This is a genomic window from Halomonas huangheensis (assembly GCF_001431725.1).
Classification (GTDB): domain Bacteria; phylum Pseudomonadota; class Gammaproteobacteria; order Pseudomonadales; family Halomonadaceae; genus Halomonas; species Halomonas huangheensis.
Window position 1 is genome coordinate 398827 of the sequence record NZ_CP013106.1, and the last position, 230686, is coordinate 629512.

The following is a 230686-nucleotide window of genomic DNA, read 5'->3' on the forward strand; positions in this document are numbered from 1 at the left end:
TGGATCAATGGCCTGCCCAACTGCTGGGGTGTGCGGGGCACTCGGCCATCGAAACTCCGACGCTGGATCGCCTGGCCGAGGTCGGTACGCGCTTCACCAATTGCTATGCCGAGACACCAATCTGCATTCCTTCTCGACGCTCGATGATGACGGGGGCTAGCTCTCGGTTGCATGGTGATCGCGAGTTTCAGCCTGATCTGCCCATGCCTCGGCATCTACCGACGCTGGCTCAGTGTTTCCGCGACCAAGGCTACCAGGCTTATGCAGTAGGAAAACTGCATGTTTACCCTCCCCGAGACCGAATTGGCTTCGATGATGTCTGGCTATCCGAGGAAGGGCGAGGACAGCTCGGTGGTCCAGATGACTACGAGATGTTTCTGGCTGACGAAGGTTTTGTGGGGCAGCAGTTTCTACATGGAATGAGCAATAACGAGTACGAATGGCGCAGTTGGCATCTTCCCGAGCACACTCATGTGACGTCCTGGACAACACGAACTGCGGCTCGCATGATCAAACGCCGTGATCCCACGCGTCCCGGTTTCTGGCATGTTTCCTACACACCACCTCATCCGCCGATTGTGCCGCTGGCCTCCTATATGGAGCGCTATACCCGCCGGGAGATGCCGTCGCCATTGGTATCGGACTGGTCCAGAGATATCGAGCAACTGCCTTATGTCCTGAGAGCCGTGCGTGAGTATTGGCGCTCGCTGCCGCCAATTCAACACGCCGATATGCTGCGAGCCTTTCTAGCGCTGTGTACCCATATCGATCACCAGATTCGTATCTTGATAGGCACGCTCAGAGAGGAAGGTCTTCTGGACAACACCGTGCTGTGTTTTACCGGTGACCACGGAGACATGCTGGGAGATCACGGCCTTTACGCCAAGCGCTTGATGTATGAGGGATCTGCCAAGGTGCCGATGATCATGGTCGATGTTCGCCACGGTACGCGGCTGGAAGCGGGTGGTGTGGACCAGCGTTTGATGGGGCTCCAGGACATCATGCCGAGCCTGCTGGAACTGGCGGGTCTGCCGGTGCCTGAGGGACTTGACGGAATCAGTGTACTGAGCGAACAACGCAGGAATATCTTCTACGGCGAGTCGCTGACAGGAGTTCGTGCCAGTCGGATGGTGCGGGATGCGCGCTACAAATTGATCTGGTACCCCGCCGGCAATCACTTCCAGTTGTTCGACCTTGAAGAAGATCCGCAGGAGACCATCGATCTGGTGTCTGACACACGCCTCGAGCCGGTGGTAGCGAGATTGAAGGATGCGTTACGAGAACGACTCTATGGCAGTGATCTTGAATGGGTCGAGGGGGATTGTCTGGTTGGGGTGGAAGCACTAGCCCCTGAGCGCCACGATAATCGACAGCTGTCGGGGCAACGTGGCCTGCATTATCCCGAATTGCCGAAGGCCGACCCTTCGGTAGCGGTGGGCTCATGGTGAGGATGTGCTGATGCGTTCGCTTGCCTTTCTTCGCCTGAATCCCAAAGACCTTGCATCAGGGCTACTGATGATGGTGATCGGTCTGCTGGTGATGTGGGAAGCCGCTGGCTATCGGTTGGGTAGCGCCAGTCAGATGGGTGCTGGCTACTACCCGATGTTGCTGGGTGTGGCGCTGGTGCTGCTTGGCATCGGTATCCTCGCGGTTTCTCGGTGCTCTACCACGGCAAAGGACGATAGCGCCCAGCGCAATCCCAGCCAGCGTATCGAGCGTGGTGCGCTGCGTTCCACGTTGCTGGTGCCGTTGTCGATTGCCCTGTTTGCCGCCTTGCTGGAACCAGCGGGACTGATTCCTGCCTGTGTCGTGCTGGTTATTGTCAGCTCGCTGGCAGCACCCTCGTTCAGCGTTGTTCGTCTGATCGGGTTGTGTGTGGGTGTGCCTGTACTGGTGGTGCTCATCTTTGTGGTAGGGCTTGGGCTGCCGTTTACGCTGGTGGGAGGCTAGATCATGGAGCTACTCTCGAATCTTGCCGAAGGCGCATCCGTTGCCTTTACATGGAGTGCCCTGATGTACTGCTTCATTGGGGTATCGCTAGGCATGGTCGTAGGGGTGTTGCCTGGCGTCGGGCCTTTGCCCGCAATTGCCATGTTGTTGCCGATAACCTTCTACATCCCACAGACGGAAGCCATCATCATGTTGGCCGGTATCTACTACGGTGGGCAGTATGGCGGTTCGACAGCTTCGATTCTGCTTAACTTGCCTGGTACACCTGCCGCCGCTGTGACCGCGTTGGAAGGCTACCCCCTTGCGCAGCAGGGGCGAGCAGGAGTGGCGCTATTCATGACCGCTATCGCCTCGTTCGTTGGTAGTTTTTTCGGCATTCTGCTGGTCGGCGGCTTTGCGCCAGTCCTGGCATCTTTTGCGCTTGAGTTCGGCGCCGCCGAGTATTTTTCGCTGATGATCCTCGCATTACTTGGTGCAGCGGCTATCGGGGGAGGAACCTTCCTGCGTTCGCTTTCGATGGTGGTGCTGGGCTTGCTGTTGGGGATTGTTGGGCAGGACGTAACCTCCGGTCAGTTCCGTTTCACCTTCGGTCTTCCCTATATTGCTGATGGACTCAATATCGTTGCCGTTGCCATGGGGCTGTTTGGTGTTTCGGAGGTGATGGCCACCGCCCATCGCGCTCGTAGCGGTAAGCCACAGGCCTTTGGCTTGAAGAGCATGCTGCCGGAACGAGAGGATCTTGCTCGGAGCTGGCGCTCGATGGCACGGGGTACCGGCATTGGTGCAGGGTGTGGAATTCTGCCGGGGGCAGGGGCGGCCATGGCATCGTTTATGGCCTATGCGGTTGAGCGCCGTCTAAGCAAGACGCCTGAGCGATTTGGCCATGGAGCCATGGAGGGTCTTACTGCACCAGAGTCGGCCAATAATGCCACTGCCCAGGCGGCCTTTATTCCCACTCTGACCCTTGGTGTGCCAGGGGATGCGGTAATGGCTGTAATGCTCGGCGCCCTGATGATTCATGGCATCAACCCCGGCCCTGGACTGATCAGCGATCATCCCGACCTGTTCTGGGGGCTAGTGGTCAGTTTCCTGATCGGTAACGCTATGTTGCTGGTGTTGAATATTCCCTTGATCGGCCTGTGGACACGCCTCTTGCAGATTCCCTATGCGGTGCTCTACCCAGCGATTCTGACGCTGATCTGTATCGGTGTTTACAGCATCAACAGTTCCACTTTCGATATTTTCCTTGTCATGTTCTTTGGTGTGGTGGGCTATGGCCTGATTCGTCTGGGTTTTCCTCCAGCGCCTCTTGTACTTGGTTTTATTCTGAGCCCGATGCTCGAGGAGAACTTTCGCCGGGCAATGCTCCTGGCACGAGGTGACTGGAGCACTTTCCTTGCAAGCCCCATCAGCGCGACCTTTCTGGGACTTTCCATGACCATTGTCATGGTCGCTCTTGTTGTCGCCTTACGCCCGCGCGCGACTTCGAGATGCCGTCACCAGGGAGAGTCACGGTCCTGACTGGAAGGAGGTGGGAGACTGGGAGTCTGTGTCCAGGGACTTACGATGACTTTGAACGAGGGCGATCAATCCCCCGTTCCTGAGTTTTCCAGTTCTGCCTGCTCCTCATGGACGGGCGCTGATCGACCATCCTGGTGTAGAATGTGGCCCTTTGGCGTCGCCTCCTGCAAGAGGCGCTCGACGTAACGTCGGGGGCTCTCCACCAGGAATTGTGTGGTCGGCCTCTGCAAGGACGAGGAGTCATCGTGAAGCTGCTGATTCTGGATGCCGGACATTGTCTGTCGCTGGCGCTGGCTCGCGCCTGCAGCCAACGCAGCGATACTGAACTGGTTATTGATGCCTCGACCAGGGTAGAGCGCGCGAAACTTGAGTCACTCAAGCCCGATGCCTTGATCATCCCCCCCTTGTCGCGCCCCTTCAGCGTGACACCAGCGGCGGTCACTGAGCATGCCGAGGCCGTAGAGTCCTGCATGGAGGCCTGCAAGGCCGCGGGGATTCCTCTGCTGTGGTGTGTTTCCGACCAACTTTATGAGGACGGTCATCCAACCCCTATTGATGAGCATGTGATTCCGGCCCCCCGTGATGATGGATTGCGCCGCCTGGTCAAGACCGGCGACCGCATTCGTGCGGAGTGTCCACAGCATCTGATTGTGCGTGTTGGCCCGATGTTCGCCCTCGAAGGCTCTCACTCCTGGCTGGGAGAGTTGCTCGATACCATGATTTCTGGCGATGCAGTGCGTGTCGAGTCGGATGTCACCCTATGTCCCACTTCCGCCGATGCCGTGGCCATGGCGCTGATCGGTATGCTGCAGCAGCAGGTCTGCGGTGCGAATTCCTGGGGGAGTTACCATGTGGCGGGCGTCGAGCCGATCAGTGCCTATACCTTTGTATCCACGGTTCGCACTCAGCTGGAAACACGCCTGGAAGGACGCGGCGAGAAGCTTGCTCTGGGCGAGGTCAAGGCACTGAGCCATCACCATGACCAGCCACTGCGCCGGGTTCTCAATTGTCGTCGGGTGCTGGAAGTATTCGGGGTACATCAGAAACCGTGGCGCCTCGAGCTGGGGCGGATGCTGGATAGTTGGTGCGAGGCCAGGGACGCTGAAGGAGATCATGAGCGGGAGAGCTCAACATGAACCTGGTACGCAGTATCATCTTCTATATCGGCTACTTTGCCGCAATGTTGGTGTGCGGAGTACTGTTTCTGCCGCCGTCTCCCTTTGTACCGTTGAAGTCGCGCTATCTGCTGCTCAATCTCTATAACCACTTCATCATGGCCTGGTTCCGTATTGCCTGTGGGGTACGCTATGAGGTCAGCGGGCGCGAGAACCTCAGCGGTGAGCCGGTGGTAATGCTGGCCAACCACCAGAGTGAGTGGGAAACGGTGTACCTGCAGCTACTCAAGCCGCCGGTTTGTACGGTGCTGAAGAAGGAGCTGTTGAATATTCCGATCTTTGGCTGGGCGCTGCGTCTGCTGCATCCAATTGCCCTGGACCGTTCGAAACCTGCACGAGCCATGCGCCAGGTGCTGTCGCAAGGGGGAATGCGACTCAAGGAAGGCCTGACAGTCTTGATCTTCCCGGAAGGGACCCGGGTAGAGCCGGGCAAGCGGCGTCGTTATAACAAGAGCGGCACCGTGATTGCCTGCCGAGCCGGTGTGCCAGTCGTACCGGTGGCACATAATGCGGGAGAATGCTGGCCGGGGAATAGTTGGATCAAGCGGCCCGGTCGTATCAGCCTGGTGGTGGGCGAGCCGATTGCCACCGAAGGGCGTACAGCTGAAGAAGTGCTTGTCGAAGTCGAGAGCTGGATCGAGGCACGCCTTGCGGAAATTTCTACAGTGCCGCGGCCCGCGCCGTCACAGAGTGCAGCGCCCGAGAGGCTTCCCGACTGATTCGGCGAGATGAACCATGAATAATGAGAAACGGCGCCCGAAGGCGCCGTTTCTCATTCAGGCTGATACCGATTGCACCGGCATCAGTTTCTCGTCCTGACTACTTGTCCTCGTACCGCTGCAATACGAGGCAGGCGTTGGTACCACCAAAGCCGAAGCTGTTGGATAGTACGCGATCAAGCTTCACGCCATCACGACGGTCGGTGACAATATCGAAGCCATCGGCCTGCTCATCGAGCTGATGGACATTGGCCGAGGCTGCGATGAAGTCATTTTCCATCATCAGCAGGGAGTAGATGGCTTCCTGCACGCCGGTAGCACCCAGAGAGTGGCCGGTCAGTGACTTGGTGGAGCTCATCGCTGGCGTCGAGTTACCGAACACCTCACGAATCGCCTTGAGTTCAGCAACATCGCCTACCGGTGTCGAAGTGCCATGGGTGTTGACGTAGTCGACCGTGCCATCGACGGTCGACAGTGCCTGGCGCATGCAGCGTACGGCACCTTCACCAGAGGGAGCCACCATGTCTTTACCGTCAGACGTAGCACCATAGCCGACAACTTCGGCATAGATCTTCGCGCCGCGTGCCTTGGCATGCTCCAGCTCTTCGAGTACCAGCATGCCACCACCACCGGCAATGACGAAGCCATCACGGCTGGTGTCGTAGGGGCGGGAGGCGCTCGCCGGCGCGTCATTGTAGCTGGTCGACAGAGCGCCCATGGCGTCGAACAGGCAGGACAGTGTCCAGTGTTCTTCCTCGCCACCACCGGCAAACACGACGTCCTGCTTGCCAAGCTGAATCTGCTCCATGGCACTGCCAATGCAGTGTGCTGAGGTCGCACAAGCGGAAGAGATGGAGTAGTTGACGCCCTTGATCTGGAACGGCGTGGCCAGACAGGCGGATACCGTGCTGCCCATGGTGCGGGTAACACGGTAGGGCCCGACACGGCGCAGGCCTTTCGCACGCATGACATCCGCAGCTTCGACCTGGTTGGCGCTGGAAGCCCCACCAGACCCAGCGATCAAGCCGGTACGCTCGTTGGAAACCTGTTCTGGCGCGAGGCCGGAATCTTCGATGGCCTGAGCCATGGAGACATAGGCATAAGCTGCTGCATCGCCCATGAAGCGGCGCAGTTTGCGGTCAATCAGCGCATCCAGGTCAATGTCCACGACTCCAGCAACATGGCTGCGAAAGCCCAGGTCGGCATACTCTTCCTTGAAACGAATGCCGGAACGGCCATTCTGGAGTGCCTCGAGGACCTGCTGCCGGTCGTTTCCAAGACAGGATACGATGCCCAGGCCAGTGACTACCACTCGTCGCATGGAAGCCTCCTGTTCAGAAGTTCGCAGTGGAGGTGAACAGGCCGACGCGCAGATCGTTGGCCTGATAGATGTCGCGGCCATCGACGGAAACAGTCCCGTCCGCCATGCCTAGAATCAGGCGGCGAGTGATGACGCGCTTGATATTGATACGGTACGTGACCTTCTGGGCTTCGGGCATGATCTGGCCACTGAACTTGACCTCTCCACAGCCGAGAGCGCGGCCACGTCCTGGATGGCCGAGCCAACCGAGATAGAAGCCAACCAACTGCCACATGGCATCAAGGCCGAGGCAGCCAGGCATCACGGGGTCGCCCGGGAAGTGGCAGTCGAAGAACCACAGATCAGGGCGGATATCGAGCTCGGCGATCAGCTCGCCCTTCCCATATTCGCCGCCCTCTTCGTAGATGCCTGCAATACGATCCAGCATCAGCATGTTGGGGGCCGGCAGTTGGGCATTGCCCGGGCCGAACAGCTCACCGCGGCTGCATGCCAGCAATTGATCACGATCGAAAGAGTGTTGCTTGGTCACTGAGTCGTTCCGAGTTTCGAAGAGATGATAAGCCGCTTGCGGCAATTGGTGCCGCATTGGCGGCTAGGCACTAGTCTACTGTCCGTGCAGGCTGAATGCACGCCATGCCCCATGGAAGATGGTCGCATAATATGTAGTGGCAATACGGTATACCGTTCAAGGAGCTATGTAGACCCGCCGATAGATACCTTCATTGATGGCAAGTTCCCCACAATCGAGTCTTTCGTTCGTTGGCAAATGATATCGCCATGGGGTCATCGTTTTCTCTCGGTAGGCTGTTGGTTTGGATGAGACCAGCTTCAGTTGTCCGCGCGAGTCAGGGATTTGAAGGCGTCCAGCGCACGCTGGCGCGCTGTCTTGTGCTCGATGATAGGTTGTGGATATTCAGCATCGGTCACCAGGTCGGTGGATGGTGAGTGCCGCATGCGGGGTGGTAGTTCCGCGAGTTCCGGTAGCCATTCAGCAATGAAGTGGCCTTCGGCATCAAAACGCTGTGACTGTGTGGTCGGGTTGAAGATGCGAAACCATGGAGCCGCATCGGTGCCGGTGGACGCCGCCCACTGCCAACCACCGTTGTTGGCAGCGAAGTCGCCGTCTATCAGGTGCTCCATGAAGAAGGCTTCGCCATGGCGCCAGTCGATCAAGAGGTGCTTGGAAAGGAACATGGCCACTACCATACGTAGGCGGTTGTGCATCCAGCCGGTAGTGGTCAGCTGGCGCATGGCAGCATCGACGATAGGGTAGCCTGTACGGCCCTCACACCATGCTGCCAGATCGTTCGGCGCGTCTCGCCATTCAAGTCCTTCGGTATGCTGCTGAAAGGCTCGGCCTCGGCAGACCTTCGGAAAGCCCCAGCACACGTGTTGATAGAACTCTCGCCAGATCAGCTCGTTGACCCAGGCCGTCAGGCCCGCATCACCATCACGAAGGTGCCCCTGGTTGATGGTCAGTACGGCTTGCATGCACTGTCGCCAGGAAATCATGCCCAGGCTCAGGTATGGCGATAGTTCACTGGTACCCTGGATGGCTGGGTAATCGCGGTCCTCGGCATAGCGTCGAGCGCGTTGCTCGAGAAAACGCGCCAATCGGTTGGCGGCTTCCTCTTCACCCGCGGGCCAGCGCCGTTCGATCGAGGCCTGGGTCTCGGGGGCATCTGCCCCAAGGACAGCGGGAGGCGGGTCACTGGATATTTCCAACGTCTGCTGGCGGGCTGGCGCGTCAAGCACTTCCAGCCGTGACGCATCGACCATGCGTGACCATGCGCGGGAAAAAGGGGTGAAGACGCTGTAGAAATCGCCCTTGCCGGTGAGCAACTCTCCGGGAGAAAAGGCGACAGAATCGCGGTGCGCATGTGCCTTGAGGCCGGATCGATGAAAGTACTCAATCACTGCTTCGTCGCGATGCCATTCGTTCAGTGGGTACTCACGGTTGAAGTGCAAGGCTTCGGCACCCAATTCGCGAGCCAGCGTGAGTAGTGTCTCGGGCGCATCGTCAAAATGCTCGGTATTGCGATACAGCAATGGAATATTGAGCTTTGCCAGCGACTCGCCGAGCGCAGCGGCACCGCGCAGCCAAAAGCTGATCTTGTTGGGGCCGTGGCCATGTTGCCGCCACTGTGTACGACTGCCCAGGAATACGCCGACGACTGGGCCGCGACTGGCTGCAACGCTCAATGCAGTGTTGTCGTTGACTCGCAGGTCGCTGCGAAACCACACCAGACTCAGGTGCATGGGAAACGTCTCCTGGCTGGAGATAAAGTCATGCCCGAGGCAGACTCGGGCATGTACGAAAAGCATCTGTGCTCAGCAATGATCCGATAGTAAATCCTCATGGTGCAATGCTGATGCCACTCGCCAGCAGAGGGCGCAGACGATCCACTGCCTGAGGAATATGGCTGCCGAGCGTAATGACTTCGGTGCCATCAAGGTCTGGTGCACGGATTCTGGCGACTGGACCACACAAGGCCAGGGGGGTGTCGAGTTGTCCGGCCAGACGTGGTAGCTGATGTCGAATCATGTCGGTGCGTTCTGCCTTGCCGCTACATAACACGATGGCATCGGTCTGCAGGCGCTGCTGAGCAATGGGGAGCTCACTCAAGGGTAATACAGTATCGAACAGGTAAACGCGATACCCCCGATCGCTGGCCGCCAGAGCAAGCATCATGCTCCATAGAGGGCCATCATCATCGGGCAGGGTATCGACCAGAAGTGTCGGCCCCTCGCAGGTATCGTTGCCATGATAGAGGCGGATACCGATGCGTGTTCTGAAGAAAGACTCCAGACAGCGTCGCTGCAGAGCAGCCCCCGGCTTCCCTTCCCAATGTTCCTCGAGCTGGATGACCAGCGGCTGCCACAGCTCGCTGATGCAGGCCGTCACCGGATACAGTGCCATGGCTTGTAGATACAGCCGTTCCAGTTGTTTGACATCGAGTGCATCGACTGCTGCCAGCGCCTGACGGCAAAGGCCCGCCCAGTTACTGCTGCAGAGCTCGGAGGATTCGCTGAGTTCGGGTTGATTGAGTAGGTCAGTGACCTGACTGACGGGTACGCCACGGTGGAGCCATTGCAGGATACGTTCGATGCGTTCGATATCGCTGCGGGAGTAGAGACGATGTCCTTTGGGAGTACGCTGGGGCGTAATCAGACCATAGCGTCGTTCCCAGGCTCGCAGTGTCACCGAATTGACCCCGGTGAGGCGTGAGACCTCGCGTATCGGATAGAGGGGAGAAGTGGTGGCTGGGGGCACCGTGTCGCTCATGAGAGCCTCGCTGGATGACGGTATTGTCACGGAAAACGCAGGTGGAACGGATGCCTCCCTGAGTATTTGTATAGTTATTGTCAAGTGTACAACATGCACCGAGTCTGTAGCGTCGGGCGCGAGAAGGCCTTCCTGCTGTAGCTCAGGGCGGCAGTCCGGTACTCGACTTATTGATCACATTCTTCACACATCATGAGTGTCCCGGTAGACAGGTATGATCAACGATGTGAGCGGAGTGATTCTCCCACCTGGTCGGCGACAGCATTGGCCAGCGCCGCAATGAAATCCGGGTGTTCACCGACCGGCGCCAGCAGAGTGATATCAAGGTCATCGTAAAGGCTGGCCAACTCCTTGATCTGTGCTGGCACGTCCTTGCGTAGGTGGCGTCCTGCGGCAAAGAACAGTGGTAGAACTTCAATCCTTGTTGTTCCAGCCTGGACCAGCTGTGCCACGCTGTCTTCCAGCGATGGGTCACAGAGCTCCATATAGGCCAGCCGGATAGGAGTATCCAGCCGAGGCAGCAGGGCGTCGCGAAACTGTTCAAAAGGCGCACGCCAATTTGGGTCGCTGGAGCCGTGGGCGAGAAGTACTAGAGCGTAGGACATGTGAGTCTCCCTGATGGCGGGGCGTGGTAATGGAGGCTGGAGCCAGGCGTTTTTTTAACCAGTGCTTTTTAACCAGGTGCTTACCAACCAGATCCATTCCAACCAGGTTCATTCTAACCAGCTGCAAGGCTAACAGCCGATAGCATGGCATGCGATGAAGTCGAAATATGTATAGCTCTTGTACAGCATGGATGTGTGAATGTGGTCAGGCATCATGATGGAGGCCCGGCTACGCTGTCATCGTGGGTATGCTGAATTCATGGGAATAGCGCACGTTTCAGTTGATACTGATATTCAGCGGCTCCATCCGGGCGCAGCATGGGTACACACAGGAGAATGGGGATGCGAGTACTGATAACGGGAGGGAGTGGCTTTGTTGGTCAGCGACTTTGCCGCCGTCTGATCGATGCCGGGCACCGTGTTCTGGTGGTATCCCGTAACCCGGAGCAGGCTCAGCAGCGGTTACCGAAGCAGGTTGATATCCGCACTAGCGCACTGGACTTCGTGGACACGCCGCCCTCGGCGTTGGTCAATCTGGCCGGTGAGCCGATTGCAGAGAAGCGCTGGTCCGATGCTCACAAGGAAAAGTTACTCGACTCACGCATCAATGCCACTCGAGAGCTGGTGATGTTGTGCGAGCAACTCGCCCAGACCGCGACGCCTCCCCGAGTGATGATATCCGGCTCAGCCATGGGCTTTTACGGTGATCAGGGGGGCGGGGCCGAAGCTGCACCGGTCACCGAGGACACCGTGCCTCACGACGAGTTCGTGCACCGACTGTGCCTACGCTGGGAGCAGGAGGCGGAGGGAGTCACCCGCTATGGTGTGCGCCTTGCTGTGCTGCGTACTGGACTGGTACTGGATAGCGATGGCGGCATGCTCAAGCGCCTGCTGCCACCGTTCAGGATGGGGTTGGGCGGCCGGCTGGGCAGCGGTGAGCAATATATGCCCTGGATTCACCGCGAGGATCTGGTCGAGATCATTCTCTGGCTGCTCAATCACGAGGAACAGTCCGGAGTCTTCAATGCCAGTGCACCAAACCCGGTGACCAATGCCGAATTCACACATGCCCTCGGCAAGCATCTGCATCGGCCAACGCTGTTGGCCATGCCGGAACTGGCGTTGCAGACCATGCTGGGCGAATTGGCACGCCTGTTGTTGACCGGTGCACGGATGGTACCCAAACGCCTCGAGGATGAAGGCTTCACGTTTCACTATCGAACGCTGGATGAGGCGTTGGGGGAGATTCTATAGGGCCGCACGGCCCGAGCCCCGAGCTTTAAGCTGTCAGCTATAAGCTGTAACTAAATCCCGAGCCCCGGGCTTTTGTCTGTGGACCGCGGAGCGGCACTGGACAGCTCGACGCCCGGGGCTTCCGGCTTCCGGCCGTTACTGCTCTATTGTCACGATCACTCGCACAGCATCCAACCGTAGACGGGTACTCTCGATCGCATCATCCAGCGCCTTGCGCTCATTGCGCAGAGCGTCTATTTCGTCCTCGCGCACCGAGGGGTTGCGCTTCGCCAGTGCTTCCAGACGAGTCAGTTCATTATCGAGGGCGGCACGCATGCGTGTCTGCGCCGCTTCGACGATACTCGGCAGTTCGCGTTGGGCCTCGTTCTCGGCACGGTCGAGCAGGCTGCGCAGTTGCTCGTGACGCGACTTGATCAGGTCGCGAGCGACCGCCTTCTTGACCTTCTGCAGGTTCTTCGACAGGCCGGTGAACGACACCTTGTCGGTCAGGTTGGCACCGCTCTCGTCGAGAAGCACTCGCACTGCGGTCGGCGGTAGGAAGCGGTTGAGGTGTAGCCGCTTCGGCGCCGGGCAATGGGTACGGAAGACCAGCTCCGCCATTAGCCTTCCTGCGGGGATCGCTGGGTGCTTGAGCAGTGCCAGTGCAGTGTTGCCCATCGGACCATCGAGAATGCGGCCCATCATCTCGCGCAATAGTGGATGTTCCCAGGACAGGCGTTGTACGTCGTCACGCCCCAGTGCACGTGCTCGCGAGGTGGTGGCGGTGAAGCCTTCTTCACCCTTGACCAGACCAGGGAGGCCATCAAGCATCTGCGGACTGGGTACCAGGTGCTGCAGGCCATTGCCCAGCTCACGGCTGTCGACGCCGAAGATATCCAGTGCCTGGTCGAGGTAGCGAGGCAAGGCGCGGTCTTCATCCAGCTCGTGAATCGACTCGATGACCGCTGCGGCGCGCTCGGGACGACAGGCGTTGAGCTCCAGCAGACGATTGCGTCCGGCGTCACGCTCGGTCAGGCGAGCCTCGAACAGCGCACGAGTCTCGTTGATGACCTCCTCCATCGCCTCGTCGTCGAGCAGGCTTTCGGCCAACTCATCGCCGAAGGCATCATGCAGCTCATTGCCCAGACCATGGGGCGCATCGAAGGCATCCATACCCTGCTGATACCAACGCAGCAGCTTCTCTCCGGGGCTCGCTTCGAATACCGGCACATGAATCTCGATGGCATGACGCTGGCCGATACGATCAAGACGACCGATGCGCTGCTCCAGCTGGTCGGGGTGCAGCGGCAGGTCGAACATCACCAGGTGGCGGCAGAACTGGAAATTTCGGCCTTCAGAGCCGATTTCCGAGCACACCAATACCTGGCAACCATCTTCCTCGTCGGCGAAGGCCGCAGCGGCACGGTCGCGATCGACCAGTGACATGCCTTCATGGAAGACCGGTGCCTGCACACCACCGAGCACACGCAGCGCCTCGGATAAACCCTGAGCGGTCTCACGATCATGAGCAATGACAAGTATCTTGTCGTCGCCCAACTCGGTCAGTTGCTCGAGCAGCCAGGTGACGCGTGGATCGACCTGCCACCAGGGCTCGGCATTGAGCGGATCATCTTCCAGCGCGCGGTACATTCCGTCGAGATAGACCATGACCTCGGGGTGGTCGAGTCCGGTCTCGATCAGCAGTTCATCGAGATAGTCCTCGTCGCGTGCCAGGCGGCGCAGTACTCGCCGGTAGGACGAAGGTAGTTCGAGTGTCGAGACATGTAGGCGACGCTCGGGGAAGCCCCCGACATGGCGTCGGCTATTGCGGAACATCACTCGGCCGGTACCGTGACGGTCGAGCAGTTGATCGCGCAGTTGGGCGCGAGCTGCGGAGCGTTGCTCGCCGTTGCATTCCGGATTGGAGAGCGTGCTCAGCAATGCCTGGCTATCGCTGTCATCGGCGACGGCTCCCACGCTGTCACGTGCGGCGGCATCCAGCAGTTGGTCCTGAGAGTCGGCGTTTTCCAACACCTCGATGGCCTGGGCGACGGCGACATAGCCATGTTCCTCGTCACGGAACTCCTCGAGGTTGGCATAACGGTCAGGGTCGAGTAGGCGCAGGCGTGCAAAGTGACTCGCCAGTCCCATCTGTTCCGGGGTCGCCGTCAGCAACAGAACGCCGGAAGTGGCGCGTGCGAGGCGCTCGACACAGCTATACCCGGGACCGACCTCATCCTCACTCCATTCGAGATGGTGCGCCTCATCGACGATCAGCAGGTCCCACTGGCAAGCCTCGGCCTGTTGCTGGCGGCGTGAGTTGGCAAACAGCCAGTCCTGACTGGCCAGCACCAGTTGCCCGGCATCGAAGGGATTGCTGTCACCATAGGCCTGACACTGCTGCTCGTCGAGCAATGTGACCGACAGAGAAAAGCGTCTCAGCAGCTCGACAAGCCACTGATGGGTGAGGCTGGCCGGTACCAGAATCAGTGCGCGTTCGACACGGCCGGTCAACAACAGGCGATGAAGAATCAGGCCTGCTTCGATGGTCTTGCCGAGACCGACCTCGTCGGCGAGCAGCACACGAGGTGCCTGACGTGAGGACACCTCATCCGCGATGTACAGCTGGTGAGGGATCAGATCGATACGTGGCCCGCCAAGGCCAAGAGCACTGTTCTGTTCGACACGGTGATGGTGGTGCAGGGTACGGAAGCGCAGGTCGAACCAGTCATTGCGATCCACCTGGCCGGTCAGCAGACGATCACGTGCCTGATCGAACTGCATGCTGTCAGCCAGTTGCGCCTCGGGAAGTTCGCAGAGTTCGCCGCTGTCGTTCTCGCCGATGTAGACGATCAGACCACCGACTTCCTTCGAGTCGTCGACAGTCATTTGCCAGCCTTGAGATGACTGGATACGGTCGCCGTTACCGAAGGCGACGCGCGTCAGTGGTGCGAGACGAGTGCTGTAGGTCCGGGTTTCCTGGCTGGCGCCGAAGAGCACGGTGACGCTGCGCGCATCGCAGCTGAGAATAGTGCCCAGGCCGAGTTCGGCCTCACCGTCGCTGATCCAGCGCTGGCCGGGAGAGAAGTCGCTCATGGTGCCTCGGAAGATGCGTCAATTCGGGTCGTTGCTGTCGTCGGGAGGAGAATCTTCCGACAGCAGGGCGCGGTATCTTACAGTAATCCATCGGCTGGCTTAAGAGCTGTTATGCATGGCATGAGTCAGCGAGCGAGTTGTGCCGACCGAAACTGCAGACCACAGGCTGGCCTGCAGGGGTGCTGGTGGACGTTGTGGTTGGACCGAGGCCAGGGTGACGGCCTCGGTCCTGAAGCTGCTGGTGCGGTTCACCTGCAGCAATATTCAGCGTGACACTGATTCAACGATCCAACCAGTTCTGCATAAGGGGCAGCGTCAACTCCCCTATATGGCGCTCAAGCAACTTTCCGTCGGTGCCGAACAGCAGAGTGGTCGGCAGGCCAGGTGATTCGCTGGCGGCGAGTAGCTGCTGACGAGGATCAAGCAGTGCGTAGCGGAAACTCAGCGCTTCGGCGTCGAGGAAGCGAGTGATGGTCATCAAATCTTCCCCCTGATTGGCGACTACCACATTCACATCATCACGCTGGTCGAACTCGGCCAGCAATGGCATTTCCCGCCGGCAGGGCGGGCACCAGGTGGCCCACAGATTGACGATCAACGGCTTGCCGGTCAGGGTGCTCAAGTCGATGGGGTTGCCATCGATATCCTCGAGCACCAAAGGTGGAACTTCGCGTGGTGAAGGGCTGGGGCCGATAGGAGCAAGGGTGACCAGCGCCAACCAACCCAGCGATGCCACGATGGTCAGAGCGCCGGCTCCCAGCATTGCTCCGATATGCTTGCGCAATGCCCACAGTGTCCATAGTAGTGCTGCTGCCAGCCCCCATATTCCGCTGTACCCCGGGACCCAGGGTTTGATGATATCCATCGGTACCGCCTGCCATGCCTCCCAGTGCAGGACCACGTGGCCGAGCCGCGCGCCGAGCAGCCAGCACAGCAGTAGACCATTGAACCAGCGGGCATGAGTCCTGCGAGGAAGTCCAAGCAGGAAGGCGCTGGCAGCCAGCAACACCAGAGCGAGAGTGAAGGCATACAGGCGCGGTAGGCTGAGTAGCACTGGGCCAATAGCGATGGCATCCATGTTCGGGGGGGCTCCATTGGCAGGCCGAGGGCATATTTATCGGCAAGCGTACTGGGCGGGACGAATGCTGTCACCTACTGGCACAGCGGACCTCGAACACGGCTGGTATCATCGTGCCTATGTCTCAGCACTGAACTCGCAACATCGATGCTGCTTCTCTTTCATGAACCAACCGGATACAGGCATGGTGCACAAATCAGCCCTCGACCCCTTGCGCGTACTGGCGATCGCCAGCCAGGCCCTCGGTTTTATCCTGATCTTCGTGCTCGGGACCATACTCGAGTCGCCACGTCCCTGGCAGGGGCTGACGTTGGCAATAATGCTGGTGGTCGCACTATCTGTGGCAGTCGCACGACGCTATCGCAACAATCGCCTGCAAAAGCAGCGCGATGAGCGACGCGAACGCCTGCTGAGCGACGACGAGCACTGAATACATCTCACGGAAGACTCTCTGCGGGACCTGAATTCTGGGGGAGCGGTGCACATCGGCTGGGGTCGATGGCTGCGAGACGCAGGTAGTGGCCTTCCGGTAGTCGACAGGTTGCCACTCGCCAGGCGCACTGGTGCGACATACTGTTGGTGGACTCCTGAATACGAATGTCCTCCAGTAAGTGGCAGTAGTGCTCGAGGCGTTGACAAAGAACACCAAACTCGTCGTTGGCCACCTCAATATTGAAGATGCGTGGCGTGACTGGGGCACTGGCCGCCAGCAGCATCAGCACGTGAGTATGCCCGTCGTTATCGGTTCCCAGTTCAAATGTCATGCCACTGGTGGTGTGAACCAATCGCCTCAGGCCAAGTACCTCCGCAAAGATTTCATTCATTGCTTGCAGGTTCTGGACTTCGACAGCACTGGGCTCTAGTGACAGATGTTGCATGGTATTCGCCTCAAGGCGAGCTAACGCAAATAAGATAAGTAAGGAAGGTTCGTCGGGAAGTATGGTCTGTTGGTGCACATCGTGCCGGTGAATCCTGACTATCAAGGCCATTGAACACTGTAATTCGAGGACCTTGACGTCGATGGCGTGAGGCATTGTGTTCCAGAAGCCCAGTGCAGACGTCACCATCACTCGCGCCAGATAGCTGTCACCGTTTCAGGAAGATCGCCTCACGCTTCTCTGCGAAGGCGGCACGGCCTTCGTCAGCATCTGCGGTTGCGAAGCAGATGGTCTGGAGATCACGTTCGTAGGCGACCGCTTGTTCCAGAGGCATATTGAAGGCGGCATGCAGATTGGCTTTGGCGGTTTCCGCTGCAATAGGTGCCCGTGCGGCGATCTGCTCGGCGACTTCCTCTGCGCGGGGAAGCAGCGTATCGGGTGGCATTATTTCGCTGACGAGCCCCCAGGCCAGTGATTGCTGTGCGGTGATGGACTCACCGGTCATGACCATGAGGGCTGCGTTTGACGGACCAATGGAACGTGCCAGGTGTGCTGTCATGCCGCCGCCACCGATCCATCCGAGTTTGACTTCAGGGGCCGCCAGGCGAGCGCTATCGGCGGCGAGGCGAATATCGCAGGACATGGCCATCTCCAGTCCGCCGCCGAATGCATAGCCGTTGATGGCGGCGATGCTCGGCTTTTTCAGCCCCCGCAGCAGATCGCAGTATTCTGTACGATTCCGGAAGTCCCAGGGTGTGGTGTATGAGTTCAGAAGCGCAATATCCGAGCCTGCGCAAAAGGCTTTTCCAGTTCCGGTCACAATGACCGTTCTAATGCCATTCTCAGAATTACAGTAGTCGATCGCGTCCTTGAGTAGGGATGCCATCTCTGGCGTCATGGCATTGAGCTTTTCGGGGCGGTTATAGGTGATCGTGGCGACGTGGCCATTGGTTGTCAGCGTTAATGGCTGGCTCATCAGTTCTTCCTCCCTTGATCCCGGTGTGACCGTTCAAACAGTGTGGTGAGATCCTGCGCCAGGCGATGTTCCGAAACACCGCCCTCCAGCCCTTCGCGCAGGCGTGCCGATGCTTGAGTTTGAAAAGCGATGTATCCGTTGTGGCGTGGGCGAATGCTGGCATGCCTTAGCGTGTGTAGCGTGTTGGCATAAAAGCCATTCCATCGTTGATTCAATTGCGGGTCACGCCAGCTTTTCAGAGCACTTGGCTGCCCCGCCTGTTGAGGGATGAAGTCCGTCTGGGCACTGTCACTGAGCAACCACAGCAGATGCTCACGCAAGGTATCGTCAAACTTGCAGTGACGTGAGATGGCGATTCCAGTGCCGCCTAGAATTGAGCCTGGCGAGGCACCTGACGACAGCCTCGGCGCATCAAGGAAACTCAACGCTCTCGATAAGGTGGGGTTGGCATAGTTTACGTAGCCGTAAACCAGGGGACACATGCGCACGTCGTCGCTTGTGGTCATGTGTTCCAGCATACCTATGGGATTCAGTGCTTGTATTGAAGGTGGTGAGTGAGATGCCAGTGTTGCGAGGATCTTGATGGCCTCACAGGAAACCGCGGCATCGATCCATCGATCGCCCTCACGCAGGTCAGCCTTCGGGTCGAGAGCGGCAGCGATGGAAAGCAATGAGAGCAGAGCGTGGGGCCCGGCCAGAGCCAGCGCCACCCCGCCCTGGGTCTGTGATAGCGCGATGACCTGCTCCCATGTCTCGGGAACCGCTGTGGTCATCAGGTCCGTGCGGGCAGCCATGACTTGGGTGGCGGCATCCAATGGAAGTGCCCATTGGTGGCCTTGATACTGATAGCTGGCATAGCTGAGTCCAACCGATGAGGTGGCGATCCGCTGAAGATCATTGTCTTCCAGTATCTGATCCAACGGTATCAGGCATCCCGAGCTGACGGCTTCACCAAGATGAGGATGGTCCAGTACTATCAGGTCGTAGCGTTCGCACAGTTCCGCGACAGGAGCAGACTCGAAGCCCTCCAGAGGATGTGTTTCCCAGTGGACGGGACCGTTTGCTCGGGCCGCCGCCTCAAGGGCTTGAAACCCTCGGGGGTGGTCCCAGGTCAGTCCGGTGAAAGGTGCGCTCATGGGCGTTCCCCGAGCAATACGGCGCTGCCGAAGGCCGCTATTTCCTCGTCACTGAAACCGGCTTCGCGAAGGATTTCTTCGCTGTGTTCACCGGCCAGCGGTGCGCCGCGAGCGATGTGGCTCGGCGTCTTGCTGAAGCGGATCGGAAAGCCCGGTGTTTTCACTCGCCCCTCGGTTGGGTGGTCGTATTCCACGAAGGTAGCGTTATGCGCGATCTGAGGATCGGCTACGAGATCCGCGTACCCATACACCGGAGCGGCCCAGATACCATATTCCTCGAACTGGGCCATCCAGGCCTCGGTGTCCCGGGCCGGCAGTGACTCACGTACCAGTCGAAACAACTGATCGCGGTTGTTCCAGCCATCCTGTTCGTTGTCCATCTCCGCCAGCTTTGGCTGTTCAAGTGCTGCTCCCAGTTGTTGCAGGTCGGGCATGGCCAGCGCGATGAAACCGTCACGGGTCGCGAAGATGCCGTAGGGTGAGCGAATGTAGACATGCCCATGAGGTTCGGCGCTGCGCTGCTGGGGTTTGCCTGCCACGGTAAATACCGACAGTTCCTGCATCTGCAGGGTGGTGATGGCGTCGAGCATGTTGACTTCCACCTTCTGGCCTTCACCGGTGCGCTCACGGTGCAACAGGGCTGCCAGTACGCCCTCGAAGGCGGTGTACGCGGTGACTGCATCGACAAGGTACTGCCCGGCGGGCTGTGGGACTTCGCCTTCACGACCGCTGGAGAGCATGGCTCCGGACATGGCCTGCAACAGAAGGTCCTGCCCTGGGCGACGTGCGTAGGGGCCATCTTCACCGAAGCCTGACATGGAGACGTAGATCAGGTTCGGGTTGATCTCCGCGAGGCTTTCATAGTCGACACCTAGTCGTTGGGCCACGCCGGGTCGGTAGTTCTGTATAAAGACATCCGCTTCGGTGACCAGACGTCGAATGATGTCGCGGCCGGGGTCGCTTTTCAGGTTGACCGCGAGGGAGCGCTTGTTGCGATTCAATGAAAGGAAAGACACGTTGATGCGGTTGCCATTGGCACCACCGGCCGGCATATGTCGTTGCCACTCACCGCTCACCGGTTCGATCTTGACCACATCGGCCCCCAGGTCACCGAGTCGCTGAGCAGCAAATGGGCCAGCCATGGCGATGGAACAGTCGAGGACTTTGTAGCCGTTCAATATTGTCATCGTTGTGGGTCCTGTTAGTTCATCATCCAGCCACCGTCTACCGGCAGGGTCTGGCCAGTAACGAAAGCTGAGGCGTCGGAGGCGAGGAATACGATGGCGGCGGCGATATCCGTGGCATTGCCTCGACGCTTGATCGCCTGGTGATCGAGCACGAACTGAGCGTATTGCTGTGGGTCGGGGTGAATCCTTTCTGCATCGGTGGGAAAGGCGCCAGGGGAAACTGCGTTGCAGGTGATGCCCCATTTACCGAATTCGCGAGCCCATGCCCGGGTCAGGCCCATCAGCGCGCCCTTTGACTGTACATAGGGCGAGAGATGCTCCCATCCGCCCGACAGCGTGATCGACGATATATTGATGATGCGCCCCCATCGCTGTGCACGCATGCCGGGCAGGGCGACCTTGGTGCAGGCCAGGGCTGCCTCTACATTGACGGCATGCACCTGGCGCATCTCTTCCAGGCTGTAGTCCTCGAACGGCTTGCTGGGATAGATGGCGGCGTTGTTGATGACGACATCCAGTGCTTGATCCTGTGTCAGTTCCTGCAATCGATGGCTCAGGAGAACATGGTCCGCCAGGTCGATTTCCAGCAGGTGCAATTGCGCACGATGGGCTTCGGGAACTGCCGCATGCAGCCTGGCGACTTTGTCGCAGTCGTTATCGATGGCAATTACCATGGCGCCCATGGCCAGCATTTCCAGTGTCGTTTCAAGGCCCAGGCCACCCGCGGCACCGGTATAGAGAATGCGCTTCCCGGATAGGGAAAAGCGCTCGATAAGTGGTGATGCTGGTGTCATGAGCGGCCTCCAATACGACGGAAGTCACCGGATGGCGCTGGGTAATCCTCGGCAGGTTGTTGAGCGATGGCGGCAATGTGTTGTTCGCAACGGGCGATGGCAATATCCCCGTCGAGCACACTGAAGCGCGTCTGGTAGCAGCGCTCATCGCCATGTTCCAGCCAGATCATTTCTCCCCGATCGCGGGCACCGCTCTGACCAAGAACATGGTGTGTCGAGGGTTCGATACCCATGGCGTATTGTCCGGCCTGAAAGTTCTGCCACTGGAACTGGCAGGGAAATTGCGTCTTGCGAGTGGTGACGCACAGCCCCAGGCCAAGGCGGTCATTGACAAGAGCGCACGGCACCTGGTCGTCATCATCGCACCCCATTTCGTGTTCCCAGACCTGTTCGTGGAAGCGACGTTGTGGTGTAGGAGGCGTACGGTAGCCTACGTTCTGATCACGGTAGCCATCGGCGTGGGAAGCCCACACCACGTCACGTATAGGAGCCAGATAGCGGCTACCTTCGTCGAGCAGGGGATAGCCGAGATTGATGTGATAGCAGAGCATGTGCGGCGTGCGATAGAAGCCACGATTGACCACCCTATCGTTGAGCGTTATGGCATTGCTGCCGACCTCGATCTCGATGCGCCGATGCAGTTCCAGATGTTCGCCGAAGACCGCTCCCTGACGAATGATACCCTCGGCCCACAATAGACAGGTGTCACCGTCCCAGCGCTCTCCATAACCGGTGAGATGGGCAGGTATGGTTCCGACACGCCCGTGCAGTGATTGTTTTGCGACCTGCCGAGGGGCATAAACGTAGTTGTCCGTTGGTGCGTCATACATGAACAAGGTGTGGTCCAGGCCACAGGTGATCATGAAGCCGGAGAATGAGCGCATCCAGCCGAGCCCACCTTCGCCCTCATATTCATGCAGGCCTGGGTGTCGAAAGCCGGATGGTGAGTGCCAGCCGATGGCCTGACCTCGATATTCACAGTCGGCGATGTCCATGGCGCGATCCACCAGAACGGTGAAGCGCAGCCCAGTGCCGGAGCGGAATTCGAGCAGGCGAATGCCGCGTTCCACACCGTTTTCCAAGTGCATCAGCCGCACACCGGCAAACTGACCGAGATCGCCGGTGCGAGCTTCCAGGTCGTGGCGGCTGAGTGATTGGCCGTAAATGTCAGGCATGCAGTAACCCCCTGGGCGCCGCCTGAAGCGGCACCACACGATTGAGGAATGATGGCGGAAAGGGTGAGAGCTAGACGCCGTTGGTGCGCAATTTTCCTTCCAGAAAACGCTTGGCCCGAGGGACGTCGCTCTCGTCCAGATGTTCAATGATGATCGGAATGTTGGGGTGCTTGCGGGCCAGACGCTGCAGGTAAAGGTCGTAGTTCAGCTCACCAAGTCCGGGGGCAGGTAACTCGATGTCTCCCACACCTCGAAAGGTGTGGCTCTCAGCCGCGCTGTCGTCACCGATATTGTGGTGCTTCTCGCTCTTGTCATCGCCCGAGCGTTTTACATCCTTGGCGTGAGCGATACATATCCTGTCCGAAAGGGCATCGAACACATGGTTCAAGGTCGCGTCCATTCTGTCGATGTTGTGGGCTTCGAAATAGTTGGTTGGGTCCATCAGAAGCCCCAGGCCGGGATGATCCACCTCGGCGAACATACGTAAGGTCTCCTCGACCGAACCAACCACGTTATTGACGTAGGTTTCCAACAGGAATACGGCTCCGTGGTCATAGGCATGTTGGGCCAGTTCAGCGATTACAGCGCGGCAATCGGCCCACCCTTCTTCGGTCTTGTTCCTGGGGTGGTGTGTCCAGTCACTGTCCGGATTGAAAGTGCCGGTTTCCGAGATGACATAGGGCGTACCCAGGTGGCGTGCATTGGCAATGATTTCCTTGAGCAGGGCGTTGCGTGATTGCCTCTCTCCGCTATCCGGGTGGACGATGTTGGTGTACGCAGATATCGCACAGATGGCTAGATGGTGGTCACGAAACGTATCTCGAATACGATCGCATTTTTCTCGGGTGATCTGGCCTGCCGAAAGGTCCATGTCCTTGAAGTGCATGTCCAACTGCACAGTATTGAAATCATGGCTGCGGATTACGCTGGCGGTTTTTTCCAATTCGTAGGGGAAATAGCCCGAAAAGATTCCAGTCTGCATCATGATGGCGTCTCCTATCTGTTGTTGTTGGGTCCTACGTAACTGACGTCGAAAAGCATGTGTTGTTTGTCAGTGTTGATCGATGAAGTCGGTGAAGTGCACCGTCCGGCCCGTATTGATGGATTGATAGGCAGCCTCCACCAGGGCCATGGTATGCACCGTATCGGCGACACTGAGTACTGGCTCGGTGCCGCTGTGTACGGCGAACTGTAGTTGTTCCATGACGCCAATAAAGGCATGCGGGAACCACATGGTCTGCCAACTCGGCGATATCCACTTTCCGTCGGTGTGCGTGCGGCTGGCGTAGCGAATAGTGGATGCTGCCCCCGTTGGCCAGCCGATGGTGCCCTGGGCGACCCCTTGAGTGCCTTCGACTCGCCAACGTATGTGTTGGTCATCTTGATAATTCTCGTCGCGTGGTCCCGACCAGACGTCTTCCAGGGACAGTGCCAGCAGGCCTGATGGAAACCGTAGTGTCGTGACCACTATGCCGTCTTCATGCTCGAATTCGGTGCGTGGGTCGCAGCGAGTCACGCTGGTCACCTCCTGTGGCTCGCCGAACAGGAAACGCAGAGCATCCAGGTGGTGAACGCTCATATTGGCCAACGTCAGGCGCTCATAGGTACTCAGGAACCCCTGCCAATGCGGTATGGCGTGCATATCAATCTGCGCGAATACTGGCTCGCCCAGAACGCCGGCACGCAGTAACTGCGATAGCGAGCGAATGGACTGGTCATAGCGCATGTTCTGATTGACTGATAGAGGCTTACCGATCGCCGCCGCTTCATCACGAAGTTGCCGAGCTTCCTCCAGCGTCAGTGCCAGAGGTTTCTGCACTAGTATTGCCTTGATGTGTGGTGCGTGCAGGGCTGCGCGTATCAGCGCGGGTTGCTGGTCGGGAGGGTAGGCGATGTCCAGAATCTGGACCCGGGAGTCGTCGATCAATGCCTGCGGTGTATCGTAAACGGTATCGATCGACCAGCGTCTTGCTACTTTCTCAGCGTTGTCACGGGTGCGCGAGGCGATTGCACAGACGGAAAAGCCGGCTTCCTTATAGGCTGCCAAATGGCACTCGGCCATGATCATGCCTGCACCGATACAGCCGATTCGATAGTCGCGGACACGGACTTCCGGATCTGGTTGGAGAGTGAGTTCAGTCATCTTTGCCTCTCGGTAGTGGGAACAGGTGCGCCAGGCCCCCAGCGAGCAGCGTGAATCGAACGACAGATGTCGAGCGAAATGAAGAATGCCTGAATAGATTTGGTTATTTATGATGTTATATCAAACATTTTTTACCATCATTAAACATCATTTTATGTCATTTTTGTTATACTTAAGTCATATTCAGGTAAGTTGTTAAACAATAATTGCCGTTATTAATGAATAATGATGTGTTTTGATGCTCTCGCTGAGAGGAGGCGTTGTGCGTACGACCATCAGTCAGATTGCTGAAGTATCCGGTTATTCACCGGCAACCGTTGACCGAGTTCTCAATGATCGCGCGGGCGTTCGATCGCGAACCCGAGACGCTATTCTGCAAACCGCGCATGAGCTGGGTTATTTCGGTCTTGCTTCGGCCTATGGCCCACCGGAAGTGGAAATGGATTTCCTGCTGCCTGCAGGTGACAACACCTTCATGCTGTTGCTGCGCAAGTTCATTATTGAGGAGGCCACAAAGTACGCTGGTATCAAGCCACGTCTGCACCTCTACGAAGATTTCAATCCAGAGCATCTGGCGGAGCGATTGTTGGAGTTGCAAGGACATACCGATGCCGTGGCTATCGTGATGCCGGATCACCCTTCAATACGTGAAGCGGTCAATCGTCTGGTGATAGGCGGTATCCACGTGGCGACGTTGGTCTCGGACTTGCCGTCACTCAACAAGATCGGTTACGTGGGAGTCGATAATCGAGCCGCAGGGCGTCTGGCTGGACTGCTTACCGGTCGATTTCTGAGGGATGACCGTGAGCACGACGTCGCCGTCTTCATCGGCTTCGCCTCATACCGGGGCCATGAAGAGCGGGAGATGGGATTTCGTTCGATTCTGGCCCAGGATTATCCTCACCTGCGCATTCGTGACATCGTTCAAGTCAACGATGATCGCGAGCGAGCTTACGAGGAGACTCAGCGCCTGCTGATGAATGAGCCGCCGGCTGCTATCTACAATATTGGTGCCGGCAATCAGGGAATAGCACGAGCCCTGCGTGACGCCGGTGCCAGCCCGGTATTCATTGCTCACGACTTGACCGAGGCGACCAAGGGCATGCTGATGGACAGGACGCTCGATGCGGTGATCGACCAGAACCCCAGAGTCGAGGCTCGTGAGGTCATCAAGTTGTTGGCGTCTGCGGTCAGAGGGGCATGTGAGCCCTCGTATCCACCGCGCCTGCAGGTTGTGTTTCGCGAGAACATACCGGTGGTTTGAGAGCCGGGAGGAAGGAGTGATATTTGAGCGTGGTCCATTCCGAAGTATTGCGATGGAACGCGATATATGGCCCCTCATTCGTCTGTCCTCAGAGAATGACGTTTTAGTGTCATTATCAGGTCACTACTGTGTCACTACATGATTAACTAATTGATTATATTGGCGAGTGGCAGAAAGGATTTGTCACCATACCGAACCTCCGCAGAGTAAGATGTCACAAGACTGCCATTGTCTAGACAACTGAGAGTCATCTATTCCTTGCAGACTGATGCCATTCCTTGAGGAGAGGCATCATGTCCATTCCCACGATCATCGTTGAGCAACTCAACAAGACATTTGGCCATCGACGCGTGCTCGATGGTATCAGTTTCAACGTCACTCCCGGCGAAATGGTCGCCCTGATTGGTCCTTCCGGCTCGGGAAAATCGACCCTGTTACGTCATCTGGTGGGCCTGACCTGTGGCAACCGCGGCGAGGGAGGGCGTGTCTCGGTCATGGGCCGTGATGTGCAGATGTCGGGCCGTATGCGCCGCGCCAGTCGTGGTGAACGCTGTCGCACCGGGTACATCTTCCAGCAGTTCAATCTGGTGGGCCGACTCAGTGTGATGACCAATGTGCTGATCGGCGGCCTCGGCAGTATGCCCCGTGGGCGTGCCGTACTGGGACGTTTCTCGGCGGAAGAGCGGCAGCGCGCCCGCGAATGCCTGGCGCGGGTAGGGCTGGAGGAGCTGGCCGAGCAACGCGCCAATACCCTTTCCGGTGGTCAGCAGCAGCGTGTCGCCATTGCTCGGGTGCTGATGCAGGACGCCGAGATCATCCTCGCCGACGAGCCCATCGCTTCTCTTGATCCGCGTAGTGCCCGTGAAGTCATGGAAATCCTCGAACGCATCCACCAGGAAGATGGCCGCACGGTAGTCGTGACCCTTCATCAGGTTGAGGTGGCCCGCCGCTACTGCAAACGTGCGATTGCTCTCAAGGAAGGGCGTCTGTATTTCGATGGTCCGACTCATGAGCTCACCGATGGTCGTCTACAGACACTGTACGAGAACGCTGGTCTCGACGAACTCCGCGCATCGGCGAATACCGGTGACGCCACTGAACCTGCCCGGGCACCCGCCATGGCCAGGGTGCAGGTAGCGCATAGCTGAGTGCTGATGCTGCCTGTAAACGATAACAAACTGTCCTTACGCATCCCTCTTATCCATCAGGAGTAACTTTCATGGCACTCGCCTCCCTGCGTCGCCTGACTCTGCCATTGATTGCTGGTTTCAGCCTCGCTGCTGTTTCTCAGTTGGCAGCCGCCGATACCCTCAAGTTCGGCATCATTTCCACCGAAGCCAGCCAGAATCAAGCCCCCCTGTGGGAGCCTTTCCTCGAGGCAATGTCCGAGGAAATCGGCATGGAAATCGAGCCGTACTTTGCCACTGACTATGCCGCGGTTATCCAGGCGATGCGCTTCGATCAGATCGATCTCGCCTGGTATGGCAACAAGTCGGCGATGGAAGCGGTAGACCGTGCCGATGGTGAAGTTTTCGCGCAGACGGTACCTGACAATGGCCAGCCGGGTTACTGGAGCTTGATGATTGTCAATCAGGACAGTGATCTGCACAGCATCGAGGACGTGCTGGCCAATGCCGCCGATCTGGTATTCGGCAATGGCGACCCGAACTCGACTTCCGGTTATCTGGTGCCTGGCTACTACGTGTTCGCCGAGAACAACGTCGATGCTTCCACAGCCTTCAAGCGCACCTTGAACTCCAGCCATGAGACCAATGCGTTGGCGGTGGCCAATCACCAGGTTGATGTCGCCACTTTCAATACCGAGGGCATGGAGCGTCTCGAAATCACCGCGCCGGAAAAGGCCGAGCAACTGCGTGTGATCTGGAAGTCGCCGTTGATTCCTTCCGACCCGCTGGTGTGGCGCAAGGATCTGGATGAGGACACCAAGCAGAAGTTACGTGACTTCCTGTTCAGCTATGGCGATAGCGACGCTGAGCGTGAGGTTCTGGCACCGCTGCAGTGGGCGCGTTTCGATGAGTCGAGCAACGATCAACTGTTGCCGATCCGCCAACTGGAGCTGTTCAAGCAGCGTTCCAGCATCGCGGGTGACCAGAGTCTCGATGACAGCGAGCGACAGCAGAAGTTGGCCGAGATTGATGCCCAGCTTGATCAACTCGGCGAGCGTATGAAGGAGATCCAGGCAGCCGATGCTGACTCCACGTCGGATAGCGTCAACGCGGGCTGATCGGCCCGAGCCGGAGAGCGCCTGCGGGCGCTCTCGCATGCTGCTTCGCAGGAGAAATCATGACTACCCAGACTTCCATATCCAGTATCCAGCAGCCGCCAAAGCGCAGTTGGGCCACGCTGTTGAGCTGGTTCGTGGCCATCAGTGTACTGGCCTGGGCATGGCAGGGCGTCGAGATGCAGCCCAGCCTGTTGGTCACCAACGCCGACAACATGGCCACTCTTGCGGGAGATTTCTTTCCGCCGGCGTTCGGCAACCTTGGACACTATATTGACCAGATGATGGTCACGATCCAGATCGCCATCTGGGGCACATTGCTGGCGATCATCGTCGCAGTCCCGTGCAGCCTGTTGTCCTCCGAGAACCTGGCTCCATGGTGGGTCTACCAGCCCATGCGGAGGTTGATGGATGCCACGCGCGCCATCAATGAGTTGGTGTTCGCCATGTTGTTCGTGGTGGCGGTAGGGCTGGGGCCCTTTGCCGGGACTCTGGCGCTGTTCGTGCACACCACCGGTGTGCTGGCCAAACTGTTCTCCGAGGCCGTGGAAGCCAGTGAGGCAGGGCCGATGGAGGGCATTCGTGTGACAGGCGCTGGGCGTATCGAGGAAATCGTCTTCGGCTTGATCCCTCAAGTATTACCGCTGTGGATCTCGGTAAGTCTGTATCGCTTCGAATCGAATATCCGCTCGGCCACGGTACTGGGAATGGTCGGCGGCGGGGGTATCGGCGTCGCGCTGTGGGAGACCATGCGCGGTTTCCAGTATGCCGAGACGGCGACCATCATGCTGGTGATCATCATTGCCGTGACAGTGCTCGATATGGCCTCCCAGAGGGTCCGCAAGCGCTTCATCTAGACTGTTGGACACAGCTCGGTGGAATACAGCGATGTATGGCTTCGGTAGGCAATGGAGGACAGCAGATGGTCTTTATTCAAGGAGCGAACATGTCTAGACAACTGGCCCGACAGGACGCCGGACCACGCTATCGCCAACTGGCGGACATTCTCGCCAGAGAAGTGCGTACCGAATACGTTCCGGGCGATCTGTTGCCCAGTGAGTCGGTGCTGGCAAGACGCTTTGCGGTCAACCGCCATACCGTGCGTCGGGCACTCGATGAACTGGTGGCGGCGGGCATGGTCACGCGTCATCAGGGATTGGGTACCCAGGTGGTCGATCGCCGTCTCGACTACAGCGTCAGTGCCGGCAGCAAGGTGACCCACAATCTCGCCGAGCAGGGCATCAATACCGACAGCCGCTGCCTGAGCCAGGCCCTGGTCAAACCACCGGAAGCGATTGCCCAGCGCTTTGGGCTTGCTGAGGACCAACAGTTGCTGTGCGTCGACACTCTGAGATTGGTCGATGAGGTTGCCATGATGCGACTGCGCCACTGGTTTGATCCCGCCAGGGTGCCGGGCTGGACCCAACGCTATCGCGGCGGCTCCACCCGCGCCCTGCTCGATCAACACTACGGCCTGCGTCTGATGCGTTCCCGCGTACGTATCGAAGCCTGCCAGGCCGACGCTGAAGACTGCCGATTGCTGCAGTGCCCCCATTATGCGCCGTTGCTGACCTTGACCAGCGACAACGTCGACGCCGAGGGGCGTCTGGTCGAGGTCTCGGTGAGTCGTGCGCGTGCCGACCGGCTGGCCTACCACGTGGACTTTTCCGGCGCTGATTTCGACAAGAATCCCATCGTGGATCCTGATCAGAGTTAATACCGCTACCAGGACGAGGTTTCCTCATGACTCCAACACAACGTCACCGCGTGCTTGCGCTGACGCCTCATACACGGCTGCTGAGTGTCTGGCAGACACTGGGCATTCAGACCAGTCACCGTTGTGTGCGTGGCCCCGAAACCGGCATGGCCATGGTACGTGGCCGCATGGGGGGCTCCGGCAGTGCCTTCAATCTCGGTGAAATGACCCTGACTCGCGCCAGTGTGATGCTGGAAGACGGCAGTCTCGGCCATGGCTGGGTGGCGGGCCGCGACCAGGATCAGGCCGAATTGATCGCGCTGATCGATGCCTGTGCCCGCCATGAAAGCTGGGCACGTCGTATCGACACGGAGCTGGTCGAGCCGCTGGCCCAGGCGCTGGAAGAGGAGCGCGCCCAGGCGTCGCGCCAGGCCGCAGCAACCCGCGTCGATTTCTTCACCATGGTGCGAGGGGAATGAGCATGAATACGCGCGCAACGACCAGCAGCACCGCGAACCAGAATCCTGGTCAGCGTTGGCCGATGCTTGACGATGGCGTTCACCATCCGCAGCGCCTGTTTCGTCAATTGCTCGGCGCGATGTCCGAGCCCGGCACGCTGCAGACATTGAGTATCGATGACCTCCCCGCCGATGCGCAGCTGTCGCCTGCAGCCTGGGCCACCGTGCTCACGCTCTGCGACCTCGATACTCGCCTGTGGATCGACCCACGCCTCGAGACATCGGGGCTGCGTGAGGCGGTGGCGTTCCAGACCGGTGCTGCAATTACCGAGGTGCCCGCAGACGCCGACTTCGCATTGGTGGTACCGCAGACCCTTGTGGAAATCACTGACTTTGCCATCGGCAGTGATGCCTGGCCCGACCGCAGCACCACCTTGATCGTGGTGGCCGAACAACTCGCCGAAGGTAACGACTGGCGGCTCACTGGCCCCGGCATCGCCGATCACCGCAGCCTGGCCCTCGGTGGCCAGGTCGCGCCACTGATGTGGCGCCTGGCGGCCAATCACAACTGCTTCCCGCGTGGCCTCGATGCGTTCATCACCAGTGGCTATCAACTGCTGTCGATTGCCCGCAGCACCCGCATTGCTGCCGGAAATGGCCAGACCGAGGAGAACGCCTGATGTACGTAGCCGTGAAAGGGGGCGAGAAGGCGATTGCCAACGCCCATCAGTGGATGGCGGATCGCCGCAGAGGCGATCGTGAGCAGGCAGAAATAGGCGTCGACCAGGTGCAGCAACAGCTGGGGCTGGCGGTGGACAGGGTCATGGCCGAGGCCTCGCTGCATGATCCCGAACTGGCGGCACTGGCGCTGAAACAGGCCAGTGGCGATATGGTCGAGGCGGTGTTCCTGCTGCGTGCCTACCGCACTACCTTGCCGAGACTGGCCGAGACCTGTCCGCTGGATACCGGTGCCATGCATATCGAGCGGCGCATCAGCGCCACCTTCAAGGATGTGCCGGGCGGCCAGGTGCTGGGGCCAACCTACGATTACACCCATCGCCTGTTGGACTTCATGTTGCTTGCCGAAGGAGAAGCTCCCGAGGCCGAGCGCGCCGAGGCAGCGCTGGAACGTTGTCCGCAGATTCTCGACTGCCTCAATGCCGAAGGGCTGATCGAGCAGGAAGTCGATGATGGCAGTGTGCCCTATGACATCACCCGTGACCCACCCGACTTTCCCGTCGATCGTGCCACCCGTCTGCAGATGCTGGCGCGGGGCGACGAGGGCTACCTGTTGGCGCTGGGTTACTCGACGCAGCGCGGCTATGGCCGCAACCACCCCTTCGCCGGGGAGATTCGTCAGGGCAGCGTGGAAGTCGAGATCGAGGTGGAGGGCTTCGAAGGCCCGCTCTGCATCGGTGAGATAACGCTGACCGAGTGCCAGATGATCAACCAGTTCGGGGGCTCGCGGGAGAAGGCACCGCAGTTCACTCGCGGATACGGGCTGGCCTTCGGACGCAACGAGCGCAAGACCATGGCCATGGCGCTGGTCGATCGTGCCCTGCGTGCCGAGGAACTGGGCGAGTCGATCCAGAGCCCGGCCCAGCAGGCCGAGTTTGTGCTGGCCCATACCGACAGTGTCGAGGCCTCGGGGTTTGTCTCGCACCTCAAGTTGCCGCACTACGTCGACTTCCAGTCCGAGCTGGAACTGCTGCGTCGCCTGCGCCGTGAGCACGCCGAGCGTCAGTCGAGCGAGCCGGTGAGCAGGGAATCGATGGCCCGTGATGAAACCGCCGGGACCGAGGAGACCGCACAATGACCACCGCCAACCACAGCGCTGCCAGCACAACAGCGGGCTACAACTTTGCCTACCTCGATGAGCAGACCAAGCGCATGATTCGTCGTGCCCTGCTCAAGGCGGTGGCGATTCCCGGCTATCAGGTGCCCTTCGGTGGGCGTGAAATGCCGATGCCCTATGGCTGGGGGACCGGCGGCATGCAGTTGACCGCCAGCATCCTCGGCGCCGATGACGTACTCAAGGTCATCGACCAGGGCGCCGACGACACCACCAATGCGGTGAGCATTCGCGCCTTCTTCGAGCGTGTCGCAGACGTCGAGACCACCACCGAGACGGCGAAGGCCAGTGTGATCCAGACCCGTCACCGCATCCCCGAGAAGACGTTGAGCAAGGACCAGATCCTGGTTTTTCAGGTGCCGATTCCCGAGCCGCTGCGCTTTATCGAGCCCAGCGAGGAGGAAACGCGGGTGATGCATGCGCTGGAGGAGTACGGCGTCATGCACGTCAAACTCTACGAGGACATCGCTCGCCACGGACATATCGCCACCACCTATGCCTACCCGGTCAAGGTCGATGGCCGCTATGTGATGGACCCGTCGCCGATTCCCAAGTTCGACAACCCCAAGCTGCACATGAGCGAGGCGCTTATGCTGTTCGGCGCGGGACGCGAGAAGCGGCTCTATGCCATTCCTCCGCATACCCGGGTCGAGAGCCTCGACTTCGAGGATCACCCGTTCGAGATCCAGGCCTGGGATGAGCCCTGTGCGCTGTGCGGTGCCACCGACAGCTATCTCGATGAGGTCATCACCGATGATGCCGGCGGTCGCATGTTTGTCTGCTCGGATACTGATTACTGCCAGTCTCGTCGCGAGGAGGTGGCATGAAGCGCCCTATGCATACTCATTCCAGACCAGCGCGTCCCGAGCTGACACGCTCCGCATTGCTCGAGGCACGCGATATCACCCGGCTCTACGGCCCCGGCAAGGGCTGTGAGCAGATCGATTTCCGCCTGCACCAGGGTGAGGTGCTGGGCATTGTCGGCGAATCCGGTTCCGGCAAGTCGACCCTGCTGCGAGTACTGTCGGGGTTGGAAAGGCCCGATGCCGGCCAGGTCATCTATCACAGCGATATCGACGGTTCCGCCGGACAGTCCGGTGCCCTTGATCTTTATGCCATCAGCGAGGCGCGCCGCCGTGCCCTGCTGCGGATGGAGTGGGGGCTGGTTCACCAGAACCCGCGCGATGGTCTGCGACTTGGCGTATCCGCCGGTGCCAATGTCGGCGAGCGCTTGATGGCACTGGGCCAGCGCCACTACGGCAATCTGCGCGCCGCCGGACAGGACTGGATGGCGCGTGTCGAACTCGACCCTCAACGTATCGATGATGCACCGCAGACCTTCTCCGGCGGCATGCAGCAACGCCTGCAGATTGCGCGCACCCTGGTGACTCAGCCACGGCTGGTGTTTATGGATGAGCCGACCGGTGGGCTGGATGTCTCGGTACAGGCGCGCCTGCTCGATATGCTGCGTACCCTGACGCGTGAGTTGGGGCTGTCGGTGGTGCTTGTCACCCATGACCTCGCGGTAGCCCGTCTGCTGGCCCACCGCCTGATGGTGATGCGGCGTGGTCGAGTGGTCGAGGCTGGGCTCACCGATCAGATTCTTGATGATCCGCAGCATCCTTACACCCAACTGCTGGTGTCTTCGGTGCTGACTCCCTGAGTCACCGTCATATCTTGTGGAGCCTGACATGACTGCAATGAATCAACCCTTTCTCAGCGCGAGCGGGCTGGAGAAGACCTTTACCCTGCATGCTCAGGGGGGGCAGCAACTGGCGGTGATGCGAGGCCTGGATCTGCGCCTGGCACCCGGCGAGTGTCTGGTGCTGTCCGGGCGCAGTGGCATCGGCAAGAGCACGCTGCTGAAGATGGTCAACGGCAATTATCGTATTTCGGGAGGCAGCCTGACCCTGCACTTCAACGCCCGGGGCGAGGATGACGGCCGACTAGAACTGGCCGGGCTTCCCGCCCAGGCCTGGCATGTGCTGCGGCGTGATGTGATCGGCTATGTCAGCCAGTTTCTGAGGGTGGTGCCTCGGGTGTCGACGCGGGAAGTGGTCATGGAGCCGTTGCTGGCGCGTGGCTGTGAGGCGCACGAGGCTCGCCAGCGCGCCGAACAGTTGCTGGCGCGGCTCAACCTGCCGCAACGCCTGTGGGAGCTGGCGCCCGGGACCTTTTCCGGTGGCGAGCAGCAGCGCGTCAACATTGCCCGCGGCTTTATCGCCGAGCATCCGCTGCTGCTGCTCGATGAGCCGACGGCATCGCTGGATGCCGCCAATCGTGATGTGGTGGTGAGCTTGATCGAGGAGGCCAAGGCCCGTGGCACGGCGATGCTGGGCATCTTCCACGATCAGGACGTACGTGATCGTGTCGCCGATCGCCTGCTGCCGTTGGAGCAGTACATGGGCACTGCCAGTGAGGAGACTCCGTAATGAGCATGAGCGAACAGATTCTGACCAATGCCCGACTGGTGCTGGAAGACGAGGTCATCAGCGGTTCACTGGTGATTCGCGATGACCGCATTGCTGCGGTAGATGCTGGCGCGGTGACGGTTGCCGGTGCCATCGACTGTGAGGGTGACATCCTGATGCCCGGGATGATTGAACTGCATACCGACAACATGGAGAAGTACTTCCAGCCACGGCCCAAGGTGTCATGGCCTGGTCGTCAGGCGGCGCTGGCCCATGACGCACAGATGGCTGCCAGCGGCATCACCACGGTGTTCGATGCAGTATCGATCGGAGATGTCGATGACCAGAGCATGCGCCACACGGCGTTGCACGACATGGTCGAGGCGCTGAGCAGCATCACGCGCAGCGGCATTTCTCGCGTTGATCACCGCCTGCATCTGCGCTGTGAAGTCTGTCACCCGGAGACCTTGAATCGCTTCCTCTCGTTGGCAGAGCTGCCGCAATTGGGGCTGGTATCTTTGATGGACCACTCTCCGGGACAACGTCAGTTCGCCAGCCTGGAAGCCTATCGCACCTACTACCAGGGCAAGCATGGCTTCGATGATGCCACCATGAACGACTTCATCGAGCGTCAGTTGGCCAACAGTGCCGAGTATTCCAGTGCGCACCGCCAGTCGATTGCCGAGGCTTGCACTCAGCGTGGTCTGGCGCTGGCCAGCCATGATGACGCCACCATCGAGCACGTCGCCGAGAGCCTTGAATATGGCACGCGCATTGCCGAGTTCCCGACCACGCGTGAGGCCGCCGAGGCATCTCATCGGCATGGTATGGCGGTGATGATGGGCGCACCCAATGTGGTTCGTGGCGGCTCACACTCAGGCAATATCGCCGCCGCCGAGCTGGTGAAGTCCGGCGTACTCGATGTGTTGTCGTCCGACTATTATCCGGCGGCGTTGCTCGATGCAGTGTTTCGCATTGCCGATATGCCGGATGGTTACTCGCTGGCGAAAGCCGTAGCCTGCGCCAGCCTTGCACCGGCCAGGGCCGTAGGACTCGATGATCGGGGGCATATCGCGCAGGGGCTGCGGGCCGACCTGATTCGCGTACGGCAGTTGGATGACCATCCGCTGGTCCAGCGTGTCTGGAGCGGCGGGAAGCAGGTGCACTGATGGCCAGGCTCGTTTATCTGATCGGTGCCAGTGGCGTCGGCAAGGACACGCTACTGGATGCCGCACGTGAGGCTCGCAGTGATTGGCTGGTAGCCCATCGCTACATCACTCGCCCCAGTGGTAGAGGGGAGAACAGCGTGGCCTTGTGTGAATCCGAGTTCGCGGTGCGCCGCGAGCTAGGGTTGTTCTGCCTCGACTGGTGCGCGCATGGACTCTGCTATGGCGTGGGCAGAGAGGTCGAGGAATGGTGCCGACGTGGGGCCACGGTGTTGCTCAATGGTAGTCGTCGGGCCTTGCCTCAAGCTCGTGAACGTTTCGGTGAAGCGCTGGTTCCGGTGGTAATCACGGCGCCATCGGAGGTGCTCAGGCAACGTCTAGTGCAGCGCGGTCGTGAGGGGAACGAGGAAATCCAGCGGCGCCTGGCTCGTCATGCGAAGGTCGAGGCGGAGCTGGTGCGCGACTTTCCCGGACTGCCACGTATCGATAACGGCGGCAGCATCGAGGCCAGCCTGTCGGCATTGGCAGCCGTAATTGATGGTCGTTCAGGGTATTCGTATCAGGGCTGAGAATCGGCAGTTTTAAAGGACGGAGAGTCGCGCCATGGAATTTCGCTTCAACGGTACCGGGGACAGCGCTCAGGTCCCACGCTTTGGCTGCCAGTGTCCGGCCTGTACCAGGGCTCGTGTATTCAGCAACCATCAGCGAGGCCCCTGCTGTGCCGAGGTCTCGGTGGATGGCCGACGCTACCTGCTCGATGCCGGGCGCATGGACCTTGCACACAGCTGTGAACTGGAACGCCCCGCCGCGATTCTATTGACGCATTATCACGCCGACCATGTGCAGGGACTCTTCCATCTGCGTTGGGGTACCGGTGAGTCGATTCCAGTGTACGGCCCCAAGGATGCCAACGGTTGTGCCGATCTCTATCGCAACCCGGGAGTACTGGATTTCCAACCCGGCCTCAAGCCATTCCGTCCACTGCGTTTTGACTCTCTCAGCGTGATACCAGTGCCGCTCAATCACAGTAAGCCGACATTGGGCTATTGCCTTGATGATGGAGGCACTCGCCTGGCCTACCTGACCGACACTCTGGGCCTGCCGCTGGAGACCGAGCGCTTTCTGCGTGAGTGGGAGCCGGACGTGCTGGTGCTGGATGCGACTCACCCCGCATCACATCAGAATCCACGTAATCACAACACCATCAGCCAGGCTCTCGACATCATCATGCGTCTCGATCCGCCGCGCGCCTGGCTGACCCACATCAGCCACGAGTTGGACGCGGAATATCTGGCCTATCGTACCGAGTTGCCGCCCAAAGTGCGTATCGCTCGAGATGGCGAGACGCTGGGGGACTGGGGGCGACTGGAGGCTGCGTCATGATCCAGCGATTTCTTTCGATGGTGATTTCTTCTTCATCTTTTTGCGTGCACAGGCGATTCCCATGACGACTTCTCAAGCGGACAGCGGTCAGCAGCCGATGTCACAGCGGCTCTCAAGCGAACCCTGTGTGGCGCCGAGTGCTCGCCTTCATGCCACCGTGTCTGGTCGCTGGACCGAGATCGGCGAACGTTGTGTGCTCAATCATGTTGAGCTCGGTGACTACAGCTATATCGAGCGCGACAGTGATGCGATGTTCACTACCATCGGCAAATTCACCTCGATAGCTGCCAGCGTTCGTATCAACCCCAGCAATCATCCCTGGTGGCGTCCCACGCTGCATCACTTCACCTATCGCCCCGGCAAGTTCGGGTTTGGCGAGCATGATCAGGCCATCGATGAGGAAGTGTTCCGTTGGCGAGAGCAGGACCGAGTGATGATCGGCCATGATGTATGGATCGGTCATGGTGCGATCATCCTGCCCGGCAATACCATCGGCAATGGCGCGATTGTTGGCGCAGGCAGTGTTGTGACTCGGGACGTACCGGCCTACCACATTGTGGTTGGCAATCCCGCACGTGTACTGCGCCCCCGATTCGAGGACCCCGCGCTTGTCGAGCGTCTCGAGCGCATCGCCTGGTGGGACTGGCCGGAGCAGCGAGTACGCGAGGCGCTGACCTGGTTTCAAGGCAGTAGTGAGGCGTTTGTCGCCTATGCCGAACAGTTCTCAGTAGAAGACGGCCAGCGCTAGCTCGGTTCTCAAGGGTCGCCCAATGCCGAGTATGATTGGCCCGACAGGAGATGCGCCTTCAGGTTGACAGCAGGGAAAAGCAACGTATTTTAGGCGCTCATGAAAAATGCATAATTAAATCTTGTCGGGAGTTTTGCTCAATGGAGCACATGGGGATTGTTTCTCTGGTACCGCCACTGATTGCCATTATCCTGGCAGTCGCCTTCAGAAATGTGGTGCTGTCGCTGTTTCTGGGGGTGTTCACAGGCATATTGATCCTCTCGGGCGGTAATCCGCTCGAGGCTACAATTTCCACCATCCGCGACCATCTCGTGCCGCAGTTGACTGACAGCTACAACGCCGCCGTCATCGTGTTGTTGATGTTTGTCGGTGGCTTCGTAGCATTGGTAGAACACTCCGGTGGCGGTGCGGCGCTGGCTTCACGCACGATCCACTACATCAACACCCGTGCCCGGACACAGATTGCGACCTGGTTGGGCGGCATTCTGATCTTCTTCTCGGATCTAGGCACGCCGTTGATCGTCGGGCCGGTGTTCGAAAAGCTCTATGACAAGGTCAAGGTCTCGCGGGAAAAGCTGGCCTGGATTCTCGATTCCACTTCTTCGCCGGTGGCGGTACTGATTCCCTTTATCGGCTGGGGTATCTACATCATGGGCGTGATTCGCGAGGAGTTGGACCGGCTCGGTAATAGCGCCTCGGAATTCGATATCTTCGTGCAGGCGATTCCCTTCCAGTTCTACGCCATTCTTGCCGTGGTCGCGATCCCGGTGGTTGCACTATTCGGTGTCGACTTCGGCGCCATGGCCCGCGCTGAGCGTCGTGTTCGCGAGGACGGGGAAATCTACTGGCCCAAATCCCGGCCATTACGTAGAACGGCTAGTCAGGCCGAGGGAGCGAGTAACGAAAGTCACCCGATATTGATCTGGCTGCCACTGACAGTACTGTTTGTGACCTTGTTTGGTCTGTTGATCAGCTACGGCTTCCCGATGGAGCCGGTCCCCGGTAGTACCTTCCGTGTTGCGCTGAGTACGGCTTATCTGTTTGCGGCAGTAGTGCTGATTGCCCTGATGCTGATCTATCGCGTCAAGCGTTTCGCCGACATCTTCGATACCTATCTCGGTGGCATGCAGCGCATGGTCAGTGTGGTGATGATCCTCGTGCTGGCATGGGCTCTGGGTGGACTGTTGAACGAAATGGGCACTGCCAATTACATCGTCGAACAGCTCAAGGGCAATGTACCTGGTGCGTTGGTTCCGGCGATCATCTTCCTCGCCGCGGCGGGCATGTCCTTTGCCACCGGCAGTTCCTGGGGCACTTTCGCCATCATGCTGCCACTGGCGATTCCCATGTCCTTTGGCCTTGAGGCACCACTGCTGGTGTGTATTGGTGCTGTGCTATCCGGCGGTATCTTTGGTGATCACTGCTCACCGATTTCGGACTCGACCATCCTCGCATCCACTGGGGCAGGTTGTGACCATATCGACCATGTTCGTACCCAACTGCCCTATGCGCTGACCAATGGCAGCATTGCGCTGCTGTCCTTCATCGTCGCCGGCTACAGCCAGAGCGCGATAACCGTCGTCCTGAGTCTGGTGGTGATGATCGCGGTATTTGCGTTGGTGGCGCGTCTGCAACGTCAGCGGGCCACAACGACAGTAGCCCACAACGACACAGCCCCCAATCACTGATCGAGTTTATCGTCGCTCCGGTTGGTTGGTTGGATGGTTGGATGAATGGTTGGCTGAAAGGCTAAGTGAATGCAGGGCCGGAAGTCGCTTACCGCGATTGTCCGGCCCTTGCCTTGTTTGGTGACTAACGTTTGGTGGCTATCGTTTGCTGACTATCCTGTTTGACGACTACCGCTGACGCAGACTGATCCAGTCGGGACTGTCGCCGACCTTGAGACGTGCCACCTGCTCGAGTCGACCGTCCGCCAGGCGATAGGCGGAGATATGTCCGGACAACTGCCCGGCGGCAATCAGATAGTGCCCGGATTCATCGACGGCGAAACCGCGTGGCTGTTGCTCGATTTCATGTTCTGCATGCAGGCTCAGTTCGCCGCTCTGCGGATCGACACGGAAGGACGTCAGTAGGGAGCTGTTGCGCTCACAGGCATACAGGAAGTGACCGCAGGGGCTGAGGTGGATATCCGATGCCCAATAGTCGTCGTGTTGGCCCTTGCTGATGGCGATCCGCTGGCGGATTTCCGCGGAGCCGCTGGTCTCATCGTAGTCGAGCAACGTGACCGAACCATCCAGCTCACCCAGCACATAGAGCCGGGTTCCACTGCTGTCGAAGATGAAATGCCGGGGGCCAGTACCTGCGGGAAACTCGATGGTAGTCGGCTCTGCGAGTGGTGACGTTCCTTCCGCGAGCGGGAAGACATAGAGCCTGTCACCTCCGAGGCTGGATGCCAGCACGTGGCGGCCGGATGGCGCTTCGAGAATCGCGTGAGCATGAGGCTCGGTGGCAAAGGTCTGCAGATGATCAGTCACCAGACCGTCGGCATCGATGGCGTAGGCACTCACCAGGTTGTCGCCATAGGAGGCGCCGAACAGGTAGCGGCCACGGCTATCGGTCGACAGATAGGCCATGCTGGCATCCAGCGGCGCATTGCCACGATGGTTCAGCTGCCCATCGGCCGCGATATCCAGCGTTGCCACAAACAGCGGTTCACCTCGCGAGGCTGCATACAGCTGCTGTCCTGAGGGCGAAAAAGCCAGTGGCAGGGAGCCTCCTTCACTGATCAGGTCAGGGAGTCGCAGGTTCTGACGGTGACTCAGGTTGCCATGTTCGGTATTCAGCTCGACAACCCATATTTCGCCACTACCTGCGCAGCCGACGTAAACGGAGATATTGTCACTCATGGCAGTAGGGAATCCTCTAGCGCGAAGTGGAGTAGGGCATCAGCATCTGGATGCCTGTGTCGTCGCAATGATATCAACTAGGTTGTAATACATATTATTTTTATAGAATGATTCTTTGGTCGCAAGGCATGTCATGGAACCTGAAATGATGGGTCATGGGATGACACCGGCAAGGAGTTTTCTGCGCCGGTGTCATCGCGTTGGCGTTACATCATTGATCCCAGTGGGGAGCAAAGTCCGGCGAAGCGATACGCTCGCCACGGTCCAGATCAGCGATGGCGGCCATATCCTCATCACTCAAGGTGATCGACATCGCCTCGATGTTGCTCTGGATATTGCGTTCCTTCGTCGATGACGGAATCACTGCAATATCCAACTGGTTGAGCCAGGCGAGGGTGATCTGGGCGGGTGTCACGCCGTGACGGTCGGCGATCCGCTTCAAGGTCTCGTCTTCCATCACCTTGCCGACCGCTAGCGGCATGAAGGCCGTCACGGCAATACCCATTCCGCGGCAATGTTCGATCAGCTCACGGTTCTGCAGGAAGGGGTGCACTTCGATCTGGTTGGTCAGGATTCTACCGCTGCCGAGGATCTCCAGCGCTTCATCGAGTTGAGCGATGGTGAAGTTCGATACGCCGATATGGCGTGCCTTGCCGGCTGACTGCACTTCCTTGAGCGCAGTGAGATAGGCGGACATGGGCAGCGCATTATCCGGTGACGGCCAGTGGATCAGCAGCAGGTCGACATGATCCATTTCCAGCCGGGCCAGGCTTTCATCGACGCTGTCCTTGAGATCCTGTGGCTCGAGCCTGTCCCACCAGACCTTGGTGGTCAGGAAGATTTCCTCACGTGGCACCGCGCTGGCATTGATCGCGGCACCGACGTCCTTCTCGTTGCCATAGAACTGAGCGGTGTCGATGTGCCGATAACCATGTTTCAGCGCACAATCGATGGCGAACTTCAGTGTGTCGCCCTCAAGGCGATAGGTACCGAATCCGGGGTTGGGAAAGGAATAGGACATCGTGTCTCCAGTTGTGGTCGGCATGTTGTTGACTTCAATCGACAAAGGGTAGGCGGTAAATAGCTGACTAGCGAATCATTAGACCCCGGCCAGACGCAACTCGCGGCGTTGATCGAGGCGTGCCGAGAAGCGTGTGGCTGCCAATGCAGAGAGTACGATGATGGCGCCGATCCAGGCGGTATCCGTCAGTCGCAGATGCGTTACCACCTGGCCGCCGATGATCGAGCCCAGCGCGATACCGATATTGAAGGCGGCGATGTTCAGGCCCGAGGCGATATCAACGCCTTCGGGGACATAACGCTCGGCGAGCTGCACCACATACACCTGCAGTCCGGGGACGTTGCCGAAGGCGAAGGCGCCCCAGACCAGGATGGTGATTACCGCGGCGATGGCATGCCCGGCGGTGAAGGTCAGCAGGGCAAGGACGATCGATAGCCCGGCGAATACCCAGCTCAGCGCGCTGGTGGCACCTAGACGGTCCGCCAGGCGTCCGCCGTACAGGTTGCCGACGGCCACCGAGGCACCGTAGACCAGCATGATAAGCGCCACGACACTGCTGTCGAATCCGGTCACCTGTTCAAGTATCGGCGCGAGGAAGGTGAAGGCGGTAAAGGTGCCGCCATAGCCGAGAATGGTCATGGCGTAGACCAGCAGCAGGCGCGGATGCGTCAGCACTCGCACCTGTTGGGCGATGCTGGCAGGAGCCGCACGCTTGAGATTACGCGGAATCAGCAGCGCACTACCGATCAGGGCAATGGTTCCGAGCAGGGAGACGACTAGGAAAGTGGCGCGCCAACCAAGATGCTGACCGATCCAGGTGCCCAGCGGCACTCCGGTGACCAGCGCCACGGTCAGGCCGGTGAACATGATGGCGATGGCACTGGCTTCACGATCCTTGCTTACCAGACTGGTGGCGATGGTCGAACCGATCGAGAAGAACACCCCATGGGCCAGACCGGTAAGGAGGCGTGCCACAATCAGTGAGTTATAGCCCGGCGCCTGCCAGGCGAGCAGATTGCCGATGATGAACAGGGTCATCAACGCCATCAGCACCCATTTGCGATTGAAGCGTGACGTGGCGGCGGTCAACAGCGGTGCTCCCACCGCGACGCCAAGTGCATAGAGACTGACCAGTAGACCAGCAGAAGGCAGGCTGACGCCCAGGTCGGAAGCGATAGTGGGCACTAGACCGACGATGACAAACTCGGTGGTACCGATGGCAAAGGCGCTGAGGGTCAGTGCCAGCAGAGCAATAGGCATGAAGAGAATCCCGGATGATGTGGCCGGAGCGCGATGCACTCCTTGAATGCTGCGCAGTGTGCCGGGAGTCATCTTTTCGATAAATGTGATATTTATGGAAAGACTTTTGCTGAAACCGATATAAAGGCTACGCCATGAAGACACGCTCCGACGATCTCGAACTACTGCTGGCCGTGGTCGACAGCGGCGGCTTCAGTGCTGCAGCCGATCGCCTCGGTCTACCGGTGGCCAGAGTGTCACGAGCGATTCAGAGGCTGGAAGAGCGGCTGGACGTGCCGTTGCTCAACCGCACCACACGTAGTGTGGCGTTGACCGCGGAGGGGCGTTGTTTCGTCGAGGAAATCCGCGCTGGGCTGGAACAGCTCAATGCCGCCGAGGAAACTCTTGCGCTAACCCGTGGCGAGCCTCGCGGTCGTTTACGGGTGGATGCCGCCAGCCCCTTTGTACTGCACCAGTTGGTGCCGTTGGTGGCGGAGTTTCGTCATCACTATCCCGCTATCGAGCTGGAGCTGACCGCCAGTGATGACATCATCAATCTGCTGGAACAGCGAGCGGATGTCGCCATCCGTATCGGCACGCTCAGTGACTCTTCGCTGCATGCTCGGTTGCTGGGCCGTTCACGCCTTCACCTGGTGGCCAGCCCGGAGTATCTGGCATCGGCCGGCGAGCCTGTGTCGGCGGAGCAACTGGCTCAGCATCAACGTATCGGCTTTCTTGGCTCGGGCACCCTCAACCATTGGCCGGTGCAGAGCCTGGACAGCGATATCACCCCGACGCTGGCGTCATCCAGCGGTGAAGTGGTACGTCAGCTATGCATCGCAGGGCACGGAATTGCCTGCCTGTCTAACTTCATGGTGTGTGAAGACCTCAAGGCCGGACGCCTCAAGCGAGTACTCGAAGGGCAGATGCTTCACGGCGGTGGCCGAGAGTTGGTACAGGCGGTGTACTACCGTAACACTGCCATGTCGGGGCGTATTCAGGCCTTTCTCGACGTGATCGCTCCGCGCCTGACGTTGTAGTGCGATAAAAACGCGGCGTCTCAACGCCAGTTGGGCATGGTCCAGCCGCGCTGGCGGGCGATGACTTCGAGCTTGGGATCGGGGTGAATCGCCCAGGCCTCATCGACGGCTTCCAGTAGTGGCAGGTCGTTGTGGGAGTCGGAATACCCCCAGCTCTGACGCGGTTTACGCCCCTCCAGCCAGGCATCGAGAGCGGTCAGTTTGCCGTCGCGGAAGGTACGAATGCCGGTGGCACGCCCGGTGTAGTAACGGTCCTCCCCAGACCCTGCCGTTTCCAGCGCGGTGGAAAGCACATCATCGGCGCCCAGGCGGCGTGCAAGGGGTGCGACCAGTTGTGCGGTCGAGGCCGAGATGATCAGGGTTCTGTGACCCTGTTGGCGATGCCACTCGAGACGCTGCAGACCGCCGGGATACAGGCGTGACATGACTCGCTCATCGAGGCAGGCATCCACTTCGGCGTTGACCTCCTGGACGCGGCGTCCTTCCAGCGGCGACAGCAGCAGATCAAGGTGCTCTTCCATATCCAGCACGCCCGCTGCATAGGCCCGCGCATGCTCGGCGAAGGCGGCCCTGAAGGCGTCACCGTTACCAATCCAACCACGCTCGATCAGCCACTCGCTCCATAGGCGGGTGATATCGCCCTGCAACAGGGTGTCATCGAGGTCGAACAACGCGAGATCGAAGGCAGTGTCGGGCATTGAAGGGCCATCCGTGTAAAGGAAATACGTTCTCGATACTAACGGGGCGTGATGACCATTGCACGACACTGGAAGGCGAGCTACCGCCTGATTAGAGAGGGCTACCGATTATATCGCAAGCCCATTGCGTCGCCGAACTTCCAGCAACAGTGCGCTGTGATCAAGCTCGCCACCGCCTGATTCGACGAAGTCCGAGAAAAGCTGGTCCGTCAGTTTGAGAAGAGGGAGATCCAGACCAAGCTCTCGGGCGGTATCACAGGCAGCCCGAGTATCCTTCAACTGGTGCTTCGAAGGGCCACCCGGTGTGAAGTTACGTTCCAGCATACGTTGGCCATGCTGATCGAGGATGCAGGAAGAGGCAAAGCCACCGAGCATGGCTTCACGCACACGAGCCGGGTCGGCACCACCAACTTCGGCAAGGGTCATGGCTTCTGACACAGCAGCAATGGTCGTCGCCACTGTCAGTTGATTGACCAGCTTGGCCAGAGCTCCTGTACCGGCAGGGCCGATATGCACAGAACGCCCCATTGCCGCGAGAATCGGTTTGGCGCGCTCGAAGGCTTGTTCAGTGCCGCCGGCCATAATCGAGAGCGAGCCTTCTATCGCGCCCTTCTCACCGCCGGAAACGGGAGCATCCAGCCATTCCAGCCCCATCGAATGGCTGCGCTCGGCCAGATCGATGGCTTCGTTACGACCGATGGAGGACATGATGATCAGCAAGGTACCGGGAGCCATGGCATAGGCGGCCCCTTGTTCGCCAAACAGAATCTCCTCGCAGACCGGCCCGCTACTCAACATCACGATCACCGCGTCGCGTCCACGTACGGCATCAGTTGGAGTCGGCATCACGTTGATACCGGCCTCCATCAGTGTTGTGTGGCGAGTGCTGCTGCGATTCCAGGCGGTGACGTTGAACCCGCCAGTGACAAGATTACAGGCCATGGGCAGGCCCATGATGCCGGTGCCCAGTACAGCAATAGATGATGTGCTGGTCATGATGTCCTCGTGATGTGACTGGCCGTACGGCAGACCCAAGCCGTGCGGCCAGTGGATTGGCTATCCTGCCATCAGTCCGCCGGGCCGATGATGTGCTTCACCTCAAGATAGCCGGATAATCCCCAGGGGCCGAGTTCGCGGCCGATGCCACTGATACCGAAGCCGCCCCAACTGGCTTCCGGCATCACCAGCTGTTCACTGTTGTACCAGATGCTGCCGGCGCGAAGTCGGCGTGCCACGCGACGGGCACGCTGTGGGTCGCCGGAGATCACCGTGGCAGCGAGGCCGAAGTCGCTGTCGTTGCCGTGCTGAATGGCTTCCTGCTCCGACGTGACCGAGCGTGCGCAGAGTACCGGGCCGAAGATTTCCTCACGCCACAGGCGACTGTCGGTGGGCACATCACGGAACAGTGTGGGAGCGACGAATTCGCCCTGTGCGGGAAGCTGGCGATGGCTGGCATCGCGCACCGCCGTCAGTCCCTCCTCGCGGGCGATCTCCAGGTAGCGTTCGACACTCTGGCGCTGGCGCGCGCTGGTCATCGGTCCCATGTCGGTATCATCGGCCAGCGGGTCGCCAAGGCGCAGGGCGTCAATGCGTTGGCTCAGCGCTTCATAGAGCGCATCGGCAATCGACGCATCAATGATCAGGCGCGAGGTGGCGGAGCAGATCTGCCCGGAATTGAAGTAGATACCGGCCATTACCCAGTCGGCGGCCTGTTCGGGATCGGCATCGTCCAGCACCAGGATCGGTGACTTGCCGCCCAACTCCAGGGAAACACCACGCACGCCTTCGGCGGCGGCATGCATCACCCGTTCACCCACAGCGTTGCTGCCGGTGAAAGATAACTTATCCACACCCGGGTGTGCCGAGAGCGGTGCACCAATGCCTTCGCCATCACCGTGAACAAGGTTCAGCACGCCCGCAGGCAACTCGATGGCTTCGGCAATTTCAGCCACGGCATTTTCCGGCAGCGGAGTGACTTCGGAGGGTTTGAAGACGATGGTGCAGCCTGCTGCCAGCGCTGGCGCGATCTTCCAGGCGCTGGTGACCAGCGGGAAGTTCCAGGGCGTGATCAGAGCGACGACGCCTGCCGGGTCTTCGTAGGTTCTGGCCTCGATCCCGTCCATGGCGTGTTCGACGAGGCGCCCCTGGCGTTGCTCCAGCGCGCGGGCCTGTTTGGCGTAGTAACGGTAGCAGGCGATGGCATCATCAAGGTCGATGGCCGCTTCGGCCAGCGGCTTGCCGTTGTTGGTTGCCGAAGTGGTGATCAGCTCATCGCGACGCTCGCTGAACGCATCGGCAAAGGCGTCCAGCCACTCAGCGCGGCGCGCGCCGCCCAGTGCCTGCCATTCGGGAAGGGCCTTGCGTGCCGCAGCGACAGCAGCATCAACATCAGCCGCATCACCGGCGGTCAGTTCGGCAAGCTGGTGTTGGCGATAGGGATCCATCACCGCCAGGCGACGCTGGCCCTGGCTTTCGATCCACTGGTTGTTGATGAACTGCTTCGTCAGTTGGCGCAAGACAGACTCCTGATAATCAAGCATTGAATGGGTGAAAATGGGTCAGCGCTGGTGAGTTTCCAGCCAGGTATCAATCAATTGATGGCAGTGCTGACCCGAAAAGCTGGGAAAGTGGCCGCCATGTACGGTGCGTATCGGCAGACGGCGCAGCCGTCGCAGGCTATTGGCGTAGTCGTCGAGGTTGCTGTGCCAGAGATCCTCGATCAACTCGCCATCGTAGATGATGTCGCCGGAGATCAGAGTCGCGGTTGCCGCTTCCCAGAGGGCGATACCGCCTGGTGAATGTCCGGGGGTATGAATCACTTCGAGTTGACGATTGCCAAGGTCGATGACATCACCGTCCTCGAGCAGGGCGATTTTCGGCGGGGTGGTGATGCGATAGCCGCTGTGTGAATACGGGGGCGGTGGTAGAGCATCGAACATCTGGTCATTGACGAAAGCATCGGCCAGTGTGCGCCTGTTGTCGGGACTGGCAAGGATATCGGCTTCTGCAGAATGCACGTGGCAGCAATCGAACTCGTGGGCGGCCCCGATATGATCGAAATGGGTATGGCTGGCGACGGCAACAATGTCGTGGCCGGATAGTTCGGCAACGCTCTCGCGGAGTGGCACCGCGCCGAGCCCGAAGTCGACCACCAGGTCACGGTCCTGACCGCGCAGGTGCCAGATGTTACAGCGGTAGAAGGGTTTTATCGCGGGTTCGTCGATCAGCGTGATGTCGTCTGCCAACCGCTGAGTGCGATACCACTGCGTTGCAGCACCCCGTGAAAGTGTGAAGTAGCTCATTTGACTGGCTCTTCGATGGCGCGCAGGTCCTTGAGATAATTCTGATGTACCCGGCTCTCGTCGAGGCGGTCGAGATCCAGGTCGACAATCAAGACTCCGGGGTCGACGCCCAGAAGGCCGAGTACTTCACCGTCCGGGCCCGCCACCAGACTGTTACCGCAATAGTGCAGTTGGTCCTCTATGCCTGCGCGATTGATGCAGGCCACAAAGCATTGGTTGTCCATGGCACGAGCACGGATCTGCAATTGCTGGCGCTCGGCATTGGGTACCATGTTGGCCGTCGGTGACAGGATCACCTCGGCGCCACGCTGGGCCAGTGCTCTGGCGATCTCGGGAAACTCGTTGTCGTAACAGATCATCAGACCGAGTCGGCCCAGGCGTGTTTCGACCACACACAGCTCATCGCCGGCGCTGAAGTGCTGATGTTCACGATCCCACAATTGGCGCTTGTGGTAGGTGGCGATACGCTGCCCGTGGTCGTCGAACAACACAGCACTATTGGTCAGGCGTCCATCGCCTTGACGCTCGGCCAACCCAACCAGCAGATGCAGGCCGAATTCTGCAGCCAGTCGACCAAGCTGTTCGGAGAGAGGACCACCAACGGGATCACTGAGTGTCTCGAGCTGTTCGAAGACGTTGTAACCCGTCAATGCCAGTTCGGGCAGAGCGACAAGATCGGCGCCTGCGAGGACGGCCTGGTGGCAGAGTGCTTCCAACGCTGCGAGGTTGTCGCGAGCCTCACCACGAACAGGATCAGTTTGAGCAATAACCAGGCGCATGTTGGACTCCTCAGGTCTGAGAAACAGGGGTGCGAGCTTGCGGCACAAGACGGGTGCCCAGCCAATAGATGCCACCTGTGACCACGAATACCGGCAGTGAAGCACCGAAGGATAGTGGTGCCACCAGCGTCCAGTAGGCGGCCAGGCCGGCACCCAGCACATAAGCTGTGAGTGCGATGCTGGCCGTAGGACGACCCAACTGGTGGCGGGCATTCAGCAACTGAGCACTGTAACCCTCACGGCCCACCAGGTAATAGTCGACAATCATCACTGAGAACGCCGGGATGAACAGCGCGCCGATCAGCAGCAGGAAATTCTGGAACTGGTCGAGGATTCCCGGAATCAAGGCACCGAATACCGTAACCACACCAATCACCAGGGCTGGCTTCCAGAAGGCCATGCCCGGCGATACGTTCATGCATGACAGCGTGGCACTGTAGACCGCCATGACATTGGTCGTCATCACCGAGAAGAAGATCACCAGAGCTGCAGGCAGACCGAAGCCAAACCCGGACAGCAGTCGTGTTGGGTCATAGGTCTGTTGCATGCCGTTGAGCACGGATATCCCGGATACGGCAGCACCCAGACCCATGGCGATCATGGCCGCCAGCACATAGCCGCTGTAGGTGCCCCAGATGGCAATGGCGCCACTGCGACAGTTGCGGTTGTAGTCGGCAGAGGAGGAAATCCACGAGAAGGCGGTGGCGATGACGATATCAAAGGCGATGCCGAGGGTAATGCCATTGTGCGACTCCACCGGCATCTCCAGCAGTGCCGATACATCGTAGTGTTTGTTGAGTTGGTACAGCACCAGCGCGGCGAGTCCCACCATGGCAAGTGCTGCCCAGCGTTCGACTCGCTCGATGCCGAGGTGACCACGCAGCACGATCAGCACCACTACGGTTTCGCAGAGAATGGTCATCAGTGGAAGGTTGGAATACCCGGTCGTCGCCTCGATGGCATAGTTGAGGCTCATGCCTGCCAACAGGGCTTGAATCCAACTCCAGGCAATCAGTACCGCCATGTTGACCAGCGAGATCAACTTGCTGCCGAGAGGACCATAGGCGCGACGAGTCAGTGCCATGGATGGCAGCCCGGTACGTTGCCCCATCAAGCCGACCAGCAACAGCGGAATGGCACCGATCAATGAGCCGATCAACACCGCGGACATGGCAGTGGTAAAGGCCAGGTCCGGTACCAGTAGCATGCCGGTGAGAATAGTGGTGACGACCACATTGGCACCGAGCCATAGCGTGACAGTACCGAAAGCCCCGAGGCTGCGGTGCTGGTGTTCGTCGAGTGTGTCCTGTCCGAGTAGTCGCTTGAATGCGCTCATCGAGAGTGTCCGTCTATTTGTTATTGGAAGTTGAGGGTTGAAGAAACCTGAGACCGCCGATGTTGAAAGTGGGTCGTTATGTGCGTCAGGCAAGCAGAGGCAAGACTCCGGCACCCGACAGGTGCCGGAGTGGATGAGATCAGGCTACGGCCGCCTGCCAGGCGGCGGCGTCGACCTCAATCAGCATCGGGCCGTCGCTGGGACGATTATCCAGCGCACGCTGGAGCCCAGCGGGGTCGCCGACTCGGGTTGCTGCACACCCGAAACCCGCGGCCAGCATCTGGAAGTCGGGTGGCTGGATATCGACGCCGAGGCGAGTGACGCCAGCGTTGTCCATGAAGCGGCGAATTTCCTCGTAGCCTTGGTTGTGCCACAGCAGAATCACCAGCGGCAGACGTTCTTCCACCGCACAGGCCAGCTCGGTGAGGGTGAACATCACGCCACCATCACCGACCAGTGCGACCACTGGTAGGTCAGGGCGGCCAAGACAGGCGCCCATGGCGGCGGGCAGGCCGTAGCCGAGGGTGCCGTAGCCCGATGCTGAGTTGAAGTAACGGCGTGGCTCAGGGCGAGTCACCAGGTGATTACCGGCATAGACGGTGGCGCAGGAATCGCCGACCAGAACTGCGTCGGGAAGTGCCTTGTTCAGCGTTGCAAACAACGGCACGTAAGTGGCGAAGGCAGGGTCATTGGCCAGGTTCAGTGCGTCCAGAGCCGCGCGGGTACGCTCGGCACCCTGGCGTGCATGGCGCTGCTTGCCCAGACGTTCGGCCAGAGCCAACAGCGCCAATCCTGCATCGGCGACCATCGCCAGGTCGGCGCAATGGTTGCGAACCAGCTGTTCGGCATCAAGGTCGACACGAATCAGACGACCGCCAATCTCGAAACCATCATCGAATACCACGTCATAATCGGTTTCGCCGATCTCGGTACCGATCGCCAATACCACATCGGCGTCGCGTGCCATGTCGCGTACCGGCGGGAAGGAGGCGTTGGGGCCAAGGTCGAGCGGGTGCTCACTTCCCAACACCCCTTTGGCGTTAACCGTGACGACGGTCGGCGCATCCAGGGCCTCGACCAACTGGCGTGCCGCTTCGGGGGCCGCAGCACAACCACCGCCCAGCAATACCAGCGGACGCTCGGCTCCATTCAGCCACTGACAGGCCTGGTTCAGGCTGGCGCTGTCCGGGGCCGGTCGCGCCAGTTGCGGACGCTGCCAGCTACGCGGTGCCTTGACCGGCGCATTGAACAGGTCGATGGGGATTTCGATATGCACCGGACCCGGGCGCGCACCATCGAAGATGGCGAAGGCGCGAGCCATTACTTCGGGCAGGCGGTCGGCATCCAGCAGCGTATGACTGAAACGGCTGACGCCGGCCATCATCTGCTGCTGGCTGGGAAGCTCGTGTAGACGGCCCTGGCCAAGTCCAAGGGTATCCCGGCGATTGACGCTGGAGATCACCAGCATCGGTATGGAGTCAGCCAGTGCCTGGCCCATGGCGGTAGCGATATTGGTCATGCCGGGGCCGGTGATGATGAAGCACACACCGGGCTTGCCTGTGGTACGTGCATAACCATCGGCCATGAAGCCGGCACCCTGTTCGTGGCGCGGGGTGACATGGCGCATGTTGGCTTCGCCACCTTCGAGCACACGATACAGTTCGACGGTGTGAACACCGGGAATTCCGAACACGGTATCCACTCCATAGGTGTCGCGAAGCAGACGAATAAGCAGTTCAGCACAGGTCATGAGTGGTTTCCTTGGTATTCGGAGGGGCTGGTGTGTTACGAAGGCGCGGCCTTCAGCCCACCAGCCAGTGAGCCATGACAACAATGATTGGCAACGTGATGGCGGTGCGTAGAATGAAAATGACCACCAACTCCCAGAACTTGAGTGGGATTTTTGATTTGAGCAGCAGTGCGCCGATTTCCGACATGTAGATCAGTTGTGTCAGCGACAGGCAGGAAATCACGAAGCGAGTCAGCTCACTGTCGATGTCCTTGGCCAGTACCGCTGGCAGGAACATATCGGCGAAACCTACAAGAGTGGCAGGCGCAGCCTTGGCGGCTTCCGGAATGCCCATCCATTCCAGTACCGGCACCATCGGCATCGACAGCCAATCGAAGACCGGAGTGTACTCGACCAGCATCAGCGCCACGGTGCCAATCGCAATCACGATCGGCAGCAGGCCGAAGAAGATGTCGGCGACGTTGAACAGTGCGCTGCGAATCAGCCTGGCCGGTCCCGGAGCCGTCTGAGCACGTGCCACGGCCATGCCAAGGCTGTAACGCAGGAGGTTCTGCTGACTGGTGTTTTCCTCTCGAATCTGGCAACCCACCGGTTCGTAGTAAGTATTGGACTTGCGTGACAACGGCGGTATGCGTGGCACGATAACGGCAGCGACCAGGCCCGCCACAACTACGGTCAGATAGAAAGGCACAAACAGGTGGTTGATCTGGGTGAAGCTGGTCACCAGCAACGCGAAGGCAATCGATACGATGGAGAAGTTGGTAGCAATGGCTGAGGCTTCACGCTTGTTGTAGAAGCCCTGTTCATATTGCTGGGTGGTGATCAGCACCCCCACGGTACCGGAACCCATCCAGGAGGCAGTGGCGTCGATGGCGCTGCGCCCCGGCAGGCCGAAGATCATGCGGAACGGGGTACGGACCAGGCTGCCGATGAATTCCATGAAGCCGAAGTCGACAAGAAACGGCAGCAGAATGGCGGCAAAGAAGAAGAAGGTCAGCAGCACCGGTGCGAGGTCATTGAGCATGACACCGCCGGTGTAGGCTGAACTGATCATTTCCGGCCCCATCTGGAAGTAGGTCAGAGTGGCGAAGATGGCGCCCAGCACACGAGTCACCAGCCACAGCGGAGAGACCTTGAACAGTTCCTGAACGGCCTTTTGCTGTGCCCAGCCCGGGCTGGTCAGTGATACCAGCAGGCTGATGACGGCGGACAGGCATAGGACGATAACGGCAATCGCCGGAAGGGCAGTGCCAAGGGTAGTCTGGAGCCAGTCAGCGGCCATGCCCATGCCGATATTGACCGACTCACCAGTGGAAAAGGGAACCAGGAACAGCAGGATCCCGATCACGGACGGGACAGCGAACTTGAGTATCCCGGCCAGGCTGATAGGTACTGTGTCACTGGCAAGCGTGTCTGCGGAGTGCAATTGGGAAGACATAAGCATCACTCGTTGGTCTTGTAATGTTGATGCGCCGCACGCGGCGGCGCTCGTCAGTTGCGTTATCGAGCGATCAGCTGCGGCGTTTGACGCCAGGCAGAACACACAGCATTTCGTACAGCAGCGTGGCCCCCATCAGGGCAGTGTTGCCGCTGGGGTCGTAGGGAGGGGCGACTTCGACAAGGTCGCCGCCGACAATGTTCAGTCCCATGGCCCCACGCACGATTTCCAGACCTTGCTGAGCGGTGAGACCGCCCATTTCGACGGTGCCGGTACCCGGCGCTACGGACGGGTCCAAACCGTCGATGTCGAAGGAGATGTACACCGGACCATCGCCCATCTGTTCACGAACCTCGGCCATCAGCGGTTCGAGCGACTTGTACCAGCATTCCTCTGCCTGAACGACACGGAAGCCCTGGTCGCGGCACCAGTCGAAGTCTTCGGCGGCATAGCCGGTGCCTCGCAGTCCGATCTGCACCACACGCTTGCTGTCGAGCAGGCCTTCTTCCTGGGCGCGTCGGAACGGGCAGCCGTGGGCGACTTCCTCGCCGAACATGTGCTCATTGATGTCGGCATGGGCATCGATATGAATCAGCCCGACCGGACCGTGCTTTTTTGCGATGGCACGCAGGATCGGCCAGGTCAGAGTGTGGTCACCACCAAGAGTCAACGGCACGCAGTCATGGGCGAGAACCTCGTCGTAGAAGTTGCTGATGATGTCGAGGTTCTTTGGCAGGTTGAAGGTATTGATTGGCACATCGCCGATATCCGCGACCTGCAGACTGTCAAAAGGAGCGGAGCGTGTGGCCATGTTGTAGGGGCGCAGCATGCGGGACTCATCGCGAATCTGACGCGGGCCAAGGCGAGTGCCGGGACGATTCGAGGTGCCGATATCCATCGGAATGCCGATGAAGGCAGCGTCGAGCCCCTTGGCAGTTTCCTGTGTCGGTAGACGCATCATGGTGGCGGGGCCACCAGAGCGAGGCATGGTGTTCCCGCCGAGAGGCTGATTGAAATCGCTCATGAAGGCTTCCTTGGTTTGATGGCTGTGAGATTCTGTTGTGATCAGTCTCATGAGTTACGCTGGGGCATAACAACTCATGGTCAGAGCGCAGGCTGTGCGCCAGGTGAACAGCTACTAGCACCTGGCGTGCCAATAACTGATATTTTACGACTAAGGTCTATTCTGGAGTGGCGGATACCAGCAGAAACGTCGCTGGTGATGGCTTGGATGCCTCATAAGGCAGTGCTTGACCAGCAGCCGATCCATTTATTGATCACATTGGCGTGACGGGTGATACAATTTCGAATCAGTGATGCAAAAGTGAATCAGCCATGAGCGATTTCGACAGCCAGATCCTGCGTACCATCATCGATACTGCCCGTGATCACTTCTTCATCGTCGAAGCCAATGGCCGCATTCACGATGTCAGCCCCGGTTCGGCGGCGGTGTACGGTGTCTCCTGTGAAGAACTCTGCTCGTCTACGGTGCAGCAGTTGGAAGCATCCGGTGTGTTGCAGCCTTCGGTGAGTCTCGAGGTGATCCGTACCGGACAGCCGGCACAAGTTGAACAGCAGACCAGTACCGGGCGACGTGTGGTCGCTCAAGCCTATCCGGTATTCGATAACGGCAAGCTGTTGGCGGTGGTCAGCCGCTCCATGGATATGACCGATCTGAAAATGCTGCAGCAGGAATATGCATTGCTGCAGCAGCGCTTCAGTGACCATCTCAAGCGTAGCCGTGATCTGGATGATGAGGTCGCTGCGTTGGAGTCCGAGATCGGTAATCTGCAGATCAAGAGCCGAGTCATGCATGAAGTGGCATTGCTGTTGCGTCGCGTCGCGCCAACGGATGCTACGGTGTTGATGCTGGGCGAGTCCGGGGTGGGCAAGACGGCCTTTGCACGACAGCTGCATCGTTGGAGCTCGCGACATAGCGGCCCATTTATCGACGTCAACTGTGCCTCGATTCCCGAGAGCCTGTTTGAATCCGAGATGTTCGGCTATTGCCAGGGAGCCTTTTCCGGTGCCGCGCCGGGAGGACGGATCGGGCTTATCGAACAGGCGGCCGGCGGCACCTTGTTCCTCGATGAAATCGGCGAGCTACCGCTGGCGGTGCAGACCAAACTGCTCAAGGCGATTCAGGATGGCAGTATCACGCGGCTGGGCGATTCTCGCTCGCGACGAGTCGATTTCCGGCTGGTGGTAGCCACCAATCTGGATCTGGCCGAACGGGTCGAGAAAGGACTGTTTCGTCTGGACCTGTATTACCGCCTCAATGTGATTCCTGTCACGCTGCCTCCACTGCGTGAGCGGCGCGAGGATATTCCGGGGTTCGTCGAGTATCAGTTGACGAAACTCAATGAGCGCTACGGACGTGACAAGATTCTGTCCCGTGATGTCTGGCAGGTATTGATGGGCAATGATTGGCCGGGCAATGTTCGCGAGCTGGAAAATGTTCTGGAGCGTGGCTGGTTGGCCAGCAACGATGTTATCCATGCCCGCGCCCTGGACCCCTGCGGCCCTGAAGCACCACGCAGAGAAACCGCGCAGGATGTGACCGAGACAGCGACCGCCAGCTCCGCGAACCTGATGGAAGACGAAGGACTCAAGGCCGTGCTGGCCAGAGTCGAGCGCGATATCCTCGCGGAACTCTGCAGTACATTGCCATCGACCTATGCCATCGCCGAACGGCTGGCGATCAGCCAACCCAGCGTGGTGCGCAAACTCAAGCAGTATGGGTTGAGGGTGGGGGAAGGTTAGAAGTAAGAGGGAAGGGGAAAGAAGGGAGAACTAACCCCCGCATCCCGAATTCTTGTCTGTAAACCAGCGGTAAGCACTGGATGGCTCCTGTCTCGCAGCTCGAGACTCGGCGCTTACCGCTCCTATCTTCCCTCTTCGACCTTCCTTCTTCCCTCTTCCCCCCCCCCCGATACAAACAAATTGCATCTGCCTATCTTGCGCGCTGGCGGGTGGCAGTGATAGCGTTAAAAAACAATTTATCATGATAAATTGTCTGTCATGAATGGCTCGTCAGGACACTTCTGCTGTCCGGGAGACGATCTTGCCCCCGGTGTCCGGTACCGCAGGCCATTGGCTGGACGCGATACGGGACCCTTGCGTTCTCAACAAGGACAACCATATGAATACGCGAGACCAGGCGCTATCACAGCGCAAGAAGTGGTACCGCACAGTGCCTGACCCGATGGTGCTGATCTTTCTGATTCTGTTGGCAACCTATGCGTTGACCTTCCTGATTCCTGCCGGTGAATACGAGCGGGTGATGATGGATGGTCGAACTCGGGTGGTGCCGGATTCCTTTCATTACCTTACCGATGTTGCTGCGCTATCGCCCTTCGATATCTTTGTGGCGATTCCTCGGGGGCTGAATGAGGCCTCTCTGTATCTATTCATCGTGTTCATTGCCGGTGGACTCTTTCACATATTGCAGAAGACAGGTGCGCTGGAGAATGCCATTGGTGTCGCCGTGCATCGGGCCGGAGTCGAGCGCCGCAATGTCATCATCACCGTCGGTACCTTCATCTACGGGTTCTTTGGCGTCGCCGTGGGTTTCGAGAACAACATCGCGCTGGTGCCGATTGCCGTATTGATTGCCAGTGCCGTTGGCTGTTCAAGTCTGGTGGGCACAACCATGGCGGTGGGCGGCATCGGTGTCGGTTTTGCGTTGTCACCGATCAATCCCTATACCGTGGGCGTTGCCCAGGGGATAGCCGAGTTGCCGACCTTTTCGGGAGCCTGGTTGCGGACGCTGTTGGTGTTGGCGTCGCTGGGCCTGTTGTCGTTCTACATCTGCCGCTTCGTAACCCGTATGGATTTCGAAGAGCCGGGTGATGCCAAGGCGATGAGCAAGTCACTGGCGGAATACTCCATGTCGAAACGCGACAAGTGGACGCTGGTGGTATTTGTCGGTGGCCTGGTGGCGATGCTGGTCGGGGTTTTCACCCAAGGGTGGTACATCAATGAAATCGCCGGCATGTTCCTGCTGATCGCGATTGTCATCGGCATCGTCAACGGCTTGTCCGCCAATGAGATCGTCAAGCAGATGATGGAAGGCGCCTCCGGCGTGACTGCCGGGGCGCTGGTGATCGGTCTGGCGGCGTCGATTCAGGTGATTCTCAATGAAGCCCAGATCATCGACACCATCGTCCATGGGCTGAGCAGTTTGATACAGGGTATTCCTGCGTCGCTGTCAGCAATAATGGCCAGCGTGGTACAAGGCATCATCAACCTGTTCGTTCCCTCTGGATCGGGACAGGCGCTGGTCACCATGCCGATTCTGATTCCGGTGGCTGACCTGGTCGGCATGAGCCGTCAGTTGATGATCACTGCCTTCCAGGTCGGTGATGGCCTGACCAATCTGATCGTCCCGACCTCCGGCGGCACTCTGGCGATGCTGGCATTGGGCCGCGTCTCTTACGAAAAATGGCTCAAGGCGATCCTGCCATTCATGGTGCTGGTCTATGTGCTGTGCTGGGTCGGCCTGGTTGTTGGCCACCTGGTAGGGTACTGAGCCAATGACTCTTTCGTTGCTTCACGTTCACCCTCAGACCGGAACAGTGGCCGCATTAACGGCCACTGGTGGGGTGGCGGTGGGTGGCTATGTGCACCATGCATGGCGCGGTGTCGGTGCCTGCGCCACTCAGGGTCTGACGACCAATCCATGGTACCCGCGTGCTCTAAGGCCGCTGCTTGAACAGGGGGCTGAGGCATCTTCTGCGTTGCAGAGGGTGATATCCGCAGACTCCGGCGCCGCACGTCGACAGTGCCTGGTCATGGACGCCAATGGCCGGGCTGCGGTGCACAGTGGTGCGGATAATCTGCCCTGTGTGGCTTCTCGCCTTGCTACCGGTGTCGCTGTGGCCGGCAATATGTTGGCCGGCGACAGGGTTGTCCACGCCTTGTTCGAAAGCTTTCTACGCGCCAACTGCGATAACAGTGAGGCGGTGCTGAACGGCAGAGAGGCTCCGAACTATCGGGACAATTACGAGACCGGATTGCCGGAAAGTCTGGTGACGAGCCTGGCGTCAGCGCTGGACGCCGGCGGCGATGTGCGCGGCGCTCGCTCGGCGGCACTGCGCATCGAGTCCTTCGCCTCTGCGCCGATTGATCTACGCGTGGACTGGTCAGAGGGCGATCTGATCAGCCAATTGCAGGGCCTGGTGCAGCGTGTTCGAGCACCGGAGTTTGCGGAATTTCTTGCCTCCCTGCCAGCGCGCTGAAAGCGCCAGACGGCAGGTAGCGGCTCGGCAGTCATGCTGCTGAGCACATGACTTCTGGAGATATACCATGACATCAACGTCGCTCGACCTGGGGCAGGTGCTGCTGCAGCGCCTTGATGAGGCAGGCCAGTGCTCCGAGCCGGGGCCTGGGGTAACGCGCCTGTTCTGCTCTCCGCAGCACCGTGAGGTGTTGGATATCATTGCTGACTGGATGCGTGCCGCGGGGCTGACGCCGGAGCTGGATGCCGCTGGCAACCTGGTGGGGCGCTGTGCTCGTGCCCTGGCCGGAGAGCCGACACTGATCATGGGCTCCCATCAGGACACCGTGATGGAAGGCGGTAAGTATGACGGCATGCTGGGGGTGGCTCTGCCGATTCTGGCGCTGGAGCAACTACGTCGTGAAGGCTGTGAGCTACCTTATGGCGTGGAAGTGGTGGCCTTCGGCGATGAGGAGGGGACTCGCTTCCAATCGACACTGATCGGCAGTCGCGCACTGGCAGGCAATTTCGAAGCGTCCTGCCTGGATGCCACGGATGCTGAAGGTATTTCGGTTCGGCAGGCGCTTGAGGCGTTCGGTGGTGCTCCGGATGCCATTGCCGAGGTGGCTCGCGATCCCGATCACGTGCTGGGTTATGTCGAGGTGCATATCGAACAGGGCCCTGTGCTTGAACAGCGCGACCATGCAGTGGGCGTAGTGACCGCATTGACGGGCATCGAACGCCACCGTATTCAGGTATCCGGCAAGGCCGGGCATGCCGGGACGACTCCCATGGAAGGGCGTCGGGATGCACTGGTAGGGGCTGCCGAGATGATCCTCGAAGCTAACCGTGTGTTACATGCCAGCGAGGATTTCGTGGGTGTCGTCGGAAAGCTCGAGGTGCGACCCAACGCGGTCAACGTCATTCCCTCGCAGGTGACCTTCACCCTTGAGCTGCGCTCACCGCAGGCGGAAGTTCGAGCACGAGGGCGCAAGCAGATTCTCGATGCCTATACCGCAATTGCCGAGCGCTACCAGCTCGAGTTGAACACTGAGCAGACCTATTCTGCGGAGGCGGTGGACTGCGCCCCTCGCTTGATCAATGCTCTGACACAAGCTTGTGCTGACGGTAATGAATCTGCGGAGTTGCTGTTCAGTGGCGCTGGTCACGATGGTCTGGCGATGTGCGAGTTGACCGATATCGGCATGCTGTTCGTTCGTTGCCGCGATGGTCTCAGCCATCATCCGGATGAATCGATCAGCGCAGCCGATGCTGCCTCAGCCACTCGGGTGTTGATGCAGTTTCTCAGGGCCTTCGAAGCTTGAGGGTGGTTTGAGCGACTTGCCTCGCATCAACGATCGAGGTTCTCGTTCAAGAAGCCTCGTTTCATCTGGGCCTCATTGTCATTCATGATCGCCTGCGCTTCGATCAGGTGCTCCTTCATCAGTTCGCGGGCACGCTCGGCGTCACCATCTTCGATGGCGTCGAGTAGCCAGCCATGGTATTGGCAGCCACAGGGGCCGATGTGGTGGTCGCCAGGTTCGTACAGACGCCGATAGACGGTGAGATCGGATAATACCTGAGCCGTGAAACGAATAATGAATGCCAGCAGGGCGTTTCCGCCGGAGAGTGCCGCTAGCTCTTGATGGAAATTCAGCGAATCGATGTGCTGTTGACGCTCGGCATTGAGGTCCGCTGCCGCTTCGGAATAGCTAGCGAGGCTGGCGCGGAGCCGAGCGATATCCTCAGCGGCGACTTTGCCCGCCAGGGAGGCCACCAGCTCCGGTTCGAGGGCGAGACGAATCTGATAGACATCGCGTATCGATATATCCTTGAAGTACAGGTAGTGACTCAGCAGCGATATTGCTCGTGACTCACTCATCTCCCGCACGAAAACCCCACCTCCCGGACCGGTACGTGTTTCCACCAGTCCCTGGGCCTCCAGCACGCGAGTGCTCTCACGCACGGTGCCCTTGGAGACACCGAGTGTTGCCATCAGCTCTGCTTCACCGGGAAGGCGGTCTCCGGGGGTCAGCTGGCGGTCAACGATCCAGCCCTTGATGACCTCTGCTATCTGATAGGGGCGCCTTCGCGACGATGCTCCTGCCATATCCTGAGTGCTCAATGAAGTTTGGAATACAGGGTACCAGATCGCTGCGGCGCAATTGATGGATGATTGATCGATACAGTGCTGTCTATCTTTGTAATCTAATGTGATATTGTGTAATCAAGATATCGCGACGCATATACAATGCGAATCACAAGGGGTGGAGATAAACAAGAATCCAACTCAAACAAGAAACCCACCCAAACAAGAAGTGGATTCCAACAGGTAGATTGTCCGCCAGGGAAGCTGGTATTGGCTGCCAGCGATGTCTGGCAAGAGGGTGGCGCCTTCGGCGTCAGCAACGGATTGTAGATCTGCTGGCGTATTCTGGAGCGACACTGAATGTCTTTTCGTACCCGTTTATTGCTGGTCATGCTATTGCTCACAGTGAGCGTACAGTTGGCTGTTGCCTGGAGCGTGCTGAGCACACTCAGGAGCAACACGCTGTATGCTGCCGAGCAGGACCTGCATGTTGGCGTAGCGGTGGCCCGGGACCTGCTTGCCAGGCACGCAGAGCGGTTTCAGGAGGGTGTAGAGCGGATTGTCGATACAGAATTCGGCGATCGCCTGACACTGGCGGAAATGGAGCAACAGTGGCATGGACTGCTCGAACGCAGTGAGGCTGACATCGCTGTGTTGCTGGATAGCCAGGGCCAGGTGCTGGCCAGCCGGTATCCTCCTGGTGACTTACGTTATGTCGCTCCAGCCTTCCGGTCCTTGAGTAGTGTGTCGTCGGGCGATATCGAGCTTATTGCCATAAATGACCAATTCTACCAGGTGGTAGCTGTTGAGCTGTCGGGCGAAGAGCCGCCCCATTCCGTGAAACTGGGCTTTGCACTGGACATGGCATTGTTTGATGAGGTTGCCAGGCTCACGCGTACACAAGTAACGGTGCGGCTGTCACAAGGCGTGCCTGGAGAGTTGATCGGTGCGGTCGCAGATAAGCGTTATCTCGAGAGCAGCATCGATTTGGGAGGAGGTCCAGGTGGCACAGTCGAGCTGGTTGCCCGGCAATCCTACGATGAGCTCTTTGCACCATACCGTAAGCTTAGCCGCAACCTGCTGATGACCTTTGTCGTTACCTTCCTGATTACTCTGGTTGTTGCTGCGCTGATTGTACGTAGCGTTAGCCGGCCATTATTGCGGTTGGTGGGGGCGGCGAGGAGTGTCGGTCAAGGGCAGCGTCTGGACCAGATGCGTTTGCCGAAGAGCGGCGAAGCCGGATTGCTGTCGCGTACGTTGATCCAACTACAGGAAGATATCGCGGGACGAGAGGTCGAACTGCATCGCCAGTCGCGTCAGGATCAACTGACGGGGCTGGGTAATCGCACTCAGGCCAACGAGGACATTGAAGCAGCGATTGCCACTGGCACTCCCTTCACTCTGCTGCGGCTGACCGTCAACCACATGCGGCGTATCAACGATACCTTTGGCCATGAGTTGGGCGATCAGGTTCTGCGGACCCTTGCCGAGCGGCTGCAGGAATTACCCCCCGCGAAACATGGCGCCTATCGCCTGAGTGGTGATGAGTTCCTGTTGTTGCTGGATGTCCCACGTATTGTGCCGCTGTGGGTTTCCGACTCCTATCGTCGCTTGACTCGCCCCATTCTGCTGGATGGTTCACTAATGAACATCAACTGTGCACTGGGCGAAGTTCGCTTTCCGGAGCACGGAGATGGAGCCAATCTACTGCTGCGTCGAGCCGAAATAGCACTCGAGCATGCTCGAGCCGGTCGCACCATTCACCGCTGTTACATGGACGGCCAGGATGAAAGCCATTTACGGCGGCTGGCACTGGTGCATGACCTCCAGGAGGCGACTGAGCGTGCCGAACTGCGGCTGTGCTATCAGCCACAAGTGGATGCAATCTCGGGGCGGATAACCGGGGTGGAAGCACTGATGCGTTGGGATCATCCTCTGCTCGGCAGCATCTCTCCGGATGAATTCATCAGCCTGGCGGAGGGGTCGGGCAATGTGCAGCGCCTGACCAGTTGGCTGATCAACAGTGCCTGTCATCAGCTGGCGGAGTGGCTGGCTCAGGGACTGGATCTGCGCATGGGAATCAATGTGTCGGCCATGGATCTCGAGGATCCGGGGTTGGTGGCGCGGACGCGTACCGCAATGGCGCGTTATGGCATCGAAGGCAAGCGGCTGTGTGTCGAGGTCACCGAGAGTGCCATCATGCACTCTCCTGAACGAGCTGCACGCATGCTCAAGGCGTTGCAGTGTATGGGGGTAGAGCTGGCCATCGATGACTTCGGAACCGGCTACTCGTCTCTGGCGCAATTGCAGCGACTGCCTGTTCAGGAACTGAAGATCGACAAGTCCTTCATGTCTGAGCTTACACCGAACTCCGAGGGCGCAGTGATTGTGTCCTCAACCATTGAACTGGCGCGCAGCCTCGAATTAAGGGTTGTCGCGGAAGGTGTCGAAACGACCGAGGTTGCCAGCTTCCTGGCACAATCTGGATGTACCACGCTACAGGGCTATGTCTATAGCAGGCCATTATCTGCCGAGGCCATGACTGTCTGGCTGCATGAACATCTGCAGGTCGAAATTCGCAATGATGATGTTGTCAGCATCCTCAGCACTCGTCCGAGCAACCTCGAATAGACGCCTGATGTTATATCGGCCGTTTACAGCACGGCTATTTCAGGCGATGCCGCCGTTGGCACGAATGACTTGGCCATTGATCCATTCCGCTTCAGGGCGCACGAGAAAGGCAACCAACTCGGCGATATCCCGAGGCTCGCCGAGGCGTTCCAACGGAGACATATTGGCGAAACTCTCAATCTGTTCAGCACTCTTGCCGTTCCGGAACAGTTCGGTATCCACCGGACCGGGTGCTACCGCATTGACGGTTATTCGACGGCCCCTCAGCTCTCGGGCGTAGATCCGGGTAAAGGACTCCACCGCGGCCTTGGTAGCGTTGTAGATGGCATAACCGGGTAGGTTGAGTGCCAGCGCTGAGCTGGAAATATTGATGATGCGGCCGCCTTCATCGAGACGGCTTGAGGCCTCGCGCAGGGTGTTGAAGGTGCCTTTGGTGTTGGTGTCGAAGTGCTGGTTATAGAGTTCGTCACTGACTTCGGCCAGAGGAATGGTGGTCAGGACTCCTGCGTTGTTGATCAATACATCGACGCGGCCGAACTGTTCCATGGTGGCATCGAACAGGCGGGCGACGTCATCGCTACTGGTGACATCCGCCTGTTGTGCAAAGGCCTGACCGCCCTGGGCTTCGATTTCTTCGACCAGCGACTCGGCACGTTCCACGCTGCTGGAATAGTTGATCACGACAGCAAAGCCGTCATTGGCAAGGCGCCGGCATATATCGGCGCCAATGCCGCGTGAGCCACCGGTAACAATGGCGACACGCGGCTGTTCGGGTGTCAGCGATGACATGGATGATTCCTCGAGGGTGTTGCATATTACCCTCGTCGCTTGCCCTGGATTATGCAAGAGCGAACAGGGTCCAATGGCGCCCGATCGCTCTGAAACATGATATTCCTGTCAGACACCGCCCTAGCGAAGGTGTAGCGGTTCATCGGCCTGGCCGCGAACACCAGGCAGAATATCGGCCAGCTCGATGACAAAGGTCGCACCGTGCTGCAGGCCGTCATCAAGGTTATCCAGCCCTTCGGTGGCGGTGGTAATCAGCAGAGTGTCGAGATTTGCACCGCCGAATGCCGGGCATGTGGTGTGGTTGGCGGCCACCTTGATATGCGCAACCTCCTCACCCTCCGGCGAAAGCCGGGCGACTCGACCTGCTCCCCACAGGGCAAGCCACATGTAGCCATCAGCATCGATTACCGCTCCGTCCGGCGAGCCGATATCGTCGCTGAAATCGGCCCACACCTCGGGCGCGACCAGCTCATCGGGTTGGGTGTCCTGGCTGAAGGGCGTGCCATCCTCGCGCAACGGAAAGCCCTGATCATCCAGGCGCCAGCGCATCACTTTCTGGGTAGGAGTATCGGCAAACCATGCGTAGTGGCCGTCGGCAGAGAAACAGATCGCATTGGGAATGCTGATCTGGCGGCGTAAAACCGTCACTTCACCACGATAGAGGCGATACAGGCTCCCGGCTTCCGGCTGCGCAGACTTGCCCATCGACGAAAACCACAGTCCACCATGACGATCGAGGCGCGCATCATTACTGCGGGTCACGCCGTTGTCGGCCTCGACATCGCGCCATGGCGAGACAGTGCCATGGGCATGCTCCATGACCATCAGCCCGTGTTCGGTGACCAGTAGATCATCACCATCGGACAATGGAGCAGCAAAGGACGTCAGCTGCGCCAGCTCGATAATCCGATGTTGATCATCCTCAAGGCGATGGCGGTGAAGCTGGCGGCCGATGATATCCAGCCAGCGAAACTCGCCACGTGCGGCGTCCCAGCCCGGCCCCTCACCCAGCTCACAACGCTGGTCATGCAGCACTCTGGCCTCACCCAGGCAGGGAGAGGAGGGCGTCTTGTTGTTCATATTTGAGTCTCCTTGTGGGAAAGAGATCAGATGGAAGAGGTCCTCGTAAGCTTTACAGTCAATTGTCATCGCCCGCAGCTTTCTGGTGTGCCCCTGAAAAAGTAGACACCTCGGTTTAGGCCGCCAACTCGTAGTCCCTGGGGGTTAATCCGCCCAGGGTCTCGTGAGCGCGGACTCCATCGTAGTACTCTTCAATGTAGTATTTCACCGCCTTCTTCATTTCCTCACGCGTCACCAGCCCCAGATGATGCAGCCACTCCCGCTTCATCAGAGAAAAGAAACTCTCTGCACAGGCGTTGTCCCAACAGTTCCCTCGCCGAGACATGCTGATCGTAAAGCCGGCCCCATTCAGTGTTTTCAGCACGTCCTCACTGCGATACTGAGCTCCCTGATCTGAGTGGAACAGGCTGTCTCCCTCAGTGATCGACCGCCAGCTCAGCGCCTCCACTACAGCTTCTTTCACCAGGGTGGCATCCACCTGAGGGCTGCAGGCATGACCGACCACGCGACGCGAGTACAGGTCCATGACCGTAGCAATGTAGAGCCAGCCTTCCTGACACCGAACCTGAGTGATGTCCGATACCCAGACACGGTCAGGCTCGTCGACACAGAAGCCTCTGTTGAGCAGATTGGGGCGTACCGGGATACCGGGCTTTGGTTTGCGCCAACCAGGGCGAGGAGCTGTCACAGAGCGATATCCCATGCGCTGAAGCAGTCGTTGGACTCGGTTCTGGCTGCAGATGAAGCCTGACTGCACTGCGGAATACCAGAGCTTGCGGTAGCCGGGAATCCCATGCTGCTGCTCAGCTTCCTGATGCAGAAACATCGACAGTGCTTGATTGGCCTGGCAGCGCTTCGATGGCGTCCTGGACGCCCAGCGATAGAAGCCGGATCGAGACACTCCGAGTACTTTGCACATCATGGCGACCGGATATTGATCACCATGAAAACGCTGGATGAAGCGGAACCTTACTTCATGCCCTTGGCAAAGTACTCTTCGGCCTTTTTTAGGATCTCTACCTCCAGCTCCTTGCGTGCCAACTGCTTGCGGAGCTGGCGGTTCTCGCGTTCGAGGTCAGCCAGGCTCTTCGAGGCTCCCCGGTTGGGCAGTGGCTTCTGATCCTTCTCATGAGTCGACACGTGCTCTCTCCTCCACCGTTCAAGGACACTGGTAGGTACGTCGAACCTGGCAGCAATGACCGCTTGGGAATCCGCCGATTCCAGAGAGCACTGAACCACATGCTGCTTGAATTCAGGCGTATACCGACGACGTGTACGTAGAAGCATGACACCTCTCCTCATCCTGTAAAGGGAGGTGTCTACAAAATCGGGGGCATAGCATTCTTCCTTCTTCCTTCTTCCTTCTTCCTTCTTCCTTCTTCCTTCTTTCGATTACCACTCCGCTACTGAGCCGTCCTCATGCTGCCATACCGGGTTACGCCAGCGGTGGCCGACCTTGGCGCGCTCCTCGACGAATTCCTCGTTGATCTCGACGCCGAGGCCGGGGCCATCGGGGATCGCGCAGTAACCGTCTTCGATGGACAGAGCCGATTTGTCGACGAGGTAGTCGAGCACGTCGTTGTCCTTGTTGTAGTGGATACCCATGCTCTGTTCCTGGATAAAGGCGTTGTGACACACCGCATCCAGTTGCAGCGAGGCGGCTAGCGTCAACGGTCCCAGCGGGCAGTGTGGGGCCAGCGCCACGTCATAGGCCGAGGCCAGGGTAGCGATCTTGAGCCCTTCACTGATACCGCCGCAGTGTGACAGGTCCGGTTGCACGATATCGACCATGTTGTCGGCCAGCAGATCGCGGAAGGCAAAGCGCGTGTGCAGGCGTTCACCGGTGGCGATGGGGGTGGCGAGGTCCTGGGCGATGCTCTTGAGCATCGGTAGGTGCTCAGGGGCTACCGGCTCCTCGATGAACATCAGGTGGTAGGGTTCCAGTTCACGCAACAGGGTCTTGGCCATGGGGCGATGCACGCGGCCATGAAAGTCGACTGCGATACCGACATCGGGGCCCACGGCGTCACGCGCTTCGGCGATACGTGCCACGGCGTCGTCGATCTTGCTGTGGGAGTCGACAATCTGCAGTTCCGGAGTGCCGTTCATCTTGAAAGCGGTAAAACCCTGGTCCACCAACGCTTTCGCACCGACACCGACGTCGGAAGGGCGGTCACCACCGGTCCAGGCATACATACGCATCTTGTTGCGCACCTTGCCACCGAGCAGTTGGTGGACAGGAACGCCCAGCTCACGACCCTTGAGGTCCCACAGCGCCTGGTCGATACCGGCGATGGCCGACATCAGAATCGGTCCGCCACGATAGAAACCCGCGCGATACATCACGTTCCACAGGTGCTCGATATTGCGCGGGTCTTCGCCGATCAGGTAGTCGGACAGTTCGTGTACCGCTGCCTCGACGGTGGCAGCACGGCCTTCGATGACCGGCTCGCCCCAACCGTAGACGCCTTCATCGGTCTCGATCTTGAGAAACAACCAGCGCGGTGGAACCTGCCAGGTCTTGAGCTTGGTGATCTTCATTATCGGTGGTCCTTGATATCGACAGCGCGGGTATTATCCAGCGCCTGGGGGGATGGAAGAGAGTCCTCTGCGACTTGCTCCAGCGCCAGATCCCGTGCGGTACGTTGCAGCAGTTGTTGAGTTGCCTCACGAGCGTGGGAAGGTTGGCGCAGGCGTATGGCATCGAGCAACTGGCGGTGATGGTCGAGACTTTCGGCCAGATCCACGGCATGGTCATGGGAGCGCTGGATCAGTGCCATGATCGCCGGCCGCAGCAACATGCCCATCTGCCTCCAGATCAGGCTGTGACTGGCACGATAGATGGCATCATGAAAGGCTACGTCATACTCGCTGTGAGATAGACGCTGGTCCTGCTGACCTGCCGTTTCACGCATGCCGTGAAAGGCCTTCTCGATACGGGATAGATCATCGCCGGAGGCATGTGTCGCTGCCAGCTCGCTGATATAGGGCTCGGCTGCCAGACGGAAGGCAAAGACTTCATGAATCAGACGTGGATGGGGCGTATTCAGGCCGGCCATCCAGCGGCTCATCTGGGGGGCCAGCAAGTGCCAGTCACTGATGTTGCGAATGATGCTGCCACGCCCGGCGGTGCGGTCGATCAAACCCACAGCGCTGAGTTCGCCAAGCGCATTGCGTACCCGATTTCGGCTGATGTCAAAGTGGCTGCAGAGGTCCATTTCACGGGGAAAGGCTTCTCCGCTCTGCCAGTGGCCGGACAGGATCGCCTGAGCCAGACAATCGGCCAGCTCAGTGGCGCTATCGCCGATCTGCTGGTGGGGCAACCGGGATAAAGGGTCCGTCGTGGTCTCGGATGGCATGTCTCGACTGCTCGACTCTGGGTGGATGCAATGCTGAGGAAGTATTTGTCAGATAATAGTCTAGAAATGTCTGACAATTAGTGCAAGAGGGCAGAATGAAGAACAAAGAGGTCAGAGGGAAGAGGTCTTCATAAGCTTTACAGTCAATTGCCATCGCCCGCAGCCTTCTTCCTTCTTACGCCTTACGGTTTGAAAGCTCCATCACCACTTCACTGGACTGCGACCAGCGGATATCGAGGTCTGCGTAGGGGCCGCACAGGCTTAGTGTGGCTGCTTTAGTCTGAGCCGACCAGGCATGAATGTCGCCTTCGGGGGCGAGGTTTGTCAGCCGCATCGCCAGCACATGGGAGGGTTGCTGGCCTTGCAGCCAGGCGAGCTTGAACAGTGCTTCGTAGCTTGTCCAGGCGCGGTAGAAGGCTGACAGGCGATCCTCGGCGGCGTGGATACGCTGCCGGACTTCGGGTTCGGGCAGCATCTCGATCAAGGCATCGAGGCGTTGAAGATGACGCGCTACCGGCACCTCGAGATCGAGGCCCAGCGGGCGGTTGGCGAGGCCGGCGACCACCATGCCGCGACGGTGGCTCAGAACGGGGGTGTATTCGGCAGGCAGGGCGGGATGGCGTGGGGGGCCGCTGCCGCGAGGAGACCAGGCGTGGAGCGGACAGTCGAAGCCTTGTAGCGTGGCAAGTTCACTGAGTAGTTCGCGGCCACTCTGTGAGGATGCTGCTGCATCGGGACAATTGCAGCGCCCCGCCAGTATCAGACGGGGCGGCAGTGTGCCGTCGGGCGACATGTCGCTGGATGGAAGCGTCTTACGGCAGGGTGACGACATCGCCACGCAGAGACACACCAGCCATCAATGCACCGGCATGGCACTCATATTCCGTGTCGGATTCGAACTCTTTCTGATCGTAGAAGCTCCTGATATTGATGACCGCATTGCCGCCTTCTTCCTTGGCGCGATCCTGGAGGGCAATCAGTGCCGACAGCATTACCCAACGGCAGGCTTCTTCATCGGTCTTGTTCAAGGCGTTGGTCTTGCGGTTGGTGACCACGGGACCGTGTTCCTCAACGGGCTGAGCAGTGGAGGTTGGACTGAAGACCAGACGAATACTGGTATCCAGGCCAGCCTTGCCGTCCGTTGAGTCAAGAACTTCCTGAATCGGCATGAAATAGGGAGTATCGCGTGCCACGGCCTGAGAGGACATCATGGCCATGCTGCCGATTATCAGTAATGCACTAGTCAACCATCTTGCTGTATTCATCGTGGCATTCCCTTGTGTGAAAGACACTTGTGATGTAGCGGTTGCTTAACCATGACAGCGCACGAGCACTGCGGGTTCAAATCATCATCCTGTACCTTTCAGTCCCAGCGGCGAAAGATCAAGGAGGTATTGATACCGCCGAAGGCAAAGTTGTTGCTCATCACATACTCGCAGTCGATACGATGCATCGTCTTGCGAAGATAGTTCAGTTCAGCACATTTAGGATCCGGTGTATCGAGATTGATGGTCGGATGAAACAGTCCTTCGCGCATCATCTCGATGGCGGTCCATGCCTCCAGGGCCCCGCAGGCGCCGAGGGTGTGTCCGGTATAGCTCTTCAGTGAACTGATGGGCTGCCGAGAGCCGAAGACCGCCGCTGTGGCATGGGATTCGGCGAGGTCGCCGCGCTCAGTGGCGGTGCCATGAGCGCTGACATAGCCGATCTGCTCGGCCGACAGGTTGGCGTCGGCCAACGCATCGCGGATCGCGCGCTCCATGATCGCGGCATCCGGCTGCGTAACGTGGCGGCCATCGCTGTTACTGCCGTAGCCGACCAGCTCGGCATGAATGGGAGCGCCGCGCGCCAGAGCATGCTCGAGGTCTTCGAGAATCAGTGTCCCCGCTCCTTCTCCGATTACCAATCCATCGCGGTCTGCGTCGAAGGGCCGTGGAGTCGTCTCGGGAGCATCATTTCGGGTACTGGTGGCGAACAGGGTATCGAACACCGCCGCTTCGGTGGGCGATAATTCCTCACAGCCTCCAGTGATCATGGCCGTCTGGCGTCCGAAGCGAATCGCTTCATAGGCGTAGCCGATGCCCTGACTGCCTGATGTACAGGCACTGGAGGTAGTGTGGATGCGTCCGCGCACGCCAAGGAAGACACCGATATTCACCGGTGCGGTATGAGCCATCATGCGGATATAGGAATTGGCATTCAGTCCATCGGTCGACTTGTTGATCAGCATATTGCCGAAGTCGACCATGGCATCCGGCTCGCCGACCGAGGAGCCATAGGAAATCCCCATGGCGCCACTGCTGACCAGCTCATCACCCAGCAGACCAGCGTGCTCCAGGGCCAGTTCCGAGGCGCGAGCGGCCATGCGTGCGCCTCGCCCCATGCTGCGTACGGCCTTGCGATGGTAGTGCGGTGGTAGGGTGAATTCCTCGACAGGTCCGGCCAGTCGCGTATTGAGACCCTCGTAGACATCCCACTCGGCAATGTGACGAATACCGTTGGTACCTGCAGCAAGATGGGCACGAATCGTCGGCCAGTCGTTGCCGATCGGAGAGAAGCCGGCCATGCCGGTTACTACCACGCGCCGACCAAGGCCATCCGCGCGAGTTGCGCTTCTGCTCATCAGCACATTCCCCCATTGACGGCGATCACCTGACGAGTGATGTAGCTGGCATCCCGGGAGCACAGGAAGCTCACCGCGGCGGCCACTTCCTCGCTGGTGCCGGTACGCTGCATGGGAATCATCTTCAGCGCTTCTTCACTGGCCAGGCCCTCGGTCATATCAGTATCGACCAGTCCCGGCGCTACTGCATTGACAGTAATTCGGCGCTTGGCGAGTTCAATCGCCAGTGCTTTGACTGCACCGATCAGTCCAGCCTTGGCGGCGCTATAGTTGACCTGCCCACGGTTGCCCATCAGGCCGGATACCGAGGACATCACTACAATCCGGCCCGGTTTGCGCCGACGGACCATGGGCATGGTGACGGGCTTGACGACATTGTAGAAACCGTTCAGGCCGGTGTTGATGACACCGTCCCAGTCTGCATCCGACAGTGCTGGAAAGGCGCCATCGGCGGTGATGCCTGCGTTGCAGACTACGCCGTAGTAAGCGCCGTGCTGTTCGATATCCTGTTCGAGAATGTCGCGGGCGTTGTCGCGATCGGTGACATCGAAGCTCAGAATACGTGCCTGTTGGCCCAGGGCCTGGATCTGCTCGGCAACGGCTTCGGCAGCATCTCGGCGCTCACGGCAGTGCAGCACGACGTCGAATCCATCGTGTGCCAGGCGCAAGGCGATTGCGCGGCCGATGCCACGGCTGGAGCCGGTGACAAGTATGCTATCGGTCATTACTGAGAATCCTTGGGCCGATCATCATTGAACATGGCGTCGAGCATATCATCCGAGTCGGGTTGAAAGACGTTCAGAGAGGCGCTGGCGACCACCCGGTCGGCCGCATCGAAGATCTCTCCGCGAAAGGCACCGAGGCCATTATCAGCCATATAGTCCAGCTCGATCTTGACCTGATAACGGAGAGCAAAGGAAAAATGACTGACTTTGCTGTCATAACGTCGAGTGCCCAGCAGAAACCCGACATGTGGTTTGTGTCCCGCGTTGAGCATGGTGTGTCCCGACCAGGCGGCAATGGCCTGTGCCATCCATTCCAGCCCCACCCAGGCGGGGATGCCCAGGTCGTCGGCAAAGAGGTCATTCCGGTGTGGACGAATAGCCGCTACCAGCTGCTCTTCGCCGATGCTACAGACTTCATCCAACAGGCACATATCGCCCTGGTGGGGCACCAGTTGCTCGATAGGAGGCAGAGTGGGGGTATCACTCATTCGGCTTTCTCCAGCAACAGGGCGATATTGTTACCCCCGAAAGCGAAGGCATTGGACAAGGTGCGACGTACTTCACGCTGCTCCCCCTGGCTGTAACTCAAGCTGGGAAGCTCCGGATCCGGGGTGTCGAGATGCGGTGGCAGACGACCGTGGGCCATGGCCAGCCAGCAGAAGGCCGCCTCAAGGGCGCCACAGGCTCCCAGGGTATGGCCGGTCAAGCTCTTGGTTGAACTGCATGGAACGCCTTCGGGAAACAGTCTGGCGACAGCGAGCGCTTCCATACTATCGTTCTGGCGAGTGGCGGTGCCATGCAGGTTGAGATAGTCGACCCGGGACGGCTCGACACCTCCCATTTGCAAGGCTGCAGCCATGGCATCATGAGCTCCACTACCGTCGGGGCGTGGTGCCGAGATATGGTGAGCGTCGCTGGTCTCGCCGTAGCCCTTGAGCTGAATACCACCGCTTTCGCCGGTGACCAGAAACAGAGCGGCACCCTCACCGAGATTGATACCACTGCGCGCGGCGGAGAACGGTTTGCAGGGGTCAATGCTGACCGCATCCAGTGAGCTGAATCCGCTCACTGTCAGTTGGCATAGGCTATCGGCGCCTCCCGCGATCACCGCATCGCACACCCCGGCCTTGATCAGCCGTGAGGCGCTGGCCAGGGCACGGGCGCTCGAGGTGCAGGCGGTGGACAGGGTATAAGCGGGTCCGTCGACACCGCACCACCAGGCCACGAAGTCGGCTGGTGCACCCAGCTCGTGACGGTAATAGATGAAGTCGTCTGGCCACTCACCCTTTGCGAGACGGTACTTGAGGGCGTGCTCGGTTTCGCTGATGCCGGAGGTGCTGGTACCCATGACCACACCCATGCGTGCAGCGGGATTGGCGGCTCGCCAACTGTCGAGCGTTGGCGCGAGACGTTGCAGTGCGGCGGCGAGTAGACGGTTGTTGCGCGAGCGATGTTCGGCGGGCCAGTCGCTGTCATCCGGCAGGGGAGTGTCGACGCTTCCCAGTGGTAGAGGTTGTTCCGGGCGCCAGGCGTTACTGTGGCGCAGGCCGCGCTGACCCGCGAACAGGCGCTGGGCGATGTCGTCCAGGTTGTCACCGAGGGGGCATACCAGCGCAGGGGGATATAGCCGGCAGCTCTGTAGCGCTGTGGTCTGTGGAGCTGTGATCGAGTCGCGGAGCATGTGCTGTTGTCTATCGATGTCTTGTATTCACTAGGGTAATGCTTCAAGCGTCCTGTTGTCGCAGCTTCGTTATCAACAGTTGTGCCAGGTTCGGCGTCGGTTGCCGAACCTGCTGCGGTTGGTTCAGCCAGGCTGCTGGTCCATCGCACAGCGTTCCGCGAGACTCTTCAAGCGACGGCGACTGGCGGCAACATAGGGATTGGTGGTATCCCAGGCGTAGCCGGCCAGCACCGAGGCAATCATCTCACGCAGACGAACTTCCTGGCGTTGATGGAAGATGATGGTCTGTAGGCTGCCATCGTACCAGGCGTCAACGTAGTCTCGAAAGGTGGCGACGCCCTCGCGTAGCGGTATCTCGAACTGCGTTGCCCAGTCGATGTTCTCGCCCTGTAACTGGCGCTCGACCAATGGAGCAGCACGTAGTGCCGAGTCCAGAGCGATGGTCACGCCGGAGGAGAATACCGGATCGAGGAACTCACCGGCATTGCCGAGAATGGCGAAGCCCGGTCCATGCAGGCGTTCGATATCGGCCGAATACCCCGCCAGACGCTGAACATCACGCACGGGACGGGAATTCTCCAGCACGCGTGCGAAACGTGGCTCTTGACCCAGCAGTGCCTGAAGCCGGGCGCTGTCATCGGCGGCGACGGCATCTATTCGCTCCGGCTCGCCGACGACACCGACCGAAGCGCGACCATTGCTGAATGGAATCAACCAATACCAGATGCTCGGATGCTGGGGGTGGATGCCGATCAGAATCTTGTCGCGGTCATGGTCGGTGGCGGTGATATGGTCCTCGACATGAGTGAATAGCGCCGCCCGCGGAGCCAGAGAAGAAGGCCGATCGAGCTGTTCGAGGCGTGCGAGGACACGACCATAGCCGCTGGCATCGAGAACGAAGCGTGCCTGGATTCGGCTCTGCTCACCCTGTTCGTTGACGACTTCGAGGCCTGGAGCTTGAGGGTCGGCGTCGAAGTCGGTCACGGTCACTCCGAAGTCGACGCGTGCGCCGAGCGTCATGGCGCCCTCGATCAGACGCTGATCGAAGTCCGCGCGCTCGACTTGCCAGGTGGTGCCGGGGCCGTCACTGAACTTGTGGCGAAAGTCGATGGCGGTGTATTCCTCCCGGCGACAGAAGGCAGCGCCATTCTTGTGTTGATAACCGGCATTGGCGACGAATTCCAGTAGCCCACAGGCCTCCAGGTGCGGCATGCACTGAGGCAAGAGACTCTCGCCAATCGAAAAGCGTGGGAAATGGCCGCGCTCGAACACCCGAACCTGGTGGCCACGCCCTGCCAACCAGGCCGCAGCAGCAGCCCCTGACGGACCAGCGCCGATTATCGCGATGTCAGTGTGTTCAGTGGGTTTCATCAGAACGCGTCTCCGAGGAGTCAATGGCTTGAGAGCCGAGATGCTGCGGGTCGTGGGGTTGGACGCCACGCGCCAGCGGTACCAGACACCAGGTGGCGACCAGGCCGATCAGGCAGGTCGTACCGAGGAAATGCAGCGCGGGGGTCGCACTGAATGCCAGCAGACCGAACGCCAACAGGCTTGAGGCGCAGGATAGAGTGATCGCCAGCCAGGCACTACCATCCGCGGGGTGCTCGGTACTGAAGATACCGGCATCGAGCCCGATACCCAGTACCAGCAGCAGGCCCAACAGATGGAACAGGGTCAGACCGGTATGGGTGGCGGCGAACAGGCCGAGGGTTACTGCAACGGCTCCGACGGGCGGCAGTAATGCTCGCCAGGCACGCTGGCGATAGCGCCAGCTGAGTCCAGCGATGACGACAACCACAGCCAACAGCAGCCATTGACTGATTTCCTTGCTGAGAATCGTCAACTGATTGGATAGTGCGCTGACGCGGTCGCGATAGAGGATATCCGGTGCTTCCGCCAGTTCCTGTAGCTCGGCGACGCCACGGGTGTCGATGTCGCCCAGCAGCACCAGCGCCGTTGGTGTATCGGTATCCTCCAGCCACAGGGAACGGCTGCCTTCACCGGCACGTGAGCTCAACCAATCGCTGACCGTCAACTCGGGGACATCATCGAGACGCTGGCTCAGGCGCTCGCTGAGCGACGGATCGAGTCCGGCCTGGGTGAGCAATTCCGGCAGCACATCCTGGTAACGCTGGCGTACCAGCGTCAGGTTGCGCTGTTGAGTGGCCTGCGAGGGGACGGCCTGAGCGATGTGTTGCCAGGAGTCCAGATGGCCATCCCTGGCAAGGCTGGCCAGTGATGGGTCAATGTCCTCAAGCCGTTGCAGCAATGCCTCTCCGGTATCGGCGCGGACCACCAGATAACGGAAGCTTGCCGGGCGCTGCATCAGGCGTTGTACATGCTGCTGTTCGGTAATCAAGCCACTGGGAGATGGATTGAGTTGCCGCAGGTCGTGACTCAGGGTTGTCGAAATCATTGCCACCAGAGTTGCCGTCGACAGCACCAGGCTGGCGGCAAGCACAATCGGCAGGCGTGGCCGGGTCAGCCGCCAGCGGTTGAGTCTCTCGGCAATGCGGGACGTGGCTGGGTGAGGGTGTATGGACAGCAGTGGTAGCCAGAGTCGCACCGTCAACCAGGCGCCGATCAGTCCCAGTGCGGTGAAGGTCGCCATCTGACGCAGACCCGGCATGGGGGTGGCCAACTGTACGAGGTACGCACATAGACTGGTCAGCAGGCCAAGAAACAGGCTGGGCCATAGCTGTGACAGCGAGCGTTGGGGATGTAGCTGGCGATAGCACTGCAGGTGCAGGGCGTAGTCCACCGAGATGCCGATCAGGCTGGCGCCAAAGGCCAGCGTAATCAGGTTGAGCGATTCGAACAGTGCCCAACTGACGGCGGTGGCCAGCACTAGTCCGGAGAATACCGGCAGCAGCAGGGAGACCAGTACGCTGACGCGGCGAAACACCAACGCCAACAGCACGATGATGCCGAGTAACGACCCCAGTCCAATGGTGCTGATCTCGCTGCGTGCCTGCTGTGCACCAGCGGCGGCATGGAAGACCACCCCCGCTCTCAGTACCGTCAACTGTGGATGTGCTGCCTTGAAGGCATCAAGGGTTTCGGTCAGACGAGTCTGTAGAGCGAGTTGGTAGGGATCACCATCCAGCGTGGCGCTGATCACTCGCCAGCGGCCTTCTGCGGAGTCGATGCTGGGTCCTCCATCCAGCCAACTGACCGGTCCGGACAGGCGCTCGTTCAGCCATTGATCCAGCAGGCCGAAGGGGTCGCGCAGCAGATCGGTTTCCATTCCCGGTGTGAACAATCGGGCCAGGGCCTGCTTACGCCAGCTGTCTCCGTCGGCCTGTTGCAGTTCTGCGCTCAATAGCCGGTAGCGATAGTCGGAAAGTGTCTGATCGGGGCGTGGCGGTGTCTTGCTGTCGAGCGAGGCCACCACTCCGCTGCTCTTCAGCTGTGCGCGTAACTGCTCGGCGGCTTGTGCCGAGTCGTCGCCCTTGACCAGCACCAGCAGGCGCCTCTCGTAGGTTTTGCCGAGGCTGGCATCGGCGTGTTGCAGAATCTGCTGGTCGTGCGATTCCGGCAACAGCGCAGTGATACGGGTATCGAGAGGCGTGCCATGCCAGATCTGGTGGCCAACGAACAGCGCACACAGCAGCAGTATCACAGCCCATGTGAAGGCTGCCACGCGCGCCGAGAGTGATGCTGGCCTCACTCGTGGTCCTCTGTCGCCACCTGGGGCAATGTCGAGCAGGCCACGGGTTCCAGAGTCAGTGACAGGCGGTCGCCGTTGGTGAACTGAATATTCATGCCGTCAATGCGTACGCCGCCATCCAGGGCAATCTGCTCGAGGTGTTCGGCCACTCGTTTGTCACGGGGCTTCAATGCTGCGCGCCAGGCATTCATCTCGCCGTCGAGCTCAATATCGAAGTGCTCCTGCAGTTCACTCCAGTCGCCTTCGAGCAGGCCGCTGAGGACTGGCAGTAACGCGCGCATGCCGGGGGACAGCTCTGGATTGTCGGGTGACAGCAGCACACGGCTTTCCACCGGGGTCAGCGTTTGCCACACCAGGCCATCGGGGCGGCGATGAAAATACCCGGAGCTGGTAAGTTCGTTCTCCAGATCAGCGATCCAGCGCTGTTGCTCGAAGCTGACGCAGGCTGGGGCCTGCCTGGCAAGCCGGCTGGCAAGACGTTCGGCATCGATGGTATTGGACGGAGCTGAATCGGCGGCATGGGCCTGATCGCGTGTCAGTGCCATCAGGCCGGTACACAGGGTCGTGGAAAAGAGAACAGTGGAAAACAGTGCAGTGGAAAACAGAGCAGCGGAAAACAGCCTTGTCATGATCGAGTCTCCTGCCAGGCGATGAGCCGTTCAAGCAGTGACGGCGGTGATGCGAGGCACATTTCCTGGTCGTTCAGGCCGACTGCGACCTGGATGGTCCAGGCGCGTGTCAGACGTTTGCCGCTATCGGCACAGCGGATGGTGTAATCGACCTTCAGCCGGTGCTCCCATTCACTGATGCGTGCTTCGATGCGGATGCGTTGGGCAAAGCGAATGGGGGCAGCATAGCGAATACGCAGGTCGATCACCGGCCAGGCATAACCCGAGGCCTTCATCTGCGGATAGTTGTACTCGATACTCTCCAGCAGTCGGCAGCGCGCGATCTCCAGGTAACGCACGTAATGGCCATGCCAGGCGACCTCCATCATGTCGATGTCATGAAAAGGGATCTCGAGCTCCGTCTCGACGCGTGGTAGGGGATGATCAGCTGGCGTCATAAAGGCTCCAATGTCGCTGGCGAATCAGGCGGCAGAGATGGTTGAGGTCTCGATCCAGGGCACGATCCTCCTCCAGCGGCGCTATCTCCTTGCGCACCTGCTCGACGAACTCGGCAAGGCGTTGAGGAGTCGGTGTCGCGCTCTGCAATTGGCGACGCAGTTCGACGCCCTGACAGGTAGCGTGCAGGGTTGCGGCGGCGACCTGCTCGACCAGAGTCAGCACCCGCAGTGCGTCGCGCGCGGCGATGGTGCCCATGCTGACCTTGTCCTGGTTGTGGCACTCGGTGGAGCGCGAGAAGACGCTGGCCGGCATGGTCAGCTTGAGGGCTTCCGCCGTCCAGGCCGACGCGCCGATCTGCACCGCCTTGTAACCGTGATTGAGCGGCAGACGCGAAGCGCTGGCACCGCTCAGGTTGCTCGGCAGGCCATGGTTGTAGCGGCTGTCGACCAGCAGCGCCAGTTGACGGTCGAGCAGGTCGGCGAGGTTGGCTGTGGCCTGCTTGAGGCTGTCCATGACAAAGGCTACATGCCCGCCGTAGAAGTGCCCACCGTGCATGACCTTACCGGCCTCGACGTCAATCAGCGGGTTGTCGTTGGCACTGTTGAGTTCATTGGTCAGAAACTCGCGCCACCAGGGCAGAGCATCCTCGACCACGCCGATAACGTGCGGTGCACAGCGTGTCGAGTAGCGATCCTGCAGGCGTGGCGAGTTACGTGGAGTGCTGGGCGCGTGCAGGTCATCACGCAGGCGCGCGGCAACACGCTGTTGTCCGGGGTGCGGCTTGGCGGCAAACAAGTCGGCGTCGAAATGATAGGGGTTGCCGTCCAACGCCTGGACCGACAGCGCGGTAATGCGTGTGGTCAGGTGGGTGAGGTATTCGCAGCGAGAGAAGGCCAGAGCGGCGAGCGCGGTCATCACCGCAGTACCGTTCATCAGCGCGAGGCCTTCCTTGGGCTTGAGGCGATACGGCGTCAGACTTCGCTGGGCAAGGGCCTCGCTGGCCGGGCGGCATTGCCCGTTGTCGATCACTTCGCGCTCTCCGCAGAGTACGGCCGCGAGGTAGGACAGCGGGGTCAGGTCGCCACTGGCGCCGACCGAGCCCTCTTCAGGGATCACCGGTATCACGTCTTCCTCGAGCAACCACGCCAGACGCTCGAGCAGTTCGAAACTGACTCCCGAGACGCCACGGCACAGCGATACCAGACGCACCAGCACCACGGCGCGCGCCGCCTCGACAGAGAGGGACTGGCCCATGCCGCAGCCATGGAAGGTGAACAGCTGGTGCGGAAGGCTGTCGATATCCTCGGCGGCAACGGCACGAGTGCAGGCGTCGCCATAGCCGGTGGTCACACCATAGACCACGCCTTCCTCGGCAAGCAGACGTTCGAGGAACTGCTGGCCTGAATCGATATGGGTGCGAAAGGCCGGGTCGCTGGAAAGTGCAACCTTGCAACGGCCTTCGGCAACCGTGAGTACATCTTCGAGGTCGATCGGCTGCCCGTCGAGAATGATCGGCTGTCCTTCAGTACGCTGCCGATCCGTGCGGGCGAGCGTTGAGGAGGCTGGGGGCTGGGTCATGTCAACGTGCCTCGGGGTCTTGCCAGAAAGGGTAGAAATTGAACCACTGCATGGGATGGCGCCGTACCTGTTGCTCTAGAAGTGCAACATGGCGTTGCATGGCATCGGCCATCCACGCCTCTCGATCGGCGCGCGCCAGACGCGAGGTATCGTCGAATTTATCGAACGTCACCGTAAAGCTGTTGTTCTCGCGAACACAGGATAGGTAGTAGACCGGGCAGCGCAACAGCGTTGCCAGAATGAAAGGTCCCTCGGGGAAGCCTGCATCAGCGCCGAGGAACTCCAGTTGTCGATAGCGCTGCTCGCTGGGAGAAATACGGTCGGCGGCGATCACCACAAAACCGCCATCACGAATGCGTTGATCGAGCTGCTGGGCGCTGGCGGGCGATAGGTCGCTGACGTCGAGGATGTCAGGTTGTCGGCGCCCTGTGGCGCGTTCGAGTAGTTGATTGAATTTTTGTGCATTGCGGGTATGCATCAGCACAGTCAGTTGCAGGTTGGCGTGCTGTTCGCTCAGCGCATTGACCACGTCGAGGTTGCCATGGTGCGAAACCAGCACCAGTCCCCCGTGGCCCTCGGCGAAAGCCTCGCGGAAGTTATCCACGCCGGTGCCGTTCAGTGTTTCGGGAGCATGCTCACCGTTCCAGGCGGCAACCTTGTCCATCAGTGCCTGGCCGAAGGTAAAGAAATGACGCAGGCTGCGCAGGCGCCAGGCGATGGGGCGCTGCTTGAGTTCGGGCATCAGACGAGCCAGGTACTCGCGGGATGCCTGGCGGGCCAAACGATGGGCAAGGTAATACCACAGGATGACCGGACCGAGTACCAGGCGGAACGGCCACTCGCCGAGACGGCGCAGGCGGACCATCAACATCATCCCGGTCAGCGTGCCTCGTTCACCGATCGATGCCCAGTGGTGTTGGTTCATTTCGACCTCCAGCGACGCAGCAATAGCTTGGGTAGTCGGATGAGCATGCCGAGGAAAAGACGAGTGTGCATCCAACTGATCTGGGCATTGTCGCGCCATAGAGCAAAATGACTGACACCACCTTCAGGATAGTGGACACGGACCGGCAGGTTGACGATCCGGCCACCGCTCCAGTGCCAGCGCACCAGTACTTCGGTGTCGAATGTCATGCGGTCGCCGGTGTGCTGGTGAGCCAACAGTACGTTGGTTGCAGCCACGGGATAGAGGCGTACTCCACACATGGAGTCGCGAATATCCAGCGACAGCGTGTTGATCCACACCCAGACATGAGTCGCGTAGCGTCCATAGTGGCGTACCTTGGGAACTGTATCGTCGTATTCGGCATAGCCGACCACCAGGCTCGATGGAGACTCCAGCATGGCGGCGAGGAACGCAGGCAGGTCATCGGAATGGTGCTGACCGTCGGCATCGACCTGAAGGGCATGGGTGTAACCGAGGCGCTTGGCTTCGGCGATGCCGGTGCGCACCGCTGCGCCCTTGCCGCGGTTGGCGCTGTGGCGAACAAGATGGTGACCGGCAATGGAGAGCCTTTCCAGTTCCTCGCGACATTCCGATCCGCTGCCATCATCAATCAGCACCACTGGCAGGCCGAGCTCGGAGATGTGCTCGCAGACCCCGGCAATGGTGGCGGGGTGATCGTAGACCGGAATGATGGCACAGGGACACAGCTCAGCCATCGTCACGCTCCGTGACGAGCCTGACACGGCCCGTGGCGTGGCGTCCCTGAGGAGAGTCATAACTGAAGCTGATACTGTCGGCCTTGCGCGTCAGGTTGAGGGTCAGACGTTGACCGGGACGCACGATCTTCTGGAACTTGAGTCGTTCGACGCCACGAAACTCACCGGGTTCACTGAAGGTGCTGCGGGCATGTTCAACGGCCCATTGCACCAGCACGACACCGGGAACCAGTGGGAAACCCTTGAAGTGACCATCGAGATAGCAGAGGCGTTCCGGGATCTCGAGGAAGATCTGACGCTGGTCTTCGCTATCGGAGCGCTCTCCCAGCCATCTGGCAATACGCGGGTTGTCGAGGTCGGCAAACAGGCGCCGAATATTGCCATGGTCGTGCTTGCTCTGACGATTGACCGGAATCTGTTCGACAAATCGCCAGTAACGCGGAATGACCACCGCCTCCAGCAGTGTCGTCAGGTGCGTATGCATGCTGCGAATCAGTTCGCGTCGAGCCTCATGCTGGTAAGGCAATTGATCTCGGGGCATGGCAACGACAACGCCGACCCGGCCATCACGGCGCGCCAGGTCAACGCAGTGTGCCGCCTCAACCTGAGGCAGCTGTGACAGATGGCGCTCGATGGACGATAGGGAAACACGCTTGCCGGCCACCTTGGTCACTCGGTCGGCTCGCCCCAACAACTGGAAGCCTGCATTGGTGATCTCGACGCGGTCCTGCTGTGCCCACCAGACGTTGGGTGCCTGGTACTCGGCAGGCAGAAACGGCGAACGCAATTCCAGCAGGCCCTGGGTCTCTCGCGTTTCGACACCGGAGAGTGGTGTCCAGACCGTGCCTTGAGTCTGGCGTCGCCGGGCAATACCGCCGGTTTCGGTACTGCCGTAGAGTTCTATTACCGGTGCGCCAAGTAAATGCTCACAGCGTTCGGCATCGGTGAGAGCCAACGGTGCCCCGGACGACAACACCAGCGAGGGCGGCGCGGCTTGCCAATCAATGTGATCGGGCAGGCGCGATAGCTGCGCGGGGGATGATACCAGCAGCGTTTCACGATTTGCGGCCTGGGCTTCACCGAGTCTGGCGGCCATGGGTTCGGGGTAACGACTGTCGGCTCCACAGAAGGGCAGACCATGGCACAGGGGGCGCAGGATACCGGCAAAGAATCCATAGATATGCTGATGGCTGACCTGGGAAATGACCGCATGGCACTCCAGTGGCCACAGCTGTGCGTGGCAATCCAGTTCATTGGCCAACTGTGCGAAGCTCTTGGCATGCATGGCCGGCTCCCCAGTGGAGCCGGAGGTATAGAGCACCACGGCTTCCGCTTGAGCATCGATGTCGACGGGAGCAGGTAGTGGAGCGGCCGCTGGAGAAGGGACACCTTCGATCCTGCCATCGACTTTGCTGACAAGGCGCGCCAGTGTTTCGCTGCGATCGTCGCTGGCCAGCACCGCACTGCGGCCGGTCTCCCATAGCGCCAGCAGGGCGGCGGTAAAGGCAGCCGGGTCCGGTTCGAACAGCAGCCAGCGCCCCATGGAACGGCCCTGAAGCCAGGCTCGCCAGGCGTCAATGTGTGGGCGCAGGCGGGATGCACTGCACCAGACATCGGGCATGTCATGTTCATTCTTCGGTTCGGTGCGCCAGGGACTTTGGATCAGAGGCGTGTAGTTCACAGATGACTCCGCATTCGGCGACGGCAACACCACTCACCGACAAACATCAGGCCCATCAAGACATAACTGATGGCGCCGTTGTACAGCGACCAGGTCGAGAGGTCAGCGTAACAGGCCGTCCAGGCCGCAATGCTGCCGTTGATCACGAAAAACATACACCAGGCCTGGGTAACTCGCCGCGTGTAACGCACGCCGGAGGCGGGTAGGTCGGGTTCACGCAGGCGTGCCAGGCGCTCGATGATCGGCGGGCCGCGCCACAGACTGGTGGTGAAGACGGCCAGCATTATCGCATTGACTGCTACCGGGTAACCGCGCATACCCAGCTCGGCATCGACCAGTAGCCCGACCAGCAGCAATGTGATGGCAGCACTGATGGCCAATGCTCTGGCCTGGGGCAAGCGCCAGGCGATCAGTGTGCAACCGACCAGCAGCAGCGGCCAGGGCCCCAGGCTGTCCATCAACCACCAGACGGCAAGAGGCCAGGCCATAGCCACGATCGCCCACAGGAATCGGCTTGCGTGCACTTTTTTGCTTACGTCAGTCACGCATCAAGGTTTCGACGGCCGTGACCACATCGTCGATGGTGCGCACCGACTTGAAGGCTTCGGGGTCGATTCTACGGCCAGTGAACTGCTTGAGCTCGACGACCAGATCGACGGCATCGATGCTGTCGATATCGAGATCTTCATACAGCCTGGCATCAGGTGTGACTTCCTCTGCGGAGACTTCGAACAGTTCCACCAGAGTGCGTTGCACGTGAGCGAGAATCTGTTCACGGGAGGGGGTATTGGTGGTTTCAGTTGACACGTCGTTCCTCCACCATAGCCTGCAGCGCGGCAAGGCTCGCGAAATGGCGACGGGTGTCCTCGGCTTCCGCGTCGAGTTTGATTCCGTAGCGTTTCTGCAAGGCCAGACCCAGCTCAAGGGCGTCGATCGAGTCCAGCCCGAGTCCTTCACCGAACAGGGGCGCCTGGTCGTCGATATCGTCGGGAGTGATGTCTTCAAGCTCAAGAGTCTCGATGATCATGCACTTCAAGTCATGCGCTAGCTGTCGTGTTTCGCTCATCGTATAAGAGCTCCAGTTCCTTATTGAAGTAGTCACTCAACTCACGGGTCAACAGCCGAGCCTGTTGGCCGCGAGGTAGAGAAGACGACGCCCTGGGCGGAAGGTCATCCAGAATATGTAGACTCATCAATACCTTGCTTTTGGGGATGTGGTACCAGGGGTCACCCTTGGTCAAGGTAGTGGGCGTGCAGTCTATCAGTACCGGAGTGATTGGCGCCTCGGTGCGCAGGGCGATATTGGCGGCTCCACGTCGGAACTTGATTGGCCTGTTGGGTACGGTGCGTGTTCCTTCAGGAAACAGTATCAGAGAGTCACCCCGTGCGAGACTGGCGTGGGCGGCCTCGAGTACGGCTTCCGGGTCACGGTTGGCAATGTAGCCGGCCGCGCGAATTGGCCCCCGGGTAAAGGGGTTGCTGGCCAACTTGCCTTTGACGATACAGGCCGCGTTGGGAGTATGCGCCAGCAGGAAAACCACGTCGATCAATGAGGGGTGGTTGGCCAGAATCAAGCGCCCGGGACGTTGTAGATGCTCGGCGCCTGTCAACTGGTAGTCGAGCACGCCAAGGCCCTTCATGATGGCGATGAAGAAACGAAACAGGCGCTGGATCAGGTGGCGAGCTATATGTTGACGGCGGTCGCGGTCGCGCACACAGAGCTGCAGTAACGGCGAGATCAGTAGGCCGATGGTCAAGCCGCCGATGCCAAAGGTAGCAAAGGATAGCGCGGTACCGGCGCCGCGCCGCCACTGGTCCAGGCTCACGGTTGCTCCAGACGCCATTGTTGACGGGCGATCAGCGCTTCCTTCTCACCGCTCAGCCAGCGGATCACATCGAAAGGGTGTGGTATACCCGCGGCTCCCTGGTTGCCAGCGGTAGCGCGCACGACCTTCCCCTGAGTCAGACTCAGACGCATTGCCACAGCACATGGAAAACCAGGGTGGTCGGTATAACCGATATAGTCCCTGGGCTGCTCGCTTTCGCTGAAGGCAATGACAACGCTCGACTGCCCCTGGGCGAGATAACCATGGGCTTCCCAGATCAGGGCTTCCAGCTCATTGCCGCTGGCGCTCAGTGCCTGGAGTGGCCGTCGGTGATCGTGGGCAATCGAGTGCACACCGAGCGTGGCGTTGTGTACCGACATGGAAAAGCGTGTCGGCGATGGAGCCTCGTCGCTGACCAACTCCTTGAGCATGGACAGGGTGCGGCTGGCGTCGCCATGGCGAGAGGCATGGATCAGCGGACAATTGGCATCGGGATCAAGGCGGGCGAGCAGGTCACAGACGGCTCTGCCGGAGTTGTCCAGCCGTCTGCGCAGCATGGCAGGTAGCGACTGCCCCGGTTTATCCATGTTCAGCAACTGGGGATGCTGAAAATTGCCGACATTCTCGGGACACCATCCGAACCAGTCACTTAGGCGTATCTGTTCCATGCGAGAGGCCTGAGTGAAAAGGCTGGATTTTATCGTGGAACTTCAGCCTATCCAAGCGCAAACAAGCGGGATCGTGCAGAGAATGTTGGGTAAATAAGCTATTTATTGAGGGGTATCGGCAGGTTTCCCAATGGGGAGCGGGCCGGCGATTACTGCCGGCCCAGCTGGCGTTGTGCCTGATTCCTGATCTCGATTCTGAACGTTGATGTTGATGTTGAACGTTGACGTTGAACTACAGCAGGTACTTGAAGCGCAGCCTGGCGCCATAGCGGTCGGCGTCATCCGGATTGTCGACTTCATCGTGCTCGATGGTGCTGTAGTAAGCGCCAAGGTAGATGCCGAGGTCCTTGACGTCGAGCACATCGGCAAAGTGATAGGAAGTGTACAGGGTGTCGATGGAGTACTTGCCGGCAACGCTGATGGCATCATCTTCGTTGCTGCCCGGCTTGACCTCATCGATATCATTCTGGGCATGGATGTAGCCGACGCCGAAGCCCTTCCAGAGTGCGTTCAGCCCCAGGGTCACGTTTTCTTCCTCATAGGCATCCAGCAGCGACAGGTTGGCGTTCACGCTCCAGTCGCCGGAATCCCAGGATACTCGTGTCCCGTAGCCGGTTCGATCACTGACGTCTGCACCACGTTCATCAACGATGGCATCATCCACCAGGTTGGCTTCCATGCCCGCAGCAAATGTCCAGGAGCCCGGTGTCCATGCGAGAACGGGACGCACGATGAGAGAGCTCTTGGCATCATCGTCGGGGTCGATGGTGTAACCATGGTAGGTAGAAGAGTCGAACAGGTCGGTGCGATCACCAAAAAGCGTGGAAACCTCTGCATAGAAGTCGCCACTGCTGTGGTTGACCATGAGTTGTCCCGCATCACCTCCGCGTCCACGGCCTTCCTTCGCCTGATAGACGTAGCCCTGTCCATCGCGATAGAGACCATCAGAAGTGTCACCGCTGTAGCCAACGAACACGTCCTGACCGAGAGGGAAAAGGTCATAGGCTTCGAAGCGTCCTACCTTGAGTTGGGTGCCCCTTTTGTTGCCGATGGCCAGCCAGGCGTCATCAACTCCCATATCACCATCTGTCTGCACCAGTGGCTGAACCTTGAAACGCGCGTAGTTGCCGCTGTCGCTGGTGCGCTCTCCGCTGACGTCCAACAGTATGCGGCCCGTCTGACTGAATTCGTCGCCATTGTCGATTTCATCCTCAAAAAAGATCGGGCCCTTGCCTGAGTGGGTATTCTGCGCATTGATATCGAGTTCGACATCACCGCCAAAAGACAGACGGTTGTGACCATTTTCATAGGTGAAATCGGCCATTGCCGACAGGCTGAAAAATGTGGCGATGGAGCCGATGCATAGCGCGCCCAGGTTGGAGTTGTTGTTCACTCTTGATACATCCTTTTGTTGTTGAGTATGAGGATTTCTGCTTGTCGTCCCGTCGCAATAATTAACCGATAGATCTCTATTTTTTATGTAGAGAGGGAAGGTATATATGCAGTGGTTTTAGATGTCGCAGGTGTGTATTGCGGCGGAAAGAGCGTTGAGCTTATCTTCTGTTGTGCTTCCACTTGGCTTGAATTCCTGGGCAACGTAGCCAGTGAATCCGGTGCTGTGTATGGCCTGCATGATCGCTGGGTAATACAGCTCCTGATTGGTATCAAGCTCGTGGCGCCCGGGGACTCCGGCGGTATGGTAATGGCCAAAGTACTGATGGTTTTCGCGGATGGTTCGAATGACATCTCCTTCACTGATCTGCATGTGATAGATGTCATAGAGCAGTTTGAAGTTGGGTGAATCAAGGCGCTTGCATAGCTCGATCCCCCATGTGGAGTTGTCACAGAGGTAGTCGGGGTGATCAACCTTGCTGTTGAGCAGCTCCATATGCAGCGTTACGCCTTTCTGTTCCGCTCGCGCGAGGATCCGCTTCAGGCCCTGCTCGGCATTCTGCAGTCCCTGTTCGTCCGACAATTCACGCTTGTTGCCGCTGAAACAGATCAGGTTCTGGTAGCCGGCCTCGTTTACCAGGTCGATATGGCGGAGATAGCTTTCCACCAGCGCGGAGTGAAAGCGGTGGTCACTCCAACCATCTTCGAGGTTGGGTTCCGCTCCGTTGCACATGGATGAGTCGATACCGTAACGCTTGAGGGTATCCCAACCCTCCGGCCCCACCAGATCTATCGCTGAGAAGCCAACGCTTGCGACGAGTTGGCACAGCTCCTCCAGACTGAGGAAGTCATAAGTCCAGCGAGCGACTGAATGGTTGATGTTGCCTCTCAATTCCTGAGCCTCAGGACTCACTTTCTGAGCGTTTGCAGCCAAGGAGATCGTACCTGGAATGGCGAGGCCCATTGTGCCAACCAGGCTGTTGCGCAACAGCTTTCTGCGGCTGAGGTAGTAACTATCCATGTGCGAACTCCCGGTGAGCCATTGGAAGCTCTATCGCCGGGAGTAGACGATTGAAGGACGTAATTTGGTAGGAGTCTGTCATGAGTAAAGGTCTCCCTTTCGTATGAGAATACCAGGCAGATTTGTTAGCATGCTTGGTACTTCCTGGTCATAAATATTGAATGTACAACATATCTGTAACCGGTTACATGATATAGAGAAGTCGCCTGGAATCTGCAAGTTACCGTATGTTCTGGTAATCACGATCTGACGTTTTTTATACAGACAAAAGCCCACAACCACGGTTATTGGAGAGGTCATGGTATGAGGGAGGAAGTATGCGCTATCTTTGGTATAATATACTTAAGTTCTATCTTTGATGGTGTCTTAAAGTGGCGGTAGTTACCGCAACATTGCAGAAGAAACTGCGGGGCGGATTGGTGGTGCTTTCGAGTTGTTGCTGCTGAATATGGGGCGGCGTGGATATGTTACTGTGGTCCTCGGAGAGCTCTGAGTTGCTGGATGTGCGCGTTGAGCTCCTTTTCAGCCTCTCCAAGCTCTTCGCGCTGCTCTGCGATATCTTCCGGGACGCCTTCCTCTAGCGTCTCCTCGAGGCTCCGCTGTTCTCCGCGGACTTCTTCACGACTTTCCCGCACCGCGGCTTCTGCGTCGGCAATCAGACCCTCGTCGGTGCAGTATTCCCGAATATGCTCAAGAGTGTGCCGCAACTCTTGTTCTCGGTGTGTATTGTCGCTTTCCCTGGCGAGCTGCAGCTGCTGCAATACCTCTTCCTCCCGGGCGCCGCAAAGCGAATCTGCCCCGTCAGCCAGGACTCCCGGGGCGTATACTGCGCAAAAACACACGAGTAGAAGGTGTCTATTCAGTTTCATCATGCGAATTCCTTTCGCGAACCTGTCCGTTGGTAATAGATGACGTCGACATTATGCCGACATATCGGTGCTCGTTGCATCCTTGAGTCGGGTCACTGCAGATAAGGGAGGGGCAAATATGACATCAAGTGCTGCGACTGATTCGTTGCCTCCTGATATACGGGCGCTGTTGGCGTCTATTCAACTGGTGTTGCAGCGGTATCTGAGCGACTCGTTGATAGCGGTGTATCTGCATGGCTCTGCGGTTACCAGTGGACTGCGCCGGGATAGCGATGTGGATGTGCTGGTGGTTGTCGAGCAGCCACTGACTCCTGCACTTCGGCAGCAATTGGTCACCGAGCTGCTGGCATACTCGGCGTCACCGGAAGAGACGACAGGTCTGCGGCCGCTGGAAGTGATGATCTTTAGACGAACGGAGCTGGTAAATCTGCGATATCCGGCGTGTAGCGAGTTCGTATACGGCGAATGGCTACGTGAGGAGCTGGAGATGGGCAGTGTTCCTGGCGTCGAGTGCGAGCCCGAATTGACGCTGGTGCTGGCTCAGGCTCGTCAGGAAGCCTTGCCGCTGGTGGGGCCTGCGTTGGCGGAGCTGGTACCGATCATCACCAGGGCCCAGGTGCGACGTGCGACAGGCGACCTGTTACCGAGTCTGCTTGCCGGCCTGCAGGGAGATGAGCGTAATGTACTGCTGACGCTTGCCCGGATGTGGAGAACATTGGAAGTAGGTGATTTCGTATCCAAGGATGTGGCGGCACAGTGGGCGTTGACACGCAGCCCCGCCGAGCACGGCAAGTTGCTGGAATACGCCCGCCAGGCTTATCTGGGAATCATCAGCGATCATTGGCAGGTAAGAGAATCGGAGTCGCTATCGACAGCGCGCTATCTGCTGAGCCGTGTTGAGAGAGGGTTGTGATGCCTGGTCAATGGGCAGTCTGGTCGGGGATATGCAATGGTGATGGAGCATTCTTGAAACAGCCGGGAGCGGAATATGACTCGCGTTTCGACACACTTGATGTTCCAGGGTAACGCCTCCGAGGCGCTCACGGTATATCGACGGATATTTTCCGACTTTGTTGTCCAGAGCATGGAATGCTGGCCGGAAGAGGAAGCCAGCAAGCCGGGGTTGGTGAAGCAGGCAAGAATCTCCTTCTGCGGCCATGACTTGATGGTCATCGATAGCCCTGTCCCGCATGACTTTGACTTTTCTCCGTCAACATCCTTATTGGTGGATTTCGAAACCCCGGAAGCATTGCAGGAGGCCTTTACCGATCTGGCTGAAGGAGGGCAGATCATGATGCCGTTGGATGATTACGGGTTCAGTCGCAGATTCGGCTGGGTAGTCGATTGTTTTGGCGTCTCCTGGCAGCTCAACCTTCCTGCTTGATGGGGCGTAGCGGCCTCGTTGCCTGAGTGTCATTTGTCTTGTGTGAATGTTACCGAGGATGCTGGTGGTTTCCGGTGCGCATTGCTGTTTCCACTCGCAGAAGATTGTCTGCTGGAAGGAGGGCGCAAACGGGATGCGTGGAGGCCAGAATCGCCCCGCAACGAAAAACGGCCACCGCTCGTTTGAGCTAAGTGGCCGCTTTTGCGGAATTTCTGGTCGGAATAGCAGGATTCGAACCTACGACCTCTGCCTCCCGAAGGCAGCGCTCTACCAAGCTGAGCTATATTCCGACGCTGCTGAGGCCTTGCCTCAACGGTTGCGTAGTATACGGATTTAGCGTGTTTATGCAAGCCTTGGAGGTTTGGTTTTATCCGTTTTCAGGTCTTGCGCTCTACTGCCAGCTTCGCCAACTCCGCCATGCTATCGCGATAGGGAGATGCAGGGAGGTGCTCAAGTTCGGCAAGGGCGCGCGCCGACATCTCTTCGGCCTTCTGGCGAGTATAGTCAAGAGATCCAGTGGCATCGATAACCGCCAGGACTTCGTCCAGGTGCTCCAGCCCACCTTTGCGAATGGCGCGCCTGATCAGTTTGGCTTGCTCTGGTGTGCCGACAGCCATGGCCTGGATCAGGGGCAGGGTTGGCTTGCCCTCGGCGAGGTCGTCGCCGACATTCTTGCCCATGGACCTGGCATCTCCCTGGTAGTCGAGAAGATCATCGACCAATTGGAAGGCGAGGCCCAGATAGCGGCCATATGCGGCCATGGCCTGTTCCTGCTGTGGTGTTGCATCGGCGAGGATGGCGCCGGTGTGGGAAGCGGCCTCGAACAACATCGCTGTCTTGCCCTGGATGGTTTCGAAGTAGGCGGCCTCGTCGGTATCCGGATTGCCGACATTGGTCAATTGCTGGACTTCACCTTCGGCAATGGTGCAGGTCGCCGCTGACAGGATCTCCATGACACGCATCGAGCCGATCTCGACCATCATCTGGAAGGAGCGTGAATAGAGAAAGTCGCCGACCAGCACGGAAGGTGCGTTGCCCCAGGCATCGTTGGCCGTCGCCTTGCCCCGACGCATATGCGACTCGTCCACCACGTCATCGTGCAGCAGTGTTGAGGTGTGCATGAACTCGATCAGAGTGGCAAGGGTGATGTGCTTTTCGCCGTCATAGTTGAGTGCCCGGGCCGCCAGTAGAACCAGTAGTGGCCGCAGGCGTTTGCCTCCGCTTTCGATAATGTACTGGCCGATGGTTTCCACCAGCGGAATACGAGAAGCGAGTTGATCGAGAATGCTGCGGTTGACGGCGGCGAAGTCGTCGGCGACCACAGCGTGGATCGGCGAGGGAGCTGCGGCGTTGGGCGACGTGGCGTTGACTGACATGAAGGCGGCTTCGACTGGTGAATGGGGCCGGGGGGGCCTTGGTAAATGCGGCTTTCAACAGGCTTGCGGGTGTCACGACGGACTCCTGGCGGCCTGTGTCAGACGGCATTCCCTGTGAGAAGCAGGCATGGGATCGATAGGTGATGAATGCTGCCGATCACCATGGCATGTTCGTGCCAGCGCGCGAACCATCACTTCTCTGACTGTTGGTCATGCTATGGGGCCCCCATGGGAGCGTCAAGACGAAGGAGGTCCGGAATACCGCCGAGAGCGCAGGAAAGGGAAGATGTTGGCGATGAATTTGTTCATTGGCTTGTGCTGGGATTGACAGATCGTTATAATGCGCGGCCCACTCATCCATGCTCCCTGTCAGATGGTGCCAAAAGGGGTGCCACTCGAAGCAGGTCGATCAAGAGCCAACCCCGATGAGTATCCGGAGAGTAAAGTATGTACGCAGTTATCAAGAGCGGCGGTAAGCAGTACCGCGTTCAGGAAGGCCAGACTCTCAAGCTCGAGAAGCTGGAAATTCCTACTGGCGACACCGTCGAATTTGACGAAGTGCTGCTGGTTGGCAATGACGACGACGTGACTGTCGGTGCTCCGCTGGTCTCGGGTGCCAAGGTCTCTGCCGAGATCGTGGCTCACGGTCGTGGCGAGAAGGTGACCATCATCAAGTTCCGTCGCCGCAAGCATCACATGAAGCGTCAGGGCCACCGTCAGTGGTTCACTGAAGTCAAGATCACTGGAATTTCTGCCTGATAACGCCTTGCCTGCTATAGGCAAGAAGCGTTGCGGATTATTCCCTTAACGAGCGAGGACTTTGCAATGGCTCATAAGAAGGCAGCTGGCTCCACACGAAACGGTCGCGATTCCGAAAGCAAACGCCTTGGCGTCAAGCTTTTCGGCGGTCAGGTCGTGAACCCGGGCAACATCATCGTGCGTCAGCGCGGTACCAAGTTCCATGCTGGCACAGGTGTGGGTATCGGCAAGGATCATACTCTGTTCGCTGTGAGCGAAGGTGTGGTCAAGTTCGAGACCAAGGGTCCGAAAAACCGCAAGTTCGTTAGCGTCGTCTCTGCCTGAGACCGCTCGAACATCACGAATCGCGACACTAACCCGGTAGGGCAGTGATGTGGTTCTGGAAGGCCCCGCCAGGTGCGGGGCCTTCTTGTATCATGGTGGACATGGTCCGCCAGGAGAATGACTGATGCAGTTCGTCGACGAAGCTTCGATCATCGTCGAGGCCGGCAACGGAGGTAATGGTTGCCTCAGCTTTCGGCGCGAGAAGTACGTGCCCAAGGGTGGCCCCGATGGTGGTGATGGAGGCCACGGTGGCAGCGTTTACCTGATTGGTGACGACGCACTCAATACACTGATTGATTTCAAGTATCAGCGTTTCTACAAGGCGCAGAATGGTCAGCCGGGTCAGGGTCGCCAGATGAGTGGTCGGGCCGGTGAAGACCTGCACGTCAAAGTGCCGGTAGGAACCACGGTGATTGATGAAGACACTCTGGAAGTCATCGCTGATGTGACCGAAATCGGTCAGGTCGTGCAGGTGGCCCAGGGCGGGCGGCGTGGGCTGGGCAACATCCACTTCAAGTCGTCGACCAACCGCGCGCCGCGCCGTACGACGCCTGGAACCGAGGGTGAGCGCCGTAACCTGCGTTTCGAGATGAAGGTGATGGCCGATGTCGGCCTGCTGGGCATGCCCAATGCCGGCAAATCGACCTTGATCCGCTCAGTGTCTGCGGCCAAGCCCAAGGTGGCCAACTATCCGTTTACCACTCTGGTGCCGAACCTCGGGGTAGTGAAATTGGGCATGCACGAGCACTTCGTGATGGCTGATGTCCCGGGGTTGATCGAGGGTGCTTCTGACGGTGCCGGCCTTGGGTTGCGCTTTCTCAAGCACCTGACCCGCACGCGTCTGCTGTTCCATGTTCTCGATGTGGCACCTTTCGACGAGTCAGATCCGGTGGTGGCGGCGGAAGCCATTATCCGTGAATTGGGCCAGTTCTCGCCGACTCTGGCCGAGCGCCCGCGCTGGCTGGTGCTCAACAAATTGGATCTGCTGCCGGAAGGCGAGCGCGAGAGCGTGGCTCAGCAGATCATCGAGCGTCTGAACTGGACGGGACCGGTGTTCCGCATCTCGGCGATTGCCAATGATGGCACCGAGGCGCTGGTACAGGCGGCGCATCGCTGGCTGACCGAGCAGCGTACGCTCGAGAACGAAGATGAAGAAGCCATGGAGCGCGAGCAGGAAATGCGTCGCCGCATGGAAGATGAGTCTGTCGCACGTACCGAGGCGCGTTTGGGCCGCAAGCGCCGTCGCCCCGATGATGAGGATGACGACGACTTCGACGACGATGATTACGATGTCGAGGTGGAGTACGCTCCCTGACTCCCTATGGGCCAGTGAAGCGCGAGCGAATAGGTCCGGCGTGCTGATCGGCAGATGCCGGTGAACTGAATCGTTGATTCGAGGAAAGGATGCACAGCGTAGAGCGGGTTCCCGGGCGTGAAGCCCTGTCCGGCGCGCGTCGGGTGGTGGTGAAGATTGGTAGTGCTCTGCTGACCAATGATGGTCGGGGGCTCGATGATGATGCCATCGGTGGTTGGGTCGATCAGATTGCGGCGCTTCGTCAGGCCGGTGTCGAGGTGGTGTTGGTCTCTTCCGGCGCGGTGGCGGCGGGAATGGTGCGTCTGGGTTGGTCGGCTCGTCCCTCGGCAATCCACGAGTTGCAGGCAGCGGCAGCGGTTGGCCAGAATGTGCTCACCGAGACCTACGAGAACCACTTTGGCCGTCACGGTCTGCTGACCGCACAGATTCTGCTGACCCATGATGATCTTACCAACCGCAAGCGCTATCTCAATGCTCGTTCGGCGCTGACCACCCTGGTTGACCTGGGTGTGGTGCCGGTTGTCAACGAGAACGATACCGTGGTCACCGATGAAATCCGCTTTGGTGACAACGATACGCTGGGGGCTTTGGTAGCCAACCTGATCGAAGCAGAAGCGTTGGTGATCCTTACCGATCAGGAAGGCTTGTTCGACGCTGATCCGCGCCATGATCCCAATGCGCGGTTGATCTCGGAGGGTCGTGCTGACGATCCGGCTCTTGCTGCCGTTGCCGGTGGCGGTGGCAGTCTCGGGCGTGGTGGCATGGCGACCAAGGTGCGTGCAGCAAGGTTGGCCGCACGTTCCGGTGCAGTCACGGTGATTGCCAGTGGTCGCCAGGCATCGGTGTTGGAGCGGCTGGTCGGTGGCGAGTCGTTGGGCACGCTGTTGACGCCGGACCGTGCACCGATCGCCGCACGCAAACGCTGGCTTGCTGGCCAGTTGCAGGTGCGCGGCACCTTGACGCTGGATGCTGGCGCTGTTCGTGTCTTGCGAGATAGCGGTTCCAGTCTATTGCCGGTCGGTGTGCGCAAGGTGGAGGGAAGCTTTGTGCGTGGCGACATGGTGCTGTGTGTCGACGAGCAGGGCGAACGCATCGCCAAGGGGCTAGTCAACTATGGAGCCGAGGACGCAGGCAAGATCCTTGGCCAACCCAGTAGGCGTATTGCGGACATACTCGGCTATATGGAAGCCCCGGAACTGATTCATCGCGACAACCTGGTGGTCCTGACCTGAGTGCATGACCACGTTGTTGCCTGTCATTACCTGTCGCTCCGTTGCTTGTACTTGAGTGACGAGGAGTGGGGCGGTCGTCCCGGAGGAGTGTTCTGCTGACATTGCCGCCAATGCGTGGCTTCTATAGCACGGTGTGGTGGGGTGTGGTAGGATACGCCATCCTCTCAGACACGGCCCGTGAACGATTGGCTGCTCAGGCAGCAATCGGCCAGATGGCCAAACCAGTGGGGATTTTTTTATTCCCTGTTGGATCAATACGTTATCAAGTCATCGCTACGCGATGACGACAACTTTCTCCAAGGAGACAGTCAGTGGCTAACAGCAAACAAGCCCGTAAGCGCGCCCGTCAGGCAGAAAACCGTCGTGTCCTGAAGGCGAGCCAGCGCAGCATGGTTCGTACTTATATCAAGCGCGTCATCAAGGCCATCAATGGCGGCGACCACGCTGAGGCAATGGGCGCGTTCAAGGCAGCTCAGCCGGTCATCGACCGCATTGCTGACAAGGACGTTCTGTCCAAGAAAAAGGCCGCTCGTCTGAAGAGCCGTCTGAACAAGCGTATTAAAGCACTGGCTGCTTGAAGCCGGTTGGGGGATTTGTCCCGCGCACCCCTTTGATGGATGTGCAGGACTGGCCCCGGCGCTTTTGATGTTGATGCAGCTGCGTCTGCTCGACATCTGCGAAAAAAACCGGCCCAGGGCCGGTTTTTTTATGTCTCGGTGTTGGTCTTGATTCCAGCTGTTATATCCCGTTTAGCTGGGTACGGTTCGGGAACCACTGACCTGACGCAGTAAGGAAGTGATGTCGTGAGTGACGAGCGTCAACCACCGCCGCCAGAGCGGGATCAGCAGCGCGCGATGACGGAAGGAGAGGGCACGCCGGTCGGCGCTGTGCCTGCGACACCGCCGCGTCGCGGCCTGATGCGCTCGGGAATGGTGGTCAGCAGCATGACCATGCTGTCGCGGGTGTTGGGGCTGGTGCGCGATGTGGTGATTGCGACACTGCTCGGTGCCGGGCAGGGGGCGGATGCCTTCTTTGTCGCCTTCAAGATCCCCAACTTCATGCGTCGTTTGTTTGCCGAGGGTGCCTTCAATCAGGCATTTGTGCCGGTGCTGTCGGAATACTCGACCACTCGCAGCAAGCAGGAAGTACGCGAACTGCTCGATGCCGTGTCCGGTAGCTTGACCATGGTGCTGGCATTTATCACGGCGCTGGCGATGCTTGCTGCGCCTTGGCTGACCTGGTTATTTGCTCCGGGGTTCTCGCGTGACCCGGCCAAGTTGGCGATGACGGCAGATATGTTGAGGCTGACGTTCCCGTACCTGTTGCTGATTTCCTTGACCGCCTTCAGCGGCAGCGTGCTCAACACCTGGAACCGCTTTGCGATCCCTGCCTTTACCCCCGTGCTGCTCAATCTTTCATTGATCGGTGCGGCGGTATTGCTGACGCCGATGATGGATGAGCCGGCGATGGCGTTGGCATGGGGCGTACTGATTGCTGGAGCGGCGCAACTACTGTTTCAGGTGCCATTTCTTGCTCAGCTGGGCTTGATGCCGCGCCCCTGGCCGAATTTTGCCCACGAAGGCGTAAAGCGCATCCTGCGCTTGATGACACCCGCGCTCTTCGGAGTCTCGGTATCGCAGATCAACCTGCTGCTCGATACCATCCTCGCCTCGTTGCTGGCGGCGGGTAGTGTCTCGTGGCTGTATTACTCGGATCGTCTGGTCGAGTTACCGCTTGGGGTGTTTGGGGTCGCCATTGGCACGGTGATCTTGCCAGCGTTGTCGCGGCGTCATGCCGAGCAGTCCAGGGAGCATTTCAGTCAGATGCTCGATTGGGCGTTGCGTGCGGTCTTGTTGCTGGGTCTACCGGCGGCACTGGCACTGACGCTGCTGGCGGAGCCGCTGTTGATCACGCTGTTCCACTATGGCGCCATGACTGACAATGACATCGTGATGGCGGCGATGAGCCTGCGTGCCTACGCGCTGGGGCTGGTTGCCTTCATGTTGATCAAGGTATTGGCGCCGGGCTTCTTTGCCCGTCAAGACACGAAGACGCCGGTCAAGGTAGGCATTATCGCCATGGCGGCCAATATGGTCTTCAACCTGATTCTGATCTGGCCGCTGGCTCATGCTGGTCTGGCGCTGGCTACTGCGCTGTCGGCGTTTCTCAATGCCGGCATGCTGGCCTGGTTGCTGCGCCGCCAGGGCGTGCTGAACTTCCAGCCGGGTTGGGGGCGATTTGCCATGCAACTCGGTGGTGGTTGTGTGGCAATGGGAGTCGCTCTGTGGTTATTGTCTCCAGAGTGGCATCACTGGCTGGATTGGAATCTGCTGCAGCGTGGCTTGAGAATGGCAATGCTGGTGGTGGTCGGTGGTGTGGTGTACTTCGCGTGGTTGGGCGTGACCGGCATGCGGGTGCGGCACTTCCGCCTCAAGGGCTAGGGCTGCGCTCTTGAGCAGTGTGGTGATGCGCCGGAGTAAGCGGCCTCGTACGGCATAGTGATGTGGATCAGGGGCGTGGCTGTCAAGCCATCCCTGGTTCGTTATAATCGGTTCCCTTTACCTTCGATGTGGCTGGATTCATGGAAGTCATCCGCGGCTTGCACAATCTGCGCGAAACGCATCGTGGTACGGTGGCTACCATCGGTAATTTCGATGGTGTGCACCGTGGCCACCGGGCGATTCTCGAGCAATGTCAGGAGCAGGCAAACCGCCTGGGCCTGTCGGTGACCGTGGTGGTCTTCGAACCCCAACCACGTGAGTATTTTGCTGCCGACCAGGCACCGCCACGCTTGACACGGTTACGCGAGAAAGTCGCACTGCTGGCCGAGTGCGGTGTTGATCGCGTGCTATGCCTGCCATTCAATGAAGCACTACGCCAGTTGACGGCGGTGGAGTTTGTCCAGCAGGTATTGGTAGACGGCCTGGGGGTAAAGCACCTGGTGGTCGGCGATGATTTCCGCTTCGGTTGTGATCGGCGTGGTGACTTCGCGTTGTTGACCGCAGAAGGGCGGCGTTGCGGCTTTGCTGTCGAAAACACACATACTTTCTGCGTGGACGATGAACGAGTATCGAGCACGCGCGTCAGAACCCTGTTGGCTTGTGGTAATTTCTCCGGCGTCCAGCGCCTGCTGGGGCGTCCATATAGTATCTGGGGCAGGGTGGTTCGAGATCAGCAGCGCGGCCGCACCATCGGGGTGCCTACCGCGAACCTGCCGTTGGTGACCGGTTCATTGGCACTGCGAGGCGTCTATGCAGTGATCGTCGAATATGCCGGTGGCCAGTACCCGGCTGTGGCCAATATTGGCTGGCGGCCCACCGTTGGTAGCGTCAGGCCGGTGTTGGAAGCGCATCTGTTGGACTTCGATGCGGATCTCTACGGCCAGCGACTGACGGTAATACCCTGCGCTCGCTTGCGGGGTGAGATTACCTTCGACAGCTTCGAGGCACTGAAGGCGCAGATTCATAACGATATTCGCCAGACAAGAGCGTATTTTCAGGACGCTTTTCAGGGCTATTTCCAGGGGGATTCCCCCGTGGCAGACCCCGCCGCTACCTCCCCGCAGAGGGAGGCTTCGGAAACCGCAAGCCATTGCCGGACGCGGACGGGCTGTCTATATCCTCTGGCATCGGCGCCTCGCGCGCGCGAGGCCGTGACACATGACTCCTCGGCGGAACATCCCGCCGACAATGACGGCTGACACCCAGGACTATGAGCGACTACAAGCACACTCTGAATCTGCCCGAAACCGACTTCCCCATGCGCGGCATGCTGCCCAAGCGTGAGCCGGAGCGCGTTGAACAGTGGCAGAAGCTGGATGTCTATCAGCGCCTGCGCGAAACGCGCGAAGGCCGCGATGTCTTCCTGCTGCATGATGGCCCTCCCTACGCCAACGGCAGCATTCACATCGGTCACGCCGTCAACAAGATTCTCAAGGACATCATCGTCAAGTCGAAGAACCTGGCGGGCTTCGATGCTCCCTATGTCCCGGGCTGGGATTGTCACGGTCTACCCATTGAGCACAAGGTCGAGACCACCCACGGGAAACACCTTGAGCCAGAAAAGGCCCGGGCACTGTGCCGTGAGTACGCCGGCGAGCAAGTCAAGGGGCAGCTCCAGGATTTCGTACGCCTTGGTGTGGTTGGCGACTGGGACAACCCTTATCGCACCATGGCGTATGCCAACGAAGCCGGTGAGATTCGCGCGCTGGCCGATATGGTTGAGGGCGGCTTCGTATTCAAGGGCCTCAAACCGGTTAACTGGTGCTTTGACTGTGGTTCGGCACTGGCCGAGGCTGAAGTCGAATATGCCGACAAACAGTCCGATGCCATCGACGTGGCTTTCCCCTGTGCCGATGATGACAAGCTGGCTGCTGCTTTTGGGCTCGAGAGCCTGGCGAAGCCTGCTGCGGTGGTGATCTGGACCACTACGCCCTGGACCATTCCCGCCAATCAGGCGTTGAACGTCCATCCTGAATTCACCTATGCGCTGGTGGATGCCGGTGAGCGTCTGTTGCTGCTGGCCGAGGAACTGGTCGAAAGCTGCCTCGAGCGTTTCGGTCTCGAAGGTGAAGTGATTGCCACCACGCGTGGTGAGCGTCTCGAGCTGATCAATTTCCGTCATCCGCTCTATGATCGCGTTGCGCCGATCTATCTGGCCGATTACGTCGAGAGCGAAGTGGGCAGCACCGGTATCGTCCACTCCGCGCCGGTGCACGGTGTTGATGACTTTGACTCCTGTCGTCGTTATGGCATGGATTTCGATCAGTTCATCAGCATCGTCAAGAGTGATGGTGTCTACGTCGATGATCTGCCGTTGTTCGGTGGCCAGCTGATCTGGAAGGCCAACCCGCAGATCGTCAAGGCGTTGAGCGCGGCCGGAGCATTGATGGCGCACAAGACCATCACCCATAGCTATATGCATTGCTGGCGTCACAAGACGCCGGTGATCTACCGCGCCACTGCCCAGTGGTTCGTGGGTATGGACATTGCCGGCAAGGATGGCCGTACCTTGCGCGAGAGTGCGCTCGAGGGCATCGAGTCCACGCATTTCACCCCGGCCTGGGGCAAGGCGCGCCTGCACAGCATGATCGCCAATCGCCCGGACTGGTGTATCTCCCGTCAGCGCAACTGGGGCGTGCCGATCCCGTTCTTCCTGCATAAGGAAAGCGGTGAGCTGCACCCGCGCACCGTCGAGTTGATGGAAGAGGTCGCCAAACGTGTCGACGCCGAAGGTATCGATGCCTGGTTCGCTATGGAGCCCAATGAACTGCTCGGTGCCGAGGCCGCGCAGTACGACAAGGTCACTGATACGTTGGATGTGTGGTTCGATTCCGGCACCACGCACCGTCATGTATTGCGTGGCTCGCATCCCATGGGCCACCTGAGTGGCCCGCGCGCCGACCTGTATCTCGAAGGTTCCGATCAGCACCGTGGCTGGTTCCATTCCTCGCTGCTGACCGGCAGCGCCATCGATGGGCATCCGCCATATCGCGGTTTGCTGACCCACGGCTTCACCGTCGATGCCCAGGGCCGCAAGATGTCCAAGTCGATGGGCAACGTGGTCGCGCCGCAGGAAGTCATGGACAAGCTGGGTGCCGATATCCTGCGCCTGTGGGTGGCCTCTACCGATTATTCCGGTGAGATGGCGGTATCCGACGAGATCCTCAAGCGCACGGCGGATGTCTATCGCCGTATCCGCAACACCGCACGCTTCCTGCTCGCCAACCTCAATGGTTTCGAGCCGAGCCGTGACCTGGTGGCGTTCGATGACATGCTGGCGCTGGATCAGTGGGTGGTCGATCGTGCTGCTCAGTTACAGGACCGCATCGAGACGGCTTATGACGAATACCGTTTCCTCGATGTCTACCAGCAGGTGCACGGTTTCTGTGCCCGCGAGCTGGGTGGCTTCTATCTGGATGTGATCAAGGATCGCCAGTACACCACCCAGGCGGATTCGCTGGCGCGCCGTAGCTGCCAGACTGCGCTTTACCAGGTGGTTCAGGCACTGGTGCGTTGGGTGGCTCCGATCCTGTCGTTCACCGCTGAGGAAATCTTCGAGAACATTCCCGGCGAGAAGGGCCTGGCCGACGGTCATAGCGTACTGCTGGAAACCTACTACGAAGGGCTGTCGACGCTGGCCGCCGATGCTGCCATGGGGCGCGAGTTCTGGGAGCAGGTGCTGACGGTCAAGCAGGCCGTCAACAAGTGCCTCGAGGACGCGCGTAACCAGAAGACCATCAAGGGCAGTCTGGCCGCCGAAGTCACGCTGTACGTCGACGATCAGTTGCAGGAACTGCTGTCGCGCCTTGGCGATGAGCTGCGCTTCGTGATGCTGACCAGTGAGGTTCGTCTGGCACCGCTGGCCGAGGCTGGTGATGCGGTGGCAACTGATATCGAGGGCCTCAAGGTTGCGGTAATGGCCAGCGAATACACCAAGTGTGAGCGCTGTTGGCACCATCGTCCCGAGGTCGGTTCTCTGGCCGAGCATTCCGATCTCTGCTCGCGTTGCGTGAGCAATCTGCCGGAAGGCGCTGGAGAGACCCGTTACTATGCCTGAGGCTCAAGCTCATATGTCTGCTCAAGTGGAACCGATGCGCAGGCCACTGCTGTGGTGGCTACTGGTGATTGTCTGGATCGCGCTCGATCTGGCCACCAAGGCACTGGCCAGCAGTAGTCTGACCTATGCCACGCCGGTGGAGGTCCTGCCGTTCTTCAACCTGACGCTGCTGCACAACACCGGTGCCGCCTTCAGCTTCCTTGCCGACCACCCCGGCTGGCAGCGTTGGTTGTTTGCCGCCATTGCGGTGGGCGCCACCATTGCTCTGACTGTATGGATGACGCGCCTCAAGCGTGACGAGAAGGTGCTGGGCGCTTGCCTGGCACTGATCATCGGCGGTGCGCTGGGCAATCTGTATGATCGCTTGGTCCACGGTTATGTGGTCGATTTCCTGTCGTTCCATGCGGCAGGCTGGTACTACCCGGCCTTCAACGTCGCCGACATCGGCATCACGGTCGGTGCCATCGGCCTGATCTGGGAGTCGATCTTTGGTGAGCGTCGCCGCGCGCGGCGTGGTTGATCATACTGACGAGCTACGAGCCGGTTGTGTTCGCTCCCGGTGAACAGACGCACTTCCCACATTTATGTGGGTCGGATGAAGACCCCGAATATCTGGAGAGCGCCATGAGCGACTACCGCATCGATGAGGGCATGGAAGTTACCCTGCATTTTACCCTCAAGCTGGAAGACGGCACCGTGGTCGACTCGACCCATGACAAGGCACCGGCTACCTTCCAATTGGGAGATGGCAACCTGCCACCCGGTTTCGAGCATCCGCTCAAGGGACTGACGGATGGCGACAGCGGAGTCTTCGAGGTCTCGCCGGAGCATGCCTTCGGCCAGCATAATCCGCAGAACGTTCAGCGCATGAAGGCTGAGGTGTTCAAGGATGAGCAGCCGGAGATCGGTACTGTGATGTCATTCGCCGATGCCAATGGCGATGAACTTCCCGGTGTGATCATTGAAATCGAAGACGACATGGTCGAGGTAGACTTCAATCATCCGCTGGCTGGGCGTACCCTGACTTTTGAGGTTGAGGTGTTGGACGTCAAACCTGCCACCACTCATTGAGACAGGGCCAGGCAAGGTTCCAACACGAATGACTCAGGGGCATGACAGGCTGGAACGGTGCTGGTTTCTGTACCGTTCCCGCCTTCCGTTCCTCCAGTCTTCTGTACAACGAAGGCGCTGAGACTGGCGCCGAGGCAAGCAGACCATGCAAATCAAGTTGGCCAATCCGCGCGGTTTCTGCGCTGGTGTTGACCGCGCCATCGAGATCGTCAATCGTGCCCTCGATGTTTTCGGGCCGCCGATCTACGTTCGTCATGAAGTGGTGCACAACCGCTTTGTCGTCGACTCACTGCGTGAGCGTGGCGCGATCTTCGTCGAGGAACTGCATGAAGTCCCCGATGATGTGATCGTGATCTTCTCGGCCCACGGCGTGTCTCGCGCTGTCCAGTTGGAAGCCGAGCAACGCGGTCTCAAGGTCTTCGATGCTACCTGTCCATTGGTGACCAAGGTGCATATGGAAGTGCTGCGCTATGCCCGACGAGGCCACGAGTGCATTCTGATCGGGCATGAGGGGCACCCCGAGGTGGAAGGCACCATGGGGCGCTATGACACCTCTCACGGCGGTCAGATCTATCTGGTCGAGGACGAGGACGACGTGGCTCGCCTCCAGGTGAAGGATCCTTCGCGACTGGCTTTTGTGACCCAGACCACACTATCGATGGATGATACCGCCAGGGTCATAGATGCGCTGCGTTCGACCTTCCCCGAGATTCAAGGTCCGCGCAAGGACGACATCTGCTACGCCACCCAGAACCGTCAGGACGCTGTACGCGAGCTGGCGTCGGGTTGTGAGCTGGTGCTGGTGGTTGGTAGCCCGAACAGTTCCAACTCCAATCGGCTACGAGAGCTTTCCGAGCGTGTCGGGACACCGGCCTGGTTGATCGACAATGCTGATCAGATTGATCCCGCCTGGCTGAAAGGAGTAACCGCCATTGGTGTCACTGCTGGCGCCAGTGCGCCAGAAGTGCTGGTGCGTGGGGTTATCGAGCGCCTGCAGTCGTTGGGTGCGAAGGTACCCGAGGAGCTTGCCGGACGTGAGGAAACCATTACCTTCTCGATGCCGCGAGAATTGCGTGAGCGAGTCATCGCTACCGACTGAGTTCGCAAGATCCAATAGTGTTCTCCACGCATCGCCGCTTCCCGGGAAGCGGCGATGCTGTTTATGCGCTTGCGCCGACTCTGCGTCGTAAATTTGCCGCTCCGATAGACTTGCCTTCCGATCTGCCCTTTCTGCGCCAGGCTGAAGAGACTCCAACGCAATGGAGCCTATCGACTGTTGTCAGGAGAGGATCATGGGGCAATGGATAGCCCGGGCTGATCTCCAACCTCCCATGCCCGGAAGCGTTTCGCCATCGGCAAGACAGCGCGGCTTTACACTGATTGAGCTGATGGTCTGCGTGGGGATTCTTGCGGTGCTCGCCGCGCTGACGTATCCCCGTTACAGCCAGCATCTTGCGACGGCTCGAGTGACGGAAGCGCGTGCAGCGCTGGGCGATATTGCCAGTCAGCTTGAGCGCTGCTATTCGCGTTACCTGCGTTATGATGCACCCCAATGTGAACCTGGTACCACAGACGTAGAACGAGGAAGCTACCGACTGCAGCGGGATATCAAGGCAGGCCATTATCGGCTGACCGCGACGGCGATTGCTGATGGCACAGTGCCTGCTGGTTGTACCCTCCTGAGTCTCGATCAAGCTGGGTTGCGAGTTCCTGATGAGTGCTGGTAACCAGCGTATGGCAGGCTTCACTCTGGTCGAGACCCTGGTGGCATTGCTGGTGTTGGCGATCGGGCTGTTGGGGGTCGCGGCAATGCAGATCAAGGCGACACAGAGTGCTCAGTTGGCTGCCCAGACTGGCATGGCGAATATTGCGGCTCAGGACGCTCGTGAGCGTCTTTGGGCTGCACGGGTGCGTGGCGACAATCCGTCCTGCCCGACACCCGCAGCGGTCAACGGCAGTGATTGGCAACACCGCTGGCAACCCTTTCTTCCTGAACTCAATGCCAGCCCGGTCTCGGCACTGGGGGATTGCCGTTTTGTCATTGAGGTGCGTTGGCGAGATAGGCGCCTTGATCCGTATCTGACCCGGCTGGAATATCGTGTGCGTCTGCCGCAGGAGTTGCCCTGATGTTCCGCTGGCGTGGCGTTGTCAGGCGTGAGGGCGTGATGGGGCCTCGCCACCAGCGTGGCCTCAGTCTGGTGGAGCTGATGGTGGCAATGTTGATCGGCAGTATGGTGATGCTTGCTGCGACTCGGGTCATGCACAACGTTCTGCAGTCGGATCAACACATGCGTCAGTTGTCGGAGCGTCAGGCTGTGATCAGCTATGCACTGGATATCATGGCTGCTCGTTTGCGTAGTGGCAGTGCCACCGCGGAGTCATTCGTGCTGCGTGACAGTTATCTCGATAGCCGCTATTCCGATGACCGCTATCTCGGCAGCAGTCGTTCAGATGGTCGTTGCACACTCCATGACAACGAAGGCCACCAGCCGTTGATCGATGGTTTGATCAGCGCAGGGGAGTGTGGCGATGAGCGGGTCATCGACACGCAGGGCGACGGGATATATCGGCTGCACCTGAAGTTGGCTGACTTCCCTGCCCCCTTGATGATGTGGGTTGTGGACCGTCGACATTGGTCGGATGGCAGCACACCATGATGAGACATCCGAAACTCCAGTCGGGAGTTACCTTACCGGTTGTGCTTGGTATGCTGACGATTGCTTCAGTCATGGCGCTGAGCGCCATGCAGTCGGCACTGGTCGATGAGCGTCTGGCGGGTAACCTCGTGGCGATGGCTCGAGCCCAGATGGCTGCAGAAGAAGGTGCTGCCGAGCGGCTTGTCGTTGGTCCTGAAAGGTCGGACGCGCCGGATTGCGAAGTTGTTGAGCAGGCTCTGGAGGAAGGGGATGGCCCCTTGGTCGAGTCCAGTCAGGTGATCATTGGCGAGCTGCCATTGGTTGGCTATTACTCCGGGAGTTGCTGGTGGCAGGGCGGCGTTGGGCAATGGGTGTTGGGCTGGGTAGGCAATGGTGATCGACTGGTGGCTCGCCATCTGATTCTGCTGTTGCCCGAGCCCGAGCCTGCGATGGCTTCCTCGACGACGACACCCTCATCATCCTCACCATCGATGGTATGGTTGGATGGTGGTGCTGGCCATTGATCTGGTCAGGCATGATCAGGGCTTTGCGAGCACCTTGATCTACTGGCCGGTTGCTCACGTATTCGACCGAAGTTGCTTAACACCAGTACTCTTCCCCGGCCGTTGTCCGCGCAGATCACGAAGGTGCCGTTGTGGCCGCTGGCGCGTCCAGTGGGTTGAAAGCGTACGGCACGATCATCGTTACGAAAACGGATGGTGGTGGTCCGAGCGGCGGGGAAGCGATGAAGAATGTCGGCGGACTGAGTGTCGCGCAGGATCAAGGGGGCGCTCCAGTCGTTGTCGCATTGGCGGCCATCGTGGCTTGGGCAGAGGATGACGGTATGTTGTGTCATGATCGCGGTCGAGCGAGCCAGTGTCAGAGCCTGACGCAGTTGCTGAGTATCGCTGATGATATCCTGCTTGATTGTCAGGTGGCGCCCGGCAGGAAGTGCCGTGGTGATCAGCACAGCGACGATGGCCAGTACCAGCAGCACTTCCAGTAGGGTTGTGCCGCGCTGATGGCGCTGAAGGCAAGTGCTGCTGCTGGCGTGTTGCATGACCTTGTATGGTGGTAGCCGAGGCAGTGGTGGCGTCAACAGTCATAACGCCAATAGCAATAACATTAATTTTCATGATAGTGGATGACGCATCCGCTGATGCGCTATCTGCATTCGGGGGCACAATTTGAGTGAATTTGTCGTCGTTGGTGGTGGTGTCATCGGCCTGATGACCACGTTGCAACTGGCTGATGCTGGTCATCAGGTCACGGTCATCGAACGTGGTGTCTGCGGGCGAGAATCCTCCTGGGCGGGCGGTGGTATCGTCTCGCCGCTGTATCCCTGGCGCTACAGTGCGGCGGTGTCCCGCCTGGCCTCCTGGTCTGAAGGAGCCTATCCGGAGCTGGCCTACCGATTGCTGGAAGAAACGCGCATTGACCCGGAATATCGCCAGAAGGGTCTGCTCTATTTGCGCGTCGATGATGAGGAGCGCGCGTTGCAGTGGGCGCGCCAGGTTGGCAAGCCACTATCGCGCGTCGGCTCCGAGGTGATTTATGCCAAGGAGCCCGCTGCCTGCCCAGGTGTCGATCAGGCACTGTGGATGCCGACCCTCGGTAGTATTCGCAATCCGCGGTTGATGCAGGCCTTGCGTGCACGCCTGGACAACATGCCAGGCGTGTCGATTCTCGAAGGCTGTGACGTAACTGCCATGGTGAGTGAACGCCAGCGTGTCGTGGCGATTGAAACGTCGCAGGGGAGGGTCGCAGCGGATCAAGTAGTGATCTGTGGTGGGGCCTGGAGCGCGCAGCTACTGGAAATGGCTGGGGTACAACTCCCGGTACGGCCGGTGAAGGGACAGATGTTGCTGTTCAAGGCTCGCCCCGGATTGGTCGAGCGTGTGGTGTTGATGGATGGGCGTTATGTTATCCCGCGTGCCGATGGTCGCGTGTTGGCGGGGTCAACGCTCGAGGAAGCCGGGTTCGACAAGCAGACTGATGATCAGGCGCGCGAGTCGCTGAGAGCCAGCGCCTGCGCGATCATTCCTGCTCTGGCGGACTACGAGATCGAGCATCACTGGGCAGGGTTGCGCCCGGGGTCGCCGGATGGGGTGCCGTTCATCGGACGTGCGCCAGGCTGGGACAACCTGCATGTCAATGCCGGCCAGTATCGTAACGGTCTGGTGTTGGCACCGGCATCCACGCGTCTGTTGGTTGATCTGCTGCTGGATCGCCCAACGATCATCGACCCCGCCCCCTATTCTCTGGAAGGGCGAGTTTGTTGAAGGGCACGTCGTTTGCGGGGCGTGTCACTTCTGTCCGCTGAGGTGATCGGCTCGGCGGCGATCAGTCGTCGCCGGCCTCTGATTGCTCGTCGATATACTTGTCGCGATGATCGCCACAGCAGAACCATTCGCCTCGGGCACGCATGGCTTCCTGCTCGGGAACATGGACCTTGCACCAGGCGCAGCGCACCATGCTGCCGCCGTCATGGGAGCTGAGCTTTTCCTTGTCATGCTCCAGTTTCCACTGGCGATACATGCGATAGAGGCGCAGCCCGGCAAATAGCACCACGGCGAAGATAATCAGGCGAATAATCAATAGGTTCATCCTTACTCCACAGGTGCGTGACACCGTTCATTGGCCGGTTGGCACAAAGGTATCATGCTTGTTGACGCTTCCCTTTGCCAGTGAGCAGTCCATGCGGGACAATGAGGGTTCTTCCTTCCGATTCTCGAGAGATTTCTCAGCCCATGCAAGACCTGACCCTGGTGATGGCGCAACTCGACCCATTGGTTGGCGACATCCCCGGTAATGCCGACCGGGCCATCGAAACGGTACGCGAGGCCTACCTCGAACATGGCGCCGATGTGGTTGTGCTGCCGGAACTCTTTCTGACGGGCTATCCGCCTGAAGACCTGCTGCTGCGGCCATCAATGGAAACACGCCTGCGCGACGCGCGTGCGCGGATGGCCGCCAAGGTGGTCAAGGACGTGATGGTTGTCGTCGGTTATCCGGGCCGCCGTGAAGGGCAGCTCTACAATATGGCCGGTGTGCTCTACAACGGCGAGTGGATTGCCGAGTATGCCAAGCAGGCGCTGCCCAACTATCAGGTGTTCGACGAGCAGCGTTACTTTGCTGCTGGAACTCAGCCGCTGGTTGTCGAACACAAGGGTGCGCGGCTCGGCATTCTGATCTGCGAGGACATATGGAAGGAGCAGCCGGTACGTCAGGCACGTGACGCCGGGGCTGATATCCTGGTGACGCTCAATGCTTCTCCCTACCATCAGAACAAGCCGTCCGAGCGCCTGCGTCTGCTCGAGGAGCGGGCGCGTGATGTGGCCTTGCCGATTGTCTACGTCAACCAGATCGGTGGCCAGGATGAACTGGTCTTCGATGGCGGCTCGTGCTGTGTCGATGCCCACGGCAAGCTGGCGGTGCAGGCCCCGCACTGGGATATCTGGCTGCGTCCGGTGCAGTTTATCCAGGAGCAGGGCCAATGGGTGCCCCGTGAAGGGGAAGTGGATCTCGATGTCAGCCCCGAAGAGGACCTCTACAGTGCGCTGGTGACCGGCCTGCGTGACTACGTCAACAAGAGCGGCTTCCAGGGCGTTGTGCTGGGGTTGTCCGGTGGGATCGATTCGGCGCTGTCGTTGGCGATTGCCGTGGATGCATTGGGACCACAACGCGTGCATGCGGTGATGATGCCCTATCATTATACAGCGGATATCTCACGCGCAGACGCTGCTGAGCAGGCAAAGCTGTTGGGCGTCAATTATGAGGTGCTGCCGATCGCACCGATGGTCGAGTCCTTCATGAACACGCTTGCCGAGAGCTTCGAGGGCACCGAGCGCGATACCACCGAAGAGAATCTGCAGTCTCGCTGCCGTGGCGTACTGTTGATGGCGCTGTCCAACAAGAAGGGGCTGATGGTGCTGACTACCGGCAACAAGAGTGAGATGGCGGTCGGTTACGCCACTCTCTATGGCGATATGGTCGGCGGTTACAATGCCATCAAGGATGTCTACAAGACCTGGGTGTACCGGCTCGCACGCTGGCGCAACACCGAGTCGCTGGTCATCCCGCAGCGGGTGATTGATCGTCCGCCGTCGGCAGAGCTGGCGCCGGATCAGCAGGATAGTGATTCACTGCCGGACTACGACACCCTCGATGCCATTCTGGTGCGTTACATTGAAGGCGATATGAGTGCCGAAGCGATCATCGAGGCAGGCTTCGCTGCAGAGGACGTCTACCGGGTGGTCAAACTGGTGGATCGCTGTGAATACAAGCGACGCCAGGCTCCGGTCGGTGTGCGTGTGACACAGCGTGGCTTTGGACGTGATCGTCGCTATCCGATCGTCAATGGCTGGCAGCCCGGCAACTGAGATTCATGGACGCGCGGGTAAAGAAAACCCCTGCAGGCACAAGCCTGCAGGGGTTTCTTGTCATTGGCGATGCCGCGATCAGGCGCTGATGGACCCGTCGACGTATTTCGGGTCGAAACGACGACCGTCGAGACGCTCGTTGTCGGGATCATTCTCGATCAGCACGCGCAGGGTCTCGCTGGCACGATCCTTCATGCCAAGTCCCATGTAGCCCTCAACCATCACCGCCAGTGCATCGCGGGTGGCTTCCGACTGCGGATAGTTCTCGATAACCCAGCGACCACGCTCGACAGCGGCCAGATAGGCCTTCTTGCGCAGGTAGAAGTCGGCGACATGCATCTCGTGCTCTGCCAGCAGGTTACGCAGATAGATGATGCGTTGACGGGCATCCGGTGCGTATTGGCTGTTGGGGTAGCGATTGATCAGGTCGGTGAAGTCGGAATAGGCATCACGCGTGGCACCGAGGTCGCGCTGCGAGATGTCGATGAGCTTCAGTGCTTCGAGGCTGAAGCGACCCGCCTGCCAGGCGGCGAGGCCGCGCATGTAGTAGGCATAGTCGACCTGCGAATGATTGGGGTGCAGGCGGATGAAGCGACTGGCAGCGGCGCGAGCGGCTTCCCAGTCATCGATCTGGTAGTAGGTATAGATCAGCTCGAGCTGCGCCTGTTCCGCGTAGTCCCCGAATGGGAAACGCGTATCAATGGCTTCAAGGCGGTTTTGTGCAGTAGTGTAGCTGCCGGTCTCGAGTGCTTCGCGGCCTTCCTCGTACAACTGGCGCTCCGCGACACCGTCATAGCGGTCTTCTTCAACGTCGTTACTGGCACAGCCGGCAAGAACGGCGCCCATCAGCACCAGGGCGCCCAGGCGAACAGCGGGAGAAGTGATAACGCGCATCTTGTTCCTCGTTTCAAACAACCCGGGTCGGCCGTGGTAGAATCGGCCGTGATCCGCCCACTATAAAGCACCTTGCGAGGAAACGCAGTCATCAGGGCTTGATGATGATGAGTTTTGCGTTGTGGTGCACCGTTTACAGGGGAGCTTTCCTCCGCATCATGTCTCAGCACCTCGAAGTTCAACAGCAGATTCCCATCGAGATGGCGGGCTTTCGTCTCGACCAGGCCGCCGCCGAATTGTTGGCCGATTATTCTCGTGAGCGCCTCAAGGGCTGGATCAAGGACGGCTCGCTGACCATTGATGGCAAGCATGCACGGCCCAAGGACAAGGTGCACGGCGGAGAACAACTGGTGCTACGCGCAGAAATCGCGGATGACACTCGCTTTCAGGCCGAGGATATTGCGCTCGATATCGTCCATGAGGACGACCATGTGCTGGTCATCAACAAGCCTCCCGGCCTGGTGGTGCATCCGGCTGCGGGCAATCCCGATGGCACGCTGCTCAATGCACTGCTGCATCATGTTGCCGATGCTGCCACGTTGCCACGTGCAGGCATTGTTCACCGGCTCGACAAGGACACCAGCGGTTTGATGGTGGTAGCCAAGACGCTGGTGGCACATGTGGATCTGGTCGCGCAGCTGCAGGCGCGAACCGTATCGCGTGAATACGATTCGGTGGTCGTGGGGCGTATGACCGCCGGTGGTACCGTTGACGCCCCCATCGGCCGTCATCCCAAGGACCGCAAACGTCAGGCGGTAACTGCTTCCGGCAAGCCTGCGATCACACATTATCGCGTGGTCGAGCGTTTCCGCGCGCATACCCATGTACGCTGCAAGCTGGAAACCGGTCGAACCCATCAGATTCGTGTGCATATGGCCCACCAACGCTTTCCGCTGATCGGTGACCCGGTCTATGGTGGACGCCTCAAGGTGCCCGCCGGTTCCAGCGATGTGCTCAAGGAAATCCTGCGTGAATTTCCGCGCCAGGCGCTACACGCCCGGCGTCTGGCGTTCATTCACCCTGCCACCGGCGAGAAAGTCAGCTTCCAATCGCCGCTACCGGACGACTTGTTGATGCTGATGGATTATCTGCGCGAGGACGTGGAGACCATGCGATGAGTGATGCACCGGAGCTACGCCCGACTCTGATTCGACCCGACTGGCCGGCGCCGGCGTCGGTGGGGGCTTTCGTCACCACGCGAGAGACTGGTCCGAGCCAGGGGGATTTCGCCGGCTTCAACTCTGCGTCGCATGTTGGGGACAATCCGGAGCATGTTGCTCTATGTCGCCGCCTGCTGCGCAAGGAAGTGGGTGATGAGCGTCCCCTACTGTGGCTCGATCAGGTGCACGGTGCCAGCGTGCAGCAGGAATGGAGCGATGCCGCGCCACAGGCGGACGCGTCGATGGCGACCAGCACTGACTATGGCTGCGTGGTGCTTACCGCCGATTGTCTGCCGGTGTTCTTCTGCGACAAGTCCGGTGAGCGTGTGGCAGTGGCCCATGCCGGCTGGAGGAGTCTGGCGGGCGGTGTCCTTGAGGCCACTGTAGCTGCCATGGGAGTGGCGCCTGAATCACTGCTGGCGTGGTTGGGTCCGGCCATTTCCAATGCCCAGTTCGAAGTGGGGCCGGAAGTGCGCGAGGCGTTTTGTGGGGTACACCCGGAAGCGGCCAGCGCCTTCGATCCCAGCCCCTACCGCCTTGGCCATCATATGGGCGATCTCTACAAGCTGGCACGGCTGCGTCTTGAACGGCTGGGCTTATCGCACATCAGTGGCGGGCACTTCTGTACCGTGTGCGAATCGCGTTTCTACTCCTTCCGTCGCGATGATGGTGTGACCGGACGCATGGCCAGTGTGATCTGGCTGCGCTAGTGCCACCTGTTGCGTAAGCCTGTTGCAGCATTGTCCGGCGGGTCTGGTCAGTAAAGAATGTTCAAATCGATAACGCCGCTGCCCGGTATTCCCGGCGGCGGCGTTGTTCGTTCAGTGTCACATTATCCCGCTATGCTGATGCTCAAGCTGCAACAGGACCTGGTCGACCAAGCCCTCCGGTTGGCGGTAGAAACGGGCAAGCTGGCCCTTGAAAGTCTGCTTGCTCACCGCCATATCATCTGTCAAGAAACATTGACAGGGTCAAGCGCCGCGTCCGATCGCGGTGCCATCCCGAAGGAGATAGCGATGCGATTCGACAAGTTTACTGCTCGCCTGCAACACGCTGTAGCGGACGCTCAGTCCCTCGCCGTAGGCCATGGACACAATCAACTTGAGCCTGCACATCTGCTGCTGGCGTTGCTGGATACTCGTGACACGGGCGTCAAGGCACTGGTCCAGAAGGCCGGTGGCGATGCCAATCGTCTGCGTGATGCCCTCGTCGGCCAGATTGATGATCTGCCGAAGGTCGGTCAGTTCGACGGCGAGGTCCAGCCGTCACGAGAGTTGATTAAACTGTTCAACCTTACCGACGCCGAAGCCCAGAAGCGTGGTGACCAGTTCATTGCCAGTGAACTGATCCTGCTGGCGGCGATCGGCATGAAACACCCGGTATCCAAGGCCTTGAGCGATGCCGGGCTGAGCCGAAAAACGCTGGAAACCACCATCGACAGCGTACGTGGTGGTCAGAATATTGACGATGCCAATGCCGAGGACAAGCGTGAGGCGCTGGACAAGTACACCCTCGATCTGACCCAGCGTGCTGCCGACGGCAAGCTCGATCCGGTGATTGGCCGCGATGACGAGATTCGCCGTACCATCCAGGTTCTGCAGCGTCGCACCAAGAATAACCCGGTGTTGATCGGTGAGCCCGGTGTCGGCAAGACCGCCATCGTCGAGGGTCTGGCCAGCCGCATCATCAATGGCGAGGTGCCGGAAGGGCTCAAGGATAAGCGCGTATTGTCGTTGGACATGGGGTCACTGCTGGCTGGCGCCAAGTTTCGCGGTGAGTTCGAGGAACGGCTCAAGTCGGTACTCAATGAGCTGGCTCAGGAAGAGGGCAGGGTAATCCTGTTCATCGATGAGCTGCATACCATGGTGGGTGCGGGAAAGGCCGAAGGGGCCATGGATGCGGGCAACATGCTCAAGCCTGCGCTGGCGCGTGGGGAGCTGCATTGTGTTGGTGCCACGACGCTCAATGAATATCGTCAATACATCGAGAAGGACGCGGCTCTGGAGCGTCGTTTCCAGAAGGTGTTGGTCGACGAGCCAAGTGAAGAGGACACCGTGGCTATTCTGCGTGGGCTCAAGGAGCGTTATGAAGTTCACCATGGGGTGGATATCACTGACGGAGCCATTATTGCCGCGGCAAAGCTTTCGACACGTTACATCACCGACCGCCAGTTGCCGGACAAGGCCATCGACCTGATTGATGAGGCTTCATCACGGATCCGTATGGAGCTGGACTCCAAGCCTGAGGAGATGGATCGTCTTGATCGTCGTCTGATTCAGCTCAAGATGGAGCGTGAACATCTCAAGAAGGAAACCGATGACGCTTCGCGCAAGCGTCTGGAAATGTTGGAAGAGCAGATCAGTGACCTGGAGCGTGAGTACGCCGACCTCGACGAGATATGGAAGGCGGAGAAGGCCAGTATTCAAGGGGCTGCGCAGTTCAAGGATGAGTTGGATCGCGCGCGCATCGATCTGGAGCAGGCGCGTCGCCAGGGCGACCTCGGGCGCATGTCCGAGCTGCAGTATGGGGTGATTCCGGAGCTGGAACGCAAGATTGCCGAAAGCGCCGATGTCGAAGAGGAGGCCTCAGCGGCTCCCCATCGCCTGCTGCGTTCGAATGTCACCGAGGAAGAAATCGCCGAAGTAGTGTCGCGCTGGACAGGCATTCCGGTGGCGAAGATGCTCGAAGGCGAGCGTGACAAGCTGCTGCGCATGGAAGAGGCACTGCATGAGCGGGTGATCGGCCAGGATGAGGCAGTCAATGCAGTGGCTAACGCAGTACGACGTTCACGGGCAGGGCTCGCCGATCCCAATCGGCCCAACGGTTCCTTCCTGTTCCTCGGCCCGACCGGTGTCGGCAAGACGGAGTTGTGCAAGTCACTGGCCAATTTCCTGTTCGACACCGAAGAGGCCATGGTGCGCATCGATATGTCGGAGTTCATGGAGAAGCACTCGGTGGCTCGATTGATCGGCGCGCCGCCAGGCTATGTCGGTTACGAGGAAGGTGGCTATCTGACCGAGGCCGTGCGCCGCAAGCCTTATTCCGTGCTGTTGCTTGATGAAGTCGAGAAGGCGCACCCGGATGTCTTCAACATTCTGTTGCAGGTGCTGGAGGATGGCCGGCTGACCGATGGTCAGGGACGCACGGTGGACTTCCGCAATACCGTGATCGTCATGACCTCTAACCTCGGTTCCGATGTCATTCAGCTCTACGGCGGCGATCAGGATGACTACGAGAACATGAAGAACTCGGTGATGGAGGTGGTCGGTACGCACTTCCGCCCCGAGCTGATCAACCGCATCGACGAAGTGGTGGTGTTCCATGCCTTGGGGCAGGAGCAGATCCAGGCGATTGCCGGTATTCAGATCGAGCGATTGCGGGCACGTCTGGCCGAGCACGATCTGGGGCTCGAGCTCAGTGATGAGGCCATGGCACAACTCGCGGTGGTGGGCTTCGACCCGGTCTATGGCGCTCGTCCGCTGAAACGAGCCATTCAGAGTCGTATGGAGAACCCGCTGGCCCAGGATCTATTGAGCGGAAGGTTCACGGCAGGGGATATCATCAAGGTGGATGTTGACGATGGCCATCTGGTGTTCAGCCACTAAGCTCATCAGCCACTAAGCCCAGGGTGCCCTCTGTCTGATGGGAGCGAGCGCTCAACACCCGGCTCGTCTCGGGTAACGAACGCTCGCTCTTTGTGCCTTCAGTGGTGAGGTATTCCAGTTTCATCACGGAGGCACGGCGTCATTCGCTGCGCCCGCTATACTGAAAGTCACAGGTTGCGTCCTGTGACCCCCCCTTGCCCGCCAGGCCCCCCAACCCGGCGGGTTTTTTATGGGTATTGCCTGACGGAGTGTTCAGGCTCGTGCGCGAGCTCCCGACAGATGGATTCGGCGCAGTTTAACGTTGTCACCTACCAGGTGCTTCTGCAGCTCCTCCAGCGAGACATTGCGGGTCTCTGGCATCAGGAAAAGCACGAAGATCAGTTGCAGCAGCATCATGATGGCGAAGAAGGCGAACACTGGACCACCGCTGAACGTCCCCAGTACCCAAGGCATCACCAGGGTAATCAGTGCCGCGAATACCCAGTGGATTGAGCTGCCGAAGGATTGGCCGCGAGCGCGGATATGGTTGGGGAATACCTCGGCAATGAACACCCAGATTACAGCCCCCTGACTGATCGCATGCGCGGCGATGAATAGTGCCAGCAGCAACGGCACTTCAAGACCACCCAGCGCATTGCTGAAGAAGGCACGCGAGATCAGTATCAGAGACAGCAGGTAGCCAGCAGAGCCGATGAACAGCAGCGTGCGCCGACCGAAACGGTCGATCAACGACATGCCGATCATGGTAAAGATCAGGTTGACCAGACCTATGCCCGCGGTGGACAACAGCGCGGCCTGGCTGCCCAGTTCCGCAGCCTCGAGCACGCGCGGGGCATAGTAGATGATGAAGTTGATGCCGGAGAGCTGGTTGAAGAAGGCGATCATGAAGGCGAGCAGAATCGGCAGCCGGTAGCGGCGAGAGAAGAAGCGTGCATTGGCAGCGCGCTCTTCGGTTTCGGAAGCACGAATGGTGGCAATTTCCGTATCGACATCGGTATCGGGGTTGATCATTCGTAGCACTCGACCGGCTTCCTCGACATTGTTGCGCTTGAGGATCAACCAGCGTGGGCTGCGGGGGACGCGGGTAATCATCAGCGTGTAGATCAACGCAGGAACGGCCTCGATGCCCAGCATCCAGCGCCAGGCGATACCGGTCTCCATCAGGCTACCGATGAAGTAGTTGGAGATGAAGGCCATAAGAATGCCGAAGACGATGTTGAACTGGTACATGGCGACCAGAAAACCGCGATGGCGCGGAGGGGCAATCTCGGAAATGTAGATCGGGGCTGCGACCGAGGAGATGCCTACACCGATACCACCGATCAGGCGGAAGAAGGCAAAGGTCCATGGATCGACGGCTACCGCGGAGCCGACCGCCGAGACCAGGTAAAGGATACCGATCAACAGCAAGGTTGTGCGTCGACCGAGGCGGTCAGTAGGCCAGTTGCCGAAGATAGCGCCGAGCACGGTTCCCCACAGGGCCATCGACATGACCAACAGGCCGTGTTGCAGGTCGCTGAGACCCCAGAGCATTTGAATGGGCTTGTCGGCCCCTGAAATTACTGCAGTATCGAAGCCGAACAGGAAGCCGGCCAGTGCCACGGTGATGGACCATTGCACGATGCGGGACATGGGTCTTTCCTCGCTGCTGCTTGTTGCTGTTGTGGTGTCGCAACCTGGGTTTCTGTTGATTAGGTGAATCGATTCACTTGCCGATGTCACTGATCTCGCAACAGTGCCGTCAGGAATTGGCCAGAAGGATGGTGCGGGTCGGGAAGTTGGCTGAATCGTGTCACTTGATCTATTACAGCAGGCCAGCAACGGAGATGCGACTTTCATGACTTAGACATTGGTCGAGTCGGTTATGTGTCGCGGGTCTCAAGGCAGTCGCAGATAGCAACCCCGGCGCCGGATATCCGGAATCCAGGCGCAAAAAAATTGCTCCTGAACTCCCCTTGTGCGTAACGGCGGTTGACAGTGCCTGGATGCTATTGGAATCTTGAGGGTTCCTGACTGCGGGCGCGGCATCGAAGGGCAACCCCCAATCGCCGCGTGAAGGGTAGGCTGAGTAGCCTCTACCCGCCGAAGGACTTCCAGGGTTCGGGCTAACCGCCCGACCTGGCCAACGCCCCGACGCGGTGACCCGCCGTGATGAGAGTGCAGGCCCGAACCGGGCCGACGGACGCCAGGGTTTGGCATTCAGGTGCCGGTGAGCCGGCAGCAGCATACTGCTGCACTCGACTTTGTACTTCGACGAGTACGAATCGCACTCGAGACCTCCAGGGGAGATACATCTGTGGAATTGCTTTCAGGCGCGGACATGATCGCCCGCTTCCTCCAGGATGAGGGCGTGGAATATATCTACGGCTATCCGGGCGGCGCTGCGCTACACATCTATGACGCCTTGTTTCGCCAGGACAAGGTCAAGCACATTCTGGTGCGGCATGAGCAGGCGGCGACGCATGCGGCCGATGGCTACGCACGGGCTTCCGGCAAGCCAGGCGTGGTGTTGGTAACTTCGGGGCCGGGGGCAACCAATGCGGTAACAGGAATTGCTACTGCCTACATGGACTCGATTCCGATGGTCGTGCTATGCGGCCAGGTCATGAGTCACCTGATTGGTGATGATGCCTTCCAGGAAACCGATATCGTCGGGGTTACACGACCGATCGTGAAGCACAGCTTCTCGATCCGGCATCCCAGCGAAATTCCCGAGACGTTGAAGAAGGCTTTCTACCTGGCAGCAACGGGCCGTCCCGGGCCGGTGGTGGTGGATATCCCCAAGGATATGACCGCTCCCACCGAGCGTTACGAATACATCTATCCGAAAAAGGTCAAGATTCGTTCGTACAACCCGGTGACACGGGGTCATACCGGCCAGATCAAGAAGGCGGTTGAGCTGATGCTCAAGGCACGTCGTCCGGTGTTCTATACCGGTGGCGGTGTCATCACTGGCTGTGCCAGCGAAGGATTGACCGACCTGGTCAAGCAATTGGGCTTCCCGATCACCACCACGCTGATGGGCATCGGTGCCTTTCCGCAAAGTGACAACCAGTGTCTGGGTTGGCTGGGGATGCACGGCTCCTATGAGTCGAACATGGTCATGCACCACGCCGACCTGGTGATCGCCATTGGTGCGCGCTTCGATGATCGAGTGACCAACAACACCTCGAAGTTCTGCCCGACGGCCAAGATCATTCACGTCGACGTCGATCCGAGCTCGATCTCCAAGACCGTGCGTGCGGATGTGCCCATTGTCGGACCGGCGGCAAGCGTGATCAATGAAATGATCAGCCTGGTACAGGGCCAGCAGCTCGCCAACCCGGAAGCGCTGAGCGACTGGTGGAAGAGTATCGAAGGCTGGCGCGATGAACGTCGCGGTAAGCTTTATGAGCCGTCAAAGGCTGGCGAGGTGCTCAAGCCCCAGGAAGTCATCGAGGCAGTGTGCCGTGTGACACGCGGTGAAGCCTACGTGACCACCGACGTTGGGCAGCACCAGATGTTCGCCGCTCAGTACTACAAGTTCGACAAGCCCAATCGCCTGATTACCTCTGGCGGCCTGGGCACCATGGGCTTTGGTTTCCCGGCGGCCATGGGCATCAAGCAGAACTTTCCGAATGAGGAAGTGGTGTGTTTCACCGGTGAAGGCAGCTTCCAGATGATGATGCAGGAGCTTTCCACCTGTAAGCAGTTTGGTGGTGGGGTCAAGATCATCAATCTGAACAACGCTTCGCTGGGGATGGTTCGTCAGTGGCAGGATCTCAACTACAAGTCGCGTCATGCGCACTCCTACATGGAGTCGCTGCCGGACTTCCAGAAGTTGATCGAGTCCTATGGGTTCACGGCGATCAAGGTCGAGGGCAAGGAGCAGTTGGAGGCGGCGCTGGAACGTACCTTCGCCGACACCAATGAGCTGGTGTTCCTCGATGTGATGGTGGACCCCCACGAGCACGTCTATCCGATGCAGGTGCCTCTCGGCTCCATGCGTGACATGCTGCTTTCCAAGACGGAGCGGACCTGATGCGACATATCATCTCGATTCTGATGGAAAACGAACCGGGTGCACTGTCGCGTGTGGTGGGCCTGTTCTCTCAGCGTAACTTCAACATCGAGACGTTGAACGTCGCGCCGACCGATGACCCGACACTGTCCCGACTGACCGTCACCACCATTGGCGATGACCGGGTGATCGAACAGATTACCAAGCATCTCAACAAGCTGATCGATGTGGTCAAACTGGTCGATCTGACTGAAGGCAATCATATCGAGCGTGAATTGATGCTGGTCAAGGTCAAGGCATTGGGAGCGGCTCGGGATGAGGTCAAGCGCACGGTGGACATCTTCCGTGCCCAGATCGTCGACGTCACGCCCAGCCTGTACACCGTGCAGATCACCGGCGATGCAAGCAAACTGGATGCCTTTCTTCAGGCGATGAGCCCGGTAGGTATTCTGGAAGTGGCGCGGACCGGTGTCTCGGGCATTGCCCGTGGTGACAAGGTGTTGAGCCTCTAGGCTACGAGCTACGAGCTACGAGCTACGAGCGTTAAAGAACCCCCGTTGAAGCAGAGCTTCAGCGGGGGTTCTCTTGTTCCTTCCTTCTTCCTTCTTCCTTCTTTCACCCGACCTCTTCTTTTAACGTTCTTCCACTTCCTGCCACAAGGCATCGAGCAAGGGGCTCTTCAGGCGCCGGTTGAGCACACAGAGGCCAACATCGTAGTAGGGCAGTTCCGGTTTGACTGACAGCACTCGCACACTATCGCGTAGTGGGCTGGCATCAAGCACGATGCGTGGTACCACGCCGATGCCGAAGCCAAGGCCAACCATGCTGACAATGGCCTCATGGCCAGCGACCTGGGCATAGATGGTCGGTGTCACTCCCAGCGCCTTGAACCAGGTATTGGCCAGTTCTCGCGATAACCCTGATTCGGAGAGGATCATTGGTACGTCTTGCCATTGCTCCTGAACTGGCGTCTGAGGTGTCGCTGGAACCCAGGTTTGACTAGTGTGTGGGGCAATAAACACCAGTGCAGAGCGAGTCAGTGACTTGAAGGCCAGGGCATCGGGCAGATGGCGTGGACGAGAGGTGATGGCCATATCCTCGTCACCTGACAGTACTCGCTGCATGGCGCTGGCGGGGTCGCCAGTATGCAGCTTGAGCTCGATACCCGAATGGCGTTGTCGGAAGTCGCTCAGCAGGCTGTAGAGAAAGCTGTAGCTGGCGGTGACCGAGCAGTAGATGCTGATTTCACCGCTTAGACGCTGAGCATCGCTCTGCATCGATAGGCGGATACTTTCCCACTGTTCCAATGCTTCTCGAGCATAGTTCTGGAAGCGTTTGCCTTGTGCGGTTAGTGCCACATGCCGATTGTCGCGGTCAAACAGCGCCACGCCGAGCTGTTCCTCAAGTTGGCGAATCGAGCGACTCAGCGTCGAAGCGCTGACATGGCAGGCCTCACTGGCGCGGCCGAAATGCAGGGTGTCCGCCAGGCTCAGAAAGTGATGAAGAGGGCGCATGTCCATGTGGAGTTCGCTGTGTTGCAGAATAAGAAATGTAGTATTGCAAATATAGCGTTTTACGCAACACTGGGCCTGGCGTAAGGTGGTGGCATCAACGAGCGGGGCCAGTTTCGGTACAGAGACGCTCGATCGTTAGCCCAGTGCCGCACAAGACGGCGCGGGTGGCCATCAACGCTGAATATCAAAGATCGAATCAAGAATATCGAATCTACTGGCCGCAAAAGCGGCATACGACTTCAGGAGTACCTCATGCGCGTCTATTACGATAAGGATTGTGACCTCCAGCTGATTCAGGGCAAGCAGGTGACTATCGTTGGTTACGGCTCTCAGGGCCATGCTCACGCCAACAACCTGAAGGAATCCGGTGTCAGCGTAACCGTAGCGCTGCGTCCGGGCTCATCTTCTGCCGCCAAGGCCGAAGCCGCTGGCCTGAAAGTGTCTTCTGTTGCTGAAGCCTGCAAGACCGCTGACGTGGTCATGGTGCTGGCGCCCGACGAGAATCAGAAGGCCATCTACGAAAACGAGATCGAGCCGAACCTGAAGGAAGGCGCGACTTTGGCTTTCGCTCACGGCTTCAACATCCACTACAACCAGGTGACGCCGCGCAAGGACCTGGATGTTGTGATGATCGCGCCCAAGGCGCCTGGCCATACTGTTCGCTCCGAGTTCACCCGTGGTGGCGGTATCCCGGATCTGATCGCCATCCATCAGGATGCAACAGGTCAGGCCAAGGAACTGTGTCTGTCATACGCTGCTGCTATCGGCGGTGGTCGTAGCGGCATCATCGAGACGACCTTCAAGGATGAGACCGAAACTGATCTGTTCGGTGAGCAAGCCGTACTGTGTGGTGGTGCAGTCGAGCTGGTCAAGGCGGGCTTCGAGACGCTGACCGAAGCGGGCTACGCTCCGGAAATGGCCTACTTCGAGTGCCTGCACGAGCTGAAGTTGATCGTCGACCTGATGTATGAAGGCGGCATCGCCAACATGAACTACTCCATTTCCAACAACGCGGAATATGGTGAGTACGTGACTGGCCCTGAAGTCATCAATGATGAGTCTCGTGCCGCGATGCGCAATGCACTCAAGCGCATCCAGCAGGGCGAGTACGCCAAGATGTTCATCAATGAAGGCAACTCCAACTATCCGTCGATGACCGCTCGTCGTCGCCTCAATGCCGAGCACCCGATCGAACAGGTGGGTGAGAAGCTGCGTGCGATGATGCCGTGGATCGCTGCCAACCAGCTGGTCGACAAGAGCAAGAACTGATCGTAGCTGTTGTTGGTGATGACAGAGGGCGCGGATTTTTCCGCGCCCTCTGTTTTTTTATCGGCAGTGCTGCAGAAAGTGCTTCTTGTGAGTGCTGCCATTGCTGGCCATGGTTCGTCATCGCCCAGGTTATGGATGGTGAACCATCAATCATCGTTGGCTGTCCCTGTTGTTGTGTAGAATGAAGGGTCTTATCAGCAGGCAATGGATGATTCAGATGAGTGACGATGCCAATAGTCGCGATAATGAGAGCAAGGACTCTGGCGATGAGGATCTCGCCAGTGCTTTCGTACGTGAGTCAGAGGTGATTGAGGAGGCGGTGGAGGATGGCCGAAAGGTCCGGCGCCGCGGTATCTACCTGTTGCCCAATCTTTTTACTACCTCGGCGTTGTTTTCGGGGTTCTATGCAGTGGTTTCCGCTCTCAACGGAGACTTTGCAGGTGCTTCTGTGGCGATATTCATCGCCATGGTATTGGATGGGCTTGATGGCCGAGTGGCACGTCTGACCAACACTCAGAGTGAGTTCGGTGCCGAGTACGACAGTCTGGCCGACATGATTTCGTTTGGTATGGCACCAGGGTTGGTGGCATTTACCTGGATTCTTCAGGACATCGGCAAGACGGGGTGGGTTGTAGCCTTCCTGTATGTTGCTTGCGCGGCATTGCGCCTGGCGCGTTTCAATGTGCAGATTGGTAGTGTCGACAAGAAGTGGTTTATCGGCTTACCCAGCCCTTCGGCAGCAGCGCTGGTGGCAGCCAGTGTATGGACCTTCCACAGCTTCGATGCCACGGAGCTTGGCTTCAAGCTACTTATGCTGCTGGTGGTTGCCGCGGCGGGCGTACTGATGGTCAGCAACATCCGCTACTACAGCTTCAAGGATGTTGACCTCAAGGGGCCGGTACCATTCGTTGTACTGCTGGCCATCGTGCTGGGCTTTGTGGTTATTTCCATCGAGCCTTCAGTGATGTTGCTGCTGCTGTTCGGTACTTATGTGGCTTCCGGACCGGTGATGGCGTTGATGCGCAAGATGAAGCCCGACAGCAAGTCCTGATCGGAACTCGATACTGCCTGCTGTTCGATGCCCGCCTTGTGCGGGCATCATTGTTTCGAGCTACGGACGCAAAAGGGAAGAGGGAAGAGGTGGTGTTCGCGGCTTTCGGAAGTTTCTGAAACTTTTTTACAGAAGCCTCTTGCAGACCTCGGTGCAAATCCGTAAAGTACGCATCCGCTGCTGGCGACGAGCAAACGTCGCAAGCGGTGAAGAGGGGTAGAAGTAGCTGATTTGAAAAGACTTTTTGAAAATCGCTGCTTGACATTCTCACCGGATTCGGTAGAATGCGCCTCCATCGAATCGGGATCACTCGGTCACATCGAGCGATCACGGATCGCACCTCGGGTTCGAGGCCTGGTTGTCCAGTGGGCATCAGGGCTGAACGGAAAAAAGAGGTTGACGAAATCCACCGGTTCTGTAGAATACGCCTTCCTCGCAGGGCACTTCGCTTCGGTCTTCAAGGTCAGCGAAGTAAGTCGCAAGACAGCGAGACGCTCCACTCTTCGAGAGTCCGGAGCCGCTCTTTAAAAAATTGATCAGGTAATTCATGTGGGCGCTTGCCGATGAGTCAGTGATGTAGTCACTGAAATATCAAGGCAAGCGACTCGTCAAAGGTCTTAGGATCTTTTTGAGAACGTTTGAACCTTGAGCCAGGTTTGGTGCAGCCAATGCACTATCAGATTTTTCAACTGAAGAGTTTGATCATGGCTCAGATTGAACGCTGGCGGCAGGCCTAACACATGCAAGTCGAGCGGAAACGATGGAAGCTTGCTTCCAGGCGTCGAGCGGCGGACGGGTGAGTAATGCATAGGAATCTGCCCGATAGTGGGGGATAACCTGGGGAAACTCAGGCTAATACCGCATACGTCCTACGGGAGAAAGCAGGGGATCTTCGGACCTTGCGCTATCGGATGAGCCTATGTCGGATTAGCTTGTTGGTGGGGTAATGGCCTACCAAGGCGACGATCCGTAGCTGGTCTGAGAGGATGATCAGCCACATCGGGACTGAGACACGGCCCGAACTCCTACGGGAGGCAGCAGTGGGGAATATTGGACAATGGGCGAAAGCCTGATCCAGCCATGCCGCGTGTGTGAAGAAGGCTTTCGGGTTGTAAAGCACTTTCAGTGAGGAAGAACGCCTCTGGATTAATACTCTGGAGGAAAGACATCACTCACAGAAGAAGCACCGGCTAACTCCGTGCCAGCAGCCGCGGTAATACGGAGGGTGCGAGCGTTAATCGGAATTACTGGGCGTAAAGCGCGCGTAGGTGGCTTGATAAGCCGGTTGTGAAAGCCCCGGGCTCAACCTGGGAACGGCATCCGGAACTGTCAGGCTAGAGTGCAGGAGAGGAAGGTAGAATTCCCGGTGTAGCGGTGAAATGCGTAGAGATCGGGAGGAATACCAGTGGCGAAGGCGGCCTTCTGGACTGACACTGACACTGAGGTGCGAAAGCGTGGGTAGCAAACAGGATTAGATACCCTGGTAGTCCACGCCGTAAACGATGTCGACTAGCCGTTGGGCTCCTTGAGAGCTTTGTGGCGCAGTTAACGCGATAAGTCGACCGCCTGGGGAGTACGGCCGCAAGGTTAAAACTCAAATGAATTGACGGGGGCCCGCACAAGCGGTGGAGCATGTGGTTTAATTCGATGCAACGCGAAGAACCTTACCTACCCTTGACATCGAGAGAACTTTCCAGAGATGGATTGGTGCCTTCGGGAACTCTCAGACAGGTGCTGCATGGCTGTCGTCAGCTCGTGTTGTGAAATGTTGGGTTAAGTCCCGTAACGAGCGCAACCCTTGTCCCTATTTGCCAGCGATTCGGTCGGGAACTCTAGGGAGACTGCCGGTGACAAACCGGAGGAAGGTGGGGACGACGTCAAGTCATCATGGCCCTTACGGGTAGGGCTACACACGTGCTACAATGGCCGGTACAAAGGGTTGCGAAGCCGCGAGGTGGAGCTAATCCCGAAAAGCCGGTCTCAGTCCGGATCGGAGTCTGCAACTCGACTCCGTGAAGTCGGAATCGCTAGTAATCGTGAATCAGAATGTCACGGTGAATACGTTCCCGGGCCTTGTACACACCGCCCGTCACACCATGGGAGTGGACTGCACCAGAAGTGGTTAGCTTAACCTTCGGGGGAGCGATCACCACGGTGTGGTTCATGACTGGGGTGAAGTCGTAACAAGGTAGCCGTAGGGGAACCTGCGGCTGGATCACCTCCTTAATCGACAAGTCACTGACTGTCGGTAAGTGCTCACAATGAATTACCTGATCAAGATAGAGCAATGACTGTTTGGGCATGAGCCCAACAGACTCAAAGGTCTGTAGCTTAGCTGGTCGAAGATTCACTTATTTATGAGAATAAACGTCGTGAATCTTCGTCGTGCGACAGAAGGATTTACCTGATCAACAGTCATTGTAGTGAATTCTAAGTCGTGTGCTTTGTGTAAAGCCTACCACTTAGAGTTTCGGCTCTATTGCTCTTTAACAATGTAGATCATGCTGACAAGTCCCTTTTCTTCGGAAAAGGGCAAGTGATACGTCTCAAGCGTATCCGGCAATTGTCGTGCATCATCGATTGACAGACCCCTTGGGGTTATATGGTCAAGCGATGAAGCGCATACGGTGGATGCCTAGGCAGTCAGAGGCGATGAAAGACGTGGAAGCCTGCGATAAGGTTCGGCGAGGTGGCAAACAACCTGTGACCCGGACATTTCTGAATGGGGAAACCCACCCAACACAAGTTGGGTATCCCACACTGAATACATAGGTGTTGGGAGGCGAACCGGGGGAACTGAAACATCTAAGTACCCCGAGGAAAAGAAATCAACCGAGATTCCCCCAGTAGCGGCGAGCGACCGGGGACCAGCCCTTAAGCAACACGACCGGTAGGTGAACAGACTGGGAAGTCTGGCCATAGTGGGTGATAGCCCCGTAACCGAAACCCGAGTGTTGTGAAATCGAGTAGGTCGAGGCACGTGAAACCTTGACTGAACATGGGGGGACCATCCTCCAAGGCTAAATACTCCTGACTGACCGATAGTGAACCAGTACCGTGAGGGAAAGGCGAAAAGAACCCCGGAGAGGGGAGTGAAATAGATCCTGAAACCGTATGCGTACAAGCAGTGGGAGCAGACTCGTTCTGTGACCGCGTACCTTTTGTATAATGGGTCAGCGACTTATTTTCAGTGGCGAGCTTAACCGTATAGGGGAGGCGTAGGGAAACCGAGTCTTAACTGGGCGACCAGTCGCTGGAAATAGACCCGAAACCGGGCGATCTATCCATGAGCAGGTTGAAGGTTGAGTAACATCAACTGGAGGACCGAACCAGGATCTGTTGAAAAAGATTTGGATGACTTGTGGATCGGAGTGAAAGGCTAATCAAGCCCGGAGATAGCTGGTTCTCCTCGAAAGCTATTTAGGTAGCGCCTCACGTATCACCGCCGGGGGTAGAGCACTGTTTCGGCTAGGGGGTCATCCCGACTTACCAACCCGAGGCAAACTCCGAATACCGGTGAGTGCAAGCGTGGGAGACACACAGCGGGTGCTAACGTCCGTTGTGAAAAGGGAAACAACCCAGACCGTCAGCTAAGGCCCCGAAATCCTGGTTAAGTGGGAAACGATGTGGGAAGGCTTAGACAGCTAGGAGGTTGGCTTAGAAGCAGCCATCCTTTAAAGAAAGCGTAATAGCTCACTAGTCGAGTCGGCCTGCGCGGAAGATGTAACGGGGCTCAAACCAGGTGCCGAAGCTACGGGTTCGCCGAATGGCGAGCGGTAGAGGAGCGTCGTGTAAGCCGATGAAGGTGGATTGAGAAGTCTGCTGGAGGTATCACGAGTGCGAATGCTGACATGAGTAACGACAAGGGGAGTGAAAAACTCCCCCGCCGGAAGACCAAGGGTTTCTGTTCGACGCTAATCGGAGCAGAGTGAGTCGGCCCCTAAGGCGAGGCCGAAAGGCGTAGTCGATGGGAAACGGGTCAATATTCCCGTACCTCACAGTATTGCGATGGGGGGACGAAGAAGGCTAGGTGAGCCAGGCGTTGGTTGTCCTGGTGAAAGCTTGTAGGCCAGTGATTCAGGTAAATCCGGATCACTCTCTTCATGGAGAAGGCCGAGAAGCGAGACGAACTGACTACGGTCAGGAAGTCATCGATGCCACGCTTCCAGGAAAAGCCTCTAAGCTTCAGATACTGTGGGACCGTACCCCAAACCGACACAGGTGGTCAGGTAGAGAATACCAAGGCGCTTGAGAGAACTCGGGTGAAGGAACTAGGCAAAATGGTGCCGTAACTTCGGGAGAAGGCACGCCGCATCAGGGTGAAGGAACTTGCTTCCGGAGCCCGAAGCGGTCGAAGATACCAGGTGGCTGCAACTGTTTATTAAAAACACAGCACTCTGCAAACGCGCAAGCGGACGTATAGGGTGTGACGCCTGCCCGGTGCCGGAAGGTTAAGTGATGGTGTTAGGTTCGCCGAAGCTCCTGATCGAAGCCCCGGTAAACGGCGGCCGTAACTATAACGGTCCTAAGGTAGCGAAATTCCTTGTCGGGTAAGTTCCGACCTGCACGAATGGCGTAATGATGGCCACGCTGTCTCCACCCGAGACTCAGTGAAATTGAAATCGCAGTGAAGATGCTGTGTACCCGCGGCTAGACGGAAAGACCCCGTGAACCTTTACTACAGCTTCACACTGGACGCTGATGTTGCCTGTGTAGGATAGCTGGGAGGCTTTGAAACCCTGTCGCTAGATGGGGTGGAGCCAACCTTGAAATACCAGCCTGGCATCATTGGCGTTCTAACTCAGGACCGTTATCCGGTTCGAGGACCGTGTGTGGTGGGTAGTTTGACTGGGGCGGTCTCCTCCCAAAGAGTAACGGAGGAGCACGAAGGTACCCTCAGCACGGTTGGAAATCGTGCATTGAGTGCAAGAGCATAAGGGTGCTTGACTGCGAGACAGACACGTCGAGCAGGTACGAAAGTAGGTTCTAGTGATCCGGTGGTTCTGTATGGAAGGGCCATCGCTCAACGGATAAAAGGTACTCCGGGGATAACAGGCTGATACCGCCCAAGAGTTCACATCGACGGCGGTGTTTGGCACCTCGATGTCGGCTCATCACATCCTGGGGCTGAAGTCGGTCCCAAGGGTATGGCTGTTCGCCATTTAAAGTGGTACGCGAGCTGGGTTTAGAACGTCGTGAGACAGTTCGGTCCCTATCTGCCGTGGGCGTTGGAGATTTGAGAAGTGCTGCTCCTAGTACGAGAGGACCGGAGTGGACGTACCTCTGGTGTTCCGGTTGTCACGCCAGTGGCATCGCCGGGTAGCTATGTACGGACGGGATAACCGCTGAAAGCATCTAAGCGGGAAGCCCCCTTCAAGATGAGATCTCCCTGAGGCCTTGAGCCTCCTGAAGGACCCAGCAAGACCAGCTGGTTGATAGGCCGGGTGTGGAAGCGCTGCAAGGCGTTGAGCTAACCGGTACTAATGGTCCGTGAGGCTTGACCATATAACACCCAAGTGGTTTTGGTCGATGACGCACGACATGACATTGACGGATACGACGAGACGTATCAGATCGGCATGATCTACACCCTTTTCGCCTGACGACCATAGCGAGTGTGAACCACCTGATCCCTTGCCGAACTCAGTAGTGAAACCGCTCAGCGCCGATGGTAGTGTGGGGTCTCCCCATGTGAGAGTAGGTCATCGTCAGGCATTTATTAGAAGAACCCCGATTATCGAGAGATGGTCGGGGTTTTTCGCATCATGGGAAGACCCCGCTTTTTATAGGTGGGGCCGCGCCAGCGCGGTCCGGCCACGAGGCAAGCCTCGCGGCGTTCGCCCACCCTCGCAGCCGTGCTGCGAACCCCCGGGTGGTCTCACCCCCATGTGAGAATGGCTACGGAATGGCTATGAGTAGGGTGAGTGCCGCCTGGCGGTCTGAAAAGCAGATATATCTTGCCCGGGTTATGTGCGAACGGGTACGGGATGTACAGCCGCGAAGCGGCGTCCCGTACACCGGCTCAAGCTCACGGTAGTGAGTGCAGAGGCGTCAGGCATTTATTCAGAGCTCTCTCGAAGTTCAGCCGATTATCGAGAGATGATCGGGGTTCTTCGCATGCATGGGAGCGCGTGCCGCCTGATCGTCATGCACCAGGTTTGACGATAATTCTTCCTTCTTCCGTCTTACAACTTCCCTCTTTTACATGTGGGGCCGCGCCAGCGCGGTCCGGCCACGAGGCAGGCCTCGCGGCGTTCGTCCACCCTCGCAGCCGTGCTGCGAACCCCCGGGTGGCCTCACCCCCATGTGACCCGTTCGTCGGGAACGAACGGGAACCGCCTTCAGGCGGGCCGAAGGGCGAGTCTCAGGATAGAGACGAGTAGAGAGTAAGCACTGACACCAGAAACCCTCAAATCGAACAGCTTTGGGGCGTGGACGATCACTCTGGTTAAGTAGTTGACGTCGTATGCCTTTTCCTTCTTCTTACTTATAGCTTATAGCTTATAACCTTTCTTCTTCCTTCTTCCTTCTTCCTTCTTCCTTCTTCCGCCTTACAACTTCCCTCTCGTTGACCTTCCCGATAACTGACGAATAAAGTCTTCAACGGCGGTCTGGCGTTCGCGCAGTGTTGCCAGGGCCCGTTGTTGATCGTCATTGAGTTGGGCAATCTGATCTTCCTGTTCCTCCAGCATGCTGAGGTAACGCTGTCCCAGTTCACTATCGGCGGGAACCGCAGCAAGGTTGTCACGTACGCGGGCCTGCCCACTTTCCGCCTGCTGGATCTGGCTCCTGGTCTGGTCTAGTGTCTGCTGGGCCTGGCTGGCCAGACGCTTCAACTCGGCCAGGCGAGTCAGGTGGCTGCCGGTGTCGGCATCCACGGCACTACCTGACCAGGCATATAGGCTGCCCGAGTCGATGTCGGTCAAGGCGATAACCTCGACGTTGCTACGCTCCATGACTGCCGTGGCTTCGTCTTCAGCACCTGCTTCGATATCCAGCTTCAAGCGATAATAGTTTGGCGTGGTGGTGTCGAGCTGTGGAGAGGTAAAGTCCCAACCAGGCTGGCGAGGGTGCTCGATAACGATCGTGCGCGGTGCATCGGCAGCGCCCTTGATGGTGTAGGTCGTGGTTTGGCGCTCGGTACGCGTCGCATGCAATGTGTCATCCACGATCGCTATCCGGGATTCGTCTTCTGTTTGAGCCTCTGAGCTGATCTCTACCTTGCGGTCGGCAGCGAAGCTGACCATCCGGCTCTCACCATTGGGAAGTCCCGTGAGTTGAGCATCGCCGATATAACCGTCATCCTGGCCATACACTGTCAGGATGCCAGCGGGTAGGCTGACATCGGTATCGTTGCTCAGCCGTATCGCTGCGACGGGGTGTGAGCTGCCGCTGTCTGGCTGAAAGAGTGACAACCATTGGGCAGGGACTTCACTATCGACAAAGGGCACTGCCAGGGTTCGATCCGCGGCAAGGTCGATGGGCTGAGGCAGGCGATAGCTGGCCTGAGTCAGGCTTTCATCTGTCTCGGTATTCTGCCCGGCGCTGGCCATCGACATGGGCGCTGGTGCCGACTCGGCAAGGGCCATATCTGCTGCCATGCCCTTGGATAATCGTTGGGCCTGGAACTGATGGTTATCGACGGACATCTGGCTGGCATTGTCGGGGCGTGGAGCCTCTGAAGCCCCGACCATGACCGGGATTTCTTCACGTTGATGCCTGTAGCGTTGGTGCAGACGCTGGGTTAGCGTGACGGGAGCCCCGGACGACAAGGTCAATGAAACGTTGTTCCAGTCTTCTCCACTGGTGTTTTCGACGACTGCCCATGCCTGCAACCTGGCTTTGGAGTCTTGTTCATCGATGACCAGACGATAGGCACTCTTCCACACCGGTGCCGAAACCACGTAGGAGAGCGAGACGTTTCGTTCACCTGTCCCGCCCAGTCGGATGGCTATATCGCGCAGCTCATCACTGCGCCCGCGACCACTGACCCGAGCGGCTTCTGCTACCCGTTCACGCATGCTCTGATCGAGAATCTCGACCACACTATCGCTGCCCAGCCGCATGACCTCCATCTGGCCGTCGGTATTCATCAACGACAGAATCGGTTCGCTGACGACGTTGCCTCCGTCATCGACGGTCATCGCTTGCTCGCTGACGCCCAGTACGCTGCCTTCCAGGCTGCGGCCGCCGGAACTGGCGCGCACCTGAATTCCTTGAAGCGTGGCAAGCAGTGCTGGCAGTGAAGTCAGTTGATCGGGACTGAAGGGTAGGCGACGAAAGGTTTCCTCTACTGGTGCCAGACCGTCCAATGTCATGCTCTCGACACTGCCTTGCGGGTCCTGAACAACCAGGCTCTTGAGAATATCGTCGACCTGCTCCAACGGGATTTCGAGATGCAGTTCGCGGTTGGCATCGACAGGTGCGCTGCGGTGAATTTCCGCCAGGCCTCCACGGGATAGGGTGATGCTGTCGATATGAGAGTCGATAGGTGACTCTGTCGCCCATGCGGGCGACAGTAGCGAAGAGGGCAGAATCACTGCCATGGCTACAAGCACATGGCGCCCAGGTCCTTGGTGGCGTGGCTTGTATTGACCGATCTGGTCTGTCGTCCTGACTGGCTTGTTCATTGTCCACCTGCCTTGTTCTGGGCACCAGAGATCTGGGCGTTTGCATGGATCAAAGGTTAGCCGAGGATGACTGGGTGCGAACAGCTGGTTGTCTCAGGCGACGTTTTCGAGCATAGCCGCTGCCAGCAACTGTTGGGTGTATTCGGTCCTTGGCTGATGGAAGATCTGCTCGGCGCTTCCCTGCTCAACGACGGCACCTTCCTTCATGACCAGCACCGTATCGGATAGTGCGCGGACTACGGCGAGGTCGTGGCTGATGAACAGGTAGGTCAGGCCGTACTTTTGCTGAAGGTCTCGGAGCAGGTCGATAACTGTTACCTGTACCGAGCGGTCGAGTGCCGAGGTCGGCTCGTCGAGCAGCAGGAAGTCGGGCTTGAGTACCAGGGCTCGGGCGATGGCGATACGCTGTCGTTGCCCACCGGAGAACTCATGGGGGTAGCGGTTGCGCATTGCCGGGTCGAGTCGTACTTCTTCCAATGCCGCCATCACTTGTGTCTCGCGTTCTGCACGGCTCAAGTGTAGTGCATGGACCTTGAGTCCCTCGCCGATGACGTCACCCACCGTCAGTCGTGGTGAGAGTGAGCCATAAGGGTCCTGGAAGACCACTTGCAGACGTGAGCGCAATGGGCGCATAGCGGCCTTGTCGAGAGGGTCGAGTCGGGTGTCCTCGAAACGTATCTCACCTTCGCTCTTCAGCAGTCTCAATAACGCACGGCCCAGCGTCGATTTGCCTGACCCCGACTCGCCGACGATGCCGACTGTCTGGCCACGGCGGATATCGAGATCGATACCCTTCACCGCCTCGAAGTAGTCATTGTGGCCGAACCAGCGCTTCTTGATCGCAAACCGCACACGCACGTCTCTGGCCTGGAGCAGCATCGGTGAGCTGTTGGGCACTGCTTCCTTGCACCCGCGAGGCTCGGCGTCGATCAGCATGCGCGTATATTCATGCTGCGGATCGCGGAACACTGCCGTGGTATCACCCTGTTCCACCAGTTCGCCATGGCGCATCACGCAGACGCGGTCGGCAAAGTGACGCACAATGGTCAGATCATGAGTGATGAACAGGATCGCCATCCCATAACGCTGTTGCAGGTCCTTGAGCAGTTCGAGAATCTGCGCCTGGACGGTGACATCCAGCGCCGTGGTCGGCTCATCGGCAATCAGCAGCTCCGGTTCTCCGGCCAGTGCCATGGCGATCATCACCCGCTGTCGCTGGCCTCCCGATAGCTCATGGGCGAAGCTGTTGACGCGCCGTTGTGGCTCGGGGATGCCCACCTGTTCCAGCAGTTCGATAGCTCTGTCGCGCGCGGCCTTGCCCTTGAGCCCCTTGTGGCGGTCGAGCACTTCGCTGATCTGTTGCCCGATGCGGTGCAGCGGGTTCAGCGATGTCATCGGTTCCTGGAAGATCATCGCGATATTTCCACCACGAATGCGGCGCATGCGTTTCGAGGTCGCGCTGATTAGATCTTCGCCTCGGAAGCGGATGCTACCGTTGGCTCTGGCCAGCTCTGGTAGCAGGCGCATGATCGCAGTTGACGCTACTGATTTTCCGGAACCGGACTCGCCAACCAGTGCCAGGGTTTCGCCGGGCGCTAGTTGGAAGCTGATGCCCTTGACCGCATCGATGCTGCCATGAGGCAGGTTGAACTGCACGGTGAGGTCGCTGATGTCGAGCAGGGGCTCGCTGTCGTGACGGGAGTGATGTTCGCTCATGATGGGGTCTCCTGGTGGTTTCGCCGTCAGCGAGTCCTGGGGTCGAGGGCGTCGCGCAATCCGTCGCCAAGGAAATTAAGGCAGAACAGGGTCACGGCAAGGAATGCCGAGGGCACCAGCAGCATCCAGGGTTCGGTCTGCATGGACTCGGTTCCTTCGGAGATCAATACTCCCCAACTGGTCAACGGTTCCTGAACGCCGAGCCCGAGAAAGGACAGGAAGCTCTCGAGCAGAATGACCTTGGGTACCGTCAGGGTGACATAGACGATGACTGGGCCAATCGCATTGGGGATCAGGTGGCGGGTGATGATCTTGCCATCCTTGACCCCCAGCGCATGGGCGGCCTCGATGAACTCGCGCTGCTTCAAGGCCAGCGTCTGGCCACGCACGATGCGTGCCATGTCCAACCACTCGACGGCACCGATGGCGGCGTAGATCAGGAAGATGTTACGCCCGAACACTACCATCAGCAGGATCACCAGGAACATGAACGGCAGCGAGTACATGATGTCGACGAAGCGCATCATCAGGTTGTCGAGGCGTCCGCCGACATAACCAGAGATTGCACCGTACAACACGCCAATCACCAGGCTGACGAAGGTTGCCACCAGCGCTACCGACAGGGATATCTGGCCGCCGTAGAGGGTACGTGTCAGTAGGTCGCGGCCATTGGCATCGGTGCCGAGCAGGTGCCAGCCCTCCAGCGTCGGTGCCGCACCGAAGGCGTTCCAGTCAACATCCGCCAGGTCCCAGGGAGTCAACAAGGGCCCGAGGAAACAGGCCACGGTGATCACGCCAAGCAGCGCAAGGCTGAGCATGGCGGCACGATTCTGTGACAGTCGACGCCACGCGTCGCGGCCGAGACTATCGCCGGTAGGTGTCATTGTCTGTTTCAGGGTATCGGTAGTCATGGCTCAGTCGTCGTAGCGAATCTGTGGATCAAGGGCGGAGTAGATCAGGTCAACGATCAGGTTCATCAGCACGATCAGGGCGCCATAGAAGACCACGGTGCCCATTACCAGTGTGTAGTCACGATTCAGGGCCCCCTGGACGAAATAACGGCCGATGCCGGGAATGCCGAAGATCTGCTCGATGACGACCGAGCCGGTGATGATGCCGGCGATCGCCGGGCCCAGGTAGGAAGTAACCGGCAGCAGTGAGGGGCGCATCGCATGTCGCCATACCACTTCGGTTTCCGTCAGGCCCTTGGCGCGCGCGGTACGGATATAATGGCTGCCGAGCGTCTCGATCATACTGGCGCGCATCATGCGGGCGATATAGGCCACCTGGGGAATCGCCAGCGCAATCACCGGCAGCACCTTGTTCGGCAGGGCTCCATCGTTCCAGCCTCCGGCCGGCAACCACTGCAGCAGCACGCCGAACACCAGCGCCAGCAGCGGGGCGATCACAAAGTTCGGCACGGCAATACCGGCCAGTGCCAGTCCCATCACTGTGTAGTCGACACTACTGTTGCGTCTCAGTGCTGCAATGATCCCTAGTGGTAACCCCAGCAGCAGTGCCAGCAGTATCGCCAGGCCGCCGATCTCCAGGCTGACCGGGAAGCCTTGCAGGATCAGTTCGGTGACCGTGAAATCCTTGTATTTGAAGGAGGGACCGAAGTCGCCCTGGGCCAGGTTGCCGAGGTAGCGGAAGTATTGCTGATACAGCGGCTCATCGAGGTGGTAGGCGGCCATCAGGTTGGCCTCGATTTCCGGTGGCAGAGCACGCTCGCCATCGAAGGGGCCGCCGGGCGCGATACGCATCAGGAAGAAGGCGATGGTGATCACGATCAGCATCGTGGGGATCGCCTGCAGTAGACGTTTCAGGGTGTATTTCAGCATTGCACCAGAATCCTCCTTGATTACTGGGTGGCGTTGTAGTCTGTCTCGAGGGAGACGTAGCGCAGCGGGTGCACATCAAGTGGCGTGCTCTGCCAGCCTTTAACGCGCGGGCTGACCAGGTGCACGCTGACATAGTCGTAGATCGGCAACAGCACATTGGCGTCCAGCAGGCGCTGCTCTGCCGCACCGATCAGCTCACTGCGTCGCTGAGGGTCGAGCTCGGCCGAGCTTTGCCGTACCAGCTCATCGTACCTGGTGTCACTGAAGCCGGTGCTGAGGGACGCGGACCCGCCAGCGGCATAGGCATTGAGAAAATCGTGGGCATCATCGACGGTGGCGATCAGCCCGTAACGCGCCAACTCGAAGTCGGCGTGGCGGACCGTGGCGAAGTGTACCGCTGCCTCACGGTTGATCAGCTCCAGGTCCATGCCGAGCGGCTTCCACATCGCGGCAATCGCCACGGCAATCTTGCGATGGTCGTCGAGGGTGTTGTAAGCGAGGCTGAGTTGCAGCGGCTGTTGTGGACCGTAGCCGGCTTCATTCAATAGCTGTGTGGCACGAGCGAGGCGCCGTTCCATGGACCAATCGGCGAAATCGAGCTGTGAGTTCGGGGCATTGCTGACCGCGCGAGGCACATACCAGTACGAGGGAGTCTGACCGATGCCCAGCAATTGATCGGTGATGACCTCGCGGCGCAGCGCAAGGTTGAGCGCTTCGCGTACCCGCGTGTCGGCCAGCGGCGTGCCGTCACGCAGGTTGATCATGTAGAAGTAGCTGCCCAGCAACGGCCCGACCCGTAACGCGTCAGGGAGTTTCTGCTCAACCCATTCGAAGCGCGATGAGGGGACGCCGGAGTAGGAGATATCCAGCTCTCCCGTGCGGAAGCGACTGAGGGCGGCGCCGGGGTCCTCGATGGCATGGAAGACGATGCCGTCCAGTGCCACCTCGTCGGCGGAGTAGTAGTGAGGATTGCGGGTGACGTCGATATGATCCTGGGGATGCCAGTCAGTGAGTACGAAAGGACCACTGGATACCATTACGCCAGGGCGCGTCCAGTCGCTGACATCACTATTCAGCAGGTGCTCGGGCAGCGGTGCCGCCTCACTCATCGCCAGCGCCTGAAGAAACCAGGCGGTGGGCTCAGTCAGGCGAATTTCCAGGGTGCGCTCGTCGAGCGCATTGACACCCAGGCTCTCGGCCGGGGCATCGCCGGCGTTGATCGAATGTGCGCCGACAATCGGGTAGTAGAGATTGGCATTGTGGTTGGCGGTGCCTGGGGCCAGTACGCGGCGCAGAGCGAAGACGGCATCGCTGGCGGTGATCGGTTCTCCATCTGACCAGTGGGCGTCGCGCAGGTGGAAGGTGTAGCGGAGACCGTCTGCTGAGATATCCCAGCGCTCGGCTAGACCGGGTTCCAGGCTGCCATCCGGCGCGTAGTTGATGAGTCGGTCGAACAGAGTGCGGGTGATGCGGGTTTCCCAGTTGCCGCTGACTTTCTGAGGGTCCAGGGTACCAGGTTCGGCACCGTTACCGATCTGTAGTGTGGCTGAGATCGCGTTGGAGCTGGAGCCCAACAGGGTCGCCAGCGCAAGGCTGCGGACTACATCTGCAGGTGACATGTGACCATTCCTCCGGGCTGGAGCATCGGCACCGGGCGGTCCCGGTGCTGATGCGCGCGAGATTACTCGTCGATGGAGATCCAGCGCGACGGATGGTCATCCTCGATATTGTCATCCCAGCCGGAGAGCGCCGGGTTCACCAGGTTGCGTGATACGTAGTAAAGCATCGGGATCAGTGCATTGTCGCCGAGGGCGGTGGCTTCGGCCTGCTCCATCAGGGCCTGACGCTCCTCCGGGTCCATGGTGACGGCAGCCTCATTGTAGAGCGTATCGAACTCGGGGCTGGAGTAGGCACCGTAATTGTTGCCGGCACCGGTGCGCAGCAGCGCCAGGAAGTTCTCTGCATCGTTGTAGTCGGCGATCCAGCCTGCACGGGCGACGTCAAAGTCCCCCTGGGCAATGGTCTGGTAGTGCACGGTAGCCTCGGAATTGACCAGTTCCACCTCGACTCCCAACGGGCGCCACATTGATGAGATCGCGATGGCGATCTTCTTGTGCTCATCGGTGGTGTTGTAGCGCAGTCGCAACCGCAGGGGATTGTCCTGGTTGTATCCCACGGCCTCCATCAGTTCCCGGGCGCGCTGCATGCGTGCATCCATGTCATCGGTGATGTCGTTGCCATCGGCATCGCTGAAGGTCAGTGTCTGCACGTCATAGTCGGCGATGCCGTCGGGCACGAAGGAACGAGACGGCAGGAAGGTGCCTTGCAGAATCTGCTCTGAGATGACGTCGCGACGCACTGCCATGCTCAGCGCCTCACGCACTCTGGCATCGGTGGTGGGGTGACCATCGCGGTGATTCAGAACGTAGTAGTAACTGCCGAGGTAGGGGGCCATGTGCGTGGCATCGGGAATCTGTTCCTTGAGCAGCGAGTACATGCTGGAGGAGTACTCGCGCATGATATCCAGCTCGCCAGCACGGAAGCGCGAGACACCTGCGTTGCGATCTTCGATGGTGTGGTAGCGCACGCCATCGAGGGCGACCTCTTCGGCATCATAGTACTCGGGGTTCTTCTCTACCGTGATGCGAGATTGGGATACCCACTGGACCGGAGTGAAAGCGCCGTTGGTGACGATATTATCGAGGTCGACGTACTCCTGACCGAATTCTTCCCAGCTATGCAGTGGCTGAGGGTAAGTAGTGTAATGGCTTAGTTGCTGTATGAAGTAGGGAGTCGGGGCATTGAGGTGGACGACGAAAGTCTGTGGATCGATGGCTTCAACGCCGAGTTCCTCGAGTGGCTTATCGCCGGTATTGACGGCTTCGCCATTGACCACAGGGTAGAGCTGATAGGCATATTTCGAGGCGCTCTTCGGGTCGAGTAGGTGACGCCAGCCGAACACGAAATCGGCGGCGGTGACCGGTTCACCGTCAGACCAATGGGCGTCCTCACGCAAGTGGAAGGTGTAGGTCCGGCCGTCTTCGGAAACGTCCCAACTGGCTGCCATACCCGGTAGGATTTCACCATCCGGTGCTTCCTTTACCAGTCCCTCGTAGACATCCATCAGCACCTGCGACTCCCAGATACCACCAGAGACCTTCGAGGTATCGAAAGACGCCAGTTCGCCGGTGACACCGATATCCAGGGTGGCGGCCATCGCGGCGGGCATCACAGCGAGACCAGAGAGGCTGATGGCGGAGACGAGCGCCGTACGGCGCAACCAGATGTTGAGTGGTTGAGGCATCGTTGTCACTTCCTTGCACGTTGGAGATTATTGTTGTGCAGAGCGCTACCCGACAGCGCGGGGGGTTGTGCCTGCGCAGTTCCATTTGGATGAAATCGACGCTCTAGACCATCGCGCCCCGGCAGCAAGTCTGTCCAGACGAAAATTTTCATAGCGCATTGCGTTTCGTCGATGATCACCTGCTGGACCTGTTCTGCGCTGGCCTGGATGACGTCGCTCGACTAATTGGCTACAATATCTGCCCTTTTTTCAGGGTTTATGAGAAGTGTCGTGCCACGTTGCTGGCCGTGCTGTCATGCCCTGTTCATTGCCCTGTGGCTTGTCCCTGTGGCTTGTTCCGATGGAAATAGGCGAACTCCATGTTGGAAACCAACCCGATTCATAACCTCATCAAGGACCTGTCTGAACGGACAGACGTCCTGAGGGGGTATCTTTGACTATGCCGAGAAGAAAGACCGGCTAGAGGAAGTCACACGCGAGCTTGAGGATCCGGGCGTCTGGAATGACCCGGATTATGCCCAGAAACTGGGCAAGGAACGTGCGTCACTGGAGTTGATCGTCGCGACCATTGATGAGCTTGATCAGGGATTGGGCGATAGCCGCGATCTGCTCGAGCTGGCAGAAATGGAGGACGATGAGGACACGGTCGGCGAAGTCCAGCGCGAGCTTGACTCTCTCAAGGCCAACCTCGAGAAGCTTGAGTTTCGGCGCATGTTCTCCGGTGAGATGGACGAGAATAACGCCTATCTCGATATCCAGGCAGGCTCAGGTGGTACCGAGGCTCAAGACTGGGCCAACATGCTGTTGCGCATGTATCTGCGCTGGGCCGAGAGCCACGGTTTCAAGAGCGAGATCACCGAGTTGTCGGCAGGTGAAGTCGCGGGTATCAAGTCCGCCTCTGTACACATTCAGGGGGACTACGCCTTCGGTTGGCTGCGCACCGAGACCGGGGTCCACCGTCTGGTACGCAAGAGTCCCTTCGACTCCGGTGGGCGTCGCCATACCTCTTTTGCCTCGGTGTTCCTGTCTCCGGAAATTGATGACAGCTTCGAGGTCGAGATCAACCCGGCCGATCTGCGTGTCGATACCTACCGCTCCAGCGGTGCCGGTGGTCAGCACGTCAACACCACCGACTCGGCGGTGCGGATTACCCACGAGCCAAGTGGTGTAGTGGTATCGTGCCAGAGCCAGCGCAGTCAGCATGCCAACCGCGACTTTGCCATGAAACAGTTGAAGGCAAAGCTGTGGGAAGTGGAAATGCAGAAGCGTAACGCTGCCAAGCAGGAAGCCGAGGATGCCAAGGCGGACATCGGCTGGGGTAGCCAGATTCGCTCATACGTGCTGGATGACCAGCGCATCAAGGACCTGCGTACTTCCGTGCAATCCAGCAACTGCGACAAGGTGCTCGACGGAGACCTCGACGATTTCATTGTCGCCAGCTTGAAGCAGGGGCTTTAAGACAATACTCGTGGCAGGCTGTAGCCTCGGCGCACGCTCGTGCGCGAGGCTACAGTGATTCCCGCCGTTCTCGCCCGCGATACGAGACAACTTCTGATACAGGACACTGGCCATGGCCAACCAGGATATTCCCACTACCGCTGATGCCGCCCAGGAAGAAAACCGCCTGATCGCCGAGCGTCGTGCCAAACTGGCTGCCCGTCGTCAGCAGGTTGCCGATCAGGGTGGCAGCGTATTCCCCAATGATTTCCGTCGCGATAGCCTTGCCGCAGAATTGCAGGCTGAGTTGGGCGACAAGGACAAGGAAGAGCTGGAAGCGCTTGGGCGCGAAGCCGCTGTGGCTGGCCGGGTAATGCGCAAGCGCGGCCCCTTCATCGTGATTCAGGACGTCAGCGATCAGATTCAGCTGTACGTCGACAAGAAGGGGCTTCCGGAGCAGGTATTGGAAGACATCAAGGGCTGGGATATCGGCGATATCGTCGCGGGCCGTGGCCCAGTGCACAAGTCCGGCAAGGGCGACCTGTACGTGATGATGCTGGAGGCGCAGCTGCTGACCAAGAGCCTGCGTCCGTTGCCTGACAAGTTCCATGGCCTGACCGACATGGAAGCGCGTTACCGTCAGCGTTATGTCGACCTGATCATGAATCCGGACTCGCGTCGTGTGTTCGAGACTCGCGCCGCGATCATCAGCACCATGCGTCGCTTCTTCGAGGACCGCGGCTTCATGGAAGTCGAGACGCCGATGCTGCAACAGATTCCCGGCGGTGCCACCGCGCGTCCGTTCGTTACCCACCATAATGCGCTGGATATCGACATGTATCTGCGCATTGCACCGGAGCTGTATCTCAAGCGCCTGGTGGTGGGTGGTTTCGAGCGGGTATTCGAGATCAACCGCAACTTCCGCAATGAAGGTCTGTCCACGCGCCATAATCCCGAGTTCACCATGGTCGAGTTCTACTGGGCCTATGTCGACTATCAGGAGTTGATGGATCTGACTGAGCAGATGCTGCGCGAGATCGCCGAGAAGGTGCTTGGCACGACGATGCTGAACTATCAGGGATCGAGCTATGACCTGGGCCAGCCGTTCGTACGCATGACCATTCGTGAGGCGATTCTTGCCCATGGTGAGGGCATCAGTGCAGCGGATATTGATGATCTCGATGCGGCCCGTGCGTTGGCGACTCGTCTGGGTATTCAGGTCAAGGATGGTTGGGGCCTCGGCAAGCTGCAGACTGAAATCTTCGAGGAAGTGGCGGAAGCAAAGCTGGATCAACCGACGTTCATCACCGAGTATCCCGCCGAGGTCAGTCCGCTGGCACGGCGCAACGATGCCAACCCTTTCGTTACCGACCGCTTCGAGTTCTTCGTCGGTGGACGCGAGATCGCCAATGGCTTCTCCGAGCTCAACGATGCCGAGGATCAGGCCGAGCGTTTCCGTGCCCAGGCGGCAGAGAAGGATGCGGGTGACCTGGAAGCCATGTATTACGATGCGGACTATGTCCGTGCGCTGGAAGTGGGGCTGCCGCCGACAGCGGGTGAGGGTATTGGTATCGACCGGCTGGTGATGCTGTTCACCGACAGTCCGTCGATCCGTGATGTATTGCTGTTCCCGGCCATGCGCCCTGAAGTTGCCGAGTAGCTTGCTGAGCAAGTTGTCGAGTAGTTGGATCCGTAGACTTGCCGAGTGACACCTTGATGGCTGGCGGTGTTGTGCCGCTGGCGATCATCCGGCAGATAAGCGCTGGTAAGGGAGCGACAGAGCGCACATAATGGCTGCGTTTCGACGTCGAGGAGACCGTGATGAAACTGCTCAACCGCTCCGCCCTGAGCGTCAGGCCGACCCAGCATTTTGTTGACTGGATCAATGCGCTTGAACCGACGGTAGGCGATGATGACCTCACCCTTGCTGATGTCGAGCGCGAAAGCACCGTCTACTTGATTCCCGAGATGGATACACGGGAAGCTCTGGATGCCTTCGTTCGCGAGCGCTTCCTCGATGTGCTGGAAAGTGAACTACGTGCCTGGGAAGAAGACGAGCGCCAGTGGCCGGAAACGGTCGACTGGGCATTGTTCGAACGCTTCCTGCAGGTCGAACACAGCTACCTGGCAATCGACCTCGAAAATGAAGCTGCGCTGGAAATCTCCGAAGTGGATGATGAGCTGCTGGTGGATCTCGAGCAGGACTGATCACCGTGGGATTGCGCCGCCCGCTGCGCTATAGAGCAGTGGGCCTATGCGACCAGCACTACCATTCTGACATCTTGAGCTGTCGGTTGCTGGTCCCGGGGCCCTTTGGCCTTGTCTTGAATCAGGGCTCTTCTGCTCTCAAGAGCTTCGTTGCTCGAAGCTTGTCGTCATGTCCTCTGTGATGGATTCGATCCATGAGTCGTCTGTTCTCGGATCGTGAAGGTGACGATGGTCTGCCTGGACCAGAACGTCGTCTAGCGGTGATCGCCCTGGTGCTTGGCACTCTGATGGCGGTCGTCGATACCACCATGATCAATATCGCGCTGCCATCGATGGCGCGTGACCTCGATATCTCCCCATCCAGAGCTATCTGGATCACCAACCTGTTTCAGGTGGTGTGTGCTGCCATGCTACTGGTATTTGCTGCGGCCAGTGAGCTGTTGAGTCGACGCAAGGTCTATGTCTTCGGCATTGGCCTCTTCACGCTTGGTGCCCTGGGCAGTGCATTGTCACCCAATTTCGAGACGCTGCTGGTGTTTCGGGCTCTGCAGGGTGTAGGCGCTGCGGCGACGCTCTCGATTGGTCCATCGCTGTATCGCATGATCTTCCCCTCACGCTTGCTGGGAAGTGCGCTGGGGTTATCGTCATTGGTGGTCGCGGGTGGCTATGCGGCGGGCCCATCGATTGGCGGTCTGGTGCTGTCGGTCGCCAACTGGCCATGGCTGTTTGCTCTGAATCTGCCGCTGGGTGTGGCGGCAGTGGTCATGGCCTGGCGAGCTCTACCGCGAGAGGTGTCTCGCGAAGGCAGTTTTGATTCCTTCGGTGCGATTTTTTCGATGTTGATGCTCGGTGGTCTGTTCATGGCCATGGATGCTGTTGGTCATCAGGCTTCGGCGCTGGAACTATTGGCCTGGGGTATGCTGACGGGTGTCGCTCTGCTGGGCTTCGTCTGGCGGCAGCGTCGCGCGAGTCACCCCTTGTTGCCACTTGGCGTGTTTCGGGAGTCACGCTTTCGCCTTGCTGTTGGCACCCAGGGGACTGCCTTCATCGGTCAGGGGCTGACGTTCGTGGCGCTATCCTTTCTTTACCAGCAGGAGATGGGTTACTCGGCGCTGCATACTGCCTGGCTATTCACCCCCTGGCCGTTGACTATCATGCTGGTCGGGCCGCTTGCCGGTCGCCTCGCTGATCGTTTCAATCCGGCGCTGGTGGCGACGACAGGACTGGTGCTGTTGCTGCTCGGACTGATTAGCCTGGCGCTGCTGCCGGCAGATGCCGGAGTGCTGGATAGTATGTGGCGGACGGCGCTGTGTGGGGCCGGCTTCGGACTGTTCCAGCCGCCCAATAATCGAGAATTGATGACTAGCGTGCCGCTTGCGCGCAGTGCCAATGCATCTGGAGTGATGAGTACCACGCGTACGGTCGGTCAGTCGTTGGGAGTCGCGCTGGTTGGCCTGTGTCTCGCGGCGGGTGCCGGCGTGCAGCAGGCGCTGTGGTTGGGAGCCGCGACCACGCTGCTGGCGCTGTGCATCAGTATCATTCGTGTCGGTCGTGCTGGACGTGCCCATGTCGAGGCGCGTTCGGCGCGAGCATCGTAGAAAACTGTGCAAGAGCGTACAATGGTAGGGGAGCAAAAGCTGTTCTTGTTCATGAATCCTGTACGATCCATGGGTCGTTGATCCATGGCCAATCGAGCCACTACTTTTTCGAGAACCAGTATGAGTATACAGGCGACCATCGAAGATAAACTCAAGGCGCTGGAGCCCACCGAGTTGGTGGTCGAGAACGAGAGCCACATGCACAATGTGCCGCCGAATTCCGAGACCCACTTCAAGGTGACGCTGGTGTCGGAGCGCTTTGTCGGATTGATGCCGGTCAAGCGCCACCAGCAGATCTATGCGCTGTTGGCTGACGAGCTTTCAGGCCCTGTTCATGCGCTGGCACTGCATCTCTACACTCCGCAGGAATGGGCGTCGCGTGGTGCCCCCCGTCCCGATTCGCCTGGCTGCATGGGCGGTGGGCACTAGAGTGGTATCGCCGAGCGAACCGCGCGCCACTCCGTTGTCGACTCCTGAGCCAACGCGGCGGGCCTACCTGAATGCGATGGGACTGACCAGCTGGGAGTCACGCTACCAGCTGCCCAACGCGCTGCAGACGTCGGTCTGTGACTGGCCTGAACTGGAAAGCCCTGAGTCAGCCAGGCCCAGAGCGGGAGCCGAGAATCTGCATGCGCTGCTGGAAGATGCGGCGCAGGCTGTGCCCCCGCCGCAGGTAGAACCTTCGTCACAACCTTCCTCACACGGGGATGCGGCACCTGCCGAGCCAGCGGTGCAGGTTGGGCGTGGGCAGCGCAAGGCACGCGCGCTGTTGGGAGATATTGCTCCCGAGGAGCCATCAGAGCGCGGAGGAGAAGTTGCGGATCCGGATAGCGCGCTTCAGGAAGTCGCCAGCGAGGCGTCTGAGCCGTTGCGTTTCGACTGCCAGGTCTGTTGCCTGGATGGTCGCTGGCTGCTGCTGATGGCTCAGCCTCAACCTCTGGATGCTGTGGGACAGCGCTTGTTGCTGAATATTCTGCGCGCCGCTGGCGTGCAAGTAGAGCAAAGCCCGAGTTTTGAGTCGCTGCGTTGGCCACTGGAAGAGGGGTTGCCGGTGCATCAGCCGCGTGCGGAAGCGCGCCAGGGGCTCAAGGCATTCGTTGCTGGTCGTAGGCGGCGAGGCTGGGAGCCGGAACGGTTGTTGATCTTCGGTGATGATGAAGCATTGCAAACAGTCGTCGATGTCGATGATAACGGCCATAGTCAAACGCTGGAAATGCCGGTATGGCAAGGGCCCGGGTTGCTGGAATTGCTGTCCGGCAGTGGCGCCAAACGAGCGCTTTGGCCACATGCCGTTGAGTGGCGTCGTCAGTGGCTTGGTGAGGTTGGGCAAGGTGACTGAGCTGGTGGCGCTGGGGCCTGATGATCTGGAGGCTCTGCTGGCGCTCGAGGAGGCCCAGCCCATACCGGTATCAATGCCGACCACTTTGGCCAGGGCGTTGGCCAGTTCCAGGCATCAGGTATTCGGCGCTGTGGACGAATATGGCCGAATACTCGGCTACGCGCTATTGGCGATACAGGCCTTCGATGGCGAATTGGAGGCTGTTCTGGTTGCCGCCGACGCGCGACGCCAGGGCATTGCCGGGCGTTTGCTGGCGCAGGTAATCAGTACCGCGCGAGAGCGACAACTCGAACGCCTGTTGCTGGAAGTGCGTGCCGGCAACAACGCGGCGATCGTTCTGTATCGTGCTGCCGGCTTTGCGCAGGACGGTATCCGCAAGGGCTACTACCCTCCCGCACCTGACTCGGTGGAACGCGAGGACGCCTGTCTGATGTCGCTTGATCTGGATAGTAGCGCCCGTAATGGATAGTAGCGCCCGTAATGGATAGCAGCGTCAGTAATGAGTGAGTGCAGGCCAGCGCTGATCACGACAACAAGAAGGGGCTCCGACAGGAGCCCCTTCTTGTTTGCAGCCAATGGAAATTCCGGACCTGTTGCACTGGTCCGGAGACTTTCCAGCAAAGTGTCGACGGGTTGCCGACACTGCAGTGGCCTGGCTTACATCGACTGAGCGGGCTGGGATGCTGCCTGCTGCTGACCGCCATCGATATCGTCGAGTTTGCCGAGCAATGACGTCAGGCGACGTTCCCAATCCTCGCGCTCCTGCTTGAGGCGAGCATTTTCCTCGCGCAGCTCCTCGGCTTCCATCTTCAGCAATTCCAGCGCCTCGACGGCACTAGTGACTTTCTGTTCGAGCTGGTTGAAGAGTTCAGTGCTCATCCTTGTCTCCTGCATGACATTCGTTCAGGCGCGCCGGGCGCGCATCTGGAAGCAGTGGATGAATTGCCGAGCGTTATGCTCACTTGGGCATTCAGGCAGTGTTTCCTGGGGCATGAGCGTAACGCTGTGGAGCCACAGGAACAAGCGTCGCGGCAAGGCGACGCGCTGATTTGCCACACCGTTGCCTGAAAGGCAACAAATATGACCGTTTCGAACCTTCTTTACGGCGCCCCCTCCTTACATAGTCATGGGACCTTCTGTCCGATGAGTCGACCGTTTCATGTTCAATGATCTGCAACTTGCACGCGCGGTAGCGCTGCGCCACGACCTTCACCGACACCCTGAGCTCAAGTTCGAGGAGCGGCGTACATCAGCGTTGCTGGCGGAACGTCTGGAGGCGTTGGGCTATCACGTTACCCGCGGTATCGCCGACACCGGGGTGATGGCGGAGCTGGATACTGGACGTCCGGGGCCAGTGATTGCCTTGCGTGCCGATATGGATGCCCTGCCGATCGTTGAAGCCAATCAGCGTGCCTGGCGGTCCGAGCATGAAGGACGTATGCATGCCTGTGGTCATGATGGCCATACTGCTGCCCTGATGTTGGCTGCCGAAGCGATCATCGAGCGCCGTGACTCACTGGGAGGCCATCTCAAGCTGCTGTTCCAGCCTGCGGAGGAAGGGGGCAATGGCGCGGAGAAGATGGTACAGGCGGGAGTTCTGGACTCGCCGCGGGTAGACGCCATCTTTGGCTATCACAACCGTCCCGGCTTCGAAACCGGAATGCTGTTCGTCAAGCCGGGGTCGGCGATGGGCGGCAATGATACCTGGAAGGTGACTATTCGCGGTCGCTCGGGACATGCGGCGATGCCGCATCTGGCACTGGACCCCATCTACATCGGTGCTTGTGTTGTGCAGCAGGTGCAGGGCCTGGTCGGTCGTCACAAGTCGCCGTTGCGTGCCGGTGTGATTACCGTGGCGTCGTTTCACGCTGGGGATGCGGCCAATGTCATTCCTGGCACCGCTGAGCTGCTGGTCAATATCCGCAGTGACAGCAGCGAGGCGCGAGATGCTCTGGCCGGCAATCTGGAGGCGCTGGTCGGTGGTATCTGCTCCGCTCATGGCGCTGAGTTCGCCATCGAGCATCTGCAGCATGTCCCACCCCTGGTGAATGACGCCGAGTGGTCCCAGCGGGTGTTGGATATCGCACGCGAGTACGGCGTCAGTCCACGTATCGAGAAGATCGATTACATGCCAACCATGGGGGCAGAGGACTTCGCCTTCTACCTGCAGCAGGTGCCGGGTTGCTTCTTCTTCGTGGGCAACGGTGAGCACGGAGCTTACCTGCACAACGAGCACTATGACTTCAACGACGACATTCTGCCGGTGGCGGCGGGTACCTTCGTTGCACTGTGTGAGTCGCTGATGAAAGCGCGTTGAAGCTGACTTTTCGCTGAATTCAACAACCCCATAGAACAAGACAAGAGGGTCCACCCATGCAAGCTGTTCTTTCCTTGATCGAGCGTGTCGGCAACAAGTTGCCACACCCCTTTGTGCTATTCGTGATACTGGCGGGATTGGTGATCGCTGTTTCTGCGCTGCTGTCCGCGTTCGGTGTTACCGCCGTCAATCCTGAAACGGGCGCGGAGGTGGCGGTCAAAAGCCTGCTGTCCGGCAACGGGATCGAGTTCATATTGACCAATGTGGTCAGCAACTTCATCAACTTTCCCCCACTGGGGCTGATACTGGTGGTGATGTTCGGCATCGGTCTTGCCGATAAGGTCGGGCTGCTGGCTACCCTGATGCAGGTGTCGGTGGCCAAGGCGCCTCCGGCGCTGCTGACCTTTATCGTCTTCCTCGCCGGGATCTGCGGCAGCATCGCCTCCGATGCCAACTATCTGATCCTGATCCCGCTGGTGGCGATGATCTACCAGTCGGTCGGCCGTCACCCGATTGCCGGCGCTGCCGCTGCCTATGCCGCCGCCGGGGCCGGCTTCGATGCGAGCCTCTTCGTCACCGTCGGTGATGCGTTGTTCTCGGGGATCACCACTGAGGCCGCACGTCTGGTCGATCCCGACGCCTATGTATCACCGGTAGACAATTATTACTTCGTGGCTTGCTCGGTCTTCGTACTGGCACTGGTGGGGACGCTGGTCATTGATCGTATTGTCGAGCCGCGCCTCAATCGCACCCTGCCCATGGACAAGCTGACTCTTGTGCACGTTGAACACCATACCTTGAGTGCTGATGAGCGGCGTGGTCTCAAACGGGTTGGCCTGGTGACTGTGGCGTATGTTGCGGTGGTGGTGATGGCCGTGCTGCCCGAAGCCTCTCCGCTACGTAATGCCGATGGAGGCCTGATTCCATCACCGTTCCTCAAATCACTGGTACCGCTGATGTTCGGCTACTTCGTGGCCATTGGCTTGACCTACGGGCTCTGCACCGGGCGTATTACCCAGGCCCGGGATGTTCCCGAGCGCATGGCGGAAGCCGCAGGTGAGCTGGCGCCGACGTTGGTACTGTTCTTTGCCATTGCTCAATTCATCGCTTACTTCAAGTGGTCGGAGTTGGGGCAGTTCATTGCCATTGAAGGCTCCAATATTCTGCAGAGCACCGGGTTTACCGGCTTGCCGCTGGTAGCAGCCTTCATCGTGATGAGTGCCGTACTGAACGTGTTCATGACCAGCGGTTCGGCACAGTGGGCGCTGATGGCCCCGGTGTTCGTGCCGATGCTGATGATGATCGATTTTGATCCGGCATTTGTGCTGGCGATGTTCCGTATCGGCGACTCGAGTACCAACATCATCTCACCAATGAGCCCCTATTTTTCCGTGGCACTGGTGTACATGCAGCGCTACAAGTCGGATATGGGGCTGGGGACTCTGATGGCAACGATGTTGCCATTGTCGGTGTCCTTCCTGCTGGCGTGGTCGGCATTCCTGATGTTGTGGCTGTTGATGGGGCTTCCCATCGGGCCGGGTGTCTACATGATGGCGACCTGAACTCGCTCAGTGCATCGTCAGCATCAGCTTCCAGAGATAACCGGCGGCGGGTGTCAAACGCCTGCCGGTTCGCCGCACCAGGTTGCCTTGAGTATCTCTGGCGATAGGGTGGTCGATGGGGATGGCCACAAGGTCACCGCGCTCGACTTCCTCCCGCGCAGCTGCCTCTGTCATGAATGCCACGCCGATACCGGCGCGGGCCATGCGTCGCGATACGGAGTGCAGATTACATCGGTATGCCGGCGTCACCAGGATGCCTGCGGCGCGGAATATCGCGTTGACGCATTGCTGGGTGCCGGCGATATCCGGCAGGAAGATCAACTTGTGGCGGGCTAGCTGTTCGACACTGACGCAAGCCTGCTCGGCGAGTTCGTGTTGTGGGTTGACCAGAATACAGAGCGAGCCACGCGAAAAGGAATGTACCCTCAAACGCGGGTCGGATACCGGGCCGTAGGTGATGGCAATGTCGACCTCGTCCTCGATTACCATCTCGTAGGGCTCACGCGGGTAATAAATACCGGTCTTGATATCGATCATCACGTCGGGATACTCACGCGAGACCTTGCCCAGCACGCTGTTCAGGAAGCTGTCGATGAAGCCGTCGCCCACCGATACGACCACCTTGCCGGTCTGCAGGTTGCGCAGGCGCGACAGGGTATCATCGAGGTCGACATTGAGTTGTCGTTGGGCACGGTGAGCATCGGCGACCAGACATCCGGCTTCGGTGAGATGCAATTGCCGTCCTTGACGCTCTACCAGGGCCATACCCAGGCTCTGTTCCAGGCGTCGAATCTGGCGACTGACGACCGATGGGCTTACCTCAAGGTGTTCGGCCGCCGCTCGGATGCCGCCGCAACTGGCAACTTCGTAGAGATACTGGGCACGCTTGTCGAGTAATGTCATGAGTGCTGTTCCGACAATTACCACGGGCTGGCCCGCAATTCACTGATCTCGGTCGAGAGCCCGGGCATGGCGGTGGTAGAGTCTCGCATGGCTGTCGCCGGCTCGTAATTCACGGTGCAATTGCCAATTATCCGGAACTTGCGGGGCAAGTCCTTTCTCGACTTCCAGGTAGATCCAGCTTTCGGTGGCCAGCCAGCCAGCGGCTTCCAGGATCGTGCAGCAAGGGGTAGCCAGATCGAGACGGAACGGCGGATCCAACAACACCAGTGAATACGGTGTGTCTGGTACTGTACTCTGGAGCCAGGCGATGGCGTCAGTATGCAGGACATTGCTCTGCGCGATGCCGAGTGTGGCCAGGTTCTGCTCGATCAGTTCGGCAACCTGACGATCACTTTCGACGAAGGTAGCTTCACGAGCACCGCGTGACAAGGCCTCGAGTCCCAGTGCGCCCGTGCCTGCAAAAAGGTCGAGCACCCGGGCGCCGTAGAGTTCTCCCGTAAGCCAGTTGTACAGTGTCTCGCGCACGCGGTCCGGTGTTGGGCGCAGGCCAGGTTTGTCGAGTACGGGTAGCTGTCGGCGTCGGTGATCACCGCCGATGATACGTAGCTGGCCGGGGCGCGAGACGTTGCGCGGGGCCCGGCCGGAGCGTGAAGAAGAGCGTTTTCGTGTCATGTGTCGCGATTCTACTGGAAGTGCGGCAATTTATTCAGTGTTTCCTGCACGGCCCGTTGTCTGTAGCAATTTGTCCACAGCAATGGGCCGCAATGGTAGGATGTGTCGGTTCGTTCACCGGCTGAGGGTGTTGGTCTTTCATGTTCGGATTTTTGAAACGCAAGAAGAAGCCCGATGATCAGGAGCAGACGCAGAGCCTGCTGCCTGATGACGCGCTGTCTGAGGATGGGCTGTCCGAGAAGCATGGACAGGCCGATGAAGCCGCTGTGCAGGAGACCGACGCAGGTACGTCGGAGCCAGAGGCTGTCCACTCCCCTGAGGAACAACAGGTAGTCGAGCAGGCTGAACCTGTTGCGGAGCCTGAGGAGAGTGAGAGTGCCGAGGGCGACGCTATCCCGCGTGATGCGGAAGCGCCGGTAGTGGAAGAGCCTGAGGTGGAAGAGCCTGAGCTGCAAGCCGAAGAGCCGGTGACAACCGACCTCGAGCAGGGGTCGGTTATCATCGAGCCTGATGCCGGATCAGCAAGCGCCGCGCCAGCGCTGCAAGAGAAGCCAACGCTTCAGGACAAGCCGCGTAGCGAGAAGAAGGGCTGGTTGGCGCGGATGCGCGACGGCCTCGGCAAGACCCGCGCCAACCTGAGTGATGGCCTGGCGGATCTCTTCCTGGGTCGCAAACAGATTGATGAAGATCTGATCGAGGAGCTGGAGACTCAGTTGCTGATGGCGGATGTCGGTATCGAGGCAACCTCCGAGATCATCGAATCGTTGTCCGACCGGGTGTCGCGCAAGGAACTGAATGACCCTGATGCGTTGTACCGGGCGTTGCAGCAGGAGCTGGGCAATATTCTTGAACCGGTGTCTCAGCCATTGGAGTTGCCGGCATCCGGTGAAGGTCCTTTCGTGATTCTGGTGGTTGGCGTCAATGGCGTGGGGAAGACCACGACCATCGGCAAACTGACCCAGCGCTTCCAGCGTGAAGGCAAGAGCGTCATGCTGGCAGCGGGTGACACCTTCCGGGCCGCAGCTGTCGAGCAGCTCAAGGTCTGGGGCGAGCGCAACAGTGTTCCTGTGGTCGCCCAGCATACTGGTGCTGATAGCGCTTCGGTGATCTTTGATGCGGTTTCGGCGGCGCGCGCGCGCAAGGTCGACGTGTTGATTGCCGATACCGCTGGGCGCTTGCACAACAAGAGTCACCTGATGGAGGAGTTGAAGAAGGTCCATCGAGTGATGGGCAAGCTCGATGCGAGTGCTCCCCATGAAGTGATGTTGGTGCTTGATGCCGGGACTGGCCAGAATGCACTGTCCCAGGCGGCGACCTTCAATGAGGCGGTGCCGGTCACGGGGATTACCCTGACCAAGCTCGATGGTACCGCCAAGGGGGGCATCATTTTTGCGCTGGCACAGCAACTCAAGACTCCGATTCGCTTTATCGGTGTGGGAGAGTCGCTCGACGATCTGCGACCTTTCGTGGCTAGCGAATTTGTCGATGCACTGTTTGACCGTCGCTCGGGTGATGCTGACGAATGATCGAGTTCGATAACGTCGGCAAGCGATACGGGGGTCGCTTTGACGCCCTGGCGCACCTCAGTTTTCGTGTCGACCGGGGGGAGATGGTGTTCCTCACCGGGCACTCTGGTGCCGGCAAGAGTTCGTTGTTGCGTCTGGTCATGCGCCTCGAGCGGCCTTCTCGGGGCCGCGTGCTGGTCGCTGGCCACGATATCGATCGTCTTCACCCCAGCCAGTTGCCGTTCTATCGGCGCCAGATCGGGGTCGTATTCCAGGATCACCAACTGCTGTTCGACCGCTCGATCTATCACAACGTTGCGCTACCGCTGGAAATTCGCGGATTGCCTCCTCGTGATACGGCGCGTCGCGTGCGGGCTGCGTTGGACAAGGTGGGGTTGCTGCATCGTGAGAAGGCTTTACCCATCGAGCTTTCCGGCGGCGAGCAGCAGCGAGTGGGCATCGCTCGAGCCGTAGTCAACAAGCCGTCGCTGCTGCTTGCCGACGAGCCTACCGGTAATCTCGACCCACAACTCTCGGCGGACATCATGACGTTGTTCGAGGATTTTCATCACATTGGCACCACGGTGATGATTGCCAGTCACGATCTCGCGCTGATTGCACGCCTGCGGCATCGTACGCTGCGGCTCAGGGACGGGCGCCTGGTTGCCGATGAGGAGAGGGCATGAGCAGGGTGGATACGAGTCAGCAGACGCCGCGTCCACGTGGTGCGCGCCAGCAGTCCGTTGAGACTCAGGCTCAGTGGCAGGCATGGTGCCGTCATCATCGCGCCATGTGCATCGACAGTAGCCGACGCTTGCTCAAGCAACCATTGGGAAGCTTGTTGACCATGCTGGCAATTGCCATCGCGCTGGTGCTGCCCAGTGGGTTGTGGCTGACCCTCGACAGTGCTCGCCTGGTCAGTGCCGAGCTGGATGCCAGTGCCACACTCACTGCCTATCTCGAGCAGCGAGTCACTGATGCTGAGGCGGGACGCATTCTGCAGGCGCTGGATGCCCAGCCGGACATCGCGTCGACACGCCTGATTACTGCCAGCCAGGGAATGGAGGAGTTTCAGCAGTCGCTGGGACTGGATGATGCCTTGACGCATCTCGACTCGAATCCGCTGCCGGCCACTGTGGTGATTACTCCCAGCGATCCAGTGCCGGAAAAGATGCGTGCCCTGGCTGGGCGACTTGGCGAAATGAGCGGGATTGAGGAAGTGCGTCTGGACCTTGCCTGGGTCGAGAGATTGCGTCAGCTGACGGAAGTCGGTCAGCGTGTGACGCTGGCGCTGGTGGTGCTTTTTGGTTTGGGAGTGCTGTTGGTCGTCGGCAACACCATTCGCCTGGCTGTCGAGAACCGCCGCAAGGAAATCGAAGTCGTTACGCTGATCGGTGCCACCCACGCTTTTGTGCGACGCCCATTCCTCTACAGCGGCGCCTGGTACGGGCTCGGTGGCGGCCTCATCGCCTTGTTGCTGTTGACCGTTGGCGGCGGTTGGCTGGCCACGCCGGTCGCGGCGCTGGCGGAAAGCTACGGTGCACATTATACGCTGCCGAGTCTTGGGCTGGCCGGCTCTACAATATTGCTCAGTTGTAGTACAATATTGGGCTGGTTGGGGGCATGGATAGCGGTGAGCCGCCATCTCGCGGGCATCAAACCGCGTTAGTCCAGCACCGATAACCAGGTAATCGCGATATCTGCGACTAAAGGGGAACTTTTACTTATTACCGTTCTCCAATGGGTCGTCCAGACATCATGTTGGTCTTCAAGGAGACAACCTGCATATGAGCAACAGTCTTCTGCCGGTCGGTCATCTTTCACCGGGTCATGACCTCAATGGCTACATCCAGGCGGTCAACCGCATCGCCGTATTGAGTGTCGATGAAGAGCGCGAGCTCGCCTATCGTCTCCAGGATGAAGGTGATCTCGAGGCTGCGCGTCGCCTGGTCATGTCCCATTTACGCTTTGTCGTGCACATCGCACGTAGTTACTCCGGCTACGGACTTCCCCAGGCAGACCTGATTCAGGAAGGCAACGTCGGCTTGATGAAGGCCGTCAAACGCTTCGATCCGAATCAGGGTGTGCGTCTGGTGTCCTTTGCCGTGCATTGGATCAAGGCGGAAATCCACGAGTTTGTGCTGCGCAACTGGCGTATCGTCAAGATTGCCACGACCAAGGCGCAGCGTAAGCTGTTCTTCAATCTGCGCAGCGCCAAGAAGCGTCTGGCCTGGCTGAATAACGATGAGGTCGATGCCATTGCGCGCGATCTCGACGTCAAGCCGGAAGTGGTGCGTGAGATGGAAGGGCGCCTGACATCGCATGATGCCGGCTTCGATGCCGCCCCAGGCGATGATGAGGACAGCGTCTATCAGGCCCCGGCCCATTATCTTGATGATGCCAGCCTTGATCCGGCAGCACAGCTGGAGGACAGCGACTGGGAACAGGATTCCAGCCGTCGCCTACAGAATGCGCTGGCATCTCTGGATGAGCGTTCGCGTAATATTCTGGTACAGCGCTGGCTGTCGGATAACAAATCGACCCTCCACGAATTGGCCGACGTCTACGGCGTATCCGCCGAGCGTATTCGCCAGCTCGAGAAGAATGCGATGAAGAAGGTTCGTGAACAACTCTGCGACGCGATGATGGCGGCGTAGCGCGCCTCTCGAAGCCGCAGCGTAATAAGCAATGCCCGGACCGCAAGGTCCGGGCATTGTGCGTTTCGTAGCCCGAGTTCAGTGCCAGGAGAGCCTGCAGAGTGCTGCGCCAGGCGGGTTCGCTGTCAGGCGAGTGCCGGGGCCTCGCGCAGCAGCTGTGCGGAAATTGCCTGCCACTGATCTTCCCAGTGCTCGGTGGGACGCCGTCGATAGTCGCTACGTACGAACTGAGCGATACGGCCCTCGATCAGGGCGCTCAGCAGGTTGGCACCGGCGGTGGCTGGAATCGCTGGCCTGCGTCCCTCACGCAGCTCCGCTTCACGCAGGATTTGCTTGAACTGGGTCTCGAGGCGTTCGAATAGCTGATGAATACGCAGCCGCAAGCGTGCGGTCTCACCGGTCAGGACATCGCCGCCGAGCAGGCGAGATAGGCCGGGGTTCTTCTCGGCGAATGCCAATACCAGTGCCATGATGTGGTAGCAGCGTGGTAGAGCTTGTTGATGGTCGTCAAGAATGCGGGTGATGCGCTCGAACAGCGATTCCTCGATAAAGCTGATCAGGCCCTCGTACATGCGGGCCTTGCTGGGAAAGTGGCGATACAGCGCGGCCTCTGACACACCGACCTGGCGAGCAAGAGCGGCAATCGTGATGCGTTTGCCACTGTCTTCCTCCAGCATCAGTGCCAGTGCCTGCAGAATCTGCTCTCTACGGCTGGGGGGCGTATTTTCCTGCGTCATATGTCGATTCTTTATGTTTGAGATGCCGCTGGTTCGAGCCAGCGGTCAACGTTCCCTTGTCATTGGGCTGCTGCCTGTCGGCGGCGGCCCGCCTTATCCCTGTGGTACAGCCTCCGGCTCGGTATTGGTGATCAGGGTACCGACGCCGGCGTTGGTGAAGATTTCGAGGAGCGTGGCATGTGGCACGCGGCCATCGACGATATGTGCGCTGACCACGCCTTCCTTGACCGCATCCAGAGCACAGCGAATCTTCGGTAGCATGCCGCCATGAATGGTGCCGTCGTCGATCAACTCGTCGACCTGGGCGGTGCTCAAGCCGGTCATTACTTCACCATCGCGGTTCATCAGGCCGGCGACGTTGGTCAGCAGCATCAGCTTCTCTGCTGATAGCGCTTCCGCTACCTTGCCGGCGACGAGATCCGCATTGATGTTGTAGCTGTGGCCCTCTGCATCGACGCCGATGGGGGCGATGACAGGGATGAAGTCGCGAGCGGCGAGCATCTCGATCAAATCGGTGGAGACATGCTCTACCTCGCCGACATGACCGATGTCGATGATCTCCGGAGCGGTCATTTCAGGCGTCTGGTGCTTGACCTGGAGTTTGCGCGCTTGAATCTGCCGGCCATCCTTGCCGGTCAGGCCGATGGCCTTGCCGCCGCATTGGTTGATCTGGTTGACGATCTCCTTGTTGACCAGACCCCCGAGTACCATTTCCACCACATCCATGGTCTCGGAGTCGGTCACTCGCATTCCGCCCACGAAGCGTGACTCGATCTGCAGTCGCTCCAGCAGTTCGCCGATCTGTGGGCCGCCACCATGGACGACCACCGGGTTGATACCGACTTCCTTCATCAACACCATATCGCGGGCGAAGGAGTCGATCAGGGCATCTTCGGTCATGGCGTTACCGCCATACTTGACGACCACCGTCTTGCCGGAGAAACGCTGGATATAAGGTAGAGCCTCGGAGAGGATCTCTACTACCAGGCGCGGGTCGCGAGCCTGTTCGCTCATGGGCTTCATGTCTCCTTGTTGTCCTTTACTACATCAATTGGGCAGGATCAGGGTCGGATCGATATCGGCAAGGGCCGCGGCAAAGCACTGTCGAATCCGGGTCAGGGCCGCCTGGTCATTGCCCTCGAAACGCAGCACCAGCATCGGCGTGGTGTTGGACGCGCGGCACAGGCCCCAGCCATCGGCGTAGTCGACACGGATGCCATCCAGAGTTGTCTTGATGCCATCCTCGCCGAAGTTGCCCTGTTGTGCCAGTCGCCTGACCAGGTCGAACTTGGATTCGTCGCTGACCTCGATATTGATCTCTGGAGTGCTCAGGTTCTGTGGATAGCGGTCGAAGAAGGCGTCAGCATCACCATCGTACTGCGAAAGAGCCTCAAGCAGGCGAGCGGCAGCGTACAGGCCATCGTCGAAACCATACCAGCGCTCCTTGAAGAAGATATGGCCGCTCATCTCGCCTGCCAACAGGGCATCGGTTTCTTTCATGCGTGCCTTGATCAGCGAGTGACCGGTCCGCCACATCTCTGGAGTGCCACCGGCAGCTTCGATGACCTCGATCAGTTTGCCGGTACATTTGATGTCGAAAATGACACGAGCTCCAGCATTGCGAGCAAGCATGTCCTCAGCGAAGGCCATCAACAGGTGGTCGGGATAGATCAAACGGCCGCGTGGCGTGATGATGCCAAGGCGGTCACCATCGCCATCGAAGGCCAGACCGATATCCGCCTGGTGTTCACCGACGGCCTTGATCAGGTCCTTGAGGTTCTCGGGCTTGCCTGGATCCGGATGATGGTTGGGGAAGCTGCCGTCGATCTCGTCGAATAATGGAATCGTCTCGCACCCCAGGCGTTCGATCAGCTTAGGCCCCAACTCACCGGCGACGCCATTGCCGCAGTCGACAACTGCCTTGAGCGGCCGCTCCAGTTTGACGTCAGCCAGGATACGCTCGAGATAGGTGTCACGCATGTCGTAGTGACTGACCTTGCCCTGACCATTCCGCAGGTCATCGGTGGTGATGCGATCGTACAGCGCGGTGATGGTGTCGCCGCAGAGGGCGTCACCGCCGAGCACCATCTTCAGGCCGTTATACTCTGGAGGGTTGTGGCTACCGGTAACCATCACACCGGAAGAGGTGTCGTCGAACACATGGGTGGCGAAGTACAGCACCGGCGTTGGTACCATGCCGATGTCGATAACATCGCAGCCACTGGAGATCAGGCCGCGAGTCAGTGCAGCCATCAACTGCGGGCCTGACAGACGGCCATCGCGTGCAACCACGATACGATATTCGCCGCGCTCCTGTGCTTCACTGCCGATGGCGCGGCCGATGGTCTCGACGCCTTGCTCGGTCAGAGTGTCACCAACGACACCGCGAATATCGTAGGCACGAAAGATGGTTGCTGGGACGATGGCTTGTGAATTACGCGTCATGGGAGCCTTCCTCTCTGGCTATCCGAAGGTAGAGAACAGGCTGTCGTTGCTGCACTCCACAGGACAGGCATCAATGCCGTCCAGAACTGCCAAAGCCGCCGCTGCCTCGCAGGCTATCGCTGAAATCATCGACAATTTCGAGCTCTGCCTGTACCACTGGCACGATGACGTACTGCGCCATGCGCTCGAAGGGTTCGAGAGTGAAAGTCTTCTGACCACGGTTCCACACCGAAACCATCAGTTCTCCCTGATAGTCAGAGTCGATCAGACCGACCAGATTACCAAGTACGATGCCGTGTTTGTGGCCAAGTCCCGAGCGCGGCAGGATCATTCCGGCCAGGCCCGGGTCGGCGATATGAATGGAGAGCCCTGTACGTACCAACTCACACTGTCCGGGTTCGATAGTCAGTGGTTGATCGAGCAGTGCGTGCAAATCCATTCCGGCGGAACCTTCAGTGGCATAGCGCGGCATGCGGTCTTTCAAGCGCTCGTCGAGAATCTTGACCGCCAGACGGGGGCGGGAGTTGGCTGAAGGCATATCCGGGTCCTTGTCTGAAGCACTCATGTTCTTGAGGCATCAATGGTTCTGAAAAATAACGGCTCTGACAAGCCAGTGGTTTCTGACAAGCCAGGGGTTTCTGGCAGGACAGTAACTCTGGAGCGCCACTCGTGGGCGGCATAAGCCCCAGGCGTGTCGATAGTCATATCATGGTGCTGTTGAACTGGTGTTCTGGTTCTGTGCCAGACAATGCAGCGCGCGGGCAATGATGGCGTGAGCCAATTGCGACTTGGCCTGCGTTGGCTCCTGCTGGCGTTCAATATCGTTACCGTCACGCCAAAGTAGAATGGCGGCGTTGTTATCGCTACCGAAGCCCAGTTGCTGTTGAGAGACATCATTGGCCACAATCATGTCGAGGTTCTTGCGCTCGAGTTTTGATCGCGCATATGCCTCGACATCTCGCGTCTCGGCGGCAAATCCTACCACCATGGGGCCGTCGGACATTGCAGAAATGGTGGCGATGATATCCGGATTCTTGACCAGCTTCAGGGTCAACTCCTGCTCACCATCGACCTTCTTGATCTTGTGCTCGGCAGTGGTTGCGGCGCGATAGTCGGCGACTGCGGCACAGCCGATGAAGATGTCGCAATCTGTGGCGATGTCCTGTGCGACCTCGAGCATCTGCTCGGCGGTTTCCACATCGATGCGGGTCACACCTGCCGGGGTGGGCCGGTCAACTGGACCGGTGATCAGTGTGACCTGTGCACCACTGGCTCGAGCGGCTTCGGCGAGGGCAAACCCCATCTTGCCTGAACTGTGGTTTGACAGGTAGCGCACTGGGTCCAGTGGTTCTCGAGTGGGGCCTGCAGTGATCACGATATGTCGTTCACTGGCGAACAGATCGGCTGCAGTAATCGTCCCCGTGTCGAGCATCAGTGCAGCGATGTCATCTGGTTCCAACATCCGTCCTGGACCGACGTCGCCACAGGCCTGGTCGCCTGCGGCGGGGCCCAGCAGCGTCCAACCGTCCTGGCGCAACTGTTCGGCGTTGCGTTGAGTGGCGGGATGGCGCCACATGGCCTGATTCATTGCTGGTGCCATCAGTTTTTCGGCATCACTGGCCAGGCACAGCGTGGTCAACAGATCGTCAGCCTGGCCCTGGGCCAGGCGTGCCATCAGGTCGGCAGTCGCCGGTGCGATCAGGATACGGTCGGCCCAGCGTGCCAGCTCGATATGCCCCATCCCAAGCTCGGCAGTGGGGTCCAGCAAGGATGTTCTTACTGCGCGTCCGGTCAGCGCCTGGAGTGTCAGCGGAGTAATGAAAGCCTGAGCACCTTCGGTCATTACCACCTGTACCTCGCAGCCTGCCTGTACCAACAGGCGGGCCAGAAAGGCACTCTTGTAGGCGGCGATACCGGCACTGATGCCGAGCAGTACTCGCTGTCCCGGGAGAAGCGACCCCGAGGGTGTGGAGGGGGATGGCTGATCAGGGGCTGACATGGTTGATCCCGCACAGATAATCGGTCTCATACCTTACCACTGGTGTGCGATCATGCGTAGCCGCGCAGCTAGCCTGCGGTGAGTCGCAGTCTGACTAGACTGGTGAGTGAGCTGGTGAGCAAGCTGCCCTTGAGCGAAGCTCCGGCAAGGAATGCTGGGGCGGTGGGCGGGAAGGTCGAAATAGACCGAGAAAATGAAAAAAGGGAGCGACAAGGATGTCGATACGCCATTGGCCCTCAACCGAGCGGCCGCGAGAGAAACTGATCGGCCATGGCGCCGGTGCCCTTAGTGATGCCGAGTTGTTGGCGATTATTCTGCGTGTTGGTACGGCAGGGGTTTCTGCTGTCGACCTTGCGCGAGAAATGTTGGTGGCATTTGGTGGCTTGCGATCATTGCTGGAAGTTGGTCACGATCAGTTCTGTGCCCATCGTGGCCTGGGGACAGCAACCTGGGTTCAGCTTCAGGCGGGGCAGGAGCTGGCGCGTAGACACCTGGCTTGCCAGCTCGACAAGGGCGAGGCGTTGACTGCTCCGGGCCTGGTGCGGCGTTATCTTTCTGCGCAGTTGCGTCATCTTGATCATGAGGTGTTTGCGGCGATCTTTCTCGATACTCAGCATCGGGTAATTCGTTTTGAAGTGTTGTTTCAGGGCACACTCGACAGCGCCTCTGTCTACCCTCGAGAAGTCGCCAAGCGCGCACTGGCGCTGGGGGCGGGTGCGCTTATCATTGCCCACAACCATCCCTCGGGAGTGGCCGAGCCCAGTGATGCTGATCGCCGCATCACCGAGCGCCTGCGCGAGGCGTTGGCGTTGTTCGACATCCGAGTGTTGGATCATTTTGTGGTTGGTGATGGAGAAGTGGTGTCTTTTGCCGAGCGAGGTTGGGTATAATACCGCCATGCTCGAGAATCGCGGTACAGCCGATGGCTGTGCAGTGGCTCTCACTGTCGAGCGCAGGTTCAGGATTCTCTGCTCCGAATATCGGAGCAGAGCCGTGTCTTGCAGCTTTTTCCGGTGTTTTTCTTGCCTGTAGGGCAGGGGTCTGGTATAAAGTGCACCCTTTGAATTCCCTTGGGTCAAAAGCACGGGGCTTATGTCATGGGCTAGAGGTGCCGTTGTGGCACGATTTGCCAGTCAAATGGCGGTCGTTTCACTGCAGTCTTCGTCCTTCCCGGTTTGCCCGACAGGTTTTGAACAACTCGCCACGCGGTTGGAGGCTTCCATGTCCAAAGTATGTCAGGTTACCGGCAAGCGCCCGGTGACTGGTAACAACGTCTCACACTCCCAGCGCAAGACTCGTCGTCGTTTCTTGCCGAACCTGCATTCTCATCGTTTCTGGGTCGAGTCCGAAAAGCGTTTCGTGACCCTGCGCGTCTCTTCCAAGGGCATGCGCATTATCGACAAGAAGGGCATCGATGAGGTGCTCAGCGATATCCGCAAGCGCGGCGACGCTGTCTAAGCCGAGCTGACGTTCCACGCGACTTTCTGGGAGAAACGAAATGCGTGACAAGATTCGTATGGTGTCAAGCGCCGGTACTGGCCACTTCTACACCACCGACAAGAACAAGCGTAACACTCCGGACAAGCTGGAAATGAAGAAGTTTGACCCGGTTGTTCGCAAGCACGTGATGTACAAGGAAGCCAAGATCAAGTAATGCGATTTGCTGATCCAGGTGGTCAGCTGATCTGCAGCTTGATGCTCTGCTTCCTCCGCAGGCGAAGCGTCTGTCTCGAGAACCCGGCCCGCAGGTCGGGTTCTTGCGTATGGCGAGCTCCTCGTCCGTACTTCTCTTTCCCAGCCAGTTGCCGAGATAGCCGATGCCGGAACTGCCCGAGGTTGAAACGACGCGACGTGGTATTGCGCCTCATGTCGAGGGGCGTGAGATTCGCGAGGTTATCGTGCGGGAGTCGCGTATGCGCACTCCGGTGCCGACCGACTTCGATGATCGCTTGATCGGTGCTCGCTTCGGTAGTCTGCAGCGGCGTGCCAAGTATCTACTGCTGCCGTTGCATGATGGCGAGGATGCCAGTCATGAGCGCGGTACGCTGATCTGGCACCTGGGCATGTCCGGCAGTCTGCGTATCGTGCGCCTTGGCGAGATGCCCAGAAAGCACGATCATATTGATGTGGTGCTCGATGATGGCGTGATTCTGCGTTATCACGATCCGCGGCGATTCGGCTTTGTCGACTGGTTGCGTGGTTCTGTCGGTGAAGAAAACCTGGTCAGCGAAGATCCACGACTGTCGCGGCTCGGTCCTGAGCCGTTATCGGATGCCTTCGATGGTGCTCGCCTGTTTGATCGCTCACGTGGGCGGCGTATTGCAGTGAAGCCCTTCCTGATGGATAACGCTGTGGTGGTCGGAGTGGGTAATATCTACGCTGCCGAGGCGCTGTTCCTTGCTGGTATCGATCCGCGTACCGCTGCCGGGCGTATTTCTCGAGAGCGCTATGATCGCCTTGCCGCGGCCTGCCGTGAAGTGCTGGCTGCAGCGATTACCCAGGGCGGAACAACACTGCGTGATTTTGTCAGCGGTACGGGTGAACCAGGCTACTTCGCTCAGCGTCTCAATGTCTACGGTCGGCATGGAGAGCCCTGTCGACGCTGTGGTGCCGAATTGCGTCTGGTGACGCTGGGGCAGAGGGCCAGTGTATTCTGTCCTGACTGTCAGCACTGAGCTTGAGTTTGAGTTTGTTGCTCTCTGTCTTCTTGGCTCTCTGTCTTCGTCGCACACTGAGCGTGTTGCCCACCGCATTGACGTACTCCTGAAACCCGCTCATGAAGCCCGCTACTCACATCCTGGCGGCCTCCATTTCCCCATTCAAGGAATCTGATTACCGTGACTCGCTCACTGCGCCTGAAAAAGAATGCTGATCGCCGTATCAAGGCCGGTCACCTGTGGCTGTATTCCAATGAGATCGATATCGCCGAGACGCCGTTGAAAGGCTTTCAGGCCGGCGAACAGGTCATTATTGAAGAGGCCAACGGTAGGGCGATCGGACTGGCCTACGTCAACCCGAATTCGCTGATCTGTGCTCGGGTGGTGTCTCGCGACCCCAGTATGCGTCTCGATCGTTCGCTGCTGGTCCATCGCCTCAAGCAGGCACTGGCACTACGCGAGCAGTTGTTCAAGGAACCGTACTACCGACTGGTGCATGGTGAGGCCGACCTGTTGCCTGGCCTGGTTATCGACCGTTTTGGTGATGTGCTGGTGCTGCAGCTCAACACCTTCGGCATGGAAGCGGTGAAGGACGAGCTGCTGGATGCGCTGGACAAGGTAATCTCACCCGCGTGTGTAGTGTTGCGTAATGACACCAGTGGCCGCCGCCAGGAAGGCCTTGAGCAGCAGGTCGAAGTGGTCAAGGGCAGCCTGCCGGAGCAGGTGCTGCTGCGTGAGAATGGGGTGACCTTCGCCGCTGCTGTGCTGGATGGCCAGAAAACAGGCTGGTTCTATGACCATCGCGTCAACCGTGCGTGGCTCAATCAGCATGTGGCAGGCAAGCGTGTTCTCGATCTTTTCAGCTATGTAGGTGGCTGGGGCGTGCAGGCGGCGGCGAATGGTGCCAGCGAGGTACTATGCGTGGATGCCAGTGAGCGCGCCCTGGAGCGAGTCGCTGAGAATGCGGCCTTGAACGGCTTGCATGAGCAGGTCGCTATCGGTCAGGGCGATGCCTTTGAAGTGCTGTCTGCCCTGCGTGCCGAAGGCGAGAAGTTTGATGTCGTGGTACTCGATCCCCCGGCCTTCATCAAGAAACGCAAGGATATTCCCAATGGTGAGCGAGCCTACGGCAAGCTCAATCGTGAGGCCATGCGTTTGTTGGGTCGTGATGGTCTACTGCTGTCAGCATCCTGTTCCATGCACCTCGCTCCGGAACGTTTGACGGATGTGGTGCGCGGCGCCATTCGTCATCAGGATCGCCAGGGGCAGATCGTCTATCAGGGCCATCAGGGCCCCGATCATCCGGTGCATCCGGCGATTCCCGAGACGTCCTATCTCAAGGCGCTGGGTGTGCGCGTATTCCGCGACTGATAACCTGAAAGGGTCACGGAGGAGAGCATGACGACAGTCCCATGGGTGCTGGTTTTTGTACATAGCAACGCCATGCTGGTAGGCCATGTGAATAATCTGCTCGAAGCCGCCGGGATCCGTTGTGAACTGCGTAACATGACTCTGGCGGGCGGCGCCGGTGAGCTGCCGCCTCTGGAGTGTGAACCCCAGGTCTGGGTGGCAGCACACAACCAGCAACGTGCCGAACAGGTGATTCGCGATGCGCTGGACGCGTCTGAAGCCAAGCCGGAATGGCAATGCCGGCGCTGTGGAGAGCGCCTCGAAGGCGCCTTCGATACCTGCTGGAACTGTGGGGCCGAGCGCGAGGAAGGGTGATATGTCGCAAGTGGCTGAACTCGAGTGGGACCTCCCGCAACCGTTCGTAATTGAACTGGAAGTGGGCGACGAAGCCATTGATCACTATGGCCATGCCAACAACGCCGAATACCTGCGCTGGGTGGAACGTGCCAGTTGGGAGCATTCGGCCCAGCTTGGTTTGACGCTGGCGCATTACCAGCAATTGGACCGGGGTATGGCTGTCCATCGCCATGAGTTGGATTATCTGGCGCCGTGTTTTGTCGGTGAGCGGCTGGCGATGGCCACCTGGATTGTCCAATGTGATGGACGCCTGACGCTGACACGATGCTTCCAATTACAGCGCATTGCAGACGGCGTGACATTACTGCGCGCACAGACCCGCTATGCTTGTATCGCGCTTTCCACAGGGCGACCCAGGCGTTTGCCCGAGAGTTTCATCCGTGGCTATGGCGGGGCCGTCGTCAGCGCCGAGGCATGAGTATTGTCGCTTTCGGGGCATGTTGTCGTGTGTCGGCGACACTCTGGCTTGAGGCAATTCAGCAATAATTCATCTCATGTTCATGTTTGGCTAACTGCCTCGTCAGGACGTCACAGAGGCTCGTCCGTAGTATCCGCGTGTGCTGAACCACACTGAGGATCTCGCCATGACCAGCATGACACCCTTTCCGTCTGACCGTAGCCACGCAATGGCCAAGTGGGCCTTCACCACACGCCGAGTCCGGCGCCAGGATGTGCATGGCGTAGCACCCTTGAGCAGTGAGGCTCAGTCAGGTGACCTGTTGTTGTGTCGGATCCGCGCAGTCAATCAGCATCGTAGGATTCAACTGGCCAGTGGTCGTCATTCGGAGGGGTATCCCGGAGACCAGGTGGTGCTGTGTCTTGGTGATCGCTATGCGCCGGATCAGTTCATGGGGCGCGCGGCCATTGCTGCGGACTCCATGGATCTACTCGCTGGGGGCGGTGTCGCTGGGTTGGTCGAAGCCGCGCATCGGCGCATGTCGCGCCCGACTGAGTTGGAGCCGCTGGGTCTGTTGACTGACCGCCAGGGTCAGGTGATCAATATCGCGAGTTATGCCCTGCCAACCATGACCGCGCCTTCCGATATTACGGTGCTGGGTGTCTTCGGGGCCTCGATGAATGGAGGCAAGACCACCGCAGCAGTAAGCCTGGCCCACGGCCTCCAGGCAGCGGGCTTGCGGGTTGCGGGTATCAAGGCCACCGGAACAGGTGCCTTCGGTGACTACAATGCCTTCGCTGACGCGTCCATTGCTGTCAGTGACTTCACTGATGCAGGTATGGCTTCGACCTATCGCATGCCGTTGGAACGCATCGAGAAAGGGTTCGCCACTCTGGTTGGTCATGCTGCTCGTGAGGGCGCTCAGGTTGCCGTAGTCGAGATTGCCGATGGCGTGCTGCAGCAGGAAACGGCGGCCATTCTGAACGGTTCAAGTATCGTACAACGCCTTGACGGTATGTTGTTCGCCGCGCCCGATGCATTGAGTGCGGTTGGTGGTATCAATGTTCTGGCGCAGTCTGGCCATCGTCCCTTCGCTCTCTCCGGCATGTTGAGCCTGTCGGCGCTGGGTGCGCGCGAGGCAGAATCTGCCACTGGGTTGCCTGTTCTGACCCGTGAGCAACTCTGGGCCCCCGAAACTATCATGCCGCTGGTGCAAGGGTACTTGCGCAAGAGCTCTGCGGTGACAGGAACGGCAGCAGCCTGATGTCATTGCCTGCCATCTCCGGAGGGCGGCGCGGTATTGATATGTCGCTGGTGGCTGGCATGGGGGTGATGCAGGCCATACTGATGATCATCAATGCCTTTGCCACCCGAGACCTGTTTCTCGCCCTGCATACATCCAGTCCTCTGCCGGTGATGGATCTGGCAACCCTGGTGCTGGCCGCGTTGGCGATTGCTGCGCTCCAGGCCCTGGCTCGAGTCAGGGCAGAAGCTATCGGTCAGAGCTATAACCTCGAGCTTCGCCAGCGTCTGTTCGAGGCCATTGCCGGGATGCCGACCGAGCAACGTGATGGCCGTCGTCTTGGCGGACTGTCATTGCGGTTCGTCGGTGACCTGAGTGCAGCTCGAGGTTGGGTCGGGTTGGGTATTACCCGACTGTTGTCAGGTGTCATCGTATTGCCTATGGCTGGGCTGTGCCTGTGGTGGTTGAATCCTTTGCTTGCCCTGGCGGGTGGTATTCCAATATTGCTGGCGGTGGCGGTTTCACTGGCAATGGGCAGCGCGCTCAATCGTCTGCACCACAACTTGCGTCGACGTCGCGCTGGTGTGGCTATTGCCGCCATGGAGCGTATCAGTATCGCGCGAGAGCTGGCGTTGATGAATCGCTTGCCACGCGAGTTGAGCTATCTCGAACGCAAGGGCTCTCGATCAGCGGATGATGCAGTGCAGCGTGTGCATCGAGTTGCCCTGTTGAGAGCCGTACCCAATGCCTCGTTGGGAATTTCCGCAGCCGCCATACTCTGGATCGCGGCGCAGGTCGGCATTCCTGTCGCCGAAGCGGCAGCGGCACTGTCGGTGTTGGCGGTTCTGGTTCTGCCCCTCAAGGAGTTCGTCGGGGTGTGGGACCGTTACAATGGATGGCGTATTGCACGAAGAAAGTGTCAGCGTCTGTTGGCGGAAGCGAGCGTGGTACCACGTCCGCGCCGGCAGCGTCGTGCCGTAGGTATCGACCTGGATAATATCTCGGTAGGCGGGGTATCGCTCAATCTCACCATTCGCCCCGGTCAGTGTGTGCGCATTGTGGCACGAGACGGTGATCAGGCCGGAATGCTGGTGGAGGCGATAGCCTTGCGGCGCTGTTGTGACACAGGCACCATCCGCTTCAGCAGCAACGAGTTGCCAGCAATATTATATGTCTGTGATACGCCAACCGTACTTCGGGGTAGTCTACGCCGTGCCTTGACCCTGGCGGCTGCGGCACGTCCAGGCGACGAGCGTCTGCGAGAAGTCGCCGTTGGCTGCGGTCTGGGTGAGTTGCTGAAGCGCCTGGGAGGCCTTGATGGCCGACTGGCTGAGCAGGGACGTAACCTGTTGCCCGGGGAGCGAATGCGGCTGTCCGTCGTTCAGGCGTTGGTTGCCCGGCCGGATATCATCGTCATCAATAGCCGGCTGTGGCCAGGCTTGGCAGATGGTCAGGCGCTATTGGAGCTGCTGGTGGCAACCGGCGCGACGCTGGTGCACACGTTGCCGGAAGGCATTGACGCTGGTAACAGCCATGTGCTGGTCGTGCAGGCATCCGACAGGGAGTGGAGCATTCAGCCGTCGGCGCCACAGGAAGAGGTCTTACGTACGGATACGCAATGAAGATAGTGGGGGTCGTCGCTGGCTATACCTTGATTCTGTTGACCATGGCCATCGGTGGTGCGCTGCTGGCTTTCTGGAACGTTGAACGCACGACCTGGCTGACCGACCGCATGAACCTTGCGCACCGCTCCTATAGTGCCCACCTGCGACTATCGGCACACAGCTATCAATTGTTCAAGCAGTTCGGCGATGCGGTGGTGATCGGTGATCAGGATGGAGGGCGTGGGGAGCGCGAGATGATTGCGCGAGTTCTCGAGGACATCAGTGAGATTCGCTCGATCATTTACGCAGAGATTCGTCTGGCAGGAGAAGGAGAGCGCGAGGAGCTGGTTGTCAGTGAAAGGATCGCCAGCAAGCTCAACGCGTTGATCATCGAATTCGATGACTTGATTCGTAGTGGTCAGAGCCTTGACCCGGTAACACGCTGGCTACGTTTCTCGAGCCTGTTGGACGAAAGGATTGATCAGGAGTTTCGTTCGCTCATGGAAGGTGCGATCAGGGAAGAAAGTGAAGAAGCCGAAGCGGCTCGTCAGGCATTGGCGGAAGGTGCGCGGCGAATTCGTATCATCGCCATGGTCTTTGCGTTGATGGCCACGTTGCTGACGTTGGCGGTAACCATCTATTACCGCAGGCGGGTGGCATGGCCGCTGAAGCGCTTGATGCTGGGTGTTGAGCAGATGCGTGCTGGTGACTTCAACCGCCCGATCACGGTATCGGGACGTGATGAAGTTAGTCATATCAGTCACTTGATCAACCAGTTGGCATCAGATGTTGATGAACATCGTCAGGCACTGGAGCGGCAGAACGCGCGCCTCGAAAGCGCCGTCGCCGAGCGTACCAGGGAGCTCGAACGCCTGCTGGAGGAAGCTCGCCAGGCAGAGCGCAACCGTCGGCGACTGCTGGCCGAAGTCAGCCATGAGCTCAGGACGCCGCTGACTATCATCCATGGTGAAAGCGACGTGGCGTTGCGCGGGCGGCATACCTCGGAAGGCGAATATCGTGAGGCGTTGAAGCGCACGCGTGAAGTGGCCGCACACACCTCAGCACTGATCGGGGATCTGTTGTTCATCGCTCGCCAGGAGGGCGGTAACCCGAGTCTCCAGTGCGAGTCCGTTGATCTGGTTGTTTTTCTCAAGGATGCATTGAGCCTGGCGCCGCGGCTGGTGTCACTGGATACCACTTTGTCGCAAGCCTTCATCTGTGGCGATCGTCTGCGTCTGAGGCAGTCAGTGCTGGCACTGCTGCAGAATGCGAGGTTGTACGGTGGTGAATACCTGGTTGTTGGCCTCCAGGCCAAGGGTGACGATTTCCGTATTGCCGTCGAGGATGATGGGCCGGGGCTCAGCGACACCGATAAGGAGCTGGTGTTCGAACGCTTCTTTCGAGGCACCAACGCGGCACGGAATTATACCGAGGGCAGTGGGCTGGGGTTACCGATCGTGCGCTCCATCGCCCGAGCCCATGGTGGTGATGCCGGGTTGTACGACCGCGATGGAGGAGGCCTGGTGGTATATCTGGATTTACCTCGCGGCGGTGCCGTGGAGGTGTGCTCATGAATATTCTGGTGATTGAGGATGAAGACCGCGTTGCCGATTTCATCTGTCGAGGTTTACGCGGTGAGGGCTGGTGTGCGACACACTGCGGCGATGGCGAAAGCGCACTGACAATGCTCCGTGACAATGTGTTTGACGTCGTGCTGCTGGACATCGTGTTGCCCGGGATCACAGGGCACGAAGTCTGTTCGCGAATGCGTGCGGGCGAGGATCATACGCCGGTGCTGATGCTCACTGCACTGGATGCCACCGACGAAAAGGTCACGGGGCTGCGCCGAGGCGCTGACGATTATCTCTCCAAACCCTTCAGTTTCGATGAGCTGATTGCCCGTATCGAGGCTTTGCATCGCCGTGCCGCGGCATTCGCCCCGACGACGACTGGCAAGGGCAGCAGTGCCGTTCAGTTCGATCGCGAGGCACTGTGCTTGAGGGTCGGCGGTGAAAGTGTGACGCTGTCGACGCGCGAGCGGGATCTGGTGGTGCTGTTGCTGGCCAATAGTGGCCGGGTGCTCAGCCGCGAGCGAATTCTCAATTCCATCTGGGGGCTCAATACAGACCCCATGACCAATACGGTCGATGTCTACATTGCCCGTCTGCGCAAGAAGCTGGGCTGTTACGCAGGTCGAATCACCACTGTGCGTGGCGCTGGCTACCGCTATGATGAAACACCGCTGACCGCTTCAGACCAACCTGGCTGAGCGCTGTTTTCTGCTGAAGCGCACGCTATCGAGCCGTGCCTTGTTGGGTTGCACTTTGGGTGTAGATGGCGTGTTTCTTGCTGGCAATACTCCACTCTGGCGAATGTTTTTTGGCTGAAAAAATGCCAGCTTCCTGTTTTTTCCGTTTTTGTTTTGCTCCCCACACAGGAAAAAACTCATGTGCTGTAATGCAGTTGACGTTGTTTCAACCATCAAAGGTGTCAACTCCAACCGTACATCAGGTTTGGCACGGTAGCCGTGTTGAACCCAGCAGTCATCAAGGGAGCAAAGTCATGCGTATTGGCGTGCCTGGAGAAATCAAGAACCACGAGTATCGCGTAGCGCTTACCCCCAGCGGAGCACGGGAGTTGGTGGATCGTGGGCATACCGTTGTTGTCCAGCAGGGTGCTGGTGACGGTGCCGGCTTTGCCGATAGCGCCTATGAAGCTGCCGGTGCATCCATTGAAGCCGATGTGGCCGCGCTGTGGGACGGCGCCGAGCTGATCCTCAAGGTCAAGGAGCCTCAGGCCGAAGAAGTCGCGCGCCTGAAGCCGGAGCATACTCTATTCACTTATCTCCACCTGGCGGCTGAGCAGCAGCTGACTCAAGGCCTGATCGACAGCGGTGCCACCTGCATTGCCTACGAGACGATTAGCGCCGTTCAGGGTGGTTTGCCGCTGTTGGCACCGATGAGCACGGTGGCGGGGCGTATGGCAGTGCAGGCCGGTGCGCATAGCCTCGAAAAGGCCCAGGGTGGTGCTGGTGTGCTGCTGCCCGGGGTGCCCGGCGTAGCGCCGGCGCGAGTGACGGTCATTGGTGGTGGGGTCGTCGGTGAGAATGCCGCACGCATGGCGCTGGGGCTGGGTGCTGAGGTCACGGTACTGGACCGCTCCATACCGCGTCTCGAGACCCTCGATGATCGCTATCAGGGCCGCATGAAGACCGTATTCTCCACCGCGGATGCTGTCGAGGAAGCCGCTCGCGAATCGGACCTGATCATCGGTGCTGTACTGGTGCCTGGGGCTGCTGCGCCAAAGCTGATCACTCGTGAGATGCTGTCGCTGATGAAGCCCGGCGCGGTGCTGGTTGATGTTGCCATCGACCAGGGTGGATGCTTCGAGACCAGCCGACCAACCACTCATGCCGAACCGACCTATATCGTGGATGGTGTGGTGCATTATTGCGTAGCCAACATGCCGGGTGCGGTGGCGCGCACCTCCACCCAGGCGTTGACCAATGCCACTCAGCCATTTGTTGTTGCCCTGGCCAACAAGGGATGGCGCAAGGCGCTGCAGGACGATATCCACTTCGCGGCAGGGCTCAATGTCCATGCTGGCAAGGTGACCTATGCTGCAGTAGCAGAGGCTTTCGGAATGGATCATGTGCCGGTGGCAACTCTGCTGAACTGATCGTTTACCCCCGTCAGCACGCCACAGCTCAATGGCAGGCGTGCTGGCGTTCGCCTTGAACGGGGCTCCGCGTTACCATAGCGGGCATTCTTGATTGAGCAGAGTTCCGAGCCCATGTCCGCACCTTCCGCCTCGACCCCTTCGGCCAACGATGATCAGGGCCAGCACAAGACCCGCGTCCTGACCGGCATTACCACGACGGGTACACCACATCTCGGTAATTATATCGGCGCCATCAAGCCGGCTATCGAAGCCAGTCTTGACCCCAACGTACAGTCCTTCTATTTCCTTGCCGACCTGCACGCACTGATCAAGTGTCAGGACGCTCGGCGGGTACAGGAATCACGTCTCGAGATCGCCGCTACCTGGCTGGCACTGGGGCTGGATACCGACAATGCCATCTTCTATCGTCAGTCGGATATTCCTGAAATCCCCGAGCTGACCTGGATGATGTCTTGTGTATGCGCTAAGGGGCTGATGAACCGAGCTCACGCCTACAAGGCGGCGGTAGCCGAGAACGAGGAAGCCGGTAACCAGGATCCGGACAAGGGCGTCACCATGGGCCTGTTCGGCTATCCGGTGCTGATGGCTGCCGACATTCTCATGTTCAACGCCAACCGGGTGCCGGTGGGCCGCGACCAGGTTCAGCACATCGAGATGGCTCGTGACATGGCGGGGCGTTTCAATCACCTCTACAAGGACAATTTCTTCACTTTGCCGGAGGCAGTGGTCGATGAGCGCGTTCAGGTGCTCAACGGGCTCGATGGGCGCAAGATGTCCAAGAGTTACAACAACACTATTCCTCTGTTTGTCGCTGAAAAGAAACTGCTCAAGCTGGTACGCAAGATCAAGACCAACTCACTGGAACCAGGTGAGCCCAAGGATCCTGATACCTGCACCCTGTTCCAGATCTATTCGGCCTTTGCTTCTGCGGAAGAGACTCGGGCAATGCGCGATGATTACGCTGCCGGTATTGGCTGGGGTGATGCCAAGAATCGCGTGTTTGAATATCTCAACGAACATCTGCGTGAACCGCGTGAGCGCTATCAGGCACTGCTCGAGGATCCGGCCCACATCGAGCAGGTATTGTTGCGTGGTGCCGAGCGTGCACGAGAGCAGGCGGCTCCGTTGATGGATAGGTTGCGCGTCGCAGCGGGTCTCGGCCGCTTCGTCTGAATGCTCAGGTGGCGGGAGCTGTCTGGTCAGTTGGCCAGAGCACGCATTATGCCCGCCAGTCCTGACTTCCGTGCACAGCGACGTGCTAGAGTAGCCGCAAAGTGCCATCAGAAGCACAAACACGGCCCTGACCCAGTTACCGAATGAGAGCAGCGATGAGCAAACCTACCAAGCGTCCACTCTATATTCCCTATGCGGGCCCTTCATTGCTGGAGATGCCGTTGTTGAACAAGGGCAGCGCGTTCTCCCAGCGGGAGCGTCTGCAGTTCAACCTGATCGGGCTTCTGCCGCAGACTGTCGAAGGTATCGACGAGCAGGTGGAGCGCGCCTACTCCCAGTATGGCAAGTGCCAGAATGATCTGGATCGTCATATTTATCTGCGCGCCATTCAGGATGACAACGAGACGCTGTTCTTCCGTCTCGTGTCAGAACACCTCGAGGAAATGCTGCCGATCATCTATACCCCGACGGTAGGGCAGGCCTGTGAGGAGTTCTCGAACATCTACCGCAACCACCGCGGGTTGTTCATCTCCTGGCCGGATCGCGAGCATATGGATGACATCCTGCGCAGCGCGACCAAGGATAACGTCAAGGTCATCGTGGTCACCGACGGCGAGCGGATCCTCGGTCTGGGTGATCAGGGGATCGGAGGTATGGGAATCCCGATCGGCAAGTTGTCGCTGTACACCGCCTGCGGTGGGATCAGCCCGGCCAATACTCTGCCGATCATGCTCGATGTCGGCACCAACAATCAGACGCTACTCGACGATCCCCGTTACATGGGCTGGCGCCACCCGCGTATCAGCCAGGAGGAGTACGACGAGTTTATCGAGACCTTCATTCAGGCGGTCAAGCGTCGCTGGCCCAAGGTACTGCTGCAGTTCGAAGACTTTGCTCAGGCCAATGCTGTGCCGTTGCTGGAGCGTTATCGTGATGAGCTGTGCTGCTTCAACGATGATGTGCAGGGTACTGCGGCAGTCTGTGTCGGTACGTTGATGGCGGCTTGCCAGGCACGTGGCGAAGGTATGGCTCAGCAGCGAGTGGTTTTTGTTGGCTCGGGGTCTGCCGGCTGTGGTATCGCGGAAATGGTCGTGGTGGCGATGATGGCCGAGGGGCTGACCGAGGCCCAGGCACGGCAGCGCGTATTCATGGTCGACCGCGAAGGGTTGGTCACAGAAGACCAGAGCTGGTTGCGTGACTTCCAGCGTCGCCTGGCTCAGCCCACCAGTCTTGTGGATGACTGGGAAGGTCAGTCACTGCTCGAGGTTGTGAGTCAGGTCAAGCCGACGGTGTTGCTCGGGGTCTGTGGTCAGCCAGGGATCTTTACCGAGGACGTGGTCAAGGCCATGCACGCTGGCTGCAGAACACCGCTGATCATGCCGCTGTCCAACCCCACCAGACGCGCGGAGGCGACGCCGGAAGATGTCCTCAAGTGGACCAACGGCGAAGCCATGGTGGCCACCGGTAGCCCCTTTGATCCGGTTGAAATCAATGGCCGTAGTATTCCGATCGCTCAGTGCAACAACGCTTATATATTCCCGGGTATTGGACTGGGTGTAGTCGCCAGCGGCGCCCGTCATGTTACCGATGCCATGCTGATGGCTGCATCTCGTGCCCTGGCCCGTGAAGCGCCGATCGTCAAGTCCGGTGAAGGTTCGATGCTACCGCCGTTGTCGCGTATCCGTGAGATTTCCGAAGCGATTGCCTTTGATGTCGCGGCCCAGGCGCAGCATGAGGGTGTGGCGCTGAAGAGTGATGGAGCCAAGCTGCGCCAGGCCATTCAGAAGTGCTGCTGGACACCGGAGTATCGTGACTATCGTCGTCGGGCGTTCTAGCGAGTCGCACAGCGACACGAGCTGTAAGTTACAAGTTGTGAGCGGTAAGTGAGAACCAGCAAAATGCCGCGGCCAATGGCCGCGGCATTTTTTCATCAGTCCTGTGTTGGTCGGTTCTTACAGCTCCACCACCTTGCGCGCGCGGGGTGGTGGAGTGTCCTCAGGCTGCGCCGATCATCCTGCGCAGTACATAGTGGAGGATGCCGCCGTGGCGGTAGTACTCCAGCTCGTTGGCGGTGTCGATACGACACAGGGCTTCGATGCTCTTGTCACCCTTGTCGCTGTGGATGGTTACCTTGACCTTGCTGCCCGGAGCCAGGTCGCTCAAGCCTTCGATCGAGATGCTTTCATCTCCGGTCATGCCCAGCGATTTGCGGTCCTCGCCTTCCGGGAACTGCAGCGGAACCACACCCATGCCGATCAGGTTGGAGCGGTGAATGCGCTCGTAGGACTCGGTCAGCACGGCGCGTACACCCAGCAGCAGCGTGCCCTTGGCCGCCCAGTCGCGTGAGGAGCCGGTGCCATACTCCTTGCCGGCAATCACCACCAGTGGCGTGCCTTCCTGCTGATAGCGCATGGCGGCATCGTAGATGGCCATTTGTTCGCCACTGGGCACATGACGGGTTTCTCCACCGACCACGCCGTCAAGCATCTCGTTCTGGATGCGAACGTTGGCAAAGGTGCCGCGCATCATGACTTCATGGTTGCCACGCCGCGAGCCATAGGAGTTGAAGTCGACCACCTTGACGCCATTCTCCTGCAGGTAGCGGCCGGCTGGACTGTCCGGCTTGATCGCACCTGCTGGTGAAATGTGGTCGGTGGTTACCGAGTCGCCAAGCATGGCAAGAATCCGCGCCTGCTTGACATCCTCGATGGGGGACGGGTCCCGCCCCATACCTTCGAAGAATGGCGGGTGCTGGATATAGGTAGAGTCACTGCTCCACTCATAGACTTCGCTCTGCGGTACGTCGATGGCCCGCCAGACGTCATCGCCGTTGAATACCTCAGCGTACTCCTTGTGGAACATTGCGGTGTTGACCTTCTCCACTGCCTCGGCGACTTCCTTCTGTGATGGCCAGATATCCTTGAGATAGACCGGGTTGCCATCACTGTCCTCGCCAAGTGGATCCTTGATCAGGTCGCAACGTACGTTACCCGCGAGGGCAAAGGCCACCACCAGCGGCGGTGATGCGAGCCAGTTGGTCTTGACCAGCGGATGAACGCGGCCTTCGAAGTTGCGGTTGCCGGACAGCACCGAGGCGACGGTGAGATCACCGTTCTTCACGGCTTCCTCGATAGGCTCGGGTAATGGGCCGGAGTTACCGATGCAGGTGGTGCAGCCATAGCCCACCAGGTTGAAGCCCAGCTCATTGAGGTCATCCTGTAACTCGGCGGCTGCCAGGTAGTCGGTGACCACCTTGGAGCCGGGGGCTAATGAGGTCTTGACCCAGGGCTGCGTCTTGAGGCCTTTCTTGAGAGCATTTCTGGCCAATAGACCTGCCGCCATCATCACGCTGGGATTGGAGGTGTTGGTGCAGGAGGTAATAGCGGCAATCACCACGGCGCCGGGATCGAGGCTGAAGTTTTCACCGTCGTGCTCGACCTGCTGGCTCTCCGCGTGGCGATAGCTGCGTGCGACACCGACTGCGGTCTGGCCTCCTTCGGCGTCAAGATTGGCACTGCGTTCACTGTCCACCGACTGGCCATTGCCCTGCATCAACTTCTCGAAAGTTGCGCTTAGGTCCTTGAGAGCGACGCGATCCTGGGGACGCTTGGGGCCGGCAAGACTGGCTTCGACGTCATCCATGTCGAGTTCCAGTGCATCGGTGAAAATCGGCTCATGGCCGGGTTCGCGCCATAGTCCCTGCTCCTTGCAGTAGGCTTCGACCAGCGCAATCTGCTGGTCTTCGCGCCCTGATAGGCGCATGTAGGTCAGGGTCTCGTTATCCACAGGGAAGAAACCGCAAGTCGCGCCATACTCAGGTGCCATGTTGGCGATGGTTGCGCGGTCGGCCAATGGCAGGTCCTTGAGACCATCGCCGTAGAACTCGACGAACTTGCCGACGACGCCTTTCTTGCGCAGCATCTCGGTGACAGTCAGCACCAGATCGGTGGCGGTGATGCCTTCACGTAGTTTGCCGGTCAGTTTGAAGCCGATGACTTCAGGAATCAGCATCGACACTGGCTGACCCAGCATGGCCGCTTCGGCCTCGATGCCGCCGACACCCCATCCGAGCACACCGAGGCCGTTGATCATGGTGGTGTGGGAATCAGTGCCCACCAGCGTATCGGGGTAGGCGAGGGTCCTGCCGTCCTCGTCCTTCGTCCATACCGTCTTGCCCAGATATTCAAGATTGACCTGGTGACAGATACCGGTGCCCGGCGGCACCACGCGGAAGTTGTCGAATGCCTGCTGGCCCCAGCGCAGAAATTCATAGCGCTCGCGGTTGCGATCCATTTCCAGCGCCACGTTGTCCTTGAAGGAGCTGGGATCGCCGAAGTGATCTACCATCACCGAGTGGTCGATGACCAGGTCTACCGGCGAGAGTGGGTTGATGCGTGATGGTTGCTCTCCCAGAGCTTCTACGGCAGCGCGCATCGAGGCGAGGTCAACCACACCTGGCACGCCGGTGAAGTCCTGCATCAGTACGCGGGCAGGGCGATAACCGATTTCGCGATCGGAGCGGCCTTCCTTCTGCCAATCGATCAGCGCCTGAACATCCTCGACGTTGACGCTATCGTCATCGGCAAACCTGAGCTGATTCTCGAGCAGTATCTTGAGCGTCATCGGTAGGCGAGAAATGTCGCCCAGTGCCTGCGCAGCCTTGTTTAGACTGTGGATTTCCCAGGACTGGTCACCGACCTTGAGTGTCTGACGGGTATCCGGAAGTGAAGTTGTCATGCTGTCCTCCTGAGGCTGAGTATCGAACGGTCCAGGTTCTTCAGAGGCTGGCTGCTGGTTCGGAAAGGCAATCTCCTGTGATGACCAGTGGGGCTCGCCGAGCGCTCCTGCCCTTCTGCTTGGTATTGGTATGTCGGAAGGGGGATTCAAGTGCGGGATATCATGATAGGCGCGCCAGCGCCGCTATCACGGTACTTTGTATTGTCGTATCTCGCGTTATCTGGGGGCACACCTTGAAAGGTAACCCCCTTGACGCCATCTTCATAGCTCCACCTGATATCAGGAGCCTGTCGTGCATGAAGAGCAACTTCCCGCCCGCACAGTGCATTGCCCGTACTGCGATACCCGCTTCAGCATGGTGGTAGACCCCTCGCAGGGAAGCCATGAGAGCTGGGAGGACTGTCCGCAATGCTGTGCTCCAATTCATTTCAAGGTCGAGGTGTCACCACTATCCGGCGATATCGAGTCGTTGGTAGTGGGAGCCGATGACGACGTGATCTGAATTCTTGCGCATCAGTGTGACGCGGTCATTGCGGCGTCATCAAGGTGGCGGGACAATAGGCGCCGACTATACGGGCCATAGGCCCGGTCGACTGGCGAGCAGGTGTCCTGATGTGATTGAGTGGACAACCTCAAATTTTCCGCCGATTCATTCCATTGACCTTCAAGGAGAGTTACATGAGCGTACTGGTAGGACGTCAAGCCCCTGATTTTGAAGCAGCTGCAGTTCTCGGAAACGGCGATATCGTTGAAGACTTCAAGCTGTCCGACAGCAACGGCAAGTTGCGTGTGCTGTTCTTCTGGCCGCTGGACTTCACCTTCGTCTGCCCGTCCGAGATCATCGCGCATGACAATCGTCTGCAGCAGTTCAAGGATCTGGGTGTTGAGGTGATTGGTGTTTCCATCGATTCTCAGTTCACCCACTATGCATGGCGCCTGACCAGCCCGGAAGCGGGTGGTATTGGTGAGGTCGGCTTCCCGATCGTTGCTGACGTCAAGCATGAGGTCACTCAGGCCTATGGTATCGAGCATCCGGAAGCTGGCGTTGCCATGCGCGCGTCGTTCCTGATCGATGAGCAGGGTGTTGTCCAGCATCAGGTCGTCAACAACCTGCCGCTGGGCCGCAATGTCGACGAGATGCTGCGCATGGTCAAGGCGCTCAAGCATCACCAGCAGCATGGCGAAGTCTGCCCGGCTGGTTGGGACGAAGGCAAGGAAGGTATGAGTGCTGACGCTGAAGGCGTTGCCAAGTACCTCGGCGCCCACTCTACCGCGTTGTAAGATAGATACCTGTCCGGCAGGAGGGGGTTAGCCTCCTCCTGCGGCTTGGGTCATGCCGACTGCCTGGCAGTCGGCATCGCCGAATCCGTAGCGGCCCGCGGGTACTGGTCGGTATCCCGTCAATTCGCTGTTTCTTGTTCTCCATGAGGTTGCCATGAGCGAAGCGCGTCACGAACGTTTGATCATTCTCGGCTCCGGCCCGGCAGGTTATACCGCTGCTGTCTACGCAGCGCGAGCCAATCTCAAGCCGGTACTGATTACCGGGATACAGGCGGGCGGTCAGTTGACCACCACCACCGACGTCGATAATTGGCCTGGTGATGACGCCGGTGTCCAGGGCCCCGAGTTGATGGAACGCATGAAACGTCATGCCGAGCGTTTCGATACCGAGGTGCTGTTCGACCATATTCATGAGGTTGAACTGCGTCAGCGTCCTTTCACCCTCAAGGGCGATAACGGTACCTACACCTGCGATGCGCTGATCATTGCCACTGGAGCCAGCGCCCGTTACCTCGGACTTCCTTCCGAGCAGCAGTTCATGGGCCAGGGGGTTTCCGCCTGCGCTACCTGCGATGGGTTCTTCTACCGCAACCAGGAGGTGGTGGTAGTAGGTGGCGGCAACACTGCTGTGGAAGAAGCGTTGTATCTGTCCAATATCGCCTCGAAGGTAACCCTGGTGCATCGCCGCGATAGCTTGCGCGCCGAGAAGATTCTTCAGGACAAGCTGTTCGACAAGGCCGAAAACGGTAATGTCGAGTTGGTCTGGAATCACACTCTGGATGAAGTACTGGGCGACAACACTGGCGTGACAGGCGTGCGCCTCAAGTCAGTCGAGGGTGGCGAGACTCGTGAGCTCCAGGCTCCGGGTGTGTTCATCGCCATCGGCCATAGCCCGAATACCGGTATCTTCGAAGGCCAGTTGGACATGGCTGGAGGCTATATCAAGGTGCATTCCGGACTGGAAGGTAATGCCACGGCTACCAGCGTTCCCGGTGTCTATGCCGCAGGCGATGTCATGGATCATGTCTACCGCCAGGCGATTACTTCCGCGGGTAGCGGCTGCATGGCGGCCCTCGATGCCGAGCGTTACCTGGATGGGCTGACGGACTGAGTCATTCCGGCCCGAGAGACCATCATGGAGCCGCGGGTTCGCTCGCGGCTCTGGCGCGACAGTACGCTACAGCAACCTCCTGAGGCGAAGATATCGGCGAAAGCAGGCATCGGCGTCTATTCTGGGACACAGGGCTCATCCGGGATCAACTGATCCGGGTGTTGGTATGCCTGATTTCCATATTGGGAGGTGTAGCATGATGCACAGAAAGTTGTTCAGTCGCGGATTGTTGCTTGCACTGCCGTGGATTGCGGTACCCGCATTGGCGGCCGATGGTCATGACCTGACCTTTCAGGGCGATGCCGGTTTCGGTGGTCCGCATGGTGGCCAGGCGGTTGAGGCGGCATTGATCGATGCCGAGTCGGGGGAAGTGCTGGCCACGCAGAGTGGTGAAGTATCAGCCGATGCCGATCCCGCTTTTTCCCTGGATTTCCCCGGCGCGCTTGAGGAAGGGGGCAGCTACAAGGTGAATTACTGGATTGATTCCAACTTCGGTGGTGGCACGGTTGGAAGCTGTGATGAACCGCAACAGGATCATCAGTGGAGCCGAACCATCGAGATGAGCGACGGAGCCGTCTCTCATGTCGAGACGCACGACCCCTCGAGCCTGACGGCTGTGTGTGATTCCTTCGAGTAAGTGCCGAAAACGACGCCGCCGAGCCGCTCAGAGGAGCGGGTCGGCGGCCTTGCAATATCGCTGTAACTCGATGGTTGTCACCATTTGTTCAGTAATGTGGCGGCAATTCATCCTCCGGGCCGGGCATCTGCCCCTGTAGGTCGTCGCTGCCGGAACGCAGTCCCTGGAGGCGAGCTTGCATGGCTTTTCCAAGCCGTTCGAGCTGCATCAGGCGGCGTTCCTGCTGGGCGATGGCCTCATCCAGTGTGTCCAACCAGTGTTCCTGGTAAGCCACACGGCTTTCAAGAGCCTCCAACCTTTGTGCAGTATCTGCGGACGGATTTTCCATCTCCGTGATAGACTCATGCTGCGGTGTGTCACTGTTCATCGTGTCGGCCGTCTGCCCTGGTGCAGCAGGATCCTGGTGCCCTGCTGGGTATCATAGAGGTTCCGTTTACTTTTCAATCTGTTTCAACCAATGACAAGAGAGTATTTCAGTTCCATGAAGAGAAGGGTTGTTATTCGTTGTGGTTTTGTCAGTCTGCTGCTGGCTGCTCCGTCACCGTTGTTGATCACTCTGTTGCTCAGTCTCGTTACCGGTGTCACTACCGAACAGTTGTTGGCAATCGTCGAAGAAAACCAACTACTGAAGGGGTATGTGGCAACTGCGGCAGGGGTATTTGCCCTGTTGTTGGTAGCGACACTGGCAGTCAATGCCTTGACCCCGCAGCAGGTATCGCTGGCGGGTGTCGAGGACGATGATCGCGAGATCGGCGAGGTCAAGTGGTTCAACGTCAACAAGGGCTATGGTTTCATTACCCGAGATGACGGAGAGGACGTTTTTGTCCATTTTCGCGCCATCCGTGGTCGTGGCCATCGTACTCTGGCTGAGGGTCAGAAAGTGCGCTACTACGTAGTAAAAAATGACCGTGGACTTCAGGCGGATGACGTGACCGTCATTACCTGATAGATCGCGGTCTCTCGTACGTTCGAAACGCCTCGCTGCCGCGAGGCGTTCTCGTATCCGGCGTTGCTCAGAGTGATGAGAGTGTTCAGCGAGTGTCGTTATCCGGCCAGTCGATGATCTGCTCGCTACCATTCGGCAGTACCTGAAGGAATCGGTCAGGGTCATCGCCAGGGTGCCAACCTCCCAGTGAACAGCGTACCTCGCAGTCGAGTGCCTGAGCTGCGGCTCGGGCGCAGTCGGCGTCGCTGGGCCAGGGGCTATCGGCACTGTCGATCCACAGGCTGGCAAATGAATCAGCTGCGCGGGCCACCAGCAGTACCGGTATATCATGGCCTTGATGTTCGCCCTGTGTACGCCAGCGGTGTTTGCCGTGGGGTTCAAGAGGGGGAGCGGAGATGGTCGTCGCGAGCCAGGCGCTGATGCGCTCTACATCAGCGGGTGCAAGGTAGATCTCGATATCCGGGTAACGTTCCATTGGCACCTCAGCGGGTCCTCTGAGCAACGAACAATTGCTTCAGAATAGCTTCATAGATTGAGCTCAAGGCATCCAGATCGGCAGCCCTTACGCATTCATTGACCTGATGGATGGTCGCGTTTCGGGGTCCCAGTTCGACCACCTGGCTGCCGAGCGTGGCGATGAAGCGGCCATCAGAAGTGCCGCCACTGGTTGAGAGGACAGGGCGTTCACCTGTGATTTCCTCGACGCCAAGAATCGCAGCTTCCACCAGCGAACCTTCTCGGGTCAGGAAAGGTTCTCCGTTGAGAGTCCAGCTGATGTCGTAGTCGAGGTCATGGTCACGCAGAATGGCTTCGGTGCGTTCACGCAGCTCCTTCTCGGTGGTTTCGGTGGAAAAGCGAAAATTGAAAATCGCTTCAACCTCGCCGGGAATCACGTTGGTGGCACCGGTGCCGGAGCGGATATTGGATATCTGAAAACTGGTGCCCGGGAAGCTATCGTTGCCTGAGTCCCAGTGTTCGGTAGCCAGTGCATCCAGTGCTGGTGCTATTTGATGGATCGGGTTGCGGGCAAGGTGGGGATAGGCAACGTGCCCCTGGATGCCGCGGACCCTGAGTACGCCTCCCAGCGAGCCGCGACGTCCATTCTTGATGACATCGCCGAGACGCTCGGTGGATGAGGGTTCACCGACAATGCAGTAATCGAGACGCTCATTGCGTTCACGAAAATGCTCTACCACTGCCCGAGTGCCATCAATGGCAGGGCCTTCCTCATCGGAAGTGATCAGAAAGGCAATGCGTCCATCATGCTCGGGATGTGCGGTAATGAAGCGTTCCACGGCTGTCACCATCGCCGCCAGGCTGCCTTTCATATCGGCTGCGCCGCGACCGCGTAGCATACCCTGAGCATCGATTTCCGGTTCGAACGGTGGTGTATGCCACTGAGCCTCGGGCCCGGATGGGACCACGTCAGTGTGTCCGGCAAATGCCAATACCGGGCCATGATGACCATGTGTCGCCCAGAAGTTCTTTACATCACCGAAGGGGAGGCGCTCGATGGTGAAGCCGAGGCGTTCGAGGCGCTCGATCATCAACTCCTGACAGTCCAGATCATCGGGTGTCACCGAGGGACGACGAATCAGCTCCACGGCCAACTCGAGAGTCGAGGATAGTTCGGTGCTGAGCGGTTGAGGTTCAGTGGTCGGCATGCAGGGGTCCTGGCGGTGGCGACGGCCTGGGCCGCCGCCAGGTGAATCAATTGTGGGCGTGAAGTGACTCGTTGAGCGCAATGGCGCTCTTGTTGGTCAGGCACTCGATACGACCATTCTGTGAGTTGCGGCGTAGCAGTAGATCGTTCTGACCGGCCAGCTCACGAGCGGCAAGGGTGCGAACTTCCTGGTTCTGGTCGTCCAGCAGCGTGACCTTGGCTCCTGCGGTAATGTACAGACCGGCTTCAATAGTGCAGCGATCGCCCAACGGAATGCCGATACCCGCATTGGCTCCGATCAGGCAGCCTTCGCCCACGGAAATGATCATATTGCCGCCACCGGACAGAGTCCCCATGGTCGAGCAGCCTCCGCCGAGGTCGGAGCCCTTGCCGACCACCACGCCAGCTGAGATGCGGCCTTCGATCATGCCCGGGCCTTCAGTACCGGCATTGAAGTTGACGAAGCCTTCGTGCATCACCGTAGTACCTTCGCCGAGGTAAGCTCCCAGTCGTACCCGCGCGGTATCGGCGATGCGTACACCGGTCGGCACTACGTAGTCAGTCATTTTGGGGAACTTGTCGACGCAGTCGACCGACAGGGTACGGCCTTCGAGACGTGCACGCAGGCGGCGAGCGGGAAGCTCCTCGATATCGATGGGCCCTTCGCTGCTCCAGGCGATATTGCGCAGCAGGCCGAACATGCCGGACAGGTCCAGTTCGTGTGGCTTGACCAGACGATGCGACAGCAGGTGCAGCTTGAGGTAGACCTCCGGCACGCTTTGCGGCGCAGCATCGCTGTCGATGAAGGTGGCCACCAGCGGACGCTTGCTGACCGCAAGGCTGTCGGCGAGGCTGGCCTGCTCGGGGTGACCAGCATCACGCAGTGCCTGGGCGAGATCGGCACAATGCTCGGGCAGCAGGCTGACCACGCCGCTGCCGGCCGGTGCACCGAGAGCGCGGACGGCGGCATCGGTGAGGCTGGCGTCGGGATTGAGCAGGGGGGCCGGATAGTAGACTTCCAGCCAGTCGCCCTGGGTGTTCTGGGAGCCGATACCAAGTGCAAAACTGAGCATGTGTATGTCCTTCAACGTGAATGGGGTCGGAAATGCAGAGCGCTGCGCGAGTCGGGTAACTGCCGCAGCGGATCACAGATTGTCGTAGTCGCCATCGCGATAACCGACTCGAATCTCGTCGCCGGTATCGAGCAGCGGGCGCTTGATCAGGGTCGGGTTGGCCATCAGCAGGGAGCGTACCTTGTTCGAGTCGAGATCATCGGTATCGACACCGGACTTGTCAGCGTCGGACAGGTTGCGCCAGGTCGTACTGCGCTTGTTGAGTAGCGTCATGACCGGCACCCGCTCGAGAATATGTTCGAGCAGCGCTGCCGACACCCCGTCCTTGCGCAGATCGTGGACCTGGTAGGGGTGGCCGCTGGCATCCAGAGCCTTGATGGCCTTGCGGCAAGTATCGCAGTTGTGGATCACGTAGATCGTCAGCATGACGTATCTTCCTTCGTATTGGGCGGTTGCAACAGCGTCAGCCGCGTTCGACCAACTGGCGGATGCGCTCGGCGGCTTCACGAGTGGCTTCCAGCTCATCGACCAATGCCAGACGCAGGCGCCCCGTGCCGGGATTGACGCCGTTGGCGCCTACGCGGCCCATATAGCTGCCGGGCAGTACGCTGACATGCGCCTCACTGAACAGGCGTCTGGTCAAGGCTTCATCATCGCCGGCCGGTACCGCCGGCCACAGATAGAAACTGGCTTCGGGCTGCGGGAAGTCGAGTACCGGAGCCAGAATGTCGGTGACGGCAGCGAACTTCTCGCGATAGGCATCGCGGTTGTTACGCACATGCTGTTCATCGGACCAGGCGACGATGGAGGCCTGTTGTACCGGCAGCGCCATGGCGCAGCCATGATAGGTGCGGTAGCGCTTGAAGCGCTCGATGACCTTCGCATCGCCAGCGACGAAGCCGGAGCGTAGCCCCGGCAGGTTGGAGCGCTTGGACAGCGAGTGGAATACCACACAACGTCGGTAGTCGTGACGACCAAGCTCCGCGGCTGCCTGCAGCAGGCCCGGTGGCGGGGTCTGCTCATCGAGGTACAGCTCGGAGTAGCACTCATCCGAGGCGATGATGAAGTTGTACTCATCGGCCAGTTGGATCAAGCGCTTGAATTCCTTCAGCGGGGTAACGGCGCCGGTCGGGTTGCCTGGCGAACACAGGAATACCAGCTGCACCTCACGCCAGGTGTCGGGATCGATCGAATCGAAATCCGGGCGAAAGTCGTTGTCCGCGTCGCAATCCAGGTACAGCGGGGTGCCTCCGGCGAGCAGTGTCGCACCTTCGTAGATCTGGTAGAAGGGATTGGGAACAGCCACTCGTGCCGGACGAGTACGGTCCAGACATGCCTGGACCAGAGCGAAGATGGCTTCTCGCGTGCCATTGACCGGAATCACTTCGCGCTCGGTATCCAACTGCTTGAGGGCGAAGCGCCGCGTTGCCCAGCGGGCGATGGTCTCGCGCAGTTCCGCACTTCCCGCTGTGGCCGGATAGCGCGCAAAGGCCTGCTGGTGTTCGACCAGCGCGTCCAGCGCCGCCTGGTAGGGCGGGTGCTGAGGTTCGCCAATGGTCAATGGGCGATGGGCCAGGCCCGGCGGTGGGGTGAGTCCTGCTTTCAAGGCCGCGAGGCGCTCAAAGGGGTAGGGCTGGAGAGCGTCAATATCGGGATTCATGAGTGTCCAGGCGCGCCCTTGAGGGCGTCGTTGTAATGCCGGGCTGGCATATGTTCATGTGCTGATGCGTGGCGCGCAACGCGAGTAGCACCGGGCCCCCGATTATAGGGAAGCGGGCAGATAGCCTCAAACTTCTCGGTACGATGGAGTGCTGGCAGTGGTGTGGCTAGCTGCCACCTTCTTCGGCAGCGGTGTCTGCACTCACTTGTTCATAGAGGTCGAGTGTGGGTTGAGGGTAGTCGGCAGCGCTGACGACGATGATCGCGCCTTGGGTAGGAACGATATCACGTGTCGTGGTGTGCCATTGGTCCTCGGTGGTGGTCTCGAGCTTGATGCTATTGGCCTGGTATGGAGTGAGTCCGGCAAGCAGAGCGTTGCTACTGGCCTTGATATAGTGATGATCTGGCCCTGTGGCCATTTTGCCTGAACGTGACTGAGGCGTAATCAGAACCATGGTATCGCCGCGCTCTGGACTCAGTACCAGACCGCCAGAGTGAGCCAGCATGGTCCCGCTGAGCGAAGCGTTATACTGCTGAGTGCCATTGTCCTCGTGGCTGAAGTTGGCGCCAAATAGAGTTGCCGGCGTATTCCATTTCAGGCTGGCGCCATAATCATCGAGTTGAGTGCCTTCGGCGCCAACCACACTGGCATGGGCTTGATAGTTGACCCGTTGCTCTGGGCCGATGTCGTCACCGATTCTGGCTCGTAGCCGGGGCTGCTCGTCATCGCCGAAACTGGCGCTGGTAGTCAAGTCCGGTGTCTGCCCGGCCAGTCCCAGCGGAACTCTCACGCTGGCGAGGTAAAGGCTGCTGGGCTGGTCATCTTCGATGTTCTGTCCGGCGCTCAGGTACAGGTTGCCCCAGTTGAAGTCGCGTTGGTAACCGAGTTGATAAGTCGTGATTTTGCTGTCATTGCCCCAATAGCGGCGATCGGTGCCGCTCAGGTCCAGTTGCCCCCAATCGCCCACCGGCTGACTGATGGTCAGTTGGAAGCGGTCTCGTTCGCGTTCGTTGTCATCGGCGTCTTCGTCCCAGGCAAAGTCTTCGAGACTCACGTAATCCTCGTTGGAGAACCGATAGGCGGCGAGAGCGAAGGAGGTATCAGTAGAGTCCAGATGGTGGCTATAACCGAAGCGATAGCTCTCACCCTGCATCGTGCTGTAGGTGCCGTCATCACTCAGCATATTGCTGGCGGAGGATGAAGTGATATCAGCACTCACCGCACCAAAGGGAGTGGCGGTGGCACTGCCGACGACCAGCGCACCGTAGCCGTCCGCCAGAATGCCGCCGGTATAGAGACTGGCATAGTTGTTCAGACCCTGGCGCCAGGTGGATTGGCCGAACCAGGGGCCGATGATGTGCTGCTGTTGGCGTAGTCGCCCCAGACTGAAGCTGTAGCTTGAGGTTCCGGGCCGCATCAGGTCCACTTCCGAGAGGTAGGGCACGCTGAATCGGTGATTGCTGCCATCAGCTTCATTGACCATGACCTCGAGGTCTCCAGAGGCTTCTGGGGCGATGAGGTCATCAATGACAAACTCGCCAGGCGACACCGTAGTCTCGTATATCACCGAGCCTTGCTGACGGATGGTAACGGTAGCTGACGTTCGGGCGATGCCGCGCACGACGGGGGCGTATCCACGTTGGCTCTCAGGGCGCATCTGTTCATCACTGCGCAGTTGCATGCCACTGAAATCGACACCGTCAAACAGATCACCTGGTGTCGAGTACTGCCCCAGCGTCAGACGTGAGTTGAACTGCTGCAGGTCGTGCTGGGCATAGCTGTTGATGACATCGTATGTCTTGTGGCTTTCCTGTAGTTTTGCGTTGGCCTGGTGGCGTAATCGCCAGGCCCCGGCATTGAAGCCAGCGGTGTAGTTGAGGTTGTAGCGTTGCAAGCCACTGTGGTCTGGCTTTCGGCTCTGGTTGGTGTTGAAGTCGTAGGACAGGAAGCTCGCGGTCACACCCTGGTCCCGAGCCAGCGCCTGTTTCGGCAATCGCATGGATGGCCGAGAGGACGGAGAAGGGTAGGTCAAAAGCTCCTGTGCCAGAGACACAGGCTGCTCCGGTGGCGTATTGGGCGGAGTGTCGGCACGCGCCGTGCCGGAAAACAGCAGTAGTAGACATGCTGCTCGCAGCCACTGCCATGGAAAAGCATCTTGCGCAGAGTAGGCCATTGGTTGCGCTGATCGATAACGGAGATGAACGGGGTTTCTAATCACTTTCGGCAGTCAAGATGGTGTTGTGTTCAATCTGCTACCGCTGACCGCGACAGCATCAAGCCTGCTCAGCCTGGCCCCTGAACGCTGAGAACCTCGATCAAGCGTTCACGAAGCTGTTGTTGACGCGCAGGGTCGGTCAGTGGATTGCCGCGGCGGTCGGTGATGTAGAAGACGTCTTCGACGCGCTCGCCGAGCGTGGCGATCTTGGCTGCGGACAGTGAGATGCCTTGTTCGAGAAAGATACCACCGACCCTGGCCAGCAGGCCGGGGCGGTCGGGGGCAGTCAGTTCAAGCATGGTGCGGTCGCTGCTCGGATCCTGCTCGATGATGACTCGGGTTGGCACCTTGAAGTGTTTGAGCTGGCGCGGTGTGTGTCGAGTCACAATGGTTGGGTAGTCATCGGGATCGTCGAGTTCCTCGAACAGGTGCCGACGTATCTCCTCCAGTCGTACCGGATCGCGGATGGCGCGGTCCTGATCGTCCAGCACGATAAAGGTGTTCAGTGTCCAATCGTTGTTGGACGTGGCAATGCGCGCATCGTGGATCGATAGCCCGAGTTGTTCCATGGCGGCAGCGGTGGCCGCGAACAGGTTGTCTACCGAATGGGTGTGAATGAAGACCTTGGTGCCGCCCTCGGCCATATCGGCAGTGGGTGCATTGATCAGGATCAGCGGGGGCGGCTGGTCTCCGTGGGCAAGAATCCCCTGGGTCTGCCAGACCACTTCACTCGGCGCATACTGCAGGAAAAAGTCTTCGCCCATGGAGCGCCACAACGCATCGACGCGGTTCATGTCCTCGCCTATCACGCTGAGTAGTGAGCGCGCTTCGTCGCGGGTTTCGCGTACCCAGTCCTCGCGCTCCAGCGGGTTTTCAAGGCCGCGACGCAGGGCGCGACGCGCTTCGGCATGTAACTGACGCAGTAGTGATGCCCGCCAACCATTCCATAGCGTGGGGTTGGTGGCGTTGATATCGGCAACCGTCAGTACATACAGGTAGTCGAGTCGGGTCTCGTCACCGACGGCGGTAGCGAAGTCACGGATCACTTCCGGGTCGGTGATATCACGTTTCTGAGCGATCATTGACATCAGCAGATGATTTTCCACCAACCAACTGAGCAGACGCGTATCGCGCTGCGAGATGCCATGTTTTTCGGCGAAGGCTTCGACATCCCTCGCGCCGATCAAGGAATGGTCGCCACCACGTCCCTTACCGATATCGTGGAAGAGTCCGGCAATCCACAGGATATCCATTCGTGGTAGCTGATGAATCAGCGTCGCCGCAACAGGAAACTCTCGGCGAGCCTGGGGTTTGCGCATGCCATGTAGACATTTGAGCAGGCGCAGAGTGTGGGCATCGACGCTATAGATATGGAACAGGTCGTGCTGCATCAGGCCGACGGCCTGACCGAATACTGGTAGATACTTACCGAGGACACCATAGCGATTCATGCGCCTGAGTTGTCGCGCTACGTTGCCGTTGGAACGCAGCAGAGCCATGAACAGTGCCTGGTGCTCAGGGTTGTTGCGATACATGTCATCGATGAGATGGCGGTGGTCGCGAATCAGGCGAATGGTATCGGCACGAACCCCTTCGATTTCGGGATGTTCGGCCATTAGATAGAAAAGTTCGAGCAGCGCCGATGGTTGATTGCGGAATACCGCCCGCGAGCGCGCCTGGATGTAGCCGCCGGCAATCTCGAAGCGCTCGTTGAGTGGCTGTACCTTCAGTGGCACACGCGGGCGCAGGATTACCTCGTCGAAGTGCTGCAACAGCATGTCGTTGAGGCCGGCAAGCGCGGTGACGTGGCGGTAATAGCGTTTCATGAACTGTTCGACTGCGAGTCGTTCGGGAGTATCGCGATAGCCGAACAGCTCGGCGATGGTGCTCTGATGGTCGAACAGCAGGCGGTCCTCGGCGCGGCCTGTCAGCATGTGCAGCGCGTAGCGTACCTGCCACAGAAAGGCCTGGCCCTGGCTGAGGATGCGGTGTTCGGCATCATTCATGAAGCCGCGTGCCACGACATCTTCGTAGCTTTCGGTATCGAAGTGGCGTTTGGCGACCCATCCGATCATCTGGATATCGCGCAGGCAGCCGGGCGAGCTCTTGATGTTGGGCTCGAGGTGATATTCGGAGTTGTTGAAACGATAGTGGCGCGAAATCTGCTCTTGCCACTTGGCTTCGAAGAAGCGATCCGCGGGCCACATGCGCTCTGGTGCCAGGCGGTTGCGCATCGCCTGACGCAATTGTTCCAGGCCAGCCAGAGTACGTGACTCCAACAGGTTGGTGATCACCGTGACATCGGCTTCTGCCTCGCGCTCGCAGTCATTCAGTGAGCGAACGCTGTGGCCGATCTCGAGGCCGATATCCCACAGGAAGGTGATGAAGGAGGTCAGTGCCTCGCGGTACGGCGTATCGTCGTCTTCGGCGAGGAGGAACATCAAGTCGATATCGGAGTGAGGATGAAGCTCTCCGCGACCATAGCCGCCTACTGCCAGCAGCGCGACACCATCATCGAGTCCCGGGTGGCGCTGCCAGGCGAGGGCCAGCAGTTGATCCATGCACCAGGCGCGTCCCCGCACCAGATCGCGAATATCAGTGCCTCCAAGGAAATGCTCATCGAGGCGAGCTTGAATTTCCTTGAGTGCCCCCTTGAAGGGAGCAATGGGTGAGCGCTGGCCATCGAGCTGCTGGTTGAACTCGTCGAAGTCGAACAGCTCGAGGTCCGGAGTGAAGCGATAATGGTGCAGGAGCATGGAGAATCAGCGCTCGAGGAACGACAGGTCTTCGTCAGCGCGTGCAGTGAGCACTTCTACCCCAGTCTCGGTGACCAGCAGCGTGTGCTCCCACTGCGCCGTCAGGCTCCTGTCCTTTGTCACGGCGGTCCAGCCATCACGCAATACCCTGGTGCGATGGTCGCCGACATTGATCATCGGCTCGATGGTGAAGCACATGCCGGCGGCCAGTTCAATATCGGCCTCGGGTGCGTAACCGTCATAGTGCAGCACCTGCGGATCCTCGTGGAAGCCAGCCCCAATGCCATGGCCACAGAAATCCTGGACGACGGAGTAACTGTTGGCTTTAGCGTGATTTTCGATAACCCGGGCCAGTTCCGACAGACGGACACCAGGGCGTACCAGCGCCATGCTCTTGTACAGACATTCCTGGGTAATGCGGCATAGGCGTTCACCCTGGATGCTTTCGCCGATCACGAACATCATGCTCGAATCACCGTGATAGCCGGCGGCAGTCTTGACGGTGACATCAATGTTCATGATGTCGCCCTTCTTGAGCTTCTTGCTGTCGTCGGGGATGCCGTGACAGACCACATGGTTGATCGAAGTACAGATCGACTTCGGGAAACCGTGGTAGTTGAGCGGAGCAGGTGTTGAGCCCAGCTCGTCGACAATATAGTCGTGGCATAGGCGGTCCAGATGGCCGGTGCTGACGCCAGCGACGACATGAGGGGCGAGCATCTCGAATACGCTGGCGGCCTGGCGGCCCGCTTCGCGCATCAATTCGATCTCTTCGGTTGTCTTGATCGGTACGTTCATGGAATCTCGGTCTGAAAGGGATGCACGAGCCATGCAATGGGGCGCAGTGCCGTCAGGCGGGTGGTGGCACTCGCAAGCGACTCTCGCTGCATGACTCGATATATCCGTTGATAGTGCCCCATATACGTATATATACGCGGCGGGCGGGCGTTCGCTGAACTCGCTGACGTGTGCACGTAGCCCGGTAAACAGGGCAGAAATACGGCGCTGGAAGCACATTGGACCGGCGTGCGCAATGACCCAGAACGTCTGGCGACTTCAACTTGAAGGCTATCCATGGTATAAAGCTGCGCGCTTTCCTGCAATCGCCATTCACCCACTTGGTCAGTCGTTCTGCTCAGGTCATCGTACCGACAGTTGAACATGGCGGGTAGGTGGTCAGCAGGGAATCGTGTAACAGGGCAATCAAATGTTGGTTACCCAAGCCTTGAAAACACACATGTACCGTCACATGGTCCCGGGTGCCGTTGGTTCGCGTCAAGTTCGCGCCGAGGGTCGGATCCATGGGGTACATGGAGGCCTAACCCGATATTTCAGGAGTCATCCATGGCACACGTCAATATGCGTGACCTGCTCAAGGCAGGCGCACACTTCGGTCACCAGACCCGTTACTGGAACCCGAAGATGGGTAAGTACATCTTCGGCGCTCGTAACAAGATTCACATCATCAACCTCGAGCATACGCTTCCTGCGCTCAACGAGGCGATTGATGTGGTCGAGAAAATGGCCGCTTCCAACAACAAGATCATGTTCGTCGGTACCAAGCGTAGTGCGAGCAAGATCATCAAGGAAGAAGCGTCCCGTGCTGGTCAGCCGTTCGTCAACCACCGCTGGCTCGGCGGTATGCTGACGAACTACAAGACCATCCGTCAGTCCATCAAGCGTCTGCGTGACCTCGAAGCCATGCAGGCTGATGGCACTTTCGAGAAGCTGACCAAGAAAGAAGTCCTGATGGCAACTCGCGAGCAGGACAAGCTCGAGCGTTCCATTGGCGGCATCAAGGAAATGGGCGGTTTGCCGGATGCAATGTTCGTGATCGATGTTGACCATGAGCGTATTGCCATCAACGAAGCCAACAAGCTGGGTATCCCGGTTATCGGCATCGTTGATACCAACTCTGATCCGGACGGTGTTGACTACGTGATCCCGGGCAACGATGACTCCATCCGCGCCATTCAGATCTACGTCAAGGCCATCGCCGACGCCTGTGGTCGTGCGAAGGAAGGTCGTCCCGACGAGTTCGTCGAAGTGACCGACAGCGAAGGCGACGCCGCCGCTGCTGCCGAGTAATCTTCGGCCCGCCTGGGCCAGCCGGTCGCTGATGCGATCTACGCCGGACAGGCGCAAAGGGGGCCGCGGCCCCCTTTTCTCTACTTTCAGGGCGCGGGTGAGTTATTCCGCGACTTGAGTGAGGAAGCACCAGGCGGGGCGCCCGCAGTGATTTTTCTGCCGGCATTCAAGCCGTGTTTCCCCTAACCGACACCAAGGTCGAACCATTCAGAGGTGAATACCATGGCAGCTATCAGCGCCTCCCAGGTCAAGGAACTGCGCGAGCGCACCGGTCTCGGCATGATGGAGTGCAAGAAGGCACTCACCGAAGCTGACGGTGACATCGAGCGTGCGATCGAAGACCTGCGCAAGAATTCTGGTCTCAAGGCCGCCAAGAAGGCCGGTCGTACTGCCGCCGAAGGCGTGATCGTGACGCGTGTTGCCGAAGACGGCAGCTACGGCGTGATGGTCGAGATCAACTCCGAAACCGACTTCGTTGCCCGTGACGACAACTTCAAGGCATTTGCCGACAAGGTTGCCGAGGCCTTCTTTGCTGCCAGGAGCGAAGACGTTGCTGCTGTCACCGGTGGTGAGCTGGAAACTGCGCGTGAGCAACTGGTCCAGAAGATCGGTGAGAACATCGGTGTGCGCCGCGCTGCTGTGATCAATGCCAGCGAAGGCAATCTGGTCGGTGCCTATGTTCACGGTGGCCGTATTGGCGTGCTGACCGTGCTCAATGGTGGCAGCCAGGACACCGCCAAGGACGTTTCCATGCACGTTGCCGCGATCAATCCGGCCGTGGCTCGTCCGGAAGATATGCCGCAGTCTCAGCTTGATGCCGAGAAAGACGTGATCATGGCTCAGCCTGACATGGCGGGTAAGCCTGCGCAGATCGCCGAGAAGATGGTCGAAGGTCGTCTCAAGAAGTATCTCGCTGAGAACAGTCTGACCGAACAGGCCTTCGTCAAGGACCCCAACGTCACGGTTGCCGAGTTCGTCAAGGCTGCTGGTGGTGAGGTGGTCGGCTTTACCCGCTATGAAGTGGGTGAGGGCATCGAGAAGGAAGAAGTCGACTTCGCGAAGGAAGTTATGGAACAGGCCAAGCGTAGCTGAGGTCAGAAGTTCCAGTGTGTTGATGATGGCGTGCGCGAGAGCGCACGCCATCGTGTATGTGACAGAGGCTGGCGTGGCCGGCCGAGCACAGCCAAAAGCGGAGACATTCCATGAGTAGCGCCGACTCTACCCCCTTTGCCAAGTCCGACAAGCCACGTGCCGATGTGTCGAAGTACAAGCGGATTCTGCTGAAGCTTTCCGGTGAGGCACTGACGGGCGATGCTGAATTCGGTATCGATCCCAAGGTGTTGGATCGTATGGCCCTCGAAATCGGGCAGTTGGTGGGTATCGGTGTTCAGGTGGGGATCGTGATTGGTGGTGGCAACCTGTTTCGTGGCGCAGCGCTGCATGAGGCGGGTATGGAACGAGTCACTGGCGACCACATGGGAATGCTGGCGACAGTGATGAACGCGCTGGCCATGCGTGATGCGCTGGAGCGCTCCAATATTCGCTCCAGGGTGATGTCAGCGATTCCCATGAGTGGCGTAGTGGAGCATTACGACCGCCGTACAGCGATTCGCTATCTCACTTCCGGAGACGTGGTACTGTTCTCTGCAGGCACTGGCAACCCCTTCTTCACCACGGACTCAGCTGCCTGCCTGCGTGGCATCGAGATTGATGCCGACGTGGTTGTCAAGGCCACCAAGGTGGACGGGGTCTATGACAAGGATCCGGTCAAGCACGCGGATGCCGTCAAGTACGATCAGCTGTCCTATGATGATGCCCTTGAGCAGAAGCTGGGGGTAATGGATTTGACCGCTATCTGCCTGGTACGTGACCATGATATGCCTGTCCGGGTCTTCAACATGAACAAGCCTGGCGCCTTGCTCAACCTGGTAGTGGGTGGCAAGGAAGGCACGCTGATTGATAGAGGGTAAGATAGTGATCAATGACATCAGGAAAGATGCAGAAGCGCGCATGAAAAAGAGCGTTGAGGCTCTGCATCACAACTTCAACAAGATCCGTACAGGCCGTGCACACTCCAGCATTCTGGATGCTGTGCAGGTGGAATACTATGGCGCCAACATGCCGATCAACCAGGTCGCTCAGATCAACGTCGAGGATGCACGCACTCTCGCCGTAGTCCCCTGGGAGCAGAGCATGGTGCCCAAGGTCGAGAAGGCGATCATGACGTCTGACCTGGGCCTCAACCCTTCGACTGCAGGCAATGTCATTCGTGTTCCGATGCCTATGCTGACGGAGGAAACCCGCAAGGGTTACATCAAACAGGCGCGCCATGAGGCGGAGAACGCTCGTGTAGCGGTACGTAACGTACGCCGTGATGCCAATGGCGACCTCAAGTCTCTGCTCAAGGACAAGTCCATCTCGGAAGATGAGCAGCATCAGGGCGAGGATGAGGTCCAGAAGCTGACGGACCGCTATGTGGCGGAAATCGACAAGGCGCTGGCATCCAAGGAAGAGGACCTGATGCAGGTCTAGGGTCGTCAACAAGTCGACTTGCGTCTGTGACGCCTGTCGCTGATCTTGATTGGCAGACTTGCCACGATCATCCCGGGGCTTCTTGTCCCGGGAACCGATACAACCGCCTTGCGAGACATCATGACGTCACAGTCGTCTGACCACCTTCGCCCTCTGCCGGAAGACGCCGATCTGCCGCGCCATGTCGCTGTCATCATGGACGGCAACAATCGCTGGGCGCGAGCCCGAGGAATGTCCGGCGTACGCGGTCATCATGCCGGTGTCGAGGCAGTTCGTGCCGTGATCCGGCGCGCGGCGGAAAGACACATCGAGACACTGACCCTGTTTGCCTTTTCCAGTGAGAACTGGAAGCGACCCGTGGCTGAGGTCAATGCATTGATGGAGCTGTTCCTCATGGCGCTGAAGCGCGAGGTAAAGAAGCTGCATCAACATGACATACGCCTCTCGGTGATTGGTGATACCACTGGTTTTTCCAGTGCCATTCAGAAGCATATTCGTGAGGCAGAAGCACTGACCCGCGACAATGGTGGGCTACGCCTGGTGATTGCCGCCAATTACGGTGGCCAGTGGGATATCGTCCGCGCCGCACGCCACCTGGCGGAGCAGGCGGCGTCCGGCGAACTGGATCCAGCGCAGATCGACGAGCAGACATTCGCCCAGCAGCTCAATCTCACTGATGTCGCCCCCGTTGACCTGTGTATCCGTACCAGCGGTGAACGACGTATATCCAATTTTCTGCTGTGGCAACTGGCCTATGCGGAACTCTATTTCACTTCGGTCCTGTGGCCCGATTTCGATGGCGATGCCTTCGATGATGCCCTGGAAGATTTCTGTCAACGCAAGCGCCGCTTTGGCATGACCGACGAACAGCTCGAGGCCCAGGGTGCTTAGGCAAAGAGTCATAACCGCGGCCTGGTTGGCGCCGCTGGCACTACTTGGTCTTTTCGGACTGCAGGGGGGCGCGTTTGCCGCCTTTACAGCATTCATCGTGCTGTTGGCAGGTTGGGAGTGGGGCAATCTGTCCGGGCTCCCGGGACGAGCAACTCGCGGTGTGGCCGTTGCCGTACTGGGCGGAGCAATGCTGACGTTGTGGCTGGCCGATCTCGCCACATCCACAGCCATACTGGCGGTTGGGGTAGTGGGTTGGGTGATCAATCTGTGGTGGGTCACCGGTCATCCTGAACGTCAGGCGCAATGGTCACCTACTGCGGTGCGTCTGGCGATGGGCCTCTGGGTGCTGCTGCCGACCTGGGTGGGTTTCAATCTGCTGCGTGAAAGTGGTGCAGTGTGGCTGCTGTTCGTGCTGCTGGTTGTATGGGGCGCCGATATTGGGGCGTATTTCTGTGGTCGAGCCTTCGGGCGACGCAAGCTGGCACCCAAGGTCAGTCCGGCCAAGTCCTGGGAAGGTGTCTATGGTGGCATGGCGGTGACCGCTAGCCTGGCTGTCGCCTTCGCGCTTGCACACCATTGGAGTCCTGGTGCGACACTGTTGCTGGTCGTTTTGACTCTCATCGTCACCATGGCATCGGTACTCGGTGACCTGCTCGAGAGCATGCTCAAGCGCCATCGCGGCATCAAGGATTCCAGCCAGTTGCTGCCTGGTCACGGTGGCGTGATGGACCGTATCGATAGTCTGACCGCGGCGGTGCCGTGCTTTGCGCTGTTCTTTTCCTGGCTGGTGAGCGCATGACGACGTCTGACCCTGGTGTTTCCCATTCAACGAGCTTCGCTCCCGAGACTTCCAGTACTGTCGAGTTGAGTGCTCACTTTGACTCCCCCCAGAGCATCACTGTGCTGGGTGCCACTGGTTCGATCGGCACCAGCACCCTGGATGTGATTGCACGTCATCCTGAGCGTTATCATGTTCATGCGCTGACGGCTCACCGTTCGCGTGACGCCTTGTTGCGGCTTTGTCAGGCGCATCGGCCTCAGTTGGCTGTGCTGGATCGGGCGGAAGATGCTGATTGGCTGGCGATACAGTTGAAGGCTGCCGGTCTGGCGACCGAAGTGCGACATGGAGAAACCGCTCTGGCCGAAGTTGCCAGTGCACCAGAAGTCGATATCGTCATGGCTGCTATCGTGGGCGCCGCCGGTCTATTGCCGACGCTGGCTGCCGTGCGCAGTGGAAAGCGTGTGCTGCTGGCCAACAAGGAAGCGTTGGTGATGTCCGGCGCCTTGTTCATGAGTGCTGTCGCTGAAAGTGGCGCGGCCTTGCTGCCCATTGACTCGGAACACAATGCCATCTTTCAGTGTCTACCCCCGCAGCATCGTGGGGGGCTGGCCCATCAGGGCGTGACCCAGCTGTTGCTCACGGCGTCTGGAGGTCCCTTCCGTGGTTATGATCGCCAGCAACTCGCCGCGGTGACTCCGGAGCAGGCCTGTGCTCATCCCAATTGGTCGATGGGGCGCAAGATATCGGTCGATAGTGCCACCCTGATGAACAAGGGGCTCGAGCTGATCGAGGCTTGCTGGTTATTTGATGCACGTCCCGATCAGATCCAGGTCGTGGTGCATCCGCAGAGCGTGATTCACTCCATGGCAGCCTACAGTGATGGTTCGGTTCTGGCCCAACTGGGTAACCCGGATATGCGCACGCCGATTGCCTATGGTCTCGCCTGGCCCGAGCGTATCGATGCTGGTGTACAGGCGCTGGACTTGTTCTCTGTGGCACGTTTGGACTTTGAGTCTGCAGACGAGCAGGCTTTTCCTTGTCTGCGCCTGGCCCGAGAAGCGATGCAGGCCGGTGGCACTGCACCGGCGATTCTCAATGCCGCCAATGAAATTGCAGTATCTGCTTTTCTCGAGCGCCGAATTGGCTTCAATGGGATTGCCGATATGGTCGAGTGGGTGCGAGACGAAGTGGCACTGACACCCGCTGATGAGCTGCCGCAGGTACTGGCGGCTGACCAACGAGCACGTCAACTGGCGCAGGTCTGGCTGGAGCGGCAGCGATGAAGATTCGGCTCAGGTGGAACCTTCATCGCCCGATGCTGCCGGAAGATAAGGTAAGCTATCCTGCTCAGCGGCAGGGGATTCTGCCGGTGTTGATGCTATCGGAACCTGGCATGTCTTTGTGGGAGAAACCTGAGTGGGCCTGATTCAGAATGTGTTGGCCGTCATTGTCGTGCTCGGCCTGTTGATCACTTTTCACGAGTTTGGTCACTTTTGGGTCGCACGCCGCTGTGGCGTCAAGGTATTGAGATTCTCGGTCGGTTTCGGCAAGCCGATCTGGTCACGTGTCGACCGTCATGGCACTGAGTTTGCTCTCGCGGCCATCCCGCTTGGCGGTTACGTCAAGATGCTTGATGAGCGTGAGGGGCCTGTGGCCTCGTCGCAGCTTGATCAGGCCTTCAACCGCAAGTCGGTCTGGGCGCGTATTGCCATTGTCGCTGCGGGTCCCATTGCCAACTTTCTGTTGGCACTGGTGGCATATTGGGCGCTGTTCGTAGCTGGTACCACCACGGTAGTACCTGTCGTCGGCGACGTTACGCCGGATTCGCCGGCAGCCGAAGCTGGCCTGCACAGTGGTCAGGAAATCACTGCCATTCAGGGGCAGCCGGTACGCTCCTGGGATGAGGTCAATCTCAAGCTGGTTGCTGCTATTGGCTTGAATGGCGAACTGACGGTTGCCACTCGTGACGAGGGCGATAGTCATGCCACCAACCACCGTTTGATGGTGAATGATTGGCTGGTGGGCCAGGATCCTCCTCAGCCGTTGCCCTCTCTTGGTGTGGCGCCCTGGCGTCCCGTGTTGCCTGCGGTAGTTGCGCGAGTCGTCGAGGGTGATCCAGCTGCCGAGGCTGGCCTGAAGGCTGGTGACAAGGTGCTGGCGGCGGATGGAGACAGCATCGCTGACTGGCCTGCGCTGGTGTCATTGGTGCGTGATAATCCTGGGCAGACGCTATCATTTGAGGTCGAGCGGGATGGCCGACGTCAGACCCTGAATCTGACTCCTGGCGCCAGAACTCTGGACGATGGCACACAGATTGGGTATATCGGTGCCGAAGTTGCACCGGTAGACTGGCCGCAGAAATGGCAGCGGGAAATCCGCTACGGGCCGCTGGAGGCTGTTGGCCAGGCGGCAACGCGCACGGTGGAAATGACGGCCTTGACCTTTGATGCCGTGCGCAAGATGGTGGTGGGGTTGATTTCCCCGAGTAATCTGTCGGGACCCATCACGATCGCACGAATCGCCGGAGATACTGCCCGCTCCGGGCTGGAGAGCTTCATCAGCTTTCTAGCATATCTGTCGATCAGCCTCGGTGTGCTGAACCTGCTGCCGATACCGGTACTGGATGGTGGCCACCTGCTGTACTACTTCATTGAAGCGGTACGCGGCAGAGCGGTTTCCGAGCGCACGCAGGCCGTTGGCCTGCGCATCGGCCTCGCCCTGGTCGGCACATTGATGATCATGGCGCTGTATTTTGATTTGATGCGCCTTTGGTGATTTGAGCCAGGCGATATTGGCCTTGTGGGCATGGCATGACGGAAACTCGGATGGGTTGCCGCTTGTCAGTTGCCTGCACAAATGTATAAGGTGCCTGTCTGGACAGGTACGCAGACTCAACGCGAGCGAAACGACTGCATGAAAATCAAGACCATCGGATTGGCGACACTCTTGACCGCTTGTGCCCAGGCGGCGCACGCGGCTCCTTTCACCGTTTCGGACATTCGCGTGGAGGGCCTGCAGCGGGTCTCTGCCGCGTCCGTGTTCAATGCATTTCCGATCAGCACCAGCGACCAGGTGAATGACCAGGAGCTGGCATCCGCCGCTCAACAGCTGTTCGCCACTGGGTTGTTTGAGGATATTCATCTCGCTCGCGAAGGGGATGTGCTGATTATCGAGGTCGAGGAACGGCCGACTATTACGCAACTGAACATTGAAGGTAATGAGCAGCTGACCGATGAAGATCTGCGCAGCGGCCTCAAGCAGGCCGGCATCAGCGAAGGTCAGGTACTGCAGTTGTCGACCATTGATGAGATGAGGCGTGAGCTCGAAGGGCTCTACCAGTCTCAAGGCCGCTACAGTGCGCGTATCGACGCCGACGTGAAACCCGTCGGTGAAGGCCGAGTGAGCGTCGATATCAATATCACTGAAGGCACGGTTGCCAAGATTCGCCAGATCAATATCGTCGGTAATGAAGCTTTCTCCGATGAAGTGTTGCTGGACCAGTTCGAACTCGAGGACGATCCCGGCCTGTTCTTTGGCTGGTTCTCCAGCGACGACTATTCTCGCGAAGCCCTCGCGGGTGATCTGGAACGCTTGCGTTCCTGGTACCTGGATCGCGGCTATGTAAACTTCGAGATCACTTCCAGTCAGGTATCCATCAGCCCTGACAAGTCACGTATCTTTGTGACCGTCAACGTCAATGAGGGCAAGCGTTACAAGATTGGCAGCATCAGCTTCCTCGGCGATCTGCAACTGGCCGAGAAACAGGCTCGCGAACTGCTGCAGATTCACTCCGGTGATATCTTCTCGCGCAGCAAGGTCGTCGCTTCGAGCGAGGCCATGCGCTCGCGTCTGGGAGCCGAAGGTTTTGCTTTCGCCCAGGTCGATGGTGTGCCGGAAGTACGAGCCGATGGCGAGACCGTGGATCTATCATTCCAGGTAACGCCTGGGCGTCGTGCCTATGTGCGTCGCATTCAGTTTGTGGGTAACACCACGACCCGCGATGAGGTACTGCGTCGTGAGATGATTCAGGCAGAAGGTGCGCCGGCCTCTACCGAGTCGATTTCGCAGTCGCGCCAACGCCTTGAGCGTCTTGGCTTCTTCAAGCAGGTTGATGTGCAGACCGAGCCGGTGCCTGGCGAACCCGATCAGCTTGATGTGACCTACAACGTCGAGGAGCAACCTTCGGGCTCGATCTCGGCAAGCCTTGGTTATTCCCAGAGTGCCGGGGTAATCTACGGCGCCTCACTGTCCCAGAACAACTTCCTGGGTAGCGGTAACCGCGTCAATGTCGGCGCTCAGAAGAGTGACACCTACACCAGTGTCAACTTCGGCTTCACCGACCCGTACTGGACGCTTGACGGTATCTCGCGAGGCTACAACTTCTATTACCGCGAGACCGATTACGAAGATTCCGATATCTCGACCTACTCGACGGATGCATTGGGTGCCGGCATCAACTTCGGCTACCCGATCAACGAACTGTCGCGGATGAATTTCGGCGCCAACATCGAGACGCTGGAAATCAAGACCTACGACGACACGCCGTCGGAGATCGAGCGTTATGTGCAGGATCAGGGCGAGAACGCCGACACTTTGAGCCTGACGAGCAGTTGGACGCGTAACAATCTCAACCGTGGCATCATGCCTACTGCGGGTAGCTATCAGCGCCTGTCGCTGGAGCTGGCGGTGCCTGGCAGTGATGCTGAGTACTACAAGGCGCGCGCCGAGGCACGCAAGTTCTTCCCGCTCAATGAGTCCCAGACATGGTCACTCAAGTTCAGCGGTGAAGTAGGCTATGCCGACTCATTCAACGATGATCCCTACCCCTTCTACGAAAACTTCCTCTCGGGTGGCCTGGGATCGGTTCGTGGCTACACTTCCAATACGCTGGGGCCGCTCACGACCGAGCGCTCGGATGGTGATGACGATACTCTCGGTGGTAACGTGCTGATGCAAGGCAGCATGGAGCTGATCTTCCCGATGCCGTTCGTCGAAGACAAACGCTCCATTCAGCCGTCGCTGTTCGTTGACGCCGGTAACACCTTCCTTACGTCCTGCTATGACGTGTTGGACGAGGATAAGGACCGCCAGAACTGTGACTCCGGGGTCGATCTTGGTGAGCTGCGCTACAGTGCCGGTGTTGCCGTATCCTGGTTGACGCCGGTGGGGCCGCTGACCTTCAGTCTTGCCGAACCGCTCAACGCCAAGGACGATGATGATACTCAGGTCTTCCAGTTCTCTCTGGGTCAGACCTTCTAATGAGACGAAATGAAGTGACGTCTTCTCATTGGCTCAAGAGTTTCACCAGTACTTTGCTGGCACTGGTTTTGAGTCTTGCGTCTTCCGCCGTGTTGGCGGAAGACGTCGCTTTGCTGGATTGGCGCAAGGCATTGCTCGATACCGATGCGGCGCAGAGGGATATGGATGAATTGCGTGCCGGTATTGCTGCACAACAGCAGGAAGCGCAGGCCCTTGGAGGGGAGCTGGAACGACTGTCCTCGCGCCTGGCCAATGAAGGTGAAGACCTTGATGACGCGGAAGGCCGCGCATTGGTGAAGGAGTTGCAACAGAAGGGACAACGTTTCGACCAACTACGACTGGAAATTGCCGAGGCACGACAGGAATCCGAACAACGGTTCCTTGATCGCTTTGAGGCTGCAATGGATCAGTCGGTCAACGAGGTCATTGCACGCCATCAGGTGAAGGTATTGGTAGACCCTAATGGTGTACTCTACAGCAGTGATGACCTACCGGACCTGACTGCTGAAGTCACCGAGATCCTCAACGCGCAATAAACAGGATTGTCACCGCTCCACGGGCTCCCATGAAAGATACACGAACACACCTGACTCTTACCGAGATTGCTGAGCGCCTGGGCGCACGCCTGGAAGGCGACGGCGATCGCCGCGTAACGGGATTGGCAACTCTCAAGGATGCTGGTCCTGACCAGGTTTCCTTTCTGGCCAACCGCGCCTATCTGAAGGATCTGCCGGCCACCCGTGCCGCAGCCGTTATTCTGGTGGCTGATCATGCAGAGGCCTGTCCGGTAACGGCTCTGGTCCTGGATAATCCCTACCTTGGGTATGCCGAGCTGTCACGCATGCTTGACCCGCTGGCGGATGCGCATCGCCCCGGCGTACATCCGACAGCAGTGGTCGCTGATGATGCGGTACTGGGTCACGATGTCAGCATTGGCCCCCACGTGGTAGTGGAGTCCGGAGTCGTGCTGGGCGATCGCGTGGTGATTGGTGCCAACTCTGTGATCGGAGCCGACAGCCAGTTAGGTAATGACTGCTTCCTGCATGCCAATGTCACTCTGTACCACGGAGTACTGGTTGGTGAACGGGCCATCCTGCATAGCGGCAGTGTGATCGGTGGTGATGGCTTTGGCTTCGCTCATGATGGTGCTGGTTGGCACAAGATTGCCCAACTGGGGGGCGCAAGGCTGGGCAACGATGTCGAAGTCGGCAGCTGCTCCAGTATTGATCGCGGTGCCCTCGGAGATACCGTGATCGGCAATGACGTCAAGATCGACAGTCAGGTGCAGATTGCCCACAACGTACAGATCGGTGACCACAGCGCGCTTGCCGGTTGTGTCGGCATTGCCGGCTCCACCAGAGTGGGGCGGCATTGCATGCTTGGTGGCGGTGTCGGGCTGTCCGGGCACTTGACCATCTGTGATGGTGTTCAGGTCACGGGTATGAGTCTGGTTACCAACTCGATACTTGAGCCAGGCGTTTACTCGTCGGGTACTGGAGCCATGGAGAACAGTCAGTGGCGCCGCAATGCCGTACGCTTCAAGCAGCTTGACAGCATTGCACGGCGTCTCGGCCGCCTGGAAAAACGCGGTGAAGGTGAAGTTTGAGCGCCTGCCCGAGGTCGGTATAATCCACCGCGTATTGTCGGCGTCTACACTGGGGCCTATGCCACCACCGCTGTAGTCCGCGCCGCATATGTCCTTCGCGGAAGAAGGACTCCTGTCATTTCAGAGGTCGCTACGATGGTCATGGACATCAATGAAATTCGCGAATACCTGCCCCACCGCTATCCTTTTCTGTTGGTGGATCGGGTCATGGAACTGACCCTTGGCGAATCCATCGTTGCCTACAAGAACGTCAGCATCAATGAGCCATTCTTCAATGGTCATTTCCCGCATCACCCGATCATGCCTGGTGTGCTGGTCGTCGAGGCGCTGGCTCAGGCATGCGGTATTCTGGGCTTCAAGACAGTGAACAAGTTGCCTGCTGATGGTTATGTCTACTATCTGGTAGGTAGCGACAACGTGCGCTTCAAGCGCCCGGTCATGCCGGGAGACAGGCTTGAGCTTCGCGCCCAGGTGGAACGCGAGAAGCGTGGCATCTGGAAGTTCAAGTGCCAGGCCAGCATTGATGGCGAATTGGCCGTTGAGGCTGACATTACCTGTGCCGAGAGGAAGGTCGCTTGATACATCCTACCGCCATCGTAGATTCTGGCGCGCGTCTGGCCGACGATGTCGAGGTGGGGCCATTCACTGTGATTGGCCCTGACGTCGAGATTGGGGCTGGTTCAGTCATTGGCCCTCATGTGGTGGTCAAGGGCCCCACGATACTGGGAGAGCGTACGCGGATCTTCCAGTTTGCCTCGGTCGGTGAAGACTGCCAGGACAAGAAATATCAGGGTGAGCCCACCCGTCTGGTGATGGGCGATGACAACGTCGTACGCGAGGGAGTCACGCTGCATCGTGGTACGGTTCAGGATCGCGGTGAGACAATCATCGGGTCGCGCAACCTGTTCATGGCCTATGTGCATGTCGGTCACGATTGTACGATCGGCGATGACTGTATCCTGGCCAATCAGGTGACGCTGGCCGGACACGTGCACATCGGTGACCATGCGATTATTGGTGGTCTGTCCGCCGTGCACCAGTTCTGCTTCTTTGGCTCCCATGCCATGGCTGGTGGCGGTTCGATCATCACCAAGGACACACCGTCTTACGTGATGATCAACGGTAACCCGGCTCAGGTGCATGGGCTCAATGTCATCGGACTCAAGCGTCGCGGCTTCAGTGCCGAGGCGATTCGTGCTCTGAGCGATTCCTACAAGCTGGTTTATCGTCAGGGATTGACGGTCGAGCAGGCACTGGTCGAGATTCGCGCGCGTTTTTCTCTGGCAGAAACCGACCACTTCGTCGCGTCCATCGAGGCTTCGACTCGCGGCATCATCCGCTGACGCTCTGTCAGAGCCCTGATCATGAGTGAGGCCTGTTCATGAGCGAGTCGACACAGTCGGTCACGGCTGCTGAGTCAACCTCTTCTCTGCGCCGTGTCTTTCTGGTCGCCGGAGAGCTCTCCGGCGATATCCTTGGTGCGAGCCTGATGCGTGAGTTGAAGGCTCGTCATCCCGATATCGAATTTCGCGGCCTTGGTGGACCACGGATGCAGGCCGAAGGGCTGGATTCGCTGTTCCCGCTGGAAACCTTGTCGGTCATGGGGCTGGTTGAAGTGATCCGGCACCTGCCGGAACTGATTCGTGTGCGGCGAGTGCTGCGTGAGGCTGCCATCACCTGGCAACCGGATATCATGATCGGTATCGATGCTCCGGACTTCAACCTCGGCCTCGAACGACAGTTGCGTGAGACCGGCATCGTCACTGCACATTATGTCAGCCCCTCGGTCTGGGCGTGGCGGCAGGGGCGGGTCAAGGGCATCGCGCGTTCCGTGGATGCCATGCTTACTTTCCTGCCCTTCGAGGCCGCCTTCTACGTCAAGCACAAGGTACCGGTTGCCTTTGTTGGCCACCCGCTGGCCGACGACATTGCTGTTGATACGGATCGCCAGGCCGAGCGCAAGCAGTTGGGGCTCGACAATGATGCTGAGGTGCTGGCGTTGCTGCCAGGCTCGCGGCGCAATGAGATTCGCTTCATGGGTGCAACATTCCTCGAAGCTGCTTCGCGACTGGTCGAAGCGCGTCCCGGCCTGCAAGTGGTGATTCCGGCGGCAACCCCGGAGCGTCATGCAGAGCTGGCCAACTTGCTGATAAGTTATCCGGCGCTCGAACCGCATGTCACATTGTTGGACGGGCAGGCTCGCGAAGCCATGGTCGCCAGTGATGTAGTGCTGTTGGCCTCGGGGACCGCGGCGCTGGAGGCGATGCTCTGTCACCGTCCGATGGTCGTTGGCTACCGCATGGCGCCGATGACCCATGCCATTGCCCGCCATCTGGTCAAGACCGAGTGGATCTCATTGCCCAACCTGATTGCCCGCGAGGCATTGGTGCCGGAACTGATTCAGGATGCCGCGTCCGCCGAGGCCATTGCTGACCAGCTTGCCGAATTGCTCGACGACGATGCACGGCGTACTGAGCTGGAGCAGCGCTTTGTCGATATGCATCGCGCTCTACAGCGCAATGCCAGTCGGCGGGCGGTGGACGCGATCGACGCGCTGGTCGAGCGCCGTCCGTTACCGGAAAGCGTGTCGGCGGATGCGGTCGAGGCGCGCATCGTGGAGGGGGCCTGATATGGCAATAGCGAAGCGCAAGGCTGCAGATCTACCGCCACTGGTCATCGACTACCAGGGCCAACTGCTGGCGGGTGTCGATGAAGTTGGCCGAGGACCACTGGTTGGGTCGGTAGTGGCCGCAGCCGTGATTCTCGACCCTGAGCGTCCCATTGCCGGGCTCAATGATTCCAAGGCCTTGTCGGCAAGGCGCCGTGAGGCACTGGACGTGGAAATTCGTGAAAACGCTCTGGCGCTGTGTGTGGCAGAGGCGAGTAGCGACGAAATCGATACCCTGAATATCTATCACGCCACGCATCTGGCGATGCGGCGTGCCATCGACGGGCTGATGCCGGCAGCGGAATATCTGTTGGTGGACGGCAATCGGCTGCCTGGGCATCATGTTCCGGGACAGGCGGTTGTCAAGGGCGATGCACGTCACCCTGCGATTGCCGCGGCCTCGATACTGGCCAAGGTGGCGCGTGATGCCGCAATGCATGTACTGCATGACTGCCATCCGGAGTATGGTTTTGCCCGCCACAAGGGCTACCCAACAGCGGAGCACCTGGCCGCACTCGAGCGCCTGGGGGCGTTGCCTGAGCACCGTCGCTCCTTTGGTCCGGTGAAGCGGCAACTGGCTCTATTCTGAACAACCGGGTTCTGAGCAGCCGAACCCTGAGCCTGCCGCTGACAATGCCATCATCTTTCTGCACCGCGTCTGGTTCCATCGGACGTGGTGACTGACCCTTGAGGTTCTGTACTCACATGTCTGTCCCCTTTGTTCATCTGCGCGTTCACAGTGAATTTTCCCTGGTCGATGGGCTGGTGCGCCTCAAGCCCTACATCAAGGCGGGGGAACAGCAGGGGGCGCCGGCACTGGCACTGACCGATGAGAGCAACCTGTTCGGCCTCGTCAAGTTCTACAACGGTGCCCAGGGCGCCGGCATCAAGCCGATCATCGGCTCTGACCTGTGGCTGTCCAATATCCACGACCCGGAGCACCCCTACCGTCTGACACTGCTGGCGATGAACGATGTCGGCTATCGCAACCTGACCGAGCTGATCTCGCGAGGCTGGATGCACGGTCAGCGTCAGGGGCGGGCGATTCTCGACAAGGCCTGGGTCATGGAGCAGAGCGAAGGTTTGATCGCGCTGTCCGGGGGTCGTGATGGCGAGGTCGGTCGTTACCTGCTGAGTGATCATCAGCATGAGGCCCACCAGGTGCTGGAGGAGTGGACATCGGCCTTCCCCGGCCGCTTCTACCTCGAGCTGACCCGCACCGGCCGCCCTCTGGAAGAGGACTGTGTGCATGCCTCGGTGGCGCTGGCACTGGAAACCGATACGCCGGTGGTGGCGACCAATGACGTGCGCTTTCTCGCGCGAGAGGATTTCTGGGCTCACGAAACGCGGGTGTCGATTGGTGAGGGGCGTGCACTGGATGACCCGCGCCGTGAACGCCGCTACACCGAGGAGCAGTATTTCAAGAGCCCGACGGAAATGGCCGAGTTGTTCGCCGACATTCCCGAGGCCATCGAGAACACGGTGATGATCGCTGCACGCTGCAGCGTTGACGTGCGGCTTGGGGAAATATTCCTGCCCGAGTACGGCATTCCCGACGGCATGACCCAGGACGAGTTCTTTCGCAAGATTTCCCATGATGGTCTAACCGAGCGTCTGGATGCGCTGTATCCGCTGGAGACACATCCGCGCGGCACCGAGGAATGGGCTGAGACCGAGAAACGCTACCGTGAGCGTCTCGATTTCGAGCTCAACATCATTCTGCAGATGGGGTTCCCCGGTTACTTCCTGATCGTGATGGATTTCATCCAGTGGGCCAAGGACAACGATGTCCCGGTGGGGCCGGGTCGTGGCTCCGGTGCCGGCTCGCTGGTCGCCTACGCGCAGAAGATCACCGATCTCGACCCGATCCAGTATGACCTGCTGTTCGAGCGCTTCCTCAACCCGGAACGTGTCTCGATGCCCGACTTTGACGTCGACTTCTGCATGGAGAAGCGTGACCGGGTCATCGACTATGTGGCGGAGCGCTACGGGCGGAATGCGGTATCGCAGATCGTCACCTTCGGCACCATGGCCGCCAAGGCGGTGGTTCGTGATGTCGCTCGTGCTCAGGGCAAACCCTATTCGCTGGGTGACAAATTGTCCAAGCTGATCCCCTTTGAAGTGGGTATGACGCTGGGCAAGGCCATTGAGCAGGAGCCTCAGCTCAAGGATTTCATCGACGTCGATGAAGATGCCCAGGAAATCTGGGAGATGGCGCTCAAGCTCGAGGGGGTCACTCGCGGAACCGGCAAACACGCCGGTGGTGTGGTGATCGCACCGACCAAACTGACCGACTTCGCACCATTGCTGTGCGACGAGGAGGGCAATGGTCTGGTGGTGCAGTTCGACAAGAATGACATCGAGGATGCGGGTCTGGTCAAGTTCGACTTCCTCGGTCTACGAACGTTGACCATCATCGACTGGGCGCTGGAGATGGTCGACAAGGTGCGGGCCGTCAATGACCAGGGTCCGCTGGATATCGATACCATCCCGCTGGATGACGGCAAGACCTTCGAAATGCTCAAGAAGGCCGAGACGACCGCGGTCTTCCAGCTTGAATCGCGCGGCATGAAGGAACTGATCAAGCGCCTGTTGCCCGACTCGTTGGAGGACATGATCGCCCTGGTGGCCTTGTTCCGCCCGGGACCTCTCCAGTCCGGCATGGTCGATGACTTCATCAACCGTAAGCATGGCCGGGCCGAGATTTCCTATCCACACCCGGATTATCAGCATGAACTGCTCAAACCGGTACTGAACCCCACCTACGGCATCATCCTCTATCAAGAGCAGGTGATGCAGATTGCCCAGGTGATGGCTGGCTACTCTCTGGGTCAGGCTGACCTGTTGCGCCGCGCAATGGGCAAGAAGAAGCCGGAAGAGATGGCCAAGCAGCGCGTAGGGTTCATGGAGGGCTGCGAGGCCAACGGCATCAGTGCTGACCTGGCAGGTAATATCTTCGACCTGGTGGAGAAGTTTGCCGGTTACGGCTTCAACAAGTCGCACTCGGCAGCCTATGCACTGGTGTCCTACCAGACCGCCTGGTTGAAGGCGCACTACCCGGGACCGTTCATGGCGGCGGTGATGTCCACCGAAATGGACAACCTCGACAAGGTGGTGCCGCTGATTGAGGAGTGTCGCAACCTCAAGCTCACCGTGACGCCGCCTGACGTCAATGTTGGTGGTTACAAGTTTACCGTCGATGACCAAGGGCGAGTGGTCTACGGCCTCGGTGCCATTCGTGGGGTCGGTGAAGGCCCGATCGGGGCAATTGTCGAGGCGCGCAGTGCGGATGGTCCCTTCCAGGATCTGTTCGATTTCTGCCGCCGTGTGGATCCAAAACGCATGAACAAGCGTACCCTGGAGGCGCTGATTCGCTCTGGTGCATTGGATAACCTTGGCCCGAATCGTGCCGTACTGGCCGCAGCGCTGGACGACGCTCTGCGCGCTGCTGCACAGAACCAACAGAATCAGAATGCCGGGATGATGGATCTGTTCGGCGAGGCTTTTGTCGCCGACGAGGAGGAGTCTTCCGATCCTTACGCCGACTACAGCCGCGCTCGTGAATGGACCGATCGTGAGCGACTCGCGGGCGAGAAAGACACTCTGGGACTGTACCTGACCGGGCATCCTATTGATGAGTACGAGACAGAATTGGCACGCTTTGTCTCGACGCGTATTGCCGACCTCAAACCTTCACGGGAACCCCAGCGGGTGGCCGGTCTGGTTGTTGGTATGCGCACCATGAAATCCAAACGCGGCGATACCATGGCCTTCCTGACCCTCGATGATCGTACCGGGCGGATCGAGGCATCGCTGTTTGGCGAACTGTTCGATAGCGTGCGTGCTCAGTTGGATAACGCTGAGGTGCTGATCATCGAAGGCGAAGTGTCCAGCGATGATTACTCAGGCGGTCTGCGCTTGCGTGGCAAGGACGTCACGCCGATGGTGCAGGCACGTACACGCTTCGGTCAGGCGGTGGAGGTGTCGATCAATGCCGGCAACGCCAATGGACGCCTGATCGACAGCCTGCATCAGAGTCTGGCGCCCCATCGTAGTGAGGAGGGCTTGCCTGTCCGACTGCGTTACCGCAGCCATGAAGCCTGTGGTTGGCTTGAATTCGATGAGCAGTGGAAAGTCATGCCCAGCGACGAGCTGTTGATCGCGCTGCGTGAAGTGGAAGGTCAGGACGGGGTGCGACTGAAGTATCGTTGAGGTGTGCGAGCTGTAAGCTATAAGTTTCAAGCGGTAAGGAACCCCGGCAGCAGCGAGTCCGGAGCTTCGGGTTCGCTGTGCTTGAGCTTGAAGCCAGACTCTCTGTGCTCCTATCTGTGATTCATGAAGCCGCACGGAGCGGCTCGTCGCTCGGGGCTTGCAGCTTATCTCTGGGCCGCATGCGGCCCGAGGCTTGCGTGTGTCGCCCAGGGTGCGATAATGCTCCCCACTTTATTCTTGCCATGGGTAGGTCTCGGGATCGTCTCCCGACCTGCCTTCGATGATCACAAGGCACTTGCCCATGAACCCGAACTATCTCGATTTCGAACAGCCCATCGCCGAGCTTCAGGCCAAGATCGAAGAGCTGCGTCTGGTCGGTAACGACAGCAAGGTCAGCCTCAGCGATGAGATTTCTCGACTCGAGGAAAAAAGCCGCAAGCTGACCGAGTCCATCTTCAAGGATCTTTCGCCCTGGCAGGTATCCCAGCTGTCGCGTCACCCTCAGCGGCCCTACACGCTCGATTATCTGGAGCACGTGTTCACCGATTTCGATGAACTGCATGGTGATCGTGAGTTTGCTGATGATGCGGCCATCGTTGGTGGTGTGGCGCGTCTCAATGATCGTCCGGTGATGATTATCGGTCACCAGAAGGGCCGTGACGTCAAGGAGAAGGTGCGCCGCAACTTTGGTATGCCGCGCCCTGAAGGCTACCGCAAGGCCTGTCGTTTGATGGAGATGGCCGAGCGTTTCAAGTTGCCGGTACTGACCTTCATTGATACGCCAGGCGCTTATCCCGGCATTGATGCCGAAGAGCGTGGCCAGAGTGAAGCCATCGCTTATAACCTGGCCGTCATGTCGCGCCTGAAGACACCGATCATCTCCACGGTAGTGGGTGAGGGTGGCTCCGGTGGAGCACTGGCGATCGGCGTCTGTGATGAGCTGATGATGCTCGAGTACGGCACCTATTCGGTGATCTCACCGGAAGGCTGTGCTTCGATCCTGTGGAAGAGCGCCGAACGTGCCTCGGATGCGGCTCAGGCGATGGGCATCACTGCCACGCGGCTCAAGGAGCTGGGCTTCGTCGATACCCTGATCAAGGAACCGTTGGGCGGTGCGCATCGTTTCCCGCAGCAGACCGCCGAGCGAGTTCGTGATGCCATCTGCGATGGCCTCGAGCGTCTTGATGCCCTCGATACTGATGCTCTACTCGAGCGTCGCTACAAGCGCCTGATGAGCTACGGCGCGCCTGCCTGAGCTAAGCCTGCTGCCTGCCGGGAGCCCATTTACCGAGCGCCCACACGGTATGAGCCTGCTGTTGAGTTTGGCTGAGCTGCTCGAGAGATACCGCGGTGGGCAACCAGGCAACCGCGACTATTGAAGTAGCGCCATGAGCCCCCCGTTCGACAACGTCGAGCGGGGGGCTTTACGTCGGCACCGGTAGCCCGGACTCCCTCATCGGAGACATTCGCCATTGGTCCTACGTCGTCGTCGGCGCCCGGGGATGGTGTACCCTGTGGCGGCAGTATACCGCTACGCCTGATGCGGCATGTGACCGACGGACCGCTCGGGACGTTCTGGGATCGGGAGGTGGATGTGGTGGGGATGAACGCAGGGCTGGCGCGCACTGGTCAAGGTGGGGCATCGAGCCCGTGGCTGGCCGGCATCCGTGGCTCATCGCGGGGCTGGCGACGCGGATGCCGATCACTGTTGCTGGGGTTGGGGCTACTAGGGCCAGGACTGGGAGCAGGACCAGGGCTGTTGGCACCGGTGGCCTATGCCGCTGATGCTCCTCCACGCCTGGTGGTGCTGACATCGTTTTCGGAGCAGGTCAGTCAGGAACTGGCCGACGCCTATCTCCGCGAGTCTCCCGGCGTCACGCTTGCGTTCATTCACAAGAAGACCAGCGCCGCGCTCAATCACCTCGAAAGGGACTTGGGGCCGACGCCTGACCTGGTGATGGCCAGTGCCCTCGATGCCTTCGGCTGGATGGCCGAACGTGACCTGCTGGTACCAGCGGGGGCCCTGGTCGCTCAAATGGCTCCCCACATTGAGCCGTCGCTAGAGCCTTACTGTGTACCCTTCGCCCGCGCAGGCTATGGCTTGATGTGGCATCGAGGCTACCTCGAGCTCCATGGCTTGAACCCGCCGAGTGGCTGGGAGGCGTTGCTCGAACCAGGTTTTACCGGCCAGGTTGCGATGTCATCACCGGCCCGTTCAGGTACCACCCATGTGATTGTCGAGTCGCTGCTCCAGGCCCGCGGCTGGGAGCCGGGCTGGGCCTATTTGATGACGCTGGGAGGGCGGCTGGCCACGGTGACAGCCCGCAGCTTTGGGGTGCCCATCGGCATCCAGCGAGAGCGTTTCGGTGTTGGCCTGGTGGTGGATGCGCTCGCCGCTCCGGCCATCGTCGTTGACGCCGACATCGGCTTTACCTATCCCGTACCGGTCACGGTTCTTCCGGTGTGTGCCGCCCTGGTGCGTGGCGGTGCCGAACTCGACGAGGCGCGACGATTCCTGCGCTTCTTGACGTCGCCGTCCGGTCAGCGCGTACTGGCTTCGCCGTCACTTGGGCGTTATCCCATCGACCCTGTGGTGACGACCGGTATACCTGACCATCCGTTGACGCATCTTGTACCGGGCCAGGTGCGCCTCGCCTACGACGCCGAGCTATCGCGTCGACGCTACGGTCTGGTCAATGCTCTGTTCGATCACCTGGTGACCTACCGACTGGATCGTCTACGCGAGTTCTGGGTGCGGCATGATGAGCTGGCGGTCCAGCTAGCGTCGAGATCGGAAAGCGGCATGGACACTGAGGCTTCCACCCGAGATCGCTCCGATCTGGCCAGGGCCAGAGAACTCGCCACCCGCGTACCGTTCGCCGCCGAGCGCCTCGCCGATGCCGAGCTTCTGGCGCAGTTCAGTCGCCATCAGCCCGGATTGATGGCAGGAGCAGTGCAGCGCGAAGAAGAAGCGGCCTGGCGAGAGCGGCTCGATACCGATCTTGAGGCGGCACGCGCCTTGCTGGAAGCGCTGGCTGCCCGGCTTGGGGTATCCACCAGTGTAGGTGCAGCACCGTGAATGTCTGGCCGCGGGAGACTACGCTGCAGCGGCTGTGGCGACGCCTCGGGGTCAAGGTATTCTCGGCGCTGGCCGGGCTGATTGCGGTCATCGTATTGGTTGCGCTGGGAGCTTGGCTTGCCTTCAGCGATGTGGCAGAGCGGATGACTGAGATCAGCGAGCGCCAGTTGCCGGTGATCGTCCGTTCGGCGCGCTTTGCCGAGATCGGCAGCGACCTGGTGGCCACCGCCCCACGTCTGCTGACGGCACGCTCGAGCTGGGAACAGGAGAGCCTTTGGGCCGAATTACAGGCACGCTTGGCACAGCTCGAAGCGCTGCGGCCGCTGGCCACTGAGGAGGCCTCGGCAGATGGCGTCGGCGCGATGATTGGTGATGCGGCGCTGACCGATCTGATCGACCGTATCCGTCGCAATCTGCTGGCGCTGAATGCCAATGTCAGCCTCGGCTTCGAACTGGGCCGAGCCAACCGAGAGCGCTCCGAGGCGCTGCGCTGGACCCACGTCACCTTCCTCGATGAGATTGAGCCGATCCTCGAGGACAGCCGTTTCAACACTGAGATTGAAATGGAACAGTGGTCCCTGGCCGGGTCCAATGCAGACCAGAGCCGTTCACGGGCCAACCTGCTGCACACCATCGGCGTGCGTGACCGCTTGCTCGAAGTCAATGCCGATGCCAACCTGCTCGTCGGCTTGACCCTGAGGGCGGCTAGCCAGCAGGACAGCCTGGATATCGAGCATACCCGACAGTACCTCGGGGAGGTGGGCGACCGGCTGCGCGACAATCTCGTGCCCCTGCGCGACGAAGACAGCGCGATCACCCTGCGCGAGTCGGTCCACGCCATGCTGACCTTCGCCGAAGGTGGGACCAGCCTGCCGGCTCTGCGCCAACGCGAGTTGGCCCTCGCTCAGCGCAACATGTCCCTGATCAACGACAACGAGGCGCTGATCAGTGAGCTCAAGGGCGAAATCGCTGTGCGTATTCAGCGTTCCCAAGGCGAGGCCGAGGCCGCCGCCGGAGAGGCCCGGGCCAGCGTCCAGCGCGGTAAGATGCTGCTGGTCGTGATGTCATTGGTGGGGCTTTCCGTGGCCATCGCCATCGGCTGGTGGTACGTGGGACGGCGCCTGCTTGGGCGGCTCAAGCGCCTGCGCGGACACATGGCCGCGATTGCCGGCGGTGATCTCGAAGTAAAGATCGATGTCGGTGGCAACGACGAGATCACCGATATGGCCAGGGCGTTGGTGGTCTTTCAGCAAACTGCCGTGGAAGTCGAGAATGCCAATGCCCAGGCGCTGATCGATAATGCCCTGGTGGGGCTCGTCAGCACCGACGACGCGGGGGTGGTCGAGTTCGTCAACCCCAACGCCCGCGAGCTGTTCGCAGTGACCGACGATGACGTGATAGGAGCTCGCTTCGTTGAAGCCTTCATCGCCGAGCATGCCCGCGACGGGGTGGATCTCGAGGCTCTGATGGAAGGCGGCGCCACCGCGCATCCCTTGACCACCTCCGGGTGTCGGCGCGATGGCAGCACCTTTCCGTTGGACCTGAGCCTGCGGGTCTATCACCGCCGCCGCCGTCGTCAGCTGCTGTTGACCCTCGCCGATGCCACCGAGCGGCTGGAGGCCAAGCGTCTGCTTGAGCGACGTATCGCCGAGCGTACCCGAGATCTGCGTGGCGCCAATCGTCGCCTCAAGGACGCAGTGGCCGAGCGCCAGCTGACTGAAGCGGAACTGCGCAGTGCCAATCAGGAACTGGTCCAGGCAACGAAGCTTGCAAGCCTTGGCCAGCTATCGGCGAGCATCGTCCATGAACTGAACCAACCGCTCAGTGCACTGCGCTATCGCCAACACAATGCGCGCCAGCTGCTGGCTCTCGAACGCCACGATGAGGCTCTGGAATGCCTCGGCACCGCCGAGCAACTGGCCGACAAGATGGCCAGGATCATCAATCACCTGAAGGTTTTCTCACGCAAGGCCGCCGAAGTCACCGAGCCGGTCGATCTGACCCAGGTGGTCGACAGCGCCCTGTCGCTGTTCGCCCAGCGTCTGGCGCGGATGGACTGTCGGCTCGACTGGCAGACTGAACCGGCGTTGCCCAGGGTGCTCGCCGATCCAATTCGTCTGGAGCAGGTGATGGTCAACCTGATCGGTAACGCCCTCGATGCCGTGGAAGAGTGCGACCATCCATTGTTGACCCTCGAGACTCGACTCGAGGCCGACCAGGTGGTGCTGGCGGTCAGCGACAACGGCATTGGCATGTCGGAGTCGGTTATGGCCCAGATGTTCGATCCGTTCTTTACCACCAAGGCCACCGGGCAGGGGCTTGGGATGTCGATCTCGCGCAAGATCCTGCGCGAGCTTGGTGGCGAGATGGCGGTCCATAGCCGGCCCGAGAAGGGCACCCGAATCGAGTTGAGTCTACGAAGGAGCCAAGCCGCATGACGACAGCCGCTACCGATGGCCACATTCTGCTGATCGAGGACGAGCGTGACGTTCGTGAAGCCGCCTGCCTGACCATGGAACTCGCTGGCATGACGGTGCTGGCCTTCGACCGCGCCGAGCCGGCGCTGGCCCAACTGACCCCGGACTATCCCGGCATCGTGCTCTCGGACATCAAGATGCCCGGTATGGACGGCATGGCGCTGTTGGCGCGGGTGCAGCGCCTCGACGCCGAGTTGCCGGTGATCCTGATCTCCGGCCACGCCGATATCGCCATGGCAGTGGAGGCCGTGCGTGGCGGGGCCTACGATTTCATCGAGAAGCCTGCCGATCCCGAACGCTTGATCGAGGAAGTGCGACGCGCCCAGCGCACCCGCACGCTGGTGCTCGAGAACCGCCGCCTGAAATCGGCGTTGGCCGGCCGCCAGGGGCTCGATGCCAGGATCGTGGGGGACAGCGCCGTCATGGTGCGCTTGCGCGAGTTGATCACCACTCTTGCCGAAGCCGACGTCGACGTGCTGATCAACGGCGAGACTGGTACCGGCAAGGAGTTGGTGGCGCGCAGCCTGCACGAGGTTAGCTCGCGGCGGGAAGGACATTTCGTTGCGCTCAACTGTGGCGCCTTGCCCGAGTCGTTGATCGAGAGCGAACTGTTTGGCCATGAGATCGGCGCTTTCACCGGCGCCAGCAAGAAGCGTATCGGAAAACTTGAATACGCCAACGGCGGCACGCTGTTTCTTGACGAGCTCGAGAGCATGCCGCTGACGCTGCAGATCAAGCTGCTGCGTGTGCTGCAGGAACGTTGCCTGGAGCGTCTTGGCGGCAATGCCAATATCGCCATTGATGTGCGCGTGGTGGCTGCCTCCAAGCGTGACCTGGCAGAGGCCGCGCGACTCGGAGAGTTTCGCGAGGACCTCTTCTACCGCCTGAATGTTGCCACCCTCGACCTGCCGCCCCTGCGTGAACGCCGTGATGATGTCGGGTTGTTGTTTGGCCACTGCCTCAAACCCGCCGCCGAGCGCTTTCGCCGTCCGGTGCCAGCGCTAGCCGCACATCACCTGGAGGCGCTGATGGCCTACGACTGGCCGGGCAATGTGCGCGAGCTGCAGCATGAAGCCGAACGCTTCGTGCTTGGCATCTCGATGCTCCTGTCGGGTTCGCAAGATATCGGCCGTGACAGCGCTGAGGAGGGCGATGCCGCCAGCGGCAGCTTACCCGAGCGCTTGGCGCGCTTCGAACGCGAACTGCTGTGCCAGGCGCTGTCGGCAGCTCAGGGGCGCGTGACTGAAGCCGCCGAGCGCCTCGGCATTCCACGCAAGAAGCTCTATCTGCGCATGCAACGCCACGGCATCGACAAGGTTCGCTTCAGCGGCGCAGAGGACGGGGAGCCGTAGCTCGAGCCGGTAATCGCGTGGGACTCGACCGCTGGATGAGGAAGTGGAGAGCCATGCGTTCAGTCCTGGTTGGCGATCTCCTCGCGTCGGAGTTGAATCGACATTCGCCGACTCTCTGTGTCAGTAGTGACTCGCTGATCCGGCTGCTGCGGGGCGGCTTTGACACATGGATGAGAGGTTGAGCGGGTCTATTCTATTTTCTGGAGGTTTTAAAAGGCAACATAAACAGTGTGTTGCATGGTTTTTCAGGTTCTGGCATGGACCTTGCTCCTGGAGAGAACGTCACCGCTTTGCAGGGCGGTTTCACTCTCTGATGTTAATAATAATGACAGGAGTCATCCATGCACGCTGTTATCCAACCATCCAGACGTTTGTTCAAGGCCAGCGCTCTCGCCCTGGCGATTGTCGCTGCCGGTAACGTTCAGGCCGAAGAGCGCCTGGTGATCGTGACCTCCTTTCCGTCGGATCTGACCAGCGTCTTTACCGATGCTTTCGAGCAGGCCAACCCGGACATCGACGTCGAGATCCTCAACAAGAAGACCAGTGCGGCGATCAAGTTCATTCAGGAGACCCGCGAGGGCAATCCCACCGACCTGTTCTGGGCCTCGGCACCCGATGCTTTCGAGGTGCTCAAGGACGATGGTCTGTTGTTGGAGTACCGGCCATCGGCCGAAGGCATTCCCGAGACCATCGGTGCCTTCCCGATCCATGATCCGGAAGGCTTCTACACCGGCTTCGCCGCCTCCGGCTACGGCATCATGTACAACGAGCGCTACCTGGCGGCCAAGGATCTGCCGGCCCCCACCGAGTGGGAAGACCTCGAGAAGCCCGTCTACTTCGGTCACGTTGGGATGTCGGCGCCATCGCGCTCGGGCACCACCCATCTAACCGTCGAGACGGTGCTGCAGGGCGAAGGCTGGGAGGCGGGCTGGGGCGTGCTCAAACGCATGTCAGGCAACTTTGCCTCGGTCACCGAGAGAAGCTTCGGTGTGCCTGATGGCGTCAATAGCGGCAACTTCGGCATCGGCGTGGTCATCGACTTCTTCGGCCTGTCGTCCATGGGCGCCGGTTTCCCGGTGAATTTCGTCTATCCGTCGACCACCGCCCTGGTACCGGCCAATATCGGCATCATCGACAACGCCCCCAACACCGACGCCGCCGAGGACTTCATCGAGTTCCTGCTTTCCGAGACTGGCCAGCAGCTGCTGCTCGATCCGAGGATCCGCCGCCTGCCGGTCAACCCGAGCATTTACGAGCAGGCGCCTCCTGGTTTCCCCAATCCCTTCGAGGACGAGCAGTTGAGCGCCTCGCTGCACTTCGATCTGGACATCTCCAAGGCGCGCTACAACCTGGTCAATGCGCTGTTCGACGTGATGGTGACCTACCGCCTGAATGACTTGCGAGAGGCCACCGAGGCGATCTATGCCGCCGAGGCTGCCCTGGCCGACTCCGGAGCTGCCAACGACGAGGCCAAGGCCTTGATCAGCGAGGCGCGTGAGCTGGTGTCTGCGGTGCCGGTCAGCGAAGCCGAGGCTGCCGACCCGGCTTTTCAGGCAGCCTTCACCACCAGCCGCAAGACCGCAGCGGACTCGACGATGGGGCGTCAGGCCGAGATCGAGGCCGAGTGGGATGAGGCGACGCGCGCCAACTACCAGAGAGCCGTAGAGCTTGCCGAGCAGGCGAGGGCGCTGCTGTAAGCCACTGATTGTATGTCCCCGGGCGGCGGCCCGAGTGGTCGCTGCCTCTTCGTCCCCCGACTTCTCGAGGTAGTTATGACTGGCTCTGTGATACGCCCGCGGTTATGGCGCATGCCGGACTTTTCGTCCGCCCAGTGGGGCCCTGGTCTGGTGGCGCTGCTGATCGGCCTGTTTCTGCTGATCGTGCTGGTGCTGCCGGTGGCCAAGGTGGTCTATGTGGCCTTCCAGGACCCGAGCACCGGCGCGCTGACGCTGAACAACTTCATCGACTTCTTCAACGCCTCGCTGTTTCGCGAATCCTTCGTCAATTCGCTGTATGTCTCGGCCATGTCGGTGGTCTTTGCCACGTTCATCGCCATGCCGCTTGCCTACTTCACCAGCCGTTTCAATTTCGCCGGATCGGCACTGATCCAGACCCTTGGCATCATCCCGCTGATCATGCCTCCCTTCGTCGGTGCGGTGGCCATGCAGCTGTTCTTCGGTGGCAACGGCAGCATCAATCTGCTGCTCGATCAGTACTTCGGCTTCACAGTTCCCTTCATGGACGGGCTCAACGGGGTCATTCTGGTCCAGTCGGTGCACTTCTTTCCGTTCATTCTGATCAACCTGTCGACGAGTCTGAAGAACATCGATCGCTCTATGGAAGAGGCGGCACTGAACCTGGGATCCAGCGGCATGCGCCTGTTCCGGCGTATCGTCTTTCCGCTCGGCATGCCCGGCTACGTGGCCGGTGCGTCGCTGGTCTTTCTCAAGGTCTTCGATGACCTCGGCACGCCACTGCTGCTCAACGTCAACAATATGCTGGCGCCCCAGGCGTACCTGCGCATCAGCTCGGTGGGCATCTCCGATCCGATCGGCTATGTGATTTCGGTGATCCTGGTGGTGTTCTCGATCTTCTCCCTGTGGCTGTCGTTTCTGGCCATGAAGGGCAAGGACTACGCCACCACCCAGAAGGGCGGAGGTGGCCTGCTCAAGCGTGACCTGAGCCGCTGGGAGCAAATCGGCTGCTATGCCGTCATTCTGATCATCCTGGCTTTCGTGCTGGCGCCACACATGGCGCTGTTCATGCTATCCATCGCTTCGATCTGGTCCTACAGCCCGGTGCCGGACGGCTACACCCTTGATCACTACGCGACGGTCTTCGAGGGGGCGATGGGCTTTATCAAGAACACTTTGCTGTACGCCGGGCTCGCCGGGCTCATCGACGTGATCCTCGGCACCGCCATCGCCTATGTGGTGTGGCGCACCAGAATCTGGGGAGCCAAGGCGCTGGACTTCGTGGCCATGGGGGCGGTGGCGATTCCCGGGGTGGTGCTGGGTATCGGGTATCTGCGCATGTTCTACAGCGTTGACATGCCATTCTCCGACGTGCCGCTGGCGACCTTCTGGGGGGTGATCGTGATCGCGCTGGCGGTACGCCGTCTGCCCTACGCCCTGCGTGCCTGCGTGGCGGCACTGCAGCAGATTTCGGTATCGCTTGAAGAAGCCGCCGAGAGCCTCGGGGCAAGCAAGCGGCGCACCATCCGGCGCATCGTGGTACCGCTGATGACCGGCGGTATCCTGGCTGGTTTCATCACCAGCTTTGCCACCGCCGCGGTGGAGTTGTCGGCCACCATCATGCTGGTGTCATCGGAGTCCGATGCGCCGCTGGCCTATGGCATCTATATCTACATGCAGTCGGCGGCCGGACGTGGTCCTGGTGCTGCACTCGGCATCATCGCCGTGCTGATTGTTGGTCTCGGGACCTACCTGTCGCACTGGTTTATCGAGCGCAGCAAGCGCAGCCAACCCAACGTATCCTGACGGAGACTCATTGCCATGTTGAACAACAGCGAATCCAAAGGCATCAAGATTCAGAACGTGGGCCTGAGCTTCGGCGAAACCGAGGTGCTGAAGAGGGTCAGTCTCGAGATCGAGCCAAGCGAGTTCTTTGCTTTCCTCGGCCCTTCAGGTTCCGGCAAGTCGACGCTTTTGCGCGCCATAGCGGGCTTCGGCCCGACGCCGACCGGTCGTATTCTGGTCGGCGATCAGGACGTCACTCGCCTGCCTCCCTGGCAGCGCAATGTGGGCATGGTGTTCCAAAGCTATGCTCTGTGGCCGCACATGAGCGTGCGCAAGAATGTCGCCTTTGGTCTCGAGGAACGCAAGGTGCCTCAGCAGGAAATCAACCGCCGGGTTGGCGAAGCGCTGGAGCTGGTCGGGCTCTCGGCGCTGGCTGAGCGCAAGCCCAATGAGCTTTCAGGCGGCCAGCAGCAGCGTATCGCTCTGGCCCGCACCGTGGTGGTCGAGCCTCGGGTGCTACTGCTTGACGAGCCGCTGTCGAATCTCGATGCCAACCTGCGGGTGCAGATGCGTCGCGATATCCTCAATCTGCAGCGCGAGCTCGGCCTGACCACGATCTTCGTCACCCACGATCAGGAAGAGGCCAACACCACGTCTGACCGCATGGCGGTACTCAGCGACGGCGTTATCCAGCAGGTCGGGGCGCCCAGGGAGCTCTATGACCATCCCTGTAATCGCTTCGTGGCGGGATTTCTGGGCTCGGCCAATATCCTCGATGGTGCTCTGCAGACCGGAGCCCTCGGCCAGGTATTCGTGTCCGACAAGGGGATCGAGCAGCCGGTGGACAACCCTCTGGCAATCGAACGTGGGAGCCTGGTGTTTCGCCCGCAGAGCACGATGCTCGGAGGGCTCGAAGAGGCAAGCGGTGAGCACCTGACCTTCAACGGTCGGGTGGTGTACCGGGAGTTTCTCGGCAGTCTGATCCGTTACGGCGTTGATGTCAGCGGGCATCACCTGGCCGTCGATGAAGTGCACACCATCGGTAAGCACCATGTCGAGGTGGGCAGCAACGTCGTGCTGCGGGTGCCCAGGGACCAGACGGTGCTGGTCGCCGCCTGAGGCATGTCATGGAGGTATTTCATCGGGGTGCTTCCAGCGGTTCGCCAACAGGGCTTTCGCCGCGAGGAGAGGCGCGGTAGCCTTCTCCCATCGCGTTCGCCGCCGGGAGCCCCGATGACCCTTGCTCTTCATATCGATCGCGCCCTGGCACAGACCGTGCCGGGGCGCGCCGTCTGGGTTGCGCTGTCCGGTGGGCTCGACTCTTCGCTGCTGCTGGCTCTGGCGGTGGCGGCCTGTCGTCGTCATCCGCGCCCCCTGTATGCGCTTCACGTCGACCACGGCTTGCAGCCGGCGGCCGCCGACTTCGAGCACCACTGTCGTCGGCTGTGTTCGCAGCTCGGCGTGCCGCTCTTTGTTGAACGTGTCCACGTCGATGCGGCATCGGGCCACGGCATCGAGGGCGCCGCCCGTAAGGCGCGCTATATGGCTTTCCAGCAGACCATCTCTGCCGGCGATACCCTGTGGCTGGCCCAGCATCGCGATGACCAGGCCGAGACCTTCCTGCTGGCAGCATTGCGTGGTTCAGGTACGGGAGGGTTGGCGGCGATGCCTATGGCGCGTGAGCTGAGTGGCATTCATCTGCAGCGCCCCTTGCTCAAGGTCTCTCGTGCCGAACTTGAAGAGGTCGCGCAGGGCATGGGCCTTGAGTGGCAGGAAGACCCCAGCAATGCCGAGGTTGTCTTCGATCGCAACTATCTACGCCATAGGGTGCTACCGCAGTTGCAGGAGCGCTGGCCGCAGGCAACAGCGGCATTGGCGCGTTCGGCGCAGTGGATGGGCGAGGCCGATAGCCTGTTGACTGAATTGGCGGCGGAAGAGCTGCACCGCCTCGGTGGTCTGCCGGCGGAGCTGCCGTTGGAGCGCTTGATGCTGTTGACTCCGTCTCGCCAACGGCTACTGATTCGGTTCTGCGCTCGCCAATTGGGGCTGCCAACGCCTCCTGCCGCGCGTTTGGCCACGCTACTTGATCAATTGTCAGCACGCCAGGATGCCCAGGTTCGGGTCAGTTGGAGTGGTGCTGAGGCTCGCTGTTGGCGTGGCGTGTTATGGCTGATGTCCGATGAAGTTCAATCGTTCGACACAGCGCTTGAGTGGGACGGTAGCTCGATGCTGGAGACGCGCTGGGGGCGGCATCCATTGGCGCTTTCACTGCCCGGCGAGGAGCCGGTTGGCAAGCTGGCGCTTCGTCCACGACAGGGTGGCGAGAGCTTACGACTACCTCAGCGAGGGCGACGCGATCTCAAACGATTGCTGCAGGAGTTGGGAGTGCCTACCTGGCGACGTCAGGGGATTGCTGTGGTCTGGCGCGGGGAACTGGCAATTGCGGCCCTCGACATGATCGAGGGCCGTTGGCTGGTGGTGGCAGAGGGTTGGCAGTCCCGGGGCCCCTGGTGGCCCAGTGCCGGGGATCTCTGAAAAGCTGGATCAGCCCGATGCGGGCGTCTTTCTCTGCTGCTCCATGCTCTCGACCTGCAGCGCGAAACCGAAGTCGGTATTAGTCATATAACGTGCTTCCTGCTCGAGATCAGTCATCATCAGACCGGGTTCATCGCTCGATTCGATGGTCAGACGCAGTGATTCTCCATCGGTTTCCAGGCGCGGTACTTCCGGTGGTGTTTCCGGCCGCGAGTGGTTGAGCAGTACCGCCAGGCGTAACAAACGAGCGAGGCGTTGATGGGAGGTCTGTTCCGATACGGGCAGCGCTTGCCATTCCTTGAGCGGAAACTTGCGTCGATGGGCACGTACCAGGAAGGCCAGCAGACGCTGCTCGGGTCGCGAGAAGCCAGAGAGGTCGGAGTGTTCGAGCAGATAGGCGCCATGACGGTGGAACTGGTTGTGTGAGATGGCCTGGCCGATCTCGTGCATCCAGCAGGCCCAGTCGAGGAAGCGTGCCTGATCATCGTCGATCTGCCAGGCATGGCGTACCTGGTTGAGCAATGCCTTGGCCGTGGCAGCGACATTATCGGCTTGACGAGTGTCAACACCATAGCAGCGCGCCAGCATTTCGAGACTCTTGAGTCGCGAGTCTTCGGGACTGTTGCGTCCTGCCATGTCGTACAGCACACCTTCGCGGAGAGCGCCGTCGGCAAAGCGCATCTGCTCGAGATCGAAGGCCTCGAAAGTAGCGCTGAGAATGGCGATGCCCGCCGGGAAAACTCGGGAGCGGTCAGCTTTCAGACCCTCCATGTCGACCTTGTCGAGCTGGCGGCACTTGATCAGACGCTTGCGCAACAATGCCAGCCCATCTCGAGTGATTACCCCTTCCGGTGCATCACCAGCGGCGGCCAGCACTGCCGCTGCGGCCTTGATGGTGCCGCTGGAGCCGACAGGGTCATCCCAGCCGAGCTTGAGATAGGGGCGACGGATATTGGCCAGTTCCGAAAGCGCTGCCAGTTCGGCCTGGCGCATGCGCTTCTCGGTAATCTCGCCGTCGGCAAAGAACTGGCGTGTGTAGGTCACACACCCCATGCGCAGGCTTTCCAGTGCACGTGGCTCGAACTGCTCGCCGATGATGAACTCGGTCGAGCCACCACCGATGTCGACGATCAATCGGCGCCCACTCTCGGCCAGCGCATGTGCCGCGCCCAGGTAGATCAGGCGGGCCTCCTCTCGCCCGGCGATGATCTCGATACGGGCTCCAAGCATGGCTTCGGCACGGTCGATGAATTGTTGACTGTTCTCGGCGTCACGCAGGGCGTTGGTACCAACAACCCGCAGGCGAGAGGTCGGGATGTCCTCGATGAAAGGGGCAAACCGGTTCAGGCAGTCCAGCGCTCGGGAGATGGCTTCATCACTGAGCATACCGTCATCATCCAGGCCCGCGGCCAGCTGCACCTTTTCGCCGAGGCGCGCGACAACCTGCAAACGGTCATCCTGATAGTTGGCAACCAGCAGGTGGAAGCTGTTGGAACCGAGATCAATGGCAGCCAGTCGGGCAGGATCAGAGGGCGTTTCACCGGGTGAATCGCGTAGCGCACTTAGCGTATCCGTAGGCTGGGTCATGACGGGTCCTTCAATAGAGTTGAAATAAGGTTGCGACCGACCCTGCTCGATGTCAATGATCCAGGTGAGGTGAAACTTGCGTTCATGACTCGGGTTGTCTAGTATCGGGTCATTCGCCTGTTTCGAATGTGTTTTCCGGTTGTGGTGCTGGCACGCGCCAAGCGAATTTGAATGATACGTGCCAGTGCAATGCAATCGCCCCAAGTCGTCAGACCGCCCACTTAGGTATCAGCCCCGCATATGGGCTCAGCCCCGCGACGCTGATCAGGCGAACAACCTGCTCCCACTCCAGATACCAACGGTACTCCTGTCGGAGGCGCCGTTCGATGGCCTTGAACACCTGATCGGCCTACGAAAGAGCAGCCCGGGCTCTGAACGCATTCAAGTGGCGTCGTTTCGCCTTTTCATACTAGACGGCGCCTTGCCGCCCGGCTTCCACGAGTAACTTCTGAACTCTGATGAATCTGACCGAACTCAAGCAAAAGCCTGTGCCGGAGCTTCTCAACATCGCTCGCGAGATGGGAATCGATAATCTGGCACGGTCCCGCAAGCAAGACATCATCTTCGCGATTCTCAAGAAACATGCCAAAAGTGGCGAGGATATCTTCGGCGATGGCGTACTGGAAATTCTCCAGGACGGTTTCGGCTTCCTGCGTAGCGCAGACAGCTCCTACCTGGCCGGCCCTGACGATATCTACGTTTCTCCTTCTCAGATTCGGCGCTTTAACCTTCGCAAGGGCGACACCATCTCCGGCAAGATTCGCCCGCCCAAGGAAGGTGAACGCTACTTCGCACTGCTCAAGGTCAGCGAGATCAACCTCGACCGACCCGAGAATGCCAAGCACAAGATTCTGTTCGAGAACCTTACGCCGCTGTTCCCCGATGAACGTCTGCGCATGGAGATCGGCAACGGCTCCACCGAGGATCTCACTGCTCGTATCATCGACCTGACGGCACCGATCGGCAAAGGCCAACGTGGCCTGCTCGTATCTCCGCCCAAGGCCGGTAAGACGTTGATGTTGCAGAACATCGCAACCTCCATCACGCGCAACAACCCCGAGTGCCAGTTGATCGTTCTGCTGATCGACGAGCGCCCCGAGGAAGTGACCGAGATGTCGCGTACCGTGCGTGGTGAGGTAGTGGCTTCGACCTTCGATGAGCCGCCGGCACGCCATGTGCAGGTCGCCGAGATGGTCATCGAGAAGGCCAAGCGCCTGGTCGAGCACAAGAAGGACGTGGTCATTCTCCTCGACTCGATCACTCGTCTGGCGCGTGCCTACAACACCGTGGTGCCGTCCTCCGGCAAGGTGTTGACTGGTGGTGTCGATGCTCATGCGTTGGAGAAGCCCAAGCGCTTCTTCGGTGCCGCACGTAACATCGAGGAAGGCGGCAGCCTGACCATTATCGCCACGGCGCTGGTCGATACCGGCTCCAAGATGGACGAGGTGATCTTCGAGGAATTCAAGGGTACCGGTAACATGGAAGCCCACCTCGATCGCCGTCTTGCCGAGCGCCGCATCTATCCGGCACTCAACATTCGCCGTTCCGGTACTCGTCGCGAGGACTTGCTGGCGTCCGAGGAAGAGATGCAGCGCATGTGGATTCTGCGCAAGCTGCTCAACCCGATGGACGACACCGCCGCGACCGAGTTCCTGGTGGATCGCCTGAAGGATACGAAGACCAATATCGAGTTCTTCGAGGCTATGAAGCGTCGATAGGATGTGAGCTACGCACTCGAGCTTCGAGTGCGGCTGTAAACAAACCTCTGCAGGCTGCTGCCCGCAGAGGTTTTGTTTTTTCTGCCGGACAGCGCCTGGCGCGTAGCCCTTGCCAGCCATGATATGCTTGCCACTTTCGTGACCAGGGCAAGCGAGACAATCGCATGAAGTACCAGGATCTGCGCGAATTTATCGCCGGCCTTGAACAGCAGGGCGAACTTCACAGGGTTACTGCCGAAGTCGACCCCTATCTCGAGATCACTGAGATCTGTGACCGAACCCTGCGAGCGGGAGGTCCGGCGTTGTTGTTCGAGAACGTCAAGGGCCATGATATGCCGCTGCTCGGTAACCTGTTTGGCACCACGAAGCGGGTGGCGATGGGTATGGGGCAGGAGTCGGTGGATGCCCTCCGGGAGGTCGGTGAGTTGCTGGCTTTCCTCAAGGAGCCGGAGCCACCAAAGGGCCTGCGTGATGCCTGGAGCAAACTGCCGATCTTCAAGCAGGTGATGAGCATGGGGCCGAAGACCGTGCGCTCGGCTCCTGTTCAGCAGGTGGTATTGGAAGGTGACGATGTCGACCTCGATCGACTGCCGATCCAGCATTGCTGGCCTGGGGATGCGGCTCCTCTGGTCACCTGGCCGTTGGTGGTCACCAGGGGGCCACACAAGTCGCGCCAGAATCTCGGTATCTACCGCCAGCAGAAGTTGTCCAGTAACCGTCTGATCATGAGATGGTTATCCCACCGGGGTGGGGCACTGGATTTCCAGGAGTTCCAGACCACCAATCCGGGAGAACCCTTTCCGGTAGCTGTGGCATTGGGCGCGGATCCCGCCACCATCCTTGGTGCGGTAACGCCAGTGCCGGATAGCCTATCGGAATATGCCTTCGCTGGCTTGCTGCGTGGTTCACGTACCGAGCTGGTCAAGTGTGGGCATGCCGACTTGATGGTCCCTGCCTCGGCCGAGATCATTCTTGAAGGTTTCATCTACCCCGATGACACCGCGCCGGAAGGTCCCTATGGCGACCATACCGGCTACTACAACGAGGTCGAGCAGTTCCCGGTGTTTACGGTGACGCGCATGACCATGCGCAAGGATGCCATTTACCACTCTACCTACACCGGGCGCCCGCCGGACGAGCCGGCGATCCTCGGATTGGCGTTGAACGAGGTTTTCGTACCCATCCTGCGTCGCCAGTTTCCCGAGATCCAGGACTTCTATCTGCCGCCGGAAGGCTGCTCGTACCGCATGGCAGTGGTGACCATGAAGAAGCAGTATCCCGGCCACGCCAAGCGCGTCATGATGGGCGTTTGGAGCTTCCTGCGTCAGTTCATGTACACCAAGTTTGTGGTGGTGCTGGATGATGACGTCAATGCCCGTGATTGGCAGGATGTCATCTGGGCGATTACCACGCGCATGGATCCGGCTCGTGATACGGTCGTGGTCGAGAATACCCCCATCGATTACCTGGATTTTGCTTCCCCGGTGGCCGGACTGGGCTCCAAGATGGGGCTGGACGCCACCAATAAATGGCCAGGTGAAACGGACCGCGAATGGGGGGTTCCGATCACCATGGACGATAACGTAAAGACGCGTGTCAGCGAACGTTGGAGTGAGTTCGGCATCGCTCTCCCAGACACCGACAAGAGGTCAACATGACGGCAAAGACCCTGACCTGCCAGGTCATCGAGGTCGAGGATCTTACCCCCGACGTTTTTCGTGTACTTCTCGAAGGCCGCAACGAGGCCATGGCGCACGCTGCAGGTCAGTATCTCGAGATGCGTCTCGACGATGACATCTGGGTGCCGTTCTCGATCGCTAGCCGGCATGCGGACAACGGCCGGCTCGAGTTGCATATACAGCATTGGCCCGAGCGCTCCAATTCAGCACAGTTGCGCCGCATGCTGGTAGTCGCGGAGCACCTGACTCTTCGCTTGCCCAGTGGTGACTGTGTGTTGGATCCTGTCGGTGAGCGTCCCTTGCTGTTGATCGCCGCCGGTACTGGCTTCGCTCAGATGAAGGCGATCATCGAGGAAGCCCTGCATTGGTCGCCCGAGCGGCCCATTGCATTGTGGTGGGCAGCGCGTGAACGTCGCGACCTGTATGCCGAAACAATGGTGCGGGAGTGGGTTCAGGCTTTCCCTAATCTGAGTTTTCATGCGGTCTGTGAAGTCGGCTTCGAGGAAGGTTTCGTTGAGCCTCGGGTCGAGGGTCATCATGGTCGTGTCGATAGTGTGCTGGCGACGCAATTGAGCGACGTGTCCGCAGCGGATGTGTATATCTCCGGCTCTCCCGGGATGGTCTACGCCTGTGTCGATGTGCTGGCTTCCGTGGGGCTCGAGCCGTCGCGAGTGTTCTCCGATGTCTTTGCCTATGCGCCACGTGATCCGCTGGTGCCGACGATTGGTAGCATGGTACGCGAGGAGTCATCGTGAGCGCTGCGCCGATTCTGATCACCGGTGGCGCTCAGCGCCTTGGCCGCCACTGTGCCGAGCGGTTGGTCGGCGATGGTCACCCGGTGATCATCAGTTATCGACGTGAACGCCCCGAGCTGGAAGAGTTGCGTGGTCGCGGGGTGGTGACCCTCAAGGCAGACTTTTCCACCGAAGCCGGGATTCTCGATTTCATCGCGCGGCTCAAGCAAAGCGCCGATTCTCTGCGTGCCATTGTCCACAACGCCAGTGATTGGGCCCCCGATAGTCAGGGTGATGAGGCTGGCGCCAACTTCGAGCGGCTGTTTCGCGTGCATATGCTGGCACCGTACCTGATCAATCTGCACGCTCGTGAGTTGCTGGAGGCCTGCGTCGAGCCGCAGAGCGATATCGTGCATATCACTGATTTTGTTGCCCAGAAGGGCTCGCGTAAGCATGCTGCCTATGCGGCAACCAAGGCTGGGTTGGATAACATGACACGCTCCTTTGCTGCGATGTATGCACCACGCATACAGGTCAATGCCATTGCGCCTGCGCTGATAATGCTCAACGCCGGTGACAATGAGGACTATGTCGCCAAGGCAAAGAGCAAGTCGGCGATGCAGATCGTTCCCGGCCCCGGCGTGGTCTACCAGACGTTGCGCTATGTACTCGACAATCGCTATATCACCGGCGCGACGCTGCCGCTCGATGGCGGAAGACATCTGGTTTAGGGCAGCAATGAGAGGGAAGAGGTAAGAGGGAAGTCAGAAGCTGTAAGAAGCTGTAAGAAGCAAGTGAGAAGCTTTAAGTTGTGAGCTTTAAGTTGTAAGAGGGAAGAAGCTCCAACCCCCCGGCTCGGCTTCCTGTGAGCCGCGATGCGGTGCTTGCCAGCTCTCGGCTCGCAGCCGGATACTCCTGGCTTCTGGCTTCTGGCTTCTGGCTTCTGGCTTCTGGCTTCTGGCTTCTGGCTTCTGGCTTCTGGCTTCTGGCTTCTGGCTTCTGGCTTCTGGCTTCTGGCTTCTGGCTTCTGGCTTCTGGCTTCTGGCTTCTGGCTTCTGGCTTCTGGCTTCTGGCTTCTGGCTTCTGGCTTCTGGCTTACGGCTCGGGCTCTGATTATGCCCGGCCGGATTCGTTGACTCGAGACACTTGCCATTTGCTGCAGGTGCGGGCAGGATAAAAAACAACTCGACGGGCCACTATACTCAGGCTCATCAGGAAACGGAGACACCATATGTCTGTTACTGCTCACCAGATGACTGTCATCACCACCTATCAGGGTGGCGGTGTCGTTGGTGCGGCAGGCGGCTATTGGTTTGGCTTTACCTGGTATTGGTTTGATACCGGGGAGCCGGCTACCGTTTCCTGATCCGCTTGGTTTAAACAACAGGATCAAGCAACAGGATAGCGAGGCGCTCC

Annotated in this window: 203 protein-coding genes, 1 tRNA gene and 3 rRNA genes (1 of these 207 cut by a window edge); 119 read left to right on the forward strand and 88 right to left on the reverse strand. The window is 59.2% G+C overall.

Annotated elements, in window-relative coordinates:
• From AR456_RS01895 to AR456_RS01915, 5 genes are all read left to right on the forward strand, one after another.
• Window positions 1-1448, forward strand: the 3' portion of a protein-coding gene (locus tag AR456_RS01895; protein ID WP_021819642.1) for a sulfatase-like hydrolase/transferase. 37 nt of this gene lie to the left of the window's left edge; only the last 1448 of its 1485 coding nucleotides appear in the window; its start codon lies off the left edge, out of view; its stop codon occupies window positions 1446-1448.
• A 10-nt stretch (window positions 1449-1458) separates the two neighbouring features.
• Window positions 1459-1950, forward strand: a complete 492-nt coding sequence (locus AR456_RS01900) for a tripartite tricarboxylate transporter TctB family protein (protein WP_021819643.1) — start codon at window positions 1459-1461, stop codon at window positions 1948-1950.
• 3 nt (window positions 1951-1953) lie between these two features.
• A complete protein-coding gene (locus tag AR456_RS01905; protein ID WP_031208244.1) occupies window positions 1954-3471 on the forward strand; it encodes a tripartite tricarboxylate transporter permease in 1518 nt (505 codons plus the stop codon).
• Window positions 3472-3716: 245 nt separating this feature from the next.
• Complete coding sequence (locus AR456_RS01910) at window positions 3717-4607, forward strand: sugar nucleotide-binding protein (RefSeq protein ID WP_021819645.1); 891 nt, start codon at window positions 3717-3719, stop codon at window positions 4605-4607.
• The gene (locus AR456_RS01915; protein WP_021819646.1) at window positions 4604-5365 is read left to right on the forward strand and encodes a lysophospholipid acyltransferase family protein; all 762 of its coding nucleotides are present in this window, start codon (window positions 4604-4606) and stop codon (window positions 5363-5365) included. Before AR456_RS01910 ends, AR456_RS01915 begins: the two co-directional genes overlap by 4 nt.
• A gap of 100 nt (window positions 5366-5465) precedes the next feature.
• Here the strand turns inward: AR456_RS01915 and fabB are convergent, their stop codons facing one another.
• The 5 genes from fabB to AR456_RS01940 form a co-directional block, all read right to left on the reverse strand.
• Window positions 5466-6686 (reverse strand): beta-ketoacyl-ACP synthase I, encoded by a 1221-nt coding sequence (gene fabB, locus AR456_RS01920; protein WP_021819647.1) that lies wholly within the window; start codon window positions 6684-6686, stop codon window positions 5466-5468.
• Window positions 6687-6699: 13 nt separating this feature from the next.
• Window positions 6700-7215, reverse strand: coding sequence for a 3-hydroxyacyl-[acyl-carrier-protein] dehydratase FabA (gene fabA / locus AR456_RS01925; RefSeq protein WP_031208245.1), 516 nt, complete (start codon window positions 7213-7215; stop codon window positions 6700-6702).
• Between the two features lie 299 nt (window positions 7216-7514).
• Entirely contained in the window at window positions 7515-8945 is a 1431-nt protein-coding gene (gene phrB, locus AR456_RS01930) for a deoxyribodipyrimidine photo-lyase (RefSeq protein WP_021819649.1), read from the reverse strand.
• A gap of 97 nt (window positions 8946-9042) precedes the next feature.
• Window positions 9043-9972, reverse strand: a complete 930-nt coding sequence (locus tag AR456_RS01935) for a MerR family transcriptional regulator (RefSeq protein ID WP_021819650.1) — start codon at window positions 9970-9972, stop codon at window positions 9043-9045.
• A gap of 218 nt (window positions 9973-10190) precedes the next feature.
• Window positions 10191-10577, reverse strand: a complete 387-nt coding sequence (locus AR456_RS01940) for a sirohydrochlorin chelatase (protein ID WP_021819651.1) — start codon at window positions 10575-10577, stop codon at window positions 10191-10193.
• 342 nt (window positions 10578-10919) lie between these two features.
• Between AR456_RS01940 and AR456_RS01945 the strand changes: the two genes are divergently transcribed.
• Window positions 10920-11831, forward strand: coding sequence for a TIGR01777 family oxidoreductase (locus tag AR456_RS01945; RefSeq protein WP_021819652.1), 912 nt, complete (start codon window positions 10920-10922; stop codon window positions 11829-11831).
• A 135-nt stretch (window positions 11832-11966) separates the two neighbouring features.
• On the opposite strand, the gene rapA is transcribed toward AR456_RS01945, so the two are convergent.
• The gene (gene rapA, locus AR456_RS01950; protein ID WP_021819653.1) at window positions 11967-14906 is read right to left on the reverse strand and encodes an RNA polymerase-associated protein RapA; all 2940 of its coding nucleotides are present in this window, start codon (window positions 14904-14906) and stop codon (window positions 11967-11969) included.
• A 280-nt stretch (window positions 14907-15186) separates the two neighbouring features.
• A complete protein-coding gene (locus AR456_RS01955; RefSeq protein WP_021819654.1) occupies window positions 15187-15984 on the reverse strand; it encodes a TlpA family protein disulfide reductase in 798 nt (265 codons plus the stop codon).
• Window positions 15985-16168: 184 nt separating this feature from the next.
• On the opposite strand from AR456_RS01955, the gene AR456_RS01960 reads away from it, so the two are divergent.
• Entirely contained in the window at window positions 16169-16414 is a 246-nt protein-coding gene (locus tag AR456_RS01960; protein ID WP_021819655.1) for a hypothetical protein, read from the forward strand.
• A 7-nt stretch (window positions 16415-16421) separates the two neighbouring features.
• On the opposite strand, the gene AR456_RS01965 is transcribed toward AR456_RS01960, so the two are convergent.
• The 8 genes from AR456_RS01965 to AR456_RS02000 all read right to left on the reverse strand — a co-directional run bounded on the left by AR456_RS01965 (window position 16422) and on the right by AR456_RS02000 (window position 24273).
• The gene (locus AR456_RS01965; protein WP_021819656.1) at window positions 16422-16862 is read right to left on the reverse strand and encodes a glyoxalase/bleomycin resistance/dioxygenase family protein; all 441 of its coding nucleotides are present in this window, start codon (window positions 16860-16862) and stop codon (window positions 16422-16424) included.
• A 208-nt stretch (window positions 16863-17070) separates the two neighbouring features.
• Window positions 17071-17838, reverse strand: a complete 768-nt coding sequence (locus AR456_RS01970) for an enoyl-CoA hydratase/isomerase family protein (protein ID WP_021819657.1) — start codon at window positions 17836-17838, stop codon at window positions 17071-17073.
• Window positions 17838-18974, reverse strand: coding sequence for an extracellular solute-binding protein (locus AR456_RS01975; RefSeq protein ID WP_021819658.1), 1137 nt, complete (start codon window positions 18972-18974; stop codon window positions 17838-17840). Before AR456_RS01975 ends, AR456_RS01970 begins: the two co-directional genes overlap by 1 nt.
• Complete coding sequence (locus AR456_RS01980) at window positions 18971-20161, reverse strand: CaiB/BaiF CoA transferase family protein (RefSeq protein ID WP_021819659.1); 1191 nt, start codon at window positions 20159-20161, stop codon at window positions 18971-18973. The genes AR456_RS01975 and AR456_RS01980 overlap by 4 nt, the downstream gene beginning before the upstream one ends.
• A 14-nt stretch (window positions 20162-20175) precedes the next feature.
• Entirely contained in the window at window positions 20176-20955 is a 780-nt protein-coding gene (locus AR456_RS01985; RefSeq protein ID WP_021819660.1) for an SDR family NAD(P)-dependent oxidoreductase, read from the reverse strand.
• A complete protein-coding gene (locus tag AR456_RS01990) occupies window positions 20952-22130 on the reverse strand; it encodes an aldose 1-epimerase family protein (RefSeq protein ID WP_021819661.1) in 1179 nt (392 codons plus the stop codon). The genes AR456_RS01985 and AR456_RS01990 overlap by 4 nt, the downstream gene beginning before the upstream one ends.
• A 70-nt stretch (window positions 22131-22200) precedes the next feature.
• Window positions 22201-23115 (reverse strand): sugar phosphate isomerase/epimerase family protein, encoded by a 915-nt coding sequence (locus AR456_RS01995; RefSeq protein ID WP_021819662.1) that lies wholly within the window; start codon window positions 23113-23115, stop codon window positions 22201-22203.
• A gap of 66 nt (window positions 23116-23181) precedes the next feature.
• Entirely contained in the window at window positions 23182-24273 is a 1092-nt protein-coding gene (locus AR456_RS02000) for a Gfo/Idh/MocA family protein (protein ID WP_021819663.1), read from the reverse strand.
• 262 nt (window positions 24274-24535) lie between these two features.
• Between AR456_RS02000 and AR456_RS02005 the strand changes: the two genes are divergently transcribed.
• From AR456_RS02005 to AR456_RS02080, 16 genes are all read left to right on the forward strand, one after another.
• Entirely contained in the window at window positions 24536-25537 is a 1002-nt protein-coding gene (locus tag AR456_RS02005) for a LacI family DNA-binding transcriptional regulator (RefSeq protein WP_031208246.1), read from the forward strand.
• A 293-nt stretch (window positions 25538-25830) separates the two neighbouring features.
• Complete coding sequence (gene phnC, locus AR456_RS02010) at window positions 25831-26685, forward strand: phosphonate ABC transporter ATP-binding protein (RefSeq protein WP_021819665.1); 855 nt, start codon at window positions 25831-25833, stop codon at window positions 26683-26685.
• Window positions 26686-26756: 71 nt separating this feature from the next.
• Window positions 26757-27782, forward strand: a complete 1026-nt coding sequence (gene phnD / locus AR456_RS02015; protein WP_021819666.1) for a phosphonate ABC transporter substrate-binding protein — start codon at window positions 26757-26759, stop codon at window positions 27780-27782.
• A gap of 59 nt (window positions 27783-27841) precedes the next feature.
• Complete coding sequence (phnE, locus tag AR456_RS02020) at window positions 27842-28636, forward strand: phosphonate ABC transporter, permease protein PhnE (RefSeq protein WP_021819667.1); 795 nt, start codon at window positions 27842-27844, stop codon at window positions 28634-28636.
• An 89-nt stretch (window positions 28637-28725) separates the two neighbouring features.
• The gene (gene phnF, locus AR456_RS02025; protein WP_021819668.1) at window positions 28726-29496 is read left to right on the forward strand and encodes a phosphonate metabolism transcriptional regulator PhnF; all 771 of its coding nucleotides are present in this window, start codon (window positions 28726-28728) and stop codon (window positions 29494-29496) included.
• 26 nt (window positions 29497-29522) lie between these two features.
• Window positions 29523-29954 carry a phosphonate C-P lyase system protein PhnG gene (phnG, locus tag AR456_RS02030; RefSeq protein ID WP_021819669.1) on the forward strand — a complete coding sequence of 144 codons (432 nt, stop codon included), beginning with the start codon at window positions 29523-29525 and terminating at the stop codon, window positions 29952-29954.
• Between the two features lie 2 nt (window positions 29955-29956).
• On the forward strand, window positions 29957-30613 hold the full coding sequence (gene phnH, locus AR456_RS02035; protein WP_051995766.1) for a phosphonate C-P lyase system protein PhnH: 657 nt from the start codon (window positions 29957-29959) through the stop codon (window positions 30611-30613).
• Window positions 30613-31749, forward strand: a complete 1137-nt coding sequence (locus AR456_RS02040; protein ID WP_021819671.1) for a carbon-phosphorus lyase complex subunit — start codon at window positions 30613-30615, stop codon at window positions 31747-31749. The genes phnH and AR456_RS02040 overlap by 1 nt, the downstream gene beginning before the upstream one ends.
• Window positions 31746-32612 (forward strand): alpha-D-ribose 1-methylphosphonate 5-phosphate C-P-lyase PhnJ, encoded by an 867-nt coding sequence (locus tag AR456_RS02045; protein WP_021819672.1) that lies wholly within the window; start codon window positions 31746-31748, stop codon window positions 32610-32612. Before AR456_RS02040 ends, AR456_RS02045 begins: the two co-directional genes overlap by 4 nt.
• Window positions 32609-33448 (forward strand): phosphonate C-P lyase system protein PhnK, encoded by an 840-nt coding sequence (gene phnK, locus AR456_RS02050; RefSeq protein WP_021819673.1) that lies wholly within the window; start codon window positions 32609-32611, stop codon window positions 33446-33448. The genes AR456_RS02045 and phnK overlap by 4 nt, the downstream gene beginning before the upstream one ends.
• 28 nt (window positions 33449-33476) lie before the next feature.
• Window positions 33477-34217 (forward strand): phosphonate C-P lyase system protein PhnL, encoded by a 741-nt coding sequence (phnL, locus tag AR456_RS02055; RefSeq protein WP_021819674.1) that lies wholly within the window; start codon window positions 33477-33479, stop codon window positions 34215-34217.
• Window positions 34218-34222: 5 nt separating this feature from the next.
• Window positions 34223-35365: an alpha-D-ribose 1-methylphosphonate 5-triphosphate diphosphatase gene (locus tag AR456_RS02060; RefSeq protein ID WP_031208251.1), complete on the forward strand. Its 1143-nt coding sequence runs from the start codon at window positions 34223-34225 to the stop codon at window positions 35363-35365.
• The gene (gene phnN, locus AR456_RS02065) at window positions 35365-35931 is read left to right on the forward strand and encodes a ribose 1,5-bisphosphokinase (protein WP_021819676.1); all 567 of its coding nucleotides are present in this window, start codon (window positions 35365-35367) and stop codon (window positions 35929-35931) included. Before AR456_RS02060 ends, phnN begins: the two co-directional genes overlap by 1 nt.
• A gap of 34 nt (window positions 35932-35965) precedes the next feature.
• Entirely contained in the window at window positions 35966-36745 is a 780-nt protein-coding gene (gene phnP / locus AR456_RS02070; protein WP_021819677.1) for a phosphonate metabolism protein PhnP, read from the forward strand.
• A 61-nt stretch (window positions 36746-36806) separates the two neighbouring features.
• Window positions 36807-37493, forward strand: coding sequence for an LbetaH domain-containing protein (locus tag AR456_RS02075; protein ID WP_021819678.1), 687 nt, complete (start codon window positions 36807-36809; stop codon window positions 37491-37493).
• Window positions 37494-37633: 140 nt separating this feature from the next.
• Window positions 37634-39181: a Na+/H+ antiporter NhaC family protein gene (locus AR456_RS02080; protein WP_021819679.1), complete on the forward strand. Its 1548-nt coding sequence runs from the start codon at window positions 37634-37636 to the stop codon at window positions 39179-39181.
• A 168-nt stretch (window positions 39182-39349) separates the two neighbouring features.
• Here the strand turns inward: AR456_RS02080 and AR456_RS02085 are convergent, their stop codons facing one another.
• The 3 genes from AR456_RS02085 to AR456_RS02095 form a co-directional block, all read right to left on the reverse strand.
• Window positions 39350-40360 carry a lactonase family protein gene (locus tag AR456_RS02085; RefSeq protein WP_021819680.1) on the reverse strand — a complete coding sequence of 337 codons (1011 nt, stop codon included), beginning with the start codon at window positions 40358-40360 and terminating at the stop codon, window positions 39350-39352.
• Between the two features lie 211 nt (window positions 40361-40571).
• Window positions 40572-41381, reverse strand: a complete 810-nt coding sequence (gene dkgB / locus AR456_RS02090; protein WP_021819681.1) for a 2,5-didehydrogluconate reductase DkgB — start codon at window positions 41379-41381, stop codon at window positions 40572-40574.
• 78 nt (window positions 41382-41459) lie between these two features.
• Entirely contained in the window at window positions 41460-42641 is a 1182-nt protein-coding gene (locus AR456_RS02095; RefSeq protein ID WP_021819682.1) for an MFS transporter, read from the reverse strand.
• 134 nt (window positions 42642-42775) lie between these two features.
• On the opposite strand from AR456_RS02095, the gene AR456_RS02100 reads away from it, so the two are divergent.
• On the forward strand, window positions 42776-43660 hold the full coding sequence (locus AR456_RS02100) for a LysR family transcriptional regulator (RefSeq protein ID WP_021819683.1): 885 nt from the start codon (window positions 42776-42778) through the stop codon (window positions 43658-43660).
• 20 nt (window positions 43661-43680) lie between these two features.
• On the opposite strand, the gene AR456_RS02105 is transcribed toward AR456_RS02100, so the two are convergent.
• The 9 genes from AR456_RS02105 to speB form a co-directional block, all read right to left on the reverse strand.
• Window positions 43681-44358: an HAD family hydrolase gene (locus AR456_RS02105; protein WP_021819684.1), complete on the reverse strand. Its 678-nt coding sequence runs from the start codon at window positions 44356-44358 to the stop codon at window positions 43681-43683.
• 108 nt (window positions 44359-44466) lie between these two features.
• Window positions 44467-45354 carry an NAD(P)-dependent oxidoreductase gene (locus AR456_RS02110; RefSeq protein WP_021819685.1) on the reverse strand — a complete coding sequence of 296 codons (888 nt, stop codon included), beginning with the start codon at window positions 45352-45354 and terminating at the stop codon, window positions 44467-44469.
• A 71-nt stretch (window positions 45355-45425) separates the two neighbouring features.
• Window positions 45426-46874, reverse strand: a complete 1449-nt coding sequence (locus AR456_RS02115) for an aldehyde dehydrogenase family protein (protein ID WP_155829309.1) — start codon at window positions 46872-46874, stop codon at window positions 45426-45428.
• 42 nt (window positions 46875-46916) lie between these two features.
• Window positions 46917-47660: an MBL fold metallo-hydrolase gene (locus AR456_RS02120; protein WP_021819687.1), complete on the reverse strand. Its 744-nt coding sequence runs from the start codon at window positions 47658-47660 to the stop codon at window positions 46917-46919.
• Window positions 47657-48439: a carbon-nitrogen hydrolase family protein gene (locus AR456_RS02125; RefSeq protein ID WP_021819688.1), complete on the reverse strand. Its 783-nt coding sequence runs from the start codon at window positions 48437-48439 to the stop codon at window positions 47657-47659. Before AR456_RS02125 ends, AR456_RS02120 begins: the two co-directional genes overlap by 4 nt.
• A 10-nt stretch (window positions 48440-48449) precedes the next feature.
• Window positions 48450-49775: a purine-cytosine permease family protein gene (locus tag AR456_RS02130; protein ID WP_021819689.1), complete on the reverse strand. Its 1326-nt coding sequence runs from the start codon at window positions 49773-49775 to the stop codon at window positions 48450-48452.
• 139 nt (window positions 49776-49914) lie between these two features.
• Complete coding sequence (locus tag AR456_RS02135) at window positions 49915-51525, reverse strand: 5-guanidino-2-oxopentanoate decarboxylase (protein ID WP_021819690.1); 1611 nt, start codon at window positions 51523-51525, stop codon at window positions 49915-49917.
• 52 nt (window positions 51526-51577) lie between these two features.
• Window positions 51578-52963, reverse strand: a complete 1386-nt coding sequence (locus AR456_RS02140) for a YjiH family protein (RefSeq protein WP_021819691.1) — start codon at window positions 52961-52963, stop codon at window positions 51578-51580.
• A 73-nt stretch (window positions 52964-53036) separates the two neighbouring features.
• A complete protein-coding gene (gene speB, locus AR456_RS02145; protein ID WP_021819692.1) occupies window positions 53037-53987 on the reverse strand; it encodes an agmatinase in 951 nt (316 codons plus the stop codon).
• Between the two features lie 311 nt (window positions 53988-54298).
• On the opposite strand from speB, the gene AR456_RS02150 reads away from it, so the two are divergent.
• From AR456_RS02150 to AR456_RS02165, 4 genes are all read left to right on the forward strand, one after another.
• Entirely contained in the window at window positions 54299-55726 is a 1428-nt protein-coding gene (locus AR456_RS02150) for a sigma-54 interaction domain-containing protein (RefSeq protein WP_021819693.1), read from the forward strand.
• A gap of 379 nt (window positions 55727-56105) precedes the next feature.
• Complete coding sequence (locus AR456_RS02155; RefSeq protein WP_021819694.1) at window positions 56106-57494, forward strand: YfcC family protein; 1389 nt, start codon at window positions 56106-56108, stop codon at window positions 57492-57494.
• A gap of 4 nt (window positions 57495-57498) precedes the next feature.
• Window positions 57499-58203, forward strand: a complete 705-nt coding sequence (locus AR456_RS02160) for a DUF1028 domain-containing protein (RefSeq protein WP_031208254.1) — start codon at window positions 57499-57501, stop codon at window positions 58201-58203.
• A 67-nt stretch (window positions 58204-58270) separates the two neighbouring features.
• Window positions 58271-59506, forward strand: a complete 1236-nt coding sequence (locus AR456_RS02165; protein ID WP_021819696.1) for an allantoate amidohydrolase — start codon at window positions 58271-58273, stop codon at window positions 59504-59506.
• A 26-nt stretch (window positions 59507-59532) separates the two neighbouring features.
• Here AR456_RS02165 and AR456_RS02170 read toward each other — a convergent pair whose 3' ends face one another.
• Entirely contained in the window at window positions 59533-60291 is a 759-nt protein-coding gene (locus AR456_RS02170; RefSeq protein ID WP_021819697.1) for a FadR/GntR family transcriptional regulator, read from the reverse strand.
• A gap of 339 nt (window positions 60292-60630) precedes the next feature.
• On the opposite strand from AR456_RS02170, the gene AR456_RS02175 reads away from it, so the two are divergent.
• A complete protein-coding gene (locus AR456_RS02175; protein WP_021819698.1) occupies window positions 60631-62901 on the forward strand; it encodes a putative bifunctional diguanylate cyclase/phosphodiesterase in 2271 nt (756 codons plus the stop codon).
• Between the two features lie 39 nt (window positions 62902-62940).
• Here AR456_RS02175 and AR456_RS02180 read toward each other — a convergent pair whose 3' ends face one another.
• The 28 genes from AR456_RS02180 to AR456_RS02315 form a co-directional block, all read right to left on the reverse strand.
• Entirely contained in the window at window positions 62941-63690 is a 750-nt protein-coding gene (locus AR456_RS02180; protein ID WP_021819699.1) for an SDR family oxidoreductase, read from the reverse strand.
• A gap of 120 nt (window positions 63691-63810) precedes the next feature.
• A complete protein-coding gene (locus AR456_RS02185; protein WP_021819700.1) occupies window positions 63811-64770 on the reverse strand; it encodes an SMP-30/gluconolactonase/LRE family protein in 960 nt (319 codons plus the stop codon).
• Window positions 64771-64885: 115 nt separating this feature from the next.
• Window positions 64886-65728, reverse strand: coding sequence for an IS3 family transposase (locus AR456_RS02190; protein WP_236995560.1), 843 nt, complete (start codon window positions 65726-65728; stop codon window positions 64886-64888).
• A gap of 11 nt (window positions 65729-65739) precedes the next feature.
• Window positions 65740-66072 carry a transposase gene (locus tag AR456_RS20790; protein WP_155829251.1) on the reverse strand — a complete coding sequence of 111 codons (333 nt, stop codon included), beginning with the start codon at window positions 66070-66072 and terminating at the stop codon, window positions 65740-65742.
• A 90-nt stretch (window positions 66073-66162) separates the two neighbouring features.
• The gene (gene dgoD / locus AR456_RS02200; RefSeq protein WP_021819702.1) at window positions 66163-67311 is read right to left on the reverse strand and encodes a galactonate dehydratase; all 1149 of its coding nucleotides are present in this window, start codon (window positions 67309-67311) and stop codon (window positions 66163-66165) included.
• Window positions 67311-68129, reverse strand: a complete 819-nt coding sequence (locus AR456_RS02205) for a FadR/GntR family transcriptional regulator (RefSeq protein ID WP_021819703.1) — start codon at window positions 68127-68129, stop codon at window positions 67311-67313. Before AR456_RS02205 ends, dgoD begins: the two co-directional genes overlap by 1 nt.
• A 175-nt stretch (window positions 68130-68304) precedes the next feature.
• On the reverse strand, window positions 68305-68961 hold the full coding sequence (locus tag AR456_RS02210; RefSeq protein WP_236995562.1) for a 4'-phosphopantetheinyl transferase family protein: 657 nt from the start codon (window positions 68959-68961) through the stop codon (window positions 68305-68307).
• Entirely contained in the window at window positions 68942-69394 is a 453-nt protein-coding gene (locus AR456_RS02215; RefSeq protein ID WP_021819705.1) for a hypothetical protein, read from the reverse strand. The genes AR456_RS02210 and AR456_RS02215 overlap by 20 nt, the downstream gene beginning before the upstream one ends.
• Before the next feature lie 98 nt (window positions 69395-69492).
• The gene (locus AR456_RS02220; protein WP_021819706.1) at window positions 69493-70752 is read right to left on the reverse strand and encodes a beta-ketoacyl-ACP synthase; all 1260 of its coding nucleotides are present in this window, start codon (window positions 70750-70752) and stop codon (window positions 69493-69495) included.
• The gene (gene fabG / locus AR456_RS02225; RefSeq protein WP_021819707.1) at window positions 70752-71477 is read right to left on the reverse strand and encodes a 3-oxoacyl-ACP reductase FabG; all 726 of its coding nucleotides are present in this window, start codon (window positions 71475-71477) and stop codon (window positions 70752-70754) included. Before fabG ends, AR456_RS02220 begins: the two co-directional genes overlap by 1 nt.
• Window positions 71477-71965, reverse strand: a complete 489-nt coding sequence (locus AR456_RS02230) for a hotdog family protein (protein WP_021819708.1) — start codon at window positions 71963-71965, stop codon at window positions 71477-71479. Before AR456_RS02230 ends, fabG begins: the two co-directional genes overlap by 1 nt.
• Window positions 71962-73158 (reverse strand): beta-ketoacyl-ACP synthase, encoded by a 1197-nt coding sequence (locus AR456_RS02235; RefSeq protein ID WP_021819709.1) that lies wholly within the window; start codon window positions 73156-73158, stop codon window positions 71962-71964. The genes AR456_RS02230 and AR456_RS02235 overlap by 4 nt, the downstream gene beginning before the upstream one ends.
• Before the next feature lie 123 nt (window positions 73159-73281).
• Window positions 73282-74529, reverse strand: coding sequence for an NAD(P)/FAD-dependent oxidoreductase (locus tag AR456_RS02240; protein ID WP_021819710.1), 1248 nt, complete (start codon window positions 74527-74529; stop codon window positions 73282-73284).
• Complete coding sequence (locus AR456_RS02245) at window positions 74516-76828, reverse strand: MMPL family transporter (protein ID WP_021819711.1); 2313 nt, start codon at window positions 76826-76828, stop codon at window positions 74516-74518. The genes AR456_RS02240 and AR456_RS02245 overlap by 14 nt, the downstream gene beginning before the upstream one ends.
• Entirely contained in the window at window positions 76825-77457 is a 633-nt protein-coding gene (locus AR456_RS02250) for a LolA-related protein (protein ID WP_021819712.1), read from the reverse strand. Before AR456_RS02250 ends, AR456_RS02245 begins: the two co-directional genes overlap by 4 nt.
• Entirely contained in the window at window positions 77454-77894 is a 441-nt protein-coding gene (locus tag AR456_RS02255; protein WP_021819713.1) for an acyl-CoA thioesterase, read from the reverse strand. The genes AR456_RS02250 and AR456_RS02255 overlap by 4 nt, the downstream gene beginning before the upstream one ends.
• Window positions 77881-79473 carry an HAL/PAL/TAL family ammonia-lyase gene (locus tag AR456_RS02260; protein WP_021819714.1) on the reverse strand — a complete coding sequence of 531 codons (1593 nt, stop codon included), beginning with the start codon at window positions 79471-79473 and terminating at the stop codon, window positions 77881-77883. Before AR456_RS02260 ends, AR456_RS02255 begins: the two co-directional genes overlap by 14 nt.
• A 1-nt stretch (window position 79474) precedes the next feature.
• Window positions 79475-80398, reverse strand: a complete 924-nt coding sequence (locus AR456_RS02265) for an LpxL/LpxP family acyltransferase (protein ID WP_021819715.1) — start codon at window positions 80396-80398, stop codon at window positions 79475-79477.
• Window positions 80395-81135 carry a glycosyltransferase family 2 protein gene (locus AR456_RS02270; protein ID WP_021819716.1) on the reverse strand — a complete coding sequence of 247 codons (741 nt, stop codon included), beginning with the start codon at window positions 81133-81135 and terminating at the stop codon, window positions 80395-80397. The genes AR456_RS02265 and AR456_RS02270 overlap by 4 nt, the downstream gene beginning before the upstream one ends.
• Entirely contained in the window at window positions 81128-82756 is a 1629-nt protein-coding gene (locus tag AR456_RS02275) for an ApeI family dehydratase (RefSeq protein ID WP_051995778.1), read from the reverse strand. The genes AR456_RS02270 and AR456_RS02275 overlap by 8 nt, the downstream gene beginning before the upstream one ends.
• A 56-nt stretch (window positions 82757-82812) precedes the next feature.
• Window positions 82813-83304: a COG4648 family protein gene (locus AR456_RS02280; RefSeq protein WP_021819718.1), complete on the reverse strand. Its 492-nt coding sequence runs from the start codon at window positions 83302-83304 to the stop codon at window positions 82813-82815.
• Window positions 83305-83353: 49 nt separating this feature from the next.
• Window positions 83354-83623: an acyl carrier protein gene (locus tag AR456_RS02285; RefSeq protein WP_021819719.1), complete on the reverse strand. Its 270-nt coding sequence runs from the start codon at window positions 83621-83623 to the stop codon at window positions 83354-83356.
• Window positions 83613-83843: a phosphopantetheine-binding protein gene (locus AR456_RS02290; protein WP_021819720.1), complete on the reverse strand. Its 231-nt coding sequence runs from the start codon at window positions 83841-83843 to the stop codon at window positions 83613-83615. Before AR456_RS02290 ends, AR456_RS02285 begins: the two co-directional genes overlap by 11 nt.
• Before the next feature lie 10 nt (window positions 83844-83853).
• The gene (locus tag AR456_RS02295) at window positions 83854-84642 is read right to left on the reverse strand and encodes a lysophospholipid acyltransferase family protein (RefSeq protein WP_021819721.1); all 789 of its coding nucleotides are present in this window, start codon (window positions 84640-84642) and stop codon (window positions 83854-83856) included.
• Window positions 84639-85310 carry a beta-ketoacyl synthase chain length factor gene (locus tag AR456_RS02300; protein WP_021819722.1) on the reverse strand — a complete coding sequence of 224 codons (672 nt, stop codon included), beginning with the start codon at window positions 85308-85310 and terminating at the stop codon, window positions 84639-84641. Before AR456_RS02300 ends, AR456_RS02295 begins: the two co-directional genes overlap by 4 nt.
• A 232-nt stretch (window positions 85311-85542) precedes the next feature.
• Window positions 85543-86703: a carbohydrate porin gene (locus tag AR456_RS02305; RefSeq protein WP_021819723.1), complete on the reverse strand. Its 1161-nt coding sequence runs from the start codon at window positions 86701-86703 to the stop codon at window positions 85543-85545.
• A gap of 117 nt (window positions 86704-86820) precedes the next feature.
• Window positions 86821-87723 (reverse strand): hydroxypyruvate isomerase family protein, encoded by a 903-nt coding sequence (locus tag AR456_RS02310; RefSeq protein WP_021819724.1) that lies wholly within the window; start codon window positions 87721-87723, stop codon window positions 86821-86823.
• Window positions 87724-88190: 467 nt separating this feature from the next.
• Entirely contained in the window at window positions 88191-88595 is a 405-nt protein-coding gene (locus AR456_RS02315; RefSeq protein WP_021819725.1) for a DUF1090 domain-containing protein, read from the reverse strand.
• Between the two features lie 115 nt (window positions 88596-88710).
• Here AR456_RS02315 and AR456_RS02320 point away from each other — a divergent pair, with 115 nt between their 5' ends.
• Together AR456_RS02320 and AR456_RS02325 are read left to right on the forward strand one after the other, a co-directional pair.
• Complete coding sequence (locus AR456_RS02320; RefSeq protein WP_021819726.1) at window positions 88711-89505, forward strand: aminoglycoside adenylyltransferase family protein; 795 nt, start codon at window positions 88711-88713, stop codon at window positions 89503-89505.
• 75 nt (window positions 89506-89580) lie between these two features.
• Complete coding sequence (locus AR456_RS02325) at window positions 89581-89976, forward strand: VOC family protein (protein ID WP_021819727.1); 396 nt, start codon at window positions 89581-89583, stop codon at window positions 89974-89976.
• A gap of 213 nt (window positions 89977-90189) precedes the next feature.
• Here AR456_RS02325 and AR456_RS02330 read toward each other — a convergent pair.
• Window positions 90190-90266 (reverse strand) — tRNA-Pro (locus AR456_RS02330).
• Between the two features lie 87 nt (window positions 90267-90353).
• Complete coding sequence (gene ispB / locus AR456_RS02335) at window positions 90354-91352, reverse strand: octaprenyl diphosphate synthase (protein ID WP_021819728.1); 999 nt, start codon at window positions 91350-91352, stop codon at window positions 90354-90356.
• Between the two features lie 447 nt (window positions 91353-91799).
• Here ispB and rplU point away from each other — a divergent pair, with 447 nt between their 5' ends.
• The 15 genes from rplU to AR456_RS02410 all read left to right on the forward strand — a co-directional run bounded on the left by rplU (window position 91800) and on the right by AR456_RS02410 (window position 105771).
• Window positions 91800-92111 carry a 50S ribosomal protein L21 gene (gene rplU / locus AR456_RS02340; protein ID WP_021819729.1) on the forward strand — a complete coding sequence of 104 codons (312 nt, stop codon included), beginning with the start codon at window positions 91800-91802 and terminating at the stop codon, window positions 92109-92111.
• A gap of 66 nt (window positions 92112-92177) precedes the next feature.
• Complete coding sequence (rpmA, locus tag AR456_RS02345; protein WP_021819730.1) at window positions 92178-92435, forward strand: 50S ribosomal protein L27; 258 nt, start codon at window positions 92178-92180, stop codon at window positions 92433-92435.
• 124 nt (window positions 92436-92559) lie between these two features.
• On the forward strand, window positions 92560-93750 hold the full coding sequence (gene cgtA, locus AR456_RS02350; protein WP_021819731.1) for an Obg family GTPase CgtA: 1191 nt from the start codon (window positions 92560-92562) through the stop codon (window positions 93748-93750).
• 89 nt (window positions 93751-93839) lie between these two features.
• Window positions 93840-94982: a glutamate 5-kinase gene (gene proB, locus AR456_RS02355; RefSeq protein ID WP_021819732.1), complete on the forward strand. Its 1143-nt coding sequence runs from the start codon at window positions 93840-93842 to the stop codon at window positions 94980-94982.
• 311 nt (window positions 94983-95293) lie between these two features.
• On the forward strand, window positions 95294-95560 hold the full coding sequence (gene rpsT, locus AR456_RS02360) for a 30S ribosomal protein S20 (RefSeq protein ID WP_021819733.1): 267 nt from the start codon (window positions 95294-95296) through the stop codon (window positions 95558-95560).
• Window positions 95561-95836: 276 nt separating this feature from the next.
• Window positions 95837-97423: a murein biosynthesis integral membrane protein MurJ gene (gene murJ, locus AR456_RS02365; protein WP_031208278.1), complete on the forward strand. Its 1587-nt coding sequence runs from the start codon at window positions 95837-95839 to the stop codon at window positions 97421-97423.
• Between the two features lie 140 nt (window positions 97424-97563).
• On the forward strand, window positions 97564-98682 hold the full coding sequence (ribF, locus tag AR456_RS02370) for a bifunctional riboflavin kinase/FAD synthetase (protein WP_021819735.1): 1119 nt from the start codon (window positions 97564-97566) through the stop codon (window positions 98680-98682).
• Window positions 98683-98693: 11 nt separating this feature from the next.
• Window positions 98694-101540 (forward strand): isoleucine--tRNA ligase, encoded by a 2847-nt coding sequence (gene ileS / locus AR456_RS02375; RefSeq protein ID WP_021819736.1) that lies wholly within the window; start codon window positions 98694-98696, stop codon window positions 101538-101540.
• Between the two features lie 34 nt (window positions 101541-101574).
• Window positions 101575-102060 (forward strand): signal peptidase II, encoded by a 486-nt coding sequence (lspA, locus tag AR456_RS02380; protein ID WP_236995531.1) that lies wholly within the window; start codon window positions 101575-101577, stop codon window positions 102058-102060.
• 104 nt (window positions 102061-102164) lie between these two features.
• Window positions 102165-102611 carry an FKBP-type peptidyl-prolyl cis-trans isomerase gene (gene fkpB / locus AR456_RS02385; RefSeq protein ID WP_021819738.1) on the forward strand — a complete coding sequence of 149 codons (447 nt, stop codon included), beginning with the start codon at window positions 102165-102167 and terminating at the stop codon, window positions 102609-102611.
• A gap of 145 nt (window positions 102612-102756) precedes the next feature.
• Entirely contained in the window at window positions 102757-103710 is a 954-nt protein-coding gene (gene ispH / locus AR456_RS02390) for a 4-hydroxy-3-methylbut-2-enyl diphosphate reductase (protein ID WP_021819739.1), read from the forward strand.
• A 193-nt stretch (window positions 103711-103903) separates the two neighbouring features.
• Window positions 103904-104338 (forward strand): type IV pilin protein, encoded by a 435-nt coding sequence (locus AR456_RS02395; protein ID WP_051995768.1) that lies wholly within the window; start codon window positions 103904-103906, stop codon window positions 104336-104338.
• Window positions 104325-104738, forward strand: coding sequence for a type IV pilus modification protein PilV (pilV, locus tag AR456_RS02400; protein WP_081694688.1), 414 nt, complete (start codon window positions 104325-104327; stop codon window positions 104736-104738). Before AR456_RS02395 ends, pilV begins: the two co-directional genes overlap by 14 nt.
• Window positions 104738-105268 carry a PilW family protein gene (locus tag AR456_RS02405; protein ID WP_021819742.1) on the forward strand — a complete coding sequence of 177 codons (531 nt, stop codon included), beginning with the start codon at window positions 104738-104740 and terminating at the stop codon, window positions 105266-105268. The genes pilV and AR456_RS02405 overlap by 1 nt, the downstream gene beginning before the upstream one ends.
• Window positions 105265-105771, forward strand: a complete 507-nt coding sequence (locus AR456_RS02410; RefSeq protein ID WP_155829315.1) for a pilus assembly PilX family protein — start codon at window positions 105265-105267, stop codon at window positions 105769-105771. Before AR456_RS02405 ends, AR456_RS02410 begins: the two co-directional genes overlap by 4 nt.
• 5 nt (window positions 105772-105776) lie before the next feature.
• Here AR456_RS02410 and AR456_RS02415 read toward each other — a convergent pair whose 3' ends face one another.
• Window positions 105777-106307 (reverse strand): GspH/FimT family protein, encoded by a 531-nt coding sequence (locus AR456_RS02415; RefSeq protein ID WP_021819744.1) that lies wholly within the window; start codon window positions 106305-106307, stop codon window positions 105777-105779.
• A 127-nt stretch (window positions 106308-106434) separates the two neighbouring features.
• Between AR456_RS02415 and thiO the strand changes: the two genes are divergently transcribed.
• The gene (gene thiO / locus AR456_RS02420) at window positions 106435-107529 is read left to right on the forward strand and encodes a glycine oxidase ThiO (RefSeq protein ID WP_021819745.1); all 1095 of its coding nucleotides are present in this window, start codon (window positions 106435-106437) and stop codon (window positions 107527-107529) included.
• A gap of 61 nt (window positions 107530-107590) precedes the next feature.
• On the opposite strand, the gene AR456_RS02425 is transcribed toward thiO, so the two are convergent.
• Window positions 107591-107854 carry a PP0621 family protein gene (locus AR456_RS02425; RefSeq protein WP_021819746.1) on the reverse strand — a complete coding sequence of 88 codons (264 nt, stop codon included), beginning with the start codon at window positions 107852-107854 and terminating at the stop codon, window positions 107591-107593.
• 143 nt (window positions 107855-107997) lie between these two features.
• Here AR456_RS02425 and AR456_RS02430 point away from each other — a divergent pair, with 143 nt between their 5' ends.
• Window positions 107998-109629: an NAD+ synthase gene (locus AR456_RS02430; protein ID WP_021819747.1), complete on the forward strand. Its 1632-nt coding sequence runs from the start codon at window positions 107998-108000 to the stop codon at window positions 109627-109629.
• 78 nt (window positions 109630-109707) lie between these two features.
• Here AR456_RS02430 and AR456_RS02435 read toward each other — a convergent pair whose 3' ends face one another.
• Window positions 109708-110523 (reverse strand): outer membrane protein assembly factor BamD, encoded by an 816-nt coding sequence (locus AR456_RS02435; protein ID WP_021819748.1) that lies wholly within the window; start codon window positions 110521-110523, stop codon window positions 109708-109710.
• Between the two features lie 158 nt (window positions 110524-110681).
• On the opposite strand from AR456_RS02435, the gene rluD reads away from it, so the two are divergent.
• The 3 genes from rluD to clpB all read left to right on the forward strand — a co-directional run bounded on the left by rluD (window position 110682) and on the right by clpB (window position 115288).
• Window positions 110682-111641 (forward strand): 23S rRNA pseudouridine(1911/1915/1917) synthase RluD, encoded by a 960-nt coding sequence (rluD, locus tag AR456_RS02440; RefSeq protein WP_021819749.1) that lies wholly within the window; start codon window positions 110682-110684, stop codon window positions 111639-111641.
• Window positions 111638-112393 carry a peptidoglycan editing factor PgeF gene (gene pgeF, locus AR456_RS02445; RefSeq protein WP_021819750.1) on the forward strand — a complete coding sequence of 252 codons (756 nt, stop codon included), beginning with the start codon at window positions 111638-111640 and terminating at the stop codon, window positions 112391-112393. The genes rluD and pgeF overlap by 4 nt, the downstream gene beginning before the upstream one ends.
• 306 nt (window positions 112394-112699) lie before the next feature.
• Window positions 112700-115288, forward strand: coding sequence for an ATP-dependent chaperone ClpB (gene clpB, locus AR456_RS02450; protein ID WP_021819752.1), 2589 nt, complete (start codon window positions 112700-112702; stop codon window positions 115286-115288).
• A gap of 252 nt (window positions 115289-115540) precedes the next feature.
• On the opposite strand, the gene AR456_RS02455 is transcribed toward clpB, so the two are convergent.
• Window positions 115541-116920, reverse strand: a complete 1380-nt coding sequence (locus tag AR456_RS02455; protein WP_021819753.1) for a sugar porter family MFS transporter — start codon at window positions 116918-116920, stop codon at window positions 115541-115543.
• Window positions 116921-117584: 664 nt separating this feature from the next.
• Between AR456_RS02455 and AR456_RS02460 the strand changes: the two genes are divergently transcribed.
• On the forward strand, window positions 117585-119309 hold the full coding sequence (locus tag AR456_RS02460; RefSeq protein WP_031208283.1) for an acetolactate synthase 3 large subunit: 1725 nt from the start codon (window positions 117585-117587) through the stop codon (window positions 119307-119309).
• Window positions 119309-119800, forward strand: coding sequence for an acetolactate synthase small subunit (ilvN, locus tag AR456_RS02465; RefSeq protein WP_021819755.1), 492 nt, complete (start codon window positions 119309-119311; stop codon window positions 119798-119800). The genes AR456_RS02460 and ilvN overlap by 1 nt, the downstream gene beginning before the upstream one ends.
• Window positions 119801-119920: 120 nt before the next feature.
• Here the strand turns inward: ilvN and ilvY are convergent, their stop codons facing one another.
• Window positions 119921-120808 carry an HTH-type transcriptional activator IlvY gene (ilvY, locus tag AR456_RS02470; protein ID WP_021819756.1) on the reverse strand — a complete coding sequence of 296 codons (888 nt, stop codon included), beginning with the start codon at window positions 120806-120808 and terminating at the stop codon, window positions 119921-119923.
• A gap of 246 nt (window positions 120809-121054) precedes the next feature.
• Here ilvY and ilvC point away from each other — a divergent pair, with 246 nt between their 5' ends.
• From ilvC to rrf, 5 genes are all read left to right on the forward strand, one after another.
• A complete protein-coding gene (gene ilvC / locus AR456_RS02475) occupies window positions 121055-122071 on the forward strand; it encodes a ketol-acid reductoisomerase (protein WP_021819757.1) in 1017 nt (338 codons plus the stop codon).
• 217 nt (window positions 122072-122288) lie between these two features.
• Window positions 122289-123122, forward strand: coding sequence for a CDP-diacylglycerol--serine O-phosphatidyltransferase (pssA, locus tag AR456_RS02480; protein ID WP_021819758.1), 834 nt, complete (start codon window positions 122289-122291; stop codon window positions 123120-123122).
• Window positions 123123-123808: 686 nt separating this feature from the next.
• A 16S ribosomal RNA gene (locus AR456_RS02485) occupies window positions 123809-125348 on the forward strand.
• 378 nt (window positions 125349-125726) lie between these two features.
• Window positions 125727-128627, forward strand: a 23S ribosomal RNA gene (locus tag AR456_RS02490).
• A 93-nt stretch (window positions 128628-128720) separates the two neighbouring features.
• A 5S ribosomal RNA gene (rrf, locus tag AR456_RS02495) occupies window positions 128721-128836 on the forward strand.
• The 16S, 23S and 5S rRNA genes sit together here, the layout of an rRNA operon.
• Before the next feature lie 837 nt (window positions 128837-129673).
• Here the strand turns inward: rrf and AR456_RS02500 are convergent.
• From AR456_RS02500 to AR456_RS02525, 6 genes are all read right to left on the reverse strand, one after another.
• On the reverse strand, window positions 129674-131668 hold the full coding sequence (locus AR456_RS02500) for a DUF4139 domain-containing protein (protein WP_021819759.1): 1995 nt from the start codon (window positions 131666-131668) through the stop codon (window positions 129674-129676).
• A 177-nt stretch (window positions 131669-131845) separates the two neighbouring features.
• A complete protein-coding gene (locus tag AR456_RS02505; RefSeq protein WP_021819760.1) occupies window positions 131846-133468 on the reverse strand; it encodes an ABC transporter ATP-binding protein in 1623 nt (540 codons plus the stop codon).
• A 26-nt stretch (window positions 133469-133494) separates the two neighbouring features.
• Entirely contained in the window at window positions 133495-134379 is an 885-nt protein-coding gene (locus tag AR456_RS02510) for an ABC transporter permease (protein ID WP_031208288.1), read from the reverse strand.
• A 3-nt stretch (window positions 134380-134382) separates the two neighbouring features.
• The gene (gene oppB, locus AR456_RS02515; RefSeq protein ID WP_021819762.1) at window positions 134383-135309 is read right to left on the reverse strand and encodes an oligopeptide ABC transporter permease OppB; all 927 of its coding nucleotides are present in this window, start codon (window positions 135307-135309) and stop codon (window positions 134383-134385) included.
• 20 nt (window positions 135310-135329) lie between these two features.
• A complete protein-coding gene (locus AR456_RS02520; protein WP_021819763.1) occupies window positions 135330-136928 on the reverse strand; it encodes a peptide ABC transporter substrate-binding protein in 1599 nt (532 codons plus the stop codon).
• A 62-nt stretch (window positions 136929-136990) separates the two neighbouring features.
• The gene (locus AR456_RS02525) at window positions 136991-138613 is read right to left on the reverse strand and encodes a peptide ABC transporter substrate-binding protein (protein ID WP_021819764.1); all 1623 of its coding nucleotides are present in this window, start codon (window positions 138611-138613) and stop codon (window positions 136991-136993) included.
• 359 nt (window positions 138614-138972) lie between these two features.
• Here AR456_RS02525 and prfB point away from each other — a divergent pair.
• The 7 genes from prfB to AR456_RS02560 all read left to right on the forward strand — a co-directional run bounded on the left by prfB (window position 138973) and on the right by AR456_RS02560 (window position 145664).
• Window positions 138973-140071 (forward strand): peptide chain release factor 2 gene (prfB, locus tag AR456_RS02530; protein WP_155829319.1). Its coding sequence is split into 2 segments (ribosomal slippage): window positions 138973-139047 and window positions 139049-140071, totalling 1098 coding nucleotides; the frame shifts between segments, so codons are not numbered across the junction.
• 112 nt (window positions 140072-140183) lie between these two features.
• Complete coding sequence (gene lysS / locus AR456_RS02535; protein ID WP_021819766.1) at window positions 140184-141710, forward strand: lysine--tRNA ligase; 1527 nt, start codon at window positions 140184-140186, stop codon at window positions 141708-141710.
• A 161-nt stretch (window positions 141711-141871) separates the two neighbouring features.
• Window positions 141872-142258 carry a hypothetical protein gene (locus tag AR456_RS02540; protein WP_021819767.1) on the forward strand — a complete coding sequence of 129 codons (387 nt, stop codon included), beginning with the start codon at window positions 141872-141874 and terminating at the stop codon, window positions 142256-142258.
• 194 nt (window positions 142259-142452) lie between these two features.
• On the forward strand, window positions 142453-143856 hold the full coding sequence (locus tag AR456_RS02545) for an MFS transporter (protein WP_021819768.1): 1404 nt from the start codon (window positions 142453-142455) through the stop codon (window positions 143854-143856).
• Window positions 143857-143976: 120 nt separating this feature from the next.
• Window positions 143977-144285, forward strand: coding sequence for a BolA family protein (locus tag AR456_RS02550; RefSeq protein ID WP_021819769.1), 309 nt, complete (start codon window positions 143977-143979; stop codon window positions 144283-144285).
• Window positions 144236-145195 carry a hypothetical protein gene (locus AR456_RS02555; protein WP_155829321.1) on the forward strand — a complete coding sequence of 320 codons (960 nt, stop codon included), beginning with the start codon at window positions 144236-144238 and terminating at the stop codon, window positions 145193-145195. The genes AR456_RS02550 and AR456_RS02555 overlap by 50 nt, the downstream gene beginning before the upstream one ends.
• A complete protein-coding gene (locus AR456_RS02560; protein WP_051995779.1) occupies window positions 145188-145664 on the forward strand; it encodes a GNAT family N-acetyltransferase in 477 nt (158 codons plus the stop codon). The genes AR456_RS02555 and AR456_RS02560 overlap by 8 nt, the downstream gene beginning before the upstream one ends.
• Window positions 145665-145852: 188 nt before the next feature.
• On the opposite strand, the gene AR456_RS02565 is transcribed toward AR456_RS02560, so the two are convergent.
• Entirely contained in the window at window positions 145853-146074 is a 222-nt protein-coding gene (locus tag AR456_RS02565; protein WP_021819772.1) for a cell division protein ZapB, read from the reverse strand.
• A 280-nt stretch (window positions 146075-146354) separates the two neighbouring features.
• On the opposite strand from AR456_RS02565, the gene AR456_RS02570 reads away from it, so the two are divergent.
• Both AR456_RS02570 and AR456_RS02575 read left to right on the forward strand, forming a co-directional pair.
• Complete coding sequence (locus AR456_RS02570) at window positions 146355-147512, forward strand: M20 metallopeptidase family protein (protein WP_021819773.1); 1158 nt, start codon at window positions 146355-146357, stop codon at window positions 147510-147512.
• A gap of 56 nt (window positions 147513-147568) precedes the next feature.
• Window positions 147569-149074 carry an AbgT family transporter gene (locus tag AR456_RS02575; RefSeq protein ID WP_021819774.1) on the forward strand — a complete coding sequence of 502 codons (1506 nt, stop codon included), beginning with the start codon at window positions 147569-147571 and terminating at the stop codon, window positions 149072-149074.
• Between the two features lie 6 nt (window positions 149075-149080).
• On the opposite strand, the gene AR456_RS02580 is transcribed toward AR456_RS02575, so the two are convergent.
• Together AR456_RS02580 and rsmD are read right to left on the reverse strand one after the other, a co-directional pair.
• Window positions 149081-149977, reverse strand: coding sequence for a LysR family transcriptional regulator (locus tag AR456_RS02580; RefSeq protein ID WP_021819775.1), 897 nt, complete (start codon window positions 149975-149977; stop codon window positions 149081-149083).
• Window positions 149978-150016: 39 nt separating this feature from the next.
• Entirely contained in the window at window positions 150017-150649 is a 633-nt protein-coding gene (rsmD, locus tag AR456_RS02585; protein ID WP_021819776.1) for a 16S rRNA (guanine(966)-N(2))-methyltransferase RsmD, read from the reverse strand.
• Between the two features lie 140 nt (window positions 150650-150789).
• On the opposite strand from rsmD, the gene ftsY reads away from it, so the two are divergent.
• The 4 genes from ftsY to rpoH all read left to right on the forward strand — a co-directional run bounded on the left by ftsY (window position 150790) and on the right by rpoH (window position 154811).
• Window positions 150790-152175 (forward strand): signal recognition particle-docking protein FtsY, encoded by a 1386-nt coding sequence (gene ftsY, locus AR456_RS02590; RefSeq protein WP_021819777.1) that lies wholly within the window; start codon window positions 150790-150792, stop codon window positions 152173-152175.
• A complete protein-coding gene (gene ftsE / locus AR456_RS02595) occupies window positions 152172-152840 on the forward strand; it encodes a cell division ATP-binding protein FtsE (protein ID WP_021819778.1) in 669 nt (222 codons plus the stop codon). Before ftsY ends, ftsE begins: the two co-directional genes overlap by 4 nt.
• A complete protein-coding gene (gene ftsX, locus AR456_RS02600) occupies window positions 152837-153823 on the forward strand; it encodes a permease-like cell division protein FtsX (RefSeq protein WP_021819779.1) in 987 nt (328 codons plus the stop codon). The genes ftsE and ftsX overlap by 4 nt, the downstream gene beginning before the upstream one ends.
• 118 nt (window positions 153824-153941) lie before the next feature.
• A complete protein-coding gene (gene rpoH / locus AR456_RS02605; RefSeq protein ID WP_021819780.1) occupies window positions 153942-154811 on the forward strand; it encodes an RNA polymerase sigma factor RpoH in 870 nt (289 codons plus the stop codon).
• Window positions 154812-154936: 125 nt separating this feature from the next.
• Here rpoH and slmA read toward each other — a convergent pair whose 3' ends face one another.
• From slmA to coaBC, 5 genes are all read right to left on the reverse strand, one after another.
• Complete coding sequence (gene slmA / locus AR456_RS02610; protein WP_021819781.1) at window positions 154937-155548, reverse strand: nucleoid occlusion factor SlmA; 612 nt, start codon at window positions 155546-155548, stop codon at window positions 154937-154939.
• Between the two features lie 93 nt (window positions 155549-155641).
• Window positions 155642-156562: an acetylglutamate kinase gene (gene argB / locus AR456_RS02615; RefSeq protein ID WP_021819782.1), complete on the reverse strand. Its 921-nt coding sequence runs from the start codon at window positions 156560-156562 to the stop codon at window positions 155642-155644.
• Window positions 156563-156595: 33 nt separating this feature from the next.
• Window positions 156596-157993, reverse strand: a complete 1398-nt coding sequence (locus tag AR456_RS02620; RefSeq protein WP_021819783.1) for a phosphomannomutase/phosphoglucomutase — start codon at window positions 157991-157993, stop codon at window positions 156596-156598.
• A 70-nt stretch (window positions 157994-158063) separates the two neighbouring features.
• Window positions 158064-158531 (reverse strand): dUTP diphosphatase, encoded by a 468-nt coding sequence (gene dut, locus AR456_RS02625; protein WP_021819784.1) that lies wholly within the window; start codon window positions 158529-158531, stop codon window positions 158064-158066.
• Between the two features lie 168 nt (window positions 158532-158699).
• Window positions 158700-159992 carry a bifunctional phosphopantothenoylcysteine decarboxylase/phosphopantothenate--cysteine ligase CoaBC gene (coaBC, locus tag AR456_RS02630; RefSeq protein WP_021819785.1) on the reverse strand — a complete coding sequence of 431 codons (1293 nt, stop codon included), beginning with the start codon at window positions 159990-159992 and terminating at the stop codon, window positions 158700-158702.
• A 215-nt stretch (window positions 159993-160207) separates the two neighbouring features.
• Here coaBC and radC point away from each other — a divergent pair, with 215 nt between their 5' ends.
• The 14 genes from radC to AR456_RS02700 all read left to right on the forward strand — a co-directional run bounded on the left by radC (window position 160208) and on the right by AR456_RS02700 (window position 174349).
• Entirely contained in the window at window positions 160208-160882 is a 675-nt protein-coding gene (gene radC / locus AR456_RS02635) for a RadC family protein (protein WP_021819786.1), read from the forward strand.
• Window positions 160883-161213: 331 nt separating this feature from the next.
• Window positions 161214-161450, forward strand: coding sequence for a 50S ribosomal protein L28 (rpmB, locus tag AR456_RS02640; protein ID WP_021819787.1), 237 nt, complete (start codon window positions 161214-161216; stop codon window positions 161448-161450).
• A gap of 40 nt (window positions 161451-161490) precedes the next feature.
• Window positions 161491-161646: a 50S ribosomal protein L33 gene (gene rpmG / locus AR456_RS02645; RefSeq protein ID WP_021819788.1), complete on the forward strand. Its 156-nt coding sequence runs from the start codon at window positions 161491-161493 to the stop codon at window positions 161644-161646.
• A gap of 163 nt (window positions 161647-161809) precedes the next feature.
• Complete coding sequence (gene mutM, locus AR456_RS02650) at window positions 161810-162667, forward strand: bifunctional DNA-formamidopyrimidine glycosylase/DNA-(apurinic or apyrimidinic site) lyase (protein ID WP_021819789.1); 858 nt, start codon at window positions 161810-161812, stop codon at window positions 162665-162667.
• 162 nt (window positions 162668-162829) lie between these two features.
• Window positions 162830-164020: a class I SAM-dependent rRNA methyltransferase gene (locus AR456_RS02655; protein WP_021819790.1), complete on the forward strand. Its 1191-nt coding sequence runs from the start codon at window positions 162830-162832 to the stop codon at window positions 164018-164020.
• Window positions 164021-164047: 27 nt separating this feature from the next.
• Window positions 164048-164374: a putative signal transducing protein gene (locus tag AR456_RS02660; protein WP_021819791.1), complete on the forward strand. Its 327-nt coding sequence runs from the start codon at window positions 164048-164050 to the stop codon at window positions 164372-164374.
• A gap of 1 nt (window position 164375) precedes the next feature.
• Window positions 164376-164834, forward strand: a complete 459-nt coding sequence (locus AR456_RS02665; RefSeq protein ID WP_021819792.1) for an acyl-CoA thioesterase — start codon at window positions 164376-164378, stop codon at window positions 164832-164834.
• Window positions 164835-165000: 166 nt separating this feature from the next.
• Entirely contained in the window at window positions 165001-166077 is a 1077-nt protein-coding gene (locus AR456_RS02670; RefSeq protein WP_021819793.1) for a P-loop NTPase family protein, read from the forward strand.
• Window positions 166077-167678 carry an ABC transporter transmembrane domain-containing protein gene (locus AR456_RS02675; RefSeq protein WP_021819794.1) on the forward strand — a complete coding sequence of 534 codons (1602 nt, stop codon included), beginning with the start codon at window positions 166077-166079 and terminating at the stop codon, window positions 167676-167678. The genes AR456_RS02670 and AR456_RS02675 overlap by 1 nt, the downstream gene beginning before the upstream one ends.
• Window positions 167675-169234: a sensor histidine kinase gene (locus AR456_RS02680; protein WP_021819795.1), complete on the forward strand. Its 1560-nt coding sequence runs from the start codon at window positions 167675-167677 to the stop codon at window positions 169232-169234. Before AR456_RS02675 ends, AR456_RS02680 begins: the two co-directional genes overlap by 4 nt.
• Window positions 169231-169929, forward strand: a complete 699-nt coding sequence (locus AR456_RS02685) for a response regulator transcription factor (protein WP_021819796.1) — start codon at window positions 169231-169233, stop codon at window positions 169927-169929. Before AR456_RS02680 ends, AR456_RS02685 begins: the two co-directional genes overlap by 4 nt.
• Window positions 169930-170222: 293 nt before the next feature.
• Window positions 170223-171338 carry an alanine dehydrogenase gene (ald, locus tag AR456_RS02690; protein ID WP_021819797.1) on the forward strand — a complete coding sequence of 372 codons (1116 nt, stop codon included), beginning with the start codon at window positions 170223-170225 and terminating at the stop codon, window positions 171336-171338.
• Between the two features lie 114 nt (window positions 171339-171452).
• Window positions 171453-172514: a tryptophan--tRNA ligase gene (gene trpS / locus AR456_RS02695; protein ID WP_021819798.1), complete on the forward strand. Its 1062-nt coding sequence runs from the start codon at window positions 171453-171455 to the stop codon at window positions 172512-172514.
• Window positions 172515-172669: 155 nt separating this feature from the next.
• Window positions 172670-174349, forward strand: coding sequence for an NAD-dependent malic enzyme (locus AR456_RS02700; protein WP_021819799.1), 1680 nt, complete (start codon window positions 172670-172672; stop codon window positions 174347-174349).
• 160 nt (window positions 174350-174509) lie between these two features.
• On the opposite strand, the gene acnA is transcribed toward AR456_RS02700, so the two are convergent.
• Window positions 174510-177251, reverse strand: a complete 2742-nt coding sequence (gene acnA / locus AR456_RS02705; RefSeq protein WP_021819800.1) for an aconitate hydratase AcnA — start codon at window positions 177249-177251, stop codon at window positions 174510-174512.
• A gap of 292 nt (window positions 177252-177543) precedes the next feature.
• On the opposite strand from acnA, the gene AR456_RS02710 reads away from it, so the two are divergent.
• The 4 genes from AR456_RS02710 (at window position 177544) to AR456_RS02725 (ending at window position 180280) form a co-directional block, all read left to right on the forward strand.
• Window positions 177544-177753, forward strand: a complete 210-nt coding sequence (locus AR456_RS02710; protein ID WP_021819801.1) for a zinc ribbon domain-containing protein — start codon at window positions 177544-177546, stop codon at window positions 177751-177753.
• Between the two features lie 176 nt (window positions 177754-177929).
• On the forward strand, window positions 177930-178532 hold the full coding sequence (locus AR456_RS02715) for a peroxiredoxin (protein ID WP_021819802.1): 603 nt from the start codon (window positions 177930-177932) through the stop codon (window positions 178530-178532).
• 154 nt (window positions 178533-178686) lie between these two features.
• Window positions 178687-179643 carry a thioredoxin-disulfide reductase gene (gene trxB, locus AR456_RS02720; RefSeq protein ID WP_021819803.1) on the forward strand — a complete coding sequence of 319 codons (957 nt, stop codon included), beginning with the start codon at window positions 178687-178689 and terminating at the stop codon, window positions 179641-179643.
• 196 nt (window positions 179644-179839) lie between these two features.
• Window positions 179840-180280 (forward strand): hypothetical protein, encoded by a 441-nt coding sequence (locus AR456_RS02725; protein ID WP_236995532.1) that lies wholly within the window; start codon window positions 179840-179842, stop codon window positions 180278-180280.
• 88 nt (window positions 180281-180368) lie between these two features.
• Here AR456_RS02725 and AR456_RS21770 read toward each other — a convergent pair whose 3' ends face one another.
• Window positions 180369-180533, reverse strand: a complete 165-nt coding sequence (locus AR456_RS21770) for a SlyX family protein (protein ID WP_417935326.1) — start codon at window positions 180531-180533, stop codon at window positions 180369-180371.
• 228 nt (window positions 180534-180761) lie between these two features.
• Between AR456_RS21770 and AR456_RS21715 the strand changes: the two genes are divergently transcribed.
• Window positions 180762-181226: a cold-shock protein gene (locus tag AR456_RS21715; protein ID WP_021819806.1), complete on the forward strand. Its 465-nt coding sequence runs from the start codon at window positions 180762-180764 to the stop codon at window positions 181224-181226.
• A gap of 85 nt (window positions 181227-181311) precedes the next feature.
• Here the strand turns inward: AR456_RS21715 and AR456_RS02740 are convergent, their stop codons facing one another.
• The 8 genes from AR456_RS02740 to map form a co-directional block, all read right to left on the reverse strand.
• The gene (locus AR456_RS02740) at window positions 181312-181701 is read right to left on the reverse strand and encodes a hypothetical protein (RefSeq protein ID WP_021819807.1); all 390 of its coding nucleotides are present in this window, start codon (window positions 181699-181701) and stop codon (window positions 181312-181314) included.
• A gap of 7 nt (window positions 181702-181708) precedes the next feature.
• Window positions 181709-182890 (reverse strand): succinyl-diaminopimelate desuccinylase, encoded by a 1182-nt coding sequence (gene dapE, locus AR456_RS02745; protein ID WP_021819808.1) that lies wholly within the window; start codon window positions 182888-182890, stop codon window positions 181709-181711.
• Between the two features lie 46 nt (window positions 182891-182936).
• On the reverse strand, window positions 182937-183962 hold the full coding sequence (gene dapD, locus AR456_RS02750) for a 2,3,4,5-tetrahydropyridine-2,6-dicarboxylate N-succinyltransferase (protein ID WP_021819809.1): 1026 nt from the start codon (window positions 183960-183962) through the stop codon (window positions 182937-182939).
• A 72-nt stretch (window positions 183963-184034) separates the two neighbouring features.
• Window positions 184035-184388: a Spx/MgsR family RNA polymerase-binding regulatory protein gene (locus AR456_RS02755; RefSeq protein WP_021819810.1), complete on the reverse strand. Its 354-nt coding sequence runs from the start codon at window positions 184386-184388 to the stop codon at window positions 184035-184037.
• Window positions 184389-184425: 37 nt separating this feature from the next.
• Window positions 184426-185622 carry a succinyldiaminopimelate transaminase gene (gene dapC / locus AR456_RS02760; RefSeq protein ID WP_021819811.1) on the reverse strand — a complete coding sequence of 399 codons (1197 nt, stop codon included), beginning with the start codon at window positions 185620-185622 and terminating at the stop codon, window positions 184426-184428.
• 166 nt (window positions 185623-185788) lie between these two features.
• Window positions 185789-187795, reverse strand: coding sequence for a fimbria/pilus outer membrane usher protein (locus AR456_RS02765; RefSeq protein WP_021819812.1), 2007 nt, complete (start codon window positions 187793-187795; stop codon window positions 185789-185791).
• Between the two features lie 110 nt (window positions 187796-187905).
• On the reverse strand, window positions 187906-190593 hold the full coding sequence (locus tag AR456_RS02770; protein ID WP_021819813.1) for a [protein-PII] uridylyltransferase: 2688 nt from the start codon (window positions 190591-190593) through the stop codon (window positions 187906-187908).
• A gap of 6 nt (window positions 190594-190599) precedes the next feature.
• Window positions 190600-191391: a type I methionyl aminopeptidase gene (gene map, locus AR456_RS02775; protein ID WP_021819814.1), complete on the reverse strand. Its 792-nt coding sequence runs from the start codon at window positions 191389-191391 to the stop codon at window positions 190600-190602.
• 546 nt (window positions 191392-191937) lie between these two features.
• Here map and rpsB point away from each other — a divergent pair.
• The 24 genes from rpsB (at window position 191938) to tilS (ending at window position 223552) form a co-directional block, all read left to right on the forward strand.
• Window positions 191938-192681 carry a 30S ribosomal protein S2 gene (gene rpsB / locus AR456_RS02780; RefSeq protein WP_021819816.1) on the forward strand — a complete coding sequence of 248 codons (744 nt, stop codon included), beginning with the start codon at window positions 191938-191940 and terminating at the stop codon, window positions 192679-192681.
• A 222-nt stretch (window positions 192682-192903) separates the two neighbouring features.
• The gene (gene tsf, locus AR456_RS02785; protein ID WP_021819817.1) at window positions 192904-193773 is read left to right on the forward strand and encodes a translation elongation factor Ts; all 870 of its coding nucleotides are present in this window, start codon (window positions 192904-192906) and stop codon (window positions 193771-193773) included.
• 110 nt (window positions 193774-193883) lie between these two features.
• Window positions 193884-194651, forward strand: a complete 768-nt coding sequence (gene pyrH, locus AR456_RS02790; protein ID WP_021819818.1) for a UMP kinase — start codon at window positions 193884-193886, stop codon at window positions 194649-194651.
• A gap of 4 nt (window positions 194652-194655) precedes the next feature.
• Entirely contained in the window at window positions 194656-195213 is a 558-nt protein-coding gene (gene frr / locus AR456_RS02795; RefSeq protein ID WP_021819819.1) for a ribosome recycling factor, read from the forward strand.
• 120 nt (window positions 195214-195333) lie between these two features.
• Window positions 195334-196104: a polyprenyl diphosphate synthase gene (uppS, locus tag AR456_RS02800; protein WP_021819820.1), complete on the forward strand. Its 771-nt coding sequence runs from the start codon at window positions 195334-195336 to the stop codon at window positions 196102-196104.
• Window positions 196097-196903 carry a phosphatidate cytidylyltransferase gene (locus AR456_RS02805; protein WP_031208307.1) on the forward strand — a complete coding sequence of 269 codons (807 nt, stop codon included), beginning with the start codon at window positions 196097-196099 and terminating at the stop codon, window positions 196901-196903. Before uppS ends, AR456_RS02805 begins: the two co-directional genes overlap by 8 nt.
• Window positions 196900-198168 carry a 1-deoxy-D-xylulose-5-phosphate reductoisomerase gene (gene ispC / locus AR456_RS02810; protein WP_021819822.1) on the forward strand — a complete coding sequence of 423 codons (1269 nt, stop codon included), beginning with the start codon at window positions 196900-196902 and terminating at the stop codon, window positions 198166-198168. Before AR456_RS02805 ends, ispC begins: the two co-directional genes overlap by 4 nt.
• A 133-nt stretch (window positions 198169-198301) precedes the next feature.
• Window positions 198302-199660 carry an RIP metalloprotease RseP gene (gene rseP, locus AR456_RS02815; protein WP_021819824.1) on the forward strand — a complete coding sequence of 453 codons (1359 nt, stop codon included), beginning with the start codon at window positions 198302-198304 and terminating at the stop codon, window positions 199658-199660.
• Window positions 199661-199798: 138 nt separating this feature from the next.
• On the forward strand, window positions 199799-202144 hold the full coding sequence (bamA, locus tag AR456_RS02820) for an outer membrane protein assembly factor BamA (RefSeq protein ID WP_021819825.1): 2346 nt from the start codon (window positions 199799-199801) through the stop codon (window positions 202142-202144).
• Window positions 202145-202158: 14 nt separating this feature from the next.
• Window positions 202159-202680: an OmpH/Skp family outer membrane protein gene (locus AR456_RS02825; RefSeq protein WP_021819826.1), complete on the forward strand. Its 522-nt coding sequence runs from the start codon at window positions 202159-202161 to the stop codon at window positions 202678-202680.
• 29 nt (window positions 202681-202709) lie between these two features.
• A complete protein-coding gene (gene lpxD, locus AR456_RS02830; RefSeq protein ID WP_021819827.1) occupies window positions 202710-203750 on the forward strand; it encodes a UDP-3-O-(3-hydroxymyristoyl)glucosamine N-acyltransferase in 1041 nt (346 codons plus the stop codon).
• A 135-nt stretch (window positions 203751-203885) separates the two neighbouring features.
• The gene (gene fabZ / locus AR456_RS02835) at window positions 203886-204329 is read left to right on the forward strand and encodes a 3-hydroxyacyl-ACP dehydratase FabZ (protein ID WP_021819828.1); all 444 of its coding nucleotides are present in this window, start codon (window positions 203886-203888) and stop codon (window positions 204327-204329) included.
• Complete coding sequence (gene lpxA, locus AR456_RS02840; protein ID WP_021819829.1) at window positions 204326-205093, forward strand: acyl-ACP--UDP-N-acetylglucosamine O-acyltransferase; 768 nt, start codon at window positions 204326-204328, stop codon at window positions 205091-205093. The genes fabZ and lpxA overlap by 4 nt, the downstream gene beginning before the upstream one ends.
• Before the next feature lie 38 nt (window positions 205094-205131).
• Complete coding sequence (gene lpxB / locus AR456_RS02845) at window positions 205132-206379, forward strand: lipid-A-disaccharide synthase (protein WP_021819830.1); 1248 nt, start codon at window positions 205132-205134, stop codon at window positions 206377-206379.
• 1 nt (window position 206380) lies between these two features.
• Window positions 206381-207007: a ribonuclease HII gene (rnhB, locus tag AR456_RS02850; RefSeq protein WP_021819831.1), complete on the forward strand. Its 627-nt coding sequence runs from the start codon at window positions 206381-206383 to the stop codon at window positions 207005-207007.
• Window positions 207008-207123: 116 nt separating this feature from the next.
• The gene (dnaE, locus tag AR456_RS02855) at window positions 207124-210630 is read left to right on the forward strand and encodes a DNA polymerase III subunit alpha (protein WP_021819832.1); all 3507 of its coding nucleotides are present in this window, start codon (window positions 207124-207126) and stop codon (window positions 210628-210630) included.
• Between the two features lie 301 nt (window positions 210631-210931).
• The gene (locus AR456_RS02860; protein WP_021819833.1) at window positions 210932-211885 is read left to right on the forward strand and encodes an acetyl-CoA carboxylase carboxyltransferase subunit alpha; all 954 of its coding nucleotides are present in this window, start codon (window positions 210932-210934) and stop codon (window positions 211883-211885) included.
• 294 nt (window positions 211886-212179) lie between these two features.
• Window positions 212180-213709 carry an ABC transporter substrate-binding protein gene (locus AR456_RS02865; RefSeq protein WP_162148484.1) on the forward strand — a complete coding sequence of 510 codons (1530 nt, stop codon included), beginning with the start codon at window positions 212180-212182 and terminating at the stop codon, window positions 213707-213709.
• Window positions 213706-216147, forward strand: coding sequence for an ATP-binding protein (locus tag AR456_RS02870; protein WP_021819835.1), 2442 nt, complete (start codon window positions 213706-213708; stop codon window positions 216145-216147). The genes AR456_RS02865 and AR456_RS02870 overlap by 4 nt, the downstream gene beginning before the upstream one ends.
• On the forward strand, window positions 216144-217538 hold the full coding sequence (locus AR456_RS02875; protein WP_021819836.1) for a sigma-54-dependent transcriptional regulator: 1395 nt from the start codon (window positions 216144-216146) through the stop codon (window positions 217536-217538). The genes AR456_RS02870 and AR456_RS02875 overlap by 4 nt, the downstream gene beginning before the upstream one ends.
• 341 nt (window positions 217539-217879) lie before the next feature.
• Complete coding sequence (locus tag AR456_RS02880) at window positions 217880-219235, forward strand: ABC transporter substrate-binding protein (RefSeq protein ID WP_021819837.1); 1356 nt, start codon at window positions 217880-217882, stop codon at window positions 219233-219235.
• A gap of 111 nt (window positions 219236-219346) precedes the next feature.
• Window positions 219347-221038, forward strand: coding sequence for an ABC transporter permease (locus AR456_RS02885; protein ID WP_035588856.1), 1692 nt, complete (start codon window positions 219347-219349; stop codon window positions 221036-221038).
• Between the two features lie 15 nt (window positions 221039-221053).
• Window positions 221054-222136 (forward strand): ABC transporter ATP-binding protein, encoded by a 1083-nt coding sequence (locus AR456_RS02890; protein ID WP_021819839.1) that lies wholly within the window; start codon window positions 221054-221056, stop codon window positions 222134-222136.
• 114 nt (window positions 222137-222250) lie between these two features.
• A complete protein-coding gene (tilS, locus tag AR456_RS02895; protein ID WP_021819840.1) occupies window positions 222251-223552 on the forward strand; it encodes a tRNA lysidine(34) synthetase TilS in 1302 nt (433 codons plus the stop codon).
• A 9-nt stretch (window positions 223553-223561) separates the two neighbouring features.
• On the opposite strand, the gene ppx is transcribed toward tilS, so the two are convergent.
• The gene (ppx, locus tag AR456_RS02900; RefSeq protein ID WP_021819841.1) at window positions 223562-225139 is read right to left on the reverse strand and encodes an exopolyphosphatase; all 1578 of its coding nucleotides are present in this window, start codon (window positions 225137-225139) and stop codon (window positions 223562-223564) included.
• A 458-nt stretch (window positions 225140-225597) separates the two neighbouring features.
• Here ppx and rho point away from each other — a divergent pair, with 458 nt between their 5' ends.
• From rho to AR456_RS21670, 5 genes are all read left to right on the forward strand, one after another.
• Window positions 225598-226857, forward strand: coding sequence for a transcription termination factor Rho (gene rho / locus AR456_RS02910; protein ID WP_021819843.1), 1260 nt, complete (start codon window positions 225598-225600; stop codon window positions 226855-226857).
• Between the two features lie 164 nt (window positions 226858-227021).
• Window positions 227022-228515 (forward strand): 4-hydroxy-3-polyprenylbenzoate decarboxylase, encoded by a 1494-nt coding sequence (gene ubiD / locus AR456_RS02915; RefSeq protein ID WP_021819844.1) that lies wholly within the window; start codon window positions 227022-227024, stop codon window positions 228513-228515.
• Entirely contained in the window at window positions 228512-229291 is a 780-nt protein-coding gene (locus AR456_RS02920) for an FAD-binding oxidoreductase (protein ID WP_021819845.1), read from the forward strand. The genes ubiD and AR456_RS02920 overlap by 4 nt, the downstream gene beginning before the upstream one ends.
• Window positions 229288-230001, forward strand: a complete 714-nt coding sequence (folM, locus tag AR456_RS02925; protein ID WP_021819846.1) for a dihydromonapterin reductase — start codon at window positions 229288-229290, stop codon at window positions 229999-230001. The genes AR456_RS02920 and folM overlap by 4 nt, the downstream gene beginning before the upstream one ends.
• A gap of 500 nt (window positions 230002-230501) precedes the next feature.
• Window positions 230502-230636, forward strand: coding sequence for a hypothetical protein (locus AR456_RS21670; protein WP_021819848.1), 135 nt, complete (start codon window positions 230502-230504; stop codon window positions 230634-230636).
• Window positions 230637-230686 lie beyond the last annotated feature (50 nt).

Excerpts from the sequence above, each read along its gene's own strand:
- AR456_RS01900 (WP_021819643.1), top strand. The coding sequence starts at position 1,459 with ATGCGTTCGCTTGCCTTTCTTCGCCTGAATCCCAAAGACCTTGCATCA.
- AR456_RS01905 (WP_031208244.1), top strand. The coding sequence starts at position 1,954 with ATGGAGCTACTCTCGAATCTTGCCGAAGGCGCATCCGTTGCCTTTACA.
- AR456_RS01915 (WP_021819646.1), top strand. The coding sequence starts at position 4,604 with ATGAACCTGGTACGCAGTATCATCTTCTATATCGGCTACTTTGCCGCA.
- fabB (WP_021819647.1), bottom strand. The coding sequence starts at position 6,686 with ATGCGACGAGTGGTAGTCACTGGCCTGGGCATCGTATCCTGTCTTGGA.
- phrB (WP_021819649.1), bottom strand. The coding sequence starts at position 8,945 with ATGCACCTGAGTCTGGTGTGGTTTCGCAGCGACCTGCGAGTCAACGAC.
- AR456_RS01935 (WP_021819650.1), bottom strand. The coding sequence starts at position 9,972 with ATGAGCGACACGGTGCCCCCAGCCACCACTTCTCCCCTCTATCCGATA.
- AR456_RS01940 (WP_021819651.1), bottom strand. The coding sequence starts at position 10,577 with ATGTCCTACGCTCTAGTACTTCTCGCCCACGGCTCCAGCGACCCAAAT.
- AR456_RS01945 (WP_021819652.1), top strand. The coding sequence starts at position 10,920 with ATGCGAGTACTGATAACGGGAGGGAGTGGCTTTGTTGGTCAGCGACTT.
- rapA (WP_021819653.1), bottom strand. The coding sequence starts at position 14,906 with ATGAGCGACTTCTCTCCCGGCCAGCGCTGGATCAGCGACGGTGAGGCC.
- AR456_RS01955 (WP_021819654.1), bottom strand. The coding sequence starts at position 15,984 with ATGGATGCCATCGCTATTGGCCCAGTGCTACTCAGCCTACCGCGCCTG.
- AR456_RS01960 (WP_021819655.1), top strand. The coding sequence starts at position 16,169 with ATGGTGCACAAATCAGCCCTCGACCCCTTGCGCGTACTGGCGATCGCC.
- AR456_RS01965 (WP_021819656.1), bottom strand. The coding sequence starts at position 16,862 with ATGCAACATCTGTCACTAGAGCCCAGTGCTGTCGAAGTCCAGAACCTG.
- AR456_RS01970 (WP_021819657.1), bottom strand. The coding sequence starts at position 17,838 with ATGAGCCAGCCATTAACGCTGACAACCAATGGCCACGTCGCCACGATC.
- AR456_RS01975 (WP_021819658.1), bottom strand. The coding sequence starts at position 18,974 with ATGAGCGCACCTTTCACCGGACTGACCTGGGACCACCCCCGAGGGTTT.
- AR456_RS01980 (WP_021819659.1), bottom strand. The coding sequence starts at position 20,161 with ATGACAATATTGAACGGCTACAAAGTCCTCGACTGTTCCATCGCCATG.
- AR456_RS01985 (WP_021819660.1), bottom strand. The coding sequence starts at position 20,955 with ATGACACCAGCATCACCACTTATCGAGCGCTTTTCCCTATCCGGGAAG.
- AR456_RS01990 (WP_021819661.1), bottom strand. The coding sequence starts at position 22,130 with ATGCCTGACATTTACGGCCAATCACTCAGCCGCCACGACCTGGAAGCT.
- AR456_RS01995 (WP_021819662.1), bottom strand. The coding sequence starts at position 23,115 with ATGATGCAGACTGGAATCTTTTCGGGCTATTTCCCCTACGAATTGGAA.
- AR456_RS02000 (WP_021819663.1), bottom strand. The coding sequence starts at position 24,273 with ATGACTGAACTCACTCTCCAACCAGATCCGGAAGTCCGTGTCCGCGAC.
- phnC (WP_021819665.1), top strand. The coding sequence starts at position 25,831 with ATGTCCATTCCCACGATCATCGTTGAGCAACTCAACAAGACATTTGGC.
- phnD (WP_021819666.1), top strand. The coding sequence starts at position 26,757 with ATGGCACTCGCCTCCCTGCGTCGCCTGACTCTGCCATTGATTGCTGGT.
- phnE (WP_021819667.1), top strand. The coding sequence starts at position 27,842 with ATGACTACCCAGACTTCCATATCCAGTATCCAGCAGCCGCCAAAGCGC.
- phnF (WP_021819668.1), top strand. The coding sequence starts at position 28,726 with ATGTCTAGACAACTGGCCCGACAGGACGCCGGACCACGCTATCGCCAA.
- phnG (WP_021819669.1), top strand. The coding sequence starts at position 29,523 with ATGACTCCAACACAACGTCACCGCGTGCTTGCGCTGACGCCTCATACA.
- phnH (WP_051995766.1), top strand. The coding sequence starts at position 29,957 with ATGAATACGCGCGCAACGACCAGCAGCACCGCGAACCAGAATCCTGGT.
- AR456_RS02040 (WP_021819671.1), top strand. The coding sequence starts at position 30,613 with ATGTACGTAGCCGTGAAAGGGGGCGAGAAGGCGATTGCCAACGCCCAT.
- AR456_RS02045 (WP_021819672.1), top strand. The coding sequence starts at position 31,746 with ATGACCACCGCCAACCACAGCGCTGCCAGCACAACAGCGGGCTACAAC.
- phnK (WP_021819673.1), top strand. The coding sequence starts at position 32,609 with ATGAAGCGCCCTATGCATACTCATTCCAGACCAGCGCGTCCCGAGCTG.
- phnL (WP_021819674.1), top strand. The coding sequence starts at position 33,477 with ATGACTGCAATGAATCAACCCTTTCTCAGCGCGAGCGGGCTGGAGAAG.
- AR456_RS02060 (WP_031208251.1), top strand. The coding sequence starts at position 34,223 with ATGAGCGAACAGATTCTGACCAATGCCCGACTGGTGCTGGAAGACGAG.
- phnN (WP_021819676.1), top strand. The coding sequence starts at position 35,365 with ATGGCCAGGCTCGTTTATCTGATCGGTGCCAGTGGCGTCGGCAAGGAC.
- phnP (WP_021819677.1), top strand. The coding sequence starts at position 35,966 with ATGGAATTTCGCTTCAACGGTACCGGGGACAGCGCTCAGGTCCCACGC.
- AR456_RS02075 (WP_021819678.1), top strand. The coding sequence starts at position 36,807 with ATGACGACTTCTCAAGCGGACAGCGGTCAGCAGCCGATGTCACAGCGG.
- AR456_RS02080 (WP_021819679.1), top strand. The coding sequence starts at position 37,634 with ATGGAGCACATGGGGATTGTTTCTCTGGTACCGCCACTGATTGCCATT.
- AR456_RS02085 (WP_021819680.1), bottom strand. The coding sequence starts at position 40,360 with ATGAGTGACAATATCTCCGTTTACGTCGGCTGCGCAGGTAGTGGCGAA.
- dkgB (WP_021819681.1), bottom strand. The coding sequence starts at position 41,381 with ATGTCCTATTCCTTTCCCAACCCCGGATTCGGTACCTATCGCCTTGAG.
- AR456_RS02095 (WP_021819682.1), bottom strand. The coding sequence starts at position 42,641 with ATGCCTATTGCTCTGCTGGCACTGACCCTCAGCGCCTTTGCCATCGGT.
- AR456_RS02100 (WP_021819683.1), top strand. The coding sequence starts at position 42,776 with ATGAAGACACGCTCCGACGATCTCGAACTACTGCTGGCCGTGGTCGAC.
- AR456_RS02105 (WP_021819684.1), bottom strand. The coding sequence starts at position 44,358 with ATGCCCGACACTGCCTTCGATCTCGCGTTGTTCGACCTCGATGACACC.
- AR456_RS02110 (WP_021819685.1), bottom strand. The coding sequence starts at position 45,354 with ATGACCAGCACATCATCTATTGCTGTACTGGGCACCGGCATCATGGGC.
- AR456_RS02120 (WP_021819687.1), bottom strand. The coding sequence starts at position 47,660 with ATGAGCTACTTCACACTTTCACGGGGTGCTGCAACGCAGTGGTATCGC.
- AR456_RS02125 (WP_021819688.1), bottom strand. The coding sequence starts at position 48,439 with ATGCGCCTGGTTATTGCTCAAACTGATCCTGTTCGTGGTGAGGCTCGC.
- AR456_RS02130 (WP_021819689.1), bottom strand. The coding sequence starts at position 49,775 with ATGAGCGCATTCAAGCGACTACTCGGACAGGACACACTCGACGAACAC.
- AR456_RS02135 (WP_021819690.1), bottom strand. The coding sequence starts at position 51,525 with ATGACCTGTGCTGAACTGCTTATTCGTCTGCTTCGCGACACCTATGGA.
- AR456_RS02140 (WP_021819691.1), bottom strand. The coding sequence starts at position 52,963 with ATGTCTTCCCAATTGCACTCCGCAGACACGCTTGCCAGTGACACAGTA.
- speB (WP_021819692.1), bottom strand. The coding sequence starts at position 53,987 with ATGAGCGATTTCAATCAGCCTCTCGGCGGGAACACCATGCCTCGCTCT.
- AR456_RS02150 (WP_021819693.1), top strand. The coding sequence starts at position 54,299 with ATGAGCGATTTCGACAGCCAGATCCTGCGTACCATCATCGATACTGCC.
- AR456_RS02155 (WP_021819694.1), top strand. The coding sequence starts at position 56,106 with ATGAATACGCGAGACCAGGCGCTATCACAGCGCAAGAAGTGGTACCGC.
- AR456_RS02160 (WP_031208254.1), top strand. The coding sequence starts at position 57,499 with ATGACTCTTTCGTTGCTTCACGTTCACCCTCAGACCGGAACAGTGGCC.
- AR456_RS02165 (WP_021819696.1), top strand. The coding sequence starts at position 58,271 with ATGACATCAACGTCGCTCGACCTGGGGCAGGTGCTGCTGCAGCGCCTT.
- AR456_RS02170 (WP_021819697.1), bottom strand. The coding sequence starts at position 60,291 with ATGGCAGGAGCATCGTCGCGAAGGCGCCCCTATCAGATAGCAGAGGTC.
- AR456_RS02175 (WP_021819698.1), top strand. The coding sequence starts at position 60,631 with ATGTCTTTTCGTACCCGTTTATTGCTGGTCATGCTATTGCTCACAGTG.
- AR456_RS02180 (WP_021819699.1), bottom strand. The coding sequence starts at position 63,690 with ATGTCATCGCTGACACCCGAACAGCCGCGTGTCGCCATTGTTACCGGT.
- AR456_RS02185 (WP_021819700.1), bottom strand. The coding sequence starts at position 64,770 with ATGAACAACAAGACGCCCTCCTCTCCCTGCCTGGGTGAGGCCAGAGTG.
- AR456_RS20790 (WP_155829251.1), bottom strand. The coding sequence starts at position 66,072 with ATGAGGAGAGGTGTCATGCTTCTACGTACACGTCGTCGGTATACGCCT.
- dgoD (WP_021819702.1), bottom strand. The coding sequence starts at position 67,311 with ATGAAGATCACCAAGCTCAAGACCTGGCAGGTTCCACCGCGCTGGTTG.
- AR456_RS02205 (WP_021819703.1), bottom strand. The coding sequence starts at position 68,129 with ATGCCATCCGAGACCACGACGGACCCTTTATCCCGGTTGCCCCACCAG.
- AR456_RS02210 (WP_236995562.1), bottom strand. The coding sequence starts at position 68,961 with ATGTCGTCACCCTGCCGTAAGACGCTTCCATCCAGCGACATGTCGCCC.
- AR456_RS02215 (WP_021819705.1), bottom strand. The coding sequence starts at position 69,394 with ATGAATACAGCAAGATGGTTGACTAGTGCATTACTGATAATCGGCAGC.
- AR456_RS02220 (WP_021819706.1), bottom strand. The coding sequence starts at position 70,752 with ATGAGCAGAAGCGCAACTCGCGCGGATGGCCTTGGTCGGCGCGTGGTA.
- fabG (WP_021819707.1), bottom strand. The coding sequence starts at position 71,477 with ATGACCGATAGCATACTTGTCACCGGCTCCAGCCGTGGCATCGGCCGC.
- AR456_RS02230 (WP_021819708.1), bottom strand. The coding sequence starts at position 71,965 with ATGAGTGATACCCCCACTCTGCCTCCTATCGAGCAACTGGTGCCCCAC.
- AR456_RS02235 (WP_021819709.1), bottom strand. The coding sequence starts at position 73,158 with ATGCTCCGCGACTCGATCACAGCTCCACAGACCACAGCGCTACAGAGC.
- AR456_RS02240 (WP_021819710.1), bottom strand. The coding sequence starts at position 74,529 with ATGAAACCCACTGAACACACTGACATCGCGATAATCGGCGCTGGTCCG.
- AR456_RS02250 (WP_021819712.1), bottom strand. The coding sequence starts at position 77,457 with ATGACAAGGCTGTTTTCCGCTGCTCTGTTTTCCACTGCACTGTTTTCC.
- AR456_RS02255 (WP_021819713.1), bottom strand. The coding sequence starts at position 77,894 with ATGACGCCAGCTGATCATCCCCTACCACGCGTCGAGACGGAGCTCGAG.
- AR456_RS02260 (WP_021819714.1), bottom strand. The coding sequence starts at position 79,473 with ATGACCCAGCCCCCAGCCTCCTCAACGCTCGCCCGCACGGATCGGCAG.
- AR456_RS02265 (WP_021819715.1), bottom strand. The coding sequence starts at position 80,398 with ATGAACCAACACCACTGGGCATCGATCGGTGAACGAGGCACGCTGACC.
- AR456_RS02270 (WP_021819716.1), bottom strand. The coding sequence starts at position 81,135 with ATGGCTGAGCTGTGTCCCTGTGCCATCATTCCGGTCTACGATCACCCC.
- AR456_RS02275 (WP_051995778.1), bottom strand. The coding sequence starts at position 82,756 with ATGCCCGATGTCTGGTGCAGTGCATCCCGCCTGCGCCCACACATTGAC.
- AR456_RS02280 (WP_021819718.1), bottom strand. The coding sequence starts at position 83,304 with ATGGCCTGGCCTCTTGCCGTCTGGTGGTTGATGGACAGCCTGGGGCCC.
- AR456_RS02290 (WP_021819720.1), bottom strand. The coding sequence starts at position 83,843 with ATGATCATCGAGACTCTTGAGCTTGAAGACATCACTCCCGACGATATC.
- AR456_RS02300 (WP_021819722.1), bottom strand. The coding sequence starts at position 85,310 with ATGGAACAGATACGCCTAAGTGACTGGTTCGGATGGTGTCCCGAGAAT.
- AR456_RS02310 (WP_021819724.1), bottom strand. The coding sequence starts at position 87,723 with ATGGATAGTTACTACCTCAGCCGCAGAAAGCTGTTGCGCAACAGCCTG.
- AR456_RS02315 (WP_021819725.1), bottom strand. The coding sequence starts at position 88,595 with ATGATGAAACTGAATAGACACCTTCTACTCGTGTGTTTTTGCGCAGTA.
- AR456_RS02320 (WP_021819726.1), top strand. The coding sequence starts at position 88,711 with ATGACATCAAGTGCTGCGACTGATTCGTTGCCTCCTGATATACGGGCG.
- AR456_RS02325 (WP_021819727.1), top strand. The coding sequence starts at position 89,581 with ATGACTCGCGTTTCGACACACTTGATGTTCCAGGGTAACGCCTCCGAG.
- ispB (WP_021819728.1), bottom strand. The coding sequence starts at position 91,352 with ATGTCAGTCAACGCCACGTCGCCCAACGCCGCAGCTCCCTCGCCGATC.
- rplU (WP_021819729.1), top strand. The coding sequence starts at position 91,800 with ATGTACGCAGTTATCAAGAGCGGCGGTAAGCAGTACCGCGTTCAGGAA.
- rpmA (WP_021819730.1), top strand. The coding sequence starts at position 92,178 with ATGGCTCATAAGAAGGCAGCTGGCTCCACACGAAACGGTCGCGATTCC.
- cgtA (WP_021819731.1), top strand. The coding sequence starts at position 92,560 with ATGCAGTTCGTCGACGAAGCTTCGATCATCGTCGAGGCCGGCAACGGA.
- proB (WP_021819732.1), top strand. The coding sequence starts at position 93,840 with ATGCACAGCGTAGAGCGGGTTCCCGGGCGTGAAGCCCTGTCCGGCGCG.
- murJ (WP_031208278.1), top strand. The coding sequence starts at position 95,837 with ATGACGGAAGGAGAGGGCACGCCGGTCGGCGCTGTGCCTGCGACACCG.
- ribF (WP_021819735.1), top strand. The coding sequence starts at position 97,564 with ATGGAAGTCATCCGCGGCTTGCACAATCTGCGCGAAACGCATCGTGGT.
- ileS (WP_021819736.1), top strand. The coding sequence starts at position 98,694 with ATGAGCGACTACAAGCACACTCTGAATCTGCCCGAAACCGACTTCCCC.
- lspA (WP_236995531.1), top strand. The coding sequence starts at position 101,575 with ATGCGCAGGCCACTGCTGTGGTGGCTACTGGTGATTGTCTGGATCGCG.
- fkpB (WP_021819738.1), top strand. The coding sequence starts at position 102,165 with ATGAGCGACTACCGCATCGATGAGGGCATGGAAGTTACCCTGCATTTT.
- ispH (WP_021819739.1), top strand. The coding sequence starts at position 102,757 with ATGCAAATCAAGTTGGCCAATCCGCGCGGTTTCTGCGCTGGTGTTGAC.
- AR456_RS02395 (WP_051995768.1), top strand. The coding sequence starts at position 103,904 with ATGGGGCAATGGATAGCCCGGGCTGATCTCCAACCTCCCATGCCCGGA.
- pilV (WP_081694688.1), top strand. The coding sequence starts at position 104,325 with ATGAGTGCTGGTAACCAGCGTATGGCAGGCTTCACTCTGGTCGAGACC.
- AR456_RS02405 (WP_021819742.1), top strand. The coding sequence starts at position 104,738 with ATGTTCCGCTGGCGTGGCGTTGTCAGGCGTGAGGGCGTGATGGGGCCT.
- AR456_RS02410 (WP_155829315.1), top strand. The coding sequence starts at position 105,265 with ATGATGAGACATCCGAAACTCCAGTCGGGAGTTACCTTACCGGTTGTG.
- AR456_RS02415 (WP_021819744.1), bottom strand. The coding sequence starts at position 106,307 with ATGCAACACGCCAGCAGCAGCACTTGCCTTCAGCGCCATCAGCGCGGC.
- AR456_RS02425 (WP_021819746.1), bottom strand. The coding sequence starts at position 107,854 with ATGAACCTATTGATTATTCGCCTGATTATCTTCGCCGTGGTGCTATTT.
- AR456_RS02430 (WP_021819747.1), top strand. The coding sequence starts at position 107,998 with ATGCAAGACCTGACCCTGGTGATGGCGCAACTCGACCCATTGGTTGGC.
- AR456_RS02435 (WP_021819748.1), bottom strand. The coding sequence starts at position 110,523 with ATGCGCGTTATCACTTCTCCCGCTGTTCGCCTGGGCGCCCTGGTGCTG.
- rluD (WP_021819749.1), top strand. The coding sequence starts at position 110,682 with ATGTCTCAGCACCTCGAAGTTCAACAGCAGATTCCCATCGAGATGGCG.
- pgeF (WP_021819750.1), top strand. The coding sequence starts at position 111,638 with ATGAGTGATGCACCGGAGCTACGCCCGACTCTGATTCGACCCGACTGG.
- clpB (WP_021819752.1), top strand. The coding sequence starts at position 112,700 with ATGCGATTCGACAAGTTTACTGCTCGCCTGCAACACGCTGTAGCGGAC.
- AR456_RS02455 (WP_021819753.1), bottom strand. The coding sequence starts at position 116,920 with ATGTCCCGCATCGTGCAATGGTCCATCACCGTGGCACTGGCCGGCTTC.
- ilvN (WP_021819755.1), top strand. The coding sequence starts at position 119,309 with ATGCGACATATCATCTCGATTCTGATGGAAAACGAACCGGGTGCACTG.
- ilvY (WP_021819756.1), bottom strand. The coding sequence starts at position 120,808 with ATGGACATGCGCCCTCTTCATCACTTTCTGAGCCTGGCGGACACCCTG.
- ilvC (WP_021819757.1), top strand. The coding sequence starts at position 121,055 with ATGCGCGTCTATTACGATAAGGATTGTGACCTCCAGCTGATTCAGGGC.
- pssA (WP_021819758.1), top strand. The coding sequence starts at position 122,289 with ATGAGTGACGATGCCAATAGTCGCGATAATGAGAGCAAGGACTCTGGC.
- AR456_RS02500 (WP_021819759.1), bottom strand. The coding sequence starts at position 131,668 with ATGGCAGTGATTCTGCCCTCTTCGCTACTGTCGCCCGCATGGGCGACA.
- AR456_RS02505 (WP_021819760.1), bottom strand. The coding sequence starts at position 133,468 with ATGAGCGAACATCACTCCCGTCACGACAGCGAGCCCCTGCTCGACATC.
- AR456_RS02510 (WP_031208288.1), bottom strand. The coding sequence starts at position 134,379 with ATGACTACCGATACCCTGAAACAGACAATGACACCTACCGGCGATAGT.
- oppB (WP_021819762.1), bottom strand. The coding sequence starts at position 135,309 with ATGCTGAAATACACCCTGAAACGTCTACTGCAGGCGATCCCCACGATG.
- AR456_RS02520 (WP_021819763.1), bottom strand. The coding sequence starts at position 136,928 with ATGTCACCTGCAGATGTAGTCCGCAGCCTTGCGCTGGCGACCCTGTTG.
- AR456_RS02525 (WP_021819764.1), bottom strand. The coding sequence starts at position 138,613 with ATGCCTCAACCACTCAACATCTGGTTGCGCCGTACGGCGCTCGTCTCC.
- lysS (WP_021819766.1), top strand. The coding sequence starts at position 140,184 with ATGGCCAACCAGGATATTCCCACTACCGCTGATGCCGCCCAGGAAGAA.
- AR456_RS02540 (WP_021819767.1), top strand. The coding sequence starts at position 141,872 with ATGAAACTGCTCAACCGCTCCGCCCTGAGCGTCAGGCCGACCCAGCAT.
- AR456_RS02545 (WP_021819768.1), top strand. The coding sequence starts at position 142,453 with ATGAGTCGTCTGTTCTCGGATCGTGAAGGTGACGATGGTCTGCCTGGA.
- AR456_RS02550 (WP_021819769.1), top strand. The coding sequence starts at position 143,977 with ATGAGTATACAGGCGACCATCGAAGATAAACTCAAGGCGCTGGAGCCC.
- AR456_RS02565 (WP_021819772.1), bottom strand. The coding sequence starts at position 146,074 with ATGAGCACTGAACTCTTCAACCAGCTCGAACAGAAAGTCACTAGTGCC.
- AR456_RS02570 (WP_021819773.1), top strand. The coding sequence starts at position 146,355 with ATGTTCAATGATCTGCAACTTGCACGCGCGGTAGCGCTGCGCCACGAC.
- AR456_RS02575 (WP_021819774.1), top strand. The coding sequence starts at position 147,569 with ATGCAAGCTGTTCTTTCCTTGATCGAGCGTGTCGGCAACAAGTTGCCA.
- AR456_RS02580 (WP_021819775.1), bottom strand. The coding sequence starts at position 149,977 with ATGACATTACTCGACAAGCGTGCCCAGTATCTCTACGAAGTTGCCAGT.
- rsmD (WP_021819776.1), bottom strand. The coding sequence starts at position 150,649 with ATGACACGAAAACGCTCTTCTTCACGCTCCGGCCGGGCCCCGCGCAAC.
- ftsY (WP_021819777.1), top strand. The coding sequence starts at position 150,790 with ATGTTCGGATTTTTGAAACGCAAGAAGAAGCCCGATGATCAGGAGCAG.
- ftsE (WP_021819778.1), top strand. The coding sequence starts at position 152,172 with ATGATCGAGTTCGATAACGTCGGCAAGCGATACGGGGGTCGCTTTGAC.
- ftsX (WP_021819779.1), top strand. The coding sequence starts at position 152,837 with ATGAGCAGGGTGGATACGAGTCAGCAGACGCCGCGTCCACGTGGTGCG.
- rpoH (WP_021819780.1), top strand. The coding sequence starts at position 153,942 with ATGAGCAACAGTCTTCTGCCGGTCGGTCATCTTTCACCGGGTCATGAC.
- slmA (WP_021819781.1), bottom strand. The coding sequence starts at position 155,548 with ATGACGCAGGAAAATACGCCCCCCAGCCGTAGAGAGCAGATTCTGCAG.
- argB (WP_021819782.1), bottom strand. The coding sequence starts at position 156,562 with ATGAGCGAACAGGCTCGCGACCCGCGCCTGGTAGTAGAGATCCTCTCC.
- AR456_RS02620 (WP_021819783.1), bottom strand. The coding sequence starts at position 157,993 with ATGACGCGTAATTCACAAGCCATCGTCCCAGCAACCATCTTTCGTGCC.
- dut (WP_021819784.1), bottom strand. The coding sequence starts at position 158,531 with ATGCCTTCAGCCAACTCCCGCCCCCGTCTGGCGGTCAAGATTCTCGAC.
- coaBC (WP_021819785.1), bottom strand. The coding sequence starts at position 159,992 with ATGTCAGCCCCTGATCAGCCATCCCCCTCCACACCCTCGGGGTCGCTT.
- radC (WP_021819786.1), top strand. The coding sequence starts at position 160,208 with ATGTCGATACGCCATTGGCCCTCAACCGAGCGGCCGCGAGAGAAACTG.
- rpmB (WP_021819787.1), top strand. The coding sequence starts at position 161,214 with ATGTCCAAAGTATGTCAGGTTACCGGCAAGCGCCCGGTGACTGGTAAC.
- rpmG (WP_021819788.1), top strand. The coding sequence starts at position 161,491 with ATGCGTGACAAGATTCGTATGGTGTCAAGCGCCGGTACTGGCCACTTC.
- mutM (WP_021819789.1), top strand. The coding sequence starts at position 161,810 with ATGCCGGAACTGCCCGAGGTTGAAACGACGCGACGTGGTATTGCGCCT.
- AR456_RS02660 (WP_021819791.1), top strand. The coding sequence starts at position 164,048 with ATGACGACAGTCCCATGGGTGCTGGTTTTTGTACATAGCAACGCCATG.
- AR456_RS02665 (WP_021819792.1), top strand. The coding sequence starts at position 164,376 with ATGTCGCAAGTGGCTGAACTCGAGTGGGACCTCCCGCAACCGTTCGTA.
- AR456_RS02670 (WP_021819793.1), top strand. The coding sequence starts at position 165,001 with ATGACCAGCATGACACCCTTTCCGTCTGACCGTAGCCACGCAATGGCC.
- AR456_RS02675 (WP_021819794.1), top strand. The coding sequence starts at position 166,077 with ATGTCATTGCCTGCCATCTCCGGAGGGCGGCGCGGTATTGATATGTCG.
- AR456_RS02680 (WP_021819795.1), top strand. The coding sequence starts at position 167,675 with ATGAAGATAGTGGGGGTCGTCGCTGGCTATACCTTGATTCTGTTGACC.
- AR456_RS02685 (WP_021819796.1), top strand. The coding sequence starts at position 169,231 with ATGAATATTCTGGTGATTGAGGATGAAGACCGCGTTGCCGATTTCATC.
- ald (WP_021819797.1), top strand. The coding sequence starts at position 170,223 with ATGCGTATTGGCGTGCCTGGAGAAATCAAGAACCACGAGTATCGCGTA.
- trpS (WP_021819798.1), top strand. The coding sequence starts at position 171,453 with ATGTCCGCACCTTCCGCCTCGACCCCTTCGGCCAACGATGATCAGGGC.
- AR456_RS02700 (WP_021819799.1), top strand. The coding sequence starts at position 172,670 with ATGAGCAAACCTACCAAGCGTCCACTCTATATTCCCTATGCGGGCCCT.
- acnA (WP_021819800.1), bottom strand. The coding sequence starts at position 177,251 with ATGACAACTTCACTTCCGGATACCCGTCAGACACTCAAGGTCGGTGAC.
- AR456_RS02715 (WP_021819802.1), top strand. The coding sequence starts at position 177,930 with ATGAGCGTACTGGTAGGACGTCAAGCCCCTGATTTTGAAGCAGCTGCA.
- trxB (WP_021819803.1), top strand. The coding sequence starts at position 178,687 with ATGAGCGAAGCGCGTCACGAACGTTTGATCATTCTCGGCTCCGGCCCG.
- AR456_RS02725 (WP_236995532.1), top strand. The coding sequence starts at position 179,840 with ATGATGCACAGAAAGTTGTTCAGTCGCGGATTGTTGCTTGCACTGCCG.
- AR456_RS21715 (WP_021819806.1), top strand. The coding sequence starts at position 180,762 with ATGAAGAGAAGGGTTGTTATTCGTTGTGGTTTTGTCAGTCTGCTGCTG.
- AR456_RS02740 (WP_021819807.1), bottom strand. The coding sequence starts at position 181,701 with ATGGAACGTTACCCGGATATCGAGATCTACCTTGCACCCGCTGATGTA.
- dapE (WP_021819808.1), bottom strand. The coding sequence starts at position 182,890 with ATGCCGACCACTGAACCTCAACCGCTCAGCACCGAACTATCCTCGACT.
- dapD (WP_021819809.1), bottom strand. The coding sequence starts at position 183,962 with ATGCTCAGTTTTGCACTTGGTATCGGCTCCCAGAACACCCAGGGCGAC.
- AR456_RS02755 (WP_021819810.1), bottom strand. The coding sequence starts at position 184,388 with ATGCTGACGATCTACGTGATCCACAACTGCGATACTTGCCGCAAGGCC.
- dapC (WP_021819811.1), bottom strand. The coding sequence starts at position 185,622 with ATGAATCCCGATATTGACGCTCTCCAGCCCTACCCCTTTGAGCGCCTC.
- AR456_RS02765 (WP_021819812.1), bottom strand. The coding sequence starts at position 187,795 with ATGGCCTACTCTGCGCAAGATGCTTTTCCATGGCAGTGGCTGCGAGCA.
- AR456_RS02770 (WP_021819813.1), bottom strand. The coding sequence starts at position 190,593 with ATGCTCCTGCACCATTATCGCTTCACTCCGGACCTCGAGCTGTTCGAC.
- map (WP_021819814.1), bottom strand. The coding sequence starts at position 191,391 with ATGAACGTACCGATCAAGACAACCGAAGAGATCGAATTGATGCGCGAA.
- rpsB (WP_021819816.1), top strand. The coding sequence starts at position 191,938 with ATGGCACACGTCAATATGCGTGACCTGCTCAAGGCAGGCGCACACTTC.
- tsf (WP_021819817.1), top strand. The coding sequence starts at position 192,904 with ATGGCAGCTATCAGCGCCTCCCAGGTCAAGGAACTGCGCGAGCGCACC.
- pyrH (WP_021819818.1), top strand. The coding sequence starts at position 193,884 with ATGAGTAGCGCCGACTCTACCCCCTTTGCCAAGTCCGACAAGCCACGT.
- uppS (WP_021819820.1), top strand. The coding sequence starts at position 195,334 with ATGACGTCACAGTCGTCTGACCACCTTCGCCCTCTGCCGGAAGACGCC.
- ispC (WP_021819822.1), top strand. The coding sequence starts at position 196,900 with ATGACGACGTCTGACCCTGGTGTTTCCCATTCAACGAGCTTCGCTCCC.
- bamA (WP_021819825.1), top strand. The coding sequence starts at position 199,799 with ATGAAAATCAAGACCATCGGATTGGCGACACTCTTGACCGCTTGTGCC.
- lpxD (WP_021819827.1), top strand. The coding sequence starts at position 202,710 with ATGAAAGATACACGAACACACCTGACTCTTACCGAGATTGCTGAGCGC.
- fabZ (WP_021819828.1), top strand. The coding sequence starts at position 203,886 with ATGGTCATGGACATCAATGAAATTCGCGAATACCTGCCCCACCGCTAT.
- lpxB (WP_021819830.1), top strand. The coding sequence starts at position 205,132 with ATGAGCGAGTCGACACAGTCGGTCACGGCTGCTGAGTCAACCTCTTCT.
- rnhB (WP_021819831.1), top strand. The coding sequence starts at position 206,381 with ATGGCAATAGCGAAGCGCAAGGCTGCAGATCTACCGCCACTGGTCATC.
- dnaE (WP_021819832.1), top strand. The coding sequence starts at position 207,124 with ATGTCTGTCCCCTTTGTTCATCTGCGCGTTCACAGTGAATTTTCCCTG.
- AR456_RS02860 (WP_021819833.1), top strand. The coding sequence starts at position 210,932 with ATGAACCCGAACTATCTCGATTTCGAACAGCCCATCGCCGAGCTTCAG.
- AR456_RS02875 (WP_021819836.1), top strand. The coding sequence starts at position 216,144 with ATGACGACAGCCGCTACCGATGGCCACATTCTGCTGATCGAGGACGAG.
- AR456_RS02880 (WP_021819837.1), top strand. The coding sequence starts at position 217,880 with ATGCACGCTGTTATCCAACCATCCAGACGTTTGTTCAAGGCCAGCGCT.
- AR456_RS02885 (WP_035588856.1), top strand. The coding sequence starts at position 219,347 with ATGCCGGACTTTTCGTCCGCCCAGTGGGGCCCTGGTCTGGTGGCGCTG.
- AR456_RS02890 (WP_021819839.1), top strand. The coding sequence starts at position 221,054 with ATGTTGAACAACAGCGAATCCAAAGGCATCAAGATTCAGAACGTGGGC.
- tilS (WP_021819840.1), top strand. The coding sequence starts at position 222,251 with ATGACCCTTGCTCTTCATATCGATCGCGCCCTGGCACAGACCGTGCCG.
- ppx (WP_021819841.1), bottom strand. The coding sequence starts at position 225,139 with ATGACCCAGCCTACGGATACGCTAAGTGCGCTACGCGATTCACCCGGT.
- rho (WP_021819843.1), top strand. The coding sequence starts at position 225,598 with ATGAATCTGACCGAACTCAAGCAAAAGCCTGTGCCGGAGCTTCTCAAC.
- ubiD (WP_021819844.1), top strand. The coding sequence starts at position 227,022 with ATGAAGTACCAGGATCTGCGCGAATTTATCGCCGGCCTTGAACAGCAG.
- AR456_RS02920 (WP_021819845.1), top strand. The coding sequence starts at position 228,512 with ATGACGGCAAAGACCCTGACCTGCCAGGTCATCGAGGTCGAGGATCTT.
- AR456_RS21670 (WP_021819848.1), top strand. The coding sequence starts at position 230,502 with ATGTCTGTTACTGCTCACCAGATGACTGTCATCACCACCTATCAGGGT.